The following is a 230686-nucleotide window of genomic DNA, read 5'->3' as shown; positions in this document are numbered from 1 at the left end:
ATCCAGAAAAATAACACGCAGGAGAACTGGCTGTTCGGCGCTACCTTCTCAATGCCAGTGAATAGCAATAACGCGATCAAGTTTCATGTGGCTGAAGGGAGTTTCTTTAACCAGGGGCAGTACTACACGATGTACGGGGTGGTCTGGCAGCTTCGCTGGGCTGATAGCCGTTAGTGGGTGCTATACAACTGGCGGAACTGGATTGCTTCGCCAATATGCGCGGCGCTAATCTGTTCGGAACCTGCCAGATCGGCAATAGTGCGGGCAACTCGTAGGAGCCGGTGATAAGCCCTGGCAGACAGGCCCAGCCGATTGACGGCCTGGCTGAGTAGGTTTTGTCCGGCAACATCCAGAATGGCCTGTTGTTCTAGGGCTTTGCCTTCCAGACGGGCATTGACCGACCCTTGCCTTCGGAGGGCAATACGCCAAGCCGTCATGACGCGTTCACGCACCACCGCGGAGGCTTCGCCGGGGCCGCTTTGCGCTAGATCAGCCGACGACAGGGTCGGCACCTCGATGCAGAGATCGATGCGATCCAGCAAGGGGCCGGATAAACGATTGCGATAACGCTGGATCTGCTCCGGCGTGCAACGGCAGGCCCGCGTGGGGTGGCCCTGATAACCACAGGGGCACGGGTTCATGGCGGCGACCAGCTGAAAGGCCGCCGGATAGCTGGCGCGACGATTGGCGCGGGCGATGTGGACCTCGCCGGTTTCCAGCGGTTCGCGCAGGGACTCAAGCACCCGTCGATCAAATTCCGGGAGCTCATCTAGAAACAGCACCCCACCGGTGGCGAGTGATATCTCACCTGGCATGGCCTGACTGCCGCCGCCAATCACGGCGGCCGGGGAGGCGCTGTGATGGGGTGCGCGAAAGGGTCGTTCGCCAAAATGTGCGGGCTCGAAAATACCCGCTAATGATTGAATGCCGGCGGAAATGCGGGCGCTGTCGTCGTCCAGTGGCGGCAGAATGCCCGGTAGCCGGGTGGCCAGCATCGATTTGCCTGTGCCGGGTGGGCCGAGCATCAGTAGCGCATGGCCACCCGTCGCCGCAATTTCTAGCGCACGCCGCGCTTGAGCCTGCCCTTTCACATCAGCCAGATCTGGGTAGGTGCTCAAGTGATGCAGATCGGGTTTGCGGGCGCGGGGTAGCGCATCATCGCCCATGAGATGAGCGCAGACCTCGCGCAGGGTCTGTGCCGTGCGAACCGAGGCACCCTCAGCCAGAGCGGCTTCACTGCCTGAGGCCTCGGGCAGAATCAGCGTGCGGCCGGCCTGCTGGCTGGCCAGGGCTAAAGCCAGTGCACCACGCACCGGACGCAGGCTACCGGTGAGCGAAAGTTCGCCGGCAAATTCGTAGTCATCGAGGTTTTGTGCCGGGAGCTGGCCCGAGGCGGCCAGCAGACCCAGCGCAATGGGCAGATCAAAACGGCCCGAGTCTTTGGGTAAGTCGGCAGGGGCCAGGTTCACCGTGATACGGCGGGCGGGAAATTCGAAGCCGGAGCTTAAGAGGGCGGCACGGACACGATCCCGTGCCTCGCGCACCTCGGCATCGGCCAGCCCCACCAGACTAAACGCCGGGAGCCCGTTGGCCACATGCACTTCGACCACCACGGCCGGTGCCTGTAGCCCATCCAGCGCTCGGGTATGAATGAGCGCCAGCGTCATGGGTTATTGGGGTTTCTGGTCCTGGGCTTCCAGCTGATCCAGCCGGGCGCTCAGTTGCTCGACCAGTTGGCGGGTACGGGCTAGGACATTGGCCTGGGTATCAAATTCTTCCCGCGTGACCAGATCCAGCTTGCTGAAGAAGCCGCTCATCATGGTGCGCACGTTCTTTTCTACTTCTGCTGCGGGGCTGTTGGCGATCAGATTGGAAATGCGCTGGGTGAAGTCTTCAAACATTTTAGGATCAAGCATCTTGCATAGCGCCGTAAAAATGAGATGGATCAGTCTAGCATGGGCCAGCGCTGATGGTATTTACCAAACAGGCCATTTGGCGCACCATTGTTGTGCATTAAGACTGGCTTAAGAAAGCCTGCTTCAAAACGGTGCGTCCAGATTTGTGCATCGCGTTAAATAGGTGTGTGCTGTTCTAGAGCCTGAAAGCCTAAGAAAGTTTCGCTAAATAGGTGTGCGTCAACAAAACAGACTGCTTGTAATCAATGGGTTGCACAGTTTTATTCGTCGCTGGCAGAGAGTTGGCACGGTCTATGCATTAGATGTTGCGTAGCAATTATTTTCTTTTCGCATAAGGAACCAAGACCATGACCTTTAAGAAGACGCTCCTCGCCGCATCGCTGGCCGCCATGTCGATGGCTGCTGTGGCACAGACGAACGATGCAAGTAAAGATGAAGTGGAAGCCGGCCCGAGTACGGACTGGGCTATAACTGCCAACGTGTCACTGGTAAGCGAATACCGTTTCCGGGGTATCGCTCAGACCTTCGGTCAGCCGGCCATCCAAGGTGGTTTTGATATCACCATGCCTTATGGCTTCTACGTCGGAAACTGGAACTCGAATGTTCAGTCGGGTGCTGGTTATCCGAGCGGCTACCTCGAAACTGACCTATACGGTGGTTGGAAATATGCCTTCAACGAAGACTTTGGGCTGGATACCGGGGTACTCTTTTATCTATACCCGGGCAGCAAGGGTTCCAGTGCTACCAGCCCGTGGGTTGCAGGCGATGGTGTTGGTTACGGTGGCGTGAACCAAGGCATGGTCAACAACTTCGAGTACTACATTGGTGGCAACTGGAAGACCTTGAGCCTAAAAGAATACATTGCATTCTCTGACTACTTCAGTCAGTTATCGCCGACTGGTGGCAGTACTTCGGGCACGAGCTATACAGATCTGACAGGTACACAGGATCTGGGCTTCATTGATCCCTCGCTGACAACCTGGGGTGTCGTTGGTCACTTGGGGTTCCTGGCAGTGCGCAACTACAGCGCTGCCAACTATGTGGACTGGAAGCTTGGTGTCACGAAAGACCTAGGCAACGGTTGGATGGCTTCTGCCTCTTACATTCAGACGAATGCGAATGGCAATTGTGGAAATGCAGCCACTTCAACGCAGCCGTACTGCTTGTCGAAAACCTGGGATAGCAGCAACAACATGACGGGGACGCCACGGAACCTCGGCAACGCCACCGGTGTTGTTCAGATCACCAAGACGTTCTAATCAAGCTCGAAACGGGGTTCATCCACACGGTGAACCCCATCAGAAACAAATTACACAAGGAAACAGTTCATGAAACTCGTTACCGCAATCATCAAGCCGTTCAAGCTGGACGAAGTGCGTGAAGCACTCGCCGCTGTCGGTGTACAGGGCGTGACCGTGACGGAAGTCAAAGGCTTTGGTCGTCAGAAGGGCCATACCGAGCTCTATCGTGGCGCTGAATACGTGGTCGATTTTCTGCCGAAGGTGAAGCTGGAAGCCGCTGTCGCGGACAGCATTCTGGAGCAGGTTGTTGAAGCCATCGAGAAGTCGGCGGCTACCGGCAAGATCGGCGACGGCAAGATTTTCGTATTCCCGCTGGAACAAGTGATCCGTATCCGCACCGGCGAATCCGGTGAGACGGCACTGTAAACGGTTACCAAGGAGTCTTTCATGAAAAAGTATCTCGCAATGCTTTTGCCGCTGCTAGTCAGTGGTCTGGCACTGGCTGAACCGGAAGCTGCGGCACCGGTGATGAACAAGGCCGATAACGCCTGGATCATGGTCTGCTCGGCGTTTGTGATTCTGATGTCGATCCCGGGTCTGGCCCTGTTCTACGGCGGTCTGGTTCGCAAGAAGAACGTACTGTCGCTGCTGATTCAGGTCTTTGTGGTGTTTGCCCTGATCTCGCTGCTGTGGGTGATCTACGGCTATAGCGTGGCATTTACGGAAGGTCATTCGCTGTATAACGCCTTCTTCGGCTCGCTGGACAAGCTGCTGCTGAAGGGCATTAACGGTGAAACACTGACCGGGACTTTCTCGAAGGGTGTGGCCATTCCCGAGCTGACCTTTGTGGTCTTCCAGGGCGCGTTTGCCGCCATTACCTGCGCGCTGATTGTCGGTGCCTGGGCGGAGCGTATCAAGTTCTCGGCGGTGCTGATCGGTCTGGTGGCCTGGTTTACGCTGGCCTATCTGCCGGTGGCCCACATGGTGTGGTTCTGGGCGGGTCCGGATGCCTATACCTCGGCGGAAGCGGCAGAAGCCGCCGGTGCAACGGCAGGCTACCTGTTCCAGAAGGGCGCACTTGATTTCGCCGGCGGTACCGTGGTGCACATCAACGCCGCTGTGGCGGGTCTGGTAGTTGCCTACATCGCCGGTAAGCGTATCGGTTACGGTCGTGAAGCCATGTCGCCGCACAACCTGACTTTCACCATGATCGGCGCCTCGTTGCTGTGGTTCGGCTGGTTCGGTTTCAACGCCGGTTCGGCACTGGAAGCCAGTGGTGCTGCATCGCTGGCATTTGTGAATACCTGGGTGGCTACAGCAGCTGCAACACTGTCCTGGATGGCCGCCGAGTGGCTGATCAAGGGTAAGCCTTCGATGCTGGGTGCTGCGTCTGGTGCCGTATCGGGCCTAGTTGCGATCACCCCTGCCGCAGGCTTTGTCGGTGTCGGCGGTGCCATCATCATCGGTCTGGTCGGTGGCGTGGTCTGTCTGTGGGGCGCGTCGGGCCTGAAGAAGATGCTGAAGGTCGATGATTCGCTCGACGTCTTTGGCATCCATGGCGTGGGTGGTATCACTGGCGCACTGTTGACGGGTGTGTTTGCTGACCCGGCGCTGGGTGGCACGGGCATCTACGACTACGTCACGAATGCGGTTGCCGAAGGTTACTCGATCGCCGATCAGGTGGTGATCCAGGCCACGGCTGTCGGTACGACGATTCTCTGGTCTGGCGTGGTGGCCTTCGTCGTCTTCAAGCTGCTCGATGTTGTTATGGGTCTGCGTGTTCCGGAAGACGAGGAACGGGAAGGCCTGGATGTCACCTCCCACGGTGAAAACGCATATCACGATTAATGGTCGGTCGTTATATGCAAAGGTAATACCCCCTCGGTTTCTCCTCTCCGTGTGGATTTGGCGGGTTCTTCGGAACCCGCCTTTTTTGTGCGTCCAGCATGGACGCAATCTTGGAGGTGCAAGTCCTCCCACGAGCTGACCACAGCGAGTGAAGGGAAGCGCAACTGCGTGAGGGCGACCGAGCGTGGGAAGGAAGCGTGGAACGAAACTGCGAGCCGATGGACAAGAATCGGATATGAGGCGGTGCCGATCAGGGCGAGCGGGCAAATGGCCGCGAAGCTCTTGTGGTCAAAGGTCAGGCATCGTAAATCCGACGGTTGTGCAGGGAAAGATGGCGTTCTTACCTGGAGAGATCTCGCCTAATGCCTGAAAGGGCGACGGCATCGCCGGAGCGAGAAGTCAGCAGAGGCCATAGTAGCGGGGCGACCTGCGAAGGGCCGAACGAGAAGGAAAGTCAATCGACCATGTCGCTTGGAAGTGCAATGCATCAGAAGCCTGGCCAGCCAGGGCGAGACGCAGACAGGCAAGGTGAAGCCAAGCCAGAAGCGAAGCGCGATGAAGCACGTCCGGCGCGAACTGGAGACGAAGGCTTGGGGCGAGACCTGCTCAAGCAGGCACTCGCGGCAGACAACCTCAAGCTGGCCTGGAAACTGGTCAGAGCCAACCGAGGCAGCGCAGGCGTGGATGGGCTGACCATTGCCCAGACGGCGCAACACCTCAAAGCCCACTGGCCCCAAATCCGGGAGCAACTGCAAACGGGCGACTACCGGCCACAGCCAGTGCGCTCAGTGCAGATTGCCAAATCCGGTGGCGGCACGCGGGAACTGGGGATACCGACCGTCACGGATCGTCTGATCCAGCAAGCCCTGTTGCAAGTATTGCAACCCATCATCGACCCAACATTCTCTGAGCACAGCTACGGCTTCCGACCGGGCCGAAGTGCGCATGACGCCGTGCGACAGGCACAGCGGCACGTGCAAGCAGGCCACCGGGTGGTCGTGGATGTGGACTTGGAGAAATTCTTTGATCGGGTCAACCACGACATCTTGATGGACAGACTGGCCAAGCGCATCGGTGACAAAGCCGTGCTGCGACTGGTCCGTCGATACCTGCAAGCGGGGGTGATGGGAACAGGCGTAGCGGTGCCCCGACACGAGGGGACCCCGCAAGGAGGCCCACTATCGCCGTTGTTGGCCAACGTGTTACTAGACGAAGTGGACCGGGAGCTGGAGCGACGCGGTCACCGATTCGTGCGCTACGCGGACGACTGCAACGTATACGTGCGCAGTCAGAAAGCGGGTGAACGGGTGCTGGTGGCGTTACGCCAACTCTATGACCGGCTGCATCTGAAGGTCAACGAAGGCAAAACGGCGGTGGCTTCTGTGATCGGACGCAAGTTCCTGGGCTACTGCCTGTGGCAAACCCGACGCGGAGAGATCAAGCATGCGGTGGCACACAAGGCGCTCGACGCCTTCAAGGCCAGGGTGCGGGAGATCACGCGCCGCACGGGGGGCCTGAGCATGGAACAAGTCGTGCAGGGACTGAAGGCGTACATACCGGGATGGAAGGGGTACTTCCAGATCGCACAGACGCCCAAAGTGTTCCGGGAACTGGACGCGTGGGTCAGACACAGACTGCGCGCGCTGCAATTGAAGCAATGGACGCGAGGCACAACAATCTACCGCGAACTGGTCGCCATGGGTGCGAGAGCAGACCTGGCTGCCCGTATAGCGGGAAACGGCAGAAGATGGTGGCATACCAGCCGCTACGATCTGCACATTGTGATGCCGAGCAATTACTTTGACAGGTTAGGGGTTCCTCGTCTGTCATGACCTCAACTACTCGAACCGCCCGGTGCGGACCCGCATGCCGGGTGGTGTGGGAGGGGATGGGTCAGGATGTCTGACCACCCCTATCCCGTTTATTCAGGCACGCGGTGGGCGCGAGTGACCGAAATATCGAATCGTGGTGGCAACTTTGATTTCACCGAGAAAAAACGCCAGTGAGCCCATCAGGCAGAGCATGGCCAGAATAAAGAAGGTGGTGATGACATCACCAAAGACCGACTGGCTGGGAAAGAGCTGACTGGTAAAGATGACCAGAATGACCGCGCATACGAAGAAGGCAGCCATCGTGGCCAGGGTGATGGCGGTATTGATCAACGTGTTCCGCTTGGCCAGCTTCTGGAGCTCGTGTTCGTACCAGCTAGGGTCATGGCCTTCGGAGACCCAGTGATCGAGCTGCCGACCCCGGTCAATCACGCGTGAAAGGCGCGTGGTCAGCACAGACAGCACCGCACCAACGCCGGTGAGCAGAAACACCGGCGCAACGGCCATTTGTACCACGTGGGCAATATCAGTAACGGGCTGACCGGTGATCATGAGAGCTCCTGCGGCAGGATGCGCCCCCGGTCAGCACAATCGTCCGGGCGGCGGATTAACGGAAGACGATGGTTTTGTTGCCGTGAATGAGTACGCGGCCTTCCAGATGGTTGCGCAGACCACGAGCCAATACGGTTTTTTCAATGTCTTTGCCGTAACGCACCATGTCTTCCACCGAGTCGGAGTGATCGATACGGATCACATCCTGCTCGATGATCGGACCTTGATCCAGATCTGCCGTGACGTAATGGCAGGTGGCGCCAATCAGTTTGACACCGCGTTCCCAGGCCTGGTGATACGGCTTGGCACCCACGAATGAAGGCAGGAATGAGTGGTGGATGTTGATAATGCGGCCTGAGAACTGTGCACAAAGCTCGGGCGACAGAATCTGCATATAACGGGCGAGCACCATCACATCGGCCTGTGCTTCGGTACACAGCTGGCCGATGCGGGCATAAGCCTCGGGCTTGTTCTCGGATGTGACGGGCACGTAATGGAAGGGAATACCGTGCCACTCGACAAAGCCGCGCAACGTCTCATGATTAGAGATGATGCAGGGGATGTCGATATCCAGCTCTTTCGATTGCCAGCGTGCCAGCAGATCGTAAAGACAGTGCTCCTGTTTAGACACCAGAATCACCACGCGTTTGCGCTTGGCAGAATCCGAGATCTTCCAGGTCATATTGAATTCGTCGGCGACTGGTTTGAATGCTGCGCGGAGACCTTCCAGATCGAACGGCAGTGAGTCGGCTTTGATTTCCAGACGCATGAAGTAGGCGGCAACGCCTTCTTCGTTGGGCGGCTCGGAGTGCAGCGTGGTTTCAAGAATCCAGCCGCCGTGTTGGGCAAAGAAGCCGGAAACGGCTGCCACAATCCCTACCCGATCCGGGCAGGAGGCGGTGAGGGTATAGAAACGTTCGCGATGCATAGCTGCCTAGGGTGTCTTAGATGCGGGCCGAGGCGCTGCGGATGGCGTCGTTCAGTTCGGTGTAGTTCATCGTTACCGGGAATTGCGGGAATTCACGGATCACGTTCTCTGGTGGATGGAACAGGATGCCGGCGTGGGCTTCTCCCAGCATAGCCGTGTCGTTGTAAGAGTCACCGGCGGCCATCACCTTGAAGTTGAGACCCTTGAAGGCCTTAACAGCGGCACGTTTTTGATCCGGCATGCGCAGGTGGTAGTTGACCAGCATGCCTTCGGCATCGGCTTCCAGCTTGTGGCAGAACAGTGCCGGCATATTCAGCTGATTCATCAGCGGCATGGCAAATTCGTAGAAGGTGTCCGACAGAATGATCACCTGGAAATCCTGACGCAGCTGGTCGAGGAAATCCTTAGCGCCCGGCATCGGGCCCATTTCGGCGATCACCTTCTGGATGTCAGGCAGGCCGAGCTTGTGCTCGCGCAGGATGTCCAGGCGGTACTTCATCAGTTTGTCGTAGTCCGGCTCATCGCGCGTGGTGCGGCGCAGTGCTTCAATGCCCGTGCGGTTGGCGAATTCGATCCAGATTTCCGGAACAAGAACACCTTCAAGGTCAAGACAGACGATTTGCACGGCGGGACTCCTGATTAGCACGATAAATAAAAGCTAAATTTTACCCGATGCCGCGCGCCTGACCTACAATGCGTGCCAATGATTCGTTTTTTTGCTGCTTCGTTACGGGTTTTGCCGCACCGGGTGCTCAATTTTGCACTGGGGGCGGGTGTGCTGGTATCCGTTGCCGGGGTCCAGGCAGCCACGCCAGCGCCGATATTTGATCCTGCCGTTCTGGAAGTGCGCGATCAGGAATCCAGGGCGCTCAAGGATGAGGGCAAGGCCATTCGTGCCGAAGCGGATCGCCAGCTCGAGATCGACACCTGGAACTGCTACAGCAAGATTCTGGTGAACTATTGCATTGATCAAGCCAAAGACCGTCGCTACGAGCAGCGCGAAAAGGCGAGAGCGCTGGAAGCGCAGGCTGCTGTGATTGATCGCGAAGTGCGTGAGCGCCGTCTGGTGAATCAGCTGGCCGATCCGCCGGCCGAACTGCGTCAGCCGAATCCGCCGTCGGGCTCGATTAAGAAAGCCATCGACGAAGGTAAAACCATCAAACAGGTGGCGCAAGAGCGCAAGATCCGCGACGCCGAGCAATCAGCGACCCCGCTCAAGAGTGATGCGGAGATTCAGGCCGCATCGGCAGAGCGAGATCGCAAGGCCGCCGAGAAGCGGGCGAAGCGCGAAGCCGCTGAACAGCAGCGCGCCGCAGAGAAGGCCGCGTATGAAGCGCAGCAGGCGATTAAGAATCAGAAGCCCTAATTCGCGAGCCTGAGCTTAGGGCGCGGGGCAAACTCGTCTCTCATGGGACGTGCCGTCCAAAATCAAGACAAAATTACCCCTTGCCCTTCGCCGAAGCGCAGGGCTTAGTTCACGCCCTGGCTGAGCAGATAGTCTTCGTAGTTGCCCTGGAAGTCGATCACGCTGTGATCCGGCTTGATCTCGATGATGCGCGTGGCCAGTGATGACACGAACTCTCGGTCATGCGAGATAAAGATCAGCGTGCCTTTGAACAGATCCAGCGCGGTGTTCAGCGATTCGATCGATTCCATGTCCAGGTGGTTCGACGGCTCATCCATCAGCATGACATTCGAATGCAACAGCATCATGCGGCCGAACATCATTCGGCCCTGCTCACCCCCGGAAATTACCTTAACCGGTTTCTTCACATCGTCGCCCGAGAACAGCAGGCGGCCGAGTGTGCCACGGATCAGTGTTTCGACATCCGAGCCTTCGTAACCACCGGCACGGACATAGCCCGAAATCCAGTCGGTCAGATTGGTGTCTGAGGCAAAGTCAGCGGCGTGATCCTGGGCGAAGTAGCCGAGCTTGGCTTTTTCCGCCCACTTGATGGTGCCGGCGGTGGGTGTGAGTTCGCCCTGCAGCAGTTTAAGCAGGGTGGTTTTACCGACACCGTTTTCACCAATGATGGCGATCTTTTCGCCGGCATTAATGTTGAGTGACAGGTTCTTGAGTAGCGGTTCGCAGTCGGGGTAGGCGAAGCTGAGGCTATCAATTTCGACCGCCTGGCGATGTAGCTTGTCTTTGTCGTCAAACTCGAAGCGGATCCACGGATACTGGCGCGATGACGGCTTGACGTCTTCGGGCTTCAGTTTGTCGATCAGCTTCAGACGGCTGGTAGCCTGCTTGGCTTTCGAGGCGTTGGCCGAGAAGCGACGCACGAAGGTTTGCAGTTCGGCGATGCGTTCCTTGGCCTTGGCGTTAGCATTGGCCTGGCGCTCGCGGGCTTGCGTTGAGGCTTCCATGAAGTCGTCGTAGTTGCCAGCGTAGGTGGTGATCTTGCCGTAGTCCAGATCGGCCATGTGCGTACATACCTGGTTCAGGAAGTGACGATCATGGGAGATGATGATCATGGTGGCGTTGCGCTCGTTGAGCACGTCTTCCAGCCAGCGGATCGTGTTGATGTCCAGGTTGTTGGTCGGTTCGTCAAGCAACAGGATGTCCGGGTTAGCGAACAACGCCTGGGCGAGAAGGACGCGCAGCTTCCAGCCGGGGGCAACTTCGCGCATCGGGCCGTTATGTTTGTCGATCGGGATGCCAACACCCAGCAGCAGCTCACCGGCGCGGGCTTCGGCGGTATAGCCGTCGTATTCGGCGAACTTTACTTCCAGTTCGGCGGCCTTCATGTAGTCGTCTTCGGTGGCTTCCGGGTTGGCGTAGATGGCATCGCGTTCCTGCATGCAGGCCCACATTTCTTCGTGGCCCTGTAGCACAACGTCGAGTACACGCTGGTCTTCGTAAGCAAACTGATCCTGGCGCAGATACGCCATGCGCTCGTTGACATCTTTGCTGACGTTGCCGGCAGAGGGTTCCAGTACGCCGCACAGAATCTTCATGAAGGTGGATTTACCGGCACCGTTGGCTCCGATAAGGCCGTAGCGATAGCCTTCGCCGAATTTGACTGAGACGTTTTCAAAAAGGGGCTTGGCCCCGAATTGCATGGTGATGTTATTTGCGACGAGCATGGGAAATCCAGAAAATCGTGACGACCCGTTGACGGGTCGTGCTAAGACGATGTTTTTAAAGCCGACATTCTACCAGTCGGTTCGTTGCAGTGCCGCACTGGGCTGGTGCGCATGGGGTAAACTTGCAATTATGGTTCCTCATCTGACTACCGCTCTGGCGGGCCCGCTTCTGGCGCTGGAACAGCGCTTTCTGGATCAGACAACTGCCATTGAGCGGTGGTTTCGTTGTGCCTGGCAGGATCACACGCCACCGTTTTATGCCTCGGTCGATCTGCGTAACGCCGGTTATAAGCTCGCACCCGTAGATACCAACCTGTTTCCGGGCGGCTTTAATAACTTGAATCCGGCGTTTTATCCGCTGTGCATCCAGGCCATTCAGACCGCCATTGAAAAGTACTGTCCGGATGCGCGCAATATGCTGCTGATTCCGGAAAACCATACACGCAACCAGTTCTACCTCAGGAATGTGGCCACGCTGGCCGGCGTGCTGCGCCAGGCAGGGCTGACGGTGCGCCTGGGGTCCGTGTCGCCCGAGATTACGGCGCCGACAACGTTGACCCTCGACGATGGCCAGACGCTGCACCTGGAGCCGTTGCAACTGAATAATGGCCGCTGGGGGGTCGCTGGTTTTGACCCGTGCATGGTGCTGCTCAATAACGATCTGTCCGCCGGTGTGCCCGAGATTTTGCAGGCCCCTACCGGGCAAACCCTGATTCCGCCGGTACATGCCGGTTGGCATGTGCGCCGCAAAAGTCAGCACTTTGCGGCTTATGATCGGGTGGCGACCGACTTTGCCGCGCTGGTGGGCATCGATTCCTGGCGTATCAATCCATACTTTGCTACCTGTGACGATATCAATTTCCACGAACGCTTGGGCGAAGACTGTCTAGCGGGGCGCGTGGATGAACTGCTTAACCGGATTCGCGTGAAATATCTCGAGTACAAGATTGATGCTGATCCGTACGTGGTTGTCAAAGCCGATGCCGGTACTTACGGCATGGGTGTGATGACCGTGCGTGATGCCAGCGAAGTCATTGGCCTGAATCGCAAGCAGCGTAACAAGATGAGCGTGATCAAAGAAGGGATGGAAGTCTCGTCCGTGATCATTCAGGAGGGCGTACCGACTCTGGAAACCATCCGCGATGCGGTGGCTGAACCGGTGGTCTATATGATGGATCGCTTTGTGGTCGGCGGCTTTTATCGGGTGCACGAAGCGCGTGGTCCGGAGGAAAATCTCAACGCCCCGGGTATGCATTTTGAGCCGCTGGCCTTTGAGACTGGCTGTAACCTGCCGGACTACGGTGCCAATCCCGACTCGCCGCCCAACCGGTTTTATGCCTATGGCGTCATTGCCCGTCTGGCGCTGATGGCCGCTGCTTACGAGCTGGAAGCCACCGACCCGTTCGGAGCCTAAGGCCGTGATTCGGCGGCGTGGTGCCTCCCATGTCTGGCTGATGCTGCTGGCAGGCTGGTCGGTTCTGTTGTTAACGGGGTGTAGCGCCCCCAAGCCTGTTGCCAGTGAATCGTTTGTCTTTGGTACCCGCGTGGAAATCCAGGTGGCTGATGATGTGCCGGCAGCGCGTATCCGCACGGCGGTGGCCGATGTGCTGGCCGAGTTTGACCGCATGCATCGCACGTATCACGCCTGGCAGCCTTCCGAGCTGACACAATTAAACGATGCGTTGGCCGCGGGCAAGAAAGCCCCGGTGAGCAAGGAAATGGCTGCTTTACTCAGCGAAGCGCAGGGCTTTTCGAAGGCATCTGACGGGCTGTTTGATCCCGGTATTGGTCGGTTGATCGCCCTCTGGGGATTTCATGCCGACAGCTATGTGGCGCAGTTGCCCGACCCGGCAGCTGTTCAGGCCTGGCTGGGCCGGCACCCGTCCATCCGTGATCTGACCATCCAGACCGATCAGAACGGCGGTTGGGTCAGCAGTCGCAACAATCAGGTGGCGCTGGATCTCGGCGGCTCGCTGAAAGGCACGGCCCTGGATCGAGCGGCAGCCATCTTGCAAGCGGCCGGGCTTCGTAATGTGCTGATCAATATTGGTGGCAACGTCATGGCATTAGGGTCGCGTTACGGCAACCCCTGGCGCGTTGCCATTCAGGCCCCCCGCTATGCCGGGCCACTGGCGATTCTAGAGCTGAAGGATGGCGAAGCCACCGGGACATCCGGCGACTATCAGCGCTATTTCGAGGTAGACGGCCAGCGTTACCCGCATCTGCTGGACCCGCGTACCGGATATCCGCCGACAGGAGTGCAATCTGTCACGATTGTGGTGGATGGGCCATCGGCCGGGGTACGCTCGGACGTACTGACCAAGCCGCTGTTTATGGCTGGGTCAGAGGCCTGGCCCGCCATGGTGCAGCGTCTGGGGCTAAAGGCGGTGCTTTATGTGGCAGCCGATAACGAGGTGCGCGTCACGTCCGCACTGGCGGATCGGCTGAAATTTGAGCCACATAATGGCAAACTGCCAAATATCGTGCGCGTTTCCCCATAAAATCAAACCTATGACAGAGAACTCTTTAACAAAACCAGTGGGCATTCTGCTGCTGACCCATGGCCGGCTCGGCGAAGCACTGCTGGAGTGCGCACGCCATGTGATGTGCGGACAACTTCCCGAAGCTCTGGCCATTCTTAGTGCCGGGCAGGATGAGCCCGTCGATGACGTAGAAGCCAGGGCCCGTCAGTTGTTGGCGACTCTGGATCAGGGTGCCGGTGTGCTGGTGCTGACCGATCTGCTCGGCGCCACGCCGGCGCGCGTGGCGACGCGTCTTATTGCGCCGGGCCAAGTGGAGGCCTTGTCCGGCGTCAGTTTGCCCATGCTGTTGCGGGCGATTAATTACCGTAATAAATCTCTGCCCGACGTTGCAAAAAAGGCGTTGCTGGCAGGGACCGAGTGTACGCTGGCCATGACGGCTGACGTGCCCCATTAACGCTTTCGAATCGGATTCTTCATGACGACGTTGCGCCAGGATGTTGAAATCATCAATAAGCTGGGCTTGCATGCCCGGGCATCAGCCAAGTTTACGCAACTGGCCGGCACCTTCCAGAGTGAGGTTTGGCTCGAGCGCAACGGCCGGCGCGTCAACGGCAAAAGCATCATGGGTGTCATGATGCTGGCTGCCGGTAAAGGGACCACCGTCGCCATCGAAACCATCGGTGACGACGCTGAGCCGGCTATGCAGGCGCTGGTGGGCCTGATCAACGATTATTTTGGCGAAGGCGAATAAGGCATGAGTTTTACCCTCCACGGTCTTGGCGTATCCGGTGGTATTGCCATCGGACAGGCACAGCTGTTGTCGCATGCCACCCTGGAGGTGTCTCACCTCACGCTGCCGGCAAGGCAGCTGGAGAAGGAAGTTCTGCGCTTTGAAAAAGCCGTCGAGCGCGTGCGCGAGGAGTTGGAAATCCTGCGCAGCGACATGGCAGAATCGGCGGCAGAAATGCGCGCCTTCCTCGACGTACATAGTTTGATTCTGCAGGATCCCGAGCTGGTTGATGTCCCGAAATCCCTGATCCGGACCCGGGGTTGTAATGCCGAATGGGCGCTTGTCCAGCAGATGGATGCCCTGGTCAAACAGTTCGAAGCCTTTGACGATCCATACCTGCGTGAACGCAAAGCCGATGTCGTGCAAGTGGTGGAACGAGTCATCAAGGAGCTGATGGGTCGCTCCGGAAAAATTGGTCGTTCCAGTAAAACGACCAAAGGCGTTAAGGAAGATGAGCAGATCATCGTGGCACACGATCTGCCGCCATCGGATCTGATCAGTTTTAAAGAGCATCGCTTTGCGGCATTCGTGACCGATGTCGGTGGTGCCACATCGCATACTGCCATTCTGGCGCGCAGCATGGCGATTCCCGCCGTGGTGGGTTTGCGCGGCGCGCGGGAAGTCATCAAAGATGGCGAGCTGCTGATTGTTGACGGTTTCCGTGGCGTCATCATCATCAACCCGGATGAGCGAGTGCTTGAAGAGTATCGTCTGCGTAAAACACAGATCGAACTCGAGCGCAGCAAACTCAAGCGCCTGAAAAAAGCCGAGGCGCTGACGCTCGATGATCTTCATATCGATCTGCTGGCCAACATTGAATTGCCGGATGACGTACAGGCCGCCAAGGATAACGGTGCTGATGGTATTGGTTTGTTCCGCACCGAGTTTCTGTTTCTCAACCGTCGCGAAATTCCCTCGGAAGATGAGCAGTACGAAGCCTATCGCAAAGTTGTGAAGGGCATGGCCGGCAAACCGGTGGTCATTCGTACCTATGATCTGGGTGCGGATAAAACCCTCGATCAGGCGCGTAGCGCCATCAATCCGGCACTCGGTCGGCGTGGTATCCGTTTATCGTTATCTGAGCCGGCCATGTTTGGCATTCAGTTGCGTGCTATTTTGCGGGCGGCTCGTTTTGGTCCGGTGCGCATTCTGATTCCCATGATCTCCAATGTGCAGGAAGTGGATGCCACCCGAACTGCCATTGATCGTGCCCGAGAAGAGCTGCGCGATCGCCGCGTGGCTTTTGGGGAAGACATCCAGCTGGGGGGCATGATCGAGATCCCGGCGGCAGCACTGGCGCTCAATATGTTCCTCAAGCGTCTCGATTTCGTATCCATTGGGACGAATGATTTGACGCAATACACCCTGGCGATCGACCGTGGTGATGAAGAGGTCGCTGATCTCTACGATTCACTCCATCCGGCCGTGCTGATGCTGATTGCGCACACGCTGGCCGGTGCTGAAAAATCCGGCGTCCCGGTATCGATTTGCGGTGAGCTGGCCGGCAATCCCAAGCTGACACGTTTGCTGCTCGGTATGGGGCTGCGTCACTTCTCGATGCACCCTTCGCAGATTCTTGAAGTCAAACAGCAGATCCTGACCTCCGATGTAGGACAATTGACACCGATGGTGCGTAAACTCCTGCGCCTTGATGATGCTGCACAGATTCGTGAACAGATTCGTCGCCTGAATTCGACGCCGGCCGATAGCCTGGCCAGATAAAAGAACAACATGACAGATGTAACTCCCGGTTCGGTTGGCCTCGTCAAGCCACAGACCTTTCACTCGACGGTACCGCTGCCGCTTAAGAGTGGCGCAGCCCTGCCCGAATTCTCGCTGGTCTATGAGACCTACGGCATGCTGAATGCCGATGCCAGTAATGCGGTACTGATCTGTCACGCGCTATCGGGGAGCCATCATGTGGCAGGCTACACCGACCCGGCAGACCCTGAAACCAGCGCCGGTTGGTGGGATAACCTGGTGGGCCCCGGCAAACCGCTGGACACCCACAAATTTTTTGTTGTCGGCGTGAACAACCTGGGGGGCTGCTACGGCTCGAGTGGCCCGAATACACGTCACCCGCATACCGGCAAGCTGTATGGTGCCGACTTTCCGGTGGTCACCGTGGAAGACTGGGTCGAGGCACAAGCCCGGTTAGCGGATCATCTGGGCGTGCGCTGCTGGGCGGCCGTCGTTGGTGGTTCACTCGGTGGCATGCAGGCCCTGCAATGGACGCTGGCCTACCCGGATCGGCTCAAGCATGCTGTGGTGATTGCCTCCGCGCCCAAGCTCACGGCACAGAACATCGCTTTTAATGAAGTTGCCCGTCAAGCCATTCTCACGGACCCGGAGTTTCATGGTGGGCACTACTATGAACAGGGTGTGGTACCGGCGCGTGGTTTGAAGCTGGCCCGCATGCTCGGCCATATTACGTATCTTTCAGACGACCAGATGGCCGAAAAATTTGGGCGTTCGCTCAAAGACGGTGCGCTCAAATACAGTTACGACACCGATTTCCAGATCGAATCCTACCTGCGTTATCAGGGGGAAAAGTTCTCCGGCTATTTCGATGCCAACACCTATTTGCTGACCACCAAAGCACTGGATTATTTTGATCCGGCAGAAACTACCGGCGACAATCTGGATGCCGCGCTGGCACCCGCCAAAGCCGATTTTCTGCTGGTAGCCTTTACGACGGACTGGCGTTTTTCGCCGGAGCGCAGCCGCGAAATCATGACCGCACTGGTGCATAACGGCCGCCGCGTCAGCTATGCTGAAATCGACAGCGTGCACGGGCATGACTCCTTCCTGCTGGATGACGCGCAGTATCACGCTGTCCTCCGTACCTATTTCGAAGAGGTGGTGCTATGAACGCCCCACGTAAACCCGTGCGTCTGGATCTGACGACGCTGCGTGCCGACCTCGATGCTATTGCCGGCTGGATCGCGCCCGGAGAACGGGTGCTAGATCTGGGTTGTGGTGATGGCACGCTGCTACGTCGGCTCATGGATGAAAAGCAGGTCATTGGCTACGGCATTGAAAAAGACCCGTCTTCAGTGCTGGCCTGTCTCAGATCCGGCGTAAACGTGATTCAGGTGAATCTGGAGCGCGGTCTGGCCGGTTTCGAGACCGGGGCTTTTGATCACGTCATCATGTCACTTTCGCTGCAGATGATTCAGAACACCGTCGGCCTGCTCAACGAGCTGTTGCGTGTTGGCCGTGAGGCAGTGGTGTCGTTCCCCAACTTTGGTTACTACACGCATCGTCAGGCTATCCTTAAAGGCCGCATGCCGGTATCCGAGAGTCTGCCCTATCAATGGTTCGATACGCCGAACGTGCGCTTTTTTACCATTGCCGACTTCGAGGCGTTGTGCGCGGAACAGGGTATCGTGATCCATGAAATCATTGCCCTGGATAACGGTGCGCGTGTGCACGAAGATATTAACTTCCTAGGTGATACCGCGATCTGCCGGCTGGGTCGTGCATGAGCAGCGTTGAATCGACCCTGAAGCCCAGTGTGTGGCGCGCCCTCTGGACGCGCCACATGGCTATTTGCGTGCTGATCGGTTTTGCCTCAGGTCTGCCGCTGTATCTGCTGTTGAACCTGGTGCCTGCCTGGTTGCGTTCCAGCGGCGTTGATCTCAAAACCATCGGTCTTTTTGCGCTGATCCAGTTTCCTTACACGTGGAAGTTTCTCTGGGCACCACTGCTGGATCGTTACGGGTTGAATTTCCTCAAGCTCGGGCGACGTCGGGGCTGGATGCTGGTGACGCAGCTGGGCCTGGTCGGCGCTATTGGTGTTCTCGGGGGTTATGATCCGCACAGTGGTATCAGCACCATCATGTTGATTGCTGCCCTGGTGGCCGTGTTCTCGGCGACGCAGGATATTGCGCTGGATGCCTTTCGCCGTGAGCTGCTCAGTGATGAAGAGCTGGGCCTCGGCAATTCGGTATTTGTGAATGCCTATCGTGTGGCCGGGCTGGTGCCAGGCTCCGTGTCGCTGATTCTGGCGGACCACCTTCCCTGGAACGAAGTCTTCTGGATTACCGCCGCCTTCATGCTGCCAGGAGTATTGTGTACCTTCTGGGTGAAAGAACCGAGTGGTGATGATCTTGCCCCCCGCACCCTGAAGCAGGCGGTGGTTGAACCCTTTAACGAATTCATTCACCGGGCCGGCTGGAAGAGTGCGCTGACCGTGCTGGCGTTTATCTTCTGCTACAAACTGGGCGACTCCCTGTGTACCGCGCTGGCCACGCCTTTCTATCTGGACATGGGTTACGCCAAAAGCGACATCGGTCTGGTCGCTAAAAATGCCGGGCTATGGCCGGCCGTGATCGGTGGTTTGCTGGGCGGCTTGTGGATGGTTAAGCTGGGCATCAACCGCGCCCTCTGGCTCTTCGGTGTGGTGCAGGTGGTGTCTATTTTCGGGTTTGCCTGGTTGGCCGCCGCCGGAACCCAGAGCAGCATTGGTCCGGCCGAGCTCACCAGTCTGGCCATCGTCATCGGTTTTGAAGCGTTGGGCGTCGGTCTGGGCACGGCGGCTTTCGTGGCCTTTATTGCCCGCTCGACCAATCGAGCCTACACCGCCACGCAGTTCGCCCTGTTTACCAGTCTGGCCGCTGTGCCACGCACCTTGGTCAATGCTTCGGCCGGTTGGCTGGTCGAGCAGTTGGGTTGGTATGGCTTCTTCTGGTTGTGTGCGGTGCTGGCCATTCCGGGCATGCTGTTGCTGTTCAAGGTGGCACCCTGGTCGGAAGACGATTTTGGCAAACGCGGCAACACCGCCAGTGAGGCATCGGCTTCATGAGTGCACAAGCATTGATCACCGCCGCCCATCGGCTATCCGACAAACTCAGCGGACTGACGTTTTCGGCGCCGGTCTCCCATGTGTATAACCCGCTGGATTATGCGGGTGCCGCACATGACCAGTATCTGACCCAGTGGGGCGCACACCCGCAGCCACGCCGGGTCATTTTCCTGGGGATGAACCCTGGCCCCTTCGGGATGGTGCAGATCGGCGTGCCTTTTGGCGAAGTGAGTATTGTGCACGAATGGTTACGCGTTAATGCCCCGATTCGTCAGCCACTGCACATGAACCCCAAGCGCCCGATTGAAGGCTGGGCATGTACACGCTCCGAGGTGAGTGGTCGCCGTTTATGGGGCTTGTTCCGTGAGCGTTTTCAAACACCGGAAGCGTTTTTTGCCGAACACTTTGTTGCCAACTATTGCCCCCTGGCCTTCTTTGACCAGGGTCGCAACGTCACGCCGGATAAATTGCTCGCCGCAGAAATGGCGCCGGTTATCGCAGCCTGTGACGAACATCTGCGTACCCTGGTACAAACCATGCAGCCAGACTGGGTCATCGGTGTCGGCGCTTATGCCCAAGCCCAGGCCGAACGGGCGCTGGCCAGTGGTGTGCATCAACCCAAAATCGGCCGGGTACTACATCCGAGCCCGGCGTCACCAGCCGCCAATAGGGGTTGGGCGGAGGCTGCAACGAAGCAGTTGATCGAGCAGGGTCTCTGGCTGGCTTAAGACTGAATACGGTCGCCTGGTCTATGAACCCCACAAGGTGGAAAGTGGTGCCGCCCAGATGCCGTTCCCTAAAGGCATTGTCTCGGCACCGTCGTACAGCAATACGCCCATCTTGAATTGGCTACCCGCGAGGTTCGCCAGCTTTTTCAGCCCACGAAGATCTCTTTCCATGACGGTGGCGGCCGCTTTGACTTCGATCCCTACCAGCTCTCCAGCAGCGTTCTCAATGACGATATCGACCTCGAACTTATCCGCATCCTGGTAGTACATCAGGCGATAGTCGCCATCTGCTGTGGTTGTGTGCTTGAGCAGTTCACCAAAAACGAAGGTCTCCAGCACATTGCCAAACCGCGTGCGGTCCTGGTGTGCTTCTTCGGCGGTCAGATCCAGTAACGCCGCCAGTAAGCCGGAATCAACGAACTGCAGCTTTGGCGTTTTCACGACCCGGTTCAGACGGTTGCGTGCCCAGACATCGATGCGCTTAAGCAGGTACATATGCTCAAATACGCCAACGTAACGTGCGGCGGTCTTGCCATCCAGGCCGACCTGGCCGCCAAGTTGGGTGTAATTGCACATCTGCCCCGCTGTTTGTGCCAGCGCACGCAGGAACCGTGGTAGCTGGTCGAGCTTTTCAATACCTGCCACATCACGAACATCGCGCTTTATGATCGCGTCGATGTACTGACGCGCCCACGCCACGCGGCGCTTAACCGACAAGCGCGAAATTGCTTCGGGATAGCCGCCACGCAGTACGCGCTCGATGAGATCATCGCCCAGTGCGGGCTTATCTACGCCGAGTATACGGCCCGCGAAGGCGCTATCGATCCAGTTTGCCGAGTGCCGCTCGATTTCACTTTGTGACAACGGCAGCAAAGAGAGTGTTTCCATCCGGCCGGCGAGTGAGTCGGCGACAGTTGGCAGCGCCATCAAGTTGGCCGATCCGGTTAGCAGGAAACGGCCAGGACGCCGATCCTCATCCACACTCTTCTTGATGGCTAGGAGCAACTGCGGTGCCCGCTGGATTTCATCGATCACGGCGCGATCTAGGCTGCGAATCATCCCGACCGGGTCTTCATGTGCTGACAACAATGTTAGCTCATCGTCCATGGTCAGGTAGCGCAACACGTTTTGCTCTGCGCTTTGCCGCACCAGCGTTGTCTTGCCGGCCTGACGAGGGCCTGCCAGCAACACGACCGGCGTGTCCAGCAGGGATTCAGCGATGCGCGGTTCGATCAGGCGCGGGAAAAGAGAAAGCGTATTCAAGAGGCCAAAATATCGTAAATTACGGAATCTGACGGCGTAAATTTTGGATACGGGGTCGGATTCGTTGGCGATCTACCTCTTATCTGAGCACGCTGCTTACTATGTATAAAGCGAAGATCAAGTCTGCGGTGCCCAACGATATGGCCAGATAGCGATCAGCTTTCTGATGAGCCATCATCTTGCCTTTGTCCTGCAGGTTGAAGGAATACACCGTCACCATGAAGTAAATCAGCGATTGTAGTAACCCGAAGAGCACAATCTGTTCGGCAATAGTGATGTGGTTGCTTTCGGGCAGTTGCGTCAGTATCAGATAATGCGATGAAACCAGCGCAAAAATCGCCGTAGTACCCACGCCGAAACGGGCGCTCTGTGTGGTCGGCAACAGCGATGTAAAGAACAGAATCAGAATGGCTACTACGGGCGCAAAGATCAGTTTCAACCCCGACATCATGCTGATGCGAGAGAGCAAAAGTTCATAGTTCAATTGCGAAGACACAAAAGCATCATCATTCTTGCCATCGGAGTAACCGAAGTTGGTCGGGTACTCGTTAAACGTCATGAAGGCGTTGTCGCCGTCAACCCGCCAACCCGGAATCTCCAGACGCGGGTTTAATCGCATGTGGGTTTGATCCAGTCGGTAGTTCACTGCCTGGGTGCTCTGCTCCATTTCTTCAATCTGAATCAGCAGCTTTTGTGCATCGAAGGGAAATTTCTCGATATCAAATTTATTCGGGACGGTCGCCACAATATCCACACCGGCCCAGTGCATATCGGATTGGCCCATTAGGCCATCATATTCATCGCGCCGGTTATTGATGGTGGCACCCTTGATGGTGAAGGTTTTATTCGGGTGCAGGTTAGGATTCTGCCAGCGAAACCACAGCGTCATATCCACCATATAGTTGCCCTTCACATAGGAAAGGCTATCCACACGGTTGATGTAGATGCCAACGTCAACCTTGTTGTCGTCGCTGGCCGGTGTGGCAAACACCAGGCCAGGCAGCAACGTGAGGCAAATCAATAATAGGCGTTTTAAGGCAGACATCATGGCAAATCCGTGGGTTAAATCAGGGTGAAGTGTACCGAGTTTCCGTCTTAATCAGCACATAACCTATTCTTTCACCCATACACTCCCAATTTGGGTCGATTTGACGTGAATGCCAAGTTATTACGAAGTTGCTTTTGAAGTGCATCATGCAGGTCAAATGTCGGAATATGTCGTAATCCGTCGGATTTTGGTTGCTATAAGTCAATAGTATTAAACTAGAATCTGTTTTAATTACGTGCCAAATTACAAACGCACGCTTTTTGTACCTGTCAAGAAAGTGTTAGGGTAATCATGGCTCTCCGGATTCTTATTGTCGAAGATGATGCGCTATTCAGAGATACATTGCGTGACATCTTGAATCTAGAGGGCTTTACTGCCGATGGGGTCGGCTCAATCGCAAGCTACCAAGCCTGGCGTAAGTCTCATTCGTGTGACGTTTTGATCATTGATCGCAATCTGCCGGATGGCGATGGTCTGGATGTCGTGAAGTCGCATCGTCAAACTGAATCGGGTCCCGTCATCTTTATTAGCTGCAGAGGGGATATTGAGGATCGAATTCTTGGTATAAATGCTGATGCTGATTATTATTTCGTTAAACCGGTTGTCATAGATGAGGTGGTTGCAGTATTACAGCGTCTTTCAAGAAGATCCAAAATTATTTATTCACTCGGCGTAAATAGCTGGATTTTGAATGCGGTTAATTGGCGATTGATAAGTCCAAATGGTTCCTCAGTGGAGCTTACGTGGAATGAATTGGTGTTTCTAAATTGCTTTGTGGAAAAGCCAGGGATCGCGGTAGAAAAAAGTCAGATTGTGAAAGCGTTTCCAAGGGAGACGGGGACCTATGACGCACGGAGCCTCGAAATACTTGTACGTCGATTGCGAGAAAAAACCAAGACAATAATAGGGAATGAAATACCCCTGGCTACAGTGTATGGCAAAGGATATGCTTTCAACGGTGAGTTAAGTTCAACATCGGAGTAAGGCCGATGTCTACACGATGAACGCCTCCAGATATTTCCGGCTTGTCTTTCTATGCGCAGTCCTGTGGTGCTCCCAGGTATTTGCGTTGGTGGTTGACAATCCATCAGAGCCGACCAATCCCGCGGAATTTGCACAGACGCTGAGGGACCCGACATCACATCTCAGTTATGAACACATACAAAGCGATGCCTACCAGAGAGCGTTTTCGAACGCCAAAGTCTCAGGGCAGGATCTTAATTTCGGATTTACCCAGGACACGTACTGGATAAAGTTATCACTTGCCCGATCACCTGGTTTGCAAGACAACTGGATCTTGTCGATCCCTTACCAGACATTAGACAAAGTAGACCTGTATGCACCGGGGATGCCAGCCGTCGAGACGGGTAACCTACAACCCTTTAACTCACGGCCGATCAAAGACCGATTCTTTGTTTTCCCGATCCAGCTGAGTGCTGAACCACAGAATTTCTACCTGCGGGTTCATTCGCAATATTCGTTAACCCTGCCTATTGAAATATGGTCACCGCAAGCGTTTTATGAGCAAAGCCAGGAGCGGTCGATCCTGCAAGGCGTTTATTTTGGCGAGTTACTGGCGTTACTTATCTACAACTTCATCCTATTCCTATATTTAAGGGATAAGACATTTCTGTTCTATACCCTGTTTGGTGTTTCCATCGGGTTGGCAATGTTTGCCGGCAATGGATACGGGCGGGTTTATTTCTGGCAAGACATGCCTCAATGGGATCAAGTCGCGCAGTGTACATGCCTTAGCTTTGCCTCATTGTTCGGCATCTGCTTTACCAAGTACTTTCTCAATACGGCAGCTAGCAGTCCGTTGGTCGACAAAGTACTAACGGGGCTCGCTATATGTTTTCTATTGATCTCCGCCCTGTTGCCGGTCTCGCACTACACCGCGTTTCTTATGGAGTATCTTTTTATCGCCTTCGCCATCATTGCGCCATTGACCACCTTGATCATGTTTGCCGCTGGCGTAGTGGCACTTCGCGCGTGCCGATGGGAGGCACGGTTTTTTCTGCTGGCATGGGGGGTGTTGTGGGCAGGTGGGTTTATTGCCGCTATGCGTTCGTTCGGATTGGTCCCTTCAATGCCCATCACCAATTATGCCGTACAGATAAGCTCGGGCTTTGAAATGCTTCTACTGTCATTTGCTCTGGCCGATCGCATTCGCATAGAACGGCAGGCTAACGAACACAATCAGCTTGAAAAGCTATCTGTCGAGCAAGAGTTGGTTCGCACACTAAAAGATGCAGAACAAAGATTGGAAAGCACCGTTGCCAAGCGGACGAAAGAGCTAGAGACCTCACTTGCCAACGAGCGGAAGATGCGACAGATGCTCACGAGGTTCGGGGCTTTTATTTCCCACGAGTTCAGAAACCCATTGAATCAGATTGAAAGCCAGATTGCGCTCTATAAGCGTGAAAAGCTTCGCCAAATCGATAACAGTGATAAACGGCTATCTGCCATATCTGGGGCGACGCGCCACTTGGCTGAACTTTTTGAACGTTGGCTAAAAGCAGCTCGTATGAATTACGAGCTTAACCGAGCGGATGCCGAAGTGATTGAACTGAATGACTGGTTGCTGTCTTTCATTCGGGCAATAGAACCGCTTTACCCAGAGAACACCTTTGTGTGGGAATCAGCGACAGATACACAACTCTTCGCCGATCCCCGATTGCTGAACTCAGCCTTGCTGAACCTGATTGATAACGCCTGTAAGTACTCGGAAAAAGGCAGTGTCGTCCATGTCGCTGTTGAGAAAAATCAGGATGTGACAGGCATTTCGGTTACAGACCAGGGACAAGGTATTTCCCAAGAAGATCAGACCAACATATTTGAAGAGTACGTTCGGGTTGAATCTAGTCGCAGCATATTTGGTTTGGGTCTTGGGCTTGCGTTCGTGCAACAAATCTTGAAGCTGCACGGCGGGCGTGTAGAGCTGCGGAGTCAACCTGGCGTAGGGAGTACGTTTATCATGTGGTTCCCGAATTATCGGTCAGCGTCATCGTAGGGCTTAACGAATTCGAAGTTTAGCGGAGCGGCAGTTCGCTCATACACTATGCGCAATTTTCATCAACAAAGCTTAAATGCGCTACCCAAAGGATTGATTATGTATCCTGGATTTTTCCCGTTTGCTTGTTTGCTGTTTGCCATATTTATGATCATGACTGGCAAAAAAGGTTTCTATGCAGCGATATGGCTAACAGTTGTCTTAACTGCTGTCAGCGCAGTTTATTATAGTTCCGCGGATCTCCCGCTTTTAAGAACCTATCATTGGTGATCTTGTGAAAACATTGACATTAAAGCAGCTAGAAATCGGTAATGCATTAGCATTGTTTGGAAGTGCTATGCTGGTTGCCATGGCTTTTTCGATGCAAATCATTTTATCCGAGTTGCCATGTGCATTATGTAATCTTCAGCGTTTGGCCTTTTTGTTGTTTGGCTGTGGTTTGTTCGTCGTGCTTATCCACCCCAGTAGATATCGTGGTGGCTACTTGGTAAGCGGTATCGGAGCAATTGTTGGGGCATGTACTGCTATTACACAGGTGTTTATTCACATTTTGCCGAATGACGAAGGGGGGGTGGGGTCACCGATTTTAGGCTTCCATCTTTATGCTTGGTGCTTCGTTCTTTTCATTTTGGCTGTCGTATACACATTAGTTCTTCAATCTCTCCATCCGGCCGTGAGAGAAGAGCGTGGAGAAGAGTCAGTGCTTCAACGATATAAGCGCCATCCGACTGCGGTCAGAATGTCAATTGCCTTTTATATTTTCGTATCAGTCATTGCAACATCATCAGCCTTTGTGGCTAATGGATTTGGTCCTTTTCTCGAAGGGGGGCAACAAAACTACTGGCTTATTGAAGTGGTGAAGCACCCTGGCGATACCATTACCAAAGATATGCTTATGCAAAAGAAAAACTGACTTAGGTGCTAGTTATTCAAGGTAGATGCTTGGTGCTTTCCCACCGGTCTTCTAGGATCTGCGCTGTTATTGAAATTGCTAGACTTGCAATTGGGTTAAGAATTACCTGGAGCTCAGGTACGAATTTATAGAGCCAATATGAACAAACGACGATTGCTAGAAGTGCTGTGTAAAGTAGGATGTAAATCGCAGCACGAAAAAATCGGCTAAGTTTATGAAAGTTAATTGTGAGCCATAGTTTTGAAGTTAGCGTTAGCGTGGCTACTTGAGCGAGTGCTAGTACGCCTCCGTGAATCGGGCTAACCTGCGAAACGTCGATCACGGTCTCGTGAAACCAAATAGTAACAAGGCAAGAGAGGATGAAGATGCCGGCGATCATGCGACTGTAGGTGCGTTGGCAAATCTTTCCTGGTGTAAGAAAAATTAATCCGATACAAAGCAGAGTCCAAATGATAAAGAGTACGTCATTAATAGATAGCATGATTAAAGGCTTTCAAGCTGGCTAAGGTTGAGTTTTTGCCATGAGATCCTCACGTATCCGCTGACGAGCATAGCGCTTGCACTCCTTGCCGAGACTATCGAAGAACATTTGCATCGAAAACAAACGCAGTTCGTCGTACGTTACGAATAAAGATTGATCTTTAAGACCAGAGGTTAGGTATTGTGCTATTCGCGTAAGTTGAAACAAAAGATCTTTCGGAACCTGACACGGGATCGAAAGCATGGCGGTGCACCAGTCCAATATTCCTACCGTAAACATGGATACTTATAGTGGCTTGATCAGTCAAATCGTTGGCAACCTCGTGTACATCACCAATCGTAGGGCTGACAGCAGAAACTTGTCCTGGGTGAAGTAAGGATGGTGAAAGCGCTAGATAGTTGCCATCAACTTGTTTTACATAGGGCGTTTCCCGCTCGCGGCCTCTGAGGCAACCTACCAACCCCCAGGTCAGATGATCATGCACAGGGGTCTTTTGGCCTGGGCCCCAGACAAAGCTAACAACTGAAAGCCTATCTAATGGATCTGCGTAAAGCAGATATTTTTGATAGTTACTGGGATGGGAGATTGCATATGCTTCTGGAAGCCAATCATCCTTTGAAACGAGTTCAACCAGAAGATCATGACCTTTTTGTAGTAAATGATCCTCAGTGAGTTTTGCCTCTACAAGAGTCATCATCACTTTTACAAAGTTCAGCAGCTTTTTGTTCATATGAAATAACGATGTGGGATGCTAATACCAGCCATTTAAAAGGGAGTACGATCTTCTTACTTATCTCTAGAAAATTCTTGACATCCTAAACGTTTCATCAGTCCATCTGAATTTAATTGATCTGGGTTTTCGGCCATTATTAGTGCAGCAGGACTAATTAAGAAGTGACTAGTTTTGCTAGCGTGAAGCGGCAAGGACATGACGCTGCTGAGCTTGTCAGAATTTGTTTCCATCCACGCTGCAAAACTTGGTCCGTTGATTTTGTTCGCGCCTTCTAATCCTGCCTTGAGCGCATATACAGATTCATAGGTATAAACGACAACCAGCGGTGCGTAATGATTATAATTGGTGGGATCATGTGCAAATAGTCGCTTTTTGAATTTGCTATAGTTGGATGCGCCCAATACGTCCCCTGGACAATAAGTTAATTCTTTGTAGTTCAGCGCGACCACATCCTTATAAGCCGCCGGCCCGCCTATCTTCACGGCGTTGTCGGCTTGAGCCGCTAATGTGATGTTGCCAACCACATTGATTCCCCAGCCCATCTCTTGGCGATTCTTAAGAATGTAGCCGCTATCGGAGCCAGTCCCGGTAAGTGCAATCAGATATTCTGGATTAGTTTGACGTAGCGCCGATAATTGTGGCGTCATATCAGTTGCGTGAATAGCATATTGTTGAACGTCTTTTAGTTCAATATTCCGACTAGTGAGCTCCCTTTTCAAGGCTATTGCCGTCGAAGCAGCTTGCGCACCATCATCATGAATAATTGCTACCGAATGTGCTTGTACAGTAGTGGCGAGGTAAGTGGCAATCGACTCTGCCTGTGTATCTGCACTCGGTAGCATACTGAAATGATAGGGGCCCATCGCTGGAGTCATTGCTGATGAACCCGTGACGCTTACTGAAGGAATCTCAGCTGCATTCAGGATGGGAATAGTTGCTAGAGTCATCTGACTGGAAATCGGGCCTATCAGGGCAGCAATCTTTTCAGTCTGTACTAAACGACGCATTTCCGTCACGGCTTCAAGAGGGCTGGAACGATCATCACCAAGAACAACAACAACTTGGCGCCCCAGAATCCCCCCTGCAGCGTTAATTTCCGCCACTGCAAGATTTACCCCAGCGATTCCGTTAAAGCCATTCTGATTATAAGGCCCCGTGAATGAAGACAGAAAACCAAGTTTAATAGGCTCCTGAGTATTTGCGGTATTTCCATTCGAGCTACCACTGCCACATGCGCCTAAAGTCAGGATTGTTAGCATGCACAACAAAATTTTTTGAATTTTACCTGTGTCGAATGTCATGGTGGTCCAGTACTATTTATTTATGCCTTCATAGAGATTAGCTTCGAGAAAGTCTTTCTAGGAGGTAGCCGTTAGAGAATGTTTCAATCGGATGGCCGTGGCAAATCACCAGATTTGCCACGGATCAAGTCAGTATTAATATTTGATGTACTGGCCTAGTGATGAGACCATTTCAACTTCAGGGCCGTTCTTAAACTTGAGCGCTTGGCTATCGCCTGTAAGTTGGCAGTCGTAGCTTACGCAAGCCATCCATGCTGTGTAACGATAGTTTCTGGAGTATTCGAACATCAGATATACGGCATAAGAAAAACCATCTTTGTCGATGAAAGACACCCAGGTGAAGTTTGTAGCACTTTGACCCCAGTCTTCCATCCGCACTTTATAAGATTGATCATCTCTCGGGCTATAGAATGCCGCGGAACCGCCATTGCCTTTGCTAAATTTCACGACGGTTTGGTCGCGACGACTTTCGTTATTGTAGGCTACAACCCAAGGCATGTTGCCCCAATATTTATAGCCGGAATCTTTGTAGGTATCAGTTTTGACAGAGTTATCGTATTCTCGCCACGCACCGATGACCAAGCCACTGGGAACCAGGACACCAAGCACATTCGCCGGATCGTTTGCATCAGAGCGACCTTGGCTGTTGTAGTAATAGCGCGCTTTAGATCGACTGTTGGCGTTGACTTTATAGTTGTAGTAGCTATTTTTACATTCGCTGACAATGTAGTTGTCGTTAACATTAGTGTTCGGCGCAAACCAACCAGTTATCGCCGGGTATTTGCTGACACCTGCATCACCGGCTTGAGCACAATCCCGTTCAACCATTTTGGCCATCAGCGTTGTGTTCAACCCATCGTAGATATTAAAAAAGCCTTCATTGCCAAGCACAGTTCTATAATCGGCAACCATTTTAGTTTGTTGTTTGTTAAAGAGTTTCTTAATATCCTCAACGGCGCTCGCATAAGAGCTGACTCCGGGTGGCAATGGGAAGTCGTTAGCCACGATCGCCTGTGATGGTTGCACGACATCCTGGTATTTGTTTAAGACGGCATAAATGTCCTTAAATATTGGCAGCAATCCGGTTTGAGCGCCAAGTAAGAATGCAGAATTGGACGCAATGATCGCATTACAATTACCCCGAACCGTAATAAAATTTTCTGTCGAAGAATTGGGTAGCGAACTACATCTCGATTTGAGCGCATCCAGATAGGTGCTAAAGTTGGCGTTGCCTGTGACGTCAGCTATCACCTGAAGCATTTGTCGGTCTCCCGAAGGCTTAGATGGTGCATAAAGTATTTCCTTGATGTTTGCGCCACCTGCTGCAATGCCCTGATTCCAGCCCCCTTGTTTCTCAAAGTATTCAAGTAAAGACGTGGCCTTGTTCCTCTTAAGGAACTGCTGGTAGTTGCTGGCAACCTCGTTTGAGCGGTTGCGAAGATTTTCAAATTGTACGGTTTGCGTGTTTGCCGCCGCACTCGTGAGAAAGGACGTCAGTGCCCCTACGTTATTGCCTAGCATGTCAATGCTGGCTTGCAGGGTATCCAATTTGGCAAGCACGCTAGCAAAAGCCTCTGAAGATGTGCCGCAACCATCCTGGAAAATTTGCATAACCCCTTGAACGACGCCGCCAATGTACGGAAACATCCCGCCGACATTCTGTGTTTGGCCCAGGAAGGTTTGCAATTCAGCAGAGCAGCCACCAGCCTGTTGTGCATGAGCAATGTTAATTAACGAAACCGTGCCGCTACGCATGCTGTCGAACCAAGCAAATAGTTGTTCGAAAGGCGAACGTGCAGTTAGCTGGGTGGTGGTCGGTAATTCATTCGCGGAAGCGACATCCCAGTTCAACAGCCGTAAACGTAGTTCATCAAGAAATTTTTCTTCTGTCAACTCGGGGCTCTTCATCTGCTGCGCGTAGAACATCCCAACTTCTTCAAAGGGATCTGGTGTGCCGTCCGGACTTTGATAGTTAGTGAAGAAGGTTTGAAGCCGAGTAATTAATTCTTGCCAGTTTAATCCATCTTTAGACATTTTCTCGGTTAACAAACGATCAACAAGGTACAAACCCGTACTCAATTTAGTCAAACGAATGGACGAGTAGCTTGGCAAAGCAGATGGAAATTGAAATGCACCGATCATCCGGCCATCGGAACCAACGTAACGGACAGTGACACCTTGGTTGATTTCCGCCGGTAAGTAAAGGTAACAACCGTCGCTCTGGCAATTGACATCAGCATCAAAGAGAACCTGATCATCCTTTGTAATCACCGTTCCATGAGCAACGCTCAGGTTTCTGGGGTTCTCGACTTTGATTGTCGTCTTGGTGTCCGCAGGGGCTTGCGCGTTATTGCTCGTACCACCGCAGGCCGTTAAAAACAATGATGCTAAAGCTAGTAGCATTAGTCGAGTACGCATAGTTTTTCCATGAAGTATATGACTGAATCAGTTTCTCATTAAGAGTGGCTTTCTTGAGTCAATTTAACATTCGATCGGCTAGAACACTTGGCTCTATTCCGACCAATCACGACCAAATCCGACACTCCTGGAAAACAAGCGCTTCGTAGTCATTTTTTTTTTGATAATGTTCAGCATCATTTTTCTCAAAAAAGCGTGTCATGAAAAAATCGTTAGTAAATTTGAGTGTTTTATTTGTAGCCACCTCCTTGGTGGCATGCGGGAGCGGAAGTAACAACAGCTAAGCTGTTGCGAATCAAGACCCACAAGGGTTTTGGATGGGAACCAGTGCGACGGGCTACAATATCGCTGCGGTTGTTTTGGAGAATGGTCAATACTATTCGATGTTCTCAAAAGACGGCATCGTCGATGGTGCCAATTACGGTGCTATAACCGTTTCTGGGACGAACTTTAGCGGGAACTTGGATGACATCTACATTCCCGGTAATCAAACAAATAGCGGGACAATAAGCGGGTCATTTACCCCCAAGTCTAAGCTTCAAGGCATTGCCTCCTATAGCAACAATACGGTCGGTGCATTTATGACAACCTACAATGCTGCTTACGATACCCCGGCCACAATGTCGGCGATTGCTGGCCGATACGCTGGCCCATACAAAACGGGTGCATCAGCAGTCCTCAATATTGCTTTGGATGGCAATGTCGATGGAACGACCACGGCAGCGGGTGCTGCATTACCGAAATGTCTCATTACCGGTAAAGTCGCGCCTCGCCCCTCTGGCAAGAACGTTTACGACCTAACGCTGCTGTGGCATGACAACCACGCGCTCCCTGGTAATAGCTGTTGCATAGGCTCCGTGTGCGCCACAGGTATGCCTACCACGGGTATTGCGGTTCTGGATGTTACCAATGCCACAACGCTTTACACGGCTTGGATTAATTCTAAAAAAACCAGTGGATTCCTGTGGATGGGCCAGAAGCAATAATCGTTAGGTCTTCACTCCATTGCTCCGGTAATCTTGATCTTTTTCAACATTACCGGACGCATTCAGTTTTACATAGCCGGATCAGTCAATGAATCTCTTCCGGTCTCCACGCGACCCGCAAGGCGGCGCCGCCAGTGAGAGTCATGGCTACTGGTAACAAGGATGTCATACCAGCAGCCGTTTTCTTGTAGATCCCAGTGCAGCTCTGTCGTGGTACATTGCGAAGTTACTGTGCTTTGCTGCGTTTTGCCGCCATACACGGCATCCGGCACTGCTGTCAGTGTGCACGGTGACTTGCCGTCATTGCGGAGGTGCAAGTAGACATCGCCTTTGACGGCGTCGTAGCAAACTTGTATCTCGGGCCGGGCAGCATCGTTTGGCTGGCTCAGCGTTACCTGGCCGGCAAAAGCGCGGTGATAGCCATTCGGGCCAAGTACCCATAAGTCGTACAGTCCCTTGCCCGAGACCACCCAAATATCATCCAGCTGTTTGCCAGGTTCGACCATATAGCGGCGCGGCACGGCCTCTAGATTCTGTTGGTCGTAGACATGAAATACTGCAGCGGCTGCTCCACTGTTGGCAAAGATCAGCTGGACTGTTCGCGTCGCAGGATCAATGCGGGCGCTGGTGTGCAGTTCGTAGGGCAAGGCACGCGATGGACATTGGCCCTGTGCCTGAGACGGCATGGTCTGTGGTGAGGGAACGCTGATCGGGTTTAAAAGCTCTTGAGCAGCCCGCAGCTGGTCCGCACTAGTCTTGGTTAGAGGTGCTAACGATGGGGTTGTTTCATTGGGTGTGGCAAAGTTGAATGCCGATGTCAGGTCGCCAAACACGGCGCGTCGATAATCGCTGATCTGGGTTTCTCTGACACCAAAGCGGGCCTCCAGAAATCTTAGGATGGAAGTATGGTCGAACACTTGTGAATTGACCCAGCCACCACGACTCCAGGGGGAAATGACATACATCGGAACGCGTGGTCCGGGGCCATAGCAATCGCCATCAGGAACCGTCCAGTCTGGCATGGGGTCCGTGGCGTTCGGCGGCGTGTAGTAAGTTGGGTGCGTGTAATAATCCGGAGACAATGCGGATTCAGGCAGTGTGGTTTTACCGGCCATCTGGCCATTGATGCGCGAAGGTGGGCTCGGCGGTGGCACGTGATCAAAGTAACCATCGTTTTCATCGAAATTGACGATCAGCACGGTCTTGCTCCACACCTCCGGATTTGCGGTTAGCGCATCCAGCACCTGCTGCGTGTACCAGGCCCCCTGAATGGGGCTGGAATTGACCGGATGTTCGCAGTATTTCTCCGGGGCGTTAATCCAGGAAACCTGCGGGAGCCGGTTATTTAAAGCATCTGCCCGAAATTTTTCGAGAAAGCCACCATCCGCCATGGTGTTGGCAATCCCTTTGTATAAGGGAAATTGCGCATCCAATCGTGGGTCATAGGGGGGTGAGGCAAACGCATTAGAAACGGGGCTGCCAGAATCAACATTCGTCTTGCGATACGTCTTGAAACCCGCCAGGCAGTTATCGGTAAAATTATCCGGCAGGTTTTGATAGACCATCCAGCTCACGCCTGCCTGTTGCAGACGCTCTGGATAGGTCATCCAATCGTAGCCTATGGTGCCGTTGTCTGTGGGTGTCAGTGTGTCCCAGAAGTTGTTGACGATCGATTTTCTGGTGGCATTAGGGCCATCGCCGCTGGGACCATTGGTTCCCGTCATATGAAATAGACGATTTGTGTTGGTCCCACCGTGTAGCGAACAGAAGTAAGCATCACAGACGGTAAAGGCTTCGGCCAATGCAAACTGAAAGGCCAGCTCCTGACGGCTGAAGTATGCCATGGATGGCGGTTTCTTGGATTTTACCCATGAAGCCATGCGCCCCTTATCCCAGGCATCGCGCGCATCAATCCAGCTATGTTCCCCATTGGGGGAGAAGCGCTGCGCATTGCCACGCGTCTGGTCAAGCCGGTAGGGCATCACCACGTTTCCCAGGCCATCATCCTGCTGCCAGACGGTACGATTTTTAGGCAACGGAATGGTGATACGGTCACCGAATCCGCGGACGCCACGTAGGGTGCCGAAATAATGATCAAATGATCGGTTTTCCTGCATCAGGATGACGACATGTTGGATATCCTGAATAGTACCGGTGGCGTTATAGGCCGGAATGGCCAGTGCCTTGCGGATGCTTTCGGGAAAGCTTGCCAGCAGGGCGGCGGACCCACCCACCTTCAGGAAATCGCGGCGCGTAATCATGGGAGCTGCCGATTCTGGGCGGTGGTTAGGGGGCACATTTAAGGCCAGCCGTCCCCGTGCTGCAATTATTGTCTGCCTGTGAACCACACGCAGACAAGGCACCCAGCGCCAAACACAGCATCAGCGCGCGTGTAAAAATCGTTAAGGGCTTGAATAATTTCATGTCATCCCCTCAATGACCGGGTTTACTTGCCCAGGCCAGCGCTGCTGATCGTCTTGATAAAGTACTGGGCAAATAAACTGTGTGCGTATGGGGTCGGGTGTACGTTGTCTGCGTACATATAACGGGTTGTGTCAGCCGTGATCGTGGTTGCAGCGGTGCAGCCCAACGAGCCTTCTTTGATCACAGGGTCACGATATCCGCAAGCCACGTCCGTGATGTTGCTGAGTCCGTATTCTTTCGGGTTGGCCGCTTGGGTTTGACTTTGCTTGAACGAATCCACAAGCGTGACCGTATTAAACTTGGGGGTGGCCAGACCGGTCTTTAAGGCCTCATTGAATACGGCGGTTAATGAGGTTGCCAGAAATTGAGCCGAAGGGTTACTGAGGACCGACGGTGTCAGTCCGATATCGGGAATGTTAGAGACAACCACGGCTTTGGCACCCTTGGCCAGAATCTGGGTCTCGATATTCGCCAAGAGTTGTGCCACAGCCTCTGTTAGCGAGCCACCCGCAGCAGCCATGGCCGCATTGACTCTGACGGTTGGGTCCAGCGAGGTGTCCGCGAGAACCGCCTGAACGCCTTCCGGCCAGCCGGCTAACTTAGCGGCACCCACGGCGGTTGGGCCGCCCGTGCTGGCTTCGCTGATGGCGGCCATGTTCATGAAGATGTCGTTGGCACCAATTAATACGGTTACCAGTTCTTTGCCCGTATAGGCACCATTGCGGGTTAGGTATGAGCCCATTTGCTGGGCAACCGGCGTGGCCATGGTGCCCAGGGGTGCCGCGGCTTTGGCCGCTGTGCCGCTTGGATCAACCGCCAGCAAGGCTTGTTGCAGGTCATAACTTGTCAGAGAAAGCGGGTTGCTGACACGTGCCCCACCCTGCGCGTAATTTGCACAGACGGTATTGTTAAAAATGGCTGCCCCCAAATACTGAACTGCGAGACCACTGAGAATATTGGGAAGCCCTGTTTGGGCGGCGCAGGTATTTTGCAAGCCAAAATAGTCTGCGACATGATCCACCCAAATTTTTGCTGTTGGGGAGTTGATGGTGTATTTACCGCCACCATAATCGGCGATGGTGCCGACTTTGTAGGTGCCCGCATCACTCAAACTATCGCCAAAGACGACCATTTGCGAATACTTGGATTGTGGCGGGGGTGAGCTCGAATTGCTGCCACTCCCACAACCAATTAAAGACGCGCCAAGGGCAGCAATAATAAGCGTAGATAGATTCTTGTTCATGGCTGGAAAATCCTGAATGGTTACAAAGATTATATCTGCAGAAAAAAGACAAACCTGCGTCAAACTCCGACAAATGCCGACAATCTACGCCAGCATGGCACGTCGGTGCCGCAATGCCCCCGCTGGGCGACGTAAGGCAATTGCTGCTGCGCAGGTCTAGCCTTGGATTCCGGCAAGTGAGTACGCTTAACCCAGCTTCTTCTTCAGCAGATCATTCACCTGTTGCGGATTGGCTTTGCCCTTGGCGGCTTTCATGATCTGGCCGACCAGTGCATTCAGCGCCTTCTCTTTGCCGGATTTGAACTCGGCCACGTTGCCCGGGTTAGCAGCGATGACTTCGTCAACGAGCGCTTCAATGGCACCGGTATCAGTAATCTGCTTTAGACCTTGCGCTTCGATGATCTCGTCGGCGCTCTTGCCTTGGCCTTGCCATAGCGCGTCGAATACTTTTTTGCCGATGGCGTTGGAGATGGTCTGGTCTGCAATGCGGGCGATGAGGCCACCGAGCTGTTCAGGTGAAACGGGAGCGGCATCGATCTCAAGGTCTTCACGATTCAGGCGCGCCGACAGATCACCCATGATCCAGTTGGCGGCTTGCTTGGCTTGGCCGTTGCCGGCAGCGGCCAGCGTCCCTTCGAAATAGCGTGCGATTTCGAGTGAGGCGGTGACGGCAGCGGCATCATAGGCCGAGAGGCCAAGCGCCTGGAAGCGCTCGCGCATGGCTTGTGGCAGCTCCGGCATCTCATCGCGTACGCGTTCGATCCAGTCGTCGCTGATGATCACGGGCAGCAGATCGGGATCGGGGAAGTAGCGATAGTCCATCGCGTCTTCCTTGGTTCGCATGGCGCGGGTTTCGCCGGTGTCGGGGTCGAACAGTACGGTGGCCTGTTGAATGGCGCGGCCCTCTTCCAGTTCGTTGATCTGCCACTGGACTTCGTAGTCGATGGCCTGTTGCAGGAAACGGAAAGAGTTGAGGTTTTTAATCTCGCGGCGCGTGCCATAGGGCTGACCCGGTTTGCGCACCGAGACGTTGGCATCGCAGCGGAAGGAGCCTTCCTGCATGTTGCCGTCGCAGATGCCGATCCAGCGCACTAGGCTGTGCAGCGCACGGGCATAGGCCACGGCTTCGGCCGATGAACGCATGTCGGGTTCGGACACGATTTCGAGCAGAGGCGTGCCGGCGCGGTTGAGATCCACACCGGTACGACCTTGGAAGTCTTCGTGCAGCGATTTGCCGGCATCTTCTTCCATGTGGGCGCGTGTGAGTTGCACCACTTTGGTGGTGGCGCTTTCGTTACCCTGGCCCTGGCCGAGTTGCAGTGTGATGGTGCCGCCGTCGACAACAGGATTCTCGAACTGGCTGATCTGGTAGCCCTTGGGCAGATCCGGATAGAAGTAGTTTTTGCGTGCGAAGATCGAGCGCTGGTCGATGCGGGCGCCAACAGCAAGACCGAAGCGGATCGCGCAAGACACGGCTTCACGGTTCAGCACCGGGAGCACACCCGGCATGGCCAGATCGACGAGGCTGGTCTGTGCGTTCGGCTCGGCACCAAAAGCAATGGAGGCACCGGAAAATATTTTGGAGTTGGTGGCGAGCTGGGCATGGGTTTCCATGCCAATGACGACTTCCCAGGTCATGTGATTCTCTCTGCGATCTGAATTACGCGAAGGCAGCCGGGGTGCGGCGGTGCCAATCGGTAACTTGCTGATACTGGTGGGTGGCGTTGAGCAGACGATGCTCGCTGAAGTATGGGCCAATCAACTGCATACCGACGGGCAGGCCGTTGATTTCGCCGCAAGGGTGCGACAGCGCCGGGATGCCGGCCAGGTTGACGCCAATGGTGTAGATGTCCGACAGGTACATCTGTACGGGGTCGCCCGATTTTTCGCCGAACTTGAAAGCCGTACCCGGCGTAGTCGGGCTGGCGATGACGTCGCATTGCTTAAAGGCCGCATTGAAGTCATTGGCGATCAGACGGCGAATGCGTTGCGCCTGCAAATAGTAGGCGTCGTAGTACCCATGTGACAGCACGTAAGTACCGATGAGAATCCGGCGCTTCACTTCTTCTCCGAAACCCTGCGCACGTGATTTGGCGTACATGTCGTTGAGGTCGTTGTATTCCGGTGCACGATAGCCGTAACGAACGCCGTCAAAGCGTGACAGATTCGAGCTGGCTTCGGCCGGGGCGATCACGTAATAGGCAGAAACCGATTGGCCAATCGATGGCAACGAGACCTCCACCGTTTCGGCACCCAGTTTGCGGTATTCAGCCAGCGCGGCTTCGATGGCGGCCATGGTGGCGGCATCGCCATCGGCACCAAAAAACTCTTTAGGCAGACCGATGCGCAGTCCTTTGAGAGGCTGATCCAGTGAGCGAGTGTAATCTTCGTTCTCACGTTCCAGGCTGGTGGAGTCTTTGGCATCAAAGCCGGCAAAGGCGTTGAGCAACAGCCCACAATCTTCGGCCGAGGCGGCCATGGGGCCGGCTTGATCCAGTGATGAGGCAAAGGCAATCATGCCCCAGCGCGAGACAGTGCCGTAAGAGGGCTTGAGACCGGTCAAGCCGCACAGCGCGGCCGGTTGGCGAATCGAACCGCCGGTATCGGTGCCGGTGGCGGCCGGTGCCAGGCGTGCGGCAACGGCGGCAGCCGAACCGCCGGAAGAACCACCGGGTACGCGATCGGTATCCCAGGGATTACGCACGGGGCCGTAGTAGGAGGTTTCGTTGGAGGAGCCCATGGCAAATTCATCCATGTTCACCTTGCCTAGCGGTACCAGACCCGCCTGATTACAACGTTCAATGACGGTGGCGTTGTAAGGCGCTATGAAGTTTTCCAGCATGTGCGAGCCACAGGTGGTGCGCCAACCATCTTGGCAAAAAATATCTTTATGGGCGATGGGTATGCCGGTCAGCGGACCCGCCTGACCCGCTGCGCGGGCGGCATCGGCGGCTTTGGCGGCCGCACGGGATTTGTCTTCGTCAAGGGTGACGAAGGCATTAATGGTCGGATTGTGCTGCGCAATACGGCTGAGGAACAGATTGGTCAGTTCCAGGCTGGAAACCTGTTTGGTTTCAAGGGCGCTGGCGAGTTCGCGGAGGCTGGCCTGAATCATTCGATCACCTTAGGGACGAGGTAGAGACCGGCTTCCGATTCCGGGGCCAGGGCCAGGCAACGGTCGCGCTGTTCAATGCTGCCGTCCGTTACGGTGTCGGTGCGCAGGCGCTGGCCGACATCGCAGGCGTGCGCCATGGGGGCGATACCGTCGGTATTCACCTGGCGCATCTCGGCGATCATGCCGAAAATGTTGTCGAGGTGGCCAAGAGTGGCCGAGACTTGCTCATTATTGAGCTCGATTCTGGCCAGTTTGGCCAGTCGTTGCACATCTTCTGGGGTAAAAGCCATGATTTTTCAGCGGTTGCCAGTGATAAAGGCGAATGAATATGCAGAAGGCATGCCTTCGAATATCCCCTTGAATTTGCGGTATTATACGTGGTTTGGTCGAGGAGTCGGCATGGATCGTTACGGATCAGCCTGACAGCCTTGCGGCATCGCAGCGCGAACAACCGGTTCTGCGCGCATGCACACCTTTTTCGATTTGGAGTGTTACATGTTCGGACTCTTTCGTGGAATGTTTTCCAACGACCTGGCAATTGACCTGGGTACCGCCAATACGCTGATTTATTCGCGCGGCAAGGGCATTGTTCTGGATGAGCCTTCAGTGGTGGCGATTCGTACTGATGGTGGCCCGAGTGCCCGTAAGAGCATTGAAGCGGTGGGTAAAGAAGCCAAGATGATGCTGGGTAAAACGCCTGGCAGTATTAATGCCATCCGCCCGATGAAGGATGGCGTGATCGCTGACTTTACCGTGACCGAGCAGATGCTCAAGCAGTTCATCAAGCGTGTGCACGACGTGCGTATGTTTGCACCGTCGCCGCGCATCATTATCTGCGTGCCCTGCGGTTCGACCCAGGTTGAGCGTCGCGCTATTCGCGAGTCAGCGCTGGGTGCCGGCGCATCGCAGGTGTATCTGATTGAAGAGCCGATGGCTGCTGCCATTGGCGCCGGGATGCCGGTGGAAGATGCCACCGGTTCGATGGTCGTTGATATTGGTGGCGGCACCACTGAAGTGGGCGTGATTTCACTGGGCGGCATGGTGTACTCGACGTCTGTGCGCGTGGGCGGCGACAAGTTTGACGAATCGATCATCAACTACATCCGTCGTAACTACGGCATGCTGATCGGTGAAACTACCGCTGAAAACATCAAGAAGCAGATTGGTACCGCGTATCCGGGTATTGAAGTGCTGGAGATGGAAGTGAAGGGTCGTAACCTGGCCGAAGGTATTCCGCGTACCTTTACCGTGACCTCGAACGAAATTCTGGAAGCCCTTTCCGAGCCGACCAACCAGATTGTGACCGCCGTGAAGCAGGCGCTGGAGCAGACGCCGCCGGAACTGGGTGCCGACATTGCCGAGCGTGGTCTGATTCTCACCGGTGGTGGTGCACTGCTGCGTGATCTGGATCGTTTGCTACGTGAAGAAACCGGCCTGCCGGTGATGGTGGCGGAAGATCCGCTCACCTGTGTGGTCCGTGGTTGCGGCATTGCCCTGGAAAAGATGGACAAGCTGGGCAACGTGTTCGCCAGCGAATAAGGACTCACTGCCGAGCCCATGTCATCGATGATTTACCCGAAGCGTGTGCTTCGGGTTGATGCCGGGCAACGCGGGATCTGCTGATGTCAGGACTGGAACAGCAACCCCCACCCCTCTTCAAGCAAGGGCCAGCACCGCTGGCCCTGTTGATTCTATACGTCTGCACCTCGGTATCACTGCTGGTGCTGGATGATCGTTTCCGTTATCTGGAGCCGGTTCGCCAGTTGCTGACCCAGGCAACCTCGCCGCTCAAGCAGGTGGTGCAGTGGCCGATCATTGCCCTGACTCGGGTGGATGAATATGCCGTGACGCTGGATCAGGCGCGTCAGGACAATGCCGCACTTCGTCAGGCCCGTCTGATGGATGCAGAACAGGCGCAGCGACTGCAAGTGCTTGAGGCGGAAAACCAGTACCTGCGCAAGTTGCTGGAAACCAAACGCCTGCTGGGTGCGCGTGTGCAACCAGCGACGATTCTTTATAGTGCCCGTGATCCTTTCAACCGCCGTGTGATTCTGGATCGCGGTTCGGATCAGGGCGTGATCGAAGGTCAACCGGTGGTGGATGATCAGGGTGTGGTGGGCCAGGTCACCCGTGTGGCAACGGACTACGCGGAAGTGACGTTGCTGACTGACCGCAACCAGTCGATCCCGGCGCAGGTGGTGCGCAACGGTTTGCGCACTGTGGTGTTTGGTACCGGTGATGGCCGCCTGGAAATGCGTTACATGTCATCGAACGCCGATGTTCAGGTGGGCGACTGGATTGTGACCTCCGGGATTGATGGTATTTATCCGCGGGGCTTGCGTGTGGGCAAAGTCGAAAGCCTGGAGAGTGACCCGAATGGTATTTTCTCCAAGTTCATTTTGACACCGGCAGCGGGCATGGGGCGTTATGGTGAGGTATTGCTGCTGGAGCCAGTCACCCTGCCGACAGATCGTCCGGCGTCGCTGGATCGTCCGGCTGATCAGGCCGTGGGCCAGGCCGTGACCAAAAAGAAGCGTAAGGCGCAGCAATAATCATGCAGATTGATTTTCAGTCTTCCCGTCTGTTGCGCCCTGCGCGCCCGGGCTTTATTCGCCTGACGCTATTGATCGCATTCTTTCTGAATTTATTGCCGACATCGTTCTGGCCGTGGTTTCCCGATTGGGCAGTGCTGGTGATCGTTTTCTGGTCGATTCGTTCGCCACAGATTGTCGGTACCGGTACAGCTTTTGTCCTCGGCATTCTCATGGATGTGGTGGATGGCAGCCTGATGGGGCAGCATGCCCTGGCTTATGTGCTGATGTCCTATGCCGGACGAATCATGGCGCATCGCATTCTCTGGTTGCCCCTGAAGCAGCAGCTGGTCAGCGTGTTGCCAATTATTTTTGCGGGCGCCTGTATGCAGGTGCTGATCCGCTGGTTTGCCGGTGACGAGTTTCCGAATCTCTTATATTTTCTGCAACCAATCGTGACGGCCCTGCTCTGGGTACCTGCCACCTACGTGCTGATGTTGCCGCAGTTCCTGTCGAATGACCGGGACTACGAACGCCCCATCTGATCCATGGCCCATTTCGAAGATCGCGACGCCAGCCAGAAGTTTCAGTCACGGCTGAGCACGGCCTCCGTGCTGATGCTGATCGCTTTCTTTATTCTGATACTGCGTTTCTTCTGGCTGGGGGTTGTACAGAGCGACTATTACAGTACGCGGGCCGAAGATAATCGTTTGGCGCTGGTGCCGGTGGTGCCGAACCGGGGTCTGATTTTTGATCGTAACGGTGTGCTGATGGCTACCAATACATCGGCGTACACGCTCGAGATTGTGCCTGGCCGTGCTGGCCCGATTGATGAAACCATCGAGGGTCTGTCCAAAGTCGTGACCATCGAAGGTAAGGACAAACGGCGATTCAAACAACTGTTGCGCGAAGCCAAAACCTTTGAATCGATTCCGATCCGCTCACGCCTGACAGAAGAGGAAGTGGCGCGCTTTGCCGCACAGCGTTACAAGTTTCCTGGGGTGGAGGTGCGTGCCCGCCTGTTCCGAAGCTATCCGCTGGGCGAGACAGCATCCCATGCGCTCGGCTATATGGGGCGGATCAACACGCGCGACCTGGAGCGTATCGATGAAGAAGGCCAGGCTGCCAACTATCGTGGCACCGACCACATCGGTAAAACCGGCCTGGAGCAGCGTTATGAATTTGAAATGCACGGCACCAGTGGTTTTGAGAGTGTCGAGGTGGATGCGGGTGGTCGCGGTATCCGGGTGCTTTCCCGCACTCCGCCGGTATCCGGTAATAACCTCAATCTGACGATTGATGCCAAGTTACAGCAGGTAGCGGAAACAGCTTTTGGCAAGCGCCGGGGTGCGTTGGTAGCGATTGATCCGAATAATGGTGAGATCCTCGCGCTGGTGTCGATGCCAACTTATGATCCTAACCTGTTTGTGGATGGGATCCGTAGTGATGACTGGGATACTCTAAACACCGACATCAATAAGCCGCTGTTAAACCGGGCCATCTATAGCGCGTACCCGCCGGGGTCCACTTTCAAACCGTTTATGTCACTGGGCGCACTGACCGTAGGAAAACGTACGCCGCAGCAATCGATTAGCGACCCTGGCTATTTTAACTTCGGTAATCATACTTTCCGCGATGATAAAAAGGGCGGGCACGGTATGGTGAATATGTATACCTCGATCGTGCACTCCTGCGATACGTACTACTACATGCTCGCCAATGAATGGGGGATCGACGGTATTGCCGACTTCATGGGCCGTTTAGGTTTTGGCAGTAAAACGGGTATTGATATCGACGGGGAATCGCGTGGCATTCTGCCATCACCCGCCTGGAAAGAGCGTCGCTTCAAGCGTCCGGAGCAGCAGAAGTGGTATGCCGGGGAAACGATCTCGATCGGGATTGGTCAGGGCTATAACTCCTACACCATGCTGCAGCTCGCTCAGGGGACCGCGATGCTGGCGAATAGCGGTGTCGGTTACAAACCCCACCTGGTGCGTAGCATTACGGATGCCCGTTCCGGTGAGGTCCGCCAGATCCCTCTGGAAAAAACGCACGAAGTGGCGCTGAAGCCGGAGCATGTGGAGGTGATTCGCCATGCGATGGTGGGTGTGAACAAGGAAGGAACTGGCACCAAGGCGTTTGCGGGTGCTAAGTATGTCGCTGCCGGTAAGACCGGTACTGCTCAGGTGTTCAGTCTGAAGGGGGGAACCTATTCGCATGGCGGCACGAAGGAGTTCCTGCGTGATCATGCCCTCTTTATTGCCTTCGCTCCGGCGGATAAACCGAAGATTGCCCTGGCCGTGATTGTCGAAAACGCTGGCTTTGGGGCGACCTCGGCCGCACCGATTACGCGTCAGGTATTTGATTACTATTTGCAGGGCATTGTGCCCAAAGGTCCGGCGCCAGATGAACCGGGTGAGCCCATGCCGGAAGGGCGCGATGTGGCGCACTATGTCGATCCGCAAGATGATGATTACGATGCCCAGAAGGCATTGAATACACCGTCGCCCGGCCCCTTTGTGCAAATGCCCGCCACGTCGGGTGCGGCGTTACCGGCCAGGAAAAAACCATGAGTCGTTCCATCAACTGGCGCGGCATCGTGCAACCGTGGATCGAGCACGTCGATGTGCCGTTATTCAAAATCACGGCTTTGCTCATGCTGGTCGGACTCCTGACGGTGTTCTCGGCAACCTGGTCGGGTCAGGAACGTATGCCGTCGCAATTGCTGAACATGACCGCAGCGCTGGGCCTGATGTTTGTCGTGGCGCGTATTCCACCGCAGCGACTGATGCAGCTGGCCTGGCCAATGTATCTGTTTGGTCTGATATTGCTGGTCTTGGTGATGCTGTTCGGCATCAAGGTGAATGGTGCCAAGCGCTGGTTGTCGATTGGTTTTACGCGGATTCAGCCATCGGAGATCATGAAGATCGCCATGCCCCTGGCTATGGCTTGGTATTTTCATCACTTTGAGAACCGTCGTTGGTTCTCCAAGTATTTTGGGGCGCTGCTGATCCTGCTGATTCCTTCGGCGCTGATTGCCAAACAGCCCGATCTGGGCACGGCAATTCTGGTGTTCTCGGCCGGGTTCTACGTCATCTTTCTGGCCGGTTTGTCATGGTGGGTGATTGGCGGATTGAGTGCGGCGGCGGTGGCCGTGGCCCCCTTTGCCTGGCAATTCCTGCATGATTATCAGCAGAAGCGGATTCTGACGCTGATTGACCCGACCACCGACCCTCTGGGCTCCGGTTATCACATCATTCAATCGACGATTGCGATTGGTTCGGGTGGCGTCATCGGCAAGGGCTACATGAGCGGTACGCAGGCACAGCTGGAATTTATTCCAGAAAAGCATACCGACTTTATCTTCGCGGTTTTTGGTGAGGAGTGGGGCCTCATCGGTAACGTGCTACTGGTCATCCTTTATGGTTTCCTGATCGAGCGCGGCTTGCGGATCTCGCTGCGCGCCAGCACCACCTTCAACCGCTTGCTGGCAGGCTCGATCACCATGGGCTTTTTTACCTATGCTTTCGTGAATATGGGGATGGTGTCCGGGATTCTGCCGGTGGTGGGTGTGCCGTTGCCGTTCATCAGTTATGGGGGTACGGCGCTGGTCACCTTGTGTACGGGGCTTGGTATCCTCATGAGTATTGAAACGCACCGGACAAACCGATAATGCGACTTAAAGCCACGGCCTTGTTATCGTTGAGCACTGTGATTGGCACTGTGTTGATGCTTTCTCAACTCAGTGGCTGCTCCAGTACATCGAGCAGCCGCCGGCCAGTGGCTACAGCACCAGCGCCAACCAGCGGTGGGTATGTGATGAAGCCCTATCCGCGCAAAGGCGGTGGATTCTATAAGGATGATGGCCTGCCGAGTCAGATTCCGGAAAACATTGACCAGATTCCAAACGCCATGCCACGTCTGGAGCCATTACGTAATGCGGCTAACAAACCGTATACGGTGCTGGGCATGAGTTTTACACCGATGACCAGCTTGCAGCCTTTCAGTCAGCAGGGTATCGGTAGCTGGTACGGCACCAAGTTCAATGGCTTGAAAACCTCGAACGGTGACACCTACGATATGTTTGCCATGACGGCCGCACATCCGACGCTGCCCTTGCCTTGTTACGTGAAAGTCACGAACACGCAGAATAATCGCAGCGTGATTGTGCGGGTCAATGATCGCGGTCCGTTTCATAATGGCCGCATCATTGATCTCTCGTTTACCGCCGCCTACAAACTCGGCTATGTCGATCAGGGCAGTAGCCCCGTCCGGGTTGAGCTGATTATGCCGGATGCCAGTGGCGTGAGCTACGCCGATCTGAGCAAGGATGCCATGGCCGTCAATGATGCCAAGATGGATGACAAAACGCGCTATGGCGAAGAATCGCCCAAGCCCGGCACTTACGTACAGATGGGGGCATTCCAGAATGGCTTTAATGCCCAGGTACTGCGGAACCATCTGCTACGGGAGCTGGACTGGATGACCCCGGCGCAGGTCCACGTGTATGCCGAGACACCGTGGCACCGTGTTCAGGTGGGGCCGTTCGCCAGTCGTGCTCAGGCCGAGGTGGTGCAGGCTAAGATTCGGGATGCCCTGGGTGGCCAGCCACATATTGCCGTCCGTCCTTAAACGCTGTGCATCCCTATTTTACTGGAGTGCTGTAATGACTGATGCGACCGATCTCCCGAAAGAGCCCGTCGGCAGTGGCGCGGAAACGCTGCTCGAATTTCCCTGCGATTTTCCACTCAAGATTATGGGTCTCGCACAAAATAATCTGGCACAGGAGGTGTTGAAGGTCATTCACCAGTTCGCGCCGGATTACGATGGTAAAAGCATGGAAATGCGCGCCTCTAGCTCGGGTAAATACGTGAGCCTGACTTGTACGATTCGCGCGACATCGAAGGCCCAGCTGGATGATCTCTACCGGGCGCTGACCAGCCATCCACTGGTCAAGGTGGTGCTCTAAACCGTGAGACTGCCGTTGCACGTTCGCCGTTTGGGTCTGGTGCCCTATGAGCCAACCTGGCATACCATGCGTGAACAGACGCTGGCGCGGGTAGGGGATGCGGCTCAGGATGCCTGTGACGAACTCTGGCTGGTTGAACATCTGCCGGTGTTTACGCAGGGTCAGGCCGGCAAGCCGGAGCATGTGCTGTGCGACATCGGCGTGCCGGTGGTGCCGATTGATCGCGGTGGTCAGATTACGTATCACGGCCCGGGTCAGGTGGTCATTTACCTCTTGCTGGATCTGGCGCGCCGCCATATCAAAGTGCGCGATTTGGTGCAGCGAATCGAGCAGGCCGTGATTGATCTGTTGGCCTCCTATGGCATCAAGGCCGACCGCCGTGACGGTGCGCCCGGTGTCTATGTGGGCGACGCCAAAGTGGCGGCCCTCGGGTTACGGGTGCGCAATGGTTGCTGTTACCACGGCGTTAGCCTGAACGTGGATATGGATTTATCACCGTTTTCGGCCATTAACCCCTGTGGTTATGCGGGCATGGCGGTCACCCAATTACGTGATTTGGGTGTTAATGTATCGGTTTCCGAAGCGGGCGAAGCCCTGATCGGACAATTACAGAAACAACTGGAGACGTCCCATGGCTGACGCCGGGATCAAACAAAAAGGCGAACTCAAAACGGCGCGCATTCCGATCAAGATCGTGCCGCAGGAAGCTCTGAAAAAACCGGACTGGATTCGCGTGAAGGCGGGTAATGATGCCGGCCGCTTTGGCGAAATCAAGAAGATGCTGCGTGATCAGAAGCTGCATACAGTCTGTGAAGAGGCGGCGTGCCCGAATATCGGCGAGTGCTTTGGTCGTGGCACGGCCACCTTCATGATTCTCGGCGACATCTGTACGCGCCGTTGTCCGTTCTGTGATGTGGGCCACGGTAAGCCATTGCCACCCGATGTGGATGAACCACGTCATCTGGCCGAGTCCGTCGCGAATCTCAAGCTGCGTTATGTGGTGATCACCAGTGTAGATCGTGATGATCTGCGTGATGGCGGCGCCCAGCATTTTGTCGAGGTGATCCGCGCGGTGCGTGAAGCCTCGCCGACCACGACGATTGAAGTGCTGGTGCCGGATTTCCGCGGTCGTATGGATGTGGCGCTGGAGATCTTTGGTCAGGCCCTGCCCGATGTGATGAACCACAATCTGGAAACCGTACCGCGTTTGTACAAGCAGGCACGTCCGGGTGCCGACTATGCACACTCGCTCAATTTCCTCAAAGCCTTTAAAGAGCGCTACCCGAATGTGCCGACCAAGTCGGGCCTGATGGTCGGGCTGGGCGAGACCGATGACGAAATCATCGAGGAGCTCAAGGATATGCGCGCCCACAACATTGATCTGCTGACGATTGGTCAGTATCTGGCACCGTCCAATCATCATCTGCCGGTGCAGCGTTATGTGCATCCAGATATCTTCAAGCGCTTCGAGACTGAAGCGCTGGCGATGGGTTTTGATGGCGCGGCGTGTGGACCGATGGTGCGCTCCAGTTACTGGGCGGATCAACAGGCGCACACCGCTGGCGTGGTCTAATTCAAAGAGACAATCAGGAGCCTTGCTGCGCTTCGGGAGTCAGGCTCTCTTCGTTGACGGTGTCGACGGGTTTTTGAATCAGACGCATATGCCCGTCCGTGAGTAACTGCTGAAAGTCGGGCGAGTTCATTAATGCTGCGTTGGCCGCAGACCGCAAGCGATCTACGGCCTCGTCCGACAGCACAAACGAGGTGGGTAATTCGTTCAGATAGTCGCGCTCACTGGCATCCGGCACACCGGCGAAAGAGACATTGATCACGTAGAGCTTGGCATTCGGCACTTTGCGGATGGCGTTCAACGCATCATTCGAATTCTTTGGTTTGATCTGCTGGATCGCCGGTAGATCCCGTACTGAGCGCATCATGTCCCAGCGTGCCTGAATGTCCCGTAAATACTCGACCTGTTCATTCGAATAGCGATCAATCGGGACGCCCGCGGCCTTAACCAGAATGGGAATGGTGCCGGGCGGATCTTCCGATTTGTTCCAGTTGGTTTTTGGTGCTGACATCGAGTTGACGACGATGACGACGATTTGCTTTACGTGGTCCAGCGGGGTGGTGTGGCCGGCTTCACGCAGTGCTTCCATCCAGTTGAAAACATCCAGGCCGCCACGCAACCCGAGATTGTCGGAAATCCCGCCATCCACCAGGTGCAGATAGGGGTCGCCACCATTCATCAGGCCGTTGAGTTCATGGATACGTTCCAGGGTGCGCGCTGCTGGTCTGGGGGGATTGCTGGTGTTGAGAAACGGCTCAAACCAGAGCGGCATTTTCTTGCCGCAAGTGCCGCCGTAGTTATTGATGGTCAGCGGGGAAAGCACCACCGGCACGGCGGAGGATGCCGCAGCCGCGCGTGACAAACGGAAATCCCCCAAGTTGGTACACATGGCATCAAAGTTAGAGTGCGTGAACATGATGCGTGAGCCCGTGGCCAAGTCCGTGGCTGACACCGCGATCACTGGTCCGTCCTTTTTATCCAGATCAGCGAAGGTTGCCCCGTTAAACAGCATTTCGTCATACAAATCTGCAGCAAGCTCTGACCGGCCCCAGCCGCTGGATGACAGATAACCCCAGTTCATTGGGTTCAGGCTGCGCCCAACGAGCTCACCCTGCACGTCTCTTTTAAGAAAACGCTGCTCGTACTCATCAAACAGCTTGTCACCGTACAGACCATAAGCCAGTGCCGTGAAGCTGCCACCCGACACACCGGTAATGACATCAACGTGATCAATCAAGCGCGACTGCTTGCCGTTGGCATTGACGAATTCTGTCTTGTTCAGCGTTTCCAGGACACCGAAGGAGAATGCGGCTGCTCGGGTGCCACCACCCGAGAAGGCCAGTGCGACCAGCGTCTTCGCTTGTGATTCGTTCTGCCCTTTGCGCTCGAAGTTGTACACCTTGTCGTCGTCCACGTGCGCCAACGGTGGATTGACCGGTCTTGTTGCACATGCCGAGAGCAGCAGTCCTGCGAGCAGAGCGGTCCAGAGACCTAGGGCGCGGCGTGTTGACATAACGGTCTTTGGGTATGGTGTTGCAAAGCGTAGGATTATTAACCGCTGACAGGATTCACGCGTGCAGCACATGCCTTGGCACGTGTGCGAGCTTCGTCAGTGTTCTGCCCATTAGCCAGGGCGACGCCCATGCGCCGACGCGCAAAGCTTTCCGGTTTGCCGAAGAGGCGCAGATCACTGTCTGGCACTTGCAAAGCATGGGTAACGCCTTCGTAAGCAATGCCTTTTTCTTCCAGGCCGCCGTAGATAACAGCCGATGCACCCGGCTGACCGCAGCGGGTATCGACCGGTAGCCCCAGAATGGCTCGGGCGTGCAGTTCGAATTCGGACTGCCGCTGCGTGCATAGCGTCACGAGACCGGTATCGTGCGGACGTGGGCTAACTTCCGAGAACCAGACATCATCGCCTTTAACGAATAGCTCGACACCAAAGATGCCACGGCCACCCAGATTGTCGGTGACCGCTTTGGCGATTTCGCGCGAACGTTCAATGGCTTTGCTTGACATCGGCATGGGTTGCCAGGACTCGACGTAGTCTCCCTTGACTTGTACGTGACCAATCGGGTCACAGAACGACGTTTCAACCTGACCTGACGCGCCAACCGCACGCACGGTGAGTTGCGTGATTTCGTAATCGAAGTGGATCATGCCTTCCACAATGACGCGGCCCTGGTTGACGCGACCTCCCGCAGCCGCGTAATCCCAGGCGGGTTTGATGTCGTCCGCTGTGCGCACCATCGACTGACCTTTGCCCGAAGAGGACATCACCGGCTTGATGAAGCAGGGGTAGCCGATGGCATCAATAGCGGCCTGCATTTCTTCGAGGGAATCGGCAAAGCGGTAAGGCGAGGTAGGTAGGCTCAGCGTTTCGGCAGCCAGGCGACGGATACCTTCGCGGTTCATGGTGAGTTGCGTCGCGCGAGCCGTCGGGATGACTTCGGCCAGCTGTTCACGCTCAATCTCGACGAGCATGTCGGTGGCAATGGCTTCGATTTCCGGCACGACCAGATGGGGTCGTTCCTTGATGACGAGGGCCTTGAGGGCGGCACCATCCGTCATATTGATCACATGAGAACGATGCGCTACCTGCATGGCGGGAGCGCCTGCGTAACGGTCAACCGCAATCACTTCACAGCCCAGGCGCTGCAGAGAAATCACGACCTCTTTGCCAAGCTCGCCACTACCGAGCATCATGACGCGCAGCGCGCTGGAAGCATTTGGCGTACCAAAACGGAACATTGTTTCAATCCTCGAAGATTATGCGTGAATGATCTGTGATGTGCTGCATGACTTTGCTTAGGTGTTCGTGGCGTTAGGGCTGTTTTTCAGTCGCAGCAGTAGACCGGCCAGCGCGTGCCGAACCGATTTTTCGCGCACCTGTCGGCGATCACCGGCAAAGCAGCGGATTTCAGTATCAGTATGCCAGGGCGTTGCCCAGCCAAAGCAGACGGTGCCCACCGGTTTGTCGGCAGAGCCCCCCTGGGGGCCGGCAATGCCCGTGACGGCAATGGCAAATTCCGTATGCGCATGCAGGCGGGCGCCGTTCGCCATCGCGGCGGCAACGGCTTCGCTGACGGCACCTTGCTGTTCAATCAGATCGGCGGGTACAGCAAGTTCCTGTGATTTGGCGGCGTTCGAATAGGTAACCCAACCCCGCTCGAACCAGGCTGAGCTGCCGGCCAGATCGGTGAGGCTGACGGCAATCAGGCCACCGGTGCAGGACTCGGCGGTGGCTAGTGCGGCACCGTGTGTGATGAGGTGTGTGGCCAGCTGGCTGACCAGAGCGTCGAGGCTGGAACTCATCTGTGCGGTATCCGTCATGCGTGGGATCCGAAGTAGACACCGACGAGCAGGATCGCCAGAGCGATCACGCTATAGAGTGCTGCGATGACGTCATCCATCATCACCCCGTATCCATTTTTGACCTTACGGTCGTAATAGCGGGCCGGCCAGGGTTTGGTGATGTCGAATAGACGGAAGAGCGCAAAAGCCATGCCCTGCCAGAGCAGGTTGTCGCCCATGACCTGAGCGAGGATCCAGAGCACGCCCCAGAAAGGAATGATCTCATCCCAGACGATGCTGCCATGATCGATTTCACCGAGCGCGGTACCGGTTTTCTCAATTGCGACAATGCCGAGCACAAAACCCAGCAGAATGATGAGGAGGATCGCTGCCGGAGACAGGCTGAGGTCCAGCGTGCGAAAACTTGCCCAGGCGAATAGGGTGCCCACGGTGCCCGGTGCAAAAGGCGAGAGGCCGCTACCAAAACCCAGGGCAATCACATGCAGCGGGTGAGATAGCATGAAGCGCAGGGTCGGCTGCTGGATCAGTGTAGACGCTGGAGTATCCGGATGATTCAGTTCGGTCATGGCAGAAGGGTTTCGTAAGGCTCAGGCAAAGTGGTCGAATCCGCTGCGGATACTAGCCAGATCCATAGGGTGTTGATATTCATCAATGAGCTGGATAGTACCTGCCTTATCGTGGGCCTGCATGCAGCCAATCCGGTGCAGCGGTACATCAAGCTGGTGGGATAAAGTTTGCAGTGCCGGTCGTGCGGACGGGGGTGCTGTGAACAGTAGCTCGTAGTCATCTCCGCCGCCCAGCAGGCAGTCTTGCCATATTGCATCCATAATACCGATGGGAGAGCCAGGGAGTGCGGCAGCCATGATCGTTGCCGATAATCCGGAAGCGGCAGTGATGTGCCCCAGGTCTTGGAGGATGCCATCGGAGACATCCAGACAGCTGTGTGCCAGTGACTGCTCGGCAAGCGCCTGGCCTAACGCAACACGAGGCTGTGGTCGGTGCAGTGCGCGGCTGGCAGATGCTTGTAGTGCATCAGGCAGTTTCAGCCTTTGTAGCTTGTGTTGCAGACCGAGCGCAGCCATGCCGGGGGTGCCGGAGATCCAGAGGTCGTCACCAGGCTGTGCACCACTGCGGCGCAATGCCTGTGCGGGGTGCACGGTGCCGAGGATGGTGACACAGAAGTTGCGTGGGCCGCGTGTGGTGTCACCGCCGATCAGTTGTACGCTGAATCTCTCGGCACACTCTTTGAACCCCACAAAGAAACGATCAATCCAGCCGGTGTCATTATCCGTCGGCGGGATGGCCATACCGAGTGTGGCAAAACGCGGCCGTGCACCCATGGCGGCCAGGTCAGAGAGATTGACCGCCAGGGTTTTCCAGCCCAGGGATGCCGGGTCGTCGGTGGCGAGAAAGTGCGTGCCTTCGACCAGCATATCGGTACTGATCGCCCAGGCTTCACCTGGGGTCGGCGGTACAACCAAGGCACAATCATCACCGGGTCCAAGCAGGACACCATTTTCGATGGGGGCGTCAGGTGCGGCGGTGCTCGGCAAACCGGGTTCAAGCGGCTGCCCCAGCAGGCGTTCGATCAGGGCGAACTCACCTGCCATAGGTCGTCTCAGCAGGCGGGGCGGTTGCTTTCCAGCGGACGCAGCGTCGGCGCCAACCGGTCGAGAACACCGTTGACGAATTTATGACCATCGGTGCCGCCAAAGGTCTTGGCCAACTCAATCGATTCGTTAAGCACCACACGCAATGGTGTTTCCGGACTATGGGCCATTTCATGTGCGCCGATCAGCAGAACGCAGGCTTCCACCGGCGAGAGTTCGTCAAACGGACGATCCAGTAACGGCGTGAGTTGCTCACGGAGCGAAGCCTGGTTGGCCATGCAACCACGTAGCAGCCCAACAGCAAATTTCTGTTCGAGATCCCGCAGTTGAGCGAAGCCCTCGATTTCATGCAGGGCTGTTTCACAGGCGGCCAGATCCTGGCCGCCAACTTGCCATCCGTAGAGGGCTTGCAGTGCCGCTTCGCGCGCGCGACGGCGAGCAGGCTTTGGGCCGGCTGCCGGTTTGGCGGTGGCTTGCGTCATGAACAGGCTCCTACAGCTTGAGGTTGGTTGCCCCGACGAATCGCGGCATGCAGACGTGCCATTTCAACGGCGCAGCGCGCGCAGTCAGCGCCCTTGTCATGCATACGCACCAATGCCTGATCATCGTTTTCCGTGGTCAGAATACCGTTGGCAATGGGAACACCGGTAGTCAGTTGCACATCCATCACGGCACGGCAGCTATCGTTGCTGACGACTTCAAAGTGATAGGTCTCACCACGAATCACGGCACCCAGGGCGATCAGTGCGTCATACGGTGCCTCTTCTTCATCGGCCAGGGTTTGCAGCACCAGCGGAATTTCCAGCGCGCCAGGGACGCTGCAGACGGTGATGTCGTTACCGTTAACGCCCAGACGGTGCAGTTCGTTGATGGCGCCGCACAGCAGGCCGTCACAGACGTCCTGATTAAAACGGGCGACGACAACGCCGATGCGCAGTCCTTCGCCGTTTTCGTTGCTGGGGTATTCCTGATAGCGGGTCATAGCAAATCCTATGCAGATAGATCGTTCCGGCTGCCGTCCGGCAACTGGAAACCAGTAATTTCCAAATCAAAGCCTGTCATGGCCGGGATGCGCTGTGGGCTGGAGAGCAAGCGCATTTTGTGAACACCCAGGTCACGCAGAATCTGGGCGCCGATGCCATGCAGCAGCGGGTCCCATTTGCGGTGACGGGCTTGAGGCTCCGCCGTGAGACCCTGCAGCAGCTCTTGGCCGCTAAGCGGTTTGTGTAACATCACCAGCACACCCTGGTCGGCGGCACCAATTGCTGCCATAGCAGCATCCAGCATGATGCTGTGTCCGGTGCTTTCCGGCGCCAGGAAATCCAGAATTGAGACCGGCACATGAACACGCACCAGCGTTTCGCTTTGTGGCGTCGGTTTGCCTTTGACCATCGCCAGATGCACTTCATCGGAAGTTTTATCGGCGTAGGTATGCAGCGTAAAGGTGCCGTGGCGGTTAGTCAGTTCGCGAGTACCGGCGCGGGCCACCAGTGTTTCGTGCTGGCTGCGGTAATGAATCAGATCGGCAATAGTGCCGATCTTAAGGCCATGTTGCGCAGCGAATTCACGCAGCTCCGGCAAGCGGGCCATGGAGCCGTCTTCGCTCATAATTTCGCAAATGACGGAGGCTGGGCTGAGGCCAGCCATGGATGCTAGGTCGCAACCTGCTTCGGTATGTCCGGCGCGAACAAGCACACCACCCGGGCGCGCCATGATCGGGAAAATGTGACCCGGTTGAACGATATCGGCCGCTTTAGCATCGGCCGCCACAGCGGCCTGAATCGTGCGGGCACGATCGTGGGCTGAAATACCAGTGGTCACGCCTTCGGCGGCTTCGATAGAAACCGTAAAGGCGGTGCCAAACTGGGCTTTGTTGTCGCGCGCCATCTGGTTTAAGCCCAGTTGACGGCAACGTTGTTCGGTAAGGGTCAGGCAAATCAGGCCGCGACCAAAGCGGGCCATGAAGTTAATGGCTTCTGGGGTTACATGGTCGGCCGCCAGAACCAGATCGCCTTCGTTTTCGCGGTCTTCTTCATCCACAAGCACCACCATGCGACCGGCGCGCAGTTCGGCGATGATTTCCTGGGTGGGTGATATGGCGGTAAGGGCTGGAGCCGTGGTCATGTTCTTTTAGTCGGGGTGGGTGGTGCAAACGCACCGCAAGCCCCGTATTCTCGCAGATCGCGGGTATCAAGGCCACAGGTTCTGAGCGTTATCGATGAATTTACGCGTTTGCCGCTTTCATGGATAATGCACGTTATATTGTACAGAATAAAGAGGTGTGTGATGGCGTTCGCAGCAATTGATGTTGTCCCGTTGTCGCATGCGCGAGCGACGCTCTCTGACCTGGCAGACCAAGTGAAGGCCGGGGCTGAAAAAGTGATTACAAAAAATGGCGAAAGCTATGTGGCGCTGATTGATGCGCAGCGGCTGGATTATTACCATCAGCTAGAGCGGGAGCGTATCCATCTGCTCATTATCGACGATGTGCGCAAAGGTTTGAATGACGTGATTGCGGGCAACGTTAAAGATGCCGTGAGCACACTCAAAGGCCTCAAGAGCCGACGCGGTAGCACACGGAGTTAACCCCAGTGCCAGACGCCAAGGGGTTGGTCAAGCTGACGGCCAACTTCGAACATTGTCTCGAAGGGGTTGAGTCGTTTCTGCAAGAGGCAGAAGCGCTATCGGGATTCGATACGCTCATTGATGAGTTGTTAGGTACCGTCATCCCTAATCTGGAAAACTTTCCCGATATGGGGCGGTTGTTTTTGGAACGGCCTATCCACTCGGTTGAAGTGAGCAATGGTATTGATAGCCTGAAAGCCCAACTTAAAACGCTGGGAGGCAGTGGGCAGGTGCGTGAGTACGTGCTTGCACACTATCTGCTGCTTTACGCTCGTTTGGACGACACGATCTACCTGTTGTCGATCCGGCATCACCGCCAATTGTCATTCGATTTTCAGGCGCTTTGGCGGGCGAACTAAGTTGTTAGGCGATTAGACCGTCGAGGTCGCGTTGATTAGATCTCGTTTTTGTAGCTCAGGAGTCGTTCGCAGTAGCGGGCAATGACATCAATTTCAAGATTCACGGCCTTGTTGCCAGTGAGTGTGTGCAGCATGGTGTTTTCCAGCGTATGCGGGATCAGATTGATCGAGAATTCGCGGCCATTCACATCGTTGACGGTCAGGCTGGTGCCGTTCACCGTAATAGAGCCTTTGCGGGCGATAAACGGGGCCAGAGCTTCCGGCGCTTCAATGGTCAGTTGCCAATCACCATGAGTGTCGCTGCTGGTAGGGGCAAAGTGACGCACCTGACCGATGCCATCGACGTGGCCGGTTACCAGGTGGCCGCCCAGGCGATCGGCGAGGCGCAGTGCTTTCTCGAGGTTGAGCGGTGCATCCGCCATCAGGCCCGTTGTGCAACGCAGTGTTTCATCCGAGACATCCACGACAAAGGCGGTCGGCTCTGATGCGGGCAGCAGATCAACGACCGTCAGGCAGATGCCGTTACAAGCAATCGAGTCACCCAGGATGACATCGGACAGATCCAGCCCGGCAGCATGCACAGTAAGTCGTACGCCGCTGGTGCGGGGTGCGATTTCCTGAACTTTTCCGACGGCGGCAATTATTCCTGAAAACATGGCGTGACCAGAAGGCGGTTGAGTGAGCATCGGGATGCGTAAGTGCAAATTCTAACATGCGCCCCCGTGCTTCAAGCCGCTAAGTTCTTGGTCTGACGCGGATTAAGCCGTGGCGGTCGCGTCGTTATGGGGCAGTTTTTTCGGCTAATTCTCGTACGTGATTCAGCTGCTTGAGAAAGGCAGCCGGACCCACGTAACCGGCCAAGGTGGCATCGTGCAGCAAACGGCCACCCGAGGCGTAAAACACCATACCGGGGGGGCCGAAGAGGCCGAAGCGTTTGAGCAGCGTGCGTGCGGCGTCGTCGCTGGCAGTGACGTCAACGCGGATGAGCGTAAATGCTGCCAGGGCATTGCGCACCTCGGCGTTACCCAGGGTGTTGTGTTCGAACTCCTTGCAGCTGACGCACCAATCGGCATAGACGTCGATGAAAACGGGTTTCTGGCTGTCGCGTAGCGCGTCTTCCAGGGCATCCATCGTCTGGACGGTGGTCATGGCCAGCGGAGCCGGGCTTGCCACAGTGTTAGTCGTAGCCGTGGTCAGCGGGGAGAGCGGTTGATCAAGGCGTGTGCCGCCGGCCAGGGCGCCGATAATCCAGACCAGACCGATCACGCCCAGTACCAGACCCAGGGCTTTACCCAGTCGCGCACTGACGGGCGCGCGCGCTTCCAGCCGGTCAACAGCCCGGAGCAGTACGGCAGCCACGATGGCCAGCGCACCAAAACCACCGAGAGTTACCTGGCCCGGCAGGACCGGCGACACAATCCACCAGGCTGTTCCCAGCAGAATGAAACCAAAAGCCTTTTTGATGGATTCCATCCACGGACCGGTTTTGGGCACCAGGGTGCCGGCGGACGCTCCCATGACGAGAAGCGGAACCCCCATGCCCAGGGCCAGAGCAAAGAGCAGCATGCCGCCGAGGAAGCCGTTACCAGTCTGGCCGATGTAGAGCAACGCACCGGCTAGCGGGGCGGCAACACAGGGTCCTACAATCAGTGCGGACAGCGCACCTAACCCGAAAACAGCAGGCAGGGAGCCACCATGCAGGCGTTGACTGCCTTCAGCCAATTTGCCCTGGAAGGCATTGGGCATCTGTAGCGTATAAAACCCCAGCATCGCGCCGGCCAGCACAATGTAGACGAGGGCGAAGCTGCCCAGGACCCAAGGATTCTGCAGAATGCCGGAGACCAGCGTGCCGCTCAGGCCGGCAAAGACCCCGGCCGCGCTATAGGTGATGGCCATGCCCAGCACATAGAACAGAGCAAGCATCAAGCCCCGCATATGGGAGATGGGGTGTTGTGCATCGTGACGGCCCAGGATCACCGTTACCACAATCGGCATCATGGGCAGCATGCAGGGGGTAAATGCCAGGCCAACGCCCGCGCCAAAGAACAGCAGGAGATTCAGCCAGAGCATGCCTTGATCCAGGGATCGGGCAATTTCGGTGATGCCACTTTCCGGGGCAGGGGCAGTGTTCTCGTTCGCAGTCGATTTACTCCCGGGAGACTCTGCGGGCGGTGCCGTCGGGGGCGCCACTGGCAGCGTCACTGGCAGGATGGCTACCTCCGGCGGATAACAGATGCCTTGGCTGGCACAACCCTGGTAACGAACGGCAATGGTCAGGGTGAGCGGGCGCTGGCCTCCGGTGATTTGTACTGGCCAGTTGACCGGATCCGGGTAGATCTCGGTCATCCCGAAATTAGGGTCATCTTTCTGGACGCCAGGAGGAAGCGCTTCGGGAACAATTTTCACATCCGCCGGTAGTAGGCCGGTGGGTTCGACGGCGAGCTTTTCACGATAGAGGTAGTAGCCGGGCTGGATTTCAAAATGCACTATCAGACGGTTGCTCTCGCTGATGGCAACGCTTGGACGAAAGGCTTCAGCTGGCGGGAGGAAAGCGCCGCCGAAATTACCGGGAGCCGCGATACTGATGCCGGCACCGAGCAGTGATAGGCACAATAACAGCTGAATAATCATGTGCCGCAGAAATGTGCGGCGGGCGGTGAACGCCATGCTGCTAGCAAGGGTCATGTTGATGTTCCTGACGCAGCACTGACCCAGGCCAGATACTCGGGAAGGCCGCCGCTGCATGGCAGTGCAACGATTTCCGGCAGATCGTAGGGGTGTGCGGCCTTGAGCTGGGATTCCAGGGCGGGATAGCGGGCTTCGTCACTGATGATGAATAACGGGATTTCGACGGTGTGTTCAATCGCACCCTGCCAGCGATAAGTCGATTGGCAAGGAGCCATGGTTTTGACGCAGGCCGCCAGACCCTGCTCGATGAGCTGATCGGCAATCGATGTCGCCACTTCGTGATCGGGTGCCGTGGTCAGAATCAGTAACGCCGTGCTCATGGTCTTAATGACGCCAGTTGTGCGTGATGATTTCACGCAGAATATGCAGTCGGCGATGGAAGAAATGATCCGCCGCCGGGACCACAATCACCGGAAGGTCCTGCGGCTCGGCCCAGGCAAACACATTGTCGAGTGGCACGGTTTCATCGGCTGATCCGTGAATCACGATGGCGTCCTTAGGCACGGATTCGGTATCGTAGTTGCGGGTGCCTTCCACAAAGCCAGAAGCGGTACCGACCAGGACAAGACGTTGGGCCGGGTGTCCGGCTTCCGCCATGCGTTTGGCAACGCGGGTTTGCACAAAAGCGCCGAAAGAGAATCCGGCCAGCACTACCGGCAAGTGGCCGCATCGTTCACGGGCGTATTCGAGGACGCACAATAGATCATCGGTTTCACCGATGCCTTCGTCGTGTTCACCTTGCGTTCCACCCACACTGCGAAAGTTCGGCCGGAAAGCCGCATAACCGAGGCCGGCGAAGGTTCGGGCCAGTGTATGGGCGACTTTGTTGGTGGCCGCGCCACCGCCAATCGGGTGCGGGTGTGCGACCAGCGCAATGCCCCGGGGGGCGCCCGGGTTGTCTATCAGCATTTCGATCTGGCCCACGGGGCCATCAATCAGAATCTTTTCTTCTCGTCCGAGGCTCATGCTGTTTCCAATCAGATGCGAAGGCGGTCAACCGGAATGCCGTTGACCAGGTGCTCGTTGATGATGTCGTCAATATCTGCCTTGTCCACAAAGGTGTACCAGACGGCCTCCGGATAGATGACCATCACCGGACCTTCTAGGCAGCGACCCAGACAGCCGGCTTTGTTGATGCGGACCATGCCGGGCTGGTTGAGCTTCAATTCGGCGACACGGCCCTTCATGTAGTCCAGCATATCGGCGGCACCGTGGTCGTTGCAGCTGATCTCGCCGTTGGTGCGCTGGTTGCAGCAGATGAAAACGTGTTGCTTGAAATAGCTCATGTCGGGGTCCGTGGTTGTAGCGGTGTTTCAGGAATTATAAAGTGATCGTCGGCTTCAGGTTCAGTCGCGACGGCGGTGCTGGTGATCCGCCCAGACCAGAAACGTCAGCGTCAGGTAGGGCCAGAGTGCGGCGATCAGTCGGGTGAGACCATTGAAGTTGAGAAAGTGGCCCTGTCGCCAGACGGTCAGTGCGGTGACGGAGTAGGGATTCGTAGGCATCAGATTGACCAGCACTGTGGCGGCCATCAGCAACATACTGGCCAGGGGCATTTGCCAGCGTCCCGGCAGCATCAGTACCGGTAGACTGAGCAGTAAACCTATGACCAGTCCGTATAGGCCGCCAGGTGTTAGTGCCGCCCAGCGCGCCATTTCGGATGAGCCGATGGCTGGCCCCAGCAGCAGCCAGCTGGCGGTGATCCGGATCAGGACACCTAAAGTGATGATACAGAGAACGCTTGCCAGAATGGCGGGTCCGCCCAGATGGAGGCGTTGTAGTACGGCTTGCACCAGAAACACCATCACCAGCACCTGCAGGGTAACGACGGTGGTTTCCAGCTGGCTGTAAAACGCCGGCGAGAACGGAAATGCTGTTGGTAAGGCGAGCAGGCCACGCAGGTCACCAAACCCGAAGAACACGATTTCCGGAGAAATCTGGGCAAACAACCAGAGTGCGAGCAGGATCAGACCGGTTTCGGCGCTGAGTCGGCGAATATTCAAGCGGCGCCGTAGTTCGCCAGCCAGAGCCAGAATGCCCGGGCCAAAAAACAGAGCAAGTGCGACGCCCAGGAGCGTGCCGGCCGTATTGAGCATCAGGTCGAGACCGGAGGAAACTCGGCCGGGCAGGAAGGTCTGCAAGGTCTCCAGTGTGGCCGACAGCAGGAAGCCAGCAGCCAGCGGTAGCAAGGTTCTGGCCCAGGGCCAGCGGGTGTGTTGTGGTGATAGTGCCAGCAGGAAACCCAGTGGTACGTAGGCCAGGATGTTGAAGCAGGCATCCTGCCAGGTCCAGTATCGGGGCCAGTGACCATTCAGATAGCCGAGCAGATCAACGCCGCGATCCTGCCAGGGGGTCACGGCATAGAGGCTGGCGTAAATGATGATGCAGGCGTAGACGACCGATACCGCCAAGGGCTTTTGGCGTGCCCGCATGAGCCAGCCGCGCCAGCCCGGCAATGGCTTATCGGGGGCGTCCGGAGCGATCATGCTGCGGGTGTGATTCATGCCCGGTGGGTGGGACGTGGTAGGTGCCTTCGGCCGCATGATGATGCGACGGCGTTGGGACCGGTTTGCCGATGCGCTGCGGTAATAGTGATCCGATGATCATGCCCAGAATCGCGGCGATCAGGCCGAGAATCTGGGGTGGCCAGATGGCATCTTCGCTGGAGAATGCCTCGGTCAGAATCCAGGTGAAGAAGCCCGCGAAGATGGCAAACAGCGCCCCCTGGGTGTTGCCTCGCCGCCAATAGAAGCCGGCGACCAGAGGCACAAAGGCCACGACCAGGGTGATTTTATAAGCGTGCTCGACCATCTTGAAGATCGATGCATTGCTGGTCAGTGCCATGGCCAGCACCATGCCGGCAAATGCCACAATCACAAGACGCATCAGCCATAAAAAGATGCGATCCGAAATGTGTGGCAGCATCGGCTTGAGAATGTTTTCGGTAAAGGAAACCGAAGGTGCCAGCAGGGTTGCGGATGAGCAGCTCATGATGGCCGAGAGCAGGGCGCCAAAGAAAATCACCTGGGCAAACACCGGCGTGTGTTGCAGGATCAGCGTCGGCAAGACTAGCTGCGAATCGGTCTCGAGCAGTGAGGCAAACATGGCCGGGTCAATCAGGGTTGCTGCATACGCCAGAAACATGGGAACGAACGCGAACAGAAAATACAGCGAACCACCCATGATAGAGCCGATCATGGCAATACGTTCGCTCTTCGCCGATGAAATGCGCTGGAAGACATCCTGCTGCGGAATGGAGCCCAGCATCATCGTCATCCAGGCGCCAACAAAAGGCACCCAGACGTCCATGCCCCCTGAAGGAAAGAAATCCAGCTTGCCGGCAGCGTTGGCGTGGGCCAGTACATTACCAGTACCACCTGCCAGGTCACTAATGATGGTGGCGATGTAAATCAGGCCACCCATGATGACGGTGATCTGGACGAAGTCGAGCACCGCCACCGACAGCATGCCACCAAGCACGGTGTAGGTCAGCACAATGGCTGCCCCCAGAATCATGCCCTTGTCCTGTGGGATCAGTCCGTTGGTGACGGTGAAGAATACTAGCCCCAGGGCTTTGATCTGTGCGGAAACCCAACCCAGGTAAGAAACCACAATGGCCAGTGTGCTGAGCCATTCGACCGTGTGGTTGTAACGCAGTCGGTAATAGTCACCAATGGTGAGCAAGTTAAGCCGATAAAGTTTGCTGGCAAAAAAGAAGCCGGCGAGGATGAGGCAGAGTGATGCCCCGAAGGGATCGGCCACCACGCCGCGCAAACCGTCTTTGACGAAGGTCGCAGAAACGCCCAGTACCGCTTCGGCACCGAACCAGGTGGCAAACACCGTGGCCGTGACGACCGGCAATGGGAGTGAGCGGCCGGCCACCGCAAAGTCACGTGCATTTTTTACCCGGGTTGCCGCCAGCAGGCCGATACCCATCGAGGCCAGCAGATACAGCGCGATGAACCCGAGTAGCGGTGTCATGGTTGCAGGTTCAGATATAGCATTAGTGCAGAAGCGGCCAGCGCTACGGTTGAAACAGCGACACTGACCCAGAGCAGGTGTCGTTGATGTCGCACTGTGCGCTTGAGTTCACGCAGTGCTTTCTTGTCGGCTTTGATCTCATCCTCGTTCGGTGCCAGGTAGTCGTGCAGCAGGCGTGGCAGTTGCGGCAGGATCTTTGCCCAGTTGGGGCCTTCGCGTTTCATCCCATCCACCAGGCCGCGCCAGCCGACCTGTTCACTCATCCAGCGTTCCAGGAAGGGCTTGGCCGTTTTCCAGAGATCAAGGTCGGGGTTGAGCTGGCGGCCCAGACCCTCGATGTTGAGCAGGGTTTTCTGCAGCATGACCAGTTGCGGCTGCACTTCCACATTGAAGCGCCGCGACGTCTGGAACAGGCGCAATAGAATCTTGCCGAAGGAAATATCCTTGAGTGGTTTGTCGAAGATCGGTTCGCAGACAGTACGGATGGCCGCTTCGAATTCATCGATACGCGTATCCTTCGGTGCCCAGCCGGAGATGACGTGCACCTCGGCAACCCGTCGGTAGTCACGCTGGAAGAAGGCCAGAAAATTCTGAGCCAGATAATTTTTGTCGACATCGTTCAGCGTGCCGACAATGCCGAAGTCAAGTGCGACATAGCGGCCATCATGGGCCACCAGAATATTGCCCGGGTGCATGTCGGCGTGAAAGAAACCATCACGGAATACCTGAGTGAAGAAAATCTCCACGCCGGCACTCGAAAGACGATTAAGGTCGATACCGGCTGCACGTAATTCGTCAATACGGCCGACCGGGATACCATGCATACGCTCCATGGTCATCACATTGGTCGCGCAGAAGTCCCAGTAGACCTCCGGCACGACCAGTAGGTGACCACTGGCAAAATTGCGGCGCAGTTGCGAAGCGTTGGCGGCTTCACGTACCAGATCGAACTCGTCATGCAGATGCTTGGCAAATTCGGCCACCACTTCACGGGGCTTCAGGCGGCGGCCGTCTTCCGAGAAGCGTTCAATGAGCTGGGCAAAGGTATCCAGCAGATCAATGTCGTGATCGACAATCCGGTGCATGCCAGGCCGTAACACTTTGACCGCCACATCACGGCCATCATGCAGTCGGGCAAAGTGCACCTGGGCGACTGAGGCCGAGGCGACCGGTGTCGGGTCGAATTCACTGAATGCCTCGACAATCGCCATGCCCAGGCCGCGCTCGATTTCGGCCATGGCCAGCGCCGAGTCAAAAGGGGGAACCCGGTCCTGGAGCTTGGCCAGCTCGTCGGCAAAGTCCGGGGCCAGCAGATCGCGACGGGTTGAGAGCATCTGACCGAATTTGACGAATATCGGTCCTAGAGACTCTAACGCCAGGCGCAGGCGTACGGCACGAGGTTGGCTGAAATGCCGGCGGCGGGCGTAGAAACCTAGCCAGCGCGCCACGCGGCCCTCTGGTTCGGCTTCAACGAGCATGGTGAGCAGCCCGTTCTTCCAACTGACGTAAAAAATCCGGGCAAGGCGCTGCAGACGCATGAGCGGTCGGCTTTCTGAGTAGAGGCCCACGGGATAGCGAGCCAGAAGGTATAATTTTACCCATGACTTTCGATAGCCGCGAACACATTACCGGCCTGCTGCAGGTTGCCCTTGCCAGCGTCGCGCCGGAACACACCGATACCCCCATCTATCTGGAGCGTCCGAAGCAGGCGAGCCACGGGGATTTTGCCACCAATCTGCCCATGCAACTGGCCCGGGCGCTGAAGCTTGCGCCGCGTGCGATTGCAGAACGCATCGTGAGCGAACTCCCGGCTTCGCCGGAGGTCAGCGATGTCAGCATTGCCGGCGCTGGATTCATCAACTTCACCTTGAAGACGGATGCCAAGACCCGGGTGGTCAGCACGGTGCTGTCGCAAGCGGGCGACTTCGGTCGTAGTTCGTTCGGCGGCAATGCCAAGGTGCTGGTCGAGTTTGTCTCGGCCAATCCGACCGGCCCGTTGCATGTGGGCCATGGCCGTGGCGCGGCTTATGGCGCCAGCCTGTCCGATTTGCTGGCTTTTGCCGGCTGGGATGTGACCCGTGAATACTATGTGAATGACGCCGGTCGCCAGATGGATATTCTGGCGATCTCCACCTGGATCCGCTACCTTGACCAGCACGGCGTCACCATTGACTACCCGCCGAATGCTTACCAGGGCGATTATGTCCGCGATATGGCGCGCCAGTTGACTAATGCGCATGGCGACAAATATGTCCGCGCCAAGGCTGCGGTGCTCGAAGGCACCCCGGGCTTACCGGGAGCCAGCTGTGCAGATGATGAGGCGAAAGCTCAGCGTGAATTGCACCTGGATGCCCTGATTGCCAACGGCAAAGCGTTGCTGGCCGAAGACTGGCCCTATGTGCATCAGCATGCACTATCCGAACAGCTGGCTGATGGCCGTGATGATCTGGATGGCTTCGGCGTGGATTTCCAGAATTGGTTCTCGGAGAACTCGCTGTTCGACACCGGTCTGGTCAAGCGCTGTCTTGACAAGCTGGATGCCGCTGGGCACATCTACGAACAGAATGGCGCCCGCTGGTTCCGCTCCACGGATTTCGGTGATGAAAAAGACCGTGTCGTCCAGCGTGAGAATGGTCTTTACACCTATTTCGCGTCGGATATTGCCTACCACCTCAACAAATACGAGCGTGGCTTTGATCGCATGATCAATATCTGGGGAGCCGATCACCACGGTTATATTCCGCGAGTTAAGGGCGCCGTACAGGCCCTGGCGCTGGATCCGGCCAAGCTGGATATTGCCCTGGTGCAGTTTGCCGTGCTCTACCGCAACGGTGAAAAAGCCTCGATGTCGACGCGTGCCGGTGATTACGTCACCCTGCGTGCGCTACGTGCCGAAGTCGGTGATGATGCATGCCGCTTCTTTTATGTGTTACGCAAGGCCGATCAGCACCTGGACTTTGATCTGGATCTGGCAAAGAGCCAGAGCGCGGACAATCCGGTGTACTACATTCAGTACGCTCATGCCCGCATCTGTTCGTTGATGGCGCAGTGGCACGGGGCGGCGGCTGATCTGCAGGCGGCCAATCTTGCGCTGCTGACCAACCCGCGTGAAGCCGCGCTGACGGCGTTTATCGGCCGCTTCCCGGAAGTGATCGATGGGGCTGCCCGCGATCTGGCGCCGCACCAGGTAGCCTTCTATCTGCGTGATCTCGCCGCCGAGTTCCATGGTTATTACAATGCCGAGCGTATGCTGCTGGACGATGCCGATCTGACGCGTGCGCGACTGGCGCTGTCGGCAGCCGTGCGACAGGTGATTCGCAATGGGATGGCCTTGCTGGGGGTCTCCTGTCCGGAGTCCATGTAGTTTCCCGAACAGAAACCCTGTAATCTGCCGATAGAACATACAAAGGCCGCTATGTCCCGAGACTACAAACCCAATCGCCATGCCTCACGTGACCGAGCTCCGGCTTCGGGTGGCGCGTTCAAGGGTATTCTGTACGGCTTGATGCTCGGGCTGGTGATCGCGGCGGCTGTAGCCTGGTGGTTTAATCGGATGCCGTCACCGTTTATCGATAAAACAACCCCGGCACCAACACCCGCCAAAACTGCAGGTAGCAAACCGTCGACGTCGACTACGCTGCCGGCCGCGGCAGATGCGCCGCCGGCGCCGGCGGCCAACGCCCCAGCGAGCGAACCGGGGCAGCCAATTGCCTTGCCGGGCAAGCCGGGCGATCCGCCGCCGGAAAAGCGCTTCCAGTTTCCTGATCTGCTCTCTGGCAAGACTGATGGCACCACGCCGGCTGCCAAACCGGCAGGAGAGGCAGCCAGCAAAGCGGCTGCACAGCCGGAAGCGCCGGCCGGCTTCTATCTGATGGCGGGGTCGTTCCAGAAGCAATCCGATGCCGAAGCCCAGAAAGCCAATCTGGCGCTGCAGGGTTTTGATGCATCCATCCACAAAGCCGTCATTGGTGAAAAAGTCTGGTTCCGCGTCAAAATCGGTCCCTTCAAGCGCCAGGATGATGCTAATCGTGCCCGTAACGAACTGAAAGAAGCCGGTTTTGATGCTGTCCCGGCCCGTAACTAAGATCGGAGTCCTCATGCAACGTCGTCAGTTTCTGTCTACCCTGATTGCCAGCATTTCGGCAGCAGGTGTTTCCGGTTCGGCTCTGGCCCAGGCAGCACTAGGCAGTGCGGTCATGCCCCCGGCACCGCAAAGCGGTGTGGCGATTGCTGGGCAGACTTATGCGGTGCTGAACACCCCGGCAGCGGCTGCGGGCGGTAAGCTGGAAGTGCTGGAGTTCTTCTCTTACGGCTGTCCGCATTGCCATGATTTCGCGGAGCCCTTCGAGCGTTGGTCGAAAAAGCAGAAAGATGTGGTCGTACGCCGCGTGCCGGTGACTTTCGGTCGTCCGCAATGGGTGGTACTGGGGCGTCTGTTCTACACAATCCAGCTCATGAAGCTGCCGGCGCTCGATACGGCCGCCTTTGCCGCCATTCATCAACAGGGCCGTACGCTTTATGAAGACCAGGCCGTGCTGCAGTGGGCTGCCAGCCAGCCGGGCGTGGATGCCAAGAAATTCTCCGAAGTCTATTATTCGGCAGACGTGACCAATGCCATGAAGAAGGCCGACACGCTCGCCATGACGTATCAGATTGACGGCGTGCCTTCCATCATCGTGGCCGGCCGTTACAAGATGCTGCAACAGCGTGGCATGAATTTCAATGATCTGCTGGCCAACACGGACGCCGTGATTAAGATGGCACGGCAGCAGAAGTAGCTGAACATTTCACGCCCGTGCGCGGCACAACGGCTGGCCGTGAATCTGTCATACCCTAAAAGAACAACGCCCGCAGATGCGGGCGTTGTTCTTGGTACGGTGTGCCTGCTTACTTGGCAGCTTTAGCCTTGGCAGCCGGTTTTTTGGCATCGGCACGCATCTTGACGAAAGAGCCCGGCGCATCTTCGATGGCCTTGAGCGGGCCTTCACCCGGTATGCGGGCAGCGACCTTCTTGTCGTTGATGGCTTCAACCCACTGTTCCCAGTTCGGCCACCAGGAACCTTCGTTCTGGGTCGCGCCATCGAACCATTCCTGGGCCGTTGCCGGCAGTTCCGGGTTGGTCCAGTAGCAGTACTTGTTGCCGGCTGGCGGGTTGACGATACCAGCGATATGGCCGGAACCGCCCAGCACAAAGTTGACCGGGCCCGACGGCAGATGCACGCCCATGTAGGTGCTGAGCCACGGGGCGATATGGTCTTCGATGGCCGAGACGAAGTAGCAGGGAGTCTTCACCTTGCGGATGTCGATCGGCACGCCACCCAGCGTCAGGCCACCCGGTTCCTTCAGAATATTCTTCAGGTACATGTTGCGCAGGTAGAAACTGTGCATAGCGCGCGGCATGCGGGTCGAATCGGAGTTCCAGTAGAGCAGATCGAACGGGAACGGATCCTTACCCATCAGGTAGTTGTTGATGACGAAGGACCAGACCAGATCGTTGGCGCGCAGCATGCTGAAGGTGCCGGCCATTTCCGAACCATCCAGATAGCCGGTCTTCTCCATTTTCTTCTCGATCGTGGCGATGCTTTCTTCATCAATGAAGACGCCCAGTTCGCCCGGATCGGTGAAGTCCAGCATGGTCGTGAAGAAGGTGGCCGAGTTGGCGCGGTTATCCTTCTTGGCGGCCATGTAGGCCAGGGTTGACATCAGCAGGGTGCCGCCCAGGCAGTAACCGGCCAGGTTGACCTTCTTCGAACCGGTGGCCTGTTCCACAGCGTTGATGGCCGCCAGCGAACCCTCGAGCAGATAGTCTTCGAAGTTCAGATCGGCATGCTTCTCGTCCGGGTTCAGCCAGCTGATGATGAAGGTGGAGTGACCCTGATCGGTCGTCCACTTCACGAAGGAATTCTTTTCACGCAGATCGAGGATGTAGAACTTGTTGATCCAGGGCGGCACGATCAGCAGCGGTACATCGAACTGTTGCTTGGTGGTCGGCTCATAATGAACCAGCTGGAACATTTCGTTCTGGTAAACGACCTTACCCTTGGTCGTGGCGACGTTTTTGCCCAGTTCGAAGGCCGAGGTATCCGTCATGCGGATACGCAGCTTGCCGTCGCCAGCTTCAACGTCGTGCAGCAGGTTGTTGAGGCCCTTGACCAGGTTCTGGCCTTGCGTACGAACGGTCTCGCGGAAGACTTCCGGGTTGGTCAGCGCAAAGTTGCTCGGCGACAGCGCGTCGATGTACTGACGGGTGTAGAAATTGACTTTTTCGCGTTGTTTGTCGTCCATCCCCTCGACGGTGCCGACGGTATCCAGGATGTGCTTGGACGCGATCAGGTACGACTGCTTGATGAAGTCGAACACAAAATCCTGCTGCCAGCCTTCGTCTTTAAAACGCTTGTCCGAACGCTCGGGTGCCATGGTCGGTGAGGCTTCCATGCCCATCATGCGCATCACCGAGTTCTGCCACAGCGAGAAATAATTGTGCACCATATTCATCTGGGCCTGAGCCAGCTGATACGGATTAGACAGTAGGCGAGCAGAGAGATCCATGAAGGCTTTGGCGATGCCAACCTCTTCACCGGAAGTGTTAACGCCTTTCTGAGCCTGGCGTTCCATAAAACCGCTCAGAACACGCGATGCGCGCTGGGCAACTTCTGCATAGACATGAACCAGTTCGGCCGGGTTTTTGCCTTCTGCGCCCTCGGCGGGTGTAGGGGACTGCGACATGGTGATCTCCGTCAAATCGAAAGCCAAAAAAATGCGCTCGGCGGGACAACAAACGACTTCCCCAACAAGCACGCGGTGCGTCAGCCATAGATTGCCTGTAAAGGCCCAATCACACAAGGGGTATGCTGTATTTGGGCGAACCTCTTCCTGGGATTACACTGTAGGCGTTTTCATCCCCATGAGCGTACCCTCATGTCTGAACAGGACAACGAAGACCTTTATCCCTGTATCGGCGTCTGTATGGCGGATCCGGCCTCTGGCCTGTGTCAGGGATGCGGCCGGCCGCTGGCTGAACCGGTGGCACCTGAGCCTCCGGCGCTAGTATCGACAACCAGCGCGGTCAACGGAGGGGCATCGTCTACCGGGGATGGGGCCAAGGGCGATCACTGATGTCTGCCAGTTTTTCAGGGTTTGCCGGACTAACAGGTATAATTAATCTCAATCAACACCTTAGCTTGCGGTGTTTTCACCCTTAAACCGGAATTCTGCAGATGAATATTGAAAGAGCCCGCTTTAACATGGTCGAACAGCAGATTCGTCCGTGGAACGTTCTGGATCCGAATGTCCTGGATCTGCTGTTTGAAGTGCGTCGTGAAGAGTTCGTGCCGCAGAGCTATCGTTCACTGGCGTTTGCCGATGTCGAGATTCCGCTGACACCCCACGCCGTCATGATGCCGCCGCGTATGGAAGCCCGTATGCTGCAGGAGCTGGAGCTGGCGCCGGACGCCCAGATTCTGCAGGTAGGCACCGGTTCGGGTTACATGACCGCACTGCTGGCTTCGCAAGGTGCGCATGTTACCAGCCTGGAAATTGATCCGGCCCTGCTGGCGCAGGCGCAGGCCAATCTGGATGAAGCCGGTATCGAGAATGCCACGCTGATTCTGGCCGATGGCCTCAAGGGCCATGAAGCCGGTGAGCCGTATGATGCGATCGTACTGACCGGTTCGGTACCGAGCGTGCCGGACGTGTTGCTGCATCAGCTGGCACTCGGTGGTCGCCTGATGGCCGTGGTCGGCACCGGTCCGGTCATGGAGATGGTGCGGATCCATTGCACCGGACCTGGGAGCTACTCGCGCGAAACATTGTTCGAAACCTGGTTGCCGCCGCTGGAAAACGCACCGCGCGCAATGAAGGCTTTCGAACTGTGATCGCGGTCGGCGCGTAAGATGATAAGACCCGCTGCGGCGGGTCTTTTTTATGGGCCGTGTTCCGTGATCAATGTCAGCGTGCGTGCGGTGGCACCCGTGGACTGCGCAACAAAGTCAGCCGTGGCACGAGCGGCCAGGGCCAATGCCGGCCGGTCACTGATCAAGCGGTATAACGCCTCGGCAATGGTCTCGGGTTCAGTTTGGGCGGTCGTGCCGGATAGCCGTTGTGCGGCACCTGTGCGGATGGCCGCTTCGGCGGCTGCTGCAAAGTTATAGGTGTGCGGGCCCACCAGGGTCGGTGTGCCACAGGCGGCGGCTTCAATCAGGTTCTGCCCACCAAACGGCAGCAGGCTACCGCCCATGACTGCCACATCGACCATGCTGTAATACGCCACCATTTCGCCCATCGAATCGCCGAGCCACACATCGGTGGCGGCATCGGGCAAAGCCTCGCTGCGGCGCGTCAGTTGAAAGCCTGCCCGGGTGATCTGTTCAGCCACGGCATCAAAGCGTTGCGGGTGGCGAGGCACCATCACCAGCAAAGGCGTCTGTCCCGGTAGGCGGGCGCACAACAGGCGGTGTGCATCGAGCAGCAGCGCCTCTTCGCCATCTCGCGTGCTGGCCGCAAGCCACACAGGCCGCCCATTCAGGCTGTTCCGCCAGCGCTTGCCCAGCAGTTGCAAGCTGGGTTCAATGCGGACGTCAAACTTGAGATTGCCGGTCACACGCACCTGGGTAGCCCCCAGTGCCTGCAGGCGCCGGGCATCCTCGATGCTTTGCGCACCAACGGCGAAGAGTGCGCCAAGAACCGGCCGTATCAGGCGGTCAAAGCGGGCATAGTGCTTTGCCGAGCGAGCCGACAGGCGGGCGTTGATGAGGAGCATAGGTACGCCATGGTGACGGCTGCGCAGAATCAGATTCGGCCAGATTTCGGTTTCCATAAGCAGTCCGACGGTGGGTTGCACTCGCTGCAGGAAAAGATCAACAGCCCCCGTCAGGTCATAGGGCACGTAGGCAATGAGCACGCGGGGGTCGGTATAGAGTGCGGTGCTGGTCGCCCGGCCCGTTGGTGTCATATGCGTGAGCAGGACACGATGGTCCGGGTAGTGTTCCAGCAGGGCATGTACCAGCGGCTCGGCTGCCCGGGTTTCACCGACCGAAACCGCGTGGAGCCAGATAATCTGGCCTCCAGCGGGTACATTGAGGTAGCCGAAGCGTTCGGCAATGTGTTGGCGGTAGCCGGGTTGTTTACGTCCGCGCCACCATAAACGCAAAAGCGCCAGCGGCACAATCAGCGTAAGTAGCAGCCGGTAGAACCACGGTGCGGCAGCGGGCATACTCATGCCGGCAGAAAGCCCCAGGTTTTAAGTTGGTCCATGATGTCGCTTACGGGCGGGCAGCTATCCAGATGACCAAAAGTCTGCCGTAGCCCCAAACCAAAACCACCAGCCAGTTCGGGGTCGGTATCGGTAAAGATGGCAATGGTGGGCACGGTGAGTGCACAGGCAATGTGCGTAAAACCCGTATCAACGCCCAGACACAACCGGGCCTTGGCAATGCGTTCGGTAAGCTGGGTCAGTGTCGGGCGGAACAGCACCTCGCCCATTGTGCCACCTTCGGCAATCCCTGCCGCAATGCGTTGTGAGCGGGCGGCCTCGATGTCGTTGCCGGCAGTAAACACTGGCGTCATGCCGGCATCACGCAGGGCGCGTCCGACGCTAATCCAGTGCTCTTCAGGCCACAGCTTTTTATCGCGGCTGGTGTTCGTGAAGAGAAACACCTCATTACCCGGCTGTAACGGGTAGCGGGTGTTCAGACCAAAATCGAGCGGTAACTCGGGTAATCGATCGGCATAGCCCAGCGCCGTGGCGGCAATGGTGCGATAGCGCTCTACGGCATGCAGGGCATAAGGCACAGCCAGTGGGCGGTTAACCAGCAAACCGGCAAGCGACTCACGCGCCTCGCGCCAGTTTTGCCCGTAAACCGGGCCGTGCGCCAAGCGGCCGAGCAGCACGCTGCGTACCAGACCCTGTGTATCGATAATGGCATCGTAGCGCTCACTGCGGAGTGCGCCGAGGGCCAGGCTGATCTCTGCCCAGGTATCGCGCTGGAAGAGTTGTTTGCGCCAGCGACGAATCGATACCGGAATAATGTGCCGTACGCCATGGTGCCAGCTTGGAATTTCGGCAAAGGGTGCTTCCACGCACCAATCCACGATGGCACCGGGAAACACCCGCTGCAGGTCACTGACCACGGCAAGGTTATGCAAGACATCGCCCAGCGATGAGGTTTTCATCAACAGAAAACGGGGCGGGTTCGAAAGCTTGGGCTGCATTAGTGATAATCTCGCGACATAGCCCCATTATAGCCGTGTGTACCGTTGCCCATGTCCGAGAAACTACCGCTCTCTTTGGTTCTGATTACCTGTAATGCCGCCGCTCGTTTGCGCGATGTGCTGGCGTCTGTGCCATTTGCATCCGAAACCATTCTGGTGGATTCGGGCAGCACCGACGACACAGCGGCCATTGCGGCAGAATTCGGGGCGCAGGTCGTGCATCACCCCTGGGCGGGCTTCGGGCCGCAGAAGGCGCACGCCGTTAGCCTGGCCAGCAACGACTGGGTGTTATGTCTGGATGCAGATGAAGCCTTGTCGCCCAAACTGGCCGACAGTATTCGCAGTGCCTTCAGAAAAGGCGTGCCGGATTACCCGGTGTACCGCTTTGCCCGTTGCAACGTATTCATGGGGCGTCCGCTGAAGCATGGTGAGGGCTACCCAGATTTCAACACCCGACTGTTCCGAAAAGATGCTGCCCGCTGGTCCGACGATATCGTGCATGAGCATGTGCTGAGTGATCTGGCACCACGCACCCTGGAAGGTGATCTGCTGCATTACAGTGCGGATGATCTGAAAAACTATCTGGATAAGCAGAACCGCTACACCAGCCTGGCCGCAGAACGCGCGCTCGCACGCGGGGAGCAGGCGCCGCTGGCCCGAATGATTTTTTCGCCGCTGACCCGCTTTCTGAAATTCTGGCTGGTGCGTGGCGGCTGGCAGGATGGTGTGCCCGGCTTCGTGCACATTGCCATCGGTTGTCAGAATAGCTTTATGAAGTACGTGAAGCTGCGGGAGCTGCGGCGGCAGGCCGGACTCTCCGAAGCATCCTGGTGATCGCGCCTTTCTGAGTGTTTTAGCGATCTATCAGCCGTTGCTTGCCCGGTTCGTTGAACCAGCTCTCTTGGAGACAAGCCATCGTAGTGGTCTGCTTCCGACCCATAGCGGTCATAAATGACCTACCAAAGGTGCCCAAGAGAAATCATTCAATGCAGACAGGCACTCTTCGGGGTTCTGATCCGCACGCAATGCAAAGGAACTAAAACCACATCTACTCAAAAAATAAATTTGATCCCTTAGAACGTCCCCCGTCGCGCGTAATTCTCCGATATAGCCCAAACGTTCACGCAATATTTTTGCATGGGTATAACCACGGCCATCGGTGAAAACCGGGAAATGCACAGCGATAATCGGCAGTTTCTGGCCGATGGAAATCAGTGATTCTGGATCATCATCAGGCCACAACCAGACTCCAACCTTGTGCCCCTGGGGGACCAGATTTTCGCCGCTCGTTCGCCATAGTGGAATGGTCAGAATGAGATTCTGCCCTGGTAATCTAGTGGCAGCATTCAATGCTTCATCGTCAGAAATCATTCGCCACGAATCAGCCACAACGATACCTTGCAAGTCAATGAGTGCTGCCATCTTTGGCTCCATATACGCCCGATTTGAATGGCTCCATACCAATGCGGGTGAATGTGTCGATAAAAATCTCATCCTCATAACGATTGGCGATATACACGCCAATAATCTTATCGATGACATCAGGAATATCATTTGCAGCGAATGACGGACCAATAACCTTGCCAATGTTTGAGGCATTTCCCTCTCGACCACCGAGAGTGATCTGATACCACTCTTCGCTGTTCTTATCGACTCCGAGAATACCGATATGACCAATGTGGTGGTGGCCGCAAGAATTGACGCACCCGGATATATTAAGTTCCAGCGGACCAAGATCGAATAAATAATCCAAGTCATCAAAGCGCTGCTGAATAGCAACCGCAATAGGAATCGACTTGGCATTTGCCAGCGAACAGAAATCACCCCCGGGGCAGCAGACCATGTCGGTTAACAACCCAATATTAGGCGAAGCTAAACCCTCCGCCGCAGCTAGATTCCAGAGCTCGTAGAGCTTTTCTCGCGGCACATGAGGCAGAAGGAGATTTTGCTCATGGGTAACACGCACCTCAGAAAGGCTGAATCGATCAGCCAAGTCGGCTATAAAGTCCATTTGTCTAGCGGTAGCATCACCTGGCGGCACACCCGATTTCTTCAAGGACAAGGTCACAATCGCGTAGTCGCCGTGTTGATTTTTCGAGACATTCTGTCTTTTCCACAGAGCGAACTCACGGTGCAGATTGATTGATCCGGGATCTTTCAATTCATCAAACAATGCATCGCTGTCGCCTTGCCCCTCATATGCCGGTTTCTCAAAAAATGTGGTCATGGTGGCAATAGTTTCTGCACTAGTAGTTCCGGCCCCACCTTTAAGGTGCTGCCACTCGGTGTCTACTTCTTTGCCAAATCCTTCAACGCTCAAGTCCTTAACCAGAATCTTAATCCGCGCTTTGTATTTGTTGTCTCTGCGACCATGCCGGTTATATACCCTCAGAATGGCATCGAAGTAATTAAGCAGTTCTTCTTTCGGTAAAAATGATTTGACGCTTTGTGCGAGCATGGGTGTCCGCCCCATCCCGCCCCCAACAAAGATTTCAAATCCATCCTCACCAGACTCAGAGCGCTTGGCTCGTACACCAATGTCGTAAAAGCGAACTGCGGCTCGATCTTCGGCACCTCCGGCAAAGGCGATCTTGAACTTGCGAGGCAAAAACATGAACTCCGGCGCAAGCGTGGACCATTGCCGAGCGATTTCGCAATATGGCCGTGTATCAAAGATTTCATCTTCGCCAACGCCGGCAAACGAATCGCAGGTGATGTTACGAATGCAATTACCCGAAGTCTGGATCGCGTGCATCTGTACAGTTGCAAGTTCGGCCAGAATATCCGGTGCTTCGTTGAGGCGTACCCAATTGAACTGGATACTGCATCGGGTAGTAAAGTGCCCGTAACCTCGATCGTAAGTTCGAGCGATGTGCGCCAGCATCCTCATCTGCCGACTTGACAGTAGCCCATAGGGAATTGCAATTCGCAGCATCGGTGAATGACGCTGCACATACAGGCCGTTTTGTAAGCGTAAAGGACGGAAGTCGTCTTCGCTGAGACGGCCGCTGAGAAAGCGCTCCGTCTGCCCACGAAACTGGTCGACCCGGTCATCGACAAGCTTCTGATCAACCTCGTTGTAAAGATACATGGCGAAATCTAATGACAATTGTTAATAAGTTGTGCGTAGTACATCACTGGCCGTGCAATAGAAACAGGTTCAGAATGTGTCTTATTTAATAGGTACAGATGCCGCCTTGGACTGATACCATCCCCCCATGAGCCGCTACCAAGAAATCGCCAATCAAACTGAAGACCTGATTCTTAAAGGGTTGCTGCGCCCTGGGGAACGCCTCCCTTCAGTAAGAAAGGCATGCCTTATCCATGATGTGAGTCCTATTACCGTGACACAGGCCTATTACATCCTTGAAGGCCGGGGACTCATCGAAGCGCGACCCAAATCTGGCTACTTTGTTCGCGCCCGGTTGGGCCAGAACCTATCCGAACCTGAAATGACCCACCCAGTAGGCGGTTCTACACAATTACAGGTGAGTGATTTCATTTTTCAGATACTGGATAGTGTTCGTGATCCTTCAGTGGTGCCCCTTGGCTCCAGCTTTCCTAGCCCGTTTCTTTACCCGCTCGACAAGCTCGGCCGATTTTTGGCAAATGCTGCTCGCAAATTTGACCCACTGGCCACTGTGACAGATCTACCACCGGGTAATGAGGAACTGCGAAGGCAACTGGCTTTGCGCTACCTGGCTCAGGGGGCAACAGTTTCTCCGCAGGAAATTGTCATTACATCCGGTGCGATGGAAGGGCTGAATCTTTGCTTACAGGCGGTAACCCAGCCCGGTGATCTGATTGCGATTGAATCCCCAACCTTCTACGCTGGTCTGCAAGCCAGTGAACGCCTTGGTTTAAAAGTCATCGAGATTCCCAGCCATCCTGGTGAAGGGGTCAGCCTGTCTGCTTTGGAAGATGCTCTCAGGCATCACCCCATCAAAGCCTGTCTATTCATGCTCAATTTTGCGAATCCAACAGGTAGCCGCGTTTCGGATGAAAATAAAAGGACGCTTTTGAAATTGCTCCGGCGTCATGATGTGCCGCTCATCGAAGATGATGTTTACAACGAACTTTATTTCACACCCCAAGCCCCGTTATGCAGTAAAGCAGAGGACAAAACCGGCCTGGTTATGCATGTATCATCGTTCTCGAAGTGCTTGGCCCCCGGCTATCGGATTGGCTGGGTTGCAGCCGGACGCTACGCAAGCCGGATTCAGCGCCAGAAACTCTCTTTGAGTCTAGCAACCACCGTTCCTGTGCAGATTGCGCTTGCGGAATACCTCAAACACGGTGGGTTTGAAAATCACTTGCGGCACTTGCGACAAACTCTGGCCTTGCAGAAAGTAGAAATGGTTCAAGCCATTGAGCGCCATTTTCCAACTGGAACCAAACTGTCGCGACCGCAAGGTGGATATTTCCTCTGGCTTGAATTACCCCCCCACGTTGACACACTGTTGCTGCACCAACAGGCGCTGGATCACGGCATTAGTATTGCGCCCGGCCCAATCTTTTCAGCCAAGCGTGAGTTCAAACACTATCTGCGCCTTAATTTTGGACATCCTGATCCACAACGCTTAGGCGCCGCCATGGCAACCTTAGGTGCGTTGATCGCCGATCAATCTGTACCTATCAAATAAGAGACATTCTGAACCTGTTCCTATCGCTTACCCAATGATGTACTAGCAGCAACATATCAATGGGGCTAAAAATGGAACAGCCAGTCAAGAAAGCTCAGGAAGCACGCATCGAGTTTTACCGTCAGAAAGGCAAGGTACACGCCAGGTCTACGAAGGGATATTTCAATACCCTACGCTGGACCATGTTTCTGGTTACTCAGGCAATCTTTTATGGCGCGTGCTGGCTGACCTGGAACAGCAATGGCGTGAGCCGTCAGGCAATTCTGTTCGATATCCCTCACGAGAAACTGTATTTCTTTGACACGGTGCTATGGCCACAGGATGCATTGGCTTTCGCCTACATCATGATTGTTGCGGCGATTGCGCTGTTCTTTGTCACCGCAATCGCTGGCCGGGTATTCTGCGGTTTTGCATGCCCGCAAACCGTGTACACGATGTTGTTTACCTGGATCGAAGAAAAAGTCGAAGGGGATCACCTGGCTCGCATGCGATTAGATCAAAGTCCGATTAGCGGCAAAAAACTACTGATCAAATCGACGAAGCAGCTCCTGTGGATTTTGGTGGCAGCATGGACAGGCATCACTTTTGTCGGCTATTTCACGCCGATCCGCGAATTGCTTTCCGCAATTCCCAGCTGGGATCTTGGTCCGTGGGAAGGTTTCTGGGTGATCTTTTACGCGACATTCATGTACCTACAGGCCGGCTATGCGCGTGAAGCGGTATGTCAACACATGTGCCCCTACTCCCGGTTCCAGGGTGTCATGGTTGATGTTAGCACCAAGACCGTTGCTTACGATACAAACCGTGGCGAACCCAGAAGCAACAAACGTAATGCTTCCGGCGCTGGTGATTGCATTGATTGCGGTATTTGTGTACAGGTTTGCCCAACTGGTATCGATATCCGCAACGGTTCGCAGTATCAATGCATCAACTGCGGCCTCTGTATTGATGCGTGTAACGATGTGATGAAGAAAATTGCAAAGCCACTCGGTTTGATCCGCTTTATGTCAGAGAACCAGTTGGTCCAAACCCCAAAAAAGCAGAATCGGTTCCGCCTGGTTGCCTACGGCTGTCTTCTGATCATCTTCACTGGACTGGCTGTTTGGACGTTATCGAATCGAGACCTACTACTCGTGAATGTGATTCGGGATCGCGGTCCGCTCTATCGAGAAGGCGCAGATGGTCGAATTGAGAATGTCTATACCCTCAAACTCATGAACTTGGACGACCAAGCGCATAAATACACCATCCAACCACAAGGTTTACCCGGCATGACCTTGCTTGGCACCTCTGAATTCAATATTGCGGCAGGATCAATCCAGCCAGTAACTGTGACCATTTCAGCTCCAGGTGACGCGGCACCATCGGGAGCAAACCCCATCAAACTGGTGATTAGCTCACAGGACTCAGCACACTTAACAGCGAAGGAAAAAACGGTCTTTTTCTTTCCGTAATTTAAGGCGGCGGCTATTGCGGTCGAATTATGTCAATAAGTTTAGGACGTTATCAGCATGCCTTCTCATGTTTCAGGCTTAGTCTGAAAGACTAAATCTACCATTGCCCTAGCTAACAGCTTACGGCCCAAGTCGGAAGTTATCTATTACGAAAACTCTGCATATGTCCGCAACTGGCCGACTGTACACATTCAAAATTAAGCCCGTTTGTGGCTTAGAGGTGGGTTAGGAATATAGCGCCCTGTGGGTCATGTCATGCAACGCGTAGAGGTTATAGCTCCTCGGTCTTGAATTCGCTATACCCCTCGTAGTAATAGCTCACATCAATACCCTTCATGAACAAGTCGCGGTCATTGATTTTGTCGGTGAGTGCTTGTTTGAGCAGCGCTTTGATCTCTAGGTCTTTCACTGGGCTGCGCTGCATGGCAGATAGGTACTCTTCTTTGTCTACCTGATTCCAATCCACCACTTGTTTGATTTCGGCTTTAAGTATGAGGTCTAACCAGATGCGTGTGGCGCGGCCATTGCCTTCCCGAAAGGGGTGGGCCACATTCATCTCGACATATTTTTCGATAATTTCGTCAAAGGTGCTTTGCGGCATGGTGTCGATATGTTTCAACGCGGCTTCGAGATACATCAGCGGCGCAAAGCGGAAGTTGCCTTTGGCAAAATTGACGTTACGAACTTTTCCCGCAAAGTCGTAAATATCTTCAAATAAATAGGCATGAATCAATGCCAGGCCTGCATAGGTGCCACATTCAACTTTGGCGATGTCGCCGGAGTCAAAGAGTTGTTTGGCTTTTTGTTTGCTGAGCTTTTCCTCGGCTTGGGCGAGTTCAAGCTGGCTGGTGATGTTGAGTTTGTTGGACAAAACCATGCAGTCTCTCCTTCAAGCGAGATCAGGAATATAGTGCAGTTTCAATTTGCTGATGTAGCGCCTGTGCCAACGCTTTACGGCCGCTATTGCCGCTGCCGGGTTCAATAGAAACCGGCGTGCCGATTTCCAGGTTAACAACCAGTTGGCGTGCCGACAGCATGGCGCAGAAGCATGCCCAGAGGCTGGTGTCGCCAGCGTAGGCCGGCAACAATGAACGTTGTCCTTGTGCATCTAGGTAGCTGAGTGCCACGGGTGTTACCGGAACATTGGCATCAATGGCAGGTTGCAATAAGGCAGCATGGAAGGGGTGGAGGTGTGTGCCGTCCGTGGTGGTGCCTTCAGGAAACACAGCCAGCCAGTTGCCGGATTGCAAACGCTCGGCCATTTCGCGACCAATCGTGTGCGCATGGCCGCGACTGCCGCGTTGCAGGAAAATGGTTTCGTTATGTTTGGCCAGGGTGCCGATGATGGGCCAGTGAATGACATCGTCTTTGGAAACAAACGCCACCGGGGTAAGCGCGTTCATGGCAAAGATATCGACCCAGCTGACATGGTTGGCTGCAATGAGACCAGCTTCTGCCGGGAGCGTGCCCGATATTTTTAACTCAAAGGCAAAGAGCTTTAATAATTCGCGAGACCAGCGGTAACGCACCCAGCGGCGGCGTTTCAGCGAGAAGAAGGGAAAAGCAATGCTCACCCAGCAAAGGCCGCAGAGCAGGTGAAAGACCACGCGCACACCGCGTACGAAGCGAAGCGGCTTCGGGTTGGGTGTGCTGTTCATGCGCTTTTTAGAGGGCTTCGCCGAAAGCAGCCTGGAAGCGCTGGGCTACCTGTTCAAATGACACGTGGTAATTCTGTGGGCCGGCGTGGGCGATTTTGATCGAGCCCATCAGTGAGGCCAGGCGGCCGGCCTTTTGCCAATCATAACCATTGGCCATGCCGTAGAGCAGGCCGCCACGGAAGGCATCGCCGCAACCGGTCGGATCGACAATGGCTTCAGGCTGCACCGTTTCGATATCAATGCGTTGGCCGCCGGTAAAGATCCAGGCACCTTCGCCGCCACGCGTGACGATGAGCGCAGCCACATTTTCGGCGAGTTCTTCCAGCGTCTGACCGGTGCGGTCACAAAGCATCTGGGCTTCGTAGTCGTTGACGCAGGCATAGGTCGCTAGCGACAGGAATTGCTTGAGATCGTCGCCGTCGAACATCGGCAGACCCTGACCCGGATCAAAGATGAACGGGATGTTGGCATCGGCAAATTGGCGGGCATGTTCGAGCATGGCATCGCGACCATCGGGGGCAACGATACCCAGCCCCACGTTTTCCGCATGGCCGACTTCATTCAGATGCGCCTGACCCATGGCACCGGGGTGGAAGGCGGTGATCTGGTTGTCATCCATGTCGGTGGTAATAAAGGCCTGGGCCGTGAACGTGCCTGGCACTTTGCGCACATGTTTGCGCGAAATGCCCTGCGCATCCAGGCGATCCATATAAGGGATGCCGTCTTCGCCGACTGTGGCCATGATCTCGGCGTTACCGCCCAGGCTGTGCAGGGCGTAGGCGATGTTACCGGCGCAACCGCCAAACTCGCGACGCATTTCAGGTACCAGGAACGCTACGTTCAGAATATGAATCTGTTCCGGCAGAATCTGTTCGCGGAAGCGGCCGTTAAAGACCATGATGTTGTCGTAAGCGAGCGAGCCGCAGATCAGCGTTTTTTTCATGATTGTCTTGAATGCAAAAGCAGAATTAGAGCGGACGGGTGCCGACCAGTAGGCTCCAGCCTTCCTGGGTGTCGCCAACCCGCATTTCCAGCCAGGGGCTGTAAATGCCGATCAGTTCTTCGGCCTGTTCGGCCAGGAGGCCAGCCAATACCAGGGAGGCACCGGGTTTGAGGCGGGCCGCCAGCGCCGGGGCCAAAACCCGAAGGGGGTTGGCCAGAATGTTGGCAAGCACCACATCGTACTGACGGGTGTCGTACGGCGTAGGTAACGTGTCGCTGGCATCGAAGAAGGCAGCAGTCACGCAATTGGCTTCGGCATTGTCTTTGGCTGAACGGACGGCTTGTGGATCGATGTCCACGCCGACGACCTCAGCGGTGCCTAACTTGGCGGCGGCGATGGCCAGGATGCCGGAGCCGCAGCCGTAATCCAGCACGGTGCCCACCGGTCTTTCACGCACCAGCCATTGCAGGCACATGCGCGTGGTGGGGTGACTACCGGTACCGAAGGCCAGGCCGGGGTCGAGCACCAGATTAATCGCATCCGGTTCGGGCGGTGTGTGCCAGGTTGGCACGATCCAGAGCGGACCACCGATCGGAATCGGGTCAAACTGGGCCTGCGTGGCACGCACCCAATCGGTTTCCGGAACGTCTTCCAGCGAGAGCGTCTCGGCGTTAACACCGAGTGCGGCCGCGCACTGGGCCACGATGTCGTGTACCGGGTCTGCGGCATCGAACAGTGCCGACAGTACGGAGCGTGTCCAGACGCTGTGTGTTTCCATGCCGGGCTCGCCATATTGGGGCGTTTCGGCCGGCGTGCCGGCGTCGGCGTCCTCGACGGTGACCGACAAAGCGCCGGCTTCCATCAGGGCATCACCGAGCGCCTCGGCCTGCTGGGCATCCGCAATGATGCGGGCGTTGACCCAAGTGGTTTGCGCGGTCACTTACTTGCGCTCGACTTCTTTTTTCTCGGCCAGCATGTGTTCCAGATAGTGGATGCTGGCACCGCCGTCCACGAAACCTTTGTCACGCATCAGTTCGTGGTGCAGCGGGATGTTGGTCTTGATGCCTTCAACCAGCATTTCCGATAGCGCGATACGCATCTTGCGAATCGCCTGGTCACGGGTTTCGCCGTAAGCGATCAGCTTGCCAATCATTGAATCGTAATGCGGTGGGACCTTGTAGCCGGCATAGACATGCGAATCCACGCGAATGCCCGGGCCGCCCGGCGTATGCCAAGCATTGATCGTGCCCGGCGACGGGACGAAGGTATACGGGTCTTCGGCATTGATACGGCATTCGATGGCGTGACCGCGGAACTCGATGTCCCGCTGACGGAAACGTAATTTTTCGCCAGCCGCGATACGGATCTGTTCCTGAACGATGTCGATGCCGGTAATCATTTCTGTCACCGGATGCTCGACTTGTACGCGTGTGTTCATTTCGATGAAATAGAACTCACCGTTTTCAAAGAGGAACTCAAACGTACCGGCGCCGCGATAACCAATCTTACGACAAGCTTCGGCGCAGCGTTCGCCAATTTTAGCGATCAGTCTTTCCGGGATGCCCGGTGCCGGTGCTTCTTCAATCACTTTTTGGTGACGCCGCTGCATCGAACAATCGCGCTCGCCCAGATACACGGCATTGCCATGCGTGTCGGCGAGGACCTGGATTTCCACGTGGCGCGGGTTTTCCAGAAACTTTTCCATGTACACGGTCGGGTTGCCGAACGCGGTTTGCGCTTCCTGGCGCGTCATCTGAACGGCATTGATCAGCGCGGCTTCCGTGTGTACCACACGCATACCGCGGCCGCCGCCGCCACCGGCGGCTTTGATGATGACCGGGTAGCCGATCTGGCGGGCGATGCGTACGATTTCCTTGTGGTCTTCTGGGGGTAGCGCACCATCCGAGCCGGGGACGCAGGGCACGCCAGCGGCCTTCATGGCATCTTTAGCCGAGACCTTGTCACCCATCAGGCGAATCGTGTCGGCCTTCGGACCGATGAACACGAAACCACACTGCTCGACGCGCTCTGAGAAGTCGGCGTTTTCCGAGAGGAAACCGTAACCCGGGTGAATCGCTTCGGCATCCGTCACTTCGGCCGCCGAGATAATGGCCGGGACGTTCAGGTAGCTGTCTTTGGAAGCGGCCGGACCGATACAGACCGATTCATCGGCCAGCTTCACGTATTTGGCATCACGGTCGGCTTCGGAGTGCACGACCACGGTTTTGACACCCAGCAGACGACAGGCGCGCTGAATGCGGAGGGCAATCTCCCCCCGGTTGGCAATCAGAATCTTTTCGAACATGGCGATTAGCCGATGATGAACAGTGGTTCGCCAAATTCGACCGGCTGGCCGTTTTCGATCAGGATGGCCTTCACGACGCCGCTGGCATCCGATTCGATTTCGTTGAGCAGCTTCATGGCTTCAACGATGCACAGTGTCTGACCTTCCTTGACGGTGTCGCCGACTTCGACGAAGGCTTTAGCATCCGGTGACGAGGCGCGGTAGAAGGTGCCGACCATCGGGCTCTTCACTTGGTGACCTGCCGGGGCTGCGGGTTCTGCAGCCACCGGAGCAGCAGGTGCAGCAGCTGGTGCGCTGGCCGCCATCGGCGCTGCTGCTGCGTAAACCTGGTGGGCGATCGGCGCTGCCGTCAGCTGTTTCGCGATGCGGACTTTTTCTTCGCCTTCGGTGACTTCCAGTTCGGAAATGCCGGATTCCTGTACCAGGTCGATCAGTTTTTTGAGTTTACGCAGATCCATGTGGGTCTCCTGAAGTCGTGTCTGTGAATGGTTGAAATTAAAGCGGGGTGGAGTCGCGTTAGCCCTGACCCGGATCCAGATTGTCCGAGAGGGCGGCAACGACGTAGTCGAATGCCAGCAGATACCCCTGGGCACCAAGTCCGGTGATCGTGCCGACAGCCTTGTCGGAGAAAAACGATTGGTGGCGGAACGGCTCGCGGGCGTGCACGTTCGACAGGTGTACTTCAATAAACGAGATATCCGAGGCCAGCACGGCATCGCGCAGTGCAATGCTGGTGTGCGTGAATGCGGCCGGATTGATGATCAGAAAATCAAAGCCTTCGCTGCGTGCTGCGTGCAGGCGCTCGATGAGTGCACCTTCGTGATTGCTTTGAAAAGTTTCGAGCACGATGCCGGCACGTTCGGCGCGTTCGGCTAATGCGCGATCAATGTCGGCCAGCGTGGTGGCGCCGTACAGATGCGGCTCTCGTTGGCCCAGCAGATTCAGGTTCGGGCCATTGAGTACCAGAACCTTGCCTAGGGTTTCGTCGGCGGAGGATTGCATGCGGTTGTCCATAATTATCATTGTCTCCCAATTGGTGACAAATTGCCAGTTCCTGGCTTAATCAGAGCCTATTCGCCACCAGATGTCTGCCAGATGTCGACGTGATTGAATTACTTGAGCACTTTTGCCAGATCCGACTCCAGATCCTTGCGGGGATAAATGCCAAAGTGGCGACTGCTAATGCTTTCTTTCGGGTTGATGATGAGCGTGAAAGGCACAGCATCGTGACGGTTGCCCAGCTGCTGCGACAACTCGAAGCCTGGTTGGCCGCCGACAACAACGGCGTACTTGACTGGCGTCTTTTTCAGAAACGTCTTAACGTTGTCGGCCTGATCGGCGGCGATGCCGACAAAAACCACGTCTTTGTCTTTGTAGGCCGCTTGCACCTCATCGAACATCGGCATTTCTTCCACGCAGGGCGGGCACCAGGTCGACCAAAAATTGACCACCACGGTTTTGCCCCGCAGCGTGCTCAGATCCACCGGCTTGCCGTTCACATCCTTGAATTGCGCCTCAAAGAATTTGGCCGCTACTTGCGGGCCGTTGGTTTTGGACTGACTATTTTCGAACTTTGAACAACCGCTGAGTAAGGCGGTCGCCGCCATGCAGGCTACCAGGAAGGTGCCCGGCAGGTGTTGACGCAGCAAACGACTAAAACGCATGGGTGTTTCCTTGGGTAGTATCAATGACATAGTGGGTTAGTGCGGGTGTTTTCGCAGAATTTTGCGACATGTTACCGGCAAAATGTCGCCGTGTTCGAATCTGGTTGGAATAAGGCATCAATTTTGAGGCGCTCGCGAACCGCCTCAATGCGAGCCCGTTCCCGCACGGTGCCATCGTGGTGCCTGAAGACCACCCGTTCATCATGCGAGGGATAAATCACCAGATTGGTGTCCCATTCCCCGCGGGCAACCTGCAGCACGGCAGATGTGCGGTCATTGCGCGGACGCATATGCTCATAGGCGACCCCCTGATTCAGCAGAAAAATCTCAACATCTTTGTCGCTGTCCGGGTAGAGCAGGATATCGATCATTGAATAGCGGCCTGCGGTGCCATCAAGCACCGAGCCCGTCAGGTAGGGGTGAAAATCCGCCAGGAGTTCCATCCAGTACAGTGCCTCCTGGCGCATACCGGCAATACGCTCGCGCTGTTCGCTATCCTGAAAAATGGCCTGATGGGTGCGTAGCGCGTCATACACCGCCTGGGAACTGGGCAGACCAATCCACTCCGGCAGATTTAATTGATGGGCGGCTTTACGTTTGGCCAGTTCCACATCGTCGAGGCCATCTTCCGCCATCAGGCGGGCGGCCACGGCGGCAATATGAGCCGTGCCGTTGTTCTGCATGCCGGTGGGGCGTCGTCGGTGGCGCATATCGGGTCTCCGGGGCAGGTACAATGATTTCCATTCTAAACCTACCTGCCGGACATTGCGCCGGCATGAAGATGTAAAAAACTCGTAAAGACGAAAGACGGAAAAGCATGCATGTGCATATACTCGGTGTCTGCGGCACCTTCATGGGCGGTCTGGCACAACTGGCGAGGGCTGCGGGGCATAAAGTCACCGGATGTGATGCTGGCGTGTATCCGCCGATGAGCGATCAGCTGCGCGGTGCCGGTATCGAACTGATCGAGGGTTACGATCCATCGCAGCTGTCGATGCATGCGGACGTCTACGTGATCGGTAACGCCATCTCGCGCGGCAACCCGCTACTTGAAGCCATTCTTGACGCAGGCTTGCCCTATGTCTCTGGCCCGCAATGGTTAGCGGAACATGTTCTGCAAGGGCGTTGGGTGCTGGGGGTGGCGGGTACGCATGGCAAAACCACCACCGCCTCGTTGTTGGCCTGGATTCTCGAAGACGCCGGGCTGGCGCCGGGGTTTCTCATTGGCGGCGTGCCGCGTAACTTCGGTGTGTCGGCACGCCTGCACGGTGATCTGAAAGATTCACCGTTCTTCGTGATTGAGGCCGACGAATACGACACGGCCTTCTGCGACAAGCGTTCCAAGTTCGTGCACTACCGTCCGCGCACCGTGATTCTCAATAACCTCGAATTTGACCACGCCGATATTTTTGCTGATCTGGAAGCCATTGAAACCCAGTTTCATCACCTTGTACGCACCATGCCGGGGAATGGTCTGATTGTTTCCAATGCCACAGAGTCGGCACTGGCGCGTGTGCTTGAGTGGGGTTGCTGGACACCGGTGGTCGGCTTTGGTGACGGTAGCGGGTTTAGCGTGGCGGGTGACGATGCCTCCGGCCGCATGACCGTTCGTGAAGGAGATGCCGTGATAGGTGAGATCACCTGGGCGCTCACCGGCGAACATAACCGCATGAATGCGCTGGCCGCCATGCTCGCCGCACGTCATGCCGGTGTGCCACTGGATAAAGGCCTGGATGCCTTGTCCCGATTTGAGAACGTCAAACGTCGTATGGAAGTGCGTGGCGTTGAGCGAGGTGTCACCGTGTACGATGACTTTGCCCACCACCCGACCGCCATTGCCACCACGGTGGCTGGCCTGCGTCGTAAAGTGGGCAGTGCACGCATCCTCGCCGTGATCGAACCGCGCTCCAACACCATGAAGCTCGGTGTTATGAAAGACCAGCTGCCCGGTAGCCTGGCCGATTGTGATCAGGTCTACTGTTACAGTGCCAACCTCGGCTGGGATGCCCTCGGTGCCCTAGCCCCGATGGGCGATCGGGCCGAAGTGCATGAAGATTTCGAAGCCATGCTGAAAGCAATCGTAAGCAAGGCGCAGCCCGGTGATCATATTCTTGTCATGAGCAACGGCGGGTTTCAGGGAATTCACAACAAGTTGCTCGAAGCCCTGCTATCATCACAAAACGCTTAGCGAATCTCGATTCTGTATTCAAGCACCTTTTACCCTCTGGAGAACTATCCATGAAAAAATCGCTCGTCCTCGCTGCTCTGCTGGCTACCGCAGGTATCACTGCCCAGGCTCAAACTGCTGCACCGGCTGCCAAGCCGGCTGCTGCTGCCAAGTCGGGTCAGGTTGTGCCGGTCGCTGCTGAAGTGACCGTACTGACCGCTACGGTAGATTCAGTCGATGCCAAGAACCGTACCGTTGTTCTGAAGAACGATCAGGGCCAGCTGGCCCCGATGAAGGTGGGCAAGGATGTGCCTAACTTTGGCAAGATCAAAAAGGGTGACATTTTCGTTGTTGAATACGCACAAGCTGTGGCTGTGGGCCTGGTTGCTGCGCCGAAGGGCACGCAGCCGGGCGTGTCGGCCACTCGTACCGTCAAGGTGCAGGATCAGGCAAACAAGAAGCCGTTTGCTGAAGAAATCGACACCATCTATGCCACTGCCAAGATCAAGAGCATTGATGCCAAGGCACGCACTGCCGAGCTGACCACGCCGGACGGCAAGACCATGAAGGTCAAGGTCGACAAGGCTGTTCTGGGCCTGGATAACTTCAAGGTGGGTGATGAAGTTCTGGTGGAATATGTCCAGGACATGGCTGTCGGTTTCGTGGCGCCGACCAAGAAGTAATCAGTCAAGTTGCTTCACGTGACAAAGGCGCCTGCGGGCGCCTTCGTCACGTTGATGCCCGTGTGCCAATCAGACGTGATCTCCGTATTCGATAGATTTGATGGCTTTTAATTCTCTGCTTGTCTGCGATGAGTGTGATTTGCTACTTCGCGAGCATCCGATGAATCTTGGTGATGTTGCCATTTGCTCACGATGTGGTCATGTTCTGCATCGCCATCAGCCTGATGGCTTAAAGCGTTCTTTGGCATTCGCGCTCACCGCCGCGGTGCTATTTGTAATTTCCAATGCATTCCCCATTGTGGGTTTGACCTCGCAAGGTTTGGTCAGCTCGACATCGCTGCTCGGCATGGTGAATATGCTGATTCATGATGACATGCCTCTTGTGGCAGGGCTGGTCTTTGCGACAACCTTCTTGATGCCAGCGCTTGAGATCGGTGCATTTATTTATCTCCTGTTACCCCTAAGTTTAGGGCGTCGCCCCCCCAAACTGGCGGTGGTGTTCAGAATCATGCATTTATCCCAACCCTGGGCCATGGTTGAGGTTTTTATGCTCGGACTCTTGGTTACAATCAGCAAATTGCATGCAATGGCGACAGTGATGCCGGACGTTGCCCTGTGGTCTTTCGTGTTCCTGATGATTTCTTTAACGGCAGCTGCGGCCAACTTTGATTCCCGTACTTTTTGGGAACAAGTGGAAACGCTGGAATGACAGGTCAAAAGCCTTTAACGGGCGCTGCCGAGCATGTCATCGGATGTCATGCCTGTGGTCTTGCTCATAAAGTTCTGCCGAATGCGCATGGAATGGTATGCCGCCGATGTGGTCTGACCTTACATTTCCGAAAGCCGGATAGCCTCCATCGAACCTGGGCACTACTCATCGCCTCTTACATATTAATCGTTCCGGCAAATCTAATGCCCGTCATGAAATCGAATGGCTTGTCGGGCTCAGAGGATGACACCATCATGAGCGGTGTCATTTATTTGTGGGTCTCCGGTTCGCAAGCGTTGAGCATTATTCTATTTGTTGCGAGCGTGCTTATCCCCATCACCAAGCTGCTGGTATTGACCTATCTCTTAATCTCGGTTCGCCGCCGTTCAGTATGGAAACCCAAGACTCGCACGCAAATGTACCGCGTGCTTGAAGCGGTTGGCAGATGGTCAATGATTGACATCTACGTTGCGGCCATGCTCACAGCGCTCGTTCAATTCGGTAGCATTATGTCGATTAATGTGAGTACCGGCGCAATTGCATTTGGCGCAGTCGTGGTATTAACCATGCTGGCTGCAGAAAGTTTTGATCCCCGATTGATCTGGGATGCCGCAGATCAACAAGCATCGAGAGACATTCCCGAGGAACAACATGTCGTCTAATCTGAATCGTGAACAAGCGTTTGCCGATCTGCCCACCCCGGTTTCCAAACATCCAAGGAACTGGTCATCACGATTCATTTGGATCATTCCCATATTGGCCTTATTGATAGGTATCAGCTTGGGCATCAAATTCATGCTGGAACGGGGTCCAATCATCACGATTGCATTCAAGTCGGGCGACGGGCTGGAAGCGGGAAAAACTCACGTCAAGTACAAAGACGTGATTATTGGAGTCGTTAAGACGGTTGATTTGTCAGAAGACCACAAGCATGTTGTTGCGACTGTGCAGATTGACCGGAAGGCTTCGGATTTCTTGCGCGAAGACACGAGATTCTGGATTGTGCGCCCACGTATCACGGCGAGCGGTGTTTCAGGACTCGGAACGTTATTCGGAGGTACCTATATAGCGGCCGATATTGGTCAGTCCCGTGAAGCACGCGAAAGCTTTGTCGCGCTTGAGGTTCCGCCAATCCTGACGCAAGACACGCCAGGACGAAAGTTCATACTGCGTGCCCCCGATCTGGGATCGCATGATATCGGCACGCCCGTTTATTTCCGTCGCTTGATGGTGGGTGAAGTCGTTGGATACGAATTGGATGCAAATGGCAAAGAAGTCTCGATTGAAATATTTGTACACGCCCCTTACGACAAATATGTCACAAGCAATAGCCGGTTCTGGAATGCTAGCGGAATCGATGTCTCGCTGGGTGCTGCCGGGTTGAAGGTTCAAACCGAATCTATGATCTCGATACTGGCGGGGGGGATTGCCTTTGAAGACCGACCATCCACGGATGACGATCTGGATAGCGCGCCGGCCGACAGTGCAAAGGTAGCCACATTAGCGGGCAATGCAGCTGTCGCAGATGACGCTGGCCGCGCCAAGGCGGATAGCGTGTTTCCACTTTACCAAACACGTGAACTTGCCATGAAGCGTGCTGATACGCGTATCGAACGGATGGTGATCTATTTCAAGCAATCTGTACGTGGTTTGACGGTGGGCTCCCCCGTGGATTTCCGGGGTGTCACTATCGGAGAAGTGGCGGAAGTTGACGTGACGATTGATCCCAAAGACTTTACGATCATTCAGCCAGTAGTGATTTATGTTTATCCTGAACGTTTACATCTTAAAACCGTTGATAAGAGCACCCTCTATCCACCACCGAAGAATGATGAAGAGCGATATAAACGTTACCAAGGTATGATTGATCGCGGATTGCGTGCACAATTGCGGACTGCGAATATGCTCACGGGCCAGCAATATATCGCAATGGATTTTTTCCCGGATGCGCCAAAGTTTACGCTGAACACCAAGAAAACGCCGATTCAAATCCCGTCTATTCCGGGCACGTTTGATGATATCGAACAATCCGTTTCTGGGATTGTCAAAAATACCGACAGGCTCGTCAAGAAGCTCGACAATGAGACCCTACCTGAAGTCAATAAAGTGCTAAAAAATGCAGATGCCTTGTTGGCGAGTGACTCGCCTATGCAAACGGATCTGCGTGAAACACTCCGAGAGTTGAGTAAGGCGGCGGGTTCGTTAAAGAGGCTGGCAGACATGCTAGATCAGCAGCCCCAATCGATTCTGATTGGTAAACCTTCAGAGGAGACAAAATGATGAGAGTGATGCTTTTTCTCACGCTGTCATTCACGCTCGCGGCATGTAGCTCGCCCAAGAATACCTATTACACCTTGAGTGCCACGACCTTGCCGGATGTGAGGGCAATGACTCACAAAACGCGCGTTATGGTGGGTCCGGTGACGCTGCCTCCCAGTGTTGATAAACCGCAGCTGGTTGTAAAAAACAGCACGAACCAAGTGTCGATCTATGAATATCAGCGCTGGGGCGGTTCACTTAAGGCTGATATCGAAAGGGTGGTTGCAGCAAATCTGATGCACGACCTGTCTACACCGAATGTCTGGAGTTATAGCCAAACCACTTACTCAAAGTTTGACTATCAGGTGTTCATGGATGTGCAAAGTTTGGATAGCAAGCTCGGTGATGCGGTTGTCGTGGATGTACTTTGGACCGTCAAACCCTCGGCGCTTAAAGCCAAAGCAAGTGAGCCCGATAAAGTTGCCGCTGCAACATCGTCAAAGATGTCTGTCGCTCATGATGACGTGATCACTGGTCGATCACTAGTGCGTGAGCCCGTGAGTGCAGACGGTTTCGAGCCTTTGGTTGCCGCGCAGAGCCGTGCTTTCGAGAAAGTCAGCATTGAAATCGCCAAAGCGATTCACCCGACCGCTTCTCCCAAATAGGCTGCTCTGACCCGATCATCCTGCAGTAGATCAGCTGAGTTACCGCTGAGCGTAATCTTGCCGGATTCGAGCACGTAAGCGCGGCTGCTAACTTTAAGTGCCAGTCGGGCGTTCTGTTCAACCAGCAGGATGCTGACACCGCTATCGCGAGCACTGATGATCAGTTCGAAGATACGATCGACCATGATGGGTGCCAGACCCATGGATGGTTCATCCAGCAACAGCAGTTGCGGACCGGACATCAATGCCCGGGCAATGGCCAGCATCTGCTGTTCGCCACCCGAGAGGGTGCCGGCCAGTTGAGAGGCGCGCTCTTTCAGGCGGGGCAGGCGGTCCAACAGATCTTCCAGGCGTTGTGCAACGAGTTGGCGATCTTTGACGCGGAAGGCGCCGAGCTGCAGGTTTTCCAGAACGGTCTGGCGCGCAAATACGCCACGGCCTTCAGGCACCAGTGCGACGCCATGGGCGATGAGTTCATGCGCCGGCAAATGCATGAGGTCGATCTTGGGGGCATTGTCCGGATTCAGGCAAACCTGCCCAGTCGCTTGCGGCAACATGCGGGCCAGTGCCTTGAGTGTCGATGTCTTGCCGGCGCCATTGGCACCGATGAGGGCAACCAGTTCGCCGCCGCCGACATCGAAGCTGATACCTTTGACGGCCTGAATACCGCCGTACTGCAAACGTAGATCACGGACTTCAAGCATAGGCGCCGCTCCCCAGATACGCTTCGATCACCCGAGGGTGTTGTTGCACCACAGCGGGTACGTCTTCACAGATCAACTCGCCGTAATCCAGTACGGCGACCCGGTCGCACAGGCCCATGACCAGTTGTACGTCGTGCTCGATGAGCAGAATGCTGATGCCATCCGTACGGATCATTTCCACCAGTTGGCGGAGACCGGCGGTTTCGCTGGCGTTCATGCCGGCCGCGGGTTCATCCAGACACAGCAGGCGCGGGTTGGTGGCTAGGGCGCGGGCAATTTCCAACCGGCGCTGATCGCCATACGAGAGGTGTTTGGCCAGGTCATGGGCGCGGTGGGCGATGCCGACGTAATGCAGGAGCTGCAGCGCCATGTCTTCGGTTGCCTGTTCTTCGCGCCGATTGAACGGCGTGCGCAGAATGTCACTAAGGATGTTGCTGCGTAGTCGGCCATGGCGGCCGACCATCACATTCTCCAGTGCGGTCATGTTGGCAAACAAGCGAATGTTCTGGAACGTGCGGGCAATGCCCTGGCGCACGGTTTTGTCGGGTGCGTTGCTGCGTAGTGACGTGTCGTTGAATGTGAATCGGCCGCTGTCCGGAATGTAAAGTCCGGTGAGGCAATTGAACAGCGTGGTTTTACCGGCACCATTGGGGCCGATCAATCCGTAGATCTCGCCGACATTCAGGGCCAGCGAAACATCTTTCAGTGCCTGGACGCCACCGAAGGATTTGCTGATGTGTTCAGCGTGAAGTAGTACCTGTGAGTGTGACATAAGGAGGCAACCTCACATCGGGCTGACCGGCACATCCGCCGGTGCATCACTGCGTTTGATGTCGTCGATTTCGCGACGACGAATCGGCGAGGGCCACAGACCACTCGGGCGGTAGCGCATAACGAGCACTAGCGCCAAGCCAAAGAGCAGCATGCGCAGGCTTTCCGGATCAACCAGTACGCTGCCGAACAGATTTTGTTGAACAGGGCCGGCAATCTGCCGGAAGAACTCCGGCAGAACGGTCAGGAGCAGGGCACCGAAGATCACGCCGGGGATATGCCCCATGCCGCCCAGAACGACCATGCAGAGCACCATCACCGATTCTAGTAAGCCAAAGGATTCCGGGCTAACAAACTGCTGGAAGCCGGCAAACAGACCGCCGGCAACGCCGCCGAAGGTGGCGCCCATGGCAAATGCGAGTAATTTGACGTTGCGGGTGTTGATGCCACAGGCTTTGGCAGCCACTTCGTCTTCACGGATGGCGGCCCAGGCGCGCCCCACGCGGGAGCGTTCAAGGCGTAACGCAATGCCGATGATGAACAGTGCCGCCACCAGAAACAGGTAGTAGTAGCCGACCAGTGAGGGTATCTGCAGGAACCCCAGATCAATCGGACGGGCGAGGGAGATGCTGCCGAAATGAATGGGGTCGATGGCCGAGATACCCTGTGGGCCATTGGTAATGTTCACGGGCGTATTCAGGTTGTTGAGGAAGATACGGATGATCTCTCCGAAACCCAGTGTGACGATGGCCAGGTAGTCCCCACGTAGTTTGAGGGTGGGTGCGCCGAGCAGCATGCCGAATAGACCGGCCACGCCGGCACCTAGCGGCAGAATGGCCCACATCGGCCAGTGCAGGCCGAATTGCGGGCTAGCCAGCAGCGCCCAGAGATAGGCGCCTACGGCGTAGAAGGCGATGTAGCCCATATCGAGCAACCCGGCAAAGCCCACGACAATGTTGAGACCCAGGGCCAGCATCACATACAGCAAGGCAAAGTTGAGAATGCGCAGCCAGGTGTTACCGAAGCCGGCGGCAACCAGCCAGGGCATCGCGGCCAGCAGCACACCGAGTAGCGCCCAGACCAGCCAATGGATCCGGTTGTCCTGGCGTTGCGTAATGCGGGAGAGAAATCGTGCGGCGAGTTTCATGACATCTGTTTCAGGTGCGTTGGTCAGGCGCGTTCGGAAACGCGCTCGCCCATCAGCCCCCCCGGGCGGAAGACAAGCACGATAATGAGCACCAGGAAGGCAAAGATATCCTGGTAGTTGGAACCGAGAAAACCACCGGTCAGGTCTTCGATATAACCGGCTCCCAGCGATTCGATCAAACCGAGTAACAGGCCCCCCAGCATGGCGCCGGTGATATTGCCGATGCCGCCGAGTACGGCCGCGGTAAAGGCTTTCAGGCCGAGCATAAAGCCCATGTAATAGTGGGCGACCGAGTAGTTAGCGCCAACCATCAGACCAGCCAGGGCAGCCAGCGCGGCGCCAATGACGAAGGTGATGGTGATGATCCGGTTGACGGGGATGCCCATGAGCTCGGCAATGGCCGGGTTTTCAGCGGTGGCGCGCATGGCCTGGCCGAGTGAGGTGCGTTGAATCATCCAGGCCAGGATGGCCATGGTGATGCCGGCTAGAGCCACGGTTACAGCCTGCAGCAGGTTCAGGTGCGCGCCACCGATGTCGTAGTTGATGGCGGGCAGAATGTCCGGGAAGGCATGATAGCTGCGGCCCCAGATCATCATGGCCAGGTTCTGCAGCAGAATGGAGACACCAATCGCGCTGATCAGCGGTGTGAGCTTGGGGGCGTGGCGCAGCGGGCGATACGCGTAGCGCTCAATCGCCCAGGCCAGTGCCATGCAGACGGGTGCGGCCACCAGTACAGAAAGTAGGGCCAGCAGTACCGGCGGCATACCGCTGGGTATGAGCGCTGTCATCACGCTATAGCTGACGAGCGCGCCAACCATCACCACTTCGCCGTGGGCAAAGTTGATCAGGCCGAGGATGCCGTAAACCATCGTATAACCCAGTGCGACCAGGGCATAGATACTGCCGAGGACAACACCGTTGATGATCTGCTGGAGAAAAATATCCATGAAACTGCGCCGTTAAAAAATTGCCCGACCATCGGGCCGGGCAATTTGGGGTGGCTGATGCTTACTTGGCTGCAGGCGCTGCTGTATTGGCGGCACCCACGGTCTCGACATACGACCAGTTGCCCCCCTTATCCTGGTAAATGGAGACAGCCGGGCTGGACAGGTCGCCCTTGGCGTCAAAGACCACCTTGGCCGTTACGCCTTGGTATTGGGTCTTACCGACTTCTGGCAGATACTTGGCCGGATCGGCCGAGTTGGCGCGTTGCATTGAATCCGCCATCACCATCACCGCATCATAGACGTAGGGTGCGTAGAGTTGAATCTGCTGGTTGTAGCGCTGCTGGTATTTATCCTTGAACACCGTGCCGCCCGGCATTTTTTCTAGTGGGACGCCGGGTAGCGAACAGTACTGGCCATCGGCGGCGTTACCGGCCAGTTTTATGAACTCCGGTGTGCAACCGCCATCGCCAATCAGGAATGTTGCTTTGAGACCCAATTCGCGGGCCTGTTTGAGCGCCGGGCCGCCTTGAGCATCCATGGCACTGAAGAACAGCACATCCGGATTGGAGGCTTTGATCTTGGTCAGAATGGCCTTGAAATCGGTGGCCTTGTCGGTGGTGAATTCCTGGGCAACAATCTTGGCGCCACCGGCTTCTACGGCTTTCTTGAACTCATCAGCCAGGCCTTGGCCGTAGGCGGTGCGGTCGTCCACGATGGCAATAGTTTTTGCTTTGAGTGTTTTGGTGGCGAACTGTGCCAGGGCTTGCCCTTGGTGAACATCGTTGGCGAACACACGGAAGGTGGTCTTAAAGCCCTGGAGGGTGTAGGTCGGGTTGGTGGCCGAGCCAGAGATCTGTGGAATGCCGGCTTCTGAATAAATGCGCGAAGCCGGGATCGTGGTGCCGGAATTCAGGTGGCCGATCACGCCGTTGACTTTCTGATCCACAAACTTCTGGGCTACTGTGGTGCCGGCTTTGGGGTCGGCCTGGTCATCTTCGGAGATCAGGACAAATTTGACCTTGCTGCCGCCAATGCTGAGGCCACGGCTGTTTAGCTCATCGATCGCCATGACAGCGCCATTTTCATTATCCTTGCCCAGATGCGCTTGTGGGCCGGTTAGCGGCGCAGCATGGCCGACCTTGATGATCACTTCGGTGCCTGCCGCTGGTGCAACATCCTTTTGACCGCAGGCCGTGAGGCTGAGCGTGGCAATAATCAGGGCAGAGGCGGAAAGGGTGTGGCGCTTGTGCAGGGTCATGACGGGCTCCGGAAATATTTTTGCCATTTTTACATAAAAAAACCGACCCCGTGAGGTCGGTTTTTTGTAGGCAGCGTAAGACTTACTTGGCAGCGTCAACCATGTAGTCCACAGCGGCTTTGACATCGTCATCCGACAGCGATGCATTGCCACCCTTTGGCATCATGGCAGTACCTGGTTTGCCCTTCAGAGCAACGTTGTAAAGCGCTGGCATGCCAGTCTTGATGCGTGGTGCCCAGGCGGCTTTGTCACCGAACTTAGGTGCATTAGCGGCGCCAGTAGCGTGGCAGCTAGCACAAGCCTTGGTGTAAGTGCCTTTGCCATCAGCAGCAAGGGCGTTTTGGGCAAGCAGTGCGCCGGCAGCAGCGGCGATTACGAGCATAGCTTTCATGTTGTATGTCTCCTGATAGTGAGTGCGCGAATCTGGACAGTTGATGAATCGGTTAACTGTATGACTAGTGTAAAACACAAAACCCTCTAAAGGCCAGAAAAATGTAGGGTTTTTGCGACGTGTGATTCGTTAAGAATAAATCGGGTCGTCGACCAGCAAGTCAGAGACCGAGGCGACGGCAAATTTCCAGGGTCAGTACAGACTGATTCATCGTGTAGAAGTGCAGGCCGGGGGCACCGCCTTCGATCAGCTGTTCACAGAGATCCGTAACAACGTCGAGGCCAAAGGCTTTGATGCTGTCGGTGTCATCGCCGTAGCTTTCCAGCGTGCGACGCATCCAGCGCGGGATCTCGGCGCCACAGGCATCTGAAAACCGTGCCAGCTTGGTAAAACCACTGATCGGCATGATGCCCGGCACGATGGGTTGGGTGACGCCGGCATTGCGGGCGGCTTCGACAAAGTTGAAGTAGGCGTCGGCATTAAAGAAGTACTGGGTAATCGCCGAGTCGGCACCCGCATTCATTTTGGTGACGAACGCACGTAGGTCGTCTGCGGGTGTGCGTGCTTGTGGGTGCCATTCCGGATAGGCAGCGACTTCGATGCTGAAGTGATCGCCAGTGGTTTCGCGGATAAATTCGACCAGTTCATTGGCGTAACGGAATTCACCGGCTTCGGCCATGCCTGATGGCAGGTCGCCGCGTAGCGCGACGATGCGGCTAATGCCCAGATCCAGGTATTCGTCCAGAATCTCGCGGATGCTGTCACGCGTGGAACCAATGCAAGAAAGGTGGGGCGCAGCATCAATGCCCTCGCTGACCATCTCGCGAATAACGTCGAACGTGCGTTCACGTGTTGAACCGCCGGCACCATAAGTGACTGAGCAGAAGGTCGGTTCCAGTACGGCCAGTTTTTCGCGAACAACGCGCAACTTGTCGAGTCCTTCCGGCGTTTGTGGCGGGAAGAATTCAACGGAGAGTTCAACAGAGGGCTGAGTCATTCAAGAGTCCGGCAGAAATCAAACGCGCTCGATGCGTGGTTGCTCGGTTAGCGACGAGAGGAACCAGCTGGCGATGCTGTAAACAATAGAACCAAATAGAGCGGCAAAAAATCCTTCCACTCTGAAACCACTGAGTAGGTCACCCACCCACCAGAACATCATCGCATTAATCACGAACAGGAACAGACCCAGCGTGAGCAGGGTCACCGGTAGCGTGAGCACGATGAAGATCGGGCGGATGACTGCGTTGACCAGACCCAGAATAACGACAGCGATGAGTGCAGAGCCTAAGCTCTCGATGTGGATGCCCGGCACGATGTACGGGACCAGCAGCAACGCGACGGCATTCAGCGCCCAGGTCAACAGCAGTTTCATGGTGAAATTTCCCTTGGATTAGTAGCGGTAGTGTTCTGGCTTGTAAGGGCCAGCCTTGTTAACGCTAATATACGCTGCTTGCTGATCGGTCAGCTCGGTGAGCTGCGCGTTCAGTGTCTTCAACTGTAGGCGGGCGACCTTTTCATCCAGGTGCTTCGGCAGTGTGTAAACACCAACCGGGTACTTGCTGGTGTCGCGTTCTGTCCACAGTTCGATCTGGGCGATCGTCTGGTTGGCAAACGACGAGCTCATTACGTACGACGGGTGACCTGTGCCGCAACCCAGGTTCACCAGGCGACCCTTGGCCAGCAGGATGATGCGCTTGCCGTCCGGGAAGATCACGTGATCAACCTGTGGCTTGATTTCTTCCCACTGGTATTTTTCGATCGAAGCGACATCGATTTCGTTGTCGAAGTGACCGATGTTGCAGACGATGGCGTTGTTCTTCATCTTGACCATGTGGTCATGGGTAATGACGTGGAAGTTGCCGGTGGTGGTGACAAAAATGTCGGCGTGTTCAGCGGCGTATTCCATCGTGACAACGCGGTAGCCTTCCATGGCAGCTTGCAGGGCGCAGATCGGGTCGATTTCGGTGACCCAGACCTGGGCCGACAGTGCACGCAGTGCCTGTGCTGAGCCCTTGCCTACATCACCGTACCCGGCAACCACAGCAACCTTGCCGGCAATCATCACGTCCGTTGCACGCTTAATGCCATCGACCAGCGATTCGCGGCAGCCATATAGGTTATCGAACTTCGATTTAGTGACCGAGTCATTGACGTTGATGCCGGGGAACTTGAGATCACCACGGGCATGCATCTGATACAAACGGTGTACGCCGGTGGTGGTTTCTTCGGTCACGCCCTTGATCTTGCTCAAACGGTCGGAGTACCAGGTCGGGTCAACAGCGATCTTGGCCTTGATGGCGGCAAACAGGATGCGCTCTTCTTCGCTGCCCGGATTGTTCAGCACGGCCTGATCTTTTTCTGCTTTGGCACCGAGGTGCAGTAACAGGGTGGCATCGCCGCCGTCATCAAGAATCATGTTCGAGTAACCGCCGTCGGTCCACTCGAAAATGCGGTGGGTGTAATCCCAGTAGTCTTCCAGCGATTCGCCCTTAACGGCAAAGACCGGCGTACCTTGAGCAGCAATAGCGGCGGCAGCGTGATCCTGTGTCGAGAAGATGTTGCACGAGGCCCAGCGCACTTCGGCACCCAGGGCTTGCAGGGTTTCGATCAGTACGGCGGTCTGGATGGTCATGTGCAGCGAACCGGTGATGCGGGCGCCACGCAGTGGCTGGGTGGCGGCGAATTCTTCGCGGATCGCCATCAGGCCCGGCATTTCAGTTTCGGCGATAAGAATCTCGCGGCGACCCCAGTCGGCCAGCGACATGTCGGCAATGACGTAATCTTTTTGTGTTGCGTTCATAGAGCTTCCTTTTCCCTAAAGCAAAGCGGGCGTGAATCAAGCAAGGAAACCGTTGAACTTGTGTTGCATGTTCTGCGGTCTTCACCTGATCCACCAACCCCGCAGGTTGGTCAGGTGAGCGCAGTTAATCAGTCCGAGCCTGGCAGCAGAAAAACTCTGCGTCGCAGCGCTCCTCGGAATGGGGAGAATTGTACCAGAATCTGCGCGAAAAAAATCCCGGATCGCCCAAATAGGCGTCCGGGATCAATGGCTTACCGGGGTTTACAGGCCGGCGGCAGCGCGCAGGGCGTCAGCCTTGTCCGTCCATTCCCAGGTGAATTCCGGCTCTTCGCGGCCAAAGTGGCCGTAAGCGGCGGTCTTCGAGTAGATCGGACGCAGCAGATCCAGTGATTGGACGATGCCCTTCGGACGCAGGTCGAAGTGCTCGGCCACCAGTGCGGCAATCTTTTCATCCGAGATCTTGCCGGTACCGGAAGTGTTGACCATCAGCGACACAGGCTTAGCCACGCCGATGGCGTAGGCAACTTGAACTTCAGCCTTGTCGGCCAGACCGGCGGCCACAATGTTCTTGGCCACGTAACGACCGGCGTAAGCAGCCGAGCGGTCAACCTTCGATGGATCCTTACCCGAGAAAGCGCCACCACCATGGTGGGCAGCGCCACCGTAGGTGTCAACGATGATCTTGCGGCCGGTTAAGCCACAGTCACCGTGCGGACCGCCGACCACGAAACGGCCGGTTGGGTTGATCAGGTAACGGATGTTGTCGTTGATGAACTCGGCTGGCAGTACCGGCTTGATGATCTCTTCGATCACGGCTTCTTCGATCTGCTTGTGGGTCACATCAGCATCGTGCTGGGTCGAGACCACCACAGTGTCGATGGCGACGGGCTTGCCGTCCACATAACGCACGGTCAGCTGACTCTTGGCATCCGGACGCAGCCAAGGCAGACGGCCATCGCGACGTAAGTCGGCCTGGCGCTGCATGATGCGGTGCGCGTAGAAAATCGGGAACGGCATCAGCGTCGGAGTTTCGCGGCAGGCGTAACCGAACATCAGGCCCTGGTCACCCGCGCCTTGATCCAGATCGATGCCTTCACCTTCGTTCACGCCCTGGGCAATGTCCGGGCTCTGACGGTTAATGGCGGTGAGGATGGCGCACGACTTGTAGTCGAAGCCGATGTCGGAGTTGTCGTAACCGATACGACGCACGGTGTCTTGTGCGATTTCGCGGTAGTTGATGTGGGCCGACGTGGTGATCTCACCAGAGATAACGACAAGGCCGGTCGAAACGAGTGTTTCGCAGGCAACACGGGCTTTAGGGTCTTCGGCCAGGATGGCATCGAGGATCGCATCAGAGATCTGATCCGCAACTTTATCGGGATGGCCTTCCGAGACGGACTCGGATGAAAAGAGAAACTCGCTCATTTGAATACTCCAGAAACAACAAATCCCCGGTGGACTTGTTCCAGCGATGCTTTGCTGGTGGGGCGTGTCCTGCTCCGGGGATCGGTTCGAGCGAGGGACGCTTTAGCAGATTCGGCGATCATTTCTGATCTGCCCCGCCCTGCAAGTTGTCGTATTAACTCGGCGGTCTGCGATAATTGTCGGTGTAAAAGTCATTTGCGTCAATAGCCTGCAATAGTTCGTCTTATGTCTCGATTACAAACGCCTGACAATTTGTCGTTGAAGCATCGTTGCTATCTGAGCCTGGTTTGTTGGCTGGCCCGCCTGCCGTTACCGGTGTTGCAGGCGATGGGTGCGGTCGTGGGGCGCCTCGTTTATCTGTGTTCGACCAGCTTCCGCCGTCTATTTGATGCCAATCTCACGCAGGCTTTGGGTCCGGATGCGGTGCGGTTACACAGTGTTCGCGCCCAGGCGGAGTCCGGCAAGGCCGTGTTCGAACTGCCCTGGCTCTGGCTCCACCCGCGCGAGGAAACGCTCAAAACATTACAGCGGATAGACGGATGGGAACATGTGCAGGCGGCTCGCGCTGCGGGCAAAGGCATCCTCTTTCTAACGCCGCATCTGGGGTGCTTTGAAATCACGGCGCAGTATGCCGCCAGTCAGCCGGATGCCAGCCCCATCACGGTGTTGTTCCGTCCGCCCAGACAGCGTTGGGCGGAATCGATACTTCGTTTTGGGCGCACGCGGCCTGGTATGCAGATCGCCCCGGCGGATTTGTCCGGGGTGCGCCGCTTGATCCGTGCGTTGAAATCGGGTGAATCGGTGGGGCTGTTACCGGATCAGGTGCCGCCTGCCGGGCAAGGGGCCTGGCTCCCCTGGTTCGGTAAGCCGGCCTATACGATGACGCTGGCGGCCAGACTGGCTCAGACAGGCGCCAGCGTGATCTTCGCCTGTGCCGAGCGACTGCCGAAAGGGCGGGGTTTTGTGCTCAGCTGCCGACCACCATCGAGCCCGTTACCGGTGGATGATCTGGAGGCAACAGCCGCCGCTATTAATCAGGAGTTGATGAAGCTGATATCCTCTTATCCTGAGCAGTATTTCTGGGGCTACAACCGTTATAAGACCCCGCGCGGCTCAAGTGAGCAGCCGCCAGAAAAGCCTTTATGAATAATCAACGCCCCCCTGTTAATTTAAAAACCCTGCCGAGCTGGCTGCTGATTGCGCTGGTCTGGTTGATTTCCAAGTTGCCGCTGCGCGTTATCCGTCTGATTGGTGCATTCTTTGGCACCATCCTCTGGGCGCTGGCACGACAACGGCGTTTTGTAGCGCTGACTAATTTACGGCTGTGTTTTCCGGATATGCCGGATAGTGAACGCAAGAAACTCGTGTTCAAACACTGCATCCGCTTTGCGCAGGCGGTGCTGGATCGTTCGCTCATGTGGTTTGCTTCTGAGAAACGTATTCGCCGCATCGTGCGTCAGCATAATGAAGAGCGCCTCTACAGTGATGATGGCCGACCGACTTTGGTGCTGGCGCCGCATTTCGTGGGGCTGGATGCCACCGGCACGCGCGCCTCGATGATGGGCTCCTGGATCAGTATGTACGCCAAGCAGAAGAACCCCGTGCTTAACTATATGCTGCTGCACGGCCGAAACAGATTTACCAACCCGGTGCTGGTATCCCGTCAGGATGGTCTGCTCAAAGTGGTGAAGGCCATGAAGCGCGGTACCCCTTTCTATTATCTGCCGGATCAGGATTTCGGGCCGAAAGATGCGGTCTTTGCGCCATTCTTCGGATTCCCTGCGGCCACGGTCACCGGCGTGTCGCGCTTGGCGCAGCTGACTAACGCACGGGTGATTGCGATTGTTTCCAAGATGGTACCGGATGGCTATGAGTCCTACTACACCGAAGAGTGGGAAAACTTTCCGGGTGCCTCCGTTGAAGAAGATACGGCCCGCATGAATCAATTTATCGAATCGTGGGTATTGCAGATGCCGGACCAGTATTTCTGGCTGCACAAACGATTCAAAACGCGACCCGAAGGCGAGCCGAGCGTTTACGGCAAGCACCACCGCTAGATCGCGCGGGACGCCTTAGTTTGAACACTTCGTCTATACTGAACAACAGTGTCGCTATGCCGAGAGTTTAGCTAGGTCTGCTCCCACAAATTTAGGAAGATTCATGATGAAAAAGTTCTGGTTCGCTGTTTTTGTGTTGTGCAGTCTGGTGCTCAATGGGTGCTCGAATAAAGACGATGCCAAGTTGATTCGAGTTGCGGTATCGCCCGCGTCGCCACCGATGCTTTATGAAAAAGACGGCAAGATCATGGGGGCCGATTACGATATTTTTAGTGCCTATTGTAAGTCACGCGGCTGCACGATGAAAATTACCAGTTATGACTGGCAGGGCATGCTCGGTGCCGTTTCTAGCGGCCAAGCTGATGTCGCGTTCTCCGGAATTTCTATTACCGCCAAGCGTAAAGAGGTCATGGACTTCTCTCAGCCTTATTACGATAACGCATGGCATTTGGTCAGTCTTGATAGTCGACACATAGAAATCACTGATCTTGCTCAGCTGAAACAGTACAAAATCGGTTATCCACGAGGCATGGCTTATGACGATCTGATCAAGAACGAGCTGGAGCCTAAGGGCTACTATTCATTGAGTCAGGTCAAACTCTATCCAACGTACACGGAAGTGGTGACAGATCTGCAAAACGGCAACATCGATTTGGCATTTATCGAAGCCCCTGTTTTAGCAAATTACACGAACAAGCTGCACCTGCCGCTACACAGTAGCTATGTTTTCAAGGGGTTCGATGTGCTCGGATTTGCGTTTGCCAAGGGATCAAAGTTACGTGATGACTTCGATAAGTTTTTGGTTGAACTAGGTCCCGAAAAGCTCAAGGCGATCATTGACAAGGCGATGCAGTAACTGCAGGGATATCGACCGTGAGTATGCTCGATATCCTTCAGCATCTTGCTGGGGGTATTGTTTATACGGTTTTGGTGACGCTGGTTTGTAGTCTGACAGGTTTGTCTGTCGGTCTCGGCGTGGCAGCCTTGCGGCACTTGTCCAGTTCACTTGTGCGCACGGCTTGTGATGTTTATACCTATCTCTTGCGTGGGATACCCGTGCTGGTATTGCTATTCATGGTCTACTTTGGGTTGCCCAGCATCGGTCTCAAGGTTCCCCCGTTAGTGGCGATGGCGCTCAGTCTCGGATTGATCGCCAGTGCTTATCTTGCAGAGATTTTTCGTGGAGCATTAGCATCAGTAGACCCCATAGAAACTCTTGCCGCAGAAGCCATGGGGATGTCGCGTACACAAATTTTTTTGCACATAGAAATGCCGCAGATGTTGCGTTTCTCACTGCCCGGCATGGTTAATGAATTCACCTCAGTTCTTAAATACTCTCCCTTTGCTTATACCGTCGGAATTCCCGAAATTACCAAAGAAGCGATTACCCTGACAGCGACGACGCTGCAGGGTGCAGAGATCTATTTAGTGGTGGGCATCTTGTATTTCTCAATATATCGCGTTCTTCTGGTCGGTGTGAGATATCTGGAGCGTAGCTTCAGAGTCCCGGGCATTTCCAGCCTGTAGATGATTAAGGTGTTGACATGGCGCTAATAGAAATTCGGGCTCTAGAGAAAAAATTCAACGAGCATCGTGTTCTGGCGGGGGTTGACCTCAACGTAAAGGCGGGTGAAATTAAAGTCGTGATGGGGCCGTCGGGGTGCGGTAAATCGACACTGTTACGCTGTCTCAATCGGTTGGTTGAACCGACATCGGGCTCTATACGGTTTGACGGCGTTGAAGTGACCAGCCCTGCCACCGATGTAAGATTGTTACGCCAAAAAATCGGTTTTGTGTTTCAGCAGTTTGCGCTTTATCGCCACCTGTCTGTACTTGATAACGTTACGTTGGGCCTGCGTAAGTTACAGCATATGGGTAAATCGGTCGCTGAAGAAAAGGCGGGAGAGCAGTTGCAACGCTTGGGTATGTTTGAGCATAAGCACAAATTTCCCGGACAGATATCGGGCGGACAGAAGCAGCGCGTAGCTCTGGCCCGAGCGTTGGCCATGGATCCGGCAATGATTGTTTTGGATGAACCGACTTCAGCGCTTGATCCGGTCATGTCTCGAGAAGTGGGCGCTCTGATTAAGCAGCTGCATGCTGAAGGCGTTACCATGCTCTGTGTGACACATGATATTGATCTGGCGCAGGCCATATCCGAAACCGTCGTTTTTCTCGATCAGGGTGTCGTGAAAGCGGAAGCGTCTTTAGAGCATCTATCAGCCCACGCTGATCCGTTAACCCGAGCCTTTTTTAGCCGTAAGAAGGATTGATCGTGAGCGGTTGGACGGCATTCTTTCGGGATCTTAATGAACAGGCGCCGCTGATCTTCAACGGTTTAGTTGATACATTACATCTTGCTTTTGCAATCAGCATTTCCGGGCTGTTGCTTGGCATTGTCGTTTTTTATCTCAGCATCAGTCGAAATGCAGTCATCCAGCGCATCACCAAAAGTTACATGTCTTTTTTTATCGGGATGCCGTTGATTGTCTTGCTGTTCCTCATGTACTACGGGCTGCCCCAATGGGGTATTCGCATGTCGCCCTTTACCGTTGCGTTTATCGGCTTCACCCTTAACGTCGCTGCATACAATGCGGCTTACTTAACGACTGCATACAATGGCATGGACTCAACAGAGTTAGAGGCGGCCGAGGCGCAAGGGTTCAATCATGGACAGGTATTTCGCTATATCACTTTACCGCAGGTCTTAAGGTTATCAGTGCCGGCACTCACTAATCAGGTTATCGGTAATCTGAAAGATAGTTCGGTGGCTTTTTTGATCCAGTACACGGAGTTTTTTGCCCGGGTCCAGGAATTGGCTGCGACTAATTTTCAATTCTTCAAAGCCTACCTGTTTGCCGCGCTCGTTTATCTTGTGGTGGTGTCACTCATAGTCCTGGTGGCCAGAGCAATCGAGAAGAAAATCTGCATCATTGGTTGATGTCTAGTGGCATATCAGGGGACAATCTGCTCAATATGAAACTTAAATTCTCCAAAATGCATGGCCTCGGCAACGACTTTGTCGTACTGGATGGCGTGCGCCAGCATGTCTCGTTGAGCACCGAGCAGATTCGGGCGCTGGGAGATCGGCACATGGGCGTTGGTTTTGACCAGCTGCTTTTGGTTGAACCCGCACAATCGCCGGGCGCGGATTTTCGTTATCGTATTTTTAATGCCGATGGCAGTGAAGTGGAGCAGTGTGGAAACGGGGCGCGTTGCTTTGTGCGCTTTGTGCATGACCAGGGTCTGACGGAGAAGTCAGCCATTGTGGTGGAAACCAAACGTGGCATCATTCACCCACGTCTCGAAGCGAATGGCCTGGTGACCGTTGACATGGGGCAGCCTCGTTTTACGCCAGCCGAGATTCCGTTTGTGTCAGACAACGATGCGGCAGAGCAGCCCTTGGCGTTGCCGGATGGTGCAACGCTGACCATTGGCGTTGTGTCGATGGGCAACCCCCACGCGGTGACAGTGGTGGCAGACGTTGATAGCGCACCGGTGGCCGTACAGGGCCCACAGATTGAACACCATGCGCGGTTTCCGCAGCGGGTGAATGCGGGTTTTATGCAAGTACTTGACCGCAACAATATCCGCTTGCGCGTTTTCGAACGGGGTGCGGGTGAAACGCTCGCCTGCGGCACGGGTGCGTGCGCCGCTGTCGTCTCCGGCATTCGTCGTGGTCTGCTCGATTCGCCGGTGCGTGTGCAGACACGCGGTGGCGATCTGAATATTGCCTGGGCGGGTACAGGGCAGCCGGTCATTATGACGGGCCCGGCCGTGACGGTTTTTACTGGAGAGATTTCGTTATGAGTATGACGCCCGAAGCCGTGTTGGAGTTCCTGAAGTCCCACCCGGAATTTTTTGAAGAGCAGGCGGAATTTTTCCATCAGGTTGAGATTGCCCACCCTTATAGTGGCCGCACGATTTCTTTGGCTGAGCGTCAGATGATTACGCTGCGCGAAAAGAACCGCTTGCTGGAGCATCGCCTGGGCGAGTTGCTGGGCGTGGGTGAAAGCAATGATGCGCTCGGTGCTCGCATGCACCAGCTAACGGTGGCACTGGTCGGTGCCAGCCGGTTGGATCAGATTATCGGCATAGTACTCAAATCACTGGCCGAAGACTTCGCGGTGCCGCAGGCCAAATTACGGCTCTGGGGCGAAGGGGCCGCAAATCTTGGGCACGAATCCTGCACGCCGGTTAGCGCCGAGCTGATCAAGGAAGTGGCCGGGATTCATCATCCGGTGACCGGCAGCGTACGTACCGGTGAAGTCGCCGCCTGGTTCGGTGGCGAAGACGATGCACTGGCCTCCATGGCGCTGGTGCCGCTTCGTTTTGAAGGCCAGACGCTGGGTCTTCTGGCCATGGCGTCAGATGATGCCGAGCGCTTTGTGGCAGGTATGGGGACAACCTATATCGAACGCCTCGGTGACGTCATTGCTGCTACCCTGGCCCGCGTTCTTCGCGGTTAACCCGTCGTCGCTGTAGGTTATGACCGGCACCGTTGCTGCGGATACTCTGCCGTTATGGCAAGGTGCTGAAGACTGGCTGGCAGAACTGCGGGATCAGCGGCGCGTGTCACCGCATACCTTAAGCAATTACGAACGGGATCTGCGCCGCCTGCAGTCGCTGGCGGGTTCGGCAGCCCCGGCCGAACTGACGGCGCTCGATCTACGACGCTTCATTGGGCGATTGCACGCCTCAGGTTTGTCCGGACGTTCGATTGCCCGATCGCTATCGGCTTGGCGTGGTTTCTTACGCTGGCTGGCGCGGCGCGGTGTGCTTGATGCCAACGTGGCCGAGGGTCTGCACGCACCCAAACACCCGAAACGGTTGCCAGATGCCCTGTCGGTGGACGAAGCCTTTCGATTGCTGAATGTTGCGGCCCCTTCTGAGCAACCCGGCAAAAACGCTGAGCGTGAACACTGCTTGCAATGTCGCGATCAGGCCATCTTCGAACTGTTCTACTCTTCGGGTATCCGTTTGTCCGAATTGGTAGGGCTGAATAGGGATTGCCTGACAGACCTGCGCCAGGGTGAAGTGCGCGTCTTGGGCAAACGGAATAAAACACGCGTGGTGCCGGTGGGTCGTACGGCACAGGAAGCCGTTGAAGCCTGGTTAGCCGTGAGGGCGCAGTTGCTCAAAGCAGAAGATGAGCCGGCATTGTTTCTGGGGCAGCAGGGAAGGCGCATCACGCCACGGATGATTCAGCTGCGTTTGCAGAAGCATGGCCAGCAACAGGGTTTGCCGCAGCGTGTGCATCCGCACCAGTTGCGCCACTCGTTCGCAACTCATATGTTGCAGGGCTCAGGCGATTTGCGTGCCGTACAGGAGATGCTGGGTCACGCCAGCATTGCCTCGACCCAGGTTTATACTCACCTCGATTTTCAGCATCTGGCCCAGGTGTATGACCAGGCGCACCCACGAGCGCATCGCAGCAAAGAGGCTGTAGCGCAAGCCAATGCCACGCGCTTTAACCCCGAACAAGAAGATAAGAAATAACATGACCGCCACACTGATTTTAGAGTCCGGTAAATCCGGTTCCGTTCGTCGTCGCCACCCCTGGATTTTTGCCGGGTCAGTCGCCACGCTTAAGGGGCGTGCCCGCTCCGGCGATACGGTGATCGTTGAGGATGAGCGTGGTGCAGTGATGGGGCGTGCTGCCTGGAGCCCCGAATCGAAAATTCGTGCCCGGATGTGGACCTTTGACCCGGATGAAACGATTGACCATGCGTTCTTCAAGCGACGTGTCGCGCAGGCGGTGGCGCGCCGTGCAGGTTGGGCTGTGCTGCGTGGCGAACAACCCGAGCCCGCAGGTGAGCGGCTGATTCATGGCGAAGCCGATGGTTTGCCGGGCGTTATTGCCGACCGCTATGGCGATACGGTGGTGCTACAGCTCACCAGTGCCGGGGCCGATGCCTGGCGCGACGCGATTGTGGCTGGCATTGTGCAGGCCGCCGGGTGCAAGCAGATTTATGAACGCTCGGATTCCGATGTGCGTAAGCTGGAAGGCTTGGAACCTGTGACCGGCTGGATTGCTGCCAAAGGGTTGAATGACGTCCCCGCTAACGCCTTTCCGCAGATCGATGAGCACGGTGTGCGCTTTGGTGTGGATGTGATTAGCGGTCACAAGACCGGGTTCTATCTGGATCAGCGCGATAATCGCCTCATGCTGCGTGCGCTGGCCAAGAATCGTCGTGTGCTCAATTGCTTTTGCTATACGGGTGGATTTTCCTTGCAGGCGCTAGCGGGTGGTGCGAGCTCTGTGATGTCGATTGATTCATCTGGGCCGGCGCTTGAGCAGGCCAAAGCCAATCTCGCGATGAATCCGCATCTGGATGCCAGCCTTGCTGAGTGGCGTGATGCCGATGTCTTTCAGGCGCTGCGCGATTATCACAAGGCCGGTGAGAAGTTTGACCTCATTGTTCTGGATCCACCGAAGTTTGCACCTTCGGCAGCCCATGCCGATCAGGCCGCTCGCGCCTATAAGGACATTAATCTGTTCGGATTCAAATTGCTAGCACCGGGAGGGCTGATGATGACCTACTCTTGCTCGGGCGGCATCGGTTTGGAGCTTTTCCAGAAGATTGTTGCGAGTGCCGCCTCTGATGCGGGAAGAGATGCGCGTATTTTGCGGCGCCTGATGGCGTCGAGTGATCACCCCGTTGGTCTGGCTGCGCCGGAAGGGGAGTATCTGAAAGGGTTGCTCGTCGAAGCAAGCTAATGCGAACCTCTGTTGACGCCACTGCCAGAGCCAGGCTCTGGTCAGCCGCGGGTATCGTGGTGCTTTCTCTGCTCTGGGGCTACACCTGGGTGCTTGCCAAGCAAGCCTTGGATTTTGCGCCGCCACTGACCATGACCTTTATGCGCGTTTTCGGTGGTGCCCTGGCGCTCTTCGTCGCGCTGCGCCTGATGCGTCAACCGATGGCTTTGCCGATGGCGCGCGAGGTGCTGCTGATCAGTCTGTGCCAGGTCGTCTGTTTCATGTTGCTGCAAACATTGAGCCTCAACTATGGTGCTGCCGGCAAAACAGCCGTGCTGGTTTACACCATGCCGATTTGGACATTATTTCTGGCTTGGCCTCTGCTGGGAGAACGTGTGCGTGGCGGGCAATGGTTTGCAGTGTTCGGCATATTAATCGGACTTTTTTTCATCATCGAACCTTGGCATTTACAATCGGACTGGTTGAGCAACGCCTTGGCGATTGGTGCAGCCATCTTTTGGGCGATGGGGACAGTGCTGGTCAAGAAACTCCGTCGTCACACACGGGTCAGTTTGCTCGCACTGACGGCATGGTCCAACCTGATTGGCTGCATTCCTCTGGGCGTGATTGCCGCAATCGCCAATGAGCCAACGGTACGTTGGGCACCTGAATTTTTCGTGATTCTGACAGTTTTGTCATTCATTAGCACCGCTTTCTGCTGGTGGTTATGGACATCAATTCTGGATCGTGTGCCGGCGTGGGAAGCGAGTCTTCTAGTTTTAGGGACTCCGGTCATTGCCATCATTTGCTCCAGGCTGGTGCTGAATGAGGCGTTCAGCAGCTTTGAAATTGCAGGTATCCTGTTGATTGGTTTAGGGCTGCTCTTATTGTCGTTTGTCAGTTGGCGCCGCGAACGCCGCCTGTCTTCATCTCTGGTCTGAAGTCTTATGGAACTCTTTGTTCGAATTCTCGAAGTGATCTTTCCGGTCATCGCCGTGGTGATGGTCGGCTTCTGGGCGGGGCGAAAGAACAAGCCGGAAATGGTGGTAGCCAACCGCTTGAATATGGATTACTTCACGCCGGCCATGGTGTTTACCGTCATGGCGGGCGGCGACTTCCACATCCGCGAATATGTCTGGCTGGCAGCGGGTGCGGCGATTTCGATTTTTGCCTGCGGCCTGATCGGCTATCTAACGGCACGGAGCCTGCATGAGGCCCCTAAAACCGTGGGCCTGCCGATCATGATCAACAACAGTGGTAATCTGGGTATTCCGCTGGCGCTGCTGGCCTTTGGCAAGGAAGGTATGGCGGCGGCGGTGGTGCTGTTTCTGGTGTCCAATACCATTCACTTCGTTATTGGCCCCTGGATCCTGAATCCCGAGGCCCGCATCAGTGATGTCTGGAAGATTCCGATGATTCAGGCAGCCGTGCTGGGGCTGACTTTTAACATCCTGCAGATTCATCTGTGGCAACCGTTGATGTTTGCCTTGAAGATGCTGGGCGATATTTCGGTGCCGCTGATGCTCTTTGCGCTGGGTGTGCGTCTGTGCGACGTCAAGTTTTCGGAAAGCAAGGCTGCCATGGTGTCGGCCATCGTCCGTCCGGTGGCAGGCATGGGCACCGCAGCGCTGATTGGCTGGTTGCTGGGTCTGTCGGATGCCTTTATTGCCCAGCTGATTCTGTTTGGTTCACTGCCGCCCGCGGTACTGAACTACATGTTTGCCGAGCGTTATCACCAGGAGCCACAAAAAGTGGCCTCCATCGTGATGATTGGCAATATCGCCGGCTTGTTGTTTATCCCGCTGGCCCTGCTGATCGTTCTGCCGCGTTAAAGCGTGATGGTCTGCTCGCCGGCGTAAAGGCTTTCGACGGTTTCGCGGGCGCGCACCAAGTGTGTTTTATTGCCATCCACCAGAATCTCCGCGGCACGCGGACGCGTATTGTAGTTCGAGCTCATGACCATGCCGTAGGCACCGGCCGACAGCACGGCGAGCAGGTCCCCTTGCTGTAGTGCCAGCGGCCGAGCCTGGCCCAGGAAGTCGCCCGTTTCACAGACCGGACCCACGATGTCATACGTGCGTGCTTCGCAGTTGTGGGGTTTGACGGCAACAATGTCATGCCAGGCTTCGTAGAGTGCCGGACGGGCGAGATCGTTCATGGCAGCGTCGACAATGGCGAAATGCTTGTCTTCGCCGTGCTTGAGGTATTCCACCTTGGTCAACAGGACGCCGGCGTTGCCGACCAGGCGACGGCCCGGTTCCAGCAGGACGCGCAGGCCACGGCCGGTCAGTCGATCCAGCAGGGGACGCAGGTAGTCGGCGACCACCGGCTCCGTCTGGCCTTCATGGTAGTAAATGCCAAGACCACCCCCCAGATCAATGTGGTGCAGATGAATGCCTTCGGCCTTGAGGGTGTCGACCAGCGGCAGAATGCGTTCCAGGGCTTCCACAAAGGGCGACGGATCGAGCAACTGTGAACCGATATGGCAATCGATGCCTGTCACGTCAATGAACGGCAGGGATGCGGCATGACGGTAGAGCGCCAACGCATCAGCGATGGGGACACCGAACTTGTTTTCTTTGAGGCCCGTCGAAATATAGGGGTGCGTTTTGGCATCCACATCCGGGTTCACGCGCAGGCTGATTGGCGCGCGCTTGCCGACGCGGGCGGCAACGGCCGCCAGACGATCCAGTTCGCTGGCCGATTCGACGTTGAAGCAGAGGATGCCTGCTTCCAGCGCGGCGACCATTTCTGCTTCGGTCTTGCCGACACCGGAGAACACCACTTTCTTCGGGTTGCCGCCGGCTGCCAGTACGCGGGCCAGCTCGCCGCCGGAAACGATGTCGAAGCCTGAGCCCAATTGCGCAAACAGGCTCAATACGCCTAAATTGCTATTGGCTTTGACGGCAAAGCAGACCAGACCCTCTTTGCCCGCCGGGTGCACTGCAAGCGTTTCGGCGAAGGCGTTGTAGGCATCGGTGAGCGCCGCACGAGAATACACATAGGCCGGTGTGCCGACCTCATTGGCGATGGCTTGCAGATTGCAGCCTTCAAAGTGCAGGGTCTGGTGCTGGTCGTTCAGGTGGCGGCTGTGCGGAAAATGACGTTGCGACATAAGCGGTAATTTCAGTCTGGATCAGTAATCTTAATTCGCCAGCATCTGGGCAGGCGAGTCGGTGCTGGGGTTGCGTAGTGATTCTGCGGCAATGCTCGGGGTGATAGCCGGGTCCGGGTTCGGCTGGCTGCCTTCGGCGCCGGCAGGTGGCTTGGCGGTGGGCAGCTGATTGGGCGCCAAATAGAGGCCACCCTTGATGCCGCATGCTGCTAGTGATGTGGCGAACAGGGCTGCGGTCAACAGGTGTGCTACGTGCATCGAGCAGATTCGACCATTTGAGTAAATTGACAGGGGCATCTTCATAGCATGATGTTATCACGCAGGGTGACGCGAACCCGCTAGAATGACCGCTTCAGGAATCACCCGGCCGGAACGTCACCATGGATGAAAAAAGCTTTTTGAACCGTTGTCAGCAAACATTGCTGCAGATTGAGACAGCTGTCGAACACGCTGCAGATGATGGTGCCGACGTCGATTTCGAAATGCAGGGCGGCATTCTTGAAATCGAATGTGCCGACGGCAGCAAGGTGATAGTCAGCCCGCATGTCATTGCCCGGGAGATCTGGGTGGCGGCGCGCTCCGGCGGATTTCACTTCCGTTATGACGAGGCATTGGGCTGGGTGGATACCCGCACGGGAGAGCCCTTGTTTGCGCGTCTGGTGGAGATACTCCAACAACAAGGCCAGGTCTCGCTGCAACTACGCTGAGCCTGGCCTGTGAGTGATGGATCCAGTCGGCGTTGGTTAATCGACCGGATTGCCGCCGGTGTCGGCGGGTTCCGGGTCGATGCTTGCCGGTACACTGCCCTTGAAGAAGTATTCCTTGGTGGCACCCTTGCGGTTGCTGGTGACATCAACCGCCACCACATCCTCTGGTGGAGGCAGTGTGCCCTGGGGGACGCCCTGTAGCGCGGTTTCCATAGCACCAATCCACATGGGCAATGCGGCTGCGCCACCGGTTTCGCCGTTACCCAGGTTGCGGGGTTGGTCAAAGCCCATCCAAGCACAGCCGGCGGCCGTGATCTGATAACCACAGAACCAGGCATCCACATGCTCGTTGGTGGTCCCGGTTTTACCCGCCAGGTCGGTACGCTTCAATTGCGCGGAAGCTTTAGCAGCGGTCCCGTAGATGGTGACGTCACGCAGCATGCTGTCCATCACGAAGGCGTTACGCGCTTCAATCACGCGCGGTGCCGTATCGCCGGCGATCACAGGTTGCGCTTGAGCGACGACCGTACCCTTTTCATCGCGGATCTCCTGCACGATGTAAGGGTTGACCAGATAGCCGCCATTGGCGAACACGCTATAGGCGCGTGCCATCTGCCACGGCGTGACCGAACCGGCACCCAGCGCCATAGTGAGGTAGGGCGGATGTTTTTCTGCATCAAAACCGAAGCGGGTCACATATTCCTGAGCGTATTTGACGCCGGAGGCCTGCAGGATGCGAATCGATACCATGTTCTTAGACTTGGCCAGAGCCGTACGTAACCGCATCGGCCCTTCGTACTTGCCGTCGTAGTTTTTCGGGGTCCATGCAGTAGAACCGGTTTCCGCCGAGCCGATGGTGATCGGGCTGTCTTCCACAATGCTGGCCGGTGTAAAGCCCTTTTCCAGCGCGGCAGAATAAATGAAGGGCTTAAACGACGAGCCCGGTTGACGCCATGCCTGGGTAATGTGGTTGTATTTATTCAGGGTGTAGTCAAAACCTCCTACCAGGGCCAGTACGGCACCGTCTTTCGGTGCCATGGCCACATAGCCGGCCTGGACTTCCGGCAGCTGGCTGAGCTGCCACACACCCTTGTCATCCTTGATCACGCGCACCACGGCACCGGGGCGCAGGCGTTTGTTGGTTGGGGCTTTTTCGCCCATCATCGATTGCGCAATCTTGATCTGATCGCCGGTCAGAATCATCGGGTCGCCGCCACGCACGGCGAGACGAATCTTCTGCGGGTCGAGTGCCAGAATGACAGCGGGCTTCAGCAGGTCGGAATCCGGGTAGTTCGAGAGCAGATCATCGACATCATCATCTTCGTTTTTGAGCTTCGAGAGATCGACAAAGCCTTCGGCCCCACGGTAGCCATGACGTTTGTCATAGGCCAGCACGCCATTGCGCATGGCCTTGTAGGCGGCTTCCTGGTCGGCCTTCTTGACCGTGGTGATGACGGTCAGACCGCGCGTGTAAATATCCTGTGGGAACAGATCGTTGGCCATCTGCCGTGCCATTTCGGCCACATAGTCGGCATGAACAGCAAACTCGTTGGCATGACGTTTGACATTCATCTGTTCGTTCAGGGCGGTTTCGTACTGCGCATCCGACAAGTACTTCAGATCATGCATTCGGCGCAGCACATACTGCTGGCGAATCTTGGCACGCTTTGGGTTTACCACCGGGTTATAGGCCGAAGGGGCTTTGGGTAAGCCAGCCAGCATGGCGGCTTCGGCGGGTGTCAGTTGATCCAGGCTTTTGCCAAAGTAGATCTGGGCGGCCGAGGCAAAGCCATAAGCGCGCTGGCCGAGGTAGATCTGGTTGATGTAGAGCTCCAGAATCTGGTCTTTGGTGAGGTTCTTCTCGATTTTCAGCGCCAGCAGCACTTCGTAGAGTTTGCGGGTGACCGTTTTTTCTGAAGACAGGAAGAAATTACGCGCCACCTGCATGGTGATGGTGGAGGCGCCTTGCTTCTTGCCGCCGGAGACCAGGTTGGCGGCCGCTGCCCGCGCAAAACCGAACACATCCACGCCCGAATGCTGATAGAAACGGTCATCTTCGGCGGCCAGAATGGCCTGTTTCATCACTTCCGGCACCTGATTGATCTTTACCACCTGGCGGCGCTCCTCGCCGAACTCACCAATCAGTGCACCATCCGAGGTGTACACCCGCAGCGGGACTTTCGGACGGTAGTCCGTCAGCACATCGAGCGATGGCAGCTGCGGGTAGGCGAAGGCGACCAGCACACCGCCCAGGCTGAAGCCGATGACGGTGAGCAGTGCCAGAGTGACCAGAAGTTTATTGAACCAGCGCAAGATGATGATCCGTAAAGAATTTTCGTGATTATACGGGACGGGATTAAGACAGCCTTAGGTGAGCTGCCGGGATCCCGCCCCAGAGTCCTTCTTAGACTTTCCGGTAAACCTCGGCACCGGTTTTTACAAACTCGATGGCTTTGGCTTCCATGCCTTTTTCTAAGGCCTCATTTTCTGCAAGACCCTGTTGGGCAGCGTAATCGCGCACATCCTGCGTGATCTTCATCGAACAGAAATGTGGGCCGCACATCGAACAGAAGTGGGCGACCTTGGCCGATTCCTTCGGTAGCGTTTCATCGTGGAACTCGCGCGCCTTGTCCGGGTCGAGCCCCAGGTTGAACTGGTCATCCCAGCGGAACTCGTAACGTGCCTTCGACAGCGCGTTATCGCGGATCTGGGCACCGGGATGCCCCTTGGCCAGGTCGGCCGCATGGGCCGCCAGCTTGTAGGTGATGATGCCTTCCTTAACGTCGTCCTTATCAGGCAGGCCTAGGTGTTCCTTCGGCGTCACGTAGCAGAGCATGGCTGTGCCATACCAGCCGATCATGGCGGCACCGATGCCGCTGGTGATGTGGTCGTAACCCGGTGCGATATCCGTGGTCAGCGGGCCAAGTGTGTAGAACGGCGCTTCATCACACCATTCCAGCTGCAGATCCATGTTTTCTTTGATCAGCTGCATCGGCACATGGCCCGGTCCTTCGATCATCACCTGGACATCGTGCTTCCAGGCGATCTGGGTCAGTTCACCCAGCGTCTTCAGTTCGCCGAGTTGTGCATCATCGTTGGCATCGTAGATCGAGCCGGGGCGCAGGCCATCGCCCAGAGAGAAGGCCACATCGTAGGCCTTCATGATTTCGCAGATCTCTTCGAAATGCGTGTAGAGGAAGCTTTCCTTGTGATGCGCCAGACACCACTTGGCCATGATCGAACCGCCGCGCGAGACGATGCCGGTCATGCGGTTGGCGGTCATCGGGATATAGCGCAGCAGCACGCCGGCATGAATGGTGAAGTAATCGACGCCTTGCTCGGCTTGCTCGATGAGTGTGTCGCGGAACAGTTCCCAGGTCAGGTCTTCCGCCTTGCCATCGACCTTTTCCAGGGCCTGGTAGATGGGCACGGTGCCGATCGGCACCGGTGAGTTGCGGATGATCCACTCGCGCGTTTCGTGAATGTTCTTGCCGGTCGATAGATCCATGACCGTGTCGCCGCCCCAGCGGATCGACCAGGTCATCTTGTCGACTTCTTCGCTGATCGAAGAACCAAGTGCCGAGTTACCGATGTTGGCGTTGATCTTCACCAGGAAGTTACGGCCGATGATCATCGGTTCGCTTTCCGGGTGGTTGATGTTGTTCGGAATGATGGCGCGGCCACGGGCGATTTCGTCACGCACGAATTCCGGGGTAATGACTTGCGGAATCGAGGCGCCGTAATTCTGGCCGGGGTGCTGGCGACCGAGGAGTTTGGCCAGGCGCTCGCCTTGCGGGCCGCTGTTTTTCAGGTCGGCCAGATACTGTTCGCGTTGCAGGTTCTCACGAATGGCGATGTATTCCATCTCCGGCGTGATGATGCCCTGGCGCGCATAGTGCATCTGCGTGACATTGGTACCGGCTTTGGCGCGGCGTGGTTTGCGGTGCAGGCCGGGAAAGCGCAGTTCGTCGAGTGCTTTGTCGTCGGCGCGTTGACGGCCAAAGTCGGAAGTCAGGCCATCGAGCACTTCGGTGTCGCCACGTTCTTCAATCCATTGTTGGCGCAGTGCCGGCAGGCCGGCGCGGATATCGATCTTGGCCGCCGGGTCGGTGTAGGGGCCGGAGCAGTCATACACATAGATCGGTGGGTTTTTCTCGCCACCCATGCCCGTTGGGGTGTCGGACTGCGAGATCTCCCGCATCGGCACCTGGATGTCCGGGCGCGAGCCTTCGATATAGACCTTGCGTGAATTCGGTAGCGGCGCAATCGCAGCTTCGTCGACGTGGGCCTGGTTGGCAACGAAAGGTTGTTTGGCGTTCATGAGTCGTCCTTATTGATTCTCTGTGAGTTTGTTTGTTGTTAAGTTACTGCGCGATGCATAACGCATGGGTATGGTGAACGGGGCCGTGGCCGGTCTGTGGTGTACGGCTGATGTGTAATTCGTCGGCGCGACGAATGGCCTGCTGCAGCCAGGCATGGGCGTGAGTCACCGCAGTCGGGATGTCCGGGCATTGCGGGATTAATGCGGTGATGGCCGCCGATAGCGCGCAGCCGGTGCCGTGCGTGTGGCGCGTATCGAAACGTTCGGCACGCAGTTCGATCATGCGGTCACCATCGTAGAGTAGATCGATGAGTTCGCCACCGGGCAGATGGCCGCCTTTGAGCAGAATCCAGCGGTTCTCTTCTTGCTTAAGCAATCGGTGCAGACGTTCGCAGCTGCGCGTCATTTCTTTAATCGTTTCCGGGCCGCGTTCGTCGAGCAGCGCGCCGGCCTCCGGCAAGTTGGGCGTTAGCACGCGGGCGAGCGGTACAAGCGCGTCGCGCAACAGCCCAGTGGCCTCTTTATTCAAGAGCGCGTCGCCGCTCTTGGCGATCATCACCGGGTCGAGCACCAGATTATCTTGTTGGTGTTTTGCTAACTTTTCGGCAACCGCTTGTACGTTGGCAGCCTGGCCGAGCATGCCGGTCTTTACGGCGCTGATCTCAACATCGGCGAGCAGCGTATCAAGTTGTGCACCGATGAATTCTGCCGAAGGCAGTTGTACGGCAGTGACGCCCTGCGTGCTCTGTGCCGTGAGCCCCGCAACGACGCCGCAGCCATAAGCACCGAGCGCGGTGAAGGTTTTAATATCGGCCAGCAACCCGGCGCCACCGCTCGGGTCGATGCCAGCGATCGATAGCACCTTAGGGGGTGCGCCGACAAATAGACGACATGCCTTGCCCGCGCCTTCGCTATCGCGAGGGTCGGGTGTGGCAATGGCAGTCATCAAATCAAGAATCATTCGTTTCCCTACGCCGGTATTAACCGGATCAGGTGCCAAGGGTCTCTCTCAGCCCAAATTGCGGGCACCCCTAACGATCAGAAAGCAGCCAACCGGATGTTGGCCGCACAGGAGGTTGAAATTAAAGGAAAACCCCGCGAACTGCAAGCGAGGGGAGGCAAAAACCGATTTAGGCCTTGAGCTGGGCAAAAATGGCGTCAGCGGCGGCAATGGTCTTTTCAATGTCTGCCGAGGTGTGCGTGGCACTCACGAAGCCGGCTTCAAAGGCCGAAGGGGCAAAGTAGTGCCCCTCACCTGCCACATCAAGCATGGCGTGGAAGAAGCGGTTGAACTTTGCCGTATCGGCTTCCATGACTTCGGCATAGTTGTTCGGTACCGATTCGCGGAAATACAGCCCGAACATGCCACCAACGGCATTGGCCGAGAATGCCACGCCATGCTTGCGGGCGGCGGCCGTCAGGCCATCGGTGAGCTGACGGGTACGCTCGGCCAAGCTTTCGTAGAAACCCGGTGCGCGCAGTTTCTTGAGTGTCGTAAGGCCTGCGGCAACGGCCACCGGGTTGCCCGACAGCGTACCGGCCTGATAGACCGGGCCGAGCGGCGCCAGACACGTGAGAATGTCTTTGCGGCCACCAAAGGCAGCCAGCGGCATGCCACCGCCGACGATCTTGCCTAGGGTGGTCAGATCCGGGGTGATGCCATAGTGACCTTGCACCCCCTGTAGACCCACGCGGAAGCCCGTCATCACTTCGTCAAAGATCAGCACGGCACCGGTGCGGGTGCAACCATCGCGCAGCGCTTGCAGAAAGGCTTTGCCCGGATCCACCAGATTCATATTGCCGGCAATCGGCTCAACGATCACGGCCGCCAGTTTGTCGGCGTATTGATCCAGTGCCTCGTTGAAGGCGGCAATGTCGTTATAAGGTAGCACCAGCGTATGCGCGGCCACATCGGCCGGCACGCCGCCCGATGACGGGTTGCCGAAAGTGAGCAGGCCGGAGCCCGCTTTGACCAGCAGGCTATCAGCATGGCCGTGGTAGCAACCTTCAAACTTGATGATCAGGTCGCGGCCGGTAAAGCCGCGTGCCAGGCGAATGGCGCTCATGGTGGCTTCGGTGCCTGAAGACACGAGGCGCACCATTTCCAGTGAGGGCAGCAGCTCGCAGAGTAGGTCGGCAATCTCGACTTCGGCACCGGTCGGGGCGCCAAAGGTCAGGCCACGGGCGGCCGTGGTTTGCACAGCGTCCAGCACGTCCGGATCGGCATGGCCCAGAATCAGCGGCCCCCAGGAGCCCACATAATCAATGTAGACCTTGCCATCGGCATCCGTGACACGAGCGCCTTTGCCCGAAGCAAAAAAGCGGGGCGTACCGCCCACACCGCGAAAGGCGCGAACCGGGGAATTAACCCCGCCCGGAATATGGCGTTGGGCGGCGGCGAAGAGTTGTTCGTTACGGCTGGTCATGATGAGGACTCAAAAGGAAAGGTCAGGAATCAATGCTTAAGTGGGGATCGGTTCGGCCAGAAACTGGCTCACACGATGCCGTATCTGGTCAGGGGAAGCGGGTGCTTCCGGGGTGCCGAAAAGCTCGGAGATCAATGCGACGGCATCAACCTGGTCGTCCAGTTGAGCCACATTGTCGAGGGTGATGCCGCCGATGCCGCAGATGGCGACCTGCGAGCCGAGTGCCTGACGGAACATTGCCAGTTGGGTCGGTGACACACGGCGGGCGGCGGGTTTGGTTGTTGAGGCAAAACAGGCACCAAAGGCCACGTAGCTGGCACCGTCTGCCAATGCCTGGTGGGCGAGGCCCAGATCGTTATAGCAGGATGCACCAATAATGGTCTTTGCCGGTAGCAGACGGCGTGCATCGCGGAGGCTGCCATCCGAGGCACCCAGATGGACGCCATCGGCCTGCACCGCGATGGCCAGAACGATATCGTCATTGATCAGCAGAAGGGCGCCGTGTGCCTGACATCGCTGCTTCAGACGTCGGGCCCGTTGCAGCTTTTCCGGCATGGCGCTGATCTTGTCACGGTATTGCACCAGACGAACGCCGCCCTGCAGCGCCGCTGTTACTTGGGCAAGCAGTACAGCGGTGTCGGGCTGGTCAGGCGTGACAGCATAGACAAAACTGGGAAAGGTAAAGGAATCGGGCACTATGAACAGGCTGAGATTAGACAATGAAATAAATCAACAAAACCGTTGTTAATAATCATGACAACGTGATGACAGCAGGGTACGGCATCGGTTAGCATGACAGCATTGTATCAATCCGTCGCATTACTTCTTGCCTAGGGTTTTACCATGAGCGGTCAGTCTTTCAAGTCCTGGATGTGTCTGGGCTGTGGGTTTATTTACGACGAAGAAACCGGGCTGCCGGAAGATGGCATTGCGCCGGGCACGCTCTGGGCAGATGTCCCCATGAACTGGGTTTGCCCGGAATGTGGACTGCGTAAAGAAGACTTCGAGATGATCGAGCTCTGATCAGAGACGACGAGGGAGCCCCAGGTGACTATACAAACAATACTGGTGGTGGAACCCTCACCGATTGAGCGGGCACAGCTCAGTGGTGTACTGTCAGCAGCGGGTTATCAGGTGCTCGTCGCGGGCGATGGTGAAGAGGGCTTGGCGGTCGCCCGCCGCGAAACGCCCGACCTGATTCTGATGGAAGTGGTGATGCCGGGCCTCAACGGTTATCAGGCAACGCGTGCGCTGACGCGCAGCGATGATGATCGTATTGCCCGTATTCCGGTGATTCTGATTTCTAATAAAGGGCAGGATACGGATAAGGTGTGGGGCCTGCGTCAGGGGGCGATTGATTATCTGGTCAAGCCAGTGACCGACAACGAGCTGCTGACCCGCATTGCGGATATCTGAAGTCGGTTGAATACTGCAATGGCGACAAAACCGGGTTACCCCGGTTTTTTTATGTCCTCAGCCTCGCCGGTGGCTGACTTGAAACGGGCCAGGGTGCGTTGTCGGGCTTCGGCATGGTCCACCACGGGCGCCGGGTAGTCACGCCCGATCAATACGCCACAGTTAGCTTGCATTTCGGCTGGCATGGTCCAGGGGGCGTGAATGTATTTATCCGGGACGTGGGTCAACTCCGGTACATAGCGGCGGATGAATTTGCCCTTGGGGTCGAAGCGTTCGGATTGGGTGACCGGGTTAAAAATCCGGAACCAGGGCTGGGCATCGCAGCCGGTGGAGGCAGACCACTGCCAGCCGCCATTGTTGGCCGAGAGATCAAAGTCGAGCAGCCATTCGGAGAACCAGGCTTCACCGGCCCGCCAATCCAGCCCCAGGTCCTTGGTGTAGAACGAGGCACTGACCATGCGCAGGCGGTTATGCATCCAGCCCGTTTGTGCCAGTTGGCGCTGGGCAGCATCCACCAGCGGGTAGCCGGTGCGACCCTCGCACCAGGCGCGATGCCATGTCGGTTCGTTATCCCATGGCACGGCATCAAAAGCCGGTTTGAAAGCGTGGCCGATGGTATGGGGAAAGTGATGCAGGATGGCAAAATAGAAATCACGCCAGATCAGTTCATTGAGCCAGCCCAGTGCGCCATCGCCTCCTTCGCGCCAGGCGCGCGCCGCCAGTTCGCGAATGGATACGGTGCCGAAACGTAAATGAACCGACAGGTAGGACACGCCTTTCACGGCCGGAAAGTCACGCGCCTCTTTGTACCGATCAATGCGTGTGAAGAAATCTTCTACCCGGTCTCGGCCACCGCGTGTGCCGGGGGTAATGCCGATCCTCTGTAGATCCGTGTGTTCAAAGCCGATCTCGGCCAGGGAGGGGATCCCGGTGGCCAGCGGTGAGGCGGCCAGATGCTGCAGGTAGCGCGATACCGGGTAAGCGCGGACAAAGTAATCCGTCTCCGATAGCGCCGCTTTTTTATACCAGGCGTTTTTGTAAGGCGTGAATACGGTGAAGGGCCTGCCCATCTGGGTGAGCACTTCATCCTGCTCGAAAATGCACTGATCTTTGTAGCTGTGAAAATCAATGCCCGCCAGGGAGAGGGTCGCCGCGACATCGCGGTCACGGAGTACAGCCGCCGGTTCGTAATCCCGGTTGCTGTAGACGGCGCTCACCCCCAGTTCCCGGGCCAGGGCCGGAATGGCCTGGCGTGGCCGGTCATGACGCACAATCAGGGCACCGCCATGTGCTTGCAACTGCTGGTCTAACTCAACCAGTGACTCACGAATAAACTCGACTCGGCGATCCTGCCGGGGCAGCCCATCCAGAATGTCGCGGTCAAAAATGAAGGCGACATAGACGCGGTAATGGTGCTTGAGCGCGTAGTAAAGCGCGGCATGGTCATCCACGCGCAGGTCGCGCCGGAGCCAGACCAGGGCGGCTTGATCGTCAGGTGTTTGAGTGTGCATTTGCGGTAGAATACGCGATATGACCGCTTCCCGCGTACCCTCAGGCGAATCAGAGGCACCCAAGGCGTCGGGCCTGGCAGAAAATGCCACCTGGCTGCGTGGACATTTTCTGGTGGCCATGCCTGGTATGTCGGATCCACGCTTCAGCCGCAGCCTGATTTATCTGTGTGAGCATTCTGAGCAGGGCGCGATGGGGCTGGTGGTGAACAAACCCACGGATATGAGTCTGGCCTCGCTGTTCGAGCGCGTCGAACTGGCGCATCCCGATGCCGAACTGGCCGGTCAACCCGTGATGTTTGGTGGTCCGGTCCAACTGGATCGCGCCTTTGTGCTGCACAAACCGGCCAAGCCATGGCAGTCGACCATGAAGATTACCGATCAAATCGCGCTGACCAGCTCCAAAGATATCCTGGAATCGGTCGGTGGCGAGACGGCACCCAATGCCATGCTGGTGGCATTGGGTTATGCCGGATGGGTGCCGGGTCAGCTCGATAACGAGATTCTCCAGAATGCCTGGCTCAGTGTCCCGGCGGACGACGAGATCCTCTTTGATCTGCCGTACGAAGAGCGCCTGCCTGCCGCCCTGGCGAAACTGGGTATTGCGTTCGACCGACTGTCTGATGTGGCCGGTCATGCCTGAGGGCACGGTGATGGGCTTTGATTTCGGCACCGTGCGCATTGGGGTTGCCGTCGGCGAAACGCTGACCGGCCTGGCGCATCCGCTAACGCTCGTTGCCAGCGAGCCGGTCGCGCAACGCTTTGAACAGATCGGTACGTTGCTGGCCGAATGGCAACCGAAACACCTGGTGGTCGGCCTGCCGACTTATCTGGATGGCACCGAACATGAGATGACTCAGCGTTGCCGGCGTTTCGGCAATCAGCTGCACGGCCGGTTCAACCTGCCGGTGACCTGGGTTGATGAACGACTGAGCTCGGCCGAGGCCGAGCAGCGCCTGCAGCAGGCAGGGCAGTCGGCCCGTAGTGCCCGGCAGCACGTTGATGCGGTCGCTGCACAGATTCTTTTGCAGCAGTGGCTGGATCAGCACGCTGCCCAAACCCATCATGCCGCCGGAGGCTTGCATGCCTGATTTGAAAACGCTCCCCGATGCCGAGCAGCAGATTGCTGCTCTGGCCGAACAGTTACAACCGGTGTTCGAACGTGCGCCGGAGACCGTGTTGATCGGTGTTTTTACCGGGGGCGTCTGGATTGCCGAGCGTCTGTCGCAATTGTTGCCTACCCACCCCCCGGTGGGGAGTGTGGATATCTCGTTTTACCGCGATGACTTTAATGAGCGGGGTCTGAGCCCGAATGTGCAGCCGACGACCGTCCCCGTCGATATCGTCGGCAAGCCGGTGATTCTGGTGGATGACGTGCTCTACACCGGCCGCACCACGCGGGCGGCATTGAACGAACTGTTTGACTATGGGCGCCCGGCCAGCGTCAAGCTGGCAGTCCTGGCGGATCGCGGTGAACGCCAGTTGCCGATTGCCCCCGATTTTTGTGTCTGGTCGGTGAGTCTGCCCGGCGATGCCAGTCTCGTGCTGGCGCGCAATCCGGCCAATGATCCCGATGGACGCCTGACCTGGAGTCTTGATGATGCTTGATCCGCAACTGGATGCCGAGGGCAATCTGATACACCTGCTCTCCACGGAAGGGCTTTCCCGTGAACAGCTAACGCGGCTGCTCGATACCGGCGCCAGCTTTCTGGGCGTGTCTGATCGGGATGTCAAAAAAGTACCGCTGCTGCGCGGCAAGAGCGTATTCAACCTCTTCTTTGAAAACTCCACGCGCACCCGCACGACCTTCGAAATCGCCGCCAAGCGACTGTCAGCCGATGTTATCAACCTGAATATGTCGACCTCGTCGACGGCGAAGGGCGAGACGCTGCTCGACACCGTGGATAACCTCTGCGCTATGCACGCCGATATGTTTGTCGTACGTCACGAATCCAGCGGGGCACCGCATCTGATCGTGGATCATCTGCGCCGCACGGGCCGGACGGATATTCACGTCATCAATGCCGGCGATGGTCGCCATGGCCACCCGACGCAGGGTCTGCTCGACATGTACACCATCCGGCACTACAAGGGCGGTTTCGAAGGGCTCAAGGTCGCGCTGATCGGCGATATTCTGCATTCGCGTGTGGCCCGTTCAGATATCCATGCGCTCAAGACATTGGGCGCGGCATCCATCCGCGTGATTGGCCCGCAGACATTGATCCCGACCGATATCGAATCGCTGGGTGTGGAAGTGCATCGTGACCTGAACACCGGTCTCAAAGATTGTGATGTCGTCATTGCTTTGCGCCTGCAGCGCGAGCGCATGAGTGGTGCGTTGTTGCCCTCCGCCACCGAGTTTCACGACCGTTACGGGTTGACCCACGAGCGTCTCAAGGCGGCCAAGCCCGATGCCATCGTGATGCATCCGGGGCCGATGAACCGGGGTGTAGAAATTGATTCGGCCGTCGCCGATAGCCCGCGTGCAGTAATTCTGCCGCAGGTCACCTTTGGTATCGCCATGCGTATGGCGGTCATGAGCGTACTGGCAGGAGGTGGCGCATGAGCACGTTGAATCCTCAGCAAACGATTGAAATCCGCGGCGGTCGTGTTGTGGATCCGGCCTCTCAGTTTGATGAGCAGGTCTCGATCTTTATCGCCGACGGTGCCATTGCCGGCATCGGTCAGACACCCGCTGGCTTTACCGCCGCGCAGGTGGTTGATGCCAAGGGCCTGGTCGTTGCACCGGGTCTGGTTGATCTGTCGGCCCGTGTGGCCGGCAATATTGATGCAGAACTGGATGCCGCGGTAGCCGGTGGGGTGACCACGCTGGCATGCCCGCCGGATGTGTCACCGATTATTGACGAGCCGGAACTGGCAGAGCGCATTGTGCGTCATGCCGAAGACGTGTCGCAGGTGCGTGTGCTTCCGGTCGGTGCCATGACCCAGGGGCTGGAAGGTGCCATGCTGGCCGAAATGAGCCTGTTGCGCGACGCGGGCTGCATTGCCGTTTCGCAAGGCCGTGGCTTGCCGGCGGATACGCGGGTGCTCTGGCGTGCATTGCAGTACGCCGCATCGTGCGACGTACCGGTCTGGCTCCAGCCGGCAGAGTTTCATCTGAGCAAGGACGGCATTGCCCACGACAGTGCGCTGGCCTCTCGTCTGGGCTTGGCCGCGATTCCAGTCGCCGCAGAAACGCTGGCCATGCAAACCGTGCTGGCACTCGCCAAAGCCACGGGTGCTCGCGTGCATTTCACGCAGATCAGCTCGGCCGAAGGCGTTGCCCTGTTGCGCGATGCGCGTGACGCCGGCTTGCCGGTGACGGGGGATGTGGCGGTGCACGCCCTGCATCTTTACGAGCAGGACATCGGCTACTTTGATCCGCTCACGCGCTTTGACCCGCCGCTACGTGGTTATACGGATCGTGAAGCGCTGCGATTAGGATTGGCTGAAGGTACACTCAGCGCGGTGGTCTCGGCGCATACGCCGCGCGGGCTGGATGTGAAGCGCGTGCCATTTGCCGAAGCAGCCCCTGGTGCGACAGGGATCGAATTGTTGCTGCCGCTCACGCTGGCCTGGGGTGAGGCGCTGAGCCTGCCGCTGCGCCGTTCGCTGTTGCCGGTGACGTCACAGGCCGCCGCGATTCTCGGCATTGAAGCGGGTCAGATTGCGGTGGGTCAGCGGGCGGATCTCTGTCTGTTTGATCCCGAAGCCCGCTGGACCGTTAACGAGGCAGATCTGCGCAGCTCGGGCAAGCTCACACCCTTCCTGGGGCGCACTCTGCAAGGCCGGGTATCAACCACGCTGGCCGGTGGCCAGGTCGTGTATCAGCGCTGCGACGCCTGACGGCACGGCACAGATACGGATGACCTTGCGCCGTGAGGTCTGCCCTCGAATCAACTCGAGGGCGCTTTGCGGGCAGTCCAGCGTTTTGGCGAGCCAGCTGATCAGCGCCTGATTGGCCTTGCCGTCCACCGGCGGGGCGGCCAGACGGATCTTCAGCGCATCGCCGTGAATGCCGGCACATGAGGTGGTTTTGGCACCCGGCTGTACATGCACCGTCAGCTGCAAATCGCCTTTGCCGGTGATTTGCAGCCAGGGTGTTGGCGCACCGGCCGCGTTGTCAGTCACGTCCTAACTCGATACCCAATTCACGGCTGCGTTCAGCCGCTGCATACATACCGGCCATCAGGCCTTCCTTGACGCCGAGTTCGGCTTTCTTCTTCAAGGCTGCTTCCGTGGTGCCGCCCTTCGAGGTGACACGCTCGCGCAGAACGCTCACCGGATCGGTGGATTGCTCGGCAAGTTGTGCAGCGCCAATAACCGTTTGAATGGCCAGTGTGCGTGCTGTATCGGCCGACAGCCCCAATTCGCGGGCGGCTTCCTGCATGGCTTCCAGAAACAGGAACACGTACGCCGGGCCACTGCCGGAAATCGCGGTCACGCTGTCGATCAGTCCTTCGCGCGCCACCCACACGGTTTCGCCCACGGCACCCAGAATGGCTTCGGCCCGGTTGCGGTCTTCCTGGCTGGCGGACGGGTCTGCGTAAAGGCCCGTCATACCGGCGCCGATCAGTGCCGGCGTGTTGGGCATGGCACGAACGATACGGCGATAACCGCCCATCCAGCGCGATAGATCATCCACCAGCAGACCGGCGGCAATGCTCACGATGAGCGGCTTCTTATCGCCAGCTGGCAGGCTGCTCAGCGCGGCGCGCATCTGTTGCGGTTTCACCGCCAGCACCAGCACATCGCATTGCAGGGCTTCAGCACTGGCCGAATCGTACACATTAATGGCGAATTGTTCGCTGAGGCGGGTACGTGCATCCGGCAGGATTTCGATCACCGACAGATCATGTGGCGCAAAGCCTCGCTGCATCAGACCGCCAACGAGTGCGATGGCCATGTTGCCGCCGCCGAGAAAGGTAATTTTCATAAAGAGACTCCGGGCAAATCGGGATAGGAACGCTTGCCAAAAATGGCCGAGCCCACGCGGACCAGCGTGGCACCTTCGCTAATGGCCGCTTCAAGATCGTCGCTCATGCCCATGGACAGGGTGTTCAGGCATAAGCCCTGTTGGTTCAGCGTGGCTTGCAAATCGCGCAACGCGGCAAAGTGCCGGTGTTGCAGCGAGGTGTCGTCCGTGGCTTCGGGGATCGCCATCAATCCGCGTAGCTGCAGGTTGGGCAGTGCCGCAACCGCTTGTGCCAAGGCCAGCGTATCTTGGGGGGCGCAACCACTTTTGCTGGCTTCGCCGGAAATATTGACCTGTACGCACACCTGCAAGGGCGGTAGCGTTGCTGGCCGCTGGGCCGAGAGACGCTCGGCAATTTTCAGGCGGTCAATGGTATGTACCCAGGCAAAGTGCTCGGCAATGCCTCGCGTCTTGTTGCTCTGGATCGGGCCGATAAAATGCCACGTCAGTTGCGGGCGGGCAGCGGCTTTTTCTACACCTTCCTGGGCGTAGTTTTCGCCAAATGCCTTTTGGCCGCACGCAGCCACCGCATCCACGGCGCTGAGCGGAAAAGTTTTCGAGACAGCCAGCAGCTGTACATCAGCAACGGGCCGGCCAGCCTGCACGGCAGCCGTTTCAATCCGCGCTTGCACCTCCGCCAGCCGGGTGGCGTGGTTAGTGCGGCTCGGGTCGGTCAAAGCGGTGATTTCTGCTATCAACATGGCAAGGCGTGTTCGGGAAAGGCGGCAAACTGTTAGGCTAGCGAAGTATAGCAATGCCATCGATTTGGATTCGACCCATCATAGGAAAGCACGCATGCTTGAAAGTCTATTGATCCAGGCCCGGGATCTCGGCGCCTCGGATATCCATCTATCGGCCGGTATGCCGCCCATGGTTCGCGTACTGGGTGCGCTGCAAATCCTGGAGTCCACACCGCTGGGTAACGCGCAGGTGCGCGGCATCATTGACAGCGTGCTGCCCGAATCGCAGCGCCGTGCTTTTGCCGAAGGTGCCGCCTGTGACTTTGCCTTTGCCGCATCCGGTGCGGGCCTCGGCCGTTACCGGGCAAATGCTTATCGTCAGCAGCGCGGCGTCGCACTCGCTTTGCGCCCCGTACCGATGACGGTGCCCACGTTGGAAGGCATTGATGCGCCACCCCTGCTGCGAAGCCTGGCAGCCCTGAGTCAAGGGCTGGTAATGGTGGTGGGCGCGACGGGTTCCGGTAAAAGCACCACGCTCGCCGCCATGACCGAGCATATCAACCGCAACGAGGCGAAGCATGTACTCACCATCGAAGACCCGGTGGAGTTTGTTTACGAGCCGCAACGCGCACTGATTACGCAACGGGAAGTCGGGCGAGATACACCCAGCTTTGCCGATGCCCTCAAAGCCGCGTTGCGCGAAGACCCGGACGTGATTCTGCTGGGAGAAATGCGCGATCTGGAAACTATCCGCCTGGCACTCACGGCTGCCGAAACCGGCCACCTGGTTCTGGCGACGCTGCATACCGCAACCGCCCCTCAGGCCATAGAACGGATTCTGGATGTCTTCCCCGGTGAAGAGCGGGATCTGGCCAGAACGCTGCTGGCGGATGTGCTCCGCGCAGTTGTGGCGCAGCAGCTATTACCACGTAGTGATGGGAAAGGCCGTGTTGCCGCTCACGAAATTCTGGTGGGCACACCCGCCGTGCGCAATCTCATCCGCGAAAACAAAACCGCACAACTGGTGTCGGTGATGCAGACAGGTCAACAACATGGCATGCAGACGATGGCGCAGAGTCTGGAGCGACTTTCTCAGACCGGGGTGTTGAGTCGAGAGTGACTTGTTCAACAACCTGTCTGTCGATTCAGAGAGCGTCAATGTTTATCCCAAGGTAAGACGTTGCCGTTGCATTGGATACGGGAAGCCGGCTGTGTTCCAAAAAGGAAATATTTAGCAATAGGGATATCTACGCACGGCTGCCCATACGGCAACGCTACGCCATGCCAGTACTCGTCGGCAATGCTGATGTAGCTTGCATTTGGGAGAATGCGAAGCGATGCCTCTGCGCCTTCCTTCGGCGTTCGCGCATCGTTTTCAGTATGTAGCAAGACAATGCCTTTGGCGCTTGCCGCATTGCTGAGAGGCGGCCGAACGATGCCAGTTGGTTGCCAATACAATCCTGGCCAATCAGTGAAACGCCCACCAATCAGCGGATACATTGAAACGTTGTAATTGGTTGCAGCAATCCACTCATCAATACCCAAGCGCATGGGGCTGTCGTTAGCGACAACGACAAAATTCATGGCTGGATAAGGTTCTAAAGAGATCGGTTGTTGTTCCCCAGATAGCCGACCGAAATACTGATCTGCAATTTTTCCTGCCAGAGTTTTTGCGCGTTTATTCAGAGTGTTGTCTGGGTCGGAGTCACCCGGATCTACGACTTCGTGAGCAATAGCTGCGCTTGTAATGGCCGAACGGAGGGATGATTCTTTCTCGATTTCTGTGGGTGCAATGATGGTATCGAGTTTATTAAATAGCCATATTGCCGCGACCATCGTCAGCACGGCATCACTCGCATGAAATGAACTGCCCATTTGCTCAGAAATCACTTCACCCACAGATGCCTGAAGGAATGGACGAGGGCTCAGAGATTGGTAAATAGTGCCTAAATCAGCCGCGCTACCATCGATAGAAAACTGGGAAGAATGTCGCTTGGCATAGGGCACAATCACGTTTTCAAAGGCGCGCTGAAAACCCATCGGTTGTTGCAGAAAGGTTTCCTCAATGCCGCGCGTCAAATCAACCACACCTGATAGCACCATGGCACCGACCCTCTCGGGGAAAAGGCTTGCATACCAATGTCCCAACCATGTTCCATATGACATCCCAAGATAATTAAGTTTTTCATCGCCAAGCAAATGGCGGAATAAATCTAGATCACGGGCAGTAGCGTCGGTGTTGATGTAAGGCGTTAATGGGTTTTGCGCACAAGCTTGTGCTTTGAGCTTGGCGTTACCCAGCATTCCACTGATATTGCGAGGTGTTCTGTCCGATTCTGTGCCTACAAAATTGAATAAGCCATTAGTGCCGCAATATAAACGCGTGCTGGCACCGGCTCCCCGCGGTGAAAAGCCAATCAAATCAAATTCACGCGAGATTTGCCTGTATAGAGCCCCGGTGGGATTCTCACTACTTCCGCGAGACCATAATGCACCGTAGAGGGGGGCAAAAACCAGACCGTCCCCACCTGGGCCGCCGGGATTGAACAGAATGGCGCCTTTTCTGTTTGCTAAATCTTCAGCGGCTGCGCGCATGAAAGCAACGACAACATCACCGCGTGACGGATTAGCGTAATCCAAAGGCGCACGCATGTAAGCACAGGTCAAACGGCTGCCCAGGTCTGCAGGGTTTACCTGAAAACGTTGAAGAACAGACTCGTCAGCAGCCAAGAGTGAAGGTTCACAGGCAACCCACTCGAGTTTCTGTGTTTTGTAGGGTGTCAGATTATCTGAATGATCAGAGTTGCCGCCCCCGCAACCAGACAGTAAAACGATCCATGTGGTTAAGGCAATGCGCCATATTTTCTTTGTGCAGTTTTGAATCATCACGATCATTGGTGCTCGGATAGAACAATTTGCTTAGTCTATTCCTCACATTGAGCAAAGATGGCGTTTGAAAACCAAGAAATGATGAATATTTGACGAATGTCAATTAACCAGATGGTTAGTATTATTCTAAAGGTGGAAAATAAAACGATTCCTGACTCGAGGTGCCACATGGTTTCACAATTCGACTTTAATCAACTAAACCATTCGCGTAGAGATTTTGTCAAAGGCGCGGCCGCATTGATGGTATCCCCGCTTTTAGGCTGTGGCAGTGGAAGTGGTAGCGCGCAAAGCACCAATACAAATGCCGAGCTAAAAACACTGTTGAATAAAGCTTGGGACTCCAGATATCCTGGGAAAAAAGGTGGGTTAACCTTGCACATGATTGCTCCTAACGGCGAGTTTTTCGCATCCAGCATGCCCAATGTAGGCACTGATTCATACTTCCGCGGAGCGAGCATCACCAAGACATTTACGGCTGCCGGCATCATGTTGCTTGATCAAAGGGGGCAGTTGCGTATTGATGATTATCTGACAGATGTCATTCCGGCAGGAGGGCGGCCGTATCTTCCTAATGCGAGCGAATATGATATCCCGTACAAATCACAGATTACGATCCGGCACCTCCTAGAGCATTTAGCTGGGGTGTTCGACCTTGCGAACCAGATCATTCCTTCAACTGTGTCTCAACCGTACGCAGGAAGCAGATATGTCGATTGGAAGGTTGAGGTGGCGCCGAATCACTCGTTTACGAAAGACGAGCTGATCAGTGTCGTGGCGACTAACCAACTTTTTGATGCGGTCCCCGGTATGACCTACCATTACTCCGATACAGATTACACAATTCTCGGAAAAATCATCGAGGTGGTTTCAGGAGTCAGCCTCAATGAATTTATGCGAAGAGAGTTTCTTGTACCGAATGCACTTGATCAAACCAGCTTTATTGTCAGCGGTTCAAACCAAATGCTCGAGTTTCCTTACATTGAAGGGCATTCATTAGAAAGTGGTGTTGAAATGGTCGTCACTAATTACAACTATTCTTATGATCCTGCGTCAGGAAATCTTGTGACCACAACATCTAACTTGGTTCGTTGGATACGCAATCTAATAAAGGGTCAAACGAATCTGTCTGCAGATCAAGTTGCACGAATGTCAGTGATTACACCTCCCGCAACAAACTATGGGTTGGGAATACTCCATAACAAAGGTGTCGGGTACGACCTGGGCTGGGGACATAATGGTGGGTGTGGTGGCTATCTAACAGATGCGTACCATGACCCTATTACCGACATTTCTTATGTGTTGCAAAGCTCGCTGATTGATTTGAGTGATCTTTCCGGCGAATTCAATTGGATGGCACAAACGGCAATCGATGCCAGAAAAACGATTGGTTATTGAAAACGGCTGGAGGCATCAATCGATGAAAGTCAAACGCCTGCTGGGGTTAACAATGATGCTTATTTTGTCAGCCTGTGCTTCGATCCCTGATGCGCCACACGTAAACGTGTTACCTGCCAAAGGTGTGACTTTAGAACAGTTTCGTCTCGATGATTTGCAGTGCAGGGAGTTTGCTCAAGATCAGATATCGGACGATATTTCAAATAAGTCAGCAATGGAAACGTTGACCGATATTGCAATCGGATCTGCCGTGGGGGCTTTGGCAGGTCAGGCTATAGGCCACAACACACACGGTACGGTTACGGGATTGGCTATCGGGGCAGGTCTGGGGTTGGCAACCGGTGCCTATCAAGCACATAAAAACTCTGAAGACGCGCAGAGGCATTATGACAGCGCCTACCAGCAGTGTATGTCGATTAAGGGTCATGTCATCCGTTAGTTAGAAAGGCTTGTGCTGTGGTTCATCACTCTTTTCAATGGATACAAGGTGCCTTGGGCATTATTACTGCCTTGGGTATGACACGTCTGATCATCTCCGTTATCCACATGCATTTGGCTAGAAGAAAGATTCAGCTCGACTGGGTGCCATTTGTCTGGGCCTTAAACATTTTTTTCCTGTTGTTACAATTCTCATGGGTATTTGTAGGGCTTGAATCAGCCGTGACACAGTGGACATTTGGACTGTTTCTGATGCTACTTTGTTTCGTGCTGACACTCTTTGTTGCGGCAGCACTGGTTTTGCCAAACACCGATGGTCAGGCAGGGAAATCGTTACAGACTTGGTTTCAAGAGGATGGGCGATGGTCTCTCCCATTTCTTGGGCTATATGCTTTTCTGGATTACCCATTCAATTGGTATTTTGGCGGACAAACCCCGGAGGGGAATCCTGCTGCTGCAATTCTGATCTTAATGGTAGCGATTGCTTTTTTCACAAAGTCGAGAAAAGTGCTGGCGACCGTAACCATTGCTGATTTATTACTCACCGGCGGGATCGTGCTCGAAATGATCCTTGTTGCTTGATGCGTGGGCAACAAAAAACCGCCTCATGGGCGGTTATTGTTTGCTGATGCTCCACTAAGAAGTGGTCGGTTGTGAGTGACTCGAATACTCGACGTATGGATTACGAGTCCGTCGGCTTCTGCCGCCGATGAAACCCGGCCACCAGATCAATCACGAACAGCCGGCATTCCAGCGCACCGTTCTTTAGCGGGAAGCGGCGGCGCGGCTTAAGGCCCAGGCCTTTAGTCAGTTCCAGATCGGCGGTGAATAGCGCTGCGGTCCAGCCGGTAAATTGTTGCTTGAGGGTGCGACCCCACTCAGGGTATTCGGCTTGTAGCGTTTCCTGTTCGGAGAGGCGTACGCCGTAGGGCGGGTTGCAGACCAGCAGGCCGCTGGTGGCCGGTGCGCCACGGCCGACGAAGTCGCCTTGTTCCAGCGTCACATCCGTCAGTAGCCCGGTTTCTTCCAGATGGCGGCGCGTGGCCGCGATGGCGCCGGGATGGGCGTCGCTGGCAAACAGCGTTTGTGCTGGCAGGGCTTGGATTTGGGCACGGGCATCGGCGCGCAGCTTTGTCCACAGGCCACGGTCGGCGTCTGCCCAGCGTTCACAGGCAAAGCGGCGGTTCAGGCCGGGTGCGCGGTTCGCACGCATCCAGGCAGCTTCAATGACGATGGTGCCGCTGCCGCACATGGGGTCGAGAAAGTTTTCGTATTTAAGTGTGCCGTTTTCATCTCGGTCATTCCACCCAGCCAGGGCCACTAGGCCGGCCGCGAGGTTTTCTTTCAGCGGGGCTTGTCCGGCGGCACCACGGTAACCGCGCTGCCAGAGCGGGTCGCCCGAGCTGTCGATGTAGAGGGTGGCGCTGGTTTCGGTGAGGAACAGTTGAATGCGTTGGTCGGGGTGTTCGGTGTTCACATTCGGGCGGCTACCGCGATCTGCGCGGAAGCGATCACAAATAGCATCCTTCACGCGCAGGGTGGCGAAGTCGAGGCTGCGCAGTGGTGACTTCACAGCAGTGGTGCCGACCTTGAAACTCTGGCTGACGTCGAACCACTGGTGCCACGCGATCTTGCGTGCCATCTGGTAGAGGTCGTCTTCCTTCTGATAGGCACCAACGGCCAGACGTACCAGAATGCGTGAGGCAAAGCGTGAGTGCAGGTTGGCGCGGTACAGGCTTTCCTGGGTAGCCCGGGCGCGCACGCCGCCGCCCACCTGTTCCACCTGGGTCATGCCGAAGCGGGTGAGTTCGCTGACCAGAAGTTCTTCGAGGCCGCGGGGGCAGGGGGCAAAAATATGCATGAAGTGCTTTCTTTAGAACGGCTTGAGAACAACCAGGAAGGTGATAACGGCCAGAATGAGGACCGGGATTTCGTTAAACCAGCGGTACCAGACATGGCTGTGGGCATTACGACCAGCGGCAAATTGTCGGTACAGTGTGCCGCAGTAGAAGTGATAGCCCAGCAGAAAAACGACAAGCAGGGTTTTGGCATGAAGCCAGCCACCGCTGAAGCCATAGCCAAACCACAGCCATAGGCCGAGGACGACGGCGCCTATGCCGATCGGGGTGACGAACTTGTAGAGTCGGCGTGCCATGCCGAGCAGGCGTTGGTATTCGGCAGATTGCGTATCTGGCACGGCGGCCAGATTGACGTAAATACGGGGCAGGTAGAAGAGGCCGGCGAACCAGCTGACGACCAGAATAATGTGAAAAGCTTTGATGGTTAGCATGAAGGCACCTGCAGCGTCGAAAGAAAGTCGTGCACCGTTGGGTAACGGAGTCGGATGCGCAGCTCTTTGAGCAGTCGTTGATTGTCGAGCCGGCGCGATTCTGACATGAACGAGTACAGCATGGGGGAAACCCGGGTTTTTAACAGGTCGCGGGGGAGTCGTTCGGGGCGGGGGAGCCCGGCGGCATCGGCTACGGCATCAAACCAGTCGCCCATCCTGAGCTGGCTGTTGTCGCTGGTGTTGATGGTGCGTAGCGAGCGGCCGCGGGTCAGGCTGAGCCAGCTGATGCGCGCCAGGTCATCGGCATGAATATGATTGGTCCAGGTGTCGTCGGTCGCTTGTAGGGCCGGTGTGCCGGCTTTGAGACGCTCGATGGGTAAGCGGTCGCCGGCGTAGATGCCAGGAACGCGCAGGATGGTGCCGGCATTGCCGAAGGGCTGAGCCGTGCGGGCTTTACTATCGTATGGCGATAAACCGGCACGCAAACGGGTTCTGGTCCAGCGGCGCAGCGAGGCTTCAGCACCGACGCGGCGCTGGCCGCGTGCCGTTTGGGCATTGAGCGGCCGGGTTTCAGCAACAAGCGTGCCTTCGCAGTCACCGTAGACGCCGGTGGTGCCGATGAGCACCAGACGCCGTGGTAGACTGCGGCCACCATGCAGTGCCGCCAGAAAGCGCTCCAGACGGGCGTCTCGATGGCGATTTGCCGGGGTGGTGTCGGCCGGTGGTGCCAGGTAAATCACCTGGGTCGCCAGACCCTTCAGTCGCTGTAGGCTGAGGCGGTTATCCAGATCGGCGGCGACCGGTGTCGCGCCGAGCGCGCGCCAGGTTGCCCAGGTGCTGCTGTCGGGCGTATGGCGCAACAGCGCCCGCACGCGGTAGCGTCCGCTGACCTTGGCAGCAATGCGGACGGCAACATCGCCGCAACCGGCCAGTAGCAGTGTCGGCTGGCGAAACTGTCGCGGCAAGGCGCGCCGATGGCGTGCACGGAGCGGGGGCGTGTTCTGCATAACCGTATTGTACGGTTTGTACCTGCCTCAGGCTTGATAGAGACTTTGTTTGATCAGTGAACCGTAAACCAGGATTGAATATGACGCACCAGGTGACGCTTAACCCTATTAATGCCAGTTTCCGCGCGGATGGCCATGAGACGGTGCTGGAAGCAGCGCTGCGCCACGATCTGCTGGTGCCGTATGGTTGCCGTACCGGTGGTTGTGGCGCTTGCCGCGCCAGAATTACATCGGGGTCGGTGGATCATGGCAAGGCTAGCGAAACCACGCTGCCCCCGGCTGATCGTGATGCCGGATTTGCCCTGCTGTGCTGCGCCGTGCCACAGACCGATGTGACGGTGGAAGTGAAAGACGTGCGTCGTGCTACTGATATTCCGGTCAAAACCTTGCCTAGCCGTATAGAAGGTCTGGACAAGCCGGCTGCCGATGTGGCCGTGCTGACGCTGCGCTTGCCGGCGACGGAAGTGTTCCAGTTCCATGCCGGTCAGTACATCGATATTCTGCTTAAGGACGGCAAGCGCCGTAGCTTCTCGATTGCCAACCCGCCGCATGATGCCGCAACCCTAGAGTTACATGTGCGCCATGTGCCGGGGGGTCTGTTTACCGATCAGGTGTTCAGCACGATGAAGGTGCGTGACATTCTGCGCTTCAATGGGCCGCATGGCAGCTTCTATCTGCGTGAATCCAATAAGCCGATGATTCTGTTGGCCGGCGGCACCGGTTTTGCACCGATCAAATCGATTGTGCAGGAAGTCTTGTATCTGGAGCTGGATCGCCCGATGCACATTTACTGGGGGGCGCGTGATCGTGCCGGCCTGTACCAGTATGAGGTCGCCGAAGCCTGGGCGGCGCAGCATCCGCATATCCGGTTTATTCCGGTGTTGTCGGAACCGGAAACTACACCAGGATGGGCGGGCCGTGCCGGGCTGGTGCATGAAGCAGTGCTACAAGATTTCCCGGATCTGTCGGCGCACGAGGTGTATGCCTGTGGTGCGCCCGGCATGATTGCCGCAGCGCGTGCCGATTACATTGGCAAGGCGAACCTGCCGGATGACGCGTTCTTTGCGGATTCGTTCGAGTTTGCCGCGAACTAACCGGCAACGGCGTTGAATGCCCCGGGCCTGCAGTGACTGCAGGCCTTTTTTATTGCTGCTGTTGTTGTGTCTGGAGATAGCGATCGACACAGTTTTTGCAGATACAGGCCTTCATCTGCATTTCAGCGGGGACCAGATCACGTAGCCCCTGCGGGATGCCGGTGCTGCAACACCAGCAGGGTGTATCGTCGTGTGCACCGCAGGCGTTGTTGCCGCTGCATAACGGGCATTGGGTTTCATCGATGGGGTTGCTCATCAGTGCGCCTTAGTGTGCTTGATCCCAATTGGGGCCAATGCCGATATCCACGACCAGTGGCACTTTGAGTTTTGCCACGTTGGTCATCAGTGGGCCGAGTGCTTCGCTGACGCGGGCACGTTCGTGGTCAGGTACCTGCAGGACGAGTTCATCATGCACCTGCATGATCAGTTGGGTTTCCATACCTTCGCTGCTCAGCCAGTGCTGCACCGCCAGCATGGCCAGCTTGATGAGATCAGCGGCCGTGCCCTGCATGGGGGCATTGATGGCGGCGCGTTTGGCACCCTGGCGGCGGCCCTGCTGGCCGGCCTTCAGGTCGGGTAGCCACAGGCGGCGACCAAAAACGGTTTCGACATAGCCGTTCTGGTGGGCGTTCTGACGGGTTTCTTCCATGTAGCGGGCAACGCCCGGGTAACGGTCGAAGTACCGGTCGATATAGGTTTGTGCCGCACCACGTTCAATGCCCAGTTGTTTGGCCAGGCCAAAGGCGCTCATGCCGTAGATCAGGCCGAAGTTGATGGCTTTGGCGGCACGGCGTTGATCATCACCGACTTCCAGTGGCATGACGCCGAACACCTCGGCCGCGGTTGCCCGGTGAATGTCTTCGCCGTGAGCAAATGCATCGAGCAGTCCTTTGTCGGCAGACAGATGCGCCATGATACGCAGTTCGATCTGCGAGTAGTCGGCCGAGATGATGCTGTGCTGGGGCGGTGCAATAAAGGCTGTACGAATGCGCCGACCTTCCTGTGTGCGGACAGGAATGTTCTGCAGGTTCGGGTCGGAGCTGGCCAGGCGGCCAGTAACGGCGGTGGTCTGCGAGTAATGGGTATGGACCCGGCCGGTGGCCGGGTTGATACGCTGAGGCAGCTTGTCGCAGTACGTGTTTTTGAGCTTGGCAATGCCCCGGTATTCGAGCAGCAGACGCGGCAGCGGGAAATCAAGCGCGAGCTCCGACAGGACTTCTTCATCGGTTGAGGGCGTGCCGGACGCGGTTTTCTTTTTGACGGGCAGCCCCTGTTGCGTGAACAGAATCTCGGCCAGCTGTTTGGGGGAATTCAGATTGAAGCTCTGGCCGGCCAGGGCATGGGCGTCGCTTTCCAGCGCCAGCATGCGTTCGCCCAGGGCGTGGCTCTGATCGGCGAGTTGCTGGTTGTCGATGAGGACACCGTTCTGCTCCATGGTGAACAGCACCTGTTGCACCGGCAGCTCCAGCTGGCGGTAGGTATGTTCCAGGCCCGGTTCGCGGGCCAGTCGTGGCAACAGGCGTTCGGCAATGCGCAGCGTGATATCGGCATCTTCGGCGGCATAGGCGGTGGCTTCGGCCACGGCGACCTGATCAAAACCGATCTGGTTGGCGCCTTTGCCGCAGATGGCTTCATAGGGAATGGTGCTCAGCCCGAGATGGCGGCGGGCCAGTGTGCCCAGCTCCAGGGCACCGGGGCTGACTTGCCCGGCTTCCAGCACGTAAGCGGCGAGTAGGGTATCGTCAACAATGCCCGCCAGCTGGATGCCGTGGTTGGCAAAGACATGCTGGTCATATTTGGCATGCTGCAGAATTTTTTGGGGGGTGCGGTCTTCCAGCCAGGGCTTGAGTTTGGCCAGGGTGGCAGCAAACGGGAGTTGCGTCGGGCTGTCCGGCCCGTTGTGTGCCAGCGGCAGGTAGGCCGCTTCGCCGGGGGCGACAGCAAAGGAGATGCCGACCAGACGCGCCTGCTGTTCATCCAGGCTGGTGGTTTCCGTATCGAGCGCTACGCGTGAGGCCTGTTGGATTTTTTCTAGCCAGCGCGCCAGCGTGGCGTCATCCAGAATGGTTTCGTAGGCGGCACGATGGCTGCCGTCATCGGTCAGTAAATCAGCTGTCGGCGTGATCGCTGTGGATTCATTTTCTGCGGTACTGGATTCGCCGCCCTGCTGTTCGATGGCTTTGAGCCAGGTTTTAAAGCCGTTATTTCGGAAGATATCGCGCAGGGTTTCTGCATCTTCCGGTGTGGCGTCCAGCGCAGTGAGCGGCAAGGGCAGAGGGACGTCGGTTTTGACGGTAGCCAGGGTGCGGCCCAGCGGCAGGAAATCCAGATGGGCACGCAGGTTTTCGCCGGCCACGCCTTTGACCTCGGCCGCATGGGCGATCACGCCATCCAGGTCGCCGTAGGTCTGCAGCCATTTGGCAGCAGTTTTTGGGCCGACCTTCTGAACGCCGGGGATGTTGTCGGCGGTATCGCCGACTAGGGCCAGGTAATCGGTGATGTGTGACGGTGCAACGCCAAACTTGGCTTCAACACCCGCGACATCCAGCCGTTCGTTGCTCATGGTGTTGACCAGGGTGGTCTGCGGGGTGACCAGTTGCGCCAGATCCTTGTCGCCGGTGGAAACTACGACGGAGAATCCGGCCGCTTCCGCCTGGCGGGCTAAGGTGCCGATGACGTCATCGGCTTCGACACCGCTTTCCATGATCAGCGGCCAACCCAGTGCGCGGACGACGGCATGGATCGGTTCAATCTGCCGGGCCAGATCTTCCGGCATGGGCGGGCGATGTGCCTTGTATTCGCTGTAGAGCGCATCGCGGAAGGTTGGGCCGCTGGCATCAAAAATACAGGCGCGGTATTCGGCCTTGAAGTCACTGCTCAGCCGCCGTAGCATGGAGATGATGCCGTACAGCGCCCCCGTTGGTTCGCCCGACTGATTGCGCAGGTCAGGGAGTGCATGAAAGGCACGGTACAGGTAGGATGAACCATCAACGAGCAGTAGAGTGGGCATGACAGACCGGGAGGCAAATAGCGTGAGTGATAATTCTTCAGAGTCGGCGCGGCAGCAGGCGCCTTCTTTTCGGCCGTTCGAGCCGGAAAGTCTGGCTGATCGGGAGTCCTGGAGATTGTTCGGGATTATGGCAGAGTTCGTCGAAGCGACGGATCGTTTGGCCAATGTGCGGCCTGCGGTGACCATCTTTGGCAGCGCCCGGGTGAAGCCCGAGTCGCCCTATTACGAGCTGACGGAAACCATCGCCCGCAAATTGTCGGACACGGGGCTGGGCGTGATCTCCGGCGGCGGCCCCGGCGTGATGGAGGCTGCCAACCGGGGTGCTTTTGAGGGCAAAGGTCCGTCGGTCGGTCTGAATATCCAGTTGCCGCATGAGCAACGCCGTAATCCGTACCAGAACGTTTCCGTGGGCTTCAAGCACTTCTTTGCCCGCAAATACATGTTTGTGCGTTTTGCCATGGCTTATGTGGTGATGCCCGGTGGCTTTGGCACGCTGGACGAATTGATGGAAGCGTTGACGCTGATCCAGACGGGTAAAAGTGCCCGTTTCCCGGTCATTCTGGTGGGCAGTGAATTCTGGTCCGGGCTGCTGGATTGGCTCCGCGAGCGCCTGGTTGCGGAAAACATGATTGATGCAGACGATATGAAGCTGATTCAGGTGATTGATGATCCGGATCAGGTGGTCGAGGCGATCTACCGTCATTACGAGACTCGGGGCTTTGCACCACTGCCGGCAGAACGCGAGCTTTTGCTGAACCTGTAATAAAATCCGTTCATTACTCTGTCTGGATCCGGCATGTCTTCTCATTTCAAAACGGCGGTATCAACCGCGCTTCGCACCGGTGTTGTGGCACTGAGCGTTTGTCTGGCTTACCCGGTGTTGGCTCAGACCTCGCCGAATATGCTGCCGCCGCAGGTGGTGACCAATGATCCGGCGTTGCTCAATGCCCAGGCAGAGGCCGAAGAAGACGCCAGCGTGACGATTAGGCCGGATGATCGCAGCACCTCGATCCGTACTTACGGGTCTGGTGGCCGACCGTCTCGTGAAGTCGTGGATCCGCCGATTCTACCGGCGTATTCCGAGTCACCTGCGGAGGACCCGCAGACCGTGATTCCGGAGTCGGATCCGGTGCGTGGTGACATGGTGCAGCCGCCCATGTGGACCGTCTGGAGCTGGTAATGCCGGGACATCACAACCGCCATCAGCGTCATGCCCCCTGGCAGGATGCGCATATTCCCGAGGAACTGCCGCCGATCCGTCATGTGGGGGTTGGCCACGGCGTGCAATGGATTTCCGAAGGCTGGTCGTTGTTTCTGCGCCGGCCGGGTCTTTGGCTGGTGACGGCCTTTCTGCAAACCTTGCTCATTCTGCTGGTTCTGTTGGTACCGCTGCTGGGCCAGGTGGGTGCGCATCTGCTCATGCCGATTCTCTCTGCCGGGCTGATGGTGGTAGCGCATCGGGTGGACTATAACGAGCCGGTGGCGGTGGCAGATGCCTTTACCGGCTTCAAGGAACATGCCCCCGCCGTCGTGAACGTGGGTGTCTGGTACATGCTCGGCTGGATGCTGATTGTGGCGCTCGGCCTGCTGCTGGGCGGTGGCGCGGCATTGTCCGGTATGGCCGTCGGCATGGAAACGCAGTATGCCTGGTTAGGGACGGTGATTAGTGTGCTCGGAATCATTCTGGCGGTCACGATCAGCCTGTTGCTGGTGTTGCCGCTGGTGATGTCTGTCTGGCTGGCACCGCCCTTGGCCGTATTTCATGATATTCCTGCCATGACGGCGATGAAGCACTCGTTCGTTGCCAGCTGGCGCAGCCTGCCGGCCTTCATTGTGGCCTTCTTCCTGGTGGCGCTGATGTTGTTCCTAACCAGTCTGACGCTAGGCCTGGCTCTGCTGGTGGTGATTCCGGTCATGGCCGGGGCCACCTATGCCGCCTACCGGGATCTGTTTGAGTTGCCACAGGCCATGGCGGAATCTACTCCAGCGGCTGCACCGACAACAACAGACGCGCCGTCTGAATCATCGCATGGCTGAGTCATTGCGAAGCATTAAGCTGGCGACCGGCTGGCAGTGGTTTCGTACCGGCTTTGCCCGCTACCGGCGTAACCCGATCCTGATGCTGTTCTGGGTCATGTCGTACTGGACCCTGCTGGGTCTGGTCGGGTTGGTGCCGGTAGCCGGAGATCTGCTGGTGGCTGCGCTGGCACCGGTGTTATTGGTGGGTGTGCTGACAGGCTGTCGCGCGCTGGACCGCGAAGATATGCCCAGTTTCACCCTACTATTTTCGGCATTCCGTGAGCGACTGCAGCCATTGATGGGGCTCGGGGTACTGCACTTCCTGCTGACGCTGGGCGTGTTGGGTCTGACGGCACTGGCCGACGGTGGTGTCTTGTTGCAATTCATGGCCCGTTCGACGCTGGGTGGTGCTGAAAATGCGGCATTGCCGGATCCGTCACTGACGGCGCTGCTGATGGCGCTGTTAGCCTATGTGCCGGTCATGCTGGCCTTTGCCTATGCCCCGTTGCTCGTGGCCTGGCGTGGTTTTGGTATCAGTAAGGCCCTGTTCTTCAGCCTGGTCGCTTCGTGGCGGGCCTGGCCGGGGCTGCTGGGTTTGTTGTCCGCGATTATTGCCTTTGGCGTCTTGCTGCCCTCTTTGGTCATGATGCTGCTCCTGGCACTGGGTGTCGGTGATGCGCTGGTGACTTCGCTGGTCGTCGTGCCCATCATGGCGGTGCTGGCACCGACCGTGGTGTCGGCTTTTCTGAGCAGTTACAACGACGTGTTGCCCGAATTGTCGACCTCCGAGGGCGCCGTGCCGGCGCAAAACGCCTGAAGCTGAGCGGCATTCTGGGTGGGACCTTTGACCCGGTACATATCGGGCATGCGCAGCTGGCGCGTGATGCCTTGCAGGCGTTGAATCTGGATAGCGTGCGTTGTGTGCCAGCCGGTCACCCCCCGCATCGGACTTTGCCACAGGCTACCGCCGAAGAGCGATTGGCCATGGTGCGTCTGGCGCTGGGTGAGGAACCGGGGTGCGTGATAGATGATACCGAAATCCGGCAGATGGGCCCTTCATGGACGATTCGGACACTGGAGCGTTTATGGCAGGCCGAGCCGGAAACAGCGCATGTACTGATTCTGGGCGCTGACGCCTGGTTGGGCTTGTCGTCCTGGCACCGCTGGCAGGAACTGCTGCATTACGCGCATATTGCGGTGGCGAACCGACCTGGCGCTGATCTGGCGATGGAGGCTATGCCGGCGGTATTGCAGTCTGTATGGGCGGCAGCACACACCACCGATCTCGCCCGTTTAAGCCAGCAACGTGCAGGTTGTCTGGTTTCGTTTACCATAGCGCCCTGTGAGGTCTCGGCAACGCAGGTGCGACAGCAACTGGCGCAGGGCTTGCCGGTGACCGGGCTGGTCACGCCGGCCGTTGAAAAATATCTTCAGCAGCACCATCTTTATACGCAAATACCGCAGACCGCGCGTTGACGGTTAACGTTGAATCAAGGAATAACATGTCTAAAGCACTCTCGATCAAAAAACTTGAAACCATGGCCGTTGATGCGCTTGAAGACATCAAAGGGCGCGACATCATTGTCGTTAACACGACCAAGGTGTCACAGATGTTCGAACGCATCGTCTTGGCCAGCGGTGACTCCAACCGTCAGGTCCGTTCGTTGGCGCGTAACGTGGCAGATAAAGTGCGTGAAGCCGGTGGCGAGGTTCTGTCGGTAGAAGGTGAAGATGGCGGCGAATGGGTGCTGGTTGATCTGGGGCCTGTCGTTGTGCATATCATGCAACCGACCATCCGCGCACATTTCGATCTTGAAGGTTTGTGGGGCCAGGGCAAGCCAGCCGGTCATGCGGCAGAAAAGGCGGCCAAAAAAGCAGCTAAGGGTGCCGCGGCCAAGAAGCCGGCTAAGTCGGTCGAAGGGGTGGATGAGATCGAGGCACCGATTGTGAAGAAAGCGGCAGCCAAAAAATCTGCCGAAAAAAAACCGGCGGCCAAAAAACCGGCGGCTAAAAAGCCCAGTGCCAAGAAGCCCGCATCTCGCGCTAAAAAATCGGTTGAATGAAGCTGCACCTGATCAGCGTGGGTCAGCGGTTGCCGGATTGGGCCGCTGATGCCTGTGCAGATTATCTGAAGCGTTTTCCCAGGGCGCAGCCCATTGTGCTGCACGAGATCAAGGCTGAGCCGCGGACTGGTAATCGGACGGCGCAGCAGATCATGGAAGCGGAAGCGGTGCGCATTGAAGCGGCGATTCCACAGGGCGCACGCCGTGTGATGCTCGATGAACGGGGTGCCGATCTGACCACGATGGCGTTGGCCAAACGGCTGGAGTATTGGCAAGGTGAGGCACAGGATGTGGCACTGATCATTGGCGGGGCGGATGGTATTGCGCCGGCATTAAAAACTACGGCTCATGAAATGATCCGCCTCTCGTCGCTGACGTTACCGCATGCCATGGCACGCGTCCTGCTCGCTGAACAGTTGTACCGGGCGATCACCGTGCTGTCTGGTCATCCTTATCATCGTGAGTAACCCATCCTATGCAGAAGATCTGGCTGGCCTCTAAAAGCCCGCGTCGGGCCGAGCTCCTCAATGGGATGGCTGTCCCTTTTGAGGTGCTGCAGTTCACCGATGCGGCTGGTACGCAGTATGAAGTGGATGAGCGCGTTTTGCCCGGCGAGGTACCGCATGACTATGTGCGCCGTGTGGCCCTGGACAAGGCGCTGCATGCGTTGTCGTATCTGAGGGCGCGCGGCCTGATGGAGCGGCCTTTGCTGTCTGCCGATACGACGGTGGCGCTGGGTGATCGCATTCTAGGTAAACCGGCGGATGCTGCCGAGGCCCGGGAAATGCTGGCAGCGCTTTCCGGTCAGGACCATGAGGTGTTGACTGCCGTGGTCGTGATTGATGGCCATGACATCCGGCAGGCCCTGTCGGTCAGCCGTGTGCGCTTTATGCCGCTGGATGCTGAAACCATCGACCGCTATGTCGCTTCCGAAGAGCCCTTCGACAAGGCCGGTGGCTATGGCATCCAGGGCCATGCCGGTGTATTTGTGGCCGAAATGCAAGGCAGCTTTACCGGCATTATGGGGTTGCCGGTCAATGAAACTGCCTGTCTGCTGGAGCAGAGTGGTTATCGTATTTAGGGTCGCCTCATCAAGGCTTAGCGATCCGTACGTGTGGCCGAGAGGGATGCGGCAATCATTTCGTCGGACGGCACATCATGCAGTCTGGCCAGGAAGGCACCCGCACAGTCGGCCGACCATTCGGGCGTGGTCATCCAGACGATGTGACCATCGCCTCGGGCCACGTCAACCGGTTCCTGTTCGCGACCACGCATGGCGGTGACTTGCAGAATACGGTTACCCGCCGGGTGGATGACTTCCAGCCAGTCACCGACCGAAAATTTGTTTCTAACCTCGACACGGAGCGCCTGCCGCTCGGCGTCCCATTCGGTAATGCCGACATACTGGCTACGACCGGATTCGGAGTAGCCGCGCAGATAGTTCTGGGTGTCGGCATCGTGGTGACGCTGGTAGAAACCATCGGTATAGCCCCGGTTAGCCAGGCCTTCGAGTTCGCCGATGAGCAGCGGGTTGAACGCGCGACCGGCTTGGGCATCTTCAATGGCGCGGCGATAGGCCTGACAGGTCCGGGCGACGTAGTAGGGCGATTTGGTACGGCCTTCGATCTTGAGCGAATCCACACCGATCTCGATGAGACGCTGCACGTGCTCAATGGCTCGCAGGTCTCGGGAGTTCAAGATATAGGTGCCATGCTCATCTTCTTCGATGGGCATCAGTTCGCCGGGCCGATTGGCTTCTTCAACGACCAGGGGCGGGAAGTTGCTGCCGGTCATGCCGGGCGTGGCTTCCGCCTCCGTGTCGGGCTTGAGTTTGTAGTCCCATCGGCAGGAGTTGGTGCAGGTGCCCTGGTTCGGATCGCGGTGGTTGAAGTAGCCGGAGAGCAGGCAGCGGCCGGAATAAGCAATACACAGAGCGCCATGGACAAAGACTTCCAGTTCCATCTCCGGGCACTGCTGGCGGATCTCGGCCACTTCATCCAGCGAGAGTTCGCGCGACAGAATGACACGCTTGATGCCCATCTTGCCCCAGAAGCGCACGCTCGCCCAATTGACGGTGTTGGCCTGTACCGACAGATGAACCGGCACTTCCGGAAAGCGATCACGAATCATGTCAATGAGACCGGGGTCGGCCATGATGAGGGCGTCTGGCTTCAGCGCAACCACAGGGGCCATATCATCCAGATAGGTCTTGAGCTTGGCGTTATGCGGTGAAATGTTACTCACCACATAAAAGGCTTTCTGTCGGGCGTGGGCTTCGTCAATCCCTTCCTTGAGGGCATCCAGCGTGCTGAATTCGTTATTACGGACCCGCAGGCTATAACGGGGTTGGCCGGCATAGACCGCATCGGCGCCAAAAGCAAAGGCAGTGCGCATCATGGCGAGAGATCCGGCGGGGGCGAGCAGTTCGGTCGAGGTCGGCATAGTAGAATCCGGTTATTCAACAGCAGTAATCATTAGTCAGGCGCACATTCTACCTATGGCCGAAAGTATCCTCATCAATTTCACACCGCAGGAAACCCGGGTGGCAATCCTCGAGCAGGGCATTGTTCAGGAACTGCACGTCGAACGCCATGCAACGCGGGGTCTGGTCGGTAATATTTACCTGGGCCGCGTCGTCCGTATTCTGCCAGGTATGCAGTCGGCCTTTGTAGATATCGGCCTGGAGCGTACAGCCTTTCTGCATGTGGCGGATATCTGGCAGGCCCGCATGGGTGAGGCTGCCAATCGGGAAAGCCGCCCGATTGAGGAGGTGCTCAGTGAAGGACAGACGCTGCTGGTGCAGGTGATTAAGGATCCGATCGGCACCAAGGGTGCCCGGCTGTCGACGCAAGCGTCGATTGCCGGCCGGATGCTGGTGTATCTGCCGCAGGAAAAACATATCGGGATCTCACAGCGTATTGATGAGGCGGAGCGGGAGGTCTTGCGTGAGCGGCTCACCCGTCTGGTGCCAGCGGACGAAGCGGGAGGCTTTATTCTGCGGACGATTGCCGAAACTGCGGACGATAATGCCCTGCAGGATGACATTACCTATCTGCGCAAGCTATGGACGGATCTCAAGCAGCAGATGACCACGTCACCTGTGCCGGGCCTGATTTATCAGGATCTGTCGCTGGCGCAACGGGTGCTGCGTGATTTCGCCAATCCGGAAACCGAGCGCATTCTGGTGGACTCGCGCGAGACCTTCCAGAAGCTGCAGGAGTTCGCGGCAGTCTATATGCCGGGTATCAGGGATTTGCTGGAGCATTACAACGAAGACCGTACCCTGTTTGATCTGTATGGGGTGGAAGAAGAAATCCAGCGGGCGCTGTCACGTCGGGTGGATCTGAAGTCGGGGGGTTATCTGATTATCGATCAGACGGAAGCTATGACGACGGTGGACGTGAATACCGGTGCTTTTGTCGGTGTGCGCAATTTTGACGAAACCATTTTCAAGACCAACCTGGAAGCAGCGCAGGCCATTGCCCGTCAGTTGCGCCTGCGTAATCTAGGCGGCATCATCATTCTCGATTTCATCGATATGGATCAGTCCGAGCATCAGGAGGCCGTACTGGCCGAACTGAACAAATGCCTGAGCCGTGACCACATGCGCATGACGGTCAATGGCTTTACGGCACTGGGGCTCGTGGAAATGACGCGTAAGCGGACGCGGGAGTCGCTGGCGCGCATTTTGTGCGAAACCTGCCCGACCTGTGATGGTCGTGGTCAGGTCAAAACGGCTCGTACCGTCTGTTACGAAATTCTGCGCGAACTGGTCCGAGAATCCCGACAGTTCGTGGCACGGGAATACCGGGTGATCGCCAGCCAGAAAGTGGTGGATCTCTTTCTGGAAGAGGAGGAACAGGCTTTGGCGATGGCCTCAGACTTTATCGGCAAGCCGATTTCGTTGCAGGGTGAGTCGGGCTACGGCCCGGAGCAGCACGATATCGTACTGCTCTGAGCGCGTCGTTCGACTTAGTCTTCTTTCGGTCGGGCGGGTGCCAGGACCAGCGCCTCGCCATCGACGACGCGCTTATCACCGACCGTACACACGGTTTCGATGCGGACTTTGTTCTTGACGTAATCCACTTCCAGTACGGTCAGCGTGGCGGTGACGGTATCGCCCGGGTGCACCGGAGCGAGAAAGCGCATGTTTTGTCCAAGAAAGATGGTGCCCGGACCGGGCAGGCGGTTGGCCAGGGCCGACGAGATCAGGCTGGCTGTCAGAAAACCTTGCACAATGCGGGTGCCGAAACGGGTGGTTTTGGCGTATTCCTCATCCAGGTGAATGGCGTTGGTATCCGTTGAGACCGCCGAAAACAGAATGATGTCGGTTTCAGTAATCGTCTTCGACTGAAAGGCGGTCATGCCGACTTTCAGTTCATCGGTGTAGAACGCCGGACGGATGGTGGCCATGGTGAACCTCGGAATTAAAATTAATGAAAAACAATTGACAATGATTCATCATAGCAACTTATGCTGCGTTGCGGCATGAATCTTTTGTGACGGCCTGATTTGCGGCCGTTGAGGGGTTTATTCGATGGCGAGGCAGGTGTACTTGGTACTTAGGTACTCATCAACACCTTGTTGCGAGCCTTCGCGTCCGAAGCCAGACTGCTTGACCCCGCCAAAGGGGGCGACTTCGCTCGACATTAAGCCCGTGTTGACGCCAACCATGCCATACTCGAGTGCTTCCGAGACTCGGAAGATCCGTCCGGAATCGCGCGTGTAAAAGTAAGCAGCCAGACCGAACTCGGTGGCGTTGGCCAACTGGATGGCCTCATCGTCGCTCGAGAAGGTAAAGAGCGGGGCAACCGGCCCGAAGATTTCTTCGTGCATCATCCGCATCTGCGGCGCAACGCCTTTGATGACGGTAGGCTGGTAGTAGAGGCCGCCACGTGTATCCGGAGCGCCACCGATCAGAACGGTCGCACCCTGCGACACCGCGTCCGCCACGAGCTCACTCACTTTGGCCAGACCGCCGGCATCAATCAGTGGCCCGATCTGTGCTCCGGCCTCGAAACCGTGGCCCACCTGCAGGCTACGCACTTTGGCGGTCAGTTTATCAGCAAAGACATCCATGACATCCTGATGAACGAGGAAGCGGTTGGCACAGACACAGGTCTGGCCGCTGTTACGGTATTTGGAGGCGATGGCACCATCGACGGCCGCATCCAGATCCGCATCGGCAAAAACAATGAATGGCGCATTGCCACCGAGCTCCAGTGAAAGTCGCTTGAGGTTCGGTGCCGATTGGGCCATGAGCAGCCGTCCGACCTGGGTTGAACCGGTGAACGAGAGTTTGCGGACTCGGCTATCGCCCGTCAGTGCGGCCCCGATGGCCGGTGCAGCGGCAGCGTCCCCGGTGACAACATTGAATACGCCGGGCGGAATCCCGGCTCGCTCGGCTAGTACCGCCAGTGCCAGGGCAGTGAGCGGGGTCTGCTCGGCCGGTTTGACCACGACAGTGCAGCCAACAGCCAGTGCAGGCGCTACTTTGCGGGTGATCATGGCGGCGGGGAAATTCCACGGGGTAATGGCGGCGCAAACGCCAACCGGTTCGCGGGTGACCAGTAAGCGCTTATCGGGGGTATTGGAGGGCAGGATCTCACCATTAACACGGCGCGCCTGTTCGGAGAACCATTCGACGAAAGAGGCTGCGTAAGCGACTTCACCCAGACTCTCCGCATAGGTTTTGCCCCCTTCAGCAGTGATCAGGGTCGCCAGATCTTCTTTGTTCGCCTGAATGAGCTCATACCAGCTGCGCAGCAGCGTATCCCGGGCGCGGGCCGTCACTTTGCGCCAGCTGGGGAACGCGCTTGCGGCTGCGTCCACCGCCAGACGGGTGGCGTCCTGATCCAGATTGGCAACTTTGGCAATCACCTGGCCCGAGCCTGGGTCAGTAATGTCGAAGTCGTGCTCGGACGCCAGCCACTGGCCGTTGATGTAGGCAGTGGATCTGAGCAGGGAAGGATCTTTGAGTTTGGACTTGATTTGAGTGTTTGACATAGCAAAAATAGTGTTCATCACATATCCTCCATCATATGATGTTCTGTCTCCCTACGCGACCCTCTGACCGGCAAGGTTTTACCCCACACCGGTGGCTTTGTCGAGCTACGCTTTGGATACTGGCTGCGCTGATGCTGGTGGGGTGTGCCAATACCGGTAACAAAGGGATAACCCGCTTTGGCGGTGACAATCTGCCGCCTACGATTCAGGGACAAGAGGTGACGATCATGGCCATGCATCTGATCGATACGGGTTACCAGTTCGGCGGTAAAAACCCGCAAGCGGGTCTGGACTGCAGCGGCATGGTGAGCTGGTTATACGGCCAGGCCGCCGAGTATCGGCTCAAAGGGAGTGCCAAGGATATGGCACGACGAGGCCGGGAGATCAGTCCGGCCGCTATTCGTCCCGGAGATCTGGTGTTTTTCAATACCCGTGGCTTTAACTATTCGCATGTGGGAATTTACATCGGTGATCAGCGCTTTGTGCATGCGCCGAACAGCAAGGGAAAAGTCCGAATTGACCGCTTGGATCAGGGCTGGTTTGCTGCCCGCTTTGAAGAAGCCCGCAGCTATTTCGATTGACGGATGAGCCGTGTTTTAACGGCTCACCTATGCAGTGATTTTAGTCTGCCGATGCATAAACCGGTTTGTAGGCCATGCTGCGGATATGCGTTTCAATATTTGCAGGTCGTGGGACACGCGCCAGTCCCTGATCAAAAATGTGCTCGGCGATTTTGGCCGCAGTGTGCAGGGAGGCATTCAGAATCTGCGACTGCGGTGGGTAGATCAAACCATGATCCAGCGATGCCTGTGTGACCTGTTCGGCCACGGCTTTGGCGGCAACAATGAACATCGCTTGAGTAACCCGTGTCGATTCAGTAGCCAGGACGGCCATGCCCATAGCCGGGAAGATATAGACATTGTTGCCTTGGCCCGGCACAAACTTCTGACCATAGACCTCAACGGGCGGGAAAGGGCTGCCGCTGGCAAAGATGGCCTTGCCGTTAGACCAGCGGTAGGCCTCTTCGGCGGTACATTCGGAACGTGAGGTCGGGTTGGAGTAGGGGAAGATGATCGGCCGCTCGTTAATGCGCGACATGGTCTCGATCACCTGCTGATTGAACAACTTGGGTACCGTACTGACACCGATAATGGCGGTGGGTTTGATGGATTCGATGGCCTCCACAAAGCTTTTAGTAGGCGCGTGCGCGTGGGCAAAAGGCTTCTGGAAATCGGCGAGGTCGGATCGGGTCGATTCCAGCAGGCCATTCACGTCAAACAGGGCGCAGTGACCGCGGGCTTCTTCAATGCTCAGCCCTTCCAGTACCATGGCTTCACTGATCAGTTCGGCAATGCCGGTGCCGGCTGAACCGGCGCCCATGAACAGAAAGCGTTGATCGGTCAGCTTCTGGCCGGAGATGCGTAGGGAACCGTAGATCCCGGCCAGCGCAACCGCTGCCGTGCCCTGGATGTCATCGTTGTAGGTGCAGATCTTGTCCTTGTAGCGATCCAGAATAGGCACGGCGTTGATGTTGGCGAAGTCTTCCCATTGCAGGCAGGCTTTCGGGTACAACGTCTGAACGGCCTGCACAAACTCTTCAATAAAAGCATCATATTCCGCGCCACGAACACGGTGTTGGCGTAGACCTAGGTACAGCGGATCTGCCAGATATTGTTCGTTGTTGGTGCCCACATCCAGCGTGATAGGCAAGGTGAGTTCGGGAGGTACGCCGGCCACCGCGGTATAAAGCGACAGCTTGCCGACCGGAATGCCCATGCCGTTTACGCCTAGATCACCGAGGCCGAGAATACGCTCACCATCAGTGACCACAATAAAACGGATGTCCTTCTGAGGCCAGTTGGACAGCAGCGACTGTAATCGGCCTTTGGCCGTCATGGGCAGATAGACGCCGCGGGGTGCGCGGTAGAAATGATCAAATTTCTGGCAGGCCTCACCAACGGTGGGCGTGTAGACCAGTGGCATAAAGGTGGCGGGGTCCGACATGACGACTGCAAAAAACAAAGTCTGGTTTCTGGCTTGCAGATCGGATAACAGCAAGTACTTCTGTAGATCGGAATCCAGGGCATCGAGTTGCAGATGAATCCGTGCCATCTGTGTTTCAAGCGTGTCGACAGCCGGTGGTAGCAAGCCTTCCAGCTCGTGGGCTGCGCGCTGCGCCTGTGTGAATGCGGAGCCACGATTGTGGAGTGGGTCATGGAACAGCGCGAACCCTTTTTCTTGAGTTGTCATGCGGATTCCTTAGGCGTTTGGGGTGGCGATATAGGGATAAACCATTTTGGATGGGTCGACGATACGGTCAAACTCGGCTTCTGAAATGGATCCTGAAGCAATCGCGGCCTCTTTCAGGGTCAGGTCATGCTTCAGTGCCTGATGCGCAATGTCAGCAGCTTTGTCATAGCCGATGACCGGGGCGAGAGCTGTGACCAGCATCAGAGAACGATCCAGATGTGACTGGATGTTCCGCAGATTCGGCTCGGTACCTTGCACCAGGAAGCGGTTGAAGTTCAGGCAGCTATCCGTCAACAGATTAATCGAAGCCATGACGTTGTGGATGATCAATGGTTTGTAGACATTCATTTCCAGATAGCCGCTGGCGCCACCAAAGGAGACGGCGACGTCATTCGCCATGACCTGAACGGCCACCATTGACAGGGCTTCAACCTGGGTCGGATTCACCTTGCCGGGCATGATGGAAGATCCTGGCTCGTTTTCCGGTAAATCAAGTTCGGCAAAGCCGGCCCGTGGGCCGCAGGACAACAGGCGGATATCGTTGGCAATTTTGTAGAGGGATACCGCCAAAGTCTTGAAGGTAGCGGAGAGTTGTACCAGGGCATCGTGTGCACCCTGCACCGTAAATTTGTTGGGTGCAGAAACAAACGGCAGACCAGTCAGCCGGGCGATTTCTGCCGCCATAGCTTCGGCAAATCCGGGGGCGGCATTCAGACCCGTGCCGACGGCCGTGCCGCCGATGGCCAGATGGAAGACATCGTTAAGTGCATCATCAATGCGGTGTAAATTGTCATCCAGCATCCCGACATAACCCGAGAACTCCTGTCCCAGGGTCAGCGGCGTGGCGTCCTGCATGTGTGTGCGGCCGATCTTGACGATACCCTTCCAGGCATCGGCTTTGCGGGCGAGACCATCCCGCAGCTCTTGGACTGCCGGCAAAAGCGCGTGCTGGGTTCCGATGGCGGCCGCCATACTCATCGCCGTTGGAAAGCTGTCGTTCGACGACTGGGACATATTGACGTGATCGTTCGGATGCACCGGCTGCTTGCTGCCCAGTGGTTTACCTGCCAATTGGCTGCAACGGTTGGCAATGACCTCGTTGACGTTCATGTTGAACTGCGTGCCACTGCCGGTCATCCATACATGGAGTGGAAACATGTCATCATGCTGTCCGGTGAGGATTTCGTCACAGCTTTGTTCGATGAGTCGGGCGAGCGCCGGGTCTAAACGCTGGTTGACTTCATTAATCCGGGCTGCGGCCTTCTTCAGAACGGCGTAGGCGCGGATCAGCTCCACCGGCATCCGGTCCTTGCCGATACTGAAGTGTTCCAGTGAGCGCTGCGTCTGTGCGCCCCACAGCTTGTCTGCCGGAACCTCGACGGTACCCATGCTGTCTGTTTCTGTTCGGAATGCCATATTCATCAGAAGGCTCCCACACCGAAAAGTATGTCCTGATGATCATACGCTGCTCGGAGAACACTTGGCGCAAACGATCAAACCCGGTTCGAATTGGGTGGTGGCGTGGGTGTGTTCACCGATTGGGTGGAATGGTGACCTTGTTCATGCGCTCAAGCAGTACGTCGGTCTGGCGCAGCAGCCCTTCGGTTTCGCCTTTGCGGTCATAGTACTGGGGGCTGGGCACCATGGCGGCGAGCATCGCCGCCTGGGATTCACTGAGCTGGCTGGCGGAGACCCCGAAGTAGTGGCGGGCAGCCGCTTCGGCACCAAAGATGCCGGTGCCCCACTCGATCTCGTTCATGTAGACCTCGAGGATGCGGCGCTTGCTCCAGGTGCTTTCGATCATCAGGGTGATCAGCGCCTCTTCGCCTTTACGAATCAGGCTCTTTTCCGGCCAGAGGAAGAGGTTCTTGGCCAGTTGCTGCGTGATGGTGGAACCGCCGGCGGCGATGCGTCCCCGTTTTTCGTTCTTTTCAAAGGCTTTCTGGATCCCATCCAAGTCAAAGCCATGGTGCTGCATGAATTTGCTGTCTTCGGCGGCAATCAACGCTCGTTTCAAGTTTGTGGAGATGTTGGCATAAGGCACCCAGGTCTGCTGGAGCCTGGCGTTGGGGTTTTTCTTCTGAAGTTCGGCCAGGCGGATCTTCATGAACTGTGTCGGGCCGGGCTCCGTGACTTTCCAGACCACGACCCAGGCAAAAAACCAAAGCTGCACCAGCATAAAGAGGCCGATGCCGATGAGCAGCATCCGACGGATCCAGCCCGATCCTGATCGACGGGGTTTGCGGGGGGGCATGAAAGATTACTTTTGTTGCAGAGAGGTCCGCAGGGCCTGGTAGACGGGTGCCGTTGCGGGCGCGACGCCGCGCCAGAGTGCGAAAGCGACAGCGGCCTGTTCGACCAGCATGCCGAGGCCATCGGCCAGATGCAAGACACCGGCAGCCTTTTGTGCCGCCAGAAAGGGGGTCAGGGTTTTACCGTACATCATGTCGTAAGCAAAAGCATCCTGAGTCAGGGTGCCGGCAGGCAGAGAGATGGCTTCGCCGCTGAGGCTGGCGCTGGTCGCGTTGATTACGACATCGAACGGCCCCTGGGTGCGAACGAGGGCGGCAAGGGCTTCAAGTCCGCAGCCCCGCAGGTCACAACCGACTTGGGCGGCCTGTGTGGCAAACAGTGTGGCAAGCCCTTCGGCACGGGGGGCTGTACGGTTGGCAATGGTCAGTGCTGCGGGTTGCGCGGCCAGCAAGGGCAGGATCACGCCACGTGTGGCACCACCGGCACCTAGGAGCAGAATCCGTTGGCTGGCCAGCCTGCACTGGTGACGCTGCTGCAGGTCATTCAGCAGTCCCTGGCCATCCGTGTTGTCACCGAGCAGACCCTCTTTGTTCCAGGCCAAAGTATTGACCGCGCCAGCCAGCGCCGCGCGCTCGGTGAGGTGCCCGTGCGCCTCGGCATAGGCCCATGCCGCTTCTTTGTGCGGTACCGTGATGTTGACACCCCGAAAGCCTTCGTCGGGCAAATGAGCCAGGCGGCTAGTCAGTGCTTCCGGTGTGATATCCATCGCCTCATAGCTGAGGTTTTGCCCAGTTTGCGTGGCAAATGCGGTATGAATTCTGGGCGACATGGAATGGTGGATCGGGTGGCCAAGTACGGCGTAACGATCCAGAGGGTATGTCCTGGGGTCGGTCATCGGCTTTCCAGTGTGTCGCCCCGGGTAAAGGTCCAGGTGCGGGTAATGTCCAGGTAATCCGTTTCTTTGCGGATGTCCGGCGGGAAGGGGGCAAAGGGGGCGGCCATCATCACAATCCGTTTAGCGGCGTCATCCAGCACCTTGTTCCCCGATGAGCGAATCACGATGATGCGGTCGACGCTGCCGTCGGGCCGTAAGGCAACGGATAGGACGAGCGAGCCAAAAAATCGGCCGCGCGCTTCTTCCGGGTAGTTCATGGCACCGATGCGTTCCACTTTCATCCGCCAGTCAGACAAATACTGGCTGTAGCGGTAATCCTTCATGTTGGGTGTCAGCGTGACGCGACGGCCGCCGCTAGGGCTGCCTGTTGTACCAGCGTTCGGTGCACCACTGCCGGCCAAAAGCTCGGCCGGGGACAGCGGGGGGAGCTGTGGCGTGGATAACTTCGGATGGGTGCTGGGCAAGGCAGTGGTGGGTGGTGCCGGTTTGATGGCCGCCGTGCGGGGTTTTTGCCGTTCTCGGGCCGGAGGTTTTGCTTTAGCGGCAACGGTTGTGTCAGGCGCTGCCGCTCGGGCTATGGGTTGGCTGGCTGTCCGGAACGTCACGTTGATGGTGCGGTCACTGCGCTCCGGGAGTTTGATGCCATAGCGCGGGGCGAGCAAAACGATGTGGGCGACCACCGATAATCCTAAGGCCAGCCAGAGCAACCGGTCATTAAACAGCAAACGCCAGCCTAACGGCTTGGGAGACCAGTGTTCCGGTTCGCCGTTCAGCAGAGCGGGTTGAGGAGAGTCGTGCACCGCAGACATCTGCTTATTGTAGTCGTTCAGGCGGAGCGCTGGTGTGCCTATGGCGAGACGGTGCTCTGACTGTTTGGTGCCGGATCAACCGGCGGGCCATCCGCGCCTGTCGCCTCGGCTTCTTCGGCATCGGCCAGGGCTTCCTCCACCGGCACTTCGTCCAGCAGTGCCAGCGCTTCATCAGCCGGGTTAGCCTGATCCGAGAGCACGGCATCAAAGCGGCTGTGCACACTCAGTTCCAGAAGATCTGGTGCGCCGAGCGTGAGTTGGATACGACTACCCGGTGGCAGTTCCGGCGCACTGGGCACCTGTACCACCAATGGCAAGTCGTCGACCCGGACGTTCGGGGCGTTGCGCATCAGCGTGCCGGCCACTTGAGTGGTTGAGGTTTGCTGCAACCAGCGTAAGCACCAGTAACGTTCCATGCGGCGCTGGAAATCGGCGTAGCCGGCATACGTCAGATCGAAATCTCGCATGGCGGCAAAGAGTTCGGCCGAGCGCGGGGCAAAGGCGGGGGGCTTACCGGTCAGTACGGCAATCAGTTGCCACTGGTTGATCAGGTCGGCGTAGCGGCGCAGTGGCGAGGTACTCCAGGCGTAGCAAGCGACGCCCAGACCTTCGTGGGGGATCGCAGAGGTGGTCATGCGCACTTTGCCGGCCACTTGACCTCGATAGAGGCCGGGGACCCCGTGGTCAGCCAGTAGCTGGCCCCACGTGGCATTGGCCAGAATCATTAGTTCTGCCACGAGCATGTCGACCGGGCTACCGCGTTTGCGCGCTTCGATGTGCACGCTGCAAGCGGCGGGATCAAGAATGGTACCAGTCTGCTTGTCATGCAACGGGCCGTCGATCTGGTAGTGGTAGTCGTGCAGGCCGGCCTGGGCCGAAGGTTTGCCACGGCGACCGGCACAGGCGGCGGCAAAGCGCCAGAGCGTAAGGAGGGTGTCACCATGCGGGCAAGCGGGTGTCTGTCCGGCGTTTAGCTGATCGAGTGCCATATGCGGCTCGATCTCGTGCAGCCTCAGATTAGCGGCAATCGGTACGCGTTCAACCCGGGATTCGTGGCTAACAATTTCGAAGTCGTCGCTGGTTGTCACGTACAGTGAGAGTGCCGGGCAGGCGCGGCCAGCCGCCAGTGTAAAAGATTCGACCAGACTGTCGGGCAGCATGGTGATCTTGTGGCCGGGCATGTAGACCGTGGAAAGGCGGGCACGGGCCACGGCATCATGCGGTGAACCGGGCAGAATGCCCAGGCCCGGTGCAGCAATGTGAATACCGAAGCGCCAGCCGATACCGGGCAAACGGGTGACTGAAAGCGCGTCATCAATTTCCGTGGTGCTCGCATCATCAATCGATACCGCCTGCACATCGGCCAAGGGTAGCTCGCCATAAGGGGCTGCTGTCGGCAATTCCGGAAAACCGATGCCTTTGGGAAAGCGCTCGGCGGCAAAGCGGCGGAAGTGCCAGTGATAGGCGTCTGGAAATGCACCACAGCGGAGCAGCAGCGCTGCCGGGGATTCCCGGGTTTGTTCACAGGCGGCTTCGAAGGCTTTGACTTCCGGCCGGTTGCGGTCTGGTTGTACCAGCAGGGCATCGATTTGATCGATCAGCGTTTCTGGCAGCGTGCCGGCGACCAGTTCGGCCACCATGCGTTCAATGGCCTCTGCCTGCAGGCGTTTCTTTTCGGCACCGGCCAGTGCGGCTTTCAGGATCTCGGGCGGGGCGCGGCGAAATAGACCTTTACCGCGGCGATGAAAGTAGAGGGGCGCGTTCTGTATGGCCAGGAGCAACGCTGTGGATTCAATCGCTGAGGGCGCGTGACCGTAATAGTCGGCGGCCAAATCGATAAAACTGAACTCCGCTTCAGGGGCGCATTCCCAGAGGAAGGCCGGATCCATGTCGGCCCCCAGGGGTTCCGCGCCCGGTAGCAGTTGGGCCGGGGAGGGGTCGCGGAAGCGCAGCAGCACCTGTGCTGCTTTGATCTTCTGGCGTTTGCCGCCGGGCAGTTCGACCTGCAGGGCGGTGTTCTGATCGGACTGCACGGTGGCCGCGCGAAAGGTACCGTTTTCCTCGAAGAGGACGTGCTCACTCATGGGGAATATGCTCGCTTAGTGGGCGGACCAGCTGACAACGCCAGTGTAGGCGGTGATCAGCACGATCAGACCGAAAATGATGCGATACCAGGCAAAGATGATGAAGTTATGCGTGGTGATATAGCGCAACAACCAGCGGATACAGAGGAAGGCCGAAATAAAAGCGGAGATGAAACCGACGGCCCACATGCTGAGATCGGTGTTCTGGATCGTCGCCCACTCTTTGTACACCTGGTAAATCGTGGCAACGCCCAGCGTTGGAATGGCCAGGAAGAAGGAGAACTCGGTCGCCGCTTTGCGTGACAGGCCCATGAGCAGGCCCCCGATGATGGTGGCACCGGAACGGGAGGTTCCCGGGATCAGTGCCAAGGCCTGGATGCAGCCCAGCATCAGGGCGTCTTTGACGGTCATATCATCGACCGAAGGTACGCGGATCCGATGCGCCCGCTTTTCTGCCCAGAAAATAAACAGTGCACCGACAATAAAGGCGGTGGCGACGGAGATCGGGTTGAACAGGTGCGCCTTGATGGTTTTGTGGAAGAGCAGGCCCAGAATCGCCAGCGGCAGAAAGGCCACACCCACGTTGAGCAGAAAACGCTGGGCTTTGCGGCTCGTTGGACAAGAGGCGATGGTTTCCCAGAGGCGGGCGCGGTATTCCCAGACCACGGCCAGAATGGCACCAAATTGAATGACGATTTCGAAGATCTTGCCCGCGTCATCATTGAAGTTCAGCAGGTCGCCCGCCAGAATCAGATGGCCGGTCGAAGAAATAGGCAGGAATTCGGTCAGACCCTCGACAACGCCGAGAATGAGAGCCTTGAGCAGCAGCAGAGTGTCCATGCGGAGTGAGCTTTATAGGCAAAAAATCAGGGTGGATTCTAACATCCGGCAGCCGCCACCCTCTGCCTTAATGGTCGTGGTTTTCCGGGTGGTGTTCCACGTGTTTGGCCATGGGCCAGAATTTTTGCATCTCGATGAAGAGAAAAGAGGCCGACCAGGTGATGAGTACGAAGCCGGTCAGTGCTTCCAGACCGGGCAAAAAGCGTAAGTCGCCGTTGGCGGCAACATCGCCAAAGCCGACGGTGGTGAATGAAATCCAGGACAGATAGACGCAATCACCGAGCAGGTCGGGGGTGGTCATGCCAAACAGGTTTCCCAGACCCAGATGCACCATGGCGTAATAGCCCAGCGCAAAGACCCATATTTCGACCGCATGGGCGACCAGAATGACAAAGACGCCCAGAAGTACGCGGTATCTGGGCGGCACATTGGTCAGATTCGGCAGATGGCGTGCCATGCTGTACAGCGTCTCGTAATGAATGAAGACAGCCGCAGCGATCAGTGTGCCATTCAGAACCCAGGGCAGCAGAGAGTGCATGGACGATGCAAAGGAGTAAAGAGGTTTTGCCATCGTAGCATTGTTCGGCAGGATTCCCGATCTCGTGCGCTGGGGGTGCACCAGAAGAGGGCGGCGCATCGGGCGCGAATTTTTTGATGCACCATCCTTGCGCGGATCTGACGGGAAAAGCGCGAATGCCATCGGTGTTTTGCTTGTCACCGGTGCATATTCCTGTTGGCACGTTTCTTGTATTGGTCAGAGTGATATTTATTCGCCGATGCGAGGATGACCATGTTTGATGAAATGTTGCTGGAAAGTGGCGAGGTACGTCCGCACTACACCGGGTTTGAGCGCTGGAAAGCGCGCCGGGAGTCGGGTTTTCTCGAAAGTAAAAAGGCCGAGGCGGACCATTTGTTTCGCCAGGTGGGGATTACCTTTTCCGTCTATGGCGACGATGTCGGTACCGAGCGACTGATTCCTTTTGATCTGGTGCCGCGCATCATTCCCGCCTCGCACTGGGCGCGACTGGAAAAAGGGCTCGCGCAGCGTGTACAGGCACTCAATCTGTTCCTCAAGGATGTCTACGGACGCGGCGACATCCTGCGGGCCGGCATTATTCCGGCCAACCGTGTGCTCGGGAACGCGCAGTTCCGCAAGGAAATGCTGGAGCTGGATGTGCCATCCGGCATCTACGCCATGATCGCCGGCATTGACCTGGTCTGCGTTGGCGAAAACGAATGGTATGTACTGGAAGACAATCTGCGTGTGCCATCGGGGGTTTCGTACATGCTGGAAAACCGCAAGATGATGATGCGGTTATTCCCCGACCTGTTTGGTGCACACCGGATTGCCCCGGTGGCGCACTACCCCGATCTGCTGCTCGAAACCCTGCGTCAGGGCGCGCCGGATTCACTGGAGGATCCGACGGTAGTCGTCATGACACCGGGGCTCTACAATTCGGCCTATTTCGAACATGCCTTCCTGGCTCAGCAGATGGGTGTGGAACTGGTCGAAGGCAAGGATCTGGTGGTCGAGGATGATACGGTTTATATGCAGACCACGCACGGCAAGAAACGGGTGGATGTCATTTATCGCCGGATTGACGATGATTTCCTGGATCCCGAGGTATTCAATAAAGACTCCATGCTGGGCGTGCCCGGGTTGATGCGGGCCTATCGCGCGGGGCGGGTGACGCTGGCTAACGCGATTGGCACCGGGGTTGCCGATGATAAGTCGATCTACCCCTATGTCCCGGACATGATCCGTTTTTATCTGGGCCAGGAGCCGATTCTGCACAATGTGCCGACACACATCTGTTCTGAGCCGGATTCGCTCAAGTATGTGCTGGATAACCTGGAGAAGCTGGTGGTCAAAGAGGTACACGGCGCTGGGGGGTACGGCATGCTGATTGGTCCCGCCGCTTCCAAAGCCGAAATTGCCGAGTTCCGCGCCAAGCTGGTAGCACACCCGGACGCGTACATCGCGCAGCCGACGCTGTCATTGTCGACCTGTCCGACGATGGTTGAAAAGGGAATCGCCCCCCGCCATATCGACTTGCGCCCCTTTGTGCTGACCTCGCCTTCCGGTGTCCGTATGGTACCCGGTGGTTTGACACGCGTCGCCCTCAAGGAAGGCTCTCTGGTTGTCAACTCATCACAAGGTGGCGGCACCAAAGATACCTGGGTCGCTGCTGAGTGATGTATCCGTCATTTGTCTGGTTTGTGCTGTTTATTTTAAGGAAGTCTCATGCTTTCCCGCACCGCTGATAGTCTGTACTGGATGGCGCGCTATACCGAGCGTGCCGAGAATACGGCCCGCCTAATTGACATAGGTTTGCAGCAATCACTGTTGCCAGGGCAGCAACGGGAAGCTGCCGCCAGTCTGGCCGGGATGCTGGGCCTCGCCGAACTCTTGCCGGTATATCAGAAAAAATTTGGCGATGTGAATCCGGAATCGGTAATCCGATTCATGGTGCTGGATGAAGATAACCCCTCCTCGATCTGGTGTAGTCTTCATAATGCCCGTGAAAATGCCCGGGCTGTGCGCGGCCAGATTACGACGGGTATGTGGGAAACCATGAACAGCACCTGGCTGGAGTTTCTCGAGCTTTGTGGCGAGGGCTTGCCGCTCAGCGAGCCGGGCAAGTTCTTTGAGTGGGTGCAAATGCGTTCGCACCTGTCGCGCGGCATCACCATCGGCACTATGTTCAAGGATGAAGCGTTCCGCTTTATTCGATTGGGCACTTTTATTGAGCGCGCGGATAGTACAGCCCGCATGATCGACCTGCGCTTCCAGGATATCGAACAACAGGATGCCAAAGCAGGTCTGCTGGATCCGGACGACCCCGAGCACGCGGTGCGTGAGTTCTATCACTGGGAGGCGGTATTGCGTTCGCTATCTGCCTTTGAAGCCTATCGCAAGGTCTATCGTGACACGATCAGTGGTAGCCGTGTGGCCGAGCTGTTGATCCTTAATAAAGATATGCCGCGTTCAATTGCGTCGTGTGTCAACGAAATTGTTGCTAATCTTGAAAATGTGGGTAACGGTAATTCGCGAGAAACCCGTCGTCGTGCCGGTAAATTGGCGGCGACCCTACGTTATCTGACCATTGACGAAATCGCCGCCGATGGTCTTCATGACTGGCTCACGAAATTACTCGCCGATATTGATGATCTGGGGGTTAGAATTCGCCAGGATTTTCTGGTTCTCTAACCCACGGCTTCACAGCTTTACGACCTGATCGCTTATGACTTATTGCGTTGCTCTCCGGCTGAATGCCGGTCTCGTGTTTCTGTCGGATGCCCGGACCAATGCTGGCATCGATCAGATCAGTACATTTCGTAAGATGAGCCTGGTCGAGCGGCCGGGTGATCGCGTGATTGTCATGATGTCAGCGGGTAATCTGGCGATTACCCAGGCGGTGCGTCAGCATCTGGCCGAAATCATGGAAACCGACAAGGGCTTGCTGGCGGCACAGACCATGTATGAAGTCGCCCAGTGCGTGGGCGAAGCCGTGCGCTTTGTGCACCATCGTGATGCAAAGGCCTTGCAGCAGTTTGGCATTGATTTTAACTGCAGCCTTATCGTGGGGGGGCAGATTGGTCTGGAACGCTGCCGCATTTTTGAAGTTTACTCTGCGGGTAATTTCATTGAATGTGCGGAAGAAAGGCCTTATCTACAAATTGGTGAATCGAAATACGGTAAACCGATTCTTGATCGTGTGATCCGTCCGGAGACCTCGCTAGGCGATGCGGCCAAGTGTGCCCTCATCTCCATGGATTCCACGCTGCGCTCGAATCTGTCGGTGGGTCTACCGCTGGATATGCTGGTCTACAAAACAGACAGTCTGGAGATCACCCACTTCAGTCATATCGATGCGGGTAATAGTTACTTCAATAATGTGCATCAGTTGTGGGGCGAGAAGCTGAAAGAGGTGTTCAGTGCCCTGCCCAATCCTGTTTGGACAGAGACCAGTGCGGAAGAAGCCCGGTTGGTGTCCTTGCGTGTAGGCAATGCCATGGAAACAAGGCCCACACACTCGATACAGACCCTCGCCGGTCAGCAGTAAAAGGGGCGGCCAGGGTGCCGCCTCTTGCGCCTTGTTGGCACAGCTTTTGCGTAGAGATGAGTGTCCTAATGACCTCGCTGGAGCTGTCCTGTGTCGATCCATGTTGCCCTCAATCACGTTACCCACTATCGTTATGATCGTCCCATTAATCTGGGACCACAGATTATTCGCCTGAGACCCTGTGCGCACGCCCGCACGCGGATTCTCAGCTATTCCATGCGCGTTGTGCCCGGTGAGCATTTCATCAACTGGCAGCAAGATCCCCAGGCCAACTACCTGGCACGCATGGTCTTCCCGGAGAAGACTTCCGAGTTTCGTATCGAGGTCGATTTCGTGGCTGAAATGGCCGTCCATAACCCCTTCGACTTCTTTTTGGAGCCCGAAGCAGAAGAGTTTCCATTCTCCTATCCGATAGAACAGGCGCATGAGCTACAGCCCTATCGTGCCTGCCTGACGCCGACGCCAGCTTTCAGTGCTTATTTGTCGACAATTCCGCACGAGAAGGTGCGGACGATTGATTTTCTGGTCGGTCTGAATCAGCGCTTGCAACAAGACATCCGTTACACCATTCGTATGGAACCGGGCGTGCAAGCGCCGGAGGAAACGCTCACCAAACGGTCGGGGTCCTGCCGCGATTCGGCGTGGTTACTGGTTCAGCTGTTGCGGCACCTGGGGTTTGCTGCGCGCTTTGTATCGGGCTATCTGATTCAGCTAGCACCAGATATGAAATCGCTGGATGGCCCATCTGGCCCAGAAGTTGATTTTACTGATCTGCATGCCTGGTGTGAAGTCTATCTGCCCGGTGCCGGCTGGATTGGTTTTGATCCCACTTCGGGGTTGTTGGCCGGGGAAGGTCACATTCCTGTCGCCTGTTCGCCGGATCCGGGCTCGGCAGCGCCCGTCACCGGGGCGCTGGATGAGTGTGAGTGCGAATTTGAACACAGCATGCAGGTCACACGGATCTGGGAAGCGCCGCGAGTCACCAAACCCTATACGGAAGAATCCTGGTTAGAAATCGATGCCATGGGTAGTGAGGTCGATGCGGATCTGCAACGCCTTGATGTGCGGCTGACCCAGGGCGGGGAGCCCACCTTCGTTTCGGTGGATGATCGGGATGGCGCCGAATGGAATACGGAAGCCATGGGGCCGACCAAGCGATTTCTGGGTGCCTCATTGCTCGATAAACTGCGCGATGAATATGCGCCGTATGGCTTACGTCACTATGGTCAGGGGAAGTGGTATCCGGGTGAGCAGTTGCCGCGGTGGTCGCTCAATATCTTCTGGCGCAAGGACGGCGAACCGCTCTGGCTGAATCCCAATCTGGTGGCCGATGAGTCGCTGGATTATGGCGTGACAGCGGAGGATGCTGGCGCATTCCTACGAGGTGTTGCCGAGCGGCTCGGTGTGATGCCGAAGTGGGTGTTTCCTGCATTTGAAGATGTCTGGTACTACCTGTGGCGTGAACGCCGGTTGCCGGAAAATGTCGATCCATTTGATTCACGTCTGGATGATGAACTCGAACGCGATCGACTGCGTAAGGTGTACATGCAAGGTCTGGAGTCAATCATTGGTTATGCGTTGCCGATTGCCCGCAGCGATGGTGCCGAGCGCTGGATCAGTGGCCCGTGGTTTCTCCGGGATGAGCGCTGTTATCTGATTCCCGGGGACTCGCCGGTTGGATATCGCTTGCCTTTAGACTCGCAACCCTGGTGCAGTCGCAGCGATTTTCCGTATGTGAACCCACCGGATCCGACGGTGGCACAGCCACCGTTGCCCAGCCATGCACAACTGCGTGTACGCGTTGGCGGTGCGACCCATTCGGCTGCGGAAAAAACCGATGGATCGAGCATGTATCCGATCACGAGCGACCCGCTGGAAGCCCTAAAAAAACCGAAGATGTTCGAATCGGCGGCGTGGATTACACGTACTACCATGTGCGCGGAACCTCGTCATGGCAAACTTTATGTCTTCATGCCTCCGACAGGGTGCCTAGAGGATTATCTAGAAGTGCTGGCAGCCGTGGAAAATACGGCAGAGGCCATGGGTCTTCCCGTCATCATCGAAGGCTATGAGCCACCTCGGGATATGCGTCTGACGGTCTTACGCGTGACACCGGATCCGGGTGTGATTGAAGTGAACGTTCAGCCGGCGACGAGCTGGGATGAACTGACCCACCACACCAATTTCTTGTACGAAGCTGCACATCAGACGCGGCTATCCACCGAGAAATTCATGCTGGACGGCCGGCATACCGGCACGGGGGGCGGCAACCACTTTGTGTTGGGTGGCGCGACCCCGAACGATTCGCCTTTTCTGCGCCGGCCCGATTTGCTCGCCAGCATGGTGGCTTATTGGCATAACCATCCGGCGCTGTCCTATCTGTTTTCGGGGCTCTTTATCGGACCCACCAGCCAGGCACCGCGTGTGGATGAAGCGCGCCACGAATCCGTGCGGGAGCTGGAAGTGGCTTTTGAAGAGTTGCGTCGCCAGAACAGCTTGTTCCATAATGTGCCGCCTTGGATGGTTGATCGGGTTTTGCGCAACCTGCTGGTGGATGTGACGGGCAATACACACCGGGCCGAGTTCTGCATTGATAAGCTGTATTCGCCGGATGGCGCGACCGGCCGCTTGGGTCTGCTGGAAATGCGGGCTTTTGAAATGCCGCCCCATGCCCGGATGAGCCTGGCGCAACAACTGCTGATGCGGGCTTTGGTGGCGCGGTTCTGGCAGACACCCTATCAACCATCAAGCCTCGTGCGTTGGGGTACGGGTCTGCATGACCGTTTCATGCTTCCGCACTTTGTCTGGTCGGATCTGTGTGATGTGATTGAAGAGCTGAATCAGTCGGGCTATGCTTTCAAAGCCGAGTGGTTCGCGCCGCATTATGAATTCCGCTTCCCGCATATTGGCGAGATGGATGTGAATAATGTGCGGCTGGATCTGCGTGTTGCTCTGGAGCCCTGGCATGTTATGGGGGAAGAGGGTGGGGGCGGCGGCACGGTTCGTTATGTTGATTCCTCCCTGGAACGTATTCAGATCAAGGTGAATGGATTTGTGGAAGGACGCCACGTCGTGACCTGCAATGGCGAGGCCGTGCCGTTACATCCGACCGGTGTGCAGGGCGAGTTTGTGGCTGGGGTGCGTTACCGTGCCTGGCAGCCGCCCAATTGTCTGCATCCCACGATTGGTGTCCATGCGCCGCTGACCTTTGATGTCGTCGATACTTGGATGCATCGTTCGGTGGGTGGTTGCCAGTACCATGTTGCTCATCCGGGTGGGCGGAACTACGATACTTTCCCGGTCAACGCCTATGAAGCGGAGGCGCGCCGCCTGGCACGCTTCTTCCGGATCGGTCATACTCCGGGCGACGTGCGGGTTAATCCGCATCATCTCAATCCGGATTTCCCGTTTACTCTGGATTTGCGTCTGACCTGAGTGTGATGGTTCAAATTATGAATGTTCTGCATCGCATGAGTGCTTTATGACTGCGCACGCTTCGTTGCAGCATCGGGCAGCGGATCCGGTGGAAATTGCGGACTCGCCACTCATTGCCGGTTACGCCAGACGGGTGGGCGCAGCGCGTTATGACGAATTGTGTCAAAGCGATGGCGCTGCTCGTCCGCACTGGTTGCCGGTGCTAGCGCTGTTGGCGGAGACTGGTGCTCGGGACATTGAATCGCGCCTGGCTAGCGCCCAGCAACACATCCGCGATGAAGGTATCACCTACACGATTTATGCAGACCCTCAGGGGCGAGACCGACCTTGGGCGCTCGATGAGCTACCGCTGGTATTGCCAGGAGAGGAGTGGGCCAGCCTGTCGTACGGACTAGCCCAGCGCGCCCGTTTGCTGAACCGGATCCTGGCGGATCTGTATGGCCCACAACGGTTGTTGAAAGAGGGGGTGATTCCGCCTGAGGTTGTTTATGGTGCAGGCGGGTGGTTACCTGCGGCTTTTGGAACGCAAGCACCGGCGCAGATTTTCCTGCATAACTACGCTGCGGATGTATTGCGTGCACCCGATGGTCAATGGTGGGTTGTTGCTGATCGAACTCAGGCCCCATCGGGTGCCGGTTATGCACTGGAAAACCGGATGATCATGACGCGGGCTTTTCCGGAGCTTCTAGCGCAAATGCCGGTGGCACCGCTGACGGGTTTTTTTTCAGCGTTCCGTGAATCTCTGGCCAAGCATGCACCCTGTGGTGATGAATCGCCACGGGTGGTCGTTTTGACCCCGGGACCCCTGAACGAAACCTATTACGAGCATTCGTTGCTGGCCCGTTATCTGGGCTTTCCGCTGGTCGAGGGTGGGGACCTGGCTGTCCGGGATGGCTGCGTCTGGCTTAAAACGATTAGCGGCTTACAACGCGTGCATGCGATTGTACGTCGACAGGATGATGCCTTCTGTGATCCGCTGGAGTTACGCAGCGATTCTGCGCTCGGCGTTGCTGGTCTGGCGGATTGTGCAAGGCGCGGCACGGTGCTGATGGCCAATGCCCTGGGGAGTGGTGTTGTGGAGTCGGCCGCTCTGCAGGGCTTTTTACCCGCAGCCTGCCAGTGCCTGTTGGGTGAATCACTGGCGTTGCCCTCGGTGGCCACCTGGTGGTGCGGTGAGGCGGCAGCCATGGATTATGTCCGCACGCATCTGGATGATCTGGTCATCAAATCGGTACAGGGCATGGGTCATTTTCAACCGATTTTCGGACAGGACCTGGATGCCACACAGCGGGCGGATCTGTTGGCGCAGATGGCCGCCTCGCCCGATCGGTTTGTGGCGCAGGAGTGGGTGCGATTGTCGCAGGCACCAGTGTTGAACCGACGGCCCGGGATGCTGCAACTGGATGCCCGATCTGTTGGCTTGCGGGCCTTTGCCGTTGCCGTGGGGCAAAGCTATGAGGTGATGCCGGGAGGGCTGACGCGAGTTGAATCAAGCCGGGATGCCCGCGTTGTTTCGATGCAGCGGGGTGGTGCATCCAAGGACACCTGGGTGCTACAGGCTGGCGACAACGAGGATTTGTGTTTTGGCCCAGCCGATGAGCCGGCGCATGTTGCCGCGCTGCATACGGGTGTGCCTTCTCGGGTTGCAGAGAATCTCTTCTGGATGGGGCGTTATACCGAGCGGGCGGAAGGCATGGCCCGGTTGCTGCGCCTGACGCTCGGTGAACGCTTACACCATGCACGTCGCCATGGGGTTGTCGCCTTGCATGAGCTAGTCTGGCGCTATGGTCTGGTGGCCTTACCGGAGGTTGATCAGGTTCTGACGCGGATTCCGGTCGAACAGCTCATCCGTTGTGCCACGCATCCCGGACATCGACAAGGGTTGGCGGAAACTTTGTCGCAACTGGGCCGCGTGGGTTTTTCCTTGAGGGACCGGTTGTCTCATGATCACTGGCGTGCCATGAATCGTCTGGTGAATGATCAGGCACTGTCGGCCAATGTGACATTGGGGCCGACGCTGGTTTGGCTTGATCGGGCCGTGGCGGGTCTGGCCGCATTGTCCGGCTTTTCACTGGATGCCATGAACCGGGATGCCGGATGGCGTTTTCTGTCGCTAGGACGTCGGCTGGAGCGGTTGGTGTTGCTGGCGGCGGCGCTGGATGTGGCGATTGGACTATTGTTGCAGACCACGCATGGCGAAGAGCCGGGCGCCGCCGAGGCAACTCTGCCCCTCGACTGGCTGCTTGATTTGACGGACTCTTCTGGCGCCTTCCGTAGTCAGACTACCGGCGTGGCGAGTTGGCAGGCTGTCAGTGGGATTGTGTTGCTCGACGCCACGAACCCACGGTCGCTGCGTTTCCAGGTGGAGGGAGTGCAGCAGGCGTTGCAACGGCTGGGTGAGGATACGGGTGGGCCCATTGTCGGCCTTGAGCAGACGGGTATTCAATTAACCGAATGGGCCCTGGGCGGTTTTCCTGCGTTACAGGTATTGCGGCAATCCTTTGCAACGCTAGGTCAGGAGATTGCCGCGCTCAGCGATATGCTGGCAGCACGTTATTTCAGCGTCAGCGAACCCGGAATGTCCCTCTGATGCGTGCGCTGATCAAGCCAGCGTCAAGACCGTGGCGGCGGTATCGTATCGAACACGATACTGAGTATTGCTATGCCTACAGCGTGACTAGTGCACGCCACCGGGCACATCTGCTGCCCCACGATCTCGAACATCAGCAGGTCCACGATAGCCGGTTGATCGTCAATCATCCGCTGTCAGAGTCTAGCGAAGGCCAGGATTTCTTCGGGAACCGCTACCAGGATTTTGCGATTAGTGCGCCGCACCGGTTGCTGACCGTCAAAGCTCGGATGACGGTTTCTGTGTGTGCACCGAGCTGGCCTAAGGAAAGCCCGGTTTGGGCCGGGGGTAGTCTGGCACGTCGCAGTTTTGATCCGGCCGATGAGGCGGGGCAGCATTTTGCCTTGGCATGTGCCGCGTATCTGGTAGATTCGCCCATGATCCCCGCATTGCCGGAAGCCCGAGCATGGGTTACGGATCATGTGACCCGACCGGCACCGCTGCATGAGCAATTGCTATCTCTGACCCAGGCCATGCACGCTGAATTTACGTTTGATCCTGATGCGACGACCGTAGGTACACCACTGAGCGATGTGCTGCGCCAGCGGCGTGGTGTTTGTCAGGATTTTGCACAGCTCCTGATTGCGGGTTTGCGGGCTGTTGGTATCCCGACGCGTTATATGAGTGGTTATATTCTCACACAACCGCCGCCGGGAAAGCCGAGACTGGTGGGGGCCGACGCGACGCATGCCTGGGTTGAGGCTTGGTGCCCAGGGCATGGCTGGCTGGGCCTGGATCCGACGAATGGTAAGGCGGTGACGGATGAGTTCGTCACGCTGGCCTGCGGACGTGACTACGCGGATGTCATCCCCTTACGGGGCGTCGTGGTGGGGGGGGGCGAACATTCGCTGGATGTCTCCGTCACCATGACGCCTGAAGATGAATGACCCGATTCAGAGCAGTGACACGGTGAGTTCTGGCAAGCCATCAACGCCACAGCATAGGATGTCACCCCGTTGAACGGTGGAAACCCCACCCGGCGTTCCGGTAAAAATCAGGTCGCCGGGTGCCAGCTCAAAAAAGTGGGAAAGACGATTGATGATTTCCGGTATGTTCCAGGTCATCTGGTTCAAGCGAGCTGACTGCCGGGGTTCGCCATTGACCTTGAGCCAGATACCGGCATCGTTTGCCAGCGTGGCGGAGGTGGCCGGCACAATCGCCGAGATCGGGGCGCCCCGGTCCATGCCTTTACCAAGCTCCCACGGGTGGCATTTTTCACGCGCGATCATTTGCAGGTCTCGGCGGGTAAAGTCAATGCCGGTGGCGTAACCAAAGACGTGTGCCATGGCTTCGTGTTCCGGAATACTCAGACCGCCCTGGCCAATGGCCACAACCAGTTCGACCTCGTGCTGCAAATTGTTGGTCGCTGGTGGAAACGATATGTCACCACCACCAGGTACGGCGGCATCTCGCGGTTTGGAAAAGAAAAATGGCGGTTCGCGATCAGGGTCGCTGCCCATCTCGCGGGCATGTTCCGCGTAATTGCGACCGACGCAGTAAATACGGCGGACAGGAAAGCCGGCGTCGGTGCCAACGACAGGAATCAAGGTTTCTGCGGCTGGGGTAAAAACATAACGTGCCATGGTCAGTTGCTTTCAATCATCAGTTTCAGGTCGTGGGTGACATCTGCTGCCGACATGTCATGCGGAACGGTCAGGCGCAGGCGACCTTTCTGGTCGATGAGGAAACTGTTGGTGGTGTGGTCAATGGTATAGACCAGTGCCGAATTCGGTAGTGGTGTTTTCTGCCAGAAGATTTTGTACTGCTTGGCGACCTTGCTGGTTTCTTCGGGTGAACCGGTCAGCGCAATAAAGCGCGGGTTAAATGCCTCCATATACCGCTGCAGGGCCTCGGGGGAGTCCCGCTCTGGATCCAGCGAGACAAACAGTACCGCGACCTGATCGGCTTGCGGCCCCAGCTGTCGCATCACTTCGGCTTGGCGGGCCAGGTGTGTCGGACAGATGTCCGGGCAATGCGTGAAACCGAAGAAAAGACTGACGACCTTGCCTTTGAAGTCACCGAGGGATCGGGGTAGCCCCTGTTGATCGGTCAGTGTGAAGGGGGGGGCCAGCGGGCTTTCGGGAACCGGCTTGGACTTAAATGGGGGCGGGCTGGAACAGGCTGCTAGAAGGCAGGCTGCTGCCACAAGAACGGCTGTTTTCAGATGCTGTGTCAAAGATCGCATGGATCAGATCCGCTTGGAATGGCTGTTACTGGTGATTTTGATAGCGATGAGCCCGGCTTCAGCCGCGAGTAAAAGCAGGAAACTCCCCCAGTCTTGCTGGTGCATCTGCCAGAGCAGTAAACCAAACAGGGCCAGAATCAGTAATGTGAGCAGGTTAATGGATTTCATCGTGAATGAGTCCGTAGGAATCGCGTAACGGTTGCGGTGCAACAACAAAATCTCTGTGTCATGTCATCAGTTTAATAGTAAAGTGCGCAGACAGCCTCACATCCAATGTGCGGTCATCAACAAGAACAGGGAAATAACCCAGAAACGCCAAAGGAGATCAAAGCATGGGCAGTCCTAATATCCTCAAGGTCACCGCGCTGGAAAAAGGCGCAGGTTTTCATCTGCCAACCAGCCAGGCAGACATCGTGACGCCGGATTCTCCCGCCATTGAAGTGATGACCGATCTGAAACAGATCGTGGCTGCCACGGTGGGTGCTGACGTGCTCCTCAGCCATGCCAATCATCAGATGATTTCGCGTGGCGTACGCTCGTTACTGGTGACCGGCAACAAAGGCGAAGTCGTTGGGTTGTTGACCGCGACGGATATTCTGGGTGAAAAGCCAATGCAGTGTGTGCAGAAGCAGGGCCTGAAACACGGTGAAATTACCGTCAAGGATGTGATGACCCCGCAGAACGATATCGAAGTACTGACCCTCAAGCAGGTGAGCCAGTCCAAAGTGATCGATATCATCGAAACCCTCAAGGCACATAACCGTAATCACGCACTGGTGGTCGATACGGATCCGCTGACCAACCAGCAGATGGTGCGCGGTATTTTCTCGGCATCGCAGATTGCGCGGCAGCTGGGCGTAGCAACCCAGATTCATGCGGTTGCCAAAACCTTTGCTCAGATCGAGGCGGTGCTTGCTAGCTAATCCCTGTCAGCGTCCTGATTGATAAAAGGCCACGGTGATCCGTGGCCTTTTTCATAGGCAAGGGGCAAAATACGCCAATGACTGTTCGTAAAAATCACGCATTTATCCGCTTTCTCCGTAATCGGCTACGCGAGGAGCATCTGGCCTGGCGCATCATGCTCCGTGAGGAATGGGTGTCGATACTGGTTATCGTCATCGGCGTTTTGCTTGTCGTGTTTTTTACAAGGCCCCTGCCGGAGCGGGAGGTGACGCTAGCCGTTGGCCAGCCAGGCTCCGCCACCGAACAGTTGGGTAAGCGCTACCAGGAGATCTTTGCGCAGGAAGGTGTGACGCTTCACCTGGTGAATACAGCAGGCTCGCGTGAAAGTATTGTTGAAGCAGATGATGCGAAAACGCCAGTCAATGCCGGTTTTTTGCTGGGAGGTATTGCGCACCGGGGTGATTTTCCGCACCTGGTGTCTTTGGGCAGCGTCCAGTATCTGCCGCTGTGGCTGTTTTATCGTGGGCCGCAGTTTACAGGGGCGGATGCCATTAACTACTTCCGCGGTAAGCCGATGGCGATCGGTCGCGAAGGCAGCGGTACTGAACTGCTCTTGACACGAATTCTGGCCATGCGTGGTGTCAAAATCTCCGACGATAATGACAATCTGCGCCGTCTGTCGCATGCAGAAGCCACCGAGCAGCTGTTGGCCGGCAAGATCGAGGCCATGGCGATAGTGGATGGTTTTGATTCGCCGACGATTCAACATCTCTTGGCGCATCCGGAATTGCACATTTTCGATTTCGCCTACGCGGATGCTTATGTGAAGCGTATGCCTTATCTGGAGACGGTAGTTATTCCGCGCGGCTCGCTCAATCTGGCGAAGCTGGACCCGGCGCAGGATATCCACATGATTGCCTCGACTATTACGCTGCTCGTTGAAAAAACCATGCATCCGGCGATTCAGCAGTTATTCCTGCGTGCCGCCGACAAAACCAGTGAAGACTCAGAAAATTTCTTTGGCCGCACCGAGCAGTTTCCGGCCTATATCGATAAAAGCATTCCCCTCAGTGAGGTGGCGCAGCGCTATTACGAGAAAGGCGCGCCCTGGCTGACGGGTAGGTTGCCGTTCTGGATGGTGAGCTATATTGACCGCATGTGGTTGCTGGTACTGGGTCTTTTTGCCATTGTTCTTCCTCTGTTTCGCCTGATTCCCAATTACCGGCTCTTCCGTTCCCGTCAGCTAATTTCTGATGCCTACGATGAACTGAAGATCATAGAAGAACGTATGTATGTGGCAAGCTCACGTGAGCAACTTCGTTACCTTGCCGAACGACTGGAATTGCTCGATGACGAGCTGGGAGATGTCTGGGTCTCCTCCGACGAGACCAACCGTTTCTACACGATGAAGAGCGCCATTGCACTCGTCCGTCGCGAAATTACCGAGCGTCTAACACGTTTGAACGCACCGATTTAATCCAGATAAGGTGCAGCGACACTCCCGATGTTGACGCATGCGCCCAGCCGCGCCGCAAGAAGATAAGTGCCCGCGAGTTTCCTGTGGATGAACAGTGCATCGATCGGTGGTGTATGCCAGAAGTCCCGGTCAAGCGCCAGTGACATCCCGGCTTCATGCATGCGACGATGCAGTGTGGCCTGTGCAAAGTCGTAATTGCCTGCATGACAGAGTGGCTCGCAGGCCATCTGAAAGAGATCCATCACCCTGTCCATCTGGGAAGGTGTCATCGCCTGGTTAAAGTAGCCAATCGAGGCCGCCGCGTCACGCATGGCGCTCCGATCCTGCCGCCTTGCGGCGCGCATCAGATCGCGATAGCCCGCTGACATGAAAGCAGGGATCTCCCGCGTGGCTCCGAAGTCCAGAAGGACGATCTGCTGCGTCGCCGATTGGTAGAGATAGTTGGCGAAATTTGGATCGGTCTGCATGGCGCCGAAACGAAAAAGCTCCTGCAGGATCAGGGCAAACAACTGGGACATCACTTGATTGCGCAGGTGCTGCGGTTCCCGCGCAACTGCCTCGATCGGTAGGCCGTCTACCCAGCTCATGGCGAGCACGTTATCCGTGGTCAGTCTGTGCTCTACACTTGGCATGATCACAGGGCTGTCCGGGCCCAGCAGTGTCTTATAGCGATTTAGCCAATTGGCTTCCTGAAGATAATTCGCTTCAGCATGCAGTTGACGTTTGGCTTCTTGCATCAAACCACCGATATCAAGGCTTGCCGGAAGTAACCCTGATAGCCTGAGCAGGGTTGCGACATTATCAACATCGCTATCAATGCTTTCCTTAACGCCCGGGTATTGGACTTTGATGGCAAGTCGCGTTTGGCTCTTTGAAATCGCTGTATGAACCTGCCCAATCGACGCTGCCGCAGCAGGTATAAAGGTGAATCGAGAAAAATGCGACTCCCAGCCTGGTCCCCAGGCCTGTTCGAGGACTGACACCAACTGGCTCATGGGCATCGGCGCTGCATCGGCCCGCAAACGACTCAGGATTTCGGTAAGGGCTGGCGGTATGAGGTCACCGGCATCCATTGAGAGGAGCTGCCCAACTTTCATGGCGGCGCCGCGTAGGCGGGCTAACTCTTCGGTAACCCGATGGGCATTGCCTGGCGTCATGAGCATGGTGTTGAATCGTGGCTTTTCACCACGCGCCATTTGTCGCGCCCCTTCGGCAATCATGCCGCCCGCGACGCGGGATACAAGCGCGCCCATGCGGGCAAGCCGGTTTAGCCGACCCCCTGGGACTGCAATTGGAGGCCTGTCTACTTTCGCTGACATGGAATACAACGCTTCAGGAATTCGTAGAGGGCATCTTGCCAGTCGGATGATGATTTGAATCGTTCCGCTTCAGTGCGGGCATAGGACGTCATCTGGGCCTGGGCGCAGCATTCTGCCGCTGATTCATCGGGCCGCGTGTGCTTTTCAAGTGCCATAGTCGGAGAGTGAAAACAAAATGATTTTGTGACAATATAACGCCAACGCCCTATTTGTCCTAGACAAAAAAGATCTCAAATGGTGATGATGATTGAAAGCGCTGAACCAAGCTGCCACATCGTGTGGTTTAAACGTGACCTCAGGCTTCATGATCATGCGGCGTTGTGCGCCGCTGCGGCTGCCGGCCCAGTCATAGGGCTGTATGTATTCGAACCCGATCTCTGGTTACAACCGGATGTCTCTGGCCGGCAATGGCGTTTTGTGGCGGAAAGCCTGGTAGACCTGCGACATCGTCTGGCGCAACGGGGTGGTCAGCTGGTGATCATGATCGGTTCGATGCCTGAAGCCCTGGCTGAGATTGCACAACAACGCAGCATTGCAGGCCTCTATTCACATCAGGAAACGGGTAATGACTTCACGTATCAGCGTGATTTGGCGGTGGCGACCTGGTGCCATGACCGGCAGATCGTTTGGCAGGAATATCGCCAGTTAGGGGTTATCCGCCGACTGCGTGACCGAGATCACTGGAAAAGGCTGTTTGACGCGCAGATGGCGGATCCAGTACTTCCTGTGCCAGAAATTCGCTGGGGCGACGCACCGGCACTACCAGCGCGTTGTTCACTAGAAGCGCTCAACCGGTATGTCATAAAGACCTACCCGGAACTTCTTTCAGATGATCCACCCGGGCGACAGGCCGGCGGGCGGCAGCATGCGATTGCGGTGCTCGAGGATTTCCTGAAGCGGCGCAGTCAGCAATACCGGGGCGGAATTTCATCACCACTCTCGGCAACCTCCGCATGCTCCAGACTTTCTGCACATTTGGCGTACGGTACACTCAGCACGCGAGAGGTTATCAAGGCGACGCAGAGATTTATGGCGTCTGAAACTACCCTCTCGGCCCGGCATCGTCGTGGAATCCAATCATTCATCAGTCGTCTCTACTGGCAGAGCCACTTTATTCAAAAGCTGGAGAGCCAGCCCGAAATTGAATGGGCGAATATGCACCGAGGTTATGACGGACTCCGCGAGTCAGAGTGGTCGCCGCTACATTTTGAAAGGCTAGTGAATGCATGCACAGGGTGGCCACTCGTTGATGCATGTGTTGTGATGCTGCGAGAGACGGGTTGGTTGAATTTTCGCATGCGTGCCATGCTGGTTTCCGTGGCTTCTTATGCGCTCTGGCTTCACTGGCGGCAAGTTGGACTATGGTTAGCCACCCAGTTTACGGATTATGAGCCGGGTATTCACTGGAGCCAGATGCAGATGCAGGCGGGAACAACGGGCATCAACACGACGCGTGTCTATAATCCGATCAAGCAGGCACAAGATCATGACCCCAAGGGCACCTTTGTCCGTCAGTGGTTACCCTACATGCGGCAGGTGCCTGATACCTGGTTATTTGAACCCTGGCGTATGCCGGACGCGCTACAAATTCAGCATGGCCTGAAGCCAGGCGTGGACATTCCACGACCGGTGGTCGACTTTGAGGCCGCAACACGCCATGCAAAAGCACGGGTTTACGAGAAACGGCGAAATCCGGAGGTGCTTGCTGCGAAGCAAACGATCTTGCAGCGGCATGGTTCACGGCGAGGGCGGGACCACAAAAATCAACGAGCAAGGCAGGTCGCGTCCCTTGCGCGCCAGCTCGACTTTGAGTTCGTATAGACAACGAGCTACTGGACGGTGTCGTTAAACTGAAGCGGCGGGGGGGGGCAGTCGCTGCAAGACTCCTCAAGTTCGAAGCCCATGGCACAGTCGATGGTGCTCCCTTCGGTGGCGTTGGCCGGTAATGGAACGATCTGAACTTTCACGATGCCTTCCCGCACCATGTCCAAGTATTTGGCGGCACTATGCGATAGGTCAATTACCCGTGACTGATGTTTGGGATGCATCCGATCATTCACTTTGACGACCACACACAGATTGGTATCCGGACGCTTGACCATGACCAGCGATCCCAGGGGAAGCAGGTTACTGGCCGCTGTGAAGAGTTTGTTATTGAAGATTTCGCCGGTAGCGGTTTTGCGGCCGTTGAACTTGGCCCCGTAAAAACTGGCTTTACCGCGCAGACCTTTAGAGGCAATCGTGCCTACAGGCTCGCTATCGGGAGGTGTCAGTGTGACTCGAGGCCGCTTGGTTTCGGTGGATGTGTTCTGATGCAGGCGCTGGCTCGATTGGCTTCTGGGTTCGCCTTTGTTTCTGGTGGCGGCCAAAGGTTGCTTCACGGTCTCTGCGGTGGCCGTGTTTTCTAGGCCAGCGGCGAAGGTCGACGCAGATACCAGAGCGCAATACAGTACAGCCAGCCACATGCTGGCGTGCTGTTTACAACGCAGCAATCTTGAAATCCATGGCTGCATCCGCTGCCTTTGTTGTCAAGAAACAGGTACATTATCCACATTTCGTGTTTCAGGCTGATTCCGGCATGGATTCTTCCCGTATTTTGCTCATCATCTTGATGTTTTTCGCCTCACAGGCAAATGCACAGGACAGTAATGGTTTTGATACGGGCGGGTCTTATCAGAACCTCGGAGCCGATACCTATGCACCGGGTGGTGCAACCTATCAGCAAAGCGGCAATACGATACAGAGTGATACGGGCACGAGCTATCAAACCGAAGGTGGTCTGACCTTAGGTACGGATGGCAGCGAGTACCAGAGCTATGGCAACACGACGTATAACTTTGACGGCACCAGTTGCCTGAATTCGGGTAGCGCGACTAACTGTGATTGAGCGCAGCCTCGAACGGTCGTTTAGCGACATCCCCGGACAATCCGGACCAGTTTCGGGTTTTTCTCACAGAGATGTTTAAAGATTTTATCCGGACTGCTGTTGCCGGAAACCTTAACGGCGTAGCTCACATCATCGCCGGGTTGTAGTGTGAGAATTTTCAGGGTGCCAAGACCCGCTTCACAATCCGAGGCGAGTGTTTGGGCTGTTACCTGTTGATCAGCTACCTTTAGTGGGATGCTGATGCTGTAATTAACCCCGAAGTGATTGATGCTGACGTCTTTGGATGCGTAGGTGAAATTTCCGTCACGAATGCCTGTAGAGAGGCCGGCGCACCCCGATATGACAGGGATCATTAAGAGAAAGAGCTTGCGAGTATTCACACCGTCGGCCTGAATCTGAGGAGAGTACCGGCATAATAACCGGATTGAACACAGGAAACGGGACATGGCTTCTGACAACGCACTCGCGAAAAATGCACTGGGTACCGCCGAATCAATCATCATGGGGATTGCTGGTACCGCGCCTGCCTTCAGCGTGGCCGTGACAACGGCAACCATTGTGGCAGGGGTTGGTGTGCTATCAGTGGGCAGCATCGTGTACTGTGGTTTGATCATGTTTGGCATTACACTGGCCTTCATCCATCTGAGCAAAATTACGCCTAGTGCAGGCGCTGCCTACGCCTGGGTTGGACAGATTTTTGGCCCGCGCTGGGGCTTTTTTGCCGGATGGGGACTGCTGGTTGCATCCGTCTTTTTTATGGTGTCTGCCACAATTCCGGCAGCCACTTCAACCTTAGTGCTCCTAGCGCCTGACAAGGTCGAAAGTACTCACTGGGTTGCGGGCGTCGCTGCCATATGGTTGACGGCGGTTACGCTAGTGGTGACCCGTGGCATCAAGCACTCCAGCTATACCCAGTTAACATTGACGGTCTTCGAGACGGCCATCCTGCTGGCGTTGATCGTAGGTGCCTTCGTGCAGTACGGTGGACAGCCAATGCATTCACCAACGGTGATTTGGGTTTCCCCCGGGGCTTTTACGCCACAGCTCTTTGCGACAGGTGCCCTGACCGCAATCTTCTTCTTCTGGGGATGGGATGTCACCATGAATCTGAGTGAAGAATCAAAGAGTGGCCAAGGATCGCCGGGTGGCGCGGCCGGCGTTGGTGCCTTTTGGTCGGTACTGAATATGATCCTCTTCTTTACGATTATGATGGTTGTCGTTTTGATCGTTTTGACTGATCAGGAAATCGCCCAGGCGGATACCAATATCCTGCTGGCGGTGGCAACAAAGCTTTTTCCTGCGCCTTGGAATTATCTGGCGGTTTTTTGCACAATCGTCAGCACCGTTGGCACGATTGAAACTCAGATTCTCCAGTTCAGCCGCAGTCTGTTTGCGATGGCGCGTGACCGTATGCTGCACCCTGTGTATGCTCGGGTCCACGCAGAGTGGCAAACCCCGTGGGTGGCAACGCTGGTCATTTGGGGGCTGGGCATGGTGTTGCTCTTTACGTCATCGTATATGCCTTCTGTGAAAGCGATTCTGGAAAGCTCCATCCTGGCGATTGGATTTCAAATCTGCTTTTACATGAGCCTGGCCGGCTTTGCCTGTGCCTGGCACTACCGACATAAATTACAGTCAGGCATGCTCAATGCTCTTTCATATGTGCTCTGGCCCGCGCTTTCAGGCGCCTTTATGGTGTTTATCGCGCTCTACAGTATTCCGACATTCGACTTGCTGACGAATATTCTCGGGGCCGGTGGATTGCTGGTGGGCTTTATTCCCCTGCTGATGAATGAACGACGGTTTCGAAGGGTTCGGCGCGTTTAGCTGGCTGGGGCCTCTGTTTGAAGCGTGGCACTGCCATCGGTACTTGGTGTCACGGATGTCGGTGCCTTAGTGGTGGCCTCAGCTTTGTCCGGGTTGGCCGGTGGTGCCGGGCACACAATTTTGGGATTGGCGGCAACGTGGTCCTGCGCCATTTGGGCACGGCCGGAAATGCCTGGGTGGGACCCCATGAACTTGAGCGGGGAGCCTAGACCCGCATTGCTCTCATCGTATTGTTTGATCTTGATGTAACCGCAAGGCGTGTAGCCGGAGTCCAGGAGCCATTGCATGCCAATAGGATTTACTTTGTCCTCCTGCAGAGATATCTCTACTTGCTCTGCACCTGACATGGCCGCGCTGGCAGCGTAGCCGGCAATCGGAGTACCGACGACGGATAGTGCAGCACTAATCACCTGTCTGGCGACAAAAAAGCCGATTTCCCGGTTCTCAATGGCATCACCAGTGTCTTTGTCGGCAATATGGGCAAGGTCATGGGCCACAACGGCAGCGATGATGTCCGGATCACTGCCGAACTTATCCAGAAACTGCATACTGAAGGTGACGTACTCCTTGTTGTCATGACTCATCAACAGGTGCGAGTGGCTATCCGAATCCACAATCGCGTACTCAAAAGTCTGACCGCTGGTTTTCTCTAGGCGTTGGCGCACATCATGGAGCAGGCGCAGGGTTTCCTTGTTGACGACGATGTCTTCGCCGTTCTCGCCTTTGGCCTGTAACGCGGCCGCTTTCTGGTAGCTTTCTTCGATCTTTTGATCGTCCAGATAGGCCTTGTCGTGAATTTGCAGTTTGTTGAACTGCGTACAGGCACTCAAGACAACACAACTGCTGAGAAGGCATAAACCGCGATTTAATGGATTCATGGCAGTAGATCATGGGCAAGAAGGAAACGGCATAATATCTGGGTATTCAGAAGCACGCCAGAGCAGCGATTCGCTAACCATCTTAAAAATCAGCTTCATACAAAGGAACGAATTTGAATTTCCCTCGGATATACGGTGTCGTTTTGGCCGGTGGGCAATCCAGACGTATGGGTACGGATAAGGCCATGTTGAGGCTATGCGGTCAAAGCTTGCTGGCTCGAAGCGTGGCATTATTGGAGGCCTCTGGTTGTACGACCGTGGTTGTCAGTGGTCAACCCGATTTGTATCCGGAGTTTCTTTGTTTTGCGGATGCCTACCCCGACCTTGGCCCTGTGGGGGGGATTGTTTCCATTTTGAATGCCATGGTCGAGATACCGGGGGGGGCGGCGGTCGTTGTGATACCCGTCGATGTGCCGTGGTTGACACCGTCAATAATTCAAAAACTCCTGTTGATGGCTGGCGGCGATAGCGGGTGCATGATTGCCGATAATCCGTTGCCGCTGGTTTTGGTAAAAACCGAGGCCTTGGATGCCCGATGTGTTGATGCAGACGCAGCGCTATCGCAAGGGTTTGCTTGGTCGGTTAAGCAGTTTATCGAAACGCTGGAACTGCAGATCTGTGTGCCGGATGAGGCCATTGCACAGGCGCTATTTAATGTGAATACCCCGTCGGCCTGGCAGGCGGTGCAAGCAGAAATCGGCCCGAAGAGCTGATCCTGGCCATTGGCCGGTTTGCGGTGCGCGCTATGCACCGGTTTGTTGCTGCGGCGCACCAGGATGGTGAGCTCCTCCAATGTCAGAGCGCTGATGGTTTGATTTATAGACCATTTTTTGCTTGGCACGCTTGTTGCTTTGTTAACGATGAGCAAAGGCCAACGATGGTCTTTGCAGACAGACAACGACGTCTACCGGAGAAGCGAGGGCTTTTGACCGGTGGGCGTTTTTTTTTGCCGTTGCCGCGACTGAATTTTCAAACCATCCAGGGGATCATCATGACGAAAGACATCAATCTGTTCTCGAGAAGAGAAATGCTCGCCAAAACAGCCAAGGCGGTTGCCGGCGTCGGCGCGCTGACGCTGGCTGATCCGCTGCTCAAAGCCGGTGCCTGGGCGGCAGGTTCGGATGCGCCGGAAAAGAAAGAAGTCAAAGTGGGGTTCATTCCACTGACGGACTGTGCCTCGGTCGTCATGGCTTCGTATCTGGGGTTGGATAAAAAGTACGGCATCACGATTGTGCCGACCAAAGAAGCCTCATGGGCCGGGGTCCGCGATAAGTTGTCCAATGGGGAGCTCGATGCTGCTCATGTGCTCTATGGTCTGATCTACGGTGTACAGATGGGCATCGGCGGGTCGCAGAAAGATATGGCGGTTCTGATGAATCTTAATAACAACGGCCAAGCGATTACGCTTTCCAAGAAGCTGGCAGATGCCGGCGTGAAGGATGGTGCCACCCTCAAAGCACAGATGCTTAAGGAAAAGCGGGAGTACACGTTCGCCCAGACTTATCCGACAGGGACGCACGCCATGTGGCTGTATTACTGGATGGCTGCCAATAACATCAACCCGTTCAAGGACGCCAAGATCATCACTGTTCCGCCGCCACAGATGGTTGCCAATATGCGGGTTGGGAATATGGATGGCTACTGCGTGGGCGAGCCCTGGAATGCACGTGCGGTTATCGACAAAATTGGCTTTACCGCAGAAACCAGCCAGGGCATCTGGAAAGACCATCCTGAAAAGGTTTTGGGCACCACCTCGGATTTTGCGAACAAATATCCGAACACCTGTCGGGCGTTGATCTGCGCCATTCTGGAAGCATCCAAGTACATTGATGCATCAAATGCGAACAAGTACAAGACAGCCGAAGTGATTGCCGCTAAGTCATACGTGAATACGGATGTGGATGTGATTCTGGACCGTATGCTGGGTCGTTATTCCAATGGCCTGGGCAAGACCTGGGATGACAAAAATCCGATGCGCTTTTACGGCGATGGTATGGCCAATTACCCGTATCTCTCGGATGGTATGTGGTTCCTGACGCAGCACAAGCGTTGGGGCTTGCTCAAAGACCATCCGGATTACCTTGCTGTTGCCAAGAAGGTCAATCGGATAGAACTCTACAAGTCAGCGGCAACGGTAGTCGGTGCGCCCATTCCGAAATCAGATTTCCGGACATCGAAACTCATAGATGGTGTCGTGTGGGACGGAAAAAATCCAGCCGCCTACGCGGACGGCTTCAAAATCAAAGGAGGTGCCTGATGAGCGCACCGGAATTAACGGCTGACGTATCCAGTCAGCCAGATGAGCTGGCAGTACTGAGGGCCAGAGAGGCGCATCGCTTGGTGTTGCGCGCGAAAGTGCTGGCAGGGTTTGGCAGTCTGTTCCCCACGTTGCTCGGGCTATTGCTTTTCCTGGTGATCTGGCAGGGCATTCACCTCTTCATTGAAGCGATTCCTTCTCCGGCTTTCACGCTGAATGCGGCGATCAAACTGTTCTCTGATCCGTTCTATGTCAATGGCCCGAATGATCAGGGGATCGGTTGGAACCTTCTGTATTCACTTGGCCGCGTAGGTTTAGGCTTTGGTTTTGCCGCATTGGTTGGCATTCCGCTGGGCTTTGCGATCGGCTATTTCGCTTTTCTCAACAGAATGATGGCGCCCGTCATCAATCTGCTGCGGCCGGTATCGCCACTCGCGTGGCTACCTATCGGCTTGCTGCTATTCAAGGCCGCTAATCCGGCAGCCATCTGGGTGATTTCGATTTGCTCGATCTGGCCAATGATCATCAATACCGCCGTGGGAGTGAGCAAGATCCCGCAGGATTATCTGAACATTGCCCGCGTGCTCAATCTTTCGGGCTGGAACGTGTTCTCGAAAATCCTGTTTCCGGCAACCTTGCCGTACATGCTGACCGGGGTACGCTTGTCGATCGGCACGGCCTGGCTGGTGATTGTCGCTGCCGAAATGCTGACGGGGGGGACCGGTATCGGCTTCTGGCTGTGGGACGAATGGAACAACCTGAAGGTCGAGCACATTGTGATCGCCATTTTTGTGATCGGGATTGTCGGCCTCATGTTGGAACACCTGCTCATCTTCATTGCCAAACAGTTCTCGTACGAGGTGTGACATGAACGACCGCTATCTCATCATTGAAGGCGTTGCCCAATCCTTCCTGACCAAGAAAGGGCGTTTTGATGCCCTGAGAGATGTCAATCTGGTGGTGCGCAAGGGCGAATTTATCTCCCTGATTGGGCACTCGGGCTGTGGTAAGTCAACATTGCTCAATCTGATTGCCGGGTTGACCTTTCCGACTAGTGGCGCGTTGATCTGTGCCAATAAGGAAATCGCCGGTCCCGGCCCGGCTCGTGCCGTGGTATTCCAAAACCACTCGTTGCTGCCCTGGCTGACTTGTTTTGAAAACGTGTATCTGGGGGTTGAGCGCGTTTTCGGCAAGGAAGAATCAAAGCAACAGCTGATTCAACGCACGGATGATGCGATTGCCATGGTGGGCCTGGCCCATTCCCGTAACAAACTTCCGCATGAAATCTCGGGCGGTATGAAACAGCGTGTGGGGATTGCACGGGCGTTGGCGATGGAGCCGCAAGTCCTGCTGCTGGACGAGCCTTTTGGCGCGCTGGATGCGTTGACCCGTGCCAATCTTCAGGACGAACTGATGAAGATCGTCGCCGCCAAACAGTGCACGGTGATTATGGTGACACATGATGTTGACGAAGCTGTGTTGCTCTCGGATCGCATCGTCATGCTCACGAATGGCCCGGCCGCCACGATTGGCGAAATCCTGACGGTGGATGTGGCAAAGCCCCGTGATCGGGTCTTGATGGCCAGCGATGCCAAATATCAAGCCTGCAAAACCGCGGTGCTGGATTTCCTCTACAACAAGCAACGTCATCCTCATGCGGCCTGACGTCCTTCAATGCGCTGAACAATAGGTGTGATGATGAAAAAGTTGAAGCTGGTGATGGTGGGCAACGGCATGGCCGGCGTCCGTACGCTCGAAGAACTGCTGCGTCTGGAGCCGGATCTGTATGAGATCACGGTGTTTGGCGCTGAACCACATCCGAACTATAACCGGATCATGCTGTCACCGGTACTAGCCGGTGAGCAGACCCTCGACCAGATTGTCCTGAATCCCTTGAGCTGGTACGAAGAGCAGGGCATTGCGTTGCATCTGAACAAGAAGGTTGTGAAGATTGATCGCGTGAACCGTCAGGTGATTGCCGAGGATGGCACAACGGCACAGTACGACCGGTTGCTATTGGCCACAGGCTCCGTGCCGTTCATTCTGCCGGTGCCCGGTAAGGATTTGCCTGGGGTCATCGGCTATCGAGATATCAAAGATACCAACGACATGATTGAAGCCGCCAAGAGGTACCAGCATGCGGTGGTGATTGGTGGTGGTCTGCTTGGATTGGAGGCTGCCAACGGGCTGCTGCTACGCGGCATGAAAGTTACCGTCGTTCACATTGGTCCATGGCTGCTGGAGCGGCAACTGGATGAGGTGGCTGGTAATTTGCTCCAGGCCTCACTGGAAAAGAAGGGCCTGGATTTTCTGCTCAATACGCATACCGTGGCTTTGCATAGCAATGCCAGCGGTGATCGGGTAGGCAGTATTGAATTCAAAGACGGGACGATCATTCCGGCTGATCTGGTCGTCATGGCTGCAGGGATTCGACCCAGCACCGAACTTGCAGAGTCTGCCGGTTTGTTATGTAACCGTGGTGTGGTGGTCAATGACACCATGCAGACGTATGACCCGAAAATCTATGCGATTGGCGAATGTGCCAATCATCGGGGCATTGCCTATGGTCTGGTAGCCCCACTGTACGAGCAGGCCAAGGTCTGTGCCAATCATCTGGCGCAGCTGGGGATTGCGCGTTATCAGGGCTCACAGACATCGACTAAGCTGAAAGTCACCGGGATTGATTTGTTCTCGGCCGGTGATTTTATGGGGGGGGAGGGTGTGGAAGAAATTACCCTCTCTGATCCGATCGGCGGTGTGTACAAGAAGCTGCTCGTCAAAGATGAAAAGCTCATCGGTGCCTGTCTGTATGGGGACACAGCGGATGGGGCCTGGTATTTCAAACTGCTGCGCGAAGAGAAGGACGTTTCGTCACTGCGTGACCGGTTGATGTTTGGTGAGCATACAACGGGCGATGTCGGGCATGAAGGCCATAACAAGGCTGCAGCTATGGCCGATGAGGATGAGGTCTGTGGTTGTAACGGGGTAACCAAGGGTGCCATCGTCAAGGCGGTGCGCGAGCAGAATTTGCTGACCTTGGATGCCGTGCGTAAGTGCACCAAGGCCAGTGGCTCCTGCGGCTCGTGTACGGGGTTGGTGGAGCAGGTGCTGATGAATGTGCTGGGGACAGATTATTCGGCACCTGATCAGAAGAAACCGGTTTGTGGTTGTACCGATCATTCGCACGATGAGGTGCGCCGGGCCATTCGGGAGCACAAGCTGGTATCCCGCGATGCCGTGATGGCGTTTATGGAATGGCGTACGCCGAATGGGTGCGCTACATGCCGACCCGCCGTCAATTATTATCTGATCTCTACTTGGCCGCATGACGCGAAAGATGATCCGCAATCGCGCTTTATCAACGAACGCGCCCATGCCAACATCCAGAAAGATGGTACCTACTCGGTTGTGCCGCGGATGTGGGGTGGCCTGACGACAGCGGATGAACTGCGCCGCATTGCTGATGTGGCAGATAAGTATCAGGTACCGACCATTAAGGTGACCGGCGGGCAGCGAATTGATCTGTTAGGCATAAAAAAAGAAGACCTGCCTGGGGTTTGGAAAGATTTAGATATGCCATCTGGCCATGCCTACGGTAAATCCATCCGCACGGTGAAGACCTGTGTTGGATCGGAACATTGCCGTTTTGGTACGCAGCGCTCTATGGACATGGGCGTCGTGCTAGAAAAAATGTTGTTCGGGATGTATGCGCCGCATAAGGTCAAATTGGCGGTGTCCGGTTGTCCGCGTAACTGTGCCGAAGCGGGGATCAAGGATGTCGGCATCATCGGTGTCGATTCCGGGTGGGAGATTTATGTGGCAGGCAATGGCGGCATCAAGACCGAGGTCGCTGAATTTCTCTGCAAGGTTAAAACCGCCGAAGAGGTGATGGCGGTATCCGGAGCCTTTCTCCAGCTCTATCGCGAAGAAGCGCATTATCTGGACCGTACCGTGCATTATGTCCAGCGGGTTGGTCTGGATTATGTGAAGCAGAAGGTTGTGGATGACCTAGCGAACCGTCAGGCACTATATGAGCGGCTGTGTGCAGATCTGAAAGATGCGCCTGATCCCTGGAAGGATTTCGAACGAGCCGGTGTTGACTTGCGCCAGTTCCAGCCAATCCGCATTGAGCCGGTGCCGGTTTGAATGACTAGACAAACGATCAGAGAGAGAACCATGACAGACACGCTGTTGCGAGATCAGAAAACCTGGGTGCGCGTTGCTTCAGTCAGCGATATTCCTTTGCTGGGGGCTCGAGTCGTGGAAACGGCGAGCGGTAAACCCGTGGCGCTTTTTAGAACCGCTGATTTGCGAGTAAAGGCGATTCTGGACCGCTGCCCGCACCGGGGTGGGCCACTGTCACAAGGGTTGGTGCATGGTGAGCGGGTCACGTGCCCACTGCATAGCTGGCAGATTGATTTGAACACGGGTGAGGCGGTTGCGCCCGATGCTGGTTGCGCCAAGGCTTTTGCTGTCCTGCAAGAGGCCGATGCCGTGTATCTGCTGGCAGGCGATCTCAAATAAGTGAGTGCATGATGGCGAGCACCCGGAGTACCTGTTGTTATTGCGGCGTGGGTTGCGGTCTGGAAATCAAGACCGATATCCGGGCAGATGGTAAACAGAAAATTGTTGGTGTGCACGGAGATGCTCAACATCCGGCCAATTTTGGGCGCTTATGCACGAAGGGTTCGACACTGCATTTGAGTGCACAGGACAGCATTTACGATCAGGTGCGGGGAAGGCATCCTGAGCAATGTCAGCTTCGGGATGGGGTTCGGCAACCGGTGAGCTGGGCAGAGGCGGCAGAGACCGTTGCTCAGCGGCTGGCGCAGATTATCAAGACGCACGGTCCCAATTCGGTTGGTTTCTATCTGTCAGGCCAAATGCTGACGGAGGACTATTACGTCTTCAATAAACTCGCCAAAGGATTGGTGGGTACGAATAATGTGGATAGCAATTCACGGCTTTGCATGTCGAGTGCCGTGGCAGGATACAAGCAGACTCTGGGCTCTGATGCGCCGCCTTGCTGTTACGAGGATATTAATGCGGCACAAACCATTTTTATTACCGGATCCAATACGGCCTTTGCCCATCCGATTCTATTTCGTCGTATTGAGCAGGCCCGGGAAAAGAATCCAGGCCAGAAGCTGATCGTTGTCGATGTGCGGGAAACAGATACATCGCGCTCTGCAGATTTGTTTCTGAAGATCCAACCCGGTACCGATGTTGTGCTGCACCATGGCTTGTTGCATGTGATGCTGTCCAATGGCTGGACGGATACAAGCTATATTGAATCACATACGGAAGGATTTGAAGCGCTTTCCGGTTGCGTGGCAGACTATCCGCCATCGCTGGTTTGTCAGATATGCGGGATAGCCGAAACTGATTTGTATGAGGCCGCACGTTTGTTCGCCTGCGCCGGCCCGACACTCTCGTTGTATTGTCAGGGGCTTAACCAGTCGTCCGCGGGTACGGATAAGAACACATCGCTGATCAATCTACATCTCGCAACCGGCCAAATTGGCCGGGTCGGCGCCGGCCCATTCTCCCTAACCGGTCAACCGAATGCCATGGGCGGGCGTGAAGTCGGTGCTATGGCCAATCTGTTATCGGCACACCGAGATTTGAAGTCTGCAGAAGATCGCGCTGAAGTGGCTGCCTTGTGGGGGCTGCCGTCTGTGCCGGATCAGCCGGGCTTAACCGCGGTACCGATGTTCGAGGCGCTGCGGCAAGGTGAGCTTAAAGCCATCTGGATCGTCTGTACCAATCCGGCGCAATCGCTCCCCAATCAGACGCTGGTCCACGAGGCATTGCGCCAGGCCGAATTGGTGATTGTGCAGGATGCCTATGCCAATACGGCGACCGTGGCCTACGCGGATATTTTTTTACCGGCCACCACCTGGGGTGAGAAAGATGGGACCGTCACCAACAGTGAACGCCGAATTTCACGGGTGCGTGCGGCGGTTCCGCCTTATGCCGACTGTCGTCACGATTGGGAGATTGGTGTTGATATCGCAAGACGTATGGCCGCCTTGTTGGTCGAGGATATTGGTGCGGCAGATCGTCTTTTTCCGTACACATCACCAGAAGACGTGTGGAATGAGCATCGGGCCACGACGGCGGGTAGAGATCTGGATATTACGGGCCTGAGCTATGACATCCTGGAAGATGTTGGTCCACAGCAATGGCCTATGCGCACCGGGATGTTGGTCGGGCAGCAGCGTCTGTACGAAGACGGGGTGTTCCAGACGCCCAGCGGCCGCGCCCGATTTGCAGCACCCGTCTATAGACCAACGGCCGAAGAACGGGATCAACGCTTCCCGTTTGCGGTGACCACAGGTCGTTTGCGTGATCAGTGGCACGGCATGAGCCGGACCGGTAATCTGGGACGCTTATTTTCACACGCGCCACATCCTTGTGTGCAGATCAACCCGGCAGATGCGCGCCGTCTTGATTTGGAAAATGATGAATTAGTCTATGTGACGAGTCGGCGCGGATGCCAAATGTTGCCGGTGGCCTTGTCGGAGGATATTTCCTGCAGTCAGGCATTTGTTGCTATGCACTGGGGTGGCGAATTTGTCGCGGGTCGGGCGGGTAAAGCGCCGGGTTACGGGGTGAATACCTTGACCATCGACACCATTGATCCTATTTCAAAACAGCCCGAATTCAAACATGCCGCCGTCGCATTGCGGAAGGCAAATGCACCTTGGCATCTTTCAGCCTGCGGACGATTTGCACCGGAGGATGCCATTCGGATTCAGAATACACTGCGCCATAAATTTAATGATGGCTGCTATGGCAGTGCCGTGATATTCGGACGTGAATCCGAGCCTTCAGCAACCTCAGAGGATGGAGATGCGTGGCTGGGTGTCGAATTTCGGCTTGCCAGCCTTGAACCCGTGAACACTTCATTGATTGAAGCGCTTCGGCAGTTGTTTGGTCTCAATGACGTGGGGGTCGTGAATTACCGTGACCCGCGGTCAGGGACGGCTCGATTCATTGGGCTATCCCGTGAAAGTGAAAGGTACCAGGTGCGCGCTTTCCTTTTGACCGGGGGTGCGCAAGCCGTGGTATCGCGGCATTGGCTGAGAGGCTTGCTGGAGAACGCAACGGATGTCACTCAAATGAGTCGTCAGTTGGCTACGCCGGATAAGCAAGCGCCGCTGATGGGTTTGAGTCTGAAACGCGGCAAAGTGGTTTGCAACTGTTTTAACACCAGTAGCATACGTATTGAGGAAATATTGGCAACCTTGACCGACCAAACGCCAGAAGGCCTGGTCCAGTCGTTGAAAACCCGATTAGGGTGTGGGACGAATTGTGGCTCCTGTGTGCCAGAGCTCAAACAGATGGCCGGTGAGCATCTGTCGGACGTTGCCCGACAACCCTGATAGGGGTCATGCCATCTTGTAGTCAGGCGGCGATAACGGCAGGTTGCTGCGTCGTCAAAGCCGTCAGATTTGCCGTCGTAACTACCGGACCAACGACAATTATGGACGGGCTGGCAAGTTGATGCATTTCAACTGTTTGGCACAGATTTCCGAGTGTGCAAATGACTTGTCGTTGCTCCGGTAGGCTGGCGTGTTGTATCACGGCGGCGGGTGTCGTTGTCGGTAAGCCTTGTAAGAGTCCGGTTTCGATGACGCTCATCTGTCCCATGCCCATGTAAATCACCAGGGTGAGTTGGCAATGGTGCGCTGTTGTTGCCAGACGTGCCCAATTGAAGGGGATGTCGCCGGGTCGGTTATGACCAGTAATAAAAACAACGCCATGCGCATGCTCCCGATGTGTGAGCGCAATTCCCAGAGTACTACTGGCGGCAAGACCCGCCGTTATGCCGTTGATCACATCAACCTCGATACCGGCTTCGACCAGATGATGCATCTCTTCGCCGCCGCGCCCGAAGATAAATGGGTCGCCACCTTTCAGCCGGACAACCTGCTCGCCATCGCGTACAGCAAGAATCATCAACTTTTCAATAAAGCTCTGCGGTGTAGAGATGCAACCACCACGTTTTCCGACATGGATAACACGGGCTCTCGGGGAGGCATGCGCCAATATCGCTGGATTGACGAGATCATCGACCAATAAGACGGTTGCACCTCGAATCGCGTTAACGGCCTTAAGCGTGAGTAGTTCCGCGTCGCCGGGACCGGCACCAACCAGGGTCACATGAGGGCGGCTATGTTGATAATAGGGTGTGGCTGGCATGAAGTTTCCTGTCAAGCAATAAAAAACGCCCATCCCCCCGCAAAGTGTTGCGCCAGGAATGGACGTCGTTGTCCTTGTGCAGCTCGATCTGATTTATGGATCAGTCGGAGTCGCGCGAATAGTCATCATTGACCTACCTGTTACTTTAAGCAGGAATCGCGCCAACCTCAGAATGGTGATGCATCCCTGTATCCACGAGGGGTGTTGGCCGGACAGTGCCCAGAAAATGTGCCTTGCAGTATGCGCTTGCACTGTTCAGGTGCGTTTGTCTGCGCCGGCGATCAGATCGGCCATGGTAATCACGGCTTGAGCGATGTCTGCCATCCGTATTTTCTGATTCATCGCTTTTTGCCGAATCAATCCGTAGGCTTCTGTTTCGCTGATGCCTTGTTGTGACATCAGAAGTCCTTTTGCACGCTCGATTAATTTTCGATCCTCCAGGGATGCGCGCACGCTCGCCAGCTCCTGGTTAGCCATTTCAAGTTGTCGCGTTTTTGCCTGCAGGAGGTCGTATAAATCCCGATGGATGCGTGGCTCCAATAGCGCATTCGATTGCGATAGCGGTAGGATTCCAGAGGCTGAATCCAAATTCTCTGTCGTCGCTGTGTAAGATATTTCGGATTCAGCGATCCGCTCACGGCACACTGCTTCCAGGTGATTTGCCAGATGTTGCTCGACTTCGTGTAAACGGTCTATGCGTTCTGAGCAGCAGGTGAACCACTGATGCGCATCATCGCTGTTGTTTGCAATACCACCAAGCAAGATACGACGCATGCGTTCTATTTCAGCCAGTGGCAAGAGCGTTTGCAGGATACGCCACTGTTGCATCGTGGTGGGATCACAGAAAGCCTCGAAGCGCCCGAAGGCCTGTTCCTGTTGTGCTATCAAATCCGAGAGGAGCGATAGATCTTCAGGTGTGATGGATTCCGCGCTAAACATCCGGGCACCATTCGCACGCTCAATCCCGCAAGCCTCTTTGCCTTCAATTAAATTGAAGAGTGCAACGAGTAGTTTAGCAACCGAAGGTTCGGCAACCGCATTAATCGCCTCGAAAATTAGCGACAGCAGTGAGCGAATAATCTGGCAGTATTGTCGCGTCGCCATGATGGGCGTGTGGTGCCCATCTTGTGTTTGTTGGCGAATAGCCGTCAGCTGATCCAGCTCATTCAGTGAGAGTGCAGCGCTAAAACAAAATCGACTGCCACCACTTGCGATAAGCGGTTTACTGTCTTCTGAAAGCAGATATTCGAAGCGCTCCTTTGCATGATCGGAACTTTGGCAGCGGTCCTGCCAGAGTTTTTCAAAGCGGGCTCCTTGCGTCCCCAAGGTTAAATTCGTTGCACCACGTTCAGCCTGGAGATGATGTACCAATTCACCGACACATCGGACGAGTCCACAGGTTCCGGCGAGTGCCATGAGTTGCGATCTAGCCTGATACTGTCCAGCTGTCAGGAAGGATGCTGCTAACGCCATGATTTAATTACTCACCGGCGAATCGGAAATACGTGATTTGTAGTTTGCCTCGTGTAACGCTGATTTTCTGTTCTAGGGTCTGCCCGTTTTTTTGCACTTTGACACTGTAGGTTCCCGTTGGCAGATTGGCGAGGAGGATCGGACCTTCACTCGTTGTCAGCAGCACGCCTTTTCCGGCCTGATCGGTGATCGTTACACGAATATCGCTGAGGTAGCTGCCCGACTGCCCGACCAGAAAGAGTTTGAGATCAAAGTCTTTCTCTCGGGCGGTGATCGCTGCCAAGGATTCCTCTCCAACACCCCCTGACAGAAATGGCACACTAGCACCGGAAATTTTTGAGGAGGTATGCCCCGGTTGAATCACCGGTTGCGCTGTGTCGGTGTTGTCTGCTGTTTGACGTATAGCCAGCGGTAGGCCTGGTGTGCCAGCATAGAAAATAATCAGCTCTGCAGTTTCATCACCGTCGTTCCGACCCTCGTGCCATTGATTCACGAGTTCGACGATCGGATCGCCAGCTTTTAATACCAACGTCTGGCCTGAGGCTGTCTTAACACTGAGCTGACCGCGGAGTAGGACACCCGCGTTAATCACCGGGTGTTTATGAATAGGTAACACGGTGCCGGGCGCGAATTGATAGCGGATGATTGTTATCTGAGGCTGACCAGCAGGGTATGCAGGTAATACACTCCCATTCCACGATTTGTCAGTTTTGGCCAGAACATCGGCCGAGACTCCGGGTATCGCGCTCGTGTAGGAGCTCGCCACATCATGCGCACAAATGGCTGGTGCAAACGCGGTTGTTAGTAACGCAGCAGTGAGTAAATGGTAGCGCATCATCAGTGATCCGCCTGGCCGGCAGCAACCCGAACGGCAGTCGTCACCCAATCCGTGGCCAGTTTTTGGAACTGCTCCGGGGTGCTGGATTCCATGCGGAAGGTGTCGCTCGACATAGTATAGACCCCTTCGCCCAGCAGTTTGCCGGTAACGCTGTCACGGAGCTTGGCCTCAACAACCAGTACTGCAGTTTTGGAATCAAGCCCGGTCGCCTTCTGGGCAACATTCAGCACCGCTGAAATGGGGACAAGGTTACGCGGTTTGAATCCTTCGCCTTCAACCTCGGCTCCGGTAATGGCGATACTGACACGCGCTACGCCAGGCCCCGGCTTGTCGACAACATTAAAACGACGTGCTGCCTTCGTTTTGATGTCCTGATCAATGATGAGGCGTGTCTGGTAGATGGTTTCTTCCGATATGCCCTTATTGCCTTCATTACGCAGTGCCGTCTGGTACAGCGTGACCGGATCGATCATGACACCCTTGTAATCGTTGCGTTTGAAATCCGGGCTGACGTAGCGATAGATATTGACTCCGGGGGCCGGGCTTTCCACCTTTTGCAGACGGTCATATTCGCCATGACCAAGGAAACCTGATTTCTGCGATTGGCTTAATCCACCGCTGGCACAGCCGGCTAGCAGAAGACCGGTTGTCGTCGCAAGGACCAGCTGGCGTGCAAGATCGAAGCGTTGATGTAGGCGATTCAGGTGATGAACAGTCATAGTAAAAGACTCCGACTTGATGTTGGTTAGCATCATCGGCAAGACTAAAACGAAGTGATAGGACTGTCCAGCGTCTGTTACAAAAATTTACAGCGCACCTGTGAATTCTGATGGTGGATTTGTCATCCGCTGACGAGATGACGCGTTATGAGTCACGACGTTGTGACTTTTTTTGAGGAGGTCGCCATGAAATTACAAAAACTGATTTTTGCGGTTGCTGTAGCAGCAACCCTGGTGCAGCCGGCGCTGGCCGGTGGTGGGCATCGTCATCAGCACGGCCGCGGTGGTAACGGCTGGGGTTGGGCGCCCTTTGTAGCGGGAGCGGTTGTCGGTGGGTTGGCGATCAATGCCTGGGCGCAGCCGCGACCTCACTATCCGGCAGCGGTATACCTTGGACCGCTGCCGCCCAGAGTGGTTGTTGCTCAGCCCTATTACGGGCCGCCACCGGTCTATGCGGTGCCAGCTGCACCCCCCATCTATTACTACGAACGGGACTGAGTCGAACCCGCACTGATCTGCTGTTGCAGTGTTTGGTAATCGACTTTCCCGGTACGTAGTACCGGAAGTTCGGCCATGTGGATCAGTTCCCGGGGAAGATAGGTATTAGGAATACGCGACTCATTAAAGTGCCGCCGAATGTTTTCTAGGGTTAGGGCCGGATCGTTCGTATAGAGGCAGATCCGTGTTTTGCTCTGTGCATCCGACTCGATGGCGATCGCGGCATGCTGGTAGTCAGGAGATAACCGGGAGACTTCATCCTCAATAAACCCGAGCGAGATCATTTCCCCGGCAATTTTGGTAAAGCGTTTTTTTCGCCCTTTAATGACGAGAAAGCCCCCATCGTCCACTGACACGATATCACCGGTGTCATACCAGCCGTCGTCGAGCGACGAGCGGTCTTCCAGTAAGTCATGAAGATAGGACTTCATCATATTCGGCCCCCGAACATGCAATACACCGCCGTCTTCGATGCCATCGTGGGGTTCAATCCGGTATTCGATATGTGGCAGAACACGGCCAACGGTGCCGTGACGGCTGGCACCTGGCACATTGACGGCAATCACCGGCCCGGCTTCGGTGGCGCCATAGCCTTCAAGCATCGTGACGCCTAGGGCTTCATAGAGTTCACGCGTTCGCGGTTTGAGTCGCTCTGCACCAGCAACCACGTAGCGGATCGTAGCCAGATCTTCTTTTTGGGCGATTTTGTACATCTGTGCCAGGAAGGTATCCGTTGAAAGCAACACAGTTGCCCGGTGTTGGCGAATGAGCTGAAGATTTTCCTTATGGCGCAGCGGTGATAGGCCGACCACCGTTTTCATGCCATTCATCAAAGGAAGAATCACGCCGGCCGTCAAGCCGAAAGCATGGAAATGCGGCAGTGCGCTGAACATGATCTCTTGTTTGCCGATGGGGAAGGCTTCGAGAATCTGGGTGCAGTTAGCGAGCAGATTGCGGTGGGTAAGGACTACCGCCTTAGGCTCGGCCTCGCTGCCGGAGGTGAAGAGAATGACCGCAGCATCGTCAGGGGCGCTGCGTTCCGTTTGAAGCCGCTTTAGACGGACACGCAGCATGCCACGCAGTTTGGCCAGGCGTCCGATTTGTTTGGCGACATCTTCCAGGAAAATCACGCGGATCCCGTGCGCCGCCAGTAAATCAGGCAGGTCTGCTAAGCCAGACTTCTCCAGGAACTGACGTGAAGTCATTACTACATCGAGATGTGCACGCTGACAACAGCGCAGCAGGGTGGGCAGCGGGAAGGTGTAATTCAGCAGGACCGCTGTTTTATGAGCGAAATGACAGCCGAACGTGGCAACAACACCCGTGACGCTATTGGGTAGCAGGCAGCCGACATGGTGCCGCAGTGTGAATCCCTCGATTTTCCGCGACAGGACGGCACAACCGATGATCAGCCGATCAAAGGTCAGAGACCGCCCCAGCTCGTCATAAAGAATGGGCTGACGGCTACGGTTGGCTGCGGCCGCCATGAGGAGGCGTTTCGGAATCGTATTATTGGCAGGCATGTTGTTTTTGTCGCTAAGCAGTTAACGTACGCTCGACGAATGCGTCGTGATATCGATGAGTGTGCCATGCGCCGGGAAAAAAATCGCTGTACGGGTTGGTGTGGGGTCGACAGCGAACAGCGAAGCGTAGCGAGAGAGTTGCGATTGGTAGCTTAAGGCCTTTGAATGAAGGGCCTCCTGGGTGAGAGGCTGATCGGCCCGCAGGGTTTTGTAATCGATAATCCAACGGATGCCTTCATCAATGAAGATGCGGTCAATCACATGATGCTCAAATGCATCTTGAGTCTCAGGCTGCAGGCGGCTCATGGGGACTTCGCATGCGGCTGCCGTTCTCGGACCCAATAGCCAGCGACCTGCCTCGGATAACAAGGCACCCGTGATCTCCAGGATGACGTGTTGGGCAGCCATGCTTGCTTCATCCTGATGGTGGCCTTCCTGAATCAGAAGGCGTGTCATCACCGGCAAGAGTGCCGAGACCCGAGACACCGGCCAGGCTTCGAGCCCATCGTGGGCAATCGCTTCAAGATATCGGTGTGTCAGCGTCCCGATATGTCGGTCGATCAGGCTACGGGCAGTGCTTGTGAGCACGCCGGAGGATGGGGAGCTTGCTGTCTCGGGCAGAGGGCTCAATCGTGGCGCCATGTCCGTTGGTGACATGAGGTGGGTACTGTCAAGGCGAAACAGCGGTGGTATAAAGTGTTCTGGGTCGATCATGGATCGACTCAACGTATACGCTGCCGTTTCAGGTGCCTCGGCAGCGGCTGCCTGAAACTGCCCTGACAGTTCAGGCCACAGTGTTGCCAATAGTGAAGCCGTAGCAGGTTGGCGCAGGGTAGTCCGATCATCGGATTTCTGGTCGCGCTGCGCTACCCCCAGCAGATGCAGTGATCGTTCGGCGCGTGTGACCCCCACATAGAGCACCCGTTGAGCTTCATTAAGGCTCCGAGTTTTTTCCAGGTTTCTGAGCAGATCGTAGGCGCTGGGCAGCGAAGTGCTTGCAGCGCCGTTCGGTGCAATGGGGGCGACCACGAGGTGTTCCTGATCATCGTCCAGCAATACCGTATCCCATAACAGCAGGGCTTTATCATCGCCGGGTAGTCTTTTGTGCAAACCGGGGATGATGACCGTATCAAACTGCAGTCCCTTGGACTTGTGGATTGTCATCAATTGCACATGTTGGCTATCCGGCGATGTATCGGGGGCGGCAAAAAGGCGCTGTAGCCCCTCATCCAGATGTTCGAGATCAAGACTGCCCTGCCGATCCAGTTGGTCGAGCAATTTGAAATAAGCCTGCACATCGGCGACATCATTGGCCTCCTGAAGCGTGAAGTGACCACCGAGGCCACGCCAGACACACTCCACCCAACGTCTGGGACGCAAAAGACTGCGTGAGCTGTAGGCAGCTTGCAGTATCTGGCGCAGGTGTTTGAGGCGTTTCTGGCCTTCATCGGACATGGCGCTGATGCGGACCTCGTCCTGCATGAGCGCCCAGAGCGTCCGATCGTGGTCATCGGCGGCAAGCTGGTGCAGATCTTTCAGGCGCATGCCGCACCAGGGTGCACGTAAAATAGCTAGCCAGTGGATGCGGTCGCCCTGATGGTGAAGTGCACGGGTCAGGGAGACCAGATCCTGAATCGGTTGGCGAGCTGCCAGGGCATCAATTTCCACGGCCTGAAACGGCACGCGGGGTTCTTGGGCCTGCAAGAGCGCGACGAGGGTCGTGAGGTGTGAGCGGGCTCGAACCAGGACGGCCACACGGCCCATTGGCTGATCGACACGTGCCATCTGGATCAGCTCGAGAACACGCTGTGCTTCACGCTCGTCAGCGGGCGTTTGTGTCTGACCCAAGTCACTGTCGTCCACAGATTCGCCACTGATGATTGGGTGGATGAAGACACCGGACTGCACAGACGATGACTTTTTAGCCACAGCAGGGCTGAAGCAAACTGCGCCACGCATGGCATCATCGCGTTCCGAAAAGATCGGCCGGAAGGTTTGATTCACCCAGTCGACAATATTACTGGTTGATCGGTAATTGAGGTAAAGGCGAAGGGGTTCCGGCTGAATGTGGCCGATACCCTGCTGGCGCACGCGAATGAAGAGGCCGACATCTGCTTTGCGGAAGCGGTAGATCGACTGCATCGGATCGCCAACCAGAAAGAGTGTCTGGCTCCCGTCGGTTGACCAGCCAGCGGTCAGTTTTTCCAGAAGCGAAACCTGCGTCGGGCTGGTATCCTGAAACTCATCGACCAAAAGATGGCGAATCTGATAATCCAGTTGTTGGGCGAGATCCGTTGGGGCGTCTGATTCCCCGAGTGCCATCAACGCCCGCTGCGCGATTTCTGTATGGTCAACTGTTTTTTCTCGGATAAAGGCGAGCCAGAGCTTGCCGCTGGCTAACTTGAGTAGGTGCGCCAGATCACTGATGATCGCTGAAGCTTCCTCGTCGAGACGGGGCTCGGGTAGCGTCCGTATTCTGAGGAGCGCATTGGTCAGATTGAGACGGCTGATTTCAAGTAGCGCTACTTTGAGGCATTCTTTTTGTGCTTTATTTGCCGTGCCCGCCAGGTTGATGGGGGCACGGTAGTCTTTGCGTAATGTGCCGCTGCCCGTCAGGAAAAGGTCCGCCACGGCGCGCCAGTCAGCTAATACTGTAGCGTCAGCGGCTAAGGCCTCGCGCCACTCGGCAAGAATGTGAATGGATGCGTCAGGACTATTCGCTGCCGCATGTCTGGCCGCTGCCATCACCTCGGGCGTAAAAATAGGGTGGAGTTCCGCTGCAATGACTTTGAGCTCGCTGCTCACCAATCCGTACAGAACGCGGCTGATTTCCTGCTGCAATCCGGTGTGCTCTTGGCGGAATGCATATTTCTGCCACTGGTCACGTCGTTCGAGCATGGCCACAAGCATGGTCTGAAGACGGCTGTTATCGTTGTCGAAATAATCTAGGACTCGGGCAACGACTTCTGCGTCCTCGCTTTGATCGGTACTATCCAATAGGGCAACGGTTTCCTGTGCAGCGTGTTCATACAGCGGTTGGCACTCGGTACTTAGTGCTGGTTGGCTGCCAAAGCGTGAGAGCAAAGGCATCTGGCGGGCCAGGCTCATCGAGAGTGCGTCCAGCGTCATGATGCGCAGACGACCGGGCTGTTCCAGCAATTGCCAGCCGCATCGACTGTTTTGCTTCAGCACACCCTGGGCGAGCCGATACGTGATTTGCGAATGCTCGGGCGTGTCGGCGGCCAGAGGTTCTATCGCACGGCGCAGATTGGCCATGACCCGATCCCGCATTTCAGCGGCAGCTTTTCGTGTAAAGGTCAGTGCCACGACTTCTTCCGGCTCGGTTACCCGGGCCAGTAGTACCAGAAAGCGCTGGGTGAGCAATTCGGTTTTACCGGCGCCGGCCGGCGCGTCGACAATGAATGATTGTTCCGGGTTCAGAGCCTTGTCACGTGCTTCACGGTCGGCGGCTATCCGGGCTTCCGGTGTCAGTGGGGGCGTTTCGATAGCAGCGTACTTAGGCATCACGAGATTCCACAACAGCAGACGGTTGTTTAAGCAGATTTGCGCGCTCGGCCAGCCTCAGCAAAGGTTTGACATCGCAGTAGCGGAGGTCTTTGTCATTAGCAAAACGGACACCGGCGTCACCCCGGCAGACTTCTGCAGCGACCGCGTAGATGGCCTGTCTCCAGTGGTTCAGGAGGCTGGCCCAATCCGGGAAGCGCGTCGAATCGAATAGCCGGCGAGCTTTGTCGCTTTGCAGGTCTTCAATGCCGAGAGGCGTTTCAAGAGCTTCGCCAATGCCTTTGAAGCCCAGCTTGGCCAGATGCAGCTGCGCAAAGGCAACACCGGCGACATGACCGCCCGGCGGTTGGGCAATCGCCGCGTAAATGGGCAATTGGGGTTCTGTCAGCCGCGCTTGGGCCCAGTTTTTGGTGTCGATATTGGCGCCGGTCTTGTAATCCACAATCAGAATCCGGCCATCGTTTCGCTGGTCAATCCGGTCGATAAACATCCGTACTTCGATACCGCCGATGCACTCTTTGAATTCGTGTTCCGTGTGCAGCACGGTAAATGCATCTTGACGTTGGGCTTCGATCCCTAACCAGGCGATCATGAGGCGGCGTAGCCGTTGTTGTTCCAGTATGTGCTGCCTTGGTTTCAGAGGCTCGTGGCGTTTGTCGGCGTTAAATTCAGTCAACGCAAAATCGACCGCTTCATCGACGGCACCTTTCAGACCCGAAAGCACCAGCTGCTGGAGCGTCTTAAGATCCTGCGTTTTTTTCCAGAAGGCTTCCATCGCATGGTGAACCAGCGTGCCCCGTTGCCGCGCATCCAGACCTTCGCAGGGTGTTTGCAAGGCTTTGGCACCCAGTCGGAACTCGTAGTATCCCCAGGCCGGACAGACCGCCTGTGCGCGTAACAACCAGGTACCACCGCGGACCCGTTGGCCTTCTTCAACCGGCGGGGCAAATGTATCCTCGATGCAAGTCAGCATTGCTGGATCCCGGGAGAGTACGCTCTGGATCCAGGCAAGGGGCGGGGTTTCCGGTAGTGGGGTTAAGGGCAGATCGGCAATCAGGGCGCTCGGTTGTATGAGCGCCTCGCCTTCGCGAGCGGGAGCGCTGACCGTGATTTCGGGAGCGCTGCGGAAAAGGCGCGCCTGAATCTGCTGCGCAAAGCTCAGTTGCACACGCGCGCAGGCATTGGGCGCATTCTGGGCACGCTGCGCGCTGATGGAAAGTAAGGGATTGGGTCGTGCAACAGGGGGCCAGCTGTTTTCCGTGAGGCCTGCGATCCAGAGTGCGTCAAAACTCAGCCCGGTGGATTCGAGCATGCCAAGAATCTGGATAGGGGGGGTGCCCTGAGTTTTCGGCTGGAACAGTGTCTCCTGGCAAAGCTGTCGGATCAACGTCACTGCGCCGCATAGCGATAGTTTGCTGCTGATGTGCTCAAGACGTCCAAGTTCTTCCAGTGTTTCCTGAAAAGCCTGGCGCGTCTGAAACTCCAGGCTGTTCAGCGGTAATGCGTGGAGCCAGCCACAGGCGACCAGGGCTGATTCAATCTGGGCTCGCCACTCGGCGGGTGAACGCTCACCGCCCAAACGCGCAGAGGTGCGCAACAAGTGTGCCAGGTGCTGTCTTAAATTGGGCGCAAGGAGTTGCTGTTCCGTCAGTAGCCAGTCGGCAAAGTCCACATAACGACGTAATGGGGCTTTCAGTGCGACACTCGCACGATAGGCCACATCCAGACGCGCCCGGCTGTCTGCCTCTGTGCTGGCATCAGACCAGTAAGGGCTATGAAGCAGATGGGCGAAAACCGATTGCTCAATGTCACGATAGTTTGCCAGGATATCCAGCAGAGTCAGTGCGGTCTGCACCATCGGAGTCGCGCTCAGGGCCTGGCCGAGGCTGATATTAAAAGGTCGTTCCGGTTTGGCATGATGACTGATCAGCGGCATCGTGCTTAGCCGGTCTTCCAGTGCGTCCTGCAGTGGATACTGGTAAGCAGCCAGTTCCGGGACGACGACGCCCAAACGGACCCCGGGGTTCTCACGTAAATGACTTTGTGCCCACAGGGCAATTGACTGGCACTCGTCGTCCAGATCAATCGGCGCAACACGGCTGATGCATGACTTATGACTCGATTGAGCCAGTGTGACCAGATTAATGCCCGCAGCCGCCAGCTGTTGTTGTAGGCGCTGCTCGAGGATGGTGTAGTGGTCGAAGCCCGCAAAAACGACCTGGGGCTGAAGCAGTGATCTCGGGATGGCGGGCAGATGGTCAATCAGATACGCCTGCATACGGGTCGTATCAATCAGTTGTTGCGTCTGGCAACGCGCTTGAAAATCTTGCTGCCATAGCTGAAAGTGGGCTTGTTCTTCCGTCGCACCGGAAGACGGGTTGACCGGAATATTCCACTGAATCGACAGTCGATGTGCCTGACTGGCACGAGCCGCCAGTGCCGAAAGGTCGAATAACGGCTCCAGCCGGGTGTCCAGCGCTTCCTTAATGACCCCTTCCCAGATCAGCTTTTCCTGGAAGCTATTCAGTACGCGCAGACCGCTCAGCGCCGGGGGCAACAAGCCGCGCAGATCCAATGCGGCATGCAGGTTGCCGAGCCACAGATTGACGGTTGTCGCCTGCAGCGATTGCCATGCCTGTTGCTGACCGGCGGCCTCATCATGGCTGCGCGAAAGCGTCTTGGCCAGACGCTGTGTGGCACACAGAATCACGCTATTCGCTGTCAAGCCGGATAGCGGGACTTGGGGAAAATTGAGGGATTCAGAAGCTGTCATATCATCGTCTTATACGGTTAACATACTAGCTGAAGCAGCCCGAACTTGCTGCGCCTGATTTGATCTCCTCTTTCCTGCGGATGAACTATGACACTTGCTGATCTGACCCTGCAACGCAAAACCACCAAAGCCTTTGATCCCGATTTCCGGCTCAGCGATGCCCAGCTCAAGCAAATTCGTGCTTTGCTCCGGATGGCACCCTCCTCGACAAATGCACAACCCTGGCATTTCTTTCTGGCAACCAGTGATGCCGGCAAACGTCTGGTGGCCGCCGGTGCATCGGGGGACTTCGCCTACAATGAGCCGAAGATCATGAACGCATCGGCCGTACTTGTCATGTGTGCACGTGATGTCATGGATGAGGCCTATCTGCGCTCGGTCCTGGATCAGGAAACCGCGGATGGTCGCTTGGCCACGGAAGAGGCGCGACTCAACCAGCACAAGGTGCGCTCGGGCTATGTCCACAAGCATGCCCAGCACCCGGATGGCGTCCTGCATTGGGCGGCTCGTCAGGTGTACATTGCTTTGGGGTTTGTGCTGCTCGGCGCTGCCGATCTGGGCGTTAATGCCTGCCCGATCGAGGGCTTTGACGCGGCAGCCCTGGATCAGGCGCTTGATTTACCGGCGCAGGGCTTGAGAAGTCAGGTTCTTGTCGCACTGGGGCGTAGTGGCAGTCAGGACTTCAACGCGGCATTGCCGAAATCCCGTTTGGCTGAATCCGCCGTCATTACTGAGCTGTGAGCACGGATATGAGACCACTGTTGTCTTCGATACAGGGGGATATCGGCATCATTACGATGAACAACGATGCCCGGCGCAATGTCTTGTGCGAGGCTTTTGTTGATCAGTTAACCCTCATTCTCGATAGTTTCCGGGAAAACCGGATCCGCGTGGTGATTCTGCGGGCAAACAGCGGAGTGCAGGTCTGGTCCGCTGGCCATGATGTGGATGAGCTTCCGCCAGCAGGGCAAGACCCCTTGGACTGGGCCGAGATTCTGCCGCGCATGACGCGGACCATTCATAACTTTCCGTCGCCGGTCATTGCGATGATTGAAGGCTCGGTCTGGGGTGGTGCCTGTGAGTTGGCGATGGCCTGTGACTTGGTGGTGACCGCCACAGAAACGACCTTTGCCTTGACGCCCGCCCGCCTGGGTGTACCCTACAACATCAACGGCTTATCGACGTTTACGCGCGCCATGACGCCGCAGCTACTCAAAGAACTTTTATTTACCGCTGCCCCGATGCCGGCCGCGCGTCTGGCCAGTGCCGGGGCTGTTAACCATGTCGTCCCAGCAGAGACCCTGGAAGGGTTTTGCCTTGATCTCGCCGCAAAGATTCTGAAAAATGCGCCGCTGACCATTCGTGCTACCAAAGAAATGATGAATGTGCTGCTGGGGGCCCGTGATCTTTCGGCCTCGGAGTTCGAGCGCCTGGAAGAGTTACGTAAAGAGGTCTACAACAGCTCGGATTATGCAGAAGGGCTGGATGCCATCCGACATAAACGATCGCCTAAATTCCAGGGGTGTTAGTGGTTAACGCCGCTCAGACTTTTCTGGGGGCTTAGACGCATGGTCAGGCTCACGAGGCCGGTGCCAATAAAGCCAGCCCCATACGATCAGCACCAGCAATAAGGTGATCCCCAGTTCCAGAAATATGAACGCCGGCATGAGGCGGGGCGTAGGGCTTCAAGCCTCTACGATATCTTGCGCTCGGGCACTGTAGATGGCGGCGAGACGATAAAGCACCACAGCCAGAAGAACCTCGAAGACAAAATTAAAGCCCGTGGCCAAGTCCAGACCGGCCGCTTCTTGCTGGTTGCCCAGTTGGTATGTCCAAGGTGTCACTGCCAGCACCACCAGACAGACCAGCAAATTCACCTGGGGCTTCAGGTTCAGTCGCTGCGGTAGTGGCAGGGTAAAGCACCCGATAAGCAGCGCAATGGCTGCCGTGGTGCCGTTTTCCAGTGTCACATCGCGAAATGACGCAGAAATAGCAACCCCGTAAACCACCGCAACCAAGCCTAAAGCGACCAGGAAGGTCGCCAGGCCCAATGCCAGACGGCGTACAAGCTGCCGGTTGTCACTTCGGCGCTTTGGGGGCGTGCGCTTAGGCTGAGAGCGCCCCTGCTCTAAAGCGCCAGAAGGCAGTCGGAATCGCTCCGACGCATGTGGGTTCGGGACCAAGGTCTCAACCTTATCGGACCCGCGAGCCACCATGCTCAGGCTTGCAGAACGGTTTTCAGTGCTTTGCTGCGCGACTCGAGGTGTTTGATGCCAGCATCCGACAGCACCAGTGCTTTGGCGCGACCATCGGTGGGCGAGCGTTTCACATCAATCATGCCGCGTTCTTGCAGTTCGGTGACCTTACGATGTACCGTCGGACCAGTGCCAAACTGCAGGCTTTGAACAAGATCAGTGATCTTCACGGTTTTGCCGATCGCATTGGCTTCATGCATATAAGCCATGACTTCCTCGCAGCCGCTAAAACCAGTGTCTTCATTATTCGAGACACGCATGAAGTTCAGCAGACGTACATAAGGGTTCTTGGATTTCATCATCTATTTTCCATGAGGGGTGAAAGCTTTTGAAAGAAACTGTCGGAAATCTATACGCTTCCGTAGAGACAGTCTAGACGTTTTTTGGAGATTTGCAAAACAATTTATCATTCCCGTATGCGTTGTGGGGGAAATCAGTCATTGCGGCGGCTAATGACAGCGCTGGATGGTGCTGATCATGCTGCGGTCCGCAATTTCGTCAGTGCGGTTCGTATAAAAGCGAACGGACGAGCCTTCCCGGCTGGGGTTGACCTCGATGTACATCATCGGCACCTTGTTGCTGTCAGCGGCGAGCTTCTGGCTTGTTTGCAGGGCAAAACCTTTGTCGGTCTGGGAGGTGGTCAGGGCAAAATAGCCCGATTTGGCCCAGTGATCGTCAATGCATGTTGCCATGGCTTTGGGGCTTTCCGTGGTGAAGGTCGTGAAACGGGGCACGGTATTCTGTAAGTGGGCCGCCGACATATCAAATGATGCGCAGCCAGTCAGCACTGTGAAGATGATGAATAACAACGGAAATTTTTTCATGCAGCCATGCTACCGAAGGGTACTCGTTTACGGCAAGGCACAGCGCACAAAAAACGCGTCAGGTTCTAGCCGGTCGGGGAGTCTTGTAACGGTTATAGCCCCATAGATACTGGCTGGGCATCCGGCGGATCATGGCTTCCAATGCGGCATTCATTTCTGTGGCAGCGATGACCGGATCGTCGGAGAGCAGTGCCGTCATGGGTTCGACATGAAAATGATAGCCGCGGGCGTTAGCCAGACGCTCCAATCCGACGGTAAAGATCGGTGTCTGGCGCAGGCTCTGCATGCGCTGAACCAGCGTAATGGTATAGGCCGGTTGGCCAAAGAACGGCGCATAGACCCCATCGCCCTCCGCCGGCACCTGGTCTGGCAGAAAGCCGATGGTTTGTCCGCGCATCAGGGTCCGGACGAGGCCTTTAACCCCTTTCTGATTAGCGGGGACCAGTGTCAGCTGGGGCGAAAGGCGAATTCGGTTAATCAGATCCCCCAGCCAGCGCATTCGTGGCTCCTTGAAAATCACCGCGGCTGGGTGGCGCTGGCTATAAATGGGGCCGAGCATTTCAAAACACCCGATATGAGGTGATATCAGAATCAGCCCCCGGCCTTCGGCCAGGGTCTGTTCGATCAGTGGCCAGGCATCGCACGTGACGAGACTTTGCAGGCGGTTCGCGTTGCGCGGAGCCCAGAGATAGGGTAATTCCAGAAACATCTGGAGCAATTGCTGCATGGATTGACGCTGGAGTCTTTTGGAGGGTTGCGGATAAGCAAAAGCCATATTTCGTGCCGCCCGCTTTTTGTAGGTGCCCGGCATGATCCAACCGACCCATCCCAGCAAACTGCCCAGTCGCTGCAGCAAGATGAGCGGCAAAAGCCCCAGTGCGCGAAAGGCCGCAATTACCAAAAAGGTTGCCAAACGATTTGCCATCAAAGCTCAGACGTAAAAACGCACTCCGGAACAACCGGGCACGTTGGTGAGTCATGCACGGTGACTTACAGAACGGGCAGTCTCTGAGCCGATCGCTGTAAGCGTTGTATGGCGTCATTCTACGCTAAAGCAGGGTTTGGCCGGGTTGTGTATGATCTTTCCTGAGCTTCTCTCTGAGAAGACCTGTTTCTTCGGATCGCCATTGTGAAAAACCGTTTGGCCAGAATCCTGCTGGCATTGTTTTGTGTCTGTACCTTGCCGGCATGGAAGGGTCTGGAGCGCCAGCCAGCGCTACCCCCAGTCAGCGCTAACGAGGCCATCGTGGGTGGGATGCCTGATGTTCGGTATGCCATTTATCAGCGCTCAGGAATCGAGAATCTGCTCAAGGATCTGGAAGCCACGCTGCGCGTCATGAACCGGGATAAACCGGGGGCACCGATCAACTATCTGTCGATCTCCGGTGGTGGTAGCCGAGGAGCCTTTGGTGCTGGGTTGCTGAACGGCTGGAGCAAGCACGGCAACCGCCCAGAATTCAATATGGTGACAGGCATCAGCACGGGTGCCCTGATGGCCCCCTTTGCTTTTCTCGGCCCTGCCTATGATGCGCCGCTCAAAGAGCTTTACACCAATATCACGGCACAAAACATCTACAAAAAACGCAATTACACAGCCATTCTGCTATCCGATGGCCTGAGTGATACCAAGCCACTGTATGAGCTGATTGCTCGCCAGATTACCCCCGAATTACTCCGTAAAGTTGCCTACGAATATCAGGTTCGTCATCGCTGGTTGCTGATAGGCACGACCAATCTCGACACCGGACAACCCATTATCTGGAACATGGGCAAAATTGCGTCGTACGACACGGCCGAAGCGTTGATGCTGTTTCGTCAGGTGATGCTCGCCTCAGCGTCGCTCCCGGGTTTCTTCTCTCCTGTCATGTTGAATGTGGTTTTCGACGGACAGCACTATCAGGAAATGCACGTCGACGGTGGCGTGAGCCGGCAGGTCTTCATTTACCCGGCGTCGCTGTTTCACGAAACGGGTGCCTATAAATTGCTGGAAGGTCGGAAGCGTGAAGCCTACTTTATCCGGAACGACATTCTGGAGGCTGAAAAATATCAGACGGTCGAGCGGCAAACATTGGCCATCGCAAACCAGGCGCTAACGCAATTTGCGCATTCACACGGGGATGGAGATATTCTGATGGCTTACCTCACCGCCCGCCAGGATGGGTTTGGATTTAATATGGCATTTGCCACTGACGATTTCGTCCACAGTACCCCTGATCAGCGCTTTGATCGGGATTACATGGTTGCGTTGTTCAACTACGCGGAAGGGCTGGCCGAAAAGGGGTACCCCTGGTCCAAAGTCCCCCCGGGACTCAATGAATCCTTATCGACCAGTCTGTTGAAATACCGCGAGGTGATCAATGGTGAGAATGGTAAAAAATAAACGACCCGGCTTGTGGCGCGCCGCTGTCGCCGGCCTATTCATCGTACTGAGTCTTTCAGCTTGCAGTCAGGAGAAGACAATGACCCCACCAAGCACTACTGATAAGCAGCCGCTTGTCCTGAAAAATACGCCTCCGTCTGCAGAATCCGTCGTCCTTGGTTTGGGCTGTTTCTGGGGTGCCGAAAAACGTATGTCAGAACTTGCCGGCGTGCTGGATGTGGAGAGTGGTTATGCCAATGGCGATATCCCCGGCACCTATGAGGCGGTACTCGCCCATGAACGAGCCCTGCAGTACGGCAGGGCGCAGGGCCGCAATCATGCGGAAGTCGTGAAAGTGACCTTTGATCCTGCACGTGTCACGCTGGCACAAGTGCTGGCCCGCTTCTGGGAAAGCCATGACCCGACCCAGGGTGATCGGCAGGGTAATGATGTGGGTTCCAATTATCGGAGTGCTATTTACACGCAGAGCGATGTGCAGCAGCAAACAGCGCTGGCTACGAAATCGCGCTACCAGGAGGCTTTGAGTCGTGCCGGCAAGGGCGCCATCACCACTGAAATTGCACTGCTCACGGCGTATTATTCGGCGGAGGATTATCATCAGGATTACCTGAAGAAAAATCCCAATGGCTACTGCGGATTGGGGGGCACCGGGGTGCCCTACCCTCAGGCGGGTGGGGGTCAGGCAGTGAGCGCAGCAACCGACAAGCCGCTCGTGGGCAGCGTCTTAACCCAGACGCGGCAGCTGGTCGTGTTTGAAGCGGTCGATTGTGCCTATTGCCGGCAATTCAAAAAAGAGGTGCTGGATGATTGGGCCTCCGAAGTACCGGTGGTCACCACCTTGAGTACCACCCCACCCACGGGCTGGCGCTTGGAGAAGACACTATTTGCCACCCCGACGATCGTACTTTTTGAAAAGGGCGTGGAGGTCTCACGCTATACCGGATACAACGGTGATCAGAAACGTTTCTGGCACTGGCTGGGGTTTCAGCTGCTGACACCGGAGCAGCGCCGAATCGCCTTTGAACAGGGCACGGAATACCCCGGTACCGGTTCGCACCTTGATGAAAAACGGCCGGGCACTTTTGTAGACCCGATTACCGGTGCCGCATTGTTTCGGAGTGATACGAAATTCAACAGTGGCACGGGCTGGCCCAGCTTTTTCAATCCCGTCCCGGGTTCAATCACCGTGCACGAAGATAGTTCGCATGGCATGAAGCGTGTAGAGGTCCGTAGTGCCAGCTCGGGCATCCATCTCGGCCATGTCTTTGATGACGGCCCGCCGCCATCCCATAAACGGTACTGCATCAACGGCAATGTGCTGAAGTTCGTGCCGGATCAATAATCGACGACAATCAACCGGCAATACGATCTCAGGCAATTTATAGGAGCTCAACGTGACACCGCTGCGTATTTATCTGGAACAGGACGATATCCCCACCCACTGGTACAACATCGTTGCTGACATGCCCACTGCGCCAACAGTGCCGCTGGGGCCCGATGGCAACCCCGTATCACCGGAAGCCATGGGGGCCATTTTCCCAGGGCCGATTCTCGAGCAGGAAATGTCGGCCCAGCGCTGGATTGAGATTCCTGATGCGGTACGTCAGATCTATGCCCTTTGGCGGCCGGCACCGCTGTGCCGCGCGTTGCGCCTGGAGCAGGCCTTAGGGACGCCGGCAAAGATTTTTTACAAGTACGAGGGTGTGTCGCCAGCCGGCTCTCACAAGCCTAATTCTGCTGTACCTCAGGCCTATTTCAATAAAATTGCGGGCACCAAACGCTTGACCACGGAAACCGGGGCTGGGCAGTGGGGGTCGTCCATTGCCTTTGCTGGCCAGATGTTTGGCCTACCCGTCCGCGTCTACATGGTGAAGGTCAGCTACGAACAAAAGCCGTTCCGTCGTTCGATGATGCAAACCTGGGGGGCCGAAGTCTTTGCCAGCCCGTCCAATCTGACCAATGCCGGTCGTGCGGCGTTGGCGGCCGATCCGAATTGCCAGGGGTCGCTGGGTCTGGCCATCTCCGAGGCCGTAGAAGAAGCGGCATCCGAAGCCGGTACCTGCTACACGCTGGGCTCGGTACTCAACCATGTGGTCTTGCATCAGAGCATTATCGGACTCGAGGCCAAAAAACAGTTTGAAAAAGTCGGCCTGTACCCGGATGTGATCTTTGGCCCGTGCGGCGGCGGTTCAAGCTTTGGCGGGGTGGCGTTCCCGTTTCTCGCCGACAAGGCCGCGGGCGATCAACGGGCTGCGAACCTGCGTTGCATCGCCGTCGAGCCAACCTCATGTCCAACCTTGACCAAAGGGGCTTATGCCTATGATTACGGGGATGCTTCTGGCTACACCCCGATCATGAAGATGTACACCCTGGGTCATGACTTCATGCCTCCGGGGATTCATGCGGGGGGACTGCGTTATCACGGTGACTCACCGCTGGTCTCGCAACTCCTGCATGAAGGTTTGCTGGAGGCTGTTGCCGTACCGCAAGTGGCCACCTTTGAAGCCGGTGTGCAGTTCGCGCGGGCCGAAGGCATTATTCCGGCGCCGGAATCGTGCCATGCTATTCGCGCAGCCATCGATGAGGCCCTGCGTTGCAAAGTGACCGGTGAGCCGAAGACAATTCTGATTGGCCTCACGGGGCATGGCCATTTCGATATGGCTTCCTACGATAAGTACTTCACGCATCAGTTGGAAGACTACGAATATCCGGCGGATGCCATCACGGCATCGCTGGCGCATCTGCCTAAAGTTGGCGCTTGAGCCTTGGTTGAAGTGCCGGCTAGCCGGAGCCTCGATGATGCTGCACTGCGGATTTGTTTTGCCTATGCCGCTCATAGCAATAAATAATTAGATTTGGCGGTGCTATAGGGATATTGTATAAAAACCATCTGATAAGGAGAGCCGTATGACCACCCAAGGCCAATGCCCAGTAATGCATGGTGCCATCACTGAAAATGGTGCTGCAAACAGTAATGTGGCCTGGTGGCCGAAGTCCCTGAATCTGGACATCCTGCACCAGCACGATGCCAAGACAAATCCGATGGGGGTGTCTTTTAATTATCGGGATGAACTTAAAACTCTCGATGTCACGGCACTCAAAAGTGATCTCAAAAAACTGATGACCGACAGTCAGGCCTGGTGGCCGGCTGACTGGGGGCATTACGGTGGGCTCTTTATCCGCATGGCCTGGCATTCGGCGGGCACTTACCGCACGGCTGATGGTCGGGGTGGTGCCGGTACCGGCAATCAGCGCTTTGCGCCACTTAACTCGTGGCCGGACAATGCCAACCTTGATAAAGCGCGTCGTCTGTTGTGGCCCATTAAGAAAAAATACGGTAACAAAATCAGCTGGGCTGACCTGATGATTCTGGCCGGGAATATGGCCTACGAATCAATGGGGCTTAAAACCTTCGGCTTTGGTTTTGGCCGAGAAGATATCTGGCATCCTGAAAAAGATATCTACTGGGGCTCGGAGCGCGAGTGGTTGCAAAAGAGCGGGGGCGAGGGCAGTCGTTACTCAGGCGAACGCGATCTGCAGAATCCCCTGGCCGCCGTGATGATGGGTCTGATCTACGTGAACCCGGAAGGGGTGGATGGTCAGCCAGATCCCCTAAAGACGGCGCATGACATCCGCGTCACTTTTGCCCGCATGGCCATGAACGATGAAGAAACCGTGGCGCTTACGGCGGGTGGGCACACGGTAGGCAAGGCGCATGGTAACGGCAACGCCGCGAATCTTGGCCCGGCCCCCGAAGGTGCACCCATTGAAGAGCAGGGTCTGGGCTGGATGAATCACAAGACGCGTGGCATAGGTCGCGATACGGTCACCAGCGGTATTGAAGGTGCCTGGACGAGCCACCCGACGCAGTGGGATAACGGCTATTTTGACATGCTGCTGAATCATGAGTGGCAGCTCACCAAGAGCCCAGCAGGCGCGCACCAATATGTACCCGTGGAGATCAAAGAAGCCGATAAGCCTGTTGATGTGGAAGACAGCACTATTCGCTGTATGCCGATGATGACAGACGCCGATATGGCGATGAAGATGGATCCGGCGTATCGCAAGATCTCCGAGCGCTTCCATAAAGATCCGGCGTATTTCACCGAAGTATTTGCACGCGCCTGGTTCAAACTGACGCACCGCGATATGGGGCCGAAGGCACGTTATGTTGGGCCGGATGTCCCCAAAGAAGATCTGATTTGGCAGGATCCGGTGCCAGCAGGTCGGAAGGACTACGACGTCAATGCCGTCAAGGCGAAGATCGCCGCCAGCGGGCTTTCGATTGCCGATATGGTCAGTACCGCTTGGGACAGCGCTCGCACCTATCGGGGTTCTGATAAGCGAGGTGGGGCCAATGGTGCGCGTATTCGCTTAGCCCCTCAGAAAGACTGGCAGGGTAACGAACCAGCGCGTCTTCAAAAGGTTCTGGCCGTCTATGAAAAAATCGCCATAGAAACCGGTACCAGTGTGGCAGATGTCATCGTGCTGGCTGGGGGTGTCGGTATTGAACAGGCGGCTAAGGCCGGTGGGTTCAATGTCACGGTGCCTTTCGCGCCAGGTCGCGGCGATGCCACGCAGGCGCAGACCGATGTGGAGTCGTTTGAAGTCCTCGAACCGGTCGCAGATGCCTTCCGTAATTGGCAGAAAGCACACTATGTTGTGACCCCGGAAGAGTTGATGCTAGACCGCGCTCAGTTGATGCGCCTCACCGCACAGGAAATGACGGTATTGATTGGCGGGATGCGGGTGCTTGGAACGAACCATGGTGGCAGTCAGCACGGTGTATTTACCGAACGAGAAGGGGTGTTGAGTAACGACTTCTTCGTGAATCTCACTGATATGGCGTACAGCTGGAAACCCACTGGTCGGAACAGCTATGACATTGTTGACCGGGCAACCGGTGCAAAGCGGTGGACTGCCACGCGCGTTGACCTCGTTTTTGGGTCTAACTCGATTTTACGAGCGATTGCCGAAGTCTACGCGCAGGATGACAACCCGCAAAAGTTTGTAAACGATTTCGTGGCTGCTTGGGTCAAGGTCATGAACGCGGATCGTTTCGATCTGGTAAATTAATCGCTTTATTGTTGATGTTAGACAGCGGCCGGTGTTGAACCGGCCGCTGTCTTTTTTCGGAACGCCCACTTACCGCGGATAGTTGGCATAGAATCATGGGATTCGTCATTCACCACCGAGACTGCATATGGGTGCCTTACGTTCTTTGGCTAGATTTCTGCCCTGGTTAATCTGCGTTCTGATGACGTGCTTTTACCTGCTGGAATTTCAATTGGCTTTGCCACCGCTGGATTTTTCCTCATGGCAGACGTTTCTCCAGTCTTTTCTTCAGGAATCATCCGCCTGGTTGTTGTTTAGCGGATTCATGTGCTTATCTGTGCTGGGTTTGTATGATGTACTGCAAGGGCGTCACGCTATCCTGCGCAATTATCCGGTCACCGGTCACCTTCGTTTTTTATTTGAAAGCTTCCGTCCGGAAATCCGTCAGTATCTGATCGAAGGGGATCGAGATGAGGTGCCTTTTTCGCGTAATCAACGGGCACTTGTCTACAAACGCTCCAAAAACCTCCCCGATACACAGGCATTTGGTACCATCGAAAGCCCGTATCGGGAGAATTATGAATGGCTCAATCATTCCGCTCATCCCTTGGCGCCACCGGCGATAAAAACGCTGCGTGTGGACGTGGGGGGCGCGGCCTGTCAACGCCCTTACAGCATGTCCTTGTTTAACGTTTCGGCGATGAGTTTTGGTGCGCTATCAGCGAATGCCATCCTGGCATTGAACCAAGGGGCAAAATTGGGCGGTTTTGCCCACGACACCGGTGAAGGCGGTATTTCTGAATATCACCAGCGATTCGGTGGCGATCTCGTCTGGCAAATCGGCACGGGCTATTTCGGATGCCGTACTGCAGAGGGTCATTTTGATCTGGCGCTGTTTGCAAAAGCAGCAACTCAGGATCAGGTAAAAATGATCGAGATCAAACTGTCTCAGGGCGCTAAGCCGGGTCACGGCGGGTTATTACCCGGTAGCAAAGTCACCGCAGAAATTGCTAGGGCACGTGGCGTGCCAGTGGGCAAGGATTGTCATTCGCCAGCGGGACACACGGCATTCGATTCCCCGATTGGATTAATGCAGTTCATTGCAACGCTAAGACAAAGTGCTGGTGGTAAACCTGTAGGCTTCAAGCTGTGTGTAGGCCAAGTTGTTGAATGGCTGGCAGTCGTTAAAGCCATGCTTGAAACCGGCATCACCCCCGACTTTATTGTGGTCGATGGCAGCGAGGGGGGTACAGGAGCCGCCCCGGTAGAATACAGTGACCACATTGGCATGCCTCTCCGTGAGGGACTGCAGCTGGTTCATGCCACGCTCATCGGCGCTGGTCTGCGCGATCAGATTCGCATTGGTGCCTCCGGCAAAATGATTTCAGGCTTTGATGTCTTGCAAAGCTGTGCGCTGGGCGCTGACTGGGTAAACGCTGCCCGAGGCTTCATGTTTGCCTTGGGTTGTATTCAATCCCGTACTTGCAATACGGATCGGTGCCCAACCGGGGTGGCCACGCAGGACCCGTATCGACAGCGGGCGCTGGATCCGGAGGATAAGGCACAACGCGTCGCCAACTTTCACGCCAATACTCTCAAGGCGGTGGCATCCTTATTAGGGACGTCAGGTCTCACACACACCCGAGCGTTTACGCCGGATCACATCTTGCGCAGAACTCCCCTCGGGCAAGTCGAAACATTATCCCGCCACCTTTTTAAATTAGCACCGGGGGTTTTACGAACATCCGAAGCCGAAGCCGCACTCGATGCCTATGGCCCTGAGCTGGGAAGGTTCTGGCAACTGGCCAATCCACAAGTCTGGCACGAACCCATTGCTGTTAAGGCCTAAGTTTTTGACGGGCTTTCTGGTTGTACTGTTTCTGGCGGCGACTCTCTTCATCGATCGGCACCGTGTACCCGGGTGGCGTGTGTGCCCAGGGATAACCGGCTTTCCCAAGCTGAAAACCATACTGGTAGAGTGCGTTCATATACTGGCGGTCGAATTCTCGCTCATGCGGAAATTTGAAATCCGAGCCGATATACGCCAGGTTAAATCCAACACGATCACGCTGGGTGGTTTGGTAAATCCGGTAGAGATCACCGTAGCCCTGTGACTGAATCAACTGCGCAACTGCCCGGCTCATAATGCCCAGTGTATTGCGTTCGGTTTCCTTCCAGTCGGCATCAATTCGTGCATTACGAATAATGTAGGCTTGGCGTTTTTGTGAGCTTGGCAACACATGCTTTTCGCGAGCGGCGGCACCTAATGCGGCGGGGTACAGGAAGACACTTGTCGTCGCTCCGCCATCAACATGCATTTCCTGATATATCTTGTTGTCTGCAACCACGTCAATCATGACCGGAGGAAACACACCGGGGATGGCTGCAGAGGCCAGAAGAATTTTACGGAACAGCATCAGTGCTTCTGGCGTGCCGACCTGGGCGAGCTTACCCATATTCCAGATGACCGGTGTGCCGGTGTCAAGGTTCGTCGTTGCTACCAACAGCCAGCGGTTGGTCAGGCGGTACTCCTCGCCAATCTTCTGGAGTAACTCCGCGTCAATGTATTTTGAGATCAGGCCGAATAGCGGTGTGGTATCGCCCAGAGCCTCGCCGAAGAGCGCGCCCCAGAGGCCCAGTTCTCTGAAAATGTCACTGGGTGTAACCCCAGTGTACACCGTGGTGAGCACATGGTCGTATTCAGGCCCCAGATAAGCAAATGGGGCAATCAATGCACCGGTGCTCACGCCGGTGACAAGATCAAATTGCGGTCGATCACCCTGAGCAGTCCAGCCTACTAAAAGACCTGCACCAAAAGCGCCGTTGTCGCCGCCACCGGAGATGGATAAGTAGTTAGCCAGACCACTGCTTTGAGAATTATGTTGTGCCTGGGTACTGGCCTGGATATCTTTCAGCATCTCGTTGATACCCGCCTGCGACCACGACTGATATCTCACTCCCGGCATATCGCCAATCCGCTCTTGGCCATGCAGCGACGGCGGTACCGCACGGTTTCTCTCCAGGGAGCCGCAGCCCGTCAAAACAGTGAATGCAGACCCCATCATCAGCCATACGGCGGTCTGAGTCATGAAAAAACGGCATCGGTCGATCAGCGACGCACGATGCGGGCCATTTGACGCACTGTACGGCTGAACACGGCGGTCATCTTGATGCATCGAAGAATTACATGATATCTGGGAGAAGTGAACCATTTCTGTCCTTCAGCAATCAATACAGGTGCCCCAATGGGGCGTTTAACCTGAAAGAGGGCTCGAATGGCTAATGTCACAAAAATTCAATGGGTTTGGGGCAGCAACCAGATCATTGATTTTAACCCGCAAACGGATTCCTTGGACTTCGGATGGTTCTCATCGAATGATTTTTCGTTGGAAGAGCGGGAGGGTTCGGTTGTTATTTCTATCCCAAGCAACGGACAATCTTACACACTGAACAATGTGACCTTTGCTGACCTGTCAGCGTCTAACATCAGTGCCAGAGACAGCGGGGCCCTCGCCGAGTGGAACGCGCATCTGACGTCAGCGCCGGCTTCGAATCCGCAGCCTACACCCGTACCAGAAGTGACACCTGTGCCAGCTGGCGGCATCACGATGGTTTCTTGGTCATGGGGGAGTCACACATCGCTGGTGTTTAATCCGCTAACGGACAAACTAGATTTCGGCTGGAACTTTCAATCCGGCCAATTTACGTTGACGGAGAATAACGGCTCAACGATCCTGAGTATTCCATCAAATAATCAGACAATAACGCTCGCCGGTGTGTCGTTGTCCGAGTTAACACTCAGCAATTTTCAGTCTAAAGATGCCGGTGTACTGAGTTATGTCCAAGGCATCATCGATGCTACAGGCGAATCATCTGCACCGACGCCCATTCCAACCCCCGTGCCGGGCCCGAATCCGGCACCCGAACCGGGTCCTGAGCCAACCCCGAGCCCTGAACCGGTAGATCCCGTCCCAACCCCTGAGCCGCTGCCACCCATCGATGCTGGGCATACCCCCCATGAAGGAGGGCCCATCATTGCAGCATACTTCCCGGAGTGGGCTATTTATTCGCGCGACTTCAACGTCGCAGATGTCCCTGCCGATAATCTCACGCACCTGATTTACGCATTCTCTAAAATCGATACCAATGGCCGGATGGGGCTCTTCGATTCTTATGCCGCAACTGAAAAAGCCTTCAATGCCGCTGACAGTGTTGATGGTGTCGCAGACACATGGGATCAAACGCTGGCGGGAAACTTTAACCAGATCGCCGAACTAAAAGAAGCGCATCCCGGCTTGAAATCGATGATTGCCGTTGGCGGATGGACGCTCAGCGAGACTTTTTCGGATGTTGCGGCCACTAGTGAAGGTCGTGCCAACTTTGCAGACAGTGTTGTCAGTTTTCTGCAGAAGTACGACATGTTCGATGGTATCGACTTCGACTGGGAGTACCCAGGGGGTGGTGGGCTGGAGTCAAACCATGTCCGACCAGAAGATGGCGCTAATTTTGTCAAACTCATCCAGGGCGTTCGTGATCGGCTGGATCTGCTCGAAGCGTCGACAGGCCGAACCTATGAGATCTCCGTTGCTTCACCTGCCGGTGCCGATAAGATTGCCAATCTTGACCTGGCCGGCATGGCCGAAAACGTCGATTTCTTTAATCTGATGGCCTACGACTTCCACGGAGGGTGGGAAAGCACCACCGGTCATCAGGCACCTATGTTTGACACCGTCGGTGGAAATTACGACATCACTACGGCCGTAGATCTTTACCTGGCAGCAGGTGTCGATCCCAGTGCCATTGTGTTGGGTAATCCCGCATACACCCGGGCCTGGAGCGGTGTGCAGGATGGCGGCGATGGCGGTTGGAATGCGGCAAGTTCGGGTTTAGCCCAGGGCACTTTTGAACGAGGTGTCTACGATTACAAAGATCTTGTCGATAAAATTAATGACCCTGCTAGTGGTTGGAAGGTTTACTGGGATGATGACGCTCAGGCTGCTTATGCCTTCAATCAGACGGAAGGTGTTTTCAGCACCCTGGAAACCCCCGCGTCATTGGCGCTGAAATCTCAATGGGCTCAGTCCAAGGGGCTTGGGGGCGTGATGTTGTGGGACCTGAGCGGTGACGTCATCGAGGGGCCTGATTCACTGGCAGGGGCGGCTTACAAAAGCTGGTACGAAGGCCAGTCGCCGGAGCAGATCGCGGCAGCCTCCTCGTTAGCGCCTGACGTCATTTTGGGTGGCAACGGCGCGATGGATAGTTTTGTAGACTACGTTTATGTACCACCAGTGATTGAGCCTATCGTCCCGGATAATGCTGGGAGCACCTCCGATGGAGACGTTGTCCAGGCGGCCATTGTCACTAATATCGATTGGCACTGGGGTGTCCATGAGGTGATCGACTTTAATCCGGAGATGGATATATTGAATTTTGGCTGGATTGGCGCTGACGTTTTTGATGTCGCAGAGGTCAATGGGTCAGTCGTTGTTGCCATCCCCACAAACAATCAGACCTACGTACTGAGCGGTGTTACGCTGGAAGAAATGTCCATGGTGAATATTGTCGGTCAAAATGCTACAACCCTGAGTGAATGGCATGGTTTAATTGGCTAAATTTGGCGCCTGTAGCAATACAGGCTAAAGTCTGTTTCCCCATGAAAGGCGTAAGCATGAGTTTCATAAAATCTTTGGTGATGGCATCGGCAATCATTGCATCCAGCATGTCTGTAGCGGCGGAGACGAAAATTACTGTGAGTCATCCGGAGATCGCAGCACCGACTTATATTGATCATGGCAAGCCGGGTCAGTCGATTGGTGATATTCGAATCTGGCAATTTGAGGCAAAAGCCAATGATGGTGCACTTGTGACCACCGACTGGATTCTCACCACCACAGGTGTTGCGCCAGATTCCGGCATGGAATACCGTATCACTTCAGCGGTGTTTTCATTCGGTGAAGGTACATCCGATCAGATCGTCATCCAGGGTGTTGCTCAATATCCCAGTGTTAAAGCAACCTTGGATCAATCCGTGCCAACGCGTCGCGCAATTACCGGCGGCACAGGTAAGTTTGCGGGCGCGGGTGGTTGGGTGGAATCTACCCATTTACCGAATGGCGCTGGTTGGCAGCATGTTCTGCATTTGAAGTGAGCAAATGAGGAGCTGTGTATGCCCGGCCATGAAGCAATGAACGACCTCGAACGATTTGCCGAGGCATTGGAATTAAAGACACTGGATCTGATCTATCAAAAAGATTGGCCAGCGCTCAGCGCACTCATTGCACCAGAATGCCAGTTCGTCACCAGCCAAGGCGTCTATGACAAGGCAGAGGCCATGGACCTCATGCAGAACATGCAGTTGACTAACTACAGGGTGAGAGGAGTCAAGGCAACATCCAGTGGGGATAACATCGTGGTGAGCTTTGAACTGGCGTGCTCAGAATTCGTGGACGGTCAACATCAGTCTGCACAATACGCGCGCAGGCTGAGTGTGTGGAAGGCTTCCGACAACACTTACGAGTGCATTGCCTATGCGGATTTCAACCGTGAGCCTGGGTGATTTCCGTCGTTAGGCCATCTAGCAGTTCATAGAAATGAGTTAGCGCGCCAGTTTGGCTGTCACCACCTGCAATAATTGATCAATCCGACGAAGCACCACTGTGGGTTCATCGATCAGTAGTCTCACAGCGCGCTCATTGAGCAGCAGCACCTGTTTGGCGAAGCGGAGTTCTGGCGTTGTCTCTGTACCAAACACCAGATTAGATGTTGCTACATAACTCTGGAGTGCTCGTGTACTGGTGTAAATATCGGCCGCACATTCGTACGCACGCGTCAGGTTCGGGGTGGTTATGTAGGCTTGGAGTGTTTTCTGCAGTTTTCCGAGGGTCTCGACACTTTCTTCCAGTAGCTCTAACTTCGAATTGCGCTGGCCAAAGAGAAACCGTTGAATCAGATAGAAAATGAGTACACCAACAAAAACTCCCATGGCCCGGTCAATCAAAAACGACATGGGTGCAAACGAGGTATACGGCATGTTCATGTAGGTATAACCCAGGCAGGTACAGATCGTGATAATGACGATGAAATACCGGTAAGATTTTGTGACCATAAACCCGGCAATAAAGGCAATCATCACTGCCACAACCGGCAGTTGTCCGGGGTTAAAGCGCAGATAATATTCAAGACCAGCGGCAATCACTAAGCCGACTATTGTGCCGAGAAATCGGTTTTTGGCTTTATCGAAGCTCAGGAAGGTACTAAACGGGCTTGCAACGACCACCGTGGAGATGACCACCCAGATCCCCTGTTGCCAGTTTGTCATCTCGTAGAAGAGAAACGAGATCGCCACCAGAATGGTTATCTGGTTGACCCGTGTGCGTGTGGCTACGCTTTGCATTGGTTATAGCCAATCACTAAATTAGCCAGAATGTTGTACGCGGACGAGTTCATTGACCGGAGTTTTGCCAGGTTGCCGGTCACGAGGGAAAAGGGTTGATTGCCATTCACCGCCAGCATCAGTTCGGAGATGGATGATTTGGCCAGCAAAGCCTCTTCAGGGCTCAAATCATGGGGTTTCATGAACGCATTCTGAAAGGCAATAATTGCTTCATACAGTGTTGTGTAACACTCAGGGAGTGACTTAAGCTTGCTGTGCATCATAAAGAGTGCTGACAGTACCCGTGGATCACTATTCTTATAGTGCGGGTTGCCGATGTTTTCAACATCCGCACTCAGAATCCGCAGAAAAGCACTATCAAATACCTTGGGTGTAAAGTCAGGAAAGAGTAGGACCGTGATGGCACCCATCAAGCCGAACTCGAAGTAATACATATAATTATTGGCTACGGCGTTGACGTCAGTTGACCCACCATTCAAATTGACGATACCCCACATGATCATAATGGTTGGAACGGCAGCCACCTTGGGATTTGCCGCCATAAAGCGCAACACCAGATAGGTGAACGTCATCACCAAAAAAAACAGACCGACTCTGAAATAAGAAAACATCCCGAAAACCATGGTCGAGGTGGCCAGCAGGAACAGAATCAGCGAAAAATTGCCAAATTTTCTGACCTTGTTTGGGGCCGGAATCACCTCCGACGCCAACGTCGCAATGACCGTGGTGAGAACATAGAACGTTGGCGACTGCGGTGCTAGTAGGAATCCATTGCACAAAAACAACAGAATTGCCGCCACGCCGACCTTCAGAGAAAGCAGGCGACAGATCCAGAACGGGTCGTAAGTGTCGAGAAACTTGTTACTGACGCTGTATACGGACATAGGTGCTCATGCCGTTGATCAGGGGGTAATCGGGGTCGATGTCAGTAACCCGGATAATCACCGGCAAACGCTGTGGCAATAGCAACCATTTGTTCTCGGTCTGCACAATCGGTGCACCTGAGAAGGGTATGTTGGTTTGACGGGAGACCCCCAACGGATCTGCAACTACCGTTCCGGTAAATGTCTTCCTGCCGAAATAAGTGCGAGGATAAATCGTTGCCTGATCACCGGCTTTAACCCCGGCTAGCTCTGTTTCTTCAAAGTTAGCCTGTACGAAGGTCTCTCCATCGTTCACCAAGGTAAACATGCCACCGGCTGGCGAGACATGACTGCCGATCCCCAGGAACACATTCTCCACGTGGCCATCCGTGGGTGCGATGACTGTCGTATGATCCAGAGCTGTTTTTGCACTAGACATGATGGCCTGCAGCGCAAGTAAGGACTGCTTTTCCATTTTGACCTGCAACTTGTCGATGTCGATCTGCACCTTCATCGAATCCACGGCGTTGCTTTGTGCCTTGACCTTGTTTTTTAAGTCTGACATATCAATCTGCGCTATCCCGGATTTAACTGCCGGATGATTTTTAGCCTTGTACTGCGTCGTCAGAATTTCAAGATTGGCTTGAGCTGCCTTGAGGCTATGCTCGGACATATCAATCTTCTTTTCCAGGACTTGTATCGAGAGCTTCGCCTTTTCGTACTGAGCCTGCGCACTCTGGAAGCTGTCTTCGTAATTAGTAGGATCAAGTTCGACAAGTGTATCGCCCGCCTTAACACGTTGTCCGTTTTTGACATGGACCGCCTGCACCACGCCAGCGACGCGAGGTGCCAGCGGCGTCGAGATCTGGACGACAAAGCCGTTATCCGTAAAGCGGAAGACCCCCAGAAGAAAATAGCCAACAGCGACCGTAATACCCAGGGCAAACATCACGGTTGTAAATTGCGGGCGTTGTGAAAGTGCCTGCTTGAGGTCAATTTTTGGTAGTTTCACGATCTTTTTCAACAAGGGTTTGATCTTTCAAACTGTAATTGTTTTCACCATAGGTAGCCCCGCCGCCCATGCTCTGATAAAGCTTGGATAAAGAAATGACGGCTTGCGTCTTTGTCTGAAGAATCGCAATTCTAGCCAAGTCGAATCTTGCAGCACTCTCCAGATATTGGCTTTGCGACAACAGACCTTGCCGGTACATCGCGTTGTACGTCCCTAAGTTCTTATCGGAATTACCAAGGCTGCGCTCCTCCTTGACGAGTTTCGCCTGATTCGCTTCAAAGTTGGCCAGTGCGTCGTCAACTTCCTTCATCGCGTTATCGACCACGTCCAGATAATTGATGATTGACGCATCGTACTGTTTGTTTTTGGTGCTGATCATGCCGATGAACTGGGGGTCGAGTGCCCACAGTGCCAGACCGGACTGCATATTGCCATAGGTCGTACTATCAGTCCCGTTGTTACTGCTCGTAGCCCGCACATTGGCTGTTGAGAATGTCGGTACTGGCGCAAACAGACTGGCCGTCGAAGAGATACCATAATCTGCGGCTTCGATTTTGGCTCGGGCTGCAACGACATCCGGGCGGGTAGCCAGCACCGAGGTCGGCGTATTGCCCGGTGCGATATGATCCAGATTCAAGCGGTCAAAATTTTCGAGTGGCGTAAAAAGATGGATCTCTCTGCCCACCAGAGTCAAAAGCGCATTCTTAGCAGCAATCCGGTTGGATTTATTGATTGCAATCTGGGCATCCAGTTTCTGCATCTCTGAATCGAGTTCTATGAATGACACCTCAGCACTCAGGCCGCGATCAAGCATGGCACGGGTCGTGTTGGTTCTCACCTGTAAGTTATCTTTCAGGGCATCGAGTATCTGACGCTCTTCTATGGAGGCCAATAACACGGCGTAAGCCGATACCACCTGAGCCGCTACGGCTGCTCGTAATGCCAGGTAATCTGCCGCAGATGCTTCAACCTGCCGCTGTGCCGCTTTAGTTTGGTTCGGCAACTGCACAACATTGACAATCCATGTCGGCAGAAAAGCAGCAAATCCACCCGCGCTCGACAAAGGCAATGGGAGGTTGGGTAGCAGAACAGTGGTGTTCCCTTGAACTCGGCCAGCCATCAGGTTAATCATGGGTAACCAGCCCAGCCGAATCGTATCCAGAGAGCTTTGGGCCGTTTCTACATTCTTGATCGCCATCGCAACCTTGCGATTATTTTTCAGCGCTTCAGCTACCAAGTCATTTAATTCGCTGCTTCCGACATCAGACCACCATGGATGGGCCGGCAATTCCTTTTCTGGATTTTGATGGTTATCAACGGAAAACGCCTCGGGTGCCTTTGCGATGGGTGTATTCCCGTGAAACATACACCCTGTTATAACAGCGAACAGCAATGGGTAGATAAGGACGTATTTAAAAGCCATGGGTGGGGGTGAATTCAAAGTAGGGGTACGGCACAATCACTAATTTAACAGAAGGTGCCGTGGCTGGCGTATTAAAGCGAAAATTACACTCGGTCCACCTGCGTTGAGCAGCGATTGTCCGCAGAGTTTCAATATTGTATATTGATCAAAGTTACCCATAAAAACGCAACAACCAGCATCACATCATGTGAATGAGCATTTTGCTTATTTAAGGAATGCGCAATTTAAACGTTCGGTAAGTTAATCAGGGGGGTGGCTGTGAGTGCGAAAAAATCAGCATCATTAATTTCAAGACGAGATCTGCTCAAAGCGTCCGCAGCTGTTACGGCAACGACAGCACTTTCTGCTTGCGGGGGAGGATCATCCACTTCGCAGACGACGACCCAGCCAAACGTCCTTTTTATTCTCGTTGATCAGATGCGGTTCCCCAAGTTTTTTCCGGCGGGGGTCGGCAATGCGGATGAATTTATTCAAAAATACATGCCCAATACCTATGAGCTCTGGAAGGGCGGGGTCAAATTTGCCAACCACATTATTACTGCAACGGCTTGCGGGCCGTCGCGGGCAACCTTGGTGACCGGTTTGTACACGCATCAAACCTGGAACGCGGCGACCTTTGCGCCTGCGCTAGGTAATACGCCCCCGGAGCTTAGCCCGGAGATGCCAACTTATGGAAAGCTATTCAGATCTGCCGGGTACGACACACCGTACATCGGTAAATGGCACCTTTCCGAACCTTGGAAAACCGGGATGGCTCGCTATGGTTTTGATGGTCTCACAGAAAAATACCAATTGGATGCGGGTAACCTACAAGGGACTTATGGTGACCCGAATTGGGTGGATCCGGAGACCGGCGAAAATAACCCGCAGCTGAATGATGCTTTTATAGCAACCTATGCCGCTAACTGGTTGAAGAATAAGCGCATCGGTGACCGCCCATGGTGTCTCACGGTCGGGTTTCAGAATCCGCATGACTACCAGTTTTTCCCTAGCGGTACCGAGTACCAGACCTTTACCAATCTGTTCACGAACCCGACCATCATCCAGGCCGTACCCTACAGCACACAGCCCAGTGCAACCGGCGTCAACTGGGCGACCAATATCTACAACAATCTTGATGTGCAGAGTTACGGGTATCCCGTGATTCCGCCCAACTGGGAGTCGATCGAGTCGCTTTGGAACAACAAACCCAAATTCCAGACCGTGGCGCGCCAGTGGAATGGCATGCAATTTGGCGGGGTGACGGATGATCCGGCTGTAACCGGCTACAGTGTTCAGGTGTACCCGAACACGACCCACACGTATGCAGGCTATACGCCTTTTATCCCAGGGAGTGCGCCGCTCAGGCTGGGCGTAGCATTGGGTCCCTACAGTTACTGGCAGCGAGGCATGGCGGCATACACCAAGGCCATGGAAGTTGTCGATAAAAGTATTGGCGTGGTTATGGCATCGATGACACCAGAAGTGGCTAAAAATACCGTGGTCGTTTTCACGTCAGATCACGGTGAAGAAGCAGGCTCTCACGGTTTCATCTCAAATAAGTCCGCCGATATCTACGACGAAACGATCCGTGTGCCGTTGATCGTTAATGACCCCACCGGACAATTCACCGGTGATCTGCAGACGCATCGCACTCAGATCACCTCGGCGGTGGATCTGACCACCATGATGGTCAGCTTCGCTTATGGCGGCTCGCGATCATGGGTCACCGGAGAAAATGCAGAGCTGTATGGAAAGCGGTTCGATATGTTCCCGCTCCTCAAGTCGGCAACAGCGGCCGGACGCGAATATGCCTTGTTCTCGACGGATGAGACCGTCACGCTGTGGCAGGATTTCGCGACCGCACCCAACGAAGTAAAGAATCAGACCGCCCCGCATGTTTTGGGTCTGATCACCCAGAGCAGCAAGACCAGCATCTACTCCAACTGGACGCCTGGGACTGTGGAGATCGCCAACGATGGCCGTCAGGAGTACGAGTACTACGACCTCAGCACGGTGCGTGGCAAACTGGAACTGGATAACACCTACGCAACAAGCGCGGAGTTTCCACGCATGAAGGCCAAGCTGCTCAACGAGTTGGCCCTCACAGAAATGCGAGCACCCTTGCCGACCTCGTTGCGCACGGCCCAGGCTTCAGCAAAGCAACAGCTGATTGACTACTATCTGAGCCAGCAATCCTAAGACGTGGCTAGTACCAGTTGGCGGTTGTTTGCAGGTTCTTGAGCCACAGGGTGGCGGTTGATTCTACAAAGGTATCGGGAACTGATGATCCGATGGCCATCTGAACACCGCCATCGAATTGCAGCACTTCAACACTGTTCAAGGTATCCACGGCACCAGACTTTTTGGTGACCGTATACTGTCCGTTCAAGAGCGGGGTGATTTGGTAGTCGGTTGGCGCACCTTCGTAATGGCAGGTGTCCAGCCCGGTGCCACCGTCAATCAAATGCGTGCCTGCACCGGGGTAAATTGCATCGTTACCTGCGCCGGCATAAATCGCGTGATCTGCTGCGCCTATGAGTGTGTCTGAGGTATTGCCCCCCCAGATTTCCATGGGTCCGTTGACATCCTGCGCGGGAAGTCCTTTCGAGCCCCAGTAAACCTGGTGATAGGTGGAATCCATGTTGTCTCTCAACAGGTTGTATTCCATCATGTTGTTCATCCCTGTTGCTGGGGTAATCACCAGATTTTTCGGTAGCGTGGTTGCGTATCTTTTCCAGCCCGGTGGCAGCGTGGCCGCATTAAAGTTCGCAAGGATGACTGCGGGATCAGAAGATGCGGCCGCATGCATGATGTAGATGTTGTCGTAAGCATCCTTAACGAAGTAGCGCGTAATCAAGGGCTCTGTCGCACGGTTATTCAGATGCGAATAGAACAGCATGTTTTGCGCTTTGTAATTTACAGTCAGTTTGACAGTCCCGGCAACGGGCACCGTAATCCAGTTGCCTGCAGCAAAAGCATTGAGCACCGGTGGTGTCGAGCCAGCATAATCAGCCTGATTAAATGGCGTCATCGCATTGTGGGTCGTCGACATCGATGCCCACGTGTAACTATCGGAAGTGGTAATGTAGGTCGTTGTGCCTACGGGCGCACCCGGCGAACCAATAAAATAGGACGCATTGAATTGTAAGTTACGGGTTGTATTTTTGACGTAGGGATAAGGCGGCGCATAGCTGCCATACCAAACATTATCAGGCACCGGATTGGTGCCCGACCCAAAATAAGTAGCAATCAATGCGGTAATGGATTGCGGTGCAGCATAGACCTGGCCGAGATCCACAATTTCGTGCGCTTCCGATATCGGACTCCAGTAACCAGATGGATACGCCTGGTTGTTTGGGGGGTAGGTGAGGCCGTCTGTGAAGTAATTCACCGGGGGGTAAGAGGCGGCTGCCGAGGTGTTTGAGCTGGACCCCCCGCCGCAACCAGTGAGACACGATCCCAACAACACTGCACTGAGGCCAGAGAATAATGCGCGATTTTTTTTGCTCATGCCCCATGCTCCCAGGGATTAGTTTATTTGAAACAGAATCACCCAACAAAACCAGTTTGGCTCAGGTTGCCTTGTTTGGAAAAAAAACGCAATAGATATCCAGGGTTAGGATCCAGCAGGTTTGGGTATCCCTTGTCTATCTAATTTGGCCACGAAAACCTCCGACGCTATAGGCTGATCGTCTCGAAGCGTTAATCTTACAAGCCAACCAGTATTGGCGTCATCATCATCAAAACCGTTGAACACAAAGTTCCCCAAGCTGTAAAAAATCGGTTTGCCTTTATAGGTCTCGATGTTTTGGGTGACATGTGGATGCCCACCGATAACGGCGTCGGCCCCGTTGTCAATCATCAGATGTGCAAGTGCCACCTGTCGTGATGATGCCGTTTTTTCATGCTCAATGCCCCAGTGCGGAAATACGATGACAAAGTCCGCTTTGTGCCGCCTCTTTGCCTCTTTGATATCGAAGACGACGTAGTCATCTTCGCTCCAGGCGATGCCCGCCCGGTCGTGTAGCGCTTCAAAGCTCCTGGGAAAGAACTCGTTGTATCCCAGTACGGCAATGCGCTGACCTTTGATGTCGAAAATGGCAGGTTGATGTGCATCGTTGATTGTTTTTCCGCCGCCAAAGTAAAGCGGACCGGATTGATCGAGAAGTGCCATAGTCCTGATGAAAGCTTCGGTTCCAAAATCAGCACTGTGATTATTGGCAAGCGAGACGGCCGTAAAATGCTTCTTCAGTACTGGCAGCACCCTAGGATGCGCCATAAATGTGAAGGGCTTATCTTCTTTTTTGCCGCTCGTGCCAACAGCACATTCAAGGTTCCCAATGGTGATATCGGATGAATCCAGTATTGAAGCAAACGCCTTGAATGGGTCTTTTCCTTTGCGGATGTACTCGCCAGGTGTTTCATCTAACATGATGTCGCCGACAAACACCATGGTAATGGGCAAGGACTGAGATTGGGCTGCCTGCGACAAAAAGAGGAAGAGGAAAAGCATTAATCGGTTCATGGTTCATTCACATCTCATTTTGCAGTTGTAGCGGAGGTCAATTTCAAGCTGCGGCGAATAAATTAGGTGCTCTCCCAGCGATTGTCCACACGATGATTCGTTGAGGTTTACGATGCCCTCATGAATCAGTACGTGGCGATCCTTGGAATCGAAGTACGTGTAAGTTTTGAGTCGAGGGGGTGCCTCAAGCACCTGGCCAGCGAACCGGAATCCATTATCAAAGTCCATATGGTTGAATTCGTAGGGGGTTTTACTCAGGTTGATGCGCAGCGATTGCGGCTCTGATCTCACCGTAATGGTGCAGTCAACTTCAACGGCATCAACGCCTTGAGCAATGATCAGCAGTATGGTGGCTAAAAAATTGCGGATAGGTGTCATGGTTTCTAACAGATCGAACGTCGATGTGTATAAATCGGTGGTGCGGTTTTACCACAAACGTGACATCCGAAGGACCCAGAATTGAATCAGGTGACGCGTGAATTGCACTATCATTACATCACTAGCATCAGATTAAAATTGAGCAAAAAAATGAACGCAGATATGCCGTTAATCGTCGCGCAAATAGGATTGTTTCCGTCTGCCATTTTTGTAGTCCTTGTCGCAACAGTGCTCATTTTCTGGTTGCTTAATCAATCTCCCGCGGCAGAATGGTTCAAGGGCGCGGAGGATATTGTTCCTCCATACCTTTCTGTTGTGGCACTGCTTT

General features: G+C 56.0%; 219 protein-coding genes and 2 riboswitches (1 of these 221 cut by a window edge). Of the genes, 109 read left to right on the top strand and 110 right to left on the bottom strand.

The genetic code is table 11. The annotated features are described in order from the left end of the window. Positions 1–174 carry the 3' end of a transporter gene (locus AC3GOJ_RS01095; RefSeq protein ID WP_488235601.1) on the top strand. Its footprint begins 735 nt before the window's first position, so only the last 174 of its 909 coding nucleotides appear in the window; the start codon falls outside the window, past its left edge; its stop codon occupies positions 172–174. Here AC3GOJ_RS01095 and AC3GOJ_RS01090 read toward each other — a convergent pair. Together AC3GOJ_RS01090 and AC3GOJ_RS01085 are read right to left on the bottom strand one after the other, a co-directional pair. Next, a complete protein-coding gene (locus tag AC3GOJ_RS01090; RefSeq protein WP_488235600.1) occupies positions 171–1667 on the bottom strand; it encodes a YifB family Mg chelatase-like AAA ATPase in 1497 nt (498 codons plus the stop codon). The two genes, AC3GOJ_RS01095 and AC3GOJ_RS01090, sit on opposite strands and share 4 nt — an antisense overlap. Positions 1668–1670: 3 nt before the next feature. After that, entirely contained in the window at positions 1671–1916 is a 246-nt protein-coding gene (locus tag AC3GOJ_RS01085; protein ID WP_488235599.1) for an accessory factor UbiK family protein, read from the bottom strand. A gap of 347 nt (positions 1917–2263) precedes the next feature. Here AC3GOJ_RS01085 and AC3GOJ_RS01080 point away from each other — a divergent pair, with 347 nt between their 5' ends. From AC3GOJ_RS01080 to ltrA, 4 genes are all read left to right on the top strand, one after another. Beyond that, positions 2264–3175, top strand: coding sequence for a TorF family putative porin (locus AC3GOJ_RS01080; RefSeq protein ID WP_488235598.1), 912 nt, complete (start codon positions 2264–2266; stop codon positions 3173–3175). Positions 3176–3244: 69 nt separating this feature from the next. Next, positions 3245–3583 carry a P-II family nitrogen regulator gene (glnK, locus tag AC3GOJ_RS01075; RefSeq protein ID WP_488235597.1) on the top strand — a complete coding sequence of 113 codons (339 nt, stop codon included), beginning with the start codon at positions 3245–3247 and terminating at the stop codon, positions 3581–3583. Between the two features lie 21 nt (positions 3584–3604). Further along, the gene (locus tag AC3GOJ_RS01070; RefSeq protein ID WP_488235596.1) at positions 3605–5005 is read left to right on the top strand and encodes an ammonium transporter; all 1401 of its coding nucleotides are present in this window, start codon (positions 3605–3607) and stop codon (positions 5003–5005) included. A gap of 482 nt (positions 5006–5487) precedes the next feature. Continuing rightward, positions 5488–6837 (top strand): group II intron reverse transcriptase/maturase, encoded by a 1350-nt coding sequence (ltrA, locus tag AC3GOJ_RS01065; RefSeq protein ID WP_488235595.1) that lies wholly within the window; start codon positions 5488–5490, stop codon positions 6835–6837. A gap of 93 nt (positions 6838–6930) precedes the next feature. On the opposite strand, the gene AC3GOJ_RS01060 is transcribed toward ltrA, so the two are convergent. The 3 genes from AC3GOJ_RS01060 to thrH are packed head-to-tail and all read right to left on the bottom strand — an operon-like array spanning position 6931 to position 8939. Beyond that, positions 6931–7386 carry a DUF2721 domain-containing protein gene (locus AC3GOJ_RS01060; RefSeq protein WP_488235594.1) on the bottom strand — a complete coding sequence of 152 codons (456 nt, stop codon included), beginning with the start codon at positions 7384–7386 and terminating at the stop codon, positions 6931–6933. A gap of 55 nt (positions 7387–7441) precedes the next feature. After that, a complete protein-coding gene (purU, locus tag AC3GOJ_RS01055) occupies positions 7442–8314 on the bottom strand; it encodes a formyltetrahydrofolate deformylase (protein WP_488235593.1) in 873 nt (290 codons plus the stop codon). Between the two features lie 16 nt (positions 8315–8330). Continuing rightward, a complete protein-coding gene (gene thrH / locus AC3GOJ_RS01050; RefSeq protein WP_488235592.1) occupies positions 8331–8939 on the bottom strand; it encodes a bifunctional phosphoserine phosphatase/homoserine phosphotransferase ThrH in 609 nt (202 codons plus the stop codon). 78 nt (positions 8940–9017) lie between these two features. On the opposite strand from thrH, the gene AC3GOJ_RS01045 reads away from it, so the two are divergent. Next, positions 9018–9680 (top strand): hypothetical protein, encoded by a 663-nt coding sequence (locus AC3GOJ_RS01045; protein ID WP_488235591.1) that lies wholly within the window; start codon positions 9018–9020, stop codon positions 9678–9680. A gap of 104 nt (positions 9681–9784) precedes the next feature. On the opposite strand, the gene AC3GOJ_RS01040 is transcribed toward AC3GOJ_RS01045, so the two are convergent. Further along, positions 9785–11404, bottom strand: a complete 1620-nt coding sequence (locus tag AC3GOJ_RS01040) for an ABC-F family ATPase (protein WP_488235590.1) — start codon at positions 11402–11404, stop codon at positions 9785–9787. Between the two features lie 130 nt (positions 11405–11534). Here AC3GOJ_RS01040 and gshA point away from each other — a divergent pair, with 130 nt between their 5' ends. From gshA to AC3GOJ_RS00995, 9 genes are read left to right on the top strand one after another with little or no spacing between them, the layout of a single operon-like run. After that, complete coding sequence (gshA, locus tag AC3GOJ_RS01035; protein WP_488235706.1) at positions 11535–12818, top strand: glutamate--cysteine ligase; 1284 nt, start codon at positions 11535–11537, stop codon at positions 12816–12818. Positions 12819–12822: 4 nt separating this feature from the next. Further along, complete coding sequence (locus AC3GOJ_RS01030) at positions 12823–13905, top strand: FAD:protein FMN transferase (protein WP_488235589.1); 1083 nt, start codon at positions 12823–12825, stop codon at positions 13903–13905. Between the two features lie 10 nt (positions 13906–13915). Next, a complete protein-coding gene (locus tag AC3GOJ_RS01025) occupies positions 13916–14341 on the top strand; it encodes a PTS sugar transporter subunit IIA (protein WP_488235588.1) in 426 nt (141 codons plus the stop codon). Between the two features lie 21 nt (positions 14342–14362). After that, the gene (locus AC3GOJ_RS01020) at positions 14363–14638 is read left to right on the top strand and encodes an HPr family phosphocarrier protein (protein ID WP_488235587.1); all 276 of its coding nucleotides are present in this window, start codon (positions 14363–14365) and stop codon (positions 14636–14638) included. A gap of 3 nt (positions 14639–14641) precedes the next feature. Then, positions 14642–16399: a phosphoenolpyruvate--protein phosphotransferase gene (ptsP, locus tag AC3GOJ_RS01015; protein ID WP_488235586.1), complete on the top strand. Its 1758-nt coding sequence runs from the start codon at positions 14642–14644 to the stop codon at positions 16397–16399. 9 nt (positions 16400–16408) lie between these two features. Beyond that, a complete protein-coding gene (gene metX, locus AC3GOJ_RS01010) occupies positions 16409–17548 on the top strand; it encodes a homoserine O-succinyltransferase MetX (protein WP_488235585.1) in 1140 nt (379 codons plus the stop codon). A gap of 29 nt (positions 17549–17577) precedes the next feature. Beyond that, positions 17578–18165, top strand: coding sequence for a methionine biosynthesis protein MetW (metW, locus tag AC3GOJ_RS01005; RefSeq protein ID WP_488235705.1), 588 nt, complete (start codon positions 17578–17580; stop codon positions 18163–18165). Continuing rightward, positions 18162–19484: an AmpG family muropeptide MFS transporter gene (locus AC3GOJ_RS01000; protein ID WP_488235584.1), complete on the top strand. Its 1323-nt coding sequence runs from the start codon at positions 18162–18164 to the stop codon at positions 19482–19484. The genes metW and AC3GOJ_RS01000 overlap by 4 nt, the downstream gene beginning before the upstream one ends. Beyond that, positions 19481–20212: a uracil-DNA glycosylase family protein gene (locus AC3GOJ_RS00995; protein ID WP_488235583.1), complete on the top strand. Its 732-nt coding sequence runs from the start codon at positions 19481–19483 to the stop codon at positions 20210–20212. Before AC3GOJ_RS01000 ends, AC3GOJ_RS00995 begins: the two co-directional genes overlap by 4 nt. A 21-nt stretch (positions 20213–20233) precedes the next feature. On the opposite strand, the gene AC3GOJ_RS00990 is transcribed toward AC3GOJ_RS00995, so the two are convergent. Next, positions 20234–21475: an ATP-binding protein gene (locus AC3GOJ_RS00990; protein WP_488235582.1), complete on the bottom strand. Its 1242-nt coding sequence runs from the start codon at positions 21473–21475 to the stop codon at positions 20234–20236. Positions 21476–21554: 79 nt separating this feature from the next. Then, positions 21555–22523: a ligand-gated ion channel gene (locus AC3GOJ_RS00985; protein WP_488235581.1), complete on the bottom strand. Its 969-nt coding sequence runs from the start codon at positions 22521–22523 to the stop codon at positions 21555–21557. A 291-nt stretch (positions 22524–22814) separates the two neighbouring features. Here AC3GOJ_RS00985 and AC3GOJ_RS00980 point away from each other — a divergent pair, with 291 nt between their 5' ends. From AC3GOJ_RS00980 to AC3GOJ_RS00970, 3 genes are all read left to right on the top strand, one after another. Then, positions 22815–23507, top strand: a complete 693-nt coding sequence (locus AC3GOJ_RS00980) for a response regulator transcription factor (RefSeq protein WP_488235580.1) — start codon at positions 22815–22817, stop codon at positions 23505–23507. Between the two features lie 88 nt (positions 23508–23595). Next, a complete protein-coding gene (locus AC3GOJ_RS00975) occupies positions 23596–25536 on the top strand; it encodes a sensor histidine kinase (protein ID WP_488235579.1) in 1941 nt (646 codons plus the stop codon). Positions 25537–25810: 274 nt separating this feature from the next. After that, the gene (locus tag AC3GOJ_RS00970) at positions 25811–26449 is read left to right on the top strand and encodes a disulfide bond formation protein B (protein WP_488235578.1); all 639 of its coding nucleotides are present in this window, start codon (positions 25811–25813) and stop codon (positions 26447–26449) included. Between the two features lie 641 nt (positions 26450–27090). On the opposite strand, the gene AC3GOJ_RS00965 is transcribed toward AC3GOJ_RS00970, so the two are convergent. The 3 genes from AC3GOJ_RS00965 to AC3GOJ_RS00955 form a co-directional block, all read right to left on the bottom strand. After that, positions 27091–27660 (bottom strand): cysteine dioxygenase family protein, encoded by a 570-nt coding sequence (locus AC3GOJ_RS00965; RefSeq protein ID WP_488235577.1) that lies wholly within the window; start codon positions 27658–27660, stop codon positions 27091–27093. Positions 27661–27716: 56 nt separating this feature from the next. Beyond that, the gene (locus AC3GOJ_RS00960; RefSeq protein WP_488235576.1) at positions 27717–28964 is read right to left on the bottom strand and encodes an ABC transporter substrate-binding protein; all 1248 of its coding nucleotides are present in this window, start codon (positions 28962–28964) and stop codon (positions 27717–27719) included. Positions 28965–29099: 135 nt separating this feature from the next. Continuing rightward, positions 29100–31382: a hypothetical protein gene (locus AC3GOJ_RS00955; RefSeq protein ID WP_488235575.1), complete on the bottom strand. Its 2283-nt coding sequence runs from the start codon at positions 31380–31382 to the stop codon at positions 29100–29102. 317 nt (positions 31383–31699) lie between these two features. Here AC3GOJ_RS00955 and AC3GOJ_RS00950 point away from each other — a divergent pair, with 317 nt between their 5' ends. After that, positions 31700–32368 carry a hypothetical protein gene (locus AC3GOJ_RS00950; RefSeq protein ID WP_488235574.1) on the top strand — a complete coding sequence of 223 codons (669 nt, stop codon included), beginning with the start codon at positions 31700–31702 and terminating at the stop codon, positions 32366–32368. A gap of 68 nt (positions 32369–32436) precedes the next feature. Here AC3GOJ_RS00950 and AC3GOJ_RS00945 read toward each other — a convergent pair whose 3' ends face one another. From AC3GOJ_RS00945 to gatC, 5 genes are all read right to left on the bottom strand, one after another. Next, entirely contained in the window at positions 32437–34629 is a 2193-nt protein-coding gene (locus AC3GOJ_RS00945) for a phosphocholine-specific phospholipase C (RefSeq protein WP_488235573.1), read from the bottom strand. 185 nt (positions 34630–34814) lie between these two features. After that, complete coding sequence (locus tag AC3GOJ_RS00940) at positions 34815–36035, bottom strand: SGNH/GDSL hydrolase family protein (protein ID WP_488235572.1); 1221 nt, start codon at positions 36033–36035, stop codon at positions 34815–34817. Positions 36036–36221: 186 nt separating this feature from the next. After that, on the bottom strand, positions 36222–37673 hold the full coding sequence (gatB, locus tag AC3GOJ_RS00935; RefSeq protein WP_488235571.1) for an Asp-tRNA(Asn)/Glu-tRNA(Gln) amidotransferase subunit GatB: 1452 nt from the start codon (positions 37671–37673) through the stop codon (positions 36222–36224). Between the two features lie 22 nt (positions 37674–37695). Continuing rightward, entirely contained in the window at positions 37696–39150 is a 1455-nt protein-coding gene (gene gatA, locus AC3GOJ_RS00930) for an Asp-tRNA(Asn)/Glu-tRNA(Gln) amidotransferase subunit GatA (protein ID WP_488235570.1), read from the bottom strand. Further along, complete coding sequence (gene gatC, locus AC3GOJ_RS00925) at positions 39147–39440, bottom strand: Asp-tRNA(Asn)/Glu-tRNA(Gln) amidotransferase subunit GatC (RefSeq protein WP_488235569.1); 294 nt, start codon at positions 39438–39440, stop codon at positions 39147–39149. The genes gatA and gatC overlap by 4 nt, the downstream gene beginning before the upstream one ends. 205 nt (positions 39441–39645) lie before the next feature. Here gatC and AC3GOJ_RS00920 point away from each other — a divergent pair, with 205 nt between their 5' ends. The 9 genes from AC3GOJ_RS00920 (at position 39646) to lipA (ending at position 48223) form a co-directional block, all read left to right on the top strand. Further along, positions 39646–40689 carry a rod shape-determining protein gene (locus tag AC3GOJ_RS00920; RefSeq protein WP_488235568.1) on the top strand — a complete coding sequence of 348 codons (1044 nt, stop codon included), beginning with the start codon at positions 39646–39648 and terminating at the stop codon, positions 40687–40689. An 83-nt stretch (positions 40690–40772) separates the two neighbouring features. Further along, positions 40773–41702: a rod shape-determining protein MreC gene (gene mreC / locus AC3GOJ_RS00915; protein ID WP_488235567.1), complete on the top strand. Its 930-nt coding sequence runs from the start codon at positions 40773–40775 to the stop codon at positions 41700–41702. Between the two features lie 2 nt (positions 41703–41704). After that, positions 41705–42226 (top strand): rod shape-determining protein MreD, encoded by a 522-nt coding sequence (gene mreD, locus AC3GOJ_RS00910; protein ID WP_488235566.1) that lies wholly within the window; start codon positions 41705–41707, stop codon positions 42224–42226. A gap of 3 nt (positions 42227–42229) precedes the next feature. Beyond that, a complete protein-coding gene (gene mrdA / locus AC3GOJ_RS00905; protein ID WP_488235565.1) occupies positions 42230–44254 on the top strand; it encodes a penicillin-binding protein 2 in 2025 nt (674 codons plus the stop codon). Then, on the top strand, positions 44251–45354 hold the full coding sequence (gene rodA, locus AC3GOJ_RS00900; RefSeq protein WP_488235564.1) for a rod shape-determining protein RodA: 1104 nt from the start codon (positions 44251–44253) through the stop codon (positions 45352–45354). Before mrdA ends, rodA begins: the two co-directional genes overlap by 4 nt. Positions 45355–45410: 56 nt before the next feature. Beyond that, entirely contained in the window at positions 45411–46313 is a 903-nt protein-coding gene (locus tag AC3GOJ_RS00895; protein WP_488235563.1) for a septal ring lytic transglycosylase RlpA family protein, read from the top strand. Positions 46314–46347: 34 nt separating this feature from the next. After that, the gene (locus AC3GOJ_RS00890; RefSeq protein WP_488235562.1) at positions 46348–46650 is read left to right on the top strand and encodes an HP0495 family protein; all 303 of its coding nucleotides are present in this window, start codon (positions 46348–46350) and stop codon (positions 46648–46650) included. Positions 46651–46659: 9 nt separating this feature from the next. Further along, positions 46660–47289: a lipoyl(octanoyl) transferase LipB gene (lipB, locus tag AC3GOJ_RS00885; RefSeq protein ID WP_488235704.1), complete on the top strand. Its 630-nt coding sequence runs from the start codon at positions 46660–46662 to the stop codon at positions 47287–47289. Next, positions 47282–48223, top strand: coding sequence for a lipoyl synthase (gene lipA, locus AC3GOJ_RS00880; RefSeq protein WP_488235561.1), 942 nt, complete (start codon positions 47282–47284; stop codon positions 48221–48223). The genes lipB and lipA overlap by 8 nt, the downstream gene beginning before the upstream one ends. Before the next feature lie 13 nt (positions 48224–48236). Here the strand turns inward: lipA and AC3GOJ_RS00875 are convergent, their stop codons facing one another. From AC3GOJ_RS00875 to ribBA, 8 genes are read right to left on the bottom strand one after another with little or no spacing between them, the layout of a single operon-like run. Continuing rightward, positions 48237–49733, bottom strand: coding sequence for a patatin-like phospholipase family protein (locus tag AC3GOJ_RS00875; protein WP_488235560.1), 1497 nt, complete (start codon positions 49731–49733; stop codon positions 48237–48239). A gap of 38 nt (positions 49734–49771) precedes the next feature. Then, the gene (gene purT / locus AC3GOJ_RS00870; RefSeq protein ID WP_488235559.1) at positions 49772–50971 is read right to left on the bottom strand and encodes a formate-dependent phosphoribosylglycinamide formyltransferase; all 1200 of its coding nucleotides are present in this window, start codon (positions 50969–50971) and stop codon (positions 49772–49774) included. 57 nt (positions 50972–51028) lie between these two features. Further along, on the bottom strand, positions 51029–51553 hold the full coding sequence (locus AC3GOJ_RS00865) for a CinA family protein (RefSeq protein ID WP_488235558.1): 525 nt from the start codon (positions 51551–51553) through the stop codon (positions 51029–51031). After that, on the bottom strand, positions 51550–52101 hold the full coding sequence (locus tag AC3GOJ_RS00860; protein WP_488235557.1) for a phosphatidylglycerophosphatase A family protein: 552 nt from the start codon (positions 52099–52101) through the stop codon (positions 51550–51552). Before AC3GOJ_RS00860 ends, AC3GOJ_RS00865 begins: the two co-directional genes overlap by 4 nt. Before the next feature lie 21 nt (positions 52102–52122). Then, on the bottom strand, positions 52123–53145 hold the full coding sequence (gene thiL / locus AC3GOJ_RS00855) for a thiamine-phosphate kinase (RefSeq protein WP_488235556.1): 1023 nt from the start codon (positions 53143–53145) through the stop codon (positions 52123–52125). Between the two features lie 8 nt (positions 53146–53153). Beyond that, complete coding sequence (gene nusB, locus AC3GOJ_RS00850) at positions 53154–53627, bottom strand: transcription antitermination factor NusB (RefSeq protein ID WP_488235555.1); 474 nt, start codon at positions 53625–53627, stop codon at positions 53154–53156. Beyond that, positions 53624–54127, bottom strand: a complete 504-nt coding sequence (gene ribH, locus AC3GOJ_RS00845; protein WP_488235554.1) for a 6,7-dimethyl-8-ribityllumazine synthase — start codon at positions 54125–54127, stop codon at positions 53624–53626. Before ribH ends, nusB begins: the two co-directional genes overlap by 4 nt. Positions 54128–54135: 8 nt before the next feature. Next, on the bottom strand, positions 54136–55269 hold the full coding sequence (gene ribBA / locus AC3GOJ_RS00840) for a bifunctional 3,4-dihydroxy-2-butanone-4-phosphate synthase/GTP cyclohydrolase II (RefSeq protein WP_488235553.1): 1134 nt from the start codon (positions 55267–55269) through the stop codon (positions 54136–54138). Between the two features lie 162 nt (positions 55270–55431). Between ribBA and AC3GOJ_RS00835 the strand changes: the two genes are divergently transcribed. Together AC3GOJ_RS00835 and AC3GOJ_RS00830 are read left to right on the top strand one after the other, a co-directional pair. Next, positions 55432–55731 (top strand): type II toxin-antitoxin system Phd/YefM family antitoxin, encoded by a 300-nt coding sequence (locus AC3GOJ_RS00835; protein ID WP_488235552.1) that lies wholly within the window; start codon positions 55432–55434, stop codon positions 55729–55731. Positions 55732–55736: 5 nt separating this feature from the next. Continuing rightward, on the top strand, positions 55737–56129 hold the full coding sequence (locus AC3GOJ_RS00830; RefSeq protein ID WP_488235551.1) for a type II toxin-antitoxin system RelE/ParE family toxin: 393 nt from the start codon (positions 55737–55739) through the stop codon (positions 56127–56129). A 35-nt stretch (positions 56130–56164) separates the two neighbouring features. On the opposite strand, the gene AC3GOJ_RS00825 is transcribed toward AC3GOJ_RS00830, so the two are convergent. The 8 genes from AC3GOJ_RS00825 to ubiB all read right to left on the bottom strand — a co-directional run bounded on the left by AC3GOJ_RS00825 (position 56165) and on the right by ubiB (position 64336). Then, entirely contained in the window at positions 56165–56785 is a 621-nt protein-coding gene (locus tag AC3GOJ_RS00825) for a riboflavin synthase (RefSeq protein ID WP_488235550.1), read from the bottom strand. 124 nt (positions 56786–56909) lie between these two features. After that, positions 56910–58814 carry a protein-disulfide reductase DsbD gene (gene dsbD / locus AC3GOJ_RS00820; protein ID WP_488235549.1) on the bottom strand — a complete coding sequence of 635 codons (1905 nt, stop codon included), beginning with the start codon at positions 58812–58814 and terminating at the stop codon, positions 56910–56912. Next, positions 58811–59137 carry a divalent-cation tolerance protein CutA gene (gene cutA / locus AC3GOJ_RS00815; protein WP_488235548.1) on the bottom strand — a complete coding sequence of 109 codons (327 nt, stop codon included), beginning with the start codon at positions 59135–59137 and terminating at the stop codon, positions 58811–58813. Before cutA ends, dsbD begins: the two co-directional genes overlap by 4 nt. A gap of 4 nt (positions 59138–59141) precedes the next feature. Beyond that, a complete protein-coding gene (locus AC3GOJ_RS00810) occupies positions 59142–59783 on the bottom strand; it encodes an alpha/beta hydrolase (protein WP_488235547.1) in 642 nt (213 codons plus the stop codon). Between the two features lie 11 nt (positions 59784–59794). Then, on the bottom strand, positions 59795–60103 hold the full coding sequence (locus tag AC3GOJ_RS00805; protein WP_488235546.1) for a (2Fe-2S) ferredoxin domain-containing protein: 309 nt from the start codon (positions 60101–60103) through the stop codon (positions 59795–59797). A 60-nt stretch (positions 60104–60163) separates the two neighbouring features. Further along, complete coding sequence (locus tag AC3GOJ_RS00800) at positions 60164–61321, bottom strand: VanZ family protein (RefSeq protein ID WP_488235545.1); 1158 nt, start codon at positions 61319–61321, stop codon at positions 60164–60166. Further along, the gene (locus tag AC3GOJ_RS00795; RefSeq protein WP_488235544.1) at positions 61278–62798 is read right to left on the bottom strand and encodes a high affinity choline transporter 1; all 1521 of its coding nucleotides are present in this window, start codon (positions 62796–62798) and stop codon (positions 61278–61280) included. Before AC3GOJ_RS00795 ends, AC3GOJ_RS00800 begins: the two co-directional genes overlap by 44 nt. Further along, a complete protein-coding gene (gene ubiB / locus AC3GOJ_RS00790; RefSeq protein ID WP_488235543.1) occupies positions 62795–64336 on the bottom strand; it encodes a ubiquinone biosynthesis regulatory protein kinase UbiB in 1542 nt (513 codons plus the stop codon). The genes AC3GOJ_RS00795 and ubiB overlap by 4 nt, the downstream gene beginning before the upstream one ends. Before the next feature lie 62 nt (positions 64337–64398). On the opposite strand from ubiB, the gene argS reads away from it, so the two are divergent. From argS to AC3GOJ_RS00775, 3 genes are read left to right on the top strand one after another with little or no spacing between them, the layout of a single operon-like run. Beyond that, positions 64399–66162, top strand: a complete 1764-nt coding sequence (gene argS / locus AC3GOJ_RS00785) for an arginine--tRNA ligase (protein ID WP_488235542.1) — start codon at positions 64399–64401, stop codon at positions 66160–66162. Positions 66163–66213: 51 nt separating this feature from the next. Continuing rightward, entirely contained in the window at positions 66214–66882 is a 669-nt protein-coding gene (locus tag AC3GOJ_RS00780) for an SPOR domain-containing protein (protein WP_488235541.1), read from the top strand. Between the two features lie 13 nt (positions 66883–66895). Continuing rightward, entirely contained in the window at positions 66896–67576 is a 681-nt protein-coding gene (locus tag AC3GOJ_RS00775; protein ID WP_488235540.1) for a thiol:disulfide interchange protein DsbA/DsbL, read from the top strand. 109 nt (positions 67577–67685) lie between these two features. Here AC3GOJ_RS00775 and AC3GOJ_RS00770 read toward each other — a convergent pair whose 3' ends face one another. Next, on the bottom strand, positions 67686–69524 hold the full coding sequence (locus tag AC3GOJ_RS00770) for a PHA/PHB synthase family protein (protein WP_488235539.1): 1839 nt from the start codon (positions 69522–69524) through the stop codon (positions 67686–67688). Positions 69525–69716: 192 nt separating this feature from the next. On the opposite strand from AC3GOJ_RS00770, the gene AC3GOJ_RS00765 reads away from it, so the two are divergent. Then, positions 69717–69914 (top strand): DUF1289 domain-containing protein, encoded by a 198-nt coding sequence (locus AC3GOJ_RS00765; protein ID WP_488235538.1) that lies wholly within the window; start codon positions 69717–69719, stop codon positions 69912–69914. A 101-nt stretch (positions 69915–70015) separates the two neighbouring features. Further along, positions 70016–70672: a protein-L-isoaspartate O-methyltransferase family protein gene (locus AC3GOJ_RS00760; RefSeq protein WP_488235537.1), complete on the top strand. Its 657-nt coding sequence runs from the start codon at positions 70016–70018 to the stop codon at positions 70670–70672. Between the two features lie 47 nt (positions 70673–70719). On the opposite strand, the gene waaA is transcribed toward AC3GOJ_RS00760, so the two are convergent. Together waaA and waaC are read right to left on the bottom strand one after the other, a co-directional pair. After that, a complete protein-coding gene (gene waaA, locus AC3GOJ_RS00755) occupies positions 70720–72015 on the bottom strand; it encodes a lipid IV(A) 3-deoxy-D-manno-octulosonic acid transferase (RefSeq protein WP_488235536.1) in 1296 nt (431 codons plus the stop codon). Then, positions 72012–73007: a lipopolysaccharide heptosyltransferase I gene (waaC, locus tag AC3GOJ_RS00750; RefSeq protein WP_488235535.1), complete on the bottom strand. Its 996-nt coding sequence runs from the start codon at positions 73005–73007 to the stop codon at positions 72012–72014. The genes waaA and waaC overlap by 4 nt, the downstream gene beginning before the upstream one ends. A 51-nt stretch (positions 73008–73058) precedes the next feature. Here waaC and AC3GOJ_RS00745 point away from each other — a divergent pair, with 51 nt between their 5' ends. Further along, positions 73059–73841: a glycosyltransferase family 2 protein gene (locus tag AC3GOJ_RS00745; RefSeq protein WP_488235534.1), complete on the top strand. Its 783-nt coding sequence runs from the start codon at positions 73059–73061 to the stop codon at positions 73839–73841. A gap of 111 nt (positions 73842–73952) precedes the next feature. Here the strand turns inward: AC3GOJ_RS00745 and AC3GOJ_RS00740 are convergent, their stop codons facing one another. After that, a complete protein-coding gene (locus AC3GOJ_RS00740; RefSeq protein WP_488235533.1) occupies positions 73953–74429 on the bottom strand; it encodes a DUF934 domain-containing protein in 477 nt (158 codons plus the stop codon). Continuing rightward, positions 74413–76098: a nitrite/sulfite reductase gene (locus AC3GOJ_RS00735; protein WP_488235532.1), complete on the bottom strand. Its 1686-nt coding sequence runs from the start codon at positions 76096–76098 to the stop codon at positions 74413–74415. The genes AC3GOJ_RS00740 and AC3GOJ_RS00735 overlap by 17 nt, the downstream gene beginning before the upstream one ends. A 127-nt stretch (positions 76099–76225) precedes the next feature. Between AC3GOJ_RS00735 and AC3GOJ_RS00730 the strand changes: the two genes are divergently transcribed. Together AC3GOJ_RS00730 and ccoG are read left to right on the top strand one after the other, a co-directional pair. After that, positions 76226–77650: an aminotransferase-like domain-containing protein gene (locus tag AC3GOJ_RS00730; protein ID WP_488235531.1), complete on the top strand. Its 1425-nt coding sequence runs from the start codon at positions 76226–76228 to the stop codon at positions 77648–77650. A 71-nt stretch (positions 77651–77721) separates the two neighbouring features. Beyond that, on the top strand, positions 77722–79104 hold the full coding sequence (gene ccoG, locus AC3GOJ_RS00725) for a cytochrome c oxidase accessory protein CcoG (protein ID WP_488235703.1): 1383 nt from the start codon (positions 77722–77724) through the stop codon (positions 79102–79104). Between the two features lie 271 nt (positions 79105–79375). Here ccoG and fic read toward each other — a convergent pair whose 3' ends face one another. The 9 genes from fic to AC3GOJ_RS00680 form a co-directional block, all read right to left on the bottom strand. Next, complete coding sequence (fic, locus tag AC3GOJ_RS00720) at positions 79376–79981, bottom strand: protein adenylyltransferase Fic (RefSeq protein WP_488235530.1); 606 nt, start codon at positions 79979–79981, stop codon at positions 79376–79378. 22 nt (positions 79982–80003) lie between these two features. Next, positions 80004–80762 (bottom strand): lysophospholipid acyltransferase family protein, encoded by a 759-nt coding sequence (locus AC3GOJ_RS00715; RefSeq protein WP_488235529.1) that lies wholly within the window; start codon positions 80760–80762, stop codon positions 80004–80006. Positions 80763–80769: 7 nt separating this feature from the next. Beyond that, positions 80770–81705, bottom strand: coding sequence for a carbohydrate kinase family protein (locus AC3GOJ_RS00710; protein WP_488235528.1), 936 nt, complete (start codon positions 81703–81705; stop codon positions 80770–80772). A gap of 25 nt (positions 81706–81730) precedes the next feature. Beyond that, on the bottom strand, positions 81731–82645 hold the full coding sequence (gene prmA, locus AC3GOJ_RS00705; protein WP_488235527.1) for a 50S ribosomal protein L11 methyltransferase: 915 nt from the start codon (positions 82643–82645) through the stop codon (positions 81731–81733). Beyond that, on the bottom strand, positions 82646–84010 hold the full coding sequence (gene accC / locus AC3GOJ_RS00700; RefSeq protein ID WP_488235526.1) for an acetyl-CoA carboxylase biotin carboxylase subunit: 1365 nt from the start codon (positions 84008–84010) through the stop codon (positions 82646–82648). It abuts the gene before it with no gap. Positions 84011–84015: 5 nt separating this feature from the next. Then, positions 84016–84468: an acetyl-CoA carboxylase biotin carboxyl carrier protein gene (gene accB / locus AC3GOJ_RS00695; RefSeq protein WP_488235525.1), complete on the bottom strand. Its 453-nt coding sequence runs from the start codon at positions 84466–84468 to the stop codon at positions 84016–84018. Positions 84469–84526: 58 nt separating this feature from the next. Further along, a complete protein-coding gene (gene aroQ / locus AC3GOJ_RS00690; RefSeq protein WP_488235524.1) occupies positions 84527–85012 on the bottom strand; it encodes a type II 3-dehydroquinate dehydratase in 486 nt (161 codons plus the stop codon). A gap of 110 nt (positions 85013–85122) precedes the next feature. After that, positions 85123–85674, bottom strand: a complete 552-nt coding sequence (locus AC3GOJ_RS00685; RefSeq protein ID WP_488235523.1) for a TlpA family protein disulfide reductase — start codon at positions 85672–85674, stop codon at positions 85123–85125. A 71-nt stretch (positions 85675–85745) separates the two neighbouring features. Continuing rightward, a complete protein-coding gene (locus AC3GOJ_RS00680; RefSeq protein ID WP_488235522.1) occupies positions 85746–86384 on the bottom strand; it encodes a hypothetical protein in 639 nt (212 codons plus the stop codon). A 107-nt stretch (positions 86385–86491) separates the two neighbouring features. Here AC3GOJ_RS00680 and mpl point away from each other — a divergent pair, with 107 nt between their 5' ends. The 6 genes from mpl (at position 86492) to AC3GOJ_RS00650 (ending at position 92157) form a co-directional block, all read left to right on the top strand. Next, positions 86492–87862: a UDP-N-acetylmuramate:L-alanyl-gamma-D-glutamyl-meso-diaminopimelate ligase gene (gene mpl / locus AC3GOJ_RS00675; RefSeq protein ID WP_488235521.1), complete on the top strand. Its 1371-nt coding sequence runs from the start codon at positions 86492–86494 to the stop codon at positions 87860–87862. 50 nt (positions 87863–87912) lie between these two features. Next, positions 87913–88524, top strand: a complete 612-nt coding sequence (locus AC3GOJ_RS00670; protein ID WP_488235520.1) for a hypothetical protein — start codon at positions 87913–87915, stop codon at positions 88522–88524. Between the two features lie 100 nt (positions 88525–88624). Beyond that, positions 88625–89233 carry a paraquat-inducible protein A gene (locus AC3GOJ_RS00665; RefSeq protein ID WP_488235519.1) on the top strand — a complete coding sequence of 203 codons (609 nt, stop codon included), beginning with the start codon at positions 88625–88627 and terminating at the stop codon, positions 89231–89233. After that, positions 89230–89895, top strand: coding sequence for a paraquat-inducible protein A (locus AC3GOJ_RS00660; RefSeq protein WP_488235518.1), 666 nt, complete (start codon positions 89230–89232; stop codon positions 89893–89895). The genes AC3GOJ_RS00665 and AC3GOJ_RS00660 overlap by 4 nt, the downstream gene beginning before the upstream one ends. Further along, a complete protein-coding gene (locus AC3GOJ_RS00655; RefSeq protein WP_488235517.1) occupies positions 89885–91513 on the top strand; it encodes a PqiB family protein in 1629 nt (542 codons plus the stop codon). The genes AC3GOJ_RS00660 and AC3GOJ_RS00655 overlap by 11 nt, the downstream gene beginning before the upstream one ends. A 74-nt stretch (positions 91514–91587) precedes the next feature. Further along, on the top strand, positions 91588–92157 hold the full coding sequence (locus AC3GOJ_RS00650) for a PqiC family protein (RefSeq protein ID WP_488235516.1): 570 nt from the start codon (positions 91588–91590) through the stop codon (positions 92155–92157). Here AC3GOJ_RS00650 and AC3GOJ_RS00645 read toward each other — a convergent pair. The 10 genes from AC3GOJ_RS00645 to metK form a co-directional block, all read right to left on the bottom strand. Then, positions 92133–92861 carry an ABC transporter ATP-binding protein gene (locus AC3GOJ_RS00645; protein WP_488235515.1) on the bottom strand — a complete coding sequence of 243 codons (729 nt, stop codon included), beginning with the start codon at positions 92859–92861 and terminating at the stop codon, positions 92133–92135. The two genes, AC3GOJ_RS00650 and AC3GOJ_RS00645, sit on opposite strands and share 25 nt — an antisense overlap. Beyond that, positions 92854–93633 (bottom strand): ABC transporter ATP-binding protein, encoded by a 780-nt coding sequence (locus tag AC3GOJ_RS00640; protein WP_488235514.1) that lies wholly within the window; start codon positions 93631–93633, stop codon positions 92854–92856. Before AC3GOJ_RS00640 ends, AC3GOJ_RS00645 begins: the two co-directional genes overlap by 8 nt. 12 nt (positions 93634–93645) lie before the next feature. Further along, complete coding sequence (locus AC3GOJ_RS00635; protein ID WP_488235513.1) at positions 93646–94779, bottom strand: ABC transporter permease subunit; 1134 nt, start codon at positions 94777–94779, stop codon at positions 93646–93648. A gap of 23 nt (positions 94780–94802) precedes the next feature. Then, positions 94803–95726 carry a branched-chain amino acid ABC transporter permease gene (locus tag AC3GOJ_RS00630; RefSeq protein WP_488235512.1) on the bottom strand — a complete coding sequence of 308 codons (924 nt, stop codon included), beginning with the start codon at positions 95724–95726 and terminating at the stop codon, positions 94803–94805. Between the two features lie 61 nt (positions 95727–95787). Further along, positions 95788–96984 carry a branched-chain amino acid ABC transporter substrate-binding protein gene (locus AC3GOJ_RS00625; protein ID WP_488235511.1) on the bottom strand — a complete coding sequence of 399 codons (1197 nt, stop codon included), beginning with the start codon at positions 96982–96984 and terminating at the stop codon, positions 95788–95790. A gap of 82 nt (positions 96985–97066) precedes the next feature. Beyond that, positions 97067–97375 carry a c-type cytochrome gene (locus tag AC3GOJ_RS00620; RefSeq protein WP_488235510.1) on the bottom strand — a complete coding sequence of 103 codons (309 nt, stop codon included), beginning with the start codon at positions 97373–97375 and terminating at the stop codon, positions 97067–97069. A gap of 160 nt (positions 97376–97535) precedes the next feature. Next, entirely contained in the window at positions 97536–98372 is an 837-nt protein-coding gene (metF, locus tag AC3GOJ_RS00615) for a methylenetetrahydrofolate reductase [NAD(P)H] (RefSeq protein ID WP_488235509.1), read from the bottom strand. 18 nt (positions 98373–98390) lie between these two features. Further along, complete coding sequence (locus tag AC3GOJ_RS00610) at positions 98391–98747, bottom strand: phage holin family protein (protein ID WP_488235508.1); 357 nt, start codon at positions 98745–98747, stop codon at positions 98391–98393. An 18-nt stretch (positions 98748–98765) separates the two neighbouring features. Beyond that, positions 98766–100175 carry an adenosylhomocysteinase gene (ahcY, locus tag AC3GOJ_RS00605; protein WP_488235507.1) on the bottom strand — a complete coding sequence of 470 codons (1410 nt, stop codon included), beginning with the start codon at positions 100173–100175 and terminating at the stop codon, positions 98766–98768. A 109-nt stretch (positions 100176–100284) separates the two neighbouring features. Then, positions 100285–100356, bottom strand: a riboswitch (S-adenosyl-L-homocysteine riboswitch). Between the two features lie 80 nt (positions 100357–100436). Continuing rightward, a complete protein-coding gene (metK, locus tag AC3GOJ_RS00600) occupies positions 100437–101600 on the bottom strand; it encodes a methionine adenosyltransferase (protein ID WP_488235506.1) in 1164 nt (387 codons plus the stop codon). A 225-nt stretch (positions 101601–101825) separates the two neighbouring features. Between metK and AC3GOJ_RS00595 the strand changes: the two genes are divergently transcribed. The 12 genes from AC3GOJ_RS00595 to AC3GOJ_RS00540 all read left to right on the top strand — a co-directional run bounded on the left by AC3GOJ_RS00595 (position 101826) and on the right by AC3GOJ_RS00540 (position 112189). Next, positions 101826–102746 (top strand): lysophospholipid acyltransferase family protein, encoded by a 921-nt coding sequence (locus AC3GOJ_RS00595; protein WP_488235505.1) that lies wholly within the window; start codon positions 101826–101828, stop codon positions 102744–102746. Further along, entirely contained in the window at positions 102743–103657 is a 915-nt protein-coding gene (locus AC3GOJ_RS00590; protein WP_488235504.1) for a lysophospholipid acyltransferase family protein, read from the top strand. The genes AC3GOJ_RS00595 and AC3GOJ_RS00590 overlap by 4 nt, the downstream gene beginning before the upstream one ends. Before the next feature lie 103 nt (positions 103658–103760). Continuing rightward, the gene (locus AC3GOJ_RS00585; protein ID WP_488235503.1) at positions 103761–104513 is read left to right on the top strand and encodes a transporter substrate-binding domain-containing protein; all 753 of its coding nucleotides are present in this window, start codon (positions 103761–103763) and stop codon (positions 104511–104513) included. A 23-nt stretch (positions 104514–104536) separates the two neighbouring features. Next, the gene (locus AC3GOJ_RS00580; RefSeq protein ID WP_488235702.1) at positions 104537–105184 is read left to right on the top strand and encodes an amino acid ABC transporter permease; all 648 of its coding nucleotides are present in this window, start codon (positions 104537–104539) and stop codon (positions 105182–105184) included. Positions 105185–105201: 17 nt separating this feature from the next. Continuing rightward, the gene (locus AC3GOJ_RS00575) at positions 105202–105930 is read left to right on the top strand and encodes an amino acid ABC transporter ATP-binding protein (protein ID WP_488235502.1); all 729 of its coding nucleotides are present in this window, start codon (positions 105202–105204) and stop codon (positions 105928–105930) included. A gap of 2 nt (positions 105931–105932) precedes the next feature. Continuing rightward, positions 105933–106598 (top strand): amino acid ABC transporter permease, encoded by a 666-nt coding sequence (locus tag AC3GOJ_RS00570; protein WP_488235501.1) that lies wholly within the window; start codon positions 105933–105935, stop codon positions 106596–106598. Between the two features lie 35 nt (positions 106599–106633). Further along, positions 106634–107467, top strand: coding sequence for a diaminopimelate epimerase (gene dapF, locus AC3GOJ_RS00565; protein ID WP_488235500.1), 834 nt, complete (start codon positions 106634–106636; stop codon positions 107465–107467). After that, the gene (locus tag AC3GOJ_RS00560) at positions 107464–108126 is read left to right on the top strand and encodes a DUF484 family protein (protein ID WP_488235499.1); all 663 of its coding nucleotides are present in this window, start codon (positions 107464–107466) and stop codon (positions 108124–108126) included. Before dapF ends, AC3GOJ_RS00560 begins: the two co-directional genes overlap by 4 nt. 19 nt (positions 108127–108145) lie before the next feature. Further along, positions 108146–109156 carry a tyrosine recombinase XerC gene (xerC, locus tag AC3GOJ_RS00555; protein WP_488235498.1) on the top strand — a complete coding sequence of 337 codons (1011 nt, stop codon included), beginning with the start codon at positions 108146–108148 and terminating at the stop codon, positions 109154–109156. Between the two features lies 1 nt (position 109157). Then, a complete protein-coding gene (locus AC3GOJ_RS00550; protein ID WP_488235497.1) occupies positions 109158–110378 on the top strand; it encodes a class I SAM-dependent rRNA methyltransferase in 1221 nt (406 codons plus the stop codon). Then, the gene (locus tag AC3GOJ_RS00545) at positions 110378–111298 is read left to right on the top strand and encodes a DMT family transporter (protein ID WP_488235496.1); all 921 of its coding nucleotides are present in this window, start codon (positions 110378–110380) and stop codon (positions 111296–111298) included. The genes AC3GOJ_RS00550 and AC3GOJ_RS00545 overlap by 1 nt, the downstream gene beginning before the upstream one ends. 6 nt (positions 111299–111304) lie before the next feature. After that, positions 111305–112189: an AEC family transporter gene (locus AC3GOJ_RS00540; RefSeq protein ID WP_488235495.1), complete on the top strand. Its 885-nt coding sequence runs from the start codon at positions 111305–111307 to the stop codon at positions 112187–112189. Here AC3GOJ_RS00540 and lysA read toward each other — a convergent pair. Beyond that, positions 112186–113472: a diaminopimelate decarboxylase gene (lysA, locus tag AC3GOJ_RS00535; protein WP_488235494.1), complete on the bottom strand. Its 1287-nt coding sequence runs from the start codon at positions 113470–113472 to the stop codon at positions 112186–112188. The two genes, AC3GOJ_RS00540 and lysA, sit on opposite strands and share 4 nt — an antisense overlap. A gap of 30 nt (positions 113473–113502) precedes the next feature. Next, positions 113503–113730, bottom strand: coding sequence for an LPS translocon maturation chaperone LptM (lptM, locus tag AC3GOJ_RS00530; protein ID WP_488235493.1), 228 nt, complete (start codon positions 113728–113730; stop codon positions 113503–113505). Between the two features lie 122 nt (positions 113731–113852). Between lptM and cyaY the strand changes: the two genes are divergently transcribed. Continuing rightward, positions 113853–114179, top strand: a complete 327-nt coding sequence (gene cyaY, locus AC3GOJ_RS00525) for an iron donor protein CyaY (RefSeq protein ID WP_488235492.1) — start codon at positions 113853–113855, stop codon at positions 114177–114179. A gap of 36 nt (positions 114180–114215) precedes the next feature. Here the strand turns inward: cyaY and AC3GOJ_RS00520 are convergent, their stop codons facing one another. From AC3GOJ_RS00520 to thiE, 5 genes are all read right to left on the bottom strand, one after another. Further along, on the bottom strand, positions 114216–116492 hold the full coding sequence (locus AC3GOJ_RS00520) for a penicillin-binding protein 1A (protein WP_488235491.1): 2277 nt from the start codon (positions 116490–116492) through the stop codon (positions 114216–114218). A gap of 91 nt (positions 116493–116583) precedes the next feature. After that, a complete protein-coding gene (gene thiC / locus AC3GOJ_RS00515; RefSeq protein WP_488235490.1) occupies positions 116584–118500 on the bottom strand; it encodes a phosphomethylpyrimidine synthase ThiC in 1917 nt (638 codons plus the stop codon). Between the two features lie 43 nt (positions 118501–118543). Further along, the gene (gene thiD / locus AC3GOJ_RS00510) at positions 118544–119461 is read right to left on the bottom strand and encodes a bifunctional hydroxymethylpyrimidine kinase/phosphomethylpyrimidine kinase (protein WP_488235489.1); all 918 of its coding nucleotides are present in this window, start codon (positions 119459–119461) and stop codon (positions 118544–118546) included. After that, positions 119450–119543: riboswitch (TPP riboswitch) on the bottom strand. It overlaps the preceding gene by 12 nt. A gap of 87 nt (positions 119544–119630) precedes the next feature. Beyond that, a complete protein-coding gene (gene hemL / locus AC3GOJ_RS00505) occupies positions 119631–120926 on the bottom strand; it encodes a glutamate-1-semialdehyde 2,1-aminomutase (RefSeq protein ID WP_488235488.1) in 1296 nt (431 codons plus the stop codon). A gap of 36 nt (positions 120927–120962) precedes the next feature. Continuing rightward, on the bottom strand, positions 120963–121646 hold the full coding sequence (thiE, locus tag AC3GOJ_RS00500) for a thiamine phosphate synthase (RefSeq protein WP_488235487.1): 684 nt from the start codon (positions 121644–121646) through the stop codon (positions 120963–120965). Positions 121647–121796: 150 nt separating this feature from the next. Here thiE and AC3GOJ_RS00495 point away from each other — a divergent pair, with 150 nt between their 5' ends. Continuing rightward, on the top strand, positions 121797–121949 hold the full coding sequence (locus tag AC3GOJ_RS00495; protein ID WP_488235701.1) for a rubredoxin: 153 nt from the start codon (positions 121797–121799) through the stop codon (positions 121947–121949). 24 nt (positions 121950–121973) lie between these two features. Next, on the top strand, positions 121974–122342 hold the full coding sequence (locus AC3GOJ_RS00490; protein ID WP_488235486.1) for a response regulator: 369 nt from the start codon (positions 121974–121976) through the stop codon (positions 122340–122342). 35 nt (positions 122343–122377) lie between these two features. Here AC3GOJ_RS00490 and AC3GOJ_RS00485 read toward each other — a convergent pair whose 3' ends face one another. After that, entirely contained in the window at positions 122378–123853 is a 1476-nt protein-coding gene (locus AC3GOJ_RS00485; RefSeq protein ID WP_488235485.1) for a cryptochrome/photolyase family protein, read from the bottom strand. Between the two features lie 118 nt (positions 123854–123971). Between AC3GOJ_RS00485 and AC3GOJ_RS00480 the strand changes: the two genes are divergently transcribed. From AC3GOJ_RS00480 to AC3GOJ_RS00460, 5 genes are read left to right on the top strand one after another with little or no spacing between them, the layout of a single operon-like run. Next, positions 123972–124493 (top strand): YqgE/AlgH family protein, encoded by a 522-nt coding sequence (locus AC3GOJ_RS00480; RefSeq protein WP_488235700.1) that lies wholly within the window; start codon positions 123972–123974, stop codon positions 124491–124493. Next, on the top strand, positions 124486–124941 hold the full coding sequence (ruvX, locus tag AC3GOJ_RS00475) for a Holliday junction resolvase RuvX (RefSeq protein WP_488235484.1): 456 nt from the start codon (positions 124486–124488) through the stop codon (positions 124939–124941). Before AC3GOJ_RS00480 ends, ruvX begins: the two co-directional genes overlap by 8 nt. Next, positions 124934–125458 (top strand): bifunctional pyr operon transcriptional regulator/uracil phosphoribosyltransferase PyrR, encoded by a 525-nt coding sequence (gene pyrR, locus AC3GOJ_RS00470; protein WP_488235483.1) that lies wholly within the window; start codon positions 124934–124936, stop codon positions 125456–125458. The genes ruvX and pyrR overlap by 8 nt, the downstream gene beginning before the upstream one ends. Then, positions 125451–126416, top strand: coding sequence for an aspartate carbamoyltransferase catalytic subunit (locus AC3GOJ_RS00465; protein ID WP_488235699.1), 966 nt, complete (start codon positions 125451–125453; stop codon positions 126414–126416). The genes pyrR and AC3GOJ_RS00465 overlap by 8 nt, the downstream gene beginning before the upstream one ends. Further along, positions 126413–127696 carry a dihydroorotase gene (locus AC3GOJ_RS00460; RefSeq protein WP_488235482.1) on the top strand — a complete coding sequence of 428 codons (1284 nt, stop codon included), beginning with the start codon at positions 126413–126415 and terminating at the stop codon, positions 127694–127696. The genes AC3GOJ_RS00465 and AC3GOJ_RS00460 overlap by 4 nt, the downstream gene beginning before the upstream one ends. Here AC3GOJ_RS00460 and AC3GOJ_RS00455 read toward each other — a convergent pair. From AC3GOJ_RS00455 to AC3GOJ_RS00445, 3 genes are read right to left on the bottom strand one after another with little or no spacing between them, the layout of a single operon-like run. After that, positions 127646–127981: a DUF167 domain-containing protein gene (locus tag AC3GOJ_RS00455; RefSeq protein WP_488235481.1), complete on the bottom strand. Its 336-nt coding sequence runs from the start codon at positions 127979–127981 to the stop codon at positions 127646–127648. The genes AC3GOJ_RS00460 and AC3GOJ_RS00455 overlap by 51 nt on opposite strands. Continuing rightward, complete coding sequence (gene proC, locus AC3GOJ_RS00450) at positions 127974–128786, bottom strand: pyrroline-5-carboxylate reductase (RefSeq protein WP_488235480.1); 813 nt, start codon at positions 128784–128786, stop codon at positions 127974–127976. The genes AC3GOJ_RS00455 and proC overlap by 8 nt, the downstream gene beginning before the upstream one ends. Beyond that, on the bottom strand, positions 128783–129502 hold the full coding sequence (locus tag AC3GOJ_RS00445) for a YggS family pyridoxal phosphate-dependent enzyme (protein WP_488235479.1): 720 nt from the start codon (positions 129500–129502) through the stop codon (positions 128783–128785). The genes proC and AC3GOJ_RS00445 overlap by 4 nt, the downstream gene beginning before the upstream one ends. Before the next feature lie 118 nt (positions 129503–129620). Between AC3GOJ_RS00445 and AC3GOJ_RS00440 the strand changes: the two genes are divergently transcribed. Further along, the gene (locus tag AC3GOJ_RS00440) at positions 129621–130625 is read left to right on the top strand and encodes a type IV pilus twitching motility protein PilT (protein WP_488235478.1); all 1005 of its coding nucleotides are present in this window, start codon (positions 129621–129623) and stop codon (positions 130623–130625) included. A gap of 35 nt (positions 130626–130660) precedes the next feature. Here the strand turns inward: AC3GOJ_RS00440 and AC3GOJ_RS00435 are convergent, their stop codons facing one another. Next, positions 130661–132400 (bottom strand): alpha/beta fold hydrolase, encoded by a 1740-nt coding sequence (locus tag AC3GOJ_RS00435; RefSeq protein ID WP_488235477.1) that lies wholly within the window; start codon positions 132398–132400, stop codon positions 130661–130663. A 162-nt stretch (positions 132401–132562) separates the two neighbouring features. On the opposite strand from AC3GOJ_RS00435, the gene AC3GOJ_RS00430 reads away from it, so the two are divergent. The 3 genes from AC3GOJ_RS00430 (at position 132563) to AC3GOJ_RS00420 (ending at position 134809) form a co-directional block, all read left to right on the top strand. Beyond that, a complete protein-coding gene (locus AC3GOJ_RS00430) occupies positions 132563–133789 on the top strand; it encodes a serine hydrolase domain-containing protein (protein ID WP_488235476.1) in 1227 nt (408 codons plus the stop codon). Continuing rightward, positions 133764–134228, top strand: coding sequence for a glycine zipper family protein (locus AC3GOJ_RS00425; protein ID WP_488235475.1), 465 nt, complete (start codon positions 133764–133766; stop codon positions 134226–134228). The genes AC3GOJ_RS00430 and AC3GOJ_RS00425 overlap by 26 nt, the downstream gene beginning before the upstream one ends. Positions 134229–134305: 77 nt before the next feature. Beyond that, the gene (locus AC3GOJ_RS00420) at positions 134306–134809 is read left to right on the top strand and encodes a hypothetical protein (RefSeq protein WP_488235474.1); all 504 of its coding nucleotides are present in this window, start codon (positions 134306–134308) and stop codon (positions 134807–134809) included. Positions 134810–134909: 100 nt separating this feature from the next. Here the strand turns inward: AC3GOJ_RS00420 and AC3GOJ_RS00415 are convergent, their stop codons facing one another. Genes AC3GOJ_RS00415 through AC3GOJ_RS00405 form a run of 3 tightly spaced genes read right to left on the bottom strand, consistent with a single transcriptional unit; the run spans position 134910 to position 137524 of the window. Continuing rightward, entirely contained in the window at positions 134910–136088 is a 1179-nt protein-coding gene (locus AC3GOJ_RS00415) for a THUMP domain-containing class I SAM-dependent RNA methyltransferase (protein WP_488235473.1), read from the bottom strand. Positions 136089–136100: 12 nt separating this feature from the next. Then, positions 136101–136517: a CopD family protein gene (locus AC3GOJ_RS00410; protein WP_488235472.1), complete on the bottom strand. Its 417-nt coding sequence runs from the start codon at positions 136515–136517 to the stop codon at positions 136101–136103. Beyond that, positions 136511–137524: a Rossmann-fold NAD(P)-binding domain-containing protein gene (locus AC3GOJ_RS00405; protein WP_488235471.1), complete on the bottom strand. Its 1014-nt coding sequence runs from the start codon at positions 137522–137524 to the stop codon at positions 136511–136513. Before AC3GOJ_RS00405 ends, AC3GOJ_RS00410 begins: the two co-directional genes overlap by 7 nt. Positions 137525–137604: 80 nt before the next feature. On the opposite strand from AC3GOJ_RS00405, the gene AC3GOJ_RS00400 reads away from it, so the two are divergent. Beyond that, positions 137605–138618 (top strand): CDP-6-deoxy-delta-3,4-glucoseen reductase, encoded by a 1014-nt coding sequence (locus AC3GOJ_RS00400; protein ID WP_488235470.1) that lies wholly within the window; start codon positions 137605–137607, stop codon positions 138616–138618. A 49-nt stretch (positions 138619–138667) separates the two neighbouring features. Here the strand turns inward: AC3GOJ_RS00400 and AC3GOJ_RS00395 are convergent, their stop codons facing one another. Together AC3GOJ_RS00395 and polA are read right to left on the bottom strand one after the other, a co-directional pair. Continuing rightward, entirely contained in the window at positions 138668–138874 is a 207-nt protein-coding gene (locus tag AC3GOJ_RS00395; RefSeq protein WP_488235469.1) for a cysteine-rich CWC family protein, read from the bottom strand. A 9-nt stretch (positions 138875–138883) separates the two neighbouring features. Further along, complete coding sequence (polA, locus tag AC3GOJ_RS00390) at positions 138884–141628, bottom strand: DNA polymerase I (protein WP_488235468.1); 2745 nt, start codon at positions 141626–141628, stop codon at positions 138884–138886. Between the two features lie 22 nt (positions 141629–141650). On the opposite strand from polA, the gene AC3GOJ_RS00385 reads away from it, so the two are divergent. The 8 genes from AC3GOJ_RS00385 to AC3GOJ_RS00350 are packed head-to-tail and all read left to right on the top strand — an operon-like array spanning position 141651 to position 146791. Beyond that, a complete protein-coding gene (locus tag AC3GOJ_RS00385; protein ID WP_488235467.1) occupies positions 141651–142391 on the top strand; it encodes an LOG family protein in 741 nt (246 codons plus the stop codon). Between the two features lie 33 nt (positions 142392–142424). Continuing rightward, positions 142425–142808, top strand: coding sequence for a hypothetical protein (locus AC3GOJ_RS00380; RefSeq protein ID WP_488235466.1), 384 nt, complete (start codon positions 142425–142427; stop codon positions 142806–142808). Then, the gene (locus tag AC3GOJ_RS00375) at positions 142808–143665 is read left to right on the top strand and encodes a BPSS1780 family membrane protein (RefSeq protein ID WP_488235465.1); all 858 of its coding nucleotides are present in this window, start codon (positions 142808–142810) and stop codon (positions 143663–143665) included. Before AC3GOJ_RS00380 ends, AC3GOJ_RS00375 begins: the two co-directional genes overlap by 1 nt. Next, positions 143658–144464 (top strand): BPSS1780 family membrane protein, encoded by an 807-nt coding sequence (locus AC3GOJ_RS00370; RefSeq protein WP_488235464.1) that lies wholly within the window; start codon positions 143658–143660, stop codon positions 144462–144464. Before AC3GOJ_RS00375 ends, AC3GOJ_RS00370 begins: the two co-directional genes overlap by 8 nt. Next, a complete protein-coding gene (gene nadD, locus AC3GOJ_RS00365) occupies positions 144422–145123 on the top strand; it encodes a nicotinate-nucleotide adenylyltransferase (protein ID WP_488235698.1) in 702 nt (233 codons plus the stop codon). Before AC3GOJ_RS00370 ends, nadD begins: the two co-directional genes overlap by 43 nt. Positions 145124–145149: 26 nt before the next feature. Continuing rightward, positions 145150–145710, top strand: a complete 561-nt coding sequence (gene rsfS / locus AC3GOJ_RS00360) for a ribosome silencing factor (protein WP_488235463.1) — start codon at positions 145150–145152, stop codon at positions 145708–145710. Next, positions 145707–146177, top strand: a complete 471-nt coding sequence (gene rlmH, locus AC3GOJ_RS00355; protein ID WP_488235462.1) for a 23S rRNA (pseudouridine(1915)-N(3))-methyltransferase RlmH — start codon at positions 145707–145709, stop codon at positions 146175–146177. Before rsfS ends, rlmH begins: the two co-directional genes overlap by 4 nt. An 8-nt stretch (positions 146178–146185) precedes the next feature. Further along, positions 146186–146791 (top strand): Maf family protein, encoded by a 606-nt coding sequence (locus AC3GOJ_RS00350; RefSeq protein ID WP_488235461.1) that lies wholly within the window; start codon positions 146186–146188, stop codon positions 146789–146791. A gap of 17 nt (positions 146792–146808) precedes the next feature. On the opposite strand, the gene trhP is transcribed toward AC3GOJ_RS00350, so the two are convergent. Next, positions 146809–148152, bottom strand: coding sequence for a prephenate-dependent tRNA uridine(34) hydroxylase TrhP (gene trhP, locus AC3GOJ_RS00345; protein WP_488235460.1), 1344 nt, complete (start codon positions 148150–148152; stop codon positions 146809–146811). Between the two features lie 55 nt (positions 148153–148207). Between trhP and rng the strand changes: the two genes are divergently transcribed. Further along, a complete protein-coding gene (gene rng / locus AC3GOJ_RS00340) occupies positions 148208–149668 on the top strand; it encodes a ribonuclease G (RefSeq protein WP_488235459.1) in 1461 nt (486 codons plus the stop codon). Between the two features lie 14 nt (positions 149669–149682). Here the strand turns inward: rng and AC3GOJ_RS00335 are convergent, their stop codons facing one another. Further along, positions 149683–150123: a MaoC family dehydratase gene (locus AC3GOJ_RS00335; protein ID WP_488235458.1), complete on the bottom strand. Its 441-nt coding sequence runs from the start codon at positions 150121–150123 to the stop codon at positions 149683–149685. 117 nt (positions 150124–150240) lie between these two features. Continuing rightward, positions 150241–151734, bottom strand: a complete 1494-nt coding sequence (locus AC3GOJ_RS00330; RefSeq protein ID WP_488235457.1) for an NAD-dependent succinate-semialdehyde dehydrogenase — start codon at positions 151732–151734, stop codon at positions 150241–150243. Between the two features lie 113 nt (positions 151735–151847). Here AC3GOJ_RS00330 and AC3GOJ_RS00325 point away from each other — a divergent pair, with 113 nt between their 5' ends. Continuing rightward, positions 151848–152297, top strand: coding sequence for a C40 family peptidase (locus AC3GOJ_RS00325; RefSeq protein ID WP_488235456.1), 450 nt, complete (start codon positions 151848–151850; stop codon positions 152295–152297). Between the two features lie 40 nt (positions 152298–152337). Here the strand turns inward: AC3GOJ_RS00325 and AC3GOJ_RS00320 are convergent, their stop codons facing one another. The 8 genes from AC3GOJ_RS00320 to AC3GOJ_RS00285 form a co-directional block, all read right to left on the bottom strand. Then, positions 152338–153966, bottom strand: coding sequence for an NAD-dependent malic enzyme (locus AC3GOJ_RS00320; RefSeq protein WP_488235455.1), 1629 nt, complete (start codon positions 153964–153966; stop codon positions 152338–152340). 9 nt (positions 153967–153975) lie between these two features. After that, complete coding sequence (gene fumC / locus AC3GOJ_RS00315; protein ID WP_488235697.1) at positions 153976–155382, bottom strand: class II fumarate hydratase; 1407 nt, start codon at positions 155380–155382, stop codon at positions 153976–153978. A gap of 115 nt (positions 155383–155497) precedes the next feature. Next, positions 155498–156220: a monofunctional biosynthetic peptidoglycan transglycosylase gene (gene mtgA, locus AC3GOJ_RS00310; protein WP_488235454.1), complete on the bottom strand. Its 723-nt coding sequence runs from the start codon at positions 156218–156220 to the stop codon at positions 155498–155500. 6 nt (positions 156221–156226) lie between these two features. Next, a complete protein-coding gene (gene aroE, locus AC3GOJ_RS00305) occupies positions 156227–157090 on the bottom strand; it encodes a shikimate dehydrogenase (protein WP_488235696.1) in 864 nt (287 codons plus the stop codon). Between the two features lie 20 nt (positions 157091–157110). Then, positions 157111–157914, bottom strand: a complete 804-nt coding sequence (locus AC3GOJ_RS00300; protein WP_488235453.1) for a TonB family protein — start codon at positions 157912–157914, stop codon at positions 157111–157113. Positions 157915–157961: 47 nt separating this feature from the next. After that, the gene (locus AC3GOJ_RS00295) at positions 157962–160007 is read right to left on the bottom strand and encodes a ribonuclease catalytic domain-containing protein (protein WP_488235452.1); all 2046 of its coding nucleotides are present in this window, start codon (positions 160005–160007) and stop codon (positions 157962–157964) included. Positions 160008–160022: 15 nt separating this feature from the next. After that, positions 160023–160847 (bottom strand): undecaprenyl-diphosphate phosphatase, encoded by an 825-nt coding sequence (locus tag AC3GOJ_RS00290; RefSeq protein ID WP_488235451.1) that lies wholly within the window; start codon positions 160845–160847, stop codon positions 160023–160025. A gap of 67 nt (positions 160848–160914) precedes the next feature. After that, entirely contained in the window at positions 160915–161385 is a 471-nt protein-coding gene (locus AC3GOJ_RS00285; protein WP_488235450.1) for a potassium channel family protein, read from the bottom strand. Between the two features lie 252 nt (positions 161386–161637). On the opposite strand from AC3GOJ_RS00285, the gene AC3GOJ_RS00280 reads away from it, so the two are divergent. The 6 genes from AC3GOJ_RS00280 to AC3GOJ_RS00255 all read left to right on the top strand — a co-directional run bounded on the left by AC3GOJ_RS00280 (position 161638) and on the right by AC3GOJ_RS00255 (position 171865). Further along, positions 161638–163044 carry a circularly permuted type 2 ATP-grasp protein gene (locus tag AC3GOJ_RS00280; protein ID WP_488235449.1) on the top strand — a complete coding sequence of 469 codons (1407 nt, stop codon included), beginning with the start codon at positions 161638–161640 and terminating at the stop codon, positions 163042–163044. Positions 163045–163092: 48 nt separating this feature from the next. Beyond that, positions 163093–164058 carry an alpha-E domain-containing protein gene (locus tag AC3GOJ_RS00275; protein WP_488235448.1) on the top strand — a complete coding sequence of 322 codons (966 nt, stop codon included), beginning with the start codon at positions 163093–163095 and terminating at the stop codon, positions 164056–164058. Between the two features lie 34 nt (positions 164059–164092). Continuing rightward, on the top strand, positions 164093–164914 hold the full coding sequence (locus AC3GOJ_RS00270; protein WP_488235447.1) for a proteasome-type protease: 822 nt from the start codon (positions 164093–164095) through the stop codon (positions 164912–164914). A 90-nt stretch (positions 164915–165004) separates the two neighbouring features. After that, positions 165005–168349, top strand: coding sequence for a transglutaminase family protein (locus AC3GOJ_RS00265; RefSeq protein WP_488235446.1), 3345 nt, complete (start codon positions 165005–165007; stop codon positions 168347–168349). 46 nt (positions 168350–168395) lie between these two features. Further along, positions 168396–170939, top strand: coding sequence for a circularly permuted type 2 ATP-grasp protein (locus tag AC3GOJ_RS00260; RefSeq protein ID WP_488235445.1), 2544 nt, complete (start codon positions 168396–168398; stop codon positions 170937–170939). Then, the gene (locus AC3GOJ_RS00255) at positions 170939–171865 is read left to right on the top strand and encodes a transglutaminase family protein (RefSeq protein WP_488235444.1); all 927 of its coding nucleotides are present in this window, start codon (positions 170939–170941) and stop codon (positions 171863–171865) included. The genes AC3GOJ_RS00260 and AC3GOJ_RS00255 overlap by 1 nt, the downstream gene beginning before the upstream one ends. A 6-nt stretch (positions 171866–171871) precedes the next feature. On the opposite strand, the gene AC3GOJ_RS00250 is transcribed toward AC3GOJ_RS00255, so the two are convergent. Genes AC3GOJ_RS00250 through AC3GOJ_RS00240 form a run of 3 tightly spaced genes read right to left on the bottom strand, consistent with a single transcriptional unit; the run spans position 171872 to position 173331 of the window. Continuing rightward, positions 171872–172561, bottom strand: coding sequence for a fumarylacetoacetate hydrolase family protein (locus AC3GOJ_RS00250; RefSeq protein ID WP_488235443.1), 690 nt, complete (start codon positions 172559–172561; stop codon positions 171872–171874). Positions 172562–172563: 2 nt separating this feature from the next. Continuing rightward, positions 172564–173163 carry an SCO family protein gene (locus AC3GOJ_RS00245; RefSeq protein ID WP_488235442.1) on the bottom strand — a complete coding sequence of 200 codons (600 nt, stop codon included), beginning with the start codon at positions 173161–173163 and terminating at the stop codon, positions 172564–172566. A gap of 3 nt (positions 173164–173166) precedes the next feature. Further along, positions 173167–173331: a hypothetical protein gene (locus AC3GOJ_RS00240; RefSeq protein WP_488235441.1), complete on the bottom strand. Its 165-nt coding sequence runs from the start codon at positions 173329–173331 to the stop codon at positions 173167–173169. A 164-nt stretch (positions 173332–173495) separates the two neighbouring features. Here AC3GOJ_RS00240 and AC3GOJ_RS00235 point away from each other — a divergent pair, with 164 nt between their 5' ends. After that, positions 173496–174086, top strand: a complete 591-nt coding sequence (locus tag AC3GOJ_RS00235) for a CBS domain-containing protein (protein ID WP_488235440.1) — start codon at positions 173496–173498, stop codon at positions 174084–174086. A gap of 77 nt (positions 174087–174163) precedes the next feature. Next, on the top strand, positions 174164–175543 hold the full coding sequence (locus AC3GOJ_RS00230) for a TAXI family TRAP transporter solute-binding subunit (protein ID WP_488235439.1): 1380 nt from the start codon (positions 174164–174166) through the stop codon (positions 175541–175543). On the opposite strand, the gene AC3GOJ_RS00225 is transcribed toward AC3GOJ_RS00230, so the two are convergent. Then, the gene (locus AC3GOJ_RS00225; protein WP_488235438.1) at positions 175540–176796 is read right to left on the bottom strand and encodes an ABC1 kinase family protein; all 1257 of its coding nucleotides are present in this window, start codon (positions 176794–176796) and stop codon (positions 175540–175542) included. The two genes, AC3GOJ_RS00230 and AC3GOJ_RS00225, sit on opposite strands and share 4 nt — an antisense overlap. A gap of 306 nt (positions 176797–177102) precedes the next feature. On the opposite strand from AC3GOJ_RS00225, the gene AC3GOJ_RS00220 reads away from it, so the two are divergent. Beyond that, a complete protein-coding gene (locus AC3GOJ_RS00220; RefSeq protein WP_488235437.1) occupies positions 177103–178683 on the top strand; it encodes an FAD-binding domain-containing protein in 1581 nt (526 codons plus the stop codon). Between the two features lie 8 nt (positions 178684–178691). Here AC3GOJ_RS00220 and AC3GOJ_RS00215 read toward each other — a convergent pair whose 3' ends face one another. Further along, entirely contained in the window at positions 178692–179354 is a 663-nt protein-coding gene (locus AC3GOJ_RS00215; protein WP_488235436.1) for a septal ring lytic transglycosylase RlpA family protein, read from the bottom strand. A gap of 2 nt (positions 179355–179356) precedes the next feature. Here AC3GOJ_RS00215 and AC3GOJ_RS00210 point away from each other — a divergent pair, with 2 nt between their 5' ends. Next, positions 179357–179749, top strand: a complete 393-nt coding sequence (locus AC3GOJ_RS00210) for a hypothetical protein (protein WP_488235435.1) — start codon at positions 179357–179359, stop codon at positions 179747–179749. A 20-nt stretch (positions 179750–179769) separates the two neighbouring features. Here AC3GOJ_RS00210 and AC3GOJ_RS00205 read toward each other — a convergent pair whose 3' ends face one another. Next, on the bottom strand, positions 179770–180129 hold the full coding sequence (locus AC3GOJ_RS00205; protein ID WP_488235434.1) for a hypothetical protein: 360 nt from the start codon (positions 180127–180129) through the stop codon (positions 179770–179772). Positions 180130–180193: 64 nt separating this feature from the next. Between AC3GOJ_RS00205 and AC3GOJ_RS00200 the strand changes: the two genes are divergently transcribed. Beyond that, positions 180194–181576, top strand: coding sequence for an APC family permease (locus AC3GOJ_RS00200; protein ID WP_488235433.1), 1383 nt, complete (start codon positions 180194–180196; stop codon positions 181574–181576). Here AC3GOJ_RS00200 and AC3GOJ_RS00195 read toward each other — a convergent pair. Then, complete coding sequence (locus AC3GOJ_RS00195; RefSeq protein WP_488235432.1) at positions 181573–182406, bottom strand: M48 family metalloprotease; 834 nt, start codon at positions 182404–182406, stop codon at positions 181573–181575. The two genes, AC3GOJ_RS00200 and AC3GOJ_RS00195, sit on opposite strands and share 4 nt — an antisense overlap. Before the next feature lie 161 nt (positions 182407–182567). On the opposite strand from AC3GOJ_RS00195, the gene mobA reads away from it, so the two are divergent. The 7 genes from mobA to AC3GOJ_RS00160 all read left to right on the top strand — a co-directional run bounded on the left by mobA (position 182568) and on the right by AC3GOJ_RS00160 (position 192099). Further along, the gene (mobA, locus tag AC3GOJ_RS00190) at positions 182568–183167 is read left to right on the top strand and encodes a molybdenum cofactor guanylyltransferase (protein WP_488235431.1); all 600 of its coding nucleotides are present in this window, start codon (positions 182568–182570) and stop codon (positions 183165–183167) included. Between the two features lie 278 nt (positions 183168–183445). After that, positions 183446–184711, top strand: a complete 1266-nt coding sequence (locus AC3GOJ_RS00185) for a CmpA/NrtA family ABC transporter substrate-binding protein (RefSeq protein ID WP_488235430.1) — start codon at positions 183446–183448, stop codon at positions 184709–184711. Further along, a complete protein-coding gene (gene ntrB / locus AC3GOJ_RS00180; protein WP_488235429.1) occupies positions 184711–185577 on the top strand; it encodes a nitrate ABC transporter permease in 867 nt (288 codons plus the stop codon). The genes AC3GOJ_RS00185 and ntrB overlap by 1 nt, the downstream gene beginning before the upstream one ends. A 1-nt stretch (position 185578) precedes the next feature. After that, the gene (locus AC3GOJ_RS00175) at positions 185579–186376 is read left to right on the top strand and encodes an ABC transporter ATP-binding protein (RefSeq protein WP_488235428.1); all 798 of its coding nucleotides are present in this window, start codon (positions 185579–185581) and stop codon (positions 186374–186376) included. Positions 186377–186409: 33 nt separating this feature from the next. After that, positions 186410–188857 (top strand): nitrite reductase large subunit NirB, encoded by a 2448-nt coding sequence (gene nirB, locus AC3GOJ_RS00170; RefSeq protein ID WP_488235427.1) that lies wholly within the window; start codon positions 186410–186412, stop codon positions 188855–188857. Positions 188858–188887: 30 nt separating this feature from the next. Continuing rightward, positions 188888–189235, top strand: a complete 348-nt coding sequence (gene nirD, locus AC3GOJ_RS00165) for a nitrite reductase small subunit NirD (protein WP_488235426.1) — start codon at positions 188888–188890, stop codon at positions 189233–189235. Positions 189236–189243: 8 nt separating this feature from the next. Next, the gene (locus tag AC3GOJ_RS00160; protein WP_488235425.1) at positions 189244–192099 is read left to right on the top strand and encodes a nitrate reductase; all 2856 of its coding nucleotides are present in this window, start codon (positions 189244–189246) and stop codon (positions 192097–192099) included. Positions 192100–192121: 22 nt separating this feature from the next. Here the strand turns inward: AC3GOJ_RS00160 and cobA are convergent, their stop codons facing one another. From cobA to AC3GOJ_RS00140, 4 genes are all read right to left on the bottom strand, one after another. Continuing rightward, positions 192122–192919, bottom strand: coding sequence for a uroporphyrinogen-III C-methyltransferase (gene cobA / locus AC3GOJ_RS00155; protein ID WP_488235424.1), 798 nt, complete (start codon positions 192917–192919; stop codon positions 192122–192124). Between the two features lie 255 nt (positions 192920–193174). Continuing rightward, positions 193175–194335, bottom strand: coding sequence for a nitrate- and nitrite sensing domain-containing protein (locus tag AC3GOJ_RS00150; RefSeq protein ID WP_488235423.1), 1161 nt, complete (start codon positions 194333–194335; stop codon positions 193175–193177). A 64-nt stretch (positions 194336–194399) separates the two neighbouring features. Continuing rightward, positions 194400–195230, bottom strand: a complete 831-nt coding sequence (locus tag AC3GOJ_RS00145) for a cupin domain-containing protein (RefSeq protein WP_488235422.1) — start codon at positions 195228–195230, stop codon at positions 194400–194402. Next, entirely contained in the window at positions 195230–195949 is a 720-nt protein-coding gene (locus tag AC3GOJ_RS00140) for a DUF3313 domain-containing protein (RefSeq protein ID WP_488235421.1), read from the bottom strand. Before AC3GOJ_RS00140 ends, AC3GOJ_RS00145 begins: the two co-directional genes overlap by 1 nt. A 186-nt stretch (positions 195950–196135) precedes the next feature. On the opposite strand from AC3GOJ_RS00140, the gene AC3GOJ_RS00135 reads away from it, so the two are divergent. Continuing rightward, positions 196136–196447, top strand: coding sequence for a hypothetical protein (locus AC3GOJ_RS00135; RefSeq protein WP_488235420.1), 312 nt, complete (start codon positions 196136–196138; stop codon positions 196445–196447). Here the strand turns inward: AC3GOJ_RS00135 and AC3GOJ_RS00130 are convergent. Genes AC3GOJ_RS00130 through AC3GOJ_RS00120 form a run of 3 tightly spaced genes read right to left on the bottom strand, consistent with a single transcriptional unit; the run spans position 196432 to position 204268 of the window. Then, positions 196432–197970, bottom strand: a complete 1539-nt coding sequence (locus tag AC3GOJ_RS00130; RefSeq protein WP_488235419.1) for an AMP-binding protein — start codon at positions 197968–197970, stop codon at positions 196432–196434. The genes AC3GOJ_RS00135 and AC3GOJ_RS00130 overlap by 16 nt on opposite strands. Positions 197971–197991: 21 nt before the next feature. Then, positions 197992–201495 carry a UvrD-helicase domain-containing protein gene (locus AC3GOJ_RS00125; RefSeq protein WP_488235418.1) on the bottom strand — a complete coding sequence of 1168 codons (3504 nt, stop codon included), beginning with the start codon at positions 201493–201495 and terminating at the stop codon, positions 197992–197994. Further along, on the bottom strand, positions 201488–204268 hold the full coding sequence (locus AC3GOJ_RS00120) for a PD-(D/E)XK nuclease family protein (RefSeq protein ID WP_488235417.1): 2781 nt from the start codon (positions 204266–204268) through the stop codon (positions 201488–201490). Before AC3GOJ_RS00120 ends, AC3GOJ_RS00125 begins: the two co-directional genes overlap by 8 nt. Positions 204269–204355: 87 nt before the next feature. On the opposite strand from AC3GOJ_RS00120, the gene nfsB reads away from it, so the two are divergent. Then, positions 204356–205009 (top strand): oxygen-insensitive NAD(P)H nitroreductase, encoded by a 654-nt coding sequence (gene nfsB / locus AC3GOJ_RS00115; RefSeq protein ID WP_488235416.1) that lies wholly within the window; start codon positions 204356–204358, stop codon positions 205007–205009. A 20-nt stretch (positions 205010–205029) separates the two neighbouring features. Further along, a complete protein-coding gene (gene scpB, locus AC3GOJ_RS00110; RefSeq protein ID WP_488235415.1) occupies positions 205030–205797 on the top strand; it encodes a methylmalonyl-CoA decarboxylase in 768 nt (255 codons plus the stop codon). 156 nt (positions 205798–205953) lie between these two features. Here the strand turns inward: scpB and AC3GOJ_RS00105 are convergent, their stop codons facing one another. The 4 genes from AC3GOJ_RS00105 to AC3GOJ_RS00090 all read right to left on the bottom strand — a co-directional run bounded on the left by AC3GOJ_RS00105 (position 205954) and on the right by AC3GOJ_RS00090 (position 208272). After that, complete coding sequence (locus AC3GOJ_RS00105) at positions 205954–206484, bottom strand: hypothetical protein (protein ID WP_488235414.1); 531 nt, start codon at positions 206482–206484, stop codon at positions 205954–205956. Between the two features lie 2 nt (positions 206485–206486). Continuing rightward, positions 206487–206825, bottom strand: coding sequence for a MarR family transcriptional regulator (locus AC3GOJ_RS00100; protein ID WP_488235413.1), 339 nt, complete (start codon positions 206823–206825; stop codon positions 206487–206489). 147 nt (positions 206826–206972) lie between these two features. Then, positions 206973–207347: a hypothetical protein gene (locus tag AC3GOJ_RS00095; RefSeq protein ID WP_488235412.1), complete on the bottom strand. Its 375-nt coding sequence runs from the start codon at positions 207345–207347 to the stop codon at positions 206973–206975. 58 nt (positions 207348–207405) lie between these two features. Continuing rightward, the gene (locus AC3GOJ_RS00090) at positions 207406–208272 is read right to left on the bottom strand and encodes a lysophospholipid acyltransferase family protein (protein WP_488235411.1); all 867 of its coding nucleotides are present in this window, start codon (positions 208270–208272) and stop codon (positions 207406–207408) included. Between the two features lie 204 nt (positions 208273–208476). Here AC3GOJ_RS00090 and AC3GOJ_RS00085 point away from each other — a divergent pair, with 204 nt between their 5' ends. The 5 genes from AC3GOJ_RS00085 to AC3GOJ_RS00065 all read left to right on the top strand — a co-directional run bounded on the left by AC3GOJ_RS00085 (position 208477) and on the right by AC3GOJ_RS00065 (position 216631). Beyond that, entirely contained in the window at positions 208477–209727 is a 1251-nt protein-coding gene (locus tag AC3GOJ_RS00085; protein ID WP_488235410.1) for a patatin-like phospholipase family protein, read from the top strand. After that, entirely contained in the window at positions 209705–211069 is a 1365-nt protein-coding gene (gene msrA, locus AC3GOJ_RS00080; protein ID WP_488235409.1) for a peptide-methionine (S)-S-oxide reductase MsrA, read from the top strand. The genes AC3GOJ_RS00085 and msrA overlap by 23 nt, the downstream gene beginning before the upstream one ends. A gap of 52 nt (positions 211070–211121) precedes the next feature. Next, complete coding sequence (locus AC3GOJ_RS00075) at positions 211122–212489, top strand: TrpB-like pyridoxal phosphate-dependent enzyme (RefSeq protein WP_488235408.1); 1368 nt, start codon at positions 211122–211124, stop codon at positions 212487–212489. Positions 212490–212634: 145 nt separating this feature from the next. Further along, positions 212635–214803 (top strand): catalase/peroxidase HPI, encoded by a 2169-nt coding sequence (katG, locus tag AC3GOJ_RS00070; protein ID WP_488235407.1) that lies wholly within the window; start codon positions 212635–212637, stop codon positions 214801–214803. A 181-nt stretch (positions 214804–214984) separates the two neighbouring features. Then, complete coding sequence (locus tag AC3GOJ_RS00065; RefSeq protein WP_488235406.1) at positions 214985–216631, top strand: FMN-binding glutamate synthase family protein; 1647 nt, start codon at positions 214985–214987, stop codon at positions 216629–216631. On the opposite strand, the gene AC3GOJ_RS00060 is transcribed toward AC3GOJ_RS00065, so the two are convergent. Next, positions 216621–217871: a patatin-like phospholipase family protein gene (locus AC3GOJ_RS00060; RefSeq protein ID WP_488235405.1), complete on the bottom strand. Its 1251-nt coding sequence runs from the start codon at positions 217869–217871 to the stop codon at positions 216621–216623. The genes AC3GOJ_RS00065 and AC3GOJ_RS00060 overlap by 11 nt on opposite strands. Positions 217872–218057: 186 nt before the next feature. On the opposite strand from AC3GOJ_RS00060, the gene AC3GOJ_RS00055 reads away from it, so the two are divergent. The 3 genes from AC3GOJ_RS00055 to AC3GOJ_RS00045 are packed head-to-tail and all read left to right on the top strand — an operon-like array spanning position 218058 to position 221338. Next, the gene (locus tag AC3GOJ_RS00055; protein ID WP_488235404.1) at positions 218058–220394 is read left to right on the top strand and encodes a glycosyl hydrolase family 18 protein; all 2337 of its coding nucleotides are present in this window, start codon (positions 218058–218060) and stop codon (positions 220392–220394) included. A 41-nt stretch (positions 220395–220435) separates the two neighbouring features. After that, positions 220436–220930, top strand: a complete 495-nt coding sequence (locus AC3GOJ_RS00050; protein ID WP_488235403.1) for a hypothetical protein — start codon at positions 220436–220438, stop codon at positions 220928–220930. Positions 220931–220948: 18 nt separating this feature from the next. Then, positions 220949–221338, top strand: a complete 390-nt coding sequence (locus AC3GOJ_RS00045; RefSeq protein WP_488235402.1) for a nuclear transport factor 2 family protein — start codon at positions 220949–220951, stop codon at positions 221336–221338. Positions 221339–221377: 39 nt separating this feature from the next. On the opposite strand, the gene AC3GOJ_RS00040 is transcribed toward AC3GOJ_RS00045, so the two are convergent. Genes AC3GOJ_RS00040 through AC3GOJ_RS00025 form a run of 4 tightly spaced genes read right to left on the bottom strand, consistent with a single transcriptional unit; the run spans position 221378 to position 225473 of the window. After that, positions 221378–222175, bottom strand: a complete 798-nt coding sequence (locus AC3GOJ_RS00040; RefSeq protein ID WP_488235401.1) for an FUSC family protein — start codon at positions 222173–222175, stop codon at positions 221378–221380. Then, positions 222163–223059 carry a hypothetical protein gene (locus tag AC3GOJ_RS00035; protein WP_488235400.1) on the bottom strand — a complete coding sequence of 299 codons (897 nt, stop codon included), beginning with the start codon at positions 223057–223059 and terminating at the stop codon, positions 222163–222165. The genes AC3GOJ_RS00040 and AC3GOJ_RS00035 overlap by 13 nt, the downstream gene beginning before the upstream one ends. Then, a complete protein-coding gene (locus AC3GOJ_RS00030) occupies positions 223037–224050 on the bottom strand; it encodes an HlyD family secretion protein (protein ID WP_488235399.1) in 1014 nt (337 codons plus the stop codon). The genes AC3GOJ_RS00035 and AC3GOJ_RS00030 overlap by 23 nt, the downstream gene beginning before the upstream one ends. Further along, positions 224031–225473, bottom strand: coding sequence for a TolC family protein (locus AC3GOJ_RS00025; RefSeq protein ID WP_488235398.1), 1443 nt, complete (start codon positions 225471–225473; stop codon positions 224031–224033). Before AC3GOJ_RS00025 ends, AC3GOJ_RS00030 begins: the two co-directional genes overlap by 20 nt. Before the next feature lie 252 nt (positions 225474–225725). Here AC3GOJ_RS00025 and AC3GOJ_RS00020 point away from each other — a divergent pair, with 252 nt between their 5' ends. Continuing rightward, entirely contained in the window at positions 225726–227654 is a 1929-nt protein-coding gene (locus AC3GOJ_RS00020; RefSeq protein ID WP_488235397.1) for a sulfatase-like hydrolase/transferase, read from the top strand. Positions 227655–227661: 7 nt separating this feature from the next. Here the strand turns inward: AC3GOJ_RS00020 and AC3GOJ_RS00015 are convergent, their stop codons facing one another. The 3 genes from AC3GOJ_RS00015 to AC3GOJ_RS00005 all read right to left on the bottom strand — a co-directional run bounded on the left by AC3GOJ_RS00015 (position 227662) and on the right by AC3GOJ_RS00005 (position 230358). Then, entirely contained in the window at positions 227662–228966 is a 1305-nt protein-coding gene (locus tag AC3GOJ_RS00015; protein WP_488235396.1) for a hypothetical protein, read from the bottom strand. Positions 228967–229071: 105 nt separating this feature from the next. Then, complete coding sequence (locus tag AC3GOJ_RS00010) at positions 229072–229980, bottom strand: CapA family protein (RefSeq protein ID WP_488235395.1); 909 nt, start codon at positions 229978–229980, stop codon at positions 229072–229074. Positions 229981–229983: 3 nt separating this feature from the next. Continuing rightward, a complete protein-coding gene (locus AC3GOJ_RS00005; RefSeq protein ID WP_488235394.1) occupies positions 229984–230358 on the bottom strand; it encodes a hypothetical protein in 375 nt (124 codons plus the stop codon). Positions 230359–230686: the final 328 nt, after the last annotated feature.

It is taken from the genome of Fluviibacter sp. (assembly GCF_057744235.1).
The sequence above is the reverse complement of the archived record's forward strand: the minus strand, read 5'-3'. Positions and strand labels throughout refer to the sequence as shown.

Coding starts and splice junctions, on each gene's coding strand:
- AC3GOJ_RS01090 (WP_488235600.1), bottom strand. CDS start 1,667: ATGACGCTGGCGCTCATTCATACCCGAGCGCTGGATGGGCTACAGGCA.
- AC3GOJ_RS01085 (WP_488235599.1), bottom strand. CDS start 1,916: ATGCTTGATCCTAAAATGTTTGAAGACTTCACCCAGCGCATTTCCAAT.
- AC3GOJ_RS01080 (WP_488235598.1), top strand. CDS start 2,264: ATGACCTTTAAGAAGACGCTCCTCGCCGCATCGCTGGCCGCCATGTCG.
- glnK (WP_488235597.1), top strand. CDS start 3,245: ATGAAACTCGTTACCGCAATCATCAAGCCGTTCAAGCTGGACGAAGTG.
- AC3GOJ_RS01070 (WP_488235596.1), top strand. CDS start 3,605: ATGAAAAAGTATCTCGCAATGCTTTTGCCGCTGCTAGTCAGTGGTCTG.
- ltrA (WP_488235595.1), top strand. CDS start 5,488: ATGCATCAGAAGCCTGGCCAGCCAGGGCGAGACGCAGACAGGCAAGGT.
- AC3GOJ_RS01060 (WP_488235594.1), bottom strand. CDS start 7,386: ATGATCACCGGTCAGCCCGTTACTGATATTGCCCACGTGGTACAAATG.
- purU (WP_488235593.1), bottom strand. CDS start 8,314: ATGCATCGCGAACGTTTCTATACCCTCACCGCCTCCTGCCCGGATCGG.
- AC3GOJ_RS01045 (WP_488235591.1), top strand. CDS start 9,018: ATGATTCGTTTTTTTGCTGCTTCGTTACGGGTTTTGCCGCACCGGGTG.
- AC3GOJ_RS01040 (WP_488235590.1), bottom strand. CDS start 11,404: ATGCTCGTCGCAAATAACATCACCATGCAATTCGGGGCCAAGCCCCTT.
- gshA (WP_488235706.1), top strand. CDS start 11,535: ATGGTTCCTCATCTGACTACCGCTCTGGCGGGCCCGCTTCTGGCGCTG.
- AC3GOJ_RS01025 (WP_488235588.1), top strand. CDS start 13,916: ATGACAGAGAACTCTTTAACAAAACCAGTGGGCATTCTGCTGCTGACC.
- AC3GOJ_RS01020 (WP_488235587.1), top strand. CDS start 14,363: ATGACGACGTTGCGCCAGGATGTTGAAATCATCAATAAGCTGGGCTTG.
- ptsP (WP_488235586.1), top strand. CDS start 14,642: ATGAGTTTTACCCTCCACGGTCTTGGCGTATCCGGTGGTATTGCCATC.
- metX (WP_488235585.1), top strand. CDS start 16,409: ATGACAGATGTAACTCCCGGTTCGGTTGGCCTCGTCAAGCCACAGACC.
- AC3GOJ_RS01000 (WP_488235584.1), top strand. CDS start 18,162: ATGAGCAGCGTTGAATCGACCCTGAAGCCCAGTGTGTGGCGCGCCCTC.
- AC3GOJ_RS00995 (WP_488235583.1), top strand. CDS start 19,481: ATGAGTGCACAAGCATTGATCACCGCCGCCCATCGGCTATCCGACAAA.
- AC3GOJ_RS00985 (WP_488235581.1), bottom strand. CDS start 22,523: ATGATGTCTGCCTTAAAACGCCTATTATTGATTTGCCTCACGTTGCTG.
- AC3GOJ_RS00980 (WP_488235580.1), top strand. CDS start 22,815: ATGGCTCTCCGGATTCTTATTGTCGAAGATGATGCGCTATTCAGAGAT.
- AC3GOJ_RS00965 (WP_488235577.1), bottom strand. CDS start 27,660: ATGAACAAAAAGCTGCTGAACTTTGTAAAAGTGATGATGACTCTTGTA.
- AC3GOJ_RS00960 (WP_488235576.1), bottom strand. CDS start 28,964: ATGACATTCGACACAGGTAAAATTCAAAAAATTTTGTTGTGCATGCTA.
- AC3GOJ_RS00955 (WP_488235575.1), bottom strand. CDS start 31,382: ATGCGTACTCGACTAATGCTACTAGCTTTAGCATCATTGTTTTTAACG.
- AC3GOJ_RS00950 (WP_488235574.1), top strand. CDS start 31,700: ATGGGAACCAGTGCGACGGGCTACAATATCGCTGCGGTTGTTTTGGAG.
- AC3GOJ_RS00945 (WP_488235573.1), bottom strand. CDS start 34,629: ATGATTACGCGCCGCGATTTCCTGAAGGTGGGTGGGTCCGCCGCCCTG.
- AC3GOJ_RS00940 (WP_488235572.1), bottom strand. CDS start 36,035: ATGAACAAGAATCTATCTACGCTTATTATTGCTGCCCTTGGCGCGTCT.
- gatB (WP_488235571.1), bottom strand. CDS start 37,673: ATGACCTGGGAAGTCGTCATTGGCATGGAAACCCATGCCCAGCTCGCC.
- gatA (WP_488235570.1), bottom strand. CDS start 39,150: ATGATTCAGGCCAGCCTCCGCGAACTCGCCAGCGCCCTTGAAACCAAA.
- gatC (WP_488235569.1), bottom strand. CDS start 39,440: ATGGCTTTTACCCCAGAAGATGTGCAACGACTGGCCAAACTGGCCAGA.
- AC3GOJ_RS00920 (WP_488235568.1), top strand. CDS start 39,646: ATGTTCGGACTCTTTCGTGGAATGTTTTCCAACGACCTGGCAATTGAC.
- mreC (WP_488235567.1), top strand. CDS start 40,773: ATGTCAGGACTGGAACAGCAACCCCCACCCCTCTTCAAGCAAGGGCCA.
- mreD (WP_488235566.1), top strand. CDS start 41,705: ATGCAGATTGATTTTCAGTCTTCCCGTCTGTTGCGCCCTGCGCGCCCG.
- mrdA (WP_488235565.1), top strand. CDS start 42,230: ATGGCCCATTTCGAAGATCGCGACGCCAGCCAGAAGTTTCAGTCACGG.
- rodA (WP_488235564.1), top strand. CDS start 44,251: ATGAGTCGTTCCATCAACTGGCGCGGCATCGTGCAACCGTGGATCGAG.
- AC3GOJ_RS00895 (WP_488235563.1), top strand. CDS start 45,411: ATGCTTTCTCAACTCAGTGGCTGCTCCAGTACATCGAGCAGCCGCCGG.
- AC3GOJ_RS00890 (WP_488235562.1), top strand. CDS start 46,348: ATGACTGATGCGACCGATCTCCCGAAAGAGCCCGTCGGCAGTGGCGCG.
- lipA (WP_488235561.1), top strand. CDS start 47,282: ATGGCTGACGCCGGGATCAAACAAAAAGGCGAACTCAAAACGGCGCGC.
- AC3GOJ_RS00875 (WP_488235560.1), bottom strand. CDS start 49,733: ATGTCAACACGCCGCGCCCTAGGTCTCTGGACCGCTCTGCTCGCAGGA.
- purT (WP_488235559.1), bottom strand. CDS start 50,971: ATGTTCCGTTTTGGTACGCCAAATGCTTCCAGCGCGCTGCGCGTCATG.
- AC3GOJ_RS00865 (WP_488235558.1), bottom strand. CDS start 51,553: ATGACGGATACCGCACAGATGAGTTCCAGCCTCGACGCTCTGGTCAGC.
- AC3GOJ_RS00860 (WP_488235557.1), bottom strand. CDS start 52,101: ATGACCGAACTGAATCATCCGGATACTCCAGCGTCTACACTGATCCAG.
- thiL (WP_488235556.1), bottom strand. CDS start 53,145: ATGGCAGGTGAGTTCGCCCTGATCGAACGCCTGCTGGGGCAGCCGCTT.
- nusB (WP_488235555.1), bottom strand. CDS start 53,627: ATGACGCAAGCCACCGCCAAACCGGCAGCCGGCCCAAAGCCTGCTCGC.
- ribH (WP_488235554.1), bottom strand. CDS start 54,127: ATGACCCGCTATCAGGAATACCCCAGCAACGAAAACGGCGAAGGACTG.
- ribBA (WP_488235553.1), bottom strand. CDS start 55,269: ATGACCACGGCTCCAGCCCTTACCGCCATATCACCCACCCAGGAAATC.
- AC3GOJ_RS00835 (WP_488235552.1), top strand. CDS start 55,432: ATGGCGTTCGCAGCAATTGATGTTGTCCCGTTGTCGCATGCGCGAGCG.
- AC3GOJ_RS00825 (WP_488235550.1), bottom strand. CDS start 56,785: ATGTTTTCAGGAATAATTGCCGCCGTCGGAAAAGTTCAGGAAATCGCA.
- dsbD (WP_488235549.1), bottom strand. CDS start 58,814: ATGACCCTTGCTAGCAGCATGGCGTTCACCGCCCGCCGCACATTTCTG.
- cutA (WP_488235548.1), bottom strand. CDS start 59,137: ATGAGCACGGCGTTACTGATTCTGACCACGGCACCCGATCACGAAGTG.
- AC3GOJ_RS00810 (WP_488235547.1), bottom strand. CDS start 59,783: ATGAGCCTCGGACGAGAAGAAAAGATTCTGATTGATGGCCCCGTGGGC.
- AC3GOJ_RS00805 (WP_488235546.1), bottom strand. CDS start 60,103: ATGAGCTATTTCAAGCAACACGTTTTCATCTGCTGCAACCAGCGCACC.
- AC3GOJ_RS00800 (WP_488235545.1), bottom strand. CDS start 61,321: ATGAATCACACCCGCAGCATGATCGCTCCGGACGCCCCCGATAAGCCA.
- AC3GOJ_RS00795 (WP_488235544.1), bottom strand. CDS start 62,798: ATGACACCGCTACTCGGGTTCATCGCGCTGTATCTGCTGGCCTCGATG.
- ubiB (WP_488235543.1), bottom strand. CDS start 64,336: ATGCGTCTGCAGCGCCTTGCCCGGATTTTTTACGTCAGTTGGAAGAAC.
- argS (WP_488235542.1), top strand. CDS start 64,399: ATGACTTTCGATAGCCGCGAACACATTACCGGCCTGCTGCAGGTTGCC.
- AC3GOJ_RS00780 (WP_488235541.1), top strand. CDS start 66,214: ATGTCCCGAGACTACAAACCCAATCGCCATGCCTCACGTGACCGAGCT.
- AC3GOJ_RS00775 (WP_488235540.1), top strand. CDS start 66,896: ATGCAACGTCGTCAGTTTCTGTCTACCCTGATTGCCAGCATTTCGGCA.
- AC3GOJ_RS00770 (WP_488235539.1), bottom strand. CDS start 69,524: ATGTCGCAGTCCCCTACACCCGCCGAGGGCGCAGAAGGCAAAAACCCG.
- AC3GOJ_RS00765 (WP_488235538.1), top strand. CDS start 69,717: ATGTCTGAACAGGACAACGAAGACCTTTATCCCTGTATCGGCGTCTGT.
- AC3GOJ_RS00760 (WP_488235537.1), top strand. CDS start 70,016: ATGAATATTGAAAGAGCCCGCTTTAACATGGTCGAACAGCAGATTCGT.
- waaA (WP_488235536.1), bottom strand. CDS start 72,015: ATGAGTATGCCCGCTGCCGCACCGTGGTTCTACCGGCTGCTACTTACG.
- waaC (WP_488235535.1), bottom strand. CDS start 73,007: ATGCAGCCCAAGCTTTCGAACCCGCCCCGTTTTCTGTTGATGAAAACC.
- AC3GOJ_RS00745 (WP_488235534.1), top strand. CDS start 73,059: ATGTCCGAGAAACTACCGCTCTCTTTGGTTCTGATTACCTGTAATGCC.
- AC3GOJ_RS00740 (WP_488235533.1), bottom strand. CDS start 74,429: ATGGCAGCACTCATTGACTTGCAAGGTATCGTTGTGGCTGATTCGTGG.
- AC3GOJ_RS00735 (WP_488235532.1), bottom strand. CDS start 76,098: ATGTATCTTTACAACGAGGTTGATCAGAAGCTTGTCGATGACCGGGTC.
- AC3GOJ_RS00730 (WP_488235531.1), top strand. CDS start 76,226: ATGAGCCGCTACCAAGAAATCGCCAATCAAACTGAAGACCTGATTCTT.
- ccoG (WP_488235703.1), top strand. CDS start 77,722: ATGGAACAGCCAGTCAAGAAAGCTCAGGAAGCACGCATCGAGTTTTAC.
- fic (WP_488235530.1), bottom strand. CDS start 79,981: ATGGTTTTGTCCAACAAACTCAACATCACCAGCCAGCTTGAACTCGCC.
- AC3GOJ_RS00715 (WP_488235529.1), bottom strand. CDS start 80,762: ATGAACAGCACACCCAACCCGAAGCCGCTTCGCTTCGTACGCGGTGTG.
- AC3GOJ_RS00710 (WP_488235528.1), bottom strand. CDS start 81,705: ATGAAAAAAACGCTGATCTGCGGCTCGCTCGCTTACGACAACATCATG.
- accC (WP_488235526.1), bottom strand. CDS start 84,010: ATGTTCGAAAAGATTCTGATTGCCAACCGGGGGGAGATTGCCCTCCGC.
- accB (WP_488235525.1), bottom strand. CDS start 84,468: ATGGATCTGCGTAAACTCAAAAAACTGATCGACCTGGTACAGGAATCC.
- aroQ (WP_488235524.1), bottom strand. CDS start 85,012: ATGCAATCCTCCGCCGACGAAACCCTAGGCAAGGTTCTGGTACTCAAT.
- AC3GOJ_RS00685 (WP_488235523.1), bottom strand. CDS start 85,674: ATGCGTTTTAGTCGTTTGCTGCGTCAACACCTGCCGGGCACCTTCCTG.
- AC3GOJ_RS00680 (WP_488235522.1), bottom strand. CDS start 86,384: ATGCGCCACCGACGACGCCCCACCGGCATGCAGAACAACGGCACGGCT.
- mpl (WP_488235521.1), top strand. CDS start 86,492: ATGCATGTGCATATACTCGGTGTCTGCGGCACCTTCATGGGCGGTCTG.
- AC3GOJ_RS00670 (WP_488235520.1), top strand. CDS start 87,913: ATGAAAAAATCGCTCGTCCTCGCTGCTCTGCTGGCTACCGCAGGTATC.
- AC3GOJ_RS00665 (WP_488235519.1), top strand. CDS start 88,625: ATGGCTTTTAATTCTCTGCTTGTCTGCGATGAGTGTGATTTGCTACTT.
- AC3GOJ_RS00660 (WP_488235518.1), top strand. CDS start 89,230: ATGACAGGTCAAAAGCCTTTAACGGGCGCTGCCGAGCATGTCATCGGA.
- AC3GOJ_RS00655 (WP_488235517.1), top strand. CDS start 89,885: ATGTCGTCTAATCTGAATCGTGAACAAGCGTTTGCCGATCTGCCCACC.
- AC3GOJ_RS00645 (WP_488235515.1), bottom strand. CDS start 92,861: ATGCTTGAAGTCCGTGATCTACGTTTGCAGTACGGCGGTATTCAGGCC.
- AC3GOJ_RS00640 (WP_488235514.1), bottom strand. CDS start 93,633: ATGTCACACTCACAGGTACTACTTCACGCTGAACACATCAGCAAATCC.
- AC3GOJ_RS00635 (WP_488235513.1), bottom strand. CDS start 94,779: ATGAAACTCGCCGCACGATTTCTCTCCCGCATTACGCAACGCCAGGAC.
- AC3GOJ_RS00630 (WP_488235512.1), bottom strand. CDS start 95,726: ATGGATATTTTTCTCCAGCAGATCATCAACGGTGTTGTCCTCGGCAGT.
- AC3GOJ_RS00625 (WP_488235511.1), bottom strand. CDS start 96,984: ATGACCCTGCACAAGCGCCACACCCTTTCCGCCTCTGCCCTGATTATT.
- AC3GOJ_RS00620 (WP_488235510.1), bottom strand. CDS start 97,375: ATGAAAGCTATGCTCGTAATCGCCGCTGCTGCCGGCGCACTGCTTGCC.
- metF (WP_488235509.1), bottom strand. CDS start 98,372: ATGACTCAGCCCTCTGTTGAACTCTCCGTTGAATTCTTCCCGCCACAA.
- AC3GOJ_RS00610 (WP_488235508.1), bottom strand. CDS start 98,747: ATGAAACTGCTGTTGACCTGGGCGCTGAATGCCGTCGCGTTGCTGCTG.
- ahcY (WP_488235507.1), bottom strand. CDS start 100,175: ATGAACGCAACACAAAAAGATTACGTCATTGCCGACATGTCGCTGGCC.
- metK (WP_488235506.1), bottom strand. CDS start 101,600: ATGAGCGAGTTTCTCTTTTCATCCGAGTCCGTCTCGGAAGGCCATCCC.
- AC3GOJ_RS00595 (WP_488235505.1), top strand. CDS start 101,826: ATGTCTCGATTACAAACGCCTGACAATTTGTCGTTGAAGCATCGTTGC.
- AC3GOJ_RS00590 (WP_488235504.1), top strand. CDS start 102,743: ATGAATAATCAACGCCCCCCTGTTAATTTAAAAACCCTGCCGAGCTGG.
- AC3GOJ_RS00585 (WP_488235503.1), top strand. CDS start 103,761: ATGATGAAAAAGTTCTGGTTCGCTGTTTTTGTGTTGTGCAGTCTGGTG.
- AC3GOJ_RS00580 (WP_488235702.1), top strand. CDS start 104,537: ATGCTCGATATCCTTCAGCATCTTGCTGGGGGTATTGTTTATACGGTT.
- AC3GOJ_RS00575 (WP_488235502.1), top strand. CDS start 105,202: ATGGCGCTAATAGAAATTCGGGCTCTAGAGAAAAAATTCAACGAGCAT.
- dapF (WP_488235500.1), top strand. CDS start 106,634: ATGAAACTTAAATTCTCCAAAATGCATGGCCTCGGCAACGACTTTGTC.
- AC3GOJ_RS00560 (WP_488235499.1), top strand. CDS start 107,464: ATGAGTATGACGCCCGAAGCCGTGTTGGAGTTCCTGAAGTCCCACCCG.
- xerC (WP_488235498.1), top strand. CDS start 108,146: ATGACCGGCACCGTTGCTGCGGATACTCTGCCGTTATGGCAAGGTGCT.
- AC3GOJ_RS00550 (WP_488235497.1), top strand. CDS start 109,158: ATGACCGCCACACTGATTTTAGAGTCCGGTAAATCCGGTTCCGTTCGT.
- AC3GOJ_RS00545 (WP_488235496.1), top strand. CDS start 110,378: ATGCGAACCTCTGTTGACGCCACTGCCAGAGCCAGGCTCTGGTCAGCC.
- AC3GOJ_RS00540 (WP_488235495.1), top strand. CDS start 111,305: ATGGAACTCTTTGTTCGAATTCTCGAAGTGATCTTTCCGGTCATCGCC.
- lysA (WP_488235494.1), bottom strand. CDS start 113,472: ATGTCGCAACGTCATTTTCCGCACAGCCGCCACCTGAACGACCAGCAC.
- lptM (WP_488235493.1), bottom strand. CDS start 113,730: ATGCACGTAGCACACCTGTTGACCGCAGCCCTGTTCGCCACATCACTA.
- cyaY (WP_488235492.1), top strand. CDS start 113,853: ATGGATGAAAAAAGCTTTTTGAACCGTTGTCAGCAAACATTGCTGCAG.
- thiC (WP_488235490.1), bottom strand. CDS start 118,500: ATGAACGCCAAACAACCTTTCGTTGCCAACCAGGCCCACGTCGACGAA.
- thiD (WP_488235489.1), bottom strand. CDS start 119,461: ATGATTCTTGATTTGATGACTGCCATTGCCACACCCGACCCTCGCGAT.
- hemL (WP_488235488.1), bottom strand. CDS start 120,926: ATGACCAGCCGTAACGAACAACTCTTCGCCGCCGCCCAACGCCATATT.
- AC3GOJ_RS00495 (WP_488235701.1), top strand. CDS start 121,797: ATGTGTCTGGGCTGTGGGTTTATTTACGACGAAGAAACCGGGCTGCCG.
- AC3GOJ_RS00485 (WP_488235485.1), bottom strand. CDS start 123,853: ATGCACACTCAAACACCTGACGATCAAGCCGCCCTGGTCTGGCTCCGG.
- AC3GOJ_RS00480 (WP_488235700.1), top strand. CDS start 123,972: ATGCCTGGTATGTCGGATCCACGCTTCAGCCGCAGCCTGATTTATCTG.
- ruvX (WP_488235484.1), top strand. CDS start 124,486: ATGCCTGAGGGCACGGTGATGGGCTTTGATTTCGGCACCGTGCGCATT.
- pyrR (WP_488235483.1), top strand. CDS start 124,934: ATGCCTGATTTGAAAACGCTCCCCGATGCCGAGCAGCAGATTGCTGCT.
- AC3GOJ_RS00465 (WP_488235699.1), top strand. CDS start 125,451: ATGCTTGATCCGCAACTGGATGCCGAGGGCAATCTGATACACCTGCTC.
- AC3GOJ_RS00460 (WP_488235482.1), top strand. CDS start 126,413: ATGAGCACGTTGAATCCTCAGCAAACGATTGAAATCCGCGGCGGTCGT.
- proC (WP_488235480.1), bottom strand. CDS start 128,786: ATGAAAATTACCTTTCTCGGCGGCGGCAACATGGCCATCGCACTCGTT.
- AC3GOJ_RS00440 (WP_488235478.1), top strand. CDS start 129,621: ATGCTTGAAAGTCTATTGATCCAGGCCCGGGATCTCGGCGCCTCGGAT.
- AC3GOJ_RS00435 (WP_488235477.1), bottom strand. CDS start 132,400: ATGATCGTGATGATTCAAAACTGCACAAAGAAAATATGGCGCATTGCC.
- AC3GOJ_RS00430 (WP_488235476.1), top strand. CDS start 132,563: ATGGTTTCACAATTCGACTTTAATCAACTAAACCATTCGCGTAGAGAT.
- AC3GOJ_RS00425 (WP_488235475.1), top strand. CDS start 133,764: ATGCCAGAAAAACGATTGGTTATTGAAAACGGCTGGAGGCATCAATCG.
- AC3GOJ_RS00420 (WP_488235474.1), top strand. CDS start 134,306: ATGACACGTCTGATCATCTCCGTTATCCACATGCATTTGGCTAGAAGA.
- AC3GOJ_RS00415 (WP_488235473.1), bottom strand. CDS start 136,088: ATGCATATTTTTGCCCCCTGCCCCCGCGGCCTCGAAGAACTTCTGGTC.
- AC3GOJ_RS00410 (WP_488235472.1), bottom strand. CDS start 136,517: ATGCTAACCATCAAAGCTTTTCACATTATTCTGGTCGTCAGCTGGTTC.
- AC3GOJ_RS00405 (WP_488235471.1), bottom strand. CDS start 137,524: ATGCAGAACACGCCCCCGCTCCGTGCACGCCATCGGCGCGCCTTGCCG.
- AC3GOJ_RS00400 (WP_488235470.1), top strand. CDS start 137,605: ATGACGCACCAGGTGACGCTTAACCCTATTAATGCCAGTTTCCGCGCG.
- AC3GOJ_RS00395 (WP_488235469.1), bottom strand. CDS start 138,874: ATGAGCAACCCCATCGATGAAACCCAATGCCCGTTATGCAGCGGCAAC.
- polA (WP_488235468.1), bottom strand. CDS start 141,628: ATGCCCACTCTACTGCTCGTTGATGGTTCATCCTACCTGTACCGTGCC.
- AC3GOJ_RS00380 (WP_488235466.1), top strand. CDS start 142,425: ATGTCTTCTCATTTCAAAACGGCGGTATCAACCGCGCTTCGCACCGGT.
- AC3GOJ_RS00375 (WP_488235465.1), top strand. CDS start 142,808: ATGCCGGGACATCACAACCGCCATCAGCGTCATGCCCCCTGGCAGGAT.
- AC3GOJ_RS00370 (WP_488235464.1), top strand. CDS start 143,658: ATGGCTGAGTCATTGCGAAGCATTAAGCTGGCGACCGGCTGGCAGTGG.
- rsfS (WP_488235463.1), top strand. CDS start 145,150: ATGTCTAAAGCACTCTCGATCAAAAAACTTGAAACCATGGCCGTTGAT.
- rlmH (WP_488235462.1), top strand. CDS start 145,707: ATGAAGCTGCACCTGATCAGCGTGGGTCAGCGGTTGCCGGATTGGGCC.
- AC3GOJ_RS00350 (WP_488235461.1), top strand. CDS start 146,186: ATGCAGAAGATCTGGCTGGCCTCTAAAAGCCCGCGTCGGGCCGAGCTC.
- trhP (WP_488235460.1), bottom strand. CDS start 148,152: ATGCCGACCTCGACCGAACTGCTCGCCCCCGCCGGATCTCTCGCCATG.
- rng (WP_488235459.1), top strand. CDS start 148,208: ATGGCCGAAAGTATCCTCATCAATTTCACACCGCAGGAAACCCGGGTG.
- AC3GOJ_RS00335 (WP_488235458.1), bottom strand. CDS start 150,123: ATGGCCACCATCCGTCCGGCGTTCTACACCGATGAACTGAAAGTCGGC.
- AC3GOJ_RS00330 (WP_488235457.1), bottom strand. CDS start 151,734: ATGAACACTATTTTTGCTATGTCAAACACTCAAATCAAGTCCAAACTC.
- AC3GOJ_RS00325 (WP_488235456.1), top strand. CDS start 151,848: ATGCTGGTGGGGTGTGCCAATACCGGTAACAAAGGGATAACCCGCTTT.
- AC3GOJ_RS00320 (WP_488235455.1), bottom strand. CDS start 153,966: ATGACAACTCAAGAAAAAGGGTTCGCGCTGTTCCATGACCCACTCCAC.
- fumC (WP_488235697.1), bottom strand. CDS start 155,382: ATGGCATTCCGAACAGAAACAGACAGCATGGGTACCGTCGAGGTTCCG.
- mtgA (WP_488235454.1), bottom strand. CDS start 156,220: ATGCCCCCCCGCAAACCCCGTCGATCAGGATCGGGCTGGATCCGTCGG.
- AC3GOJ_RS00295 (WP_488235452.1), bottom strand. CDS start 160,007: ATGAGTGAGCACGTCCTCTTCGAGGAAAACGGTACCTTTCGCGCGGCC.
- AC3GOJ_RS00290 (WP_488235451.1), bottom strand. CDS start 160,847: ATGGACACTCTGCTGCTGCTCAAGGCTCTCATTCTCGGCGTTGTCGAG.
- AC3GOJ_RS00285 (WP_488235450.1), bottom strand. CDS start 161,385: ATGCACTCTCTGCTGCCCTGGGTTCTGAATGGCACACTGATCGCTGCG.
- AC3GOJ_RS00280 (WP_488235449.1), top strand. CDS start 161,638: ATGTTTGATGAAATGTTGCTGGAAAGTGGCGAGGTACGTCCGCACTAC.
- AC3GOJ_RS00275 (WP_488235448.1), top strand. CDS start 163,093: ATGCTTTCCCGCACCGCTGATAGTCTGTACTGGATGGCGCGCTATACC.
- AC3GOJ_RS00270 (WP_488235447.1), top strand. CDS start 164,093: ATGACTTATTGCGTTGCTCTCCGGCTGAATGCCGGTCTCGTGTTTCTG.
- AC3GOJ_RS00260 (WP_488235445.1), top strand. CDS start 168,396: ATGACTGCGCACGCTTCGTTGCAGCATCGGGCAGCGGATCCGGTGGAA.
- AC3GOJ_RS00255 (WP_488235444.1), top strand. CDS start 170,939: ATGCGTGCGCTGATCAAGCCAGCGTCAAGACCGTGGCGGCGGTATCGT.
- AC3GOJ_RS00250 (WP_488235443.1), bottom strand. CDS start 172,561: ATGGCACGTTATGTTTTTACCCCAGCCGCAGAAACCTTGATTCCTGTC.
- AC3GOJ_RS00245 (WP_488235442.1), bottom strand. CDS start 173,163: ATGCGATCTTTGACACAGCATCTGAAAACAGCCGTTCTTGTGGCAGCA.
- AC3GOJ_RS00240 (WP_488235441.1), bottom strand. CDS start 173,331: ATGAAATCCATTAACCTGCTCACATTACTGATTCTGGCCCTGTTTGGT.
- AC3GOJ_RS00235 (WP_488235440.1), top strand. CDS start 173,496: ATGGGCAGTCCTAATATCCTCAAGGTCACCGCGCTGGAAAAAGGCGCA.
- AC3GOJ_RS00230 (WP_488235439.1), top strand. CDS start 174,164: ATGACTGTTCGTAAAAATCACGCATTTATCCGCTTTCTCCGTAATCGG.
- AC3GOJ_RS00225 (WP_488235438.1), bottom strand. CDS start 176,796: ATGGGCGCGCTTGTATCCCGCGTCGCGGGCGGCATGATTGCCGAAGGG.
- AC3GOJ_RS00220 (WP_488235437.1), top strand. CDS start 177,103: ATGATGATTGAAAGCGCTGAACCAAGCTGCCACATCGTGTGGTTTAAA.
- AC3GOJ_RS00200 (WP_488235433.1), top strand. CDS start 180,194: ATGGCTTCTGACAACGCACTCGCGAAAAATGCACTGGGTACCGCCGAA.
- AC3GOJ_RS00185 (WP_488235430.1), top strand. CDS start 183,446: ATGACGAAAGACATCAATCTGTTCTCGAGAAGAGAAATGCTCGCCAAA.
- ntrB (WP_488235429.1), top strand. CDS start 184,711: ATGAGCGCACCGGAATTAACGGCTGACGTATCCAGTCAGCCAGATGAG.
- AC3GOJ_RS00175 (WP_488235428.1), top strand. CDS start 185,579: ATGAACGACCGCTATCTCATCATTGAAGGCGTTGCCCAATCCTTCCTG.
- nirB (WP_488235427.1), top strand. CDS start 186,410: ATGAAAAAGTTGAAGCTGGTGATGGTGGGCAACGGCATGGCCGGCGTC.
- nirD (WP_488235426.1), top strand. CDS start 188,888: ATGACAGACACGCTGTTGCGAGATCAGAAAACCTGGGTGCGCGTTGCT.
- AC3GOJ_RS00160 (WP_488235425.1), top strand. CDS start 189,244: ATGATGGCGAGCACCCGGAGTACCTGTTGTTATTGCGGCGTGGGTTGC.
- cobA (WP_488235424.1), bottom strand. CDS start 192,919: ATGCCAGCCACACCCTATTATCAACATAGCCGCCCTCATGTGACCCTG.
- AC3GOJ_RS00150 (WP_488235423.1), bottom strand. CDS start 194,335: ATGGCACTCGCCGGAACCTGTGGACTCGTCCGATGTGTCGGTGAATTG.
- AC3GOJ_RS00145 (WP_488235422.1), bottom strand. CDS start 195,230: ATGATGCGCTACCATTTACTCACTGCTGCGTTACTAACAACCGCGTTT.
- AC3GOJ_RS00140 (WP_488235421.1), bottom strand. CDS start 195,949: ATGACTGTTCATCACCTGAATCGCCTACATCAACGCTTCGATCTTGCA.
- AC3GOJ_RS00135 (WP_488235420.1), top strand. CDS start 196,136: ATGAAATTACAAAAACTGATTTTTGCGGTTGCTGTAGCAGCAACCCTG.
- AC3GOJ_RS00130 (WP_488235419.1), bottom strand. CDS start 197,970: ATGCCTGCCAATAATACGATTCCGAAACGCCTCCTCATGGCGGCCGCA.
- AC3GOJ_RS00125 (WP_488235418.1), bottom strand. CDS start 201,495: ATGCCTAAGTACGCTGCTATCGAAACGCCCCCACTGACACCGGAAGCC.
- AC3GOJ_RS00120 (WP_488235417.1), bottom strand. CDS start 204,268: ATGACAGCTTCTGAATCCCTCAATTTTCCCCAAGTCCCGCTATCCGGC.
- nfsB (WP_488235416.1), top strand. CDS start 204,356: ATGACACTTGCTGATCTGACCCTGCAACGCAAAACCACCAAAGCCTTT.
- AC3GOJ_RS00105 (WP_488235414.1), bottom strand. CDS start 206,484: ATGGTGGCTCGCGGGTCCGATAAGGTTGAGACCTTGGTCCCGAACCCA.
- AC3GOJ_RS00100 (WP_488235413.1), bottom strand. CDS start 206,825: ATGATGAAATCCAAGAACCCTTATGTACGTCTGCTGAACTTCATGCGT.
- AC3GOJ_RS00095 (WP_488235412.1), bottom strand. CDS start 207,347: ATGAAAAAATTTCCGTTGTTATTCATCATCTTCACAGTGCTGACTGGC.
- AC3GOJ_RS00090 (WP_488235411.1), bottom strand. CDS start 208,272: ATGGCAAATCGTTTGGCAACCTTTTTGGTAATTGCGGCCTTTCGCGCA.
- msrA (WP_488235409.1), top strand. CDS start 209,705: ATGGTGAGAATGGTAAAAAATAAACGACCCGGCTTGTGGCGCGCCGCT.
- katG (WP_488235407.1), top strand. CDS start 212,635: ATGACCACCCAAGGCCAATGCCCAGTAATGCATGGTGCCATCACTGAA.
- AC3GOJ_RS00065 (WP_488235406.1), top strand. CDS start 214,985: ATGACGTGCTTTTACCTGCTGGAATTTCAATTGGCTTTGCCACCGCTG.
- AC3GOJ_RS00060 (WP_488235405.1), bottom strand. CDS start 217,871: ATGACTCAGACCGCCGTATGGCTGATGATGGGGTCTGCATTCACTGTT.
- AC3GOJ_RS00055 (WP_488235404.1), top strand. CDS start 218,058: ATGGCTAATGTCACAAAAATTCAATGGGTTTGGGGCAGCAACCAGATC.
- AC3GOJ_RS00050 (WP_488235403.1), top strand. CDS start 220,436: ATGAAAGGCGTAAGCATGAGTTTCATAAAATCTTTGGTGATGGCATCG.
- AC3GOJ_RS00045 (WP_488235402.1), top strand. CDS start 220,949: ATGCCCGGCCATGAAGCAATGAACGACCTCGAACGATTTGCCGAGGCA.
- AC3GOJ_RS00040 (WP_488235401.1), bottom strand. CDS start 222,175: ATGCAAAGCGTAGCCACACGCACACGGGTCAACCAGATAACCATTCTG.
- AC3GOJ_RS00035 (WP_488235400.1), bottom strand. CDS start 223,059: ATGTCCGTATACAGCGTCAGTAACAAGTTTCTCGACACTTACGACCCG.
- AC3GOJ_RS00025 (WP_488235398.1), bottom strand. CDS start 225,473: ATGGCTTTTAAATACGTCCTTATCTACCCATTGCTGTTCGCTGTTATA.
- AC3GOJ_RS00015 (WP_488235396.1), bottom strand. CDS start 228,966: ATGAGCAAAAAAAATCGCGCATTATTCTCTGGCCTCAGTGCAGTGTTG.
- AC3GOJ_RS00010 (WP_488235395.1), bottom strand. CDS start 229,980: ATGAACCGATTAATGCTTTTCCTCTTCCTCTTTTTGTCGCAGGCAGCC.
- AC3GOJ_RS00005 (WP_488235394.1), bottom strand. CDS start 230,358: ATGACACCTATCCGCAATTTTTTAGCCACCATACTGCTGATCATTGCT.